General features: G+C 59.3%; 220 protein-coding genes, 2 tRNA genes, 4 rRNA genes and 1 riboswitch (1 of these 227 running past the window's edge). Of the genes, 140 read left to right on the top strand and 86 right to left on the bottom strand.

Annotated elements, in window-relative coordinates; genetic code table 11:
- Nucleotides 1-81 precede the first annotated feature (81 nt).
- Nucleotides 82-366 carry a YdgH/BhsA/McbA-like domain containing protein gene (locus I6G83_RS05620; RefSeq protein WP_015962219.1) on the top strand — a complete coding sequence of 95 codons (285 nt, stop codon included), beginning with the start codon at nt 82-84 and terminating at the stop codon, nt 364-366.
- 38 nt (nt 367-404) lie between these two features.
- On the opposite strand, the gene I6G83_RS05615 is transcribed toward I6G83_RS05620, so the two are convergent.
- Genes I6G83_RS05615 through feoA form a run of 3 tightly spaced genes read right to left on the bottom strand, consistent with a single transcriptional unit; the run spans nt 405 to nt 3,230 of the window.
- Complete coding sequence (locus I6G83_RS05615; RefSeq protein ID WP_054305749.1) at nt 405-644, bottom strand: FeoC-like transcriptional regulator; 240 nt, start codon at nt 642-644, stop codon at nt 405-407.
- A complete protein-coding gene (feoB, locus tag I6G83_RS05610) occupies nt 644-2,962 on the bottom strand; it encodes a Fe(2+) transporter permease subunit FeoB (protein ID WP_054305750.1) in 2,319 nt (772 codons plus the stop codon). Before feoB ends, I6G83_RS05615 begins: the two co-directional genes overlap by 1 nt.
- Before the next feature lie 43 nt (nt 2,963-3,005).
- Complete coding sequence (gene feoA, locus I6G83_RS05605; protein ID WP_015962216.1) at nt 3,006-3,230, bottom strand: ferrous iron transporter A; 225 nt, start codon at nt 3,228-3,230, stop codon at nt 3,006-3,008.
- 156 nt (nt 3,231-3,386) lie between these two features.
- Between feoA and I6G83_RS05600 the strand changes: the two genes are divergently transcribed.
- Nucleotides 3,387-3,668, top strand: coding sequence for a hypothetical protein (locus I6G83_RS05600; protein WP_138111977.1), 282 nt, complete (start codon nt 3,387-3,389; stop codon nt 3,666-3,668).
- A 147-nt stretch (nt 3,669-3,815) separates the two neighbouring features.
- On the opposite strand, the gene I6G83_RS05595 is transcribed toward I6G83_RS05600, so the two are convergent.
- Nucleotides 3,816-6,146 (bottom strand): Tex family protein, encoded by a 2,331-nt coding sequence (locus tag I6G83_RS05595; protein WP_054305751.1) that lies wholly within the window; start codon nt 6,144-6,146, stop codon nt 3,816-3,818.
- 155 nt (nt 6,147-6,301) lie between these two features.
- A complete protein-coding gene (greB, locus tag I6G83_RS05590) occupies nt 6,302-6,775 on the bottom strand; it encodes a transcription elongation factor GreB (RefSeq protein WP_015962214.1) in 474 nt (157 codons plus the stop codon).
- A gap of 290 nt (nt 6,776-7,065) precedes the next feature.
- Between greB and ompR the strand changes: the two genes are divergently transcribed.
- Together ompR and envZ are read left to right on the top strand one after the other, a co-directional pair.
- Nucleotides 7,066-7,785 (top strand): osmolarity response regulator transcription factor OmpR, encoded by a 720-nt coding sequence (gene ompR / locus I6G83_RS05585; RefSeq protein ID WP_004709363.1) that lies wholly within the window; start codon nt 7,066-7,068, stop codon nt 7,783-7,785.
- A complete protein-coding gene (gene envZ, locus I6G83_RS05580) occupies nt 7,782-9,155 on the top strand; it encodes a two-component system sensor histidine kinase EnvZ (protein WP_015962213.1) in 1,374 nt (457 codons plus the stop codon). Before ompR ends, envZ begins: the two co-directional genes overlap by 4 nt.
- A 33-nt stretch (nt 9,156-9,188) precedes the next feature.
- Here the strand turns inward: envZ and I6G83_RS05575 are convergent, their stop codons facing one another.
- The 7 genes from I6G83_RS05575 to I6G83_RS05545 form a co-directional block, all read right to left on the bottom strand.
- Nucleotides 9,189-9,668, bottom strand: a complete 480-nt coding sequence (locus I6G83_RS05575; protein WP_054305752.1) for a type II toxin-antitoxin system VapC family toxin — start codon at nt 9,666-9,668, stop codon at nt 9,189-9,191.
- Entirely contained in the window at nt 9,665-9,928 is a 264-nt protein-coding gene (locus I6G83_RS05570) for a FitA-like ribbon-helix-helix domain-containing protein (RefSeq protein ID WP_054305753.1), read from the bottom strand. Before I6G83_RS05570 ends, I6G83_RS05575 begins: the two co-directional genes overlap by 4 nt.
- A 274-nt stretch (nt 9,929-10,202) precedes the next feature.
- Nucleotides 10,203-11,822 carry a phosphoenolpyruvate carboxykinase (ATP) gene (gene pckA, locus I6G83_RS05565; RefSeq protein WP_062779279.1) on the bottom strand — a complete coding sequence of 540 codons (1,620 nt, stop codon included), beginning with the start codon at nt 11,820-11,822 and terminating at the stop codon, nt 10,203-10,205.
- Nucleotides 11,823-12,018: 196 nt separating this feature from the next.
- Nucleotides 12,019-12,900, bottom strand: a complete 882-nt coding sequence (gene hslO / locus I6G83_RS05560; RefSeq protein ID WP_054305076.1) for an Hsp33 family molecular chaperone HslO — start codon at nt 12,898-12,900, stop codon at nt 12,019-12,021.
- A gap of 26 nt (nt 12,901-12,926) precedes the next feature.
- Entirely contained in the window at nt 12,927-13,334 is a 408-nt protein-coding gene (gene hslR, locus I6G83_RS05555) for a ribosome-associated heat shock protein Hsp15 (protein ID WP_054305077.1), read from the bottom strand.
- Nucleotides 13,331-14,011 (bottom strand): GMP/IMP nucleotidase, encoded by a 681-nt coding sequence (gene yrfG / locus I6G83_RS05550; protein WP_015962207.1) that lies wholly within the window; start codon nt 14,009-14,011, stop codon nt 13,331-13,333. Before yrfG ends, hslR begins: the two co-directional genes overlap by 4 nt.
- Nucleotides 14,012-14,158: 147 nt before the next feature.
- Nucleotides 14,159-16,294 carry an intracellular growth attenuator family protein gene (locus I6G83_RS05545; RefSeq protein WP_054305078.1) on the bottom strand — a complete coding sequence of 712 codons (2,136 nt, stop codon included), beginning with the start codon at nt 16,292-16,294 and terminating at the stop codon, nt 14,159-14,161.
- Between the two features lie 426 nt (nt 16,295-16,720).
- On the opposite strand from I6G83_RS05545, the gene nudE reads away from it, so the two are divergent.
- Complete coding sequence (nudE, locus tag I6G83_RS05540) at nt 16,721-17,275, top strand: ADP compounds hydrolase NudE (RefSeq protein ID WP_015962205.1); 555 nt, start codon at nt 16,721-16,723, stop codon at nt 17,273-17,275.
- Nucleotides 17,276-17,344: 69 nt separating this feature from the next.
- On the opposite strand, the gene mrcA is transcribed toward nudE, so the two are convergent.
- The gene (mrcA, locus tag I6G83_RS05535; RefSeq protein WP_054305079.1) at nt 17,345-19,906 is read right to left on the bottom strand and encodes a peptidoglycan glycosyltransferase/peptidoglycan DD-transpeptidase MrcA; all 2,562 of its coding nucleotides are present in this window, start codon (nt 19,904-19,906) and stop codon (nt 17,345-17,347) included.
- A 122-nt stretch (nt 19,907-20,028) separates the two neighbouring features.
- On the opposite strand from mrcA, the gene pilM reads away from it, so the two are divergent.
- The 12 genes from pilM (at nt 20,029) to trpS (ending at nt 30,134) form a co-directional block, all read left to right on the top strand.
- Nucleotides 20,029-20,865, top strand: coding sequence for a type IV pilus biogenesis protein PilM (gene pilM, locus I6G83_RS05530; protein ID WP_054305080.1), 837 nt, complete (start codon nt 20,029-20,031; stop codon nt 20,863-20,865).
- Nucleotides 20,865-21,401, top strand: a complete 537-nt coding sequence (locus I6G83_RS05525) for a PilN domain-containing protein (RefSeq protein ID WP_054305081.1) — start codon at nt 20,865-20,867, stop codon at nt 21,399-21,401. Before pilM ends, I6G83_RS05525 begins: the two co-directional genes overlap by 1 nt.
- Nucleotides 21,394-21,876 carry a hypothetical protein gene (locus tag I6G83_RS05520; protein ID WP_062779276.1) on the top strand — a complete coding sequence of 161 codons (483 nt, stop codon included), beginning with the start codon at nt 21,394-21,396 and terminating at the stop codon, nt 21,874-21,876. The genes I6G83_RS05525 and I6G83_RS05520 overlap by 8 nt, the downstream gene beginning before the upstream one ends.
- Nucleotides 21,861-22,238, top strand: coding sequence for a HofP DNA utilization family protein (locus tag I6G83_RS05515; RefSeq protein WP_082394633.1), 378 nt, complete (start codon nt 21,861-21,863; stop codon nt 22,236-22,238). Before I6G83_RS05520 ends, I6G83_RS05515 begins: the two co-directional genes overlap by 16 nt.
- Nucleotides 22,235-23,446, top strand: coding sequence for a DNA uptake porin HofQ (hofQ, locus tag I6G83_RS05510; RefSeq protein WP_072186065.1), 1,212 nt, complete (start codon nt 22,235-22,237; stop codon nt 23,444-23,446). Before I6G83_RS05515 ends, hofQ begins: the two co-directional genes overlap by 4 nt.
- Nucleotides 23,447-23,795: 349 nt before the next feature.
- On the top strand, nt 23,796-24,317 hold the full coding sequence (aroK, locus tag I6G83_RS05505; RefSeq protein WP_015962198.1) for a shikimate kinase AroK: 522 nt from the start codon (nt 23,796-23,798) through the stop codon (nt 24,315-24,317).
- A gap of 56 nt (nt 24,318-24,373) precedes the next feature.
- Nucleotides 24,374-25,462: a 3-dehydroquinate synthase gene (gene aroB, locus I6G83_RS05500; protein WP_054305084.1), complete on the top strand. Its 1,089-nt coding sequence runs from the start codon at nt 24,374-24,376 to the stop codon at nt 25,460-25,462.
- 246 nt (nt 25,463-25,708) lie between these two features.
- Nucleotides 25,709-26,713 carry an SPOR domain-containing protein gene (locus I6G83_RS05495; protein WP_054305085.1) on the top strand — a complete coding sequence of 335 codons (1,005 nt, stop codon included), beginning with the start codon at nt 25,709-25,711 and terminating at the stop codon, nt 26,711-26,713.
- Nucleotides 26,714-26,888: 175 nt separating this feature from the next.
- Nucleotides 26,889-27,701, top strand: coding sequence for an adenine-specific DNA-methyltransferase (dam, locus tag I6G83_RS05490; RefSeq protein ID WP_015962195.1), 813 nt, complete (start codon nt 26,889-26,891; stop codon nt 27,699-27,701).
- Nucleotides 27,702-27,758: 57 nt separating this feature from the next.
- A complete protein-coding gene (rpe, locus tag I6G83_RS05485) occupies nt 27,759-28,436 on the top strand; it encodes a ribulose-phosphate 3-epimerase (protein ID WP_015962194.1) in 678 nt (225 codons plus the stop codon).
- Nucleotides 28,429-29,127: a phosphoglycolate phosphatase gene (locus I6G83_RS05480; protein WP_015962193.1), complete on the top strand. Its 699-nt coding sequence runs from the start codon at nt 28,429-28,431 to the stop codon at nt 29,125-29,127. Before rpe ends, I6G83_RS05480 begins: the two co-directional genes overlap by 8 nt.
- Before the next feature lie 2 nt (nt 29,128-29,129).
- Nucleotides 29,130-30,134 carry a tryptophan--tRNA ligase gene (trpS, locus tag I6G83_RS05475; protein ID WP_054305086.1) on the top strand — a complete coding sequence of 335 codons (1,005 nt, stop codon included), beginning with the start codon at nt 29,130-29,132 and terminating at the stop codon, nt 30,132-30,134.
- A gap of 66 nt (nt 30,135-30,200) precedes the next feature.
- On the opposite strand, the gene cysG is transcribed toward trpS, so the two are convergent.
- From cysG to nirB, 4 genes are read right to left on the bottom strand one after another with little or no spacing between them, the layout of a single operon-like run.
- Complete coding sequence (cysG, locus tag I6G83_RS05470) at nt 30,201-31,604, bottom strand: siroheme synthase CysG (RefSeq protein WP_054305087.1); 1,404 nt, start codon at nt 31,602-31,604, stop codon at nt 30,201-30,203.
- A 60-nt stretch (nt 31,605-31,664) separates the two neighbouring features.
- Complete coding sequence (gene nirC, locus I6G83_RS05465) at nt 31,665-32,465, bottom strand: nitrite transporter NirC (protein ID WP_054305088.1); 801 nt, start codon at nt 32,463-32,465, stop codon at nt 31,665-31,667.
- Between the two features lie 27 nt (nt 32,466-32,492).
- Nucleotides 32,493-32,822, bottom strand: coding sequence for a nitrite reductase small subunit NirD (nirD, locus tag I6G83_RS05460; protein ID WP_015962189.1), 330 nt, complete (start codon nt 32,820-32,822; stop codon nt 32,493-32,495).
- Nucleotides 32,819-35,368: a nitrite reductase large subunit NirB gene (gene nirB / locus I6G83_RS05455; RefSeq protein ID WP_054305089.1), complete on the bottom strand. Its 2,550-nt coding sequence runs from the start codon at nt 35,366-35,368 to the stop codon at nt 32,819-32,821. Before nirB ends, nirD begins: the two co-directional genes overlap by 4 nt.
- Nucleotides 35,369-35,670: 302 nt before the next feature.
- On the opposite strand from nirB, the gene I6G83_RS05450 reads away from it, so the two are divergent.
- Entirely contained in the window at nt 35,671-36,939 is a 1,269-nt protein-coding gene (locus tag I6G83_RS05450; protein ID WP_269151481.1) for a cytosine deaminase, read from the top strand.
- Between the two features lie 66 nt (nt 36,940-37,005).
- On the opposite strand, the gene tsgA is transcribed toward I6G83_RS05450, so the two are convergent.
- From tsgA to I6G83_RS05415, 7 genes are all read right to left on the bottom strand, one after another.
- A complete protein-coding gene (tsgA, locus tag I6G83_RS05445) occupies nt 37,006-38,190 on the bottom strand; it encodes an MFS transporter TsgA (RefSeq protein ID WP_054305091.1) in 1,185 nt (394 codons plus the stop codon).
- Between the two features lie 175 nt (nt 38,191-38,365).
- A complete protein-coding gene (locus I6G83_RS05440; RefSeq protein WP_054305092.1) occupies nt 38,366-39,352 on the bottom strand; it encodes a LacI family DNA-binding transcriptional regulator in 987 nt (328 codons plus the stop codon).
- 40 nt (nt 39,353-39,392) lie between these two features.
- Nucleotides 39,393-40,706: a 6-phospho-beta-glucosidase gene (locus I6G83_RS05435; protein ID WP_054305093.1), complete on the bottom strand. Its 1,314-nt coding sequence runs from the start codon at nt 40,704-40,706 to the stop codon at nt 39,393-39,395.
- A complete protein-coding gene (locus I6G83_RS05430) occupies nt 40,703-41,005 on the bottom strand; it encodes a PTS lactose/cellobiose transporter subunit IIA (RefSeq protein WP_054305112.1) in 303 nt (100 codons plus the stop codon). Before I6G83_RS05430 ends, I6G83_RS05435 begins: the two co-directional genes overlap by 4 nt.
- Before the next feature lie 50 nt (nt 41,006-41,055).
- Entirely contained in the window at nt 41,056-42,378 is a 1,323-nt protein-coding gene (locus I6G83_RS05425; protein WP_015962182.1) for a PTS sugar transporter subunit IIC, read from the bottom strand.
- A 16-nt stretch (nt 42,379-42,394) separates the two neighbouring features.
- Nucleotides 42,395-42,700: a PTS sugar transporter subunit IIB gene (locus I6G83_RS05420; RefSeq protein ID WP_054305094.1), complete on the bottom strand. Its 306-nt coding sequence runs from the start codon at nt 42,698-42,700 to the stop codon at nt 42,395-42,397.
- Between the two features lie 95 nt (nt 42,701-42,795).
- Nucleotides 42,796-43,029, bottom strand: coding sequence for a hypothetical protein (locus I6G83_RS05415; protein WP_138111974.1), 234 nt, complete (start codon nt 43,027-43,029; stop codon nt 42,796-42,798).
- Nucleotides 43,030-43,092: 63 nt separating this feature from the next.
- On the opposite strand from I6G83_RS05415, the gene ppiA reads away from it, so the two are divergent.
- From ppiA to argD, 7 genes are all read left to right on the top strand, one after another.
- On the top strand, nt 43,093-43,662 hold the full coding sequence (ppiA, locus tag I6G83_RS05410; protein ID WP_015962180.1) for a peptidylprolyl isomerase A: 570 nt from the start codon (nt 43,093-43,095) through the stop codon (nt 43,660-43,662).
- 162 nt (nt 43,663-43,824) lie between these two features.
- Nucleotides 43,825-45,510 carry a sensor histidine kinase gene (locus I6G83_RS05405; protein ID WP_054305095.1) on the top strand — a complete coding sequence of 562 codons (1,686 nt, stop codon included), beginning with the start codon at nt 43,825-43,827 and terminating at the stop codon, nt 45,508-45,510.
- On the top strand, nt 45,510-46,235 hold the full coding sequence (gene btsR / locus I6G83_RS05400) for a two-component system response regulator BtsR (protein ID WP_054305096.1): 726 nt from the start codon (nt 45,510-45,512) through the stop codon (nt 46,233-46,235). Before I6G83_RS05405 ends, btsR begins: the two co-directional genes overlap by 1 nt.
- Before the next feature lie 85 nt (nt 46,236-46,320).
- Nucleotides 46,321-47,847 (top strand): helicase HerA-like domain-containing protein, encoded by a 1,527-nt coding sequence (locus I6G83_RS05395; RefSeq protein WP_054305097.1) that lies wholly within the window; start codon nt 46,321-46,323, stop codon nt 47,845-47,847.
- Between the two features lie 46 nt (nt 47,848-47,893).
- The gene (locus I6G83_RS05390; protein ID WP_152972173.1) at nt 47,894-48,757 is read left to right on the top strand and encodes a hypothetical protein; all 864 of its coding nucleotides are present in this window, start codon (nt 47,894-47,896) and stop codon (nt 48,755-48,757) included.
- 30 nt (nt 48,758-48,787) lie between these two features.
- Nucleotides 48,788-49,363, top strand: a complete 576-nt coding sequence (locus I6G83_RS05385) for an aminodeoxychorismate synthase component II (RefSeq protein WP_015962175.1) — start codon at nt 48,788-48,790, stop codon at nt 49,361-49,363.
- Nucleotides 49,364-49,495: 132 nt separating this feature from the next.
- Nucleotides 49,496-50,716, top strand: a complete 1,221-nt coding sequence (argD, locus tag I6G83_RS05380; protein WP_054305099.1) for a bifunctional acetylornithine/succinyldiaminopimelate transaminase — start codon at nt 49,496-49,498, stop codon at nt 50,714-50,716.
- Nucleotides 50,717-50,770: 54 nt separating this feature from the next.
- Here argD and crp read toward each other — a convergent pair whose 3' ends face one another.
- Nucleotides 50,771-51,403, bottom strand: a complete 633-nt coding sequence (gene crp / locus I6G83_RS05375; RefSeq protein ID WP_004090925.1) for a cAMP-activated global transcriptional regulator CRP — start codon at nt 51,401-51,403, stop codon at nt 50,771-50,773.
- 380 nt (nt 51,404-51,783) lie between these two features.
- Between crp and I6G83_RS05370 the strand changes: the two genes are divergently transcribed.
- Nucleotides 51,784-52,191 carry an OsmC family protein gene (locus I6G83_RS05370; protein ID WP_054305100.1) on the top strand — a complete coding sequence of 136 codons (408 nt, stop codon included), beginning with the start codon at nt 51,784-51,786 and terminating at the stop codon, nt 52,189-52,191.
- Between the two features lie 46 nt (nt 52,192-52,237).
- On the opposite strand, the gene I6G83_RS05365 is transcribed toward I6G83_RS05370, so the two are convergent.
- The 3 genes from I6G83_RS05365 to I6G83_RS05355 form a co-directional block, all read right to left on the bottom strand.
- Nucleotides 52,238-53,107: a phosphoribulokinase gene (locus I6G83_RS05365; RefSeq protein ID WP_015962172.1), complete on the bottom strand. Its 870-nt coding sequence runs from the start codon at nt 53,105-53,107 to the stop codon at nt 52,238-52,240.
- 153 nt (nt 53,108-53,260) lie between these two features.
- The gene (locus tag I6G83_RS05360) at nt 53,261-53,494 is read right to left on the bottom strand and encodes a YheU family protein (protein ID WP_015962171.1); all 234 of its coding nucleotides are present in this window, start codon (nt 53,492-53,494) and stop codon (nt 53,261-53,263) included.
- Nucleotide 53,495: 1 nt separating this feature from the next.
- Complete coding sequence (locus I6G83_RS05355) at nt 53,496-54,470, bottom strand: hydrolase (protein WP_054305101.1); 975 nt, start codon at nt 54,468-54,470, stop codon at nt 53,496-53,498.
- 119 nt (nt 54,471-54,589) lie between these two features.
- On the opposite strand from I6G83_RS05355, the gene I6G83_RS05350 reads away from it, so the two are divergent.
- Nucleotides 54,590-55,192 (top strand): LysE family translocator, encoded by a 603-nt coding sequence (locus tag I6G83_RS05350; RefSeq protein ID WP_054305102.1) that lies wholly within the window; start codon nt 54,590-54,592, stop codon nt 55,190-55,192.
- 10 nt (nt 55,193-55,202) lie between these two features.
- Nucleotides 55,203-55,985, top strand: a complete 783-nt coding sequence (locus tag I6G83_RS05345) for a PhzF family phenazine biosynthesis protein (protein WP_054305103.1) — start codon at nt 55,203-55,205, stop codon at nt 55,983-55,985.
- A gap of 35 nt (nt 55,986-56,020) precedes the next feature.
- Here I6G83_RS05345 and I6G83_RS05340 read toward each other — a convergent pair whose 3' ends face one another.
- Both I6G83_RS05340 and I6G83_RS05335 read right to left on the bottom strand, forming a co-directional pair.
- Nucleotides 56,021-57,058: a hypothetical protein gene (locus tag I6G83_RS05340; RefSeq protein WP_054305104.1), complete on the bottom strand. Its 1,038-nt coding sequence runs from the start codon at nt 57,056-57,058 to the stop codon at nt 56,021-56,023.
- A gap of 61 nt (nt 57,059-57,119) precedes the next feature.
- Nucleotides 57,120-58,271, bottom strand: coding sequence for a toxic anion resistance protein (locus I6G83_RS05335; RefSeq protein ID WP_371851014.1), 1,152 nt, complete (start codon nt 58,269-58,271; stop codon nt 57,120-57,122).
- Between the two features lie 262 nt (nt 58,272-58,533).
- Between I6G83_RS05335 and tauA the strand changes: the two genes are divergently transcribed.
- Genes tauA through tauD form a run of 4 tightly spaced genes read left to right on the top strand, consistent with a single transcriptional unit; the run spans nt 58,534 to nt 61,979 of the window.
- Complete coding sequence (tauA, locus tag I6G83_RS05330; protein WP_054305106.1) at nt 58,534-59,529, top strand: taurine ABC transporter substrate-binding protein; 996 nt, start codon at nt 58,534-58,536, stop codon at nt 59,527-59,529.
- A 10-nt stretch (nt 59,530-59,539) separates the two neighbouring features.
- Nucleotides 59,540-60,307, top strand: a complete 768-nt coding sequence (gene tauB / locus I6G83_RS05325) for a taurine ABC transporter ATP-binding subunit (RefSeq protein ID WP_054305107.1) — start codon at nt 59,540-59,542, stop codon at nt 60,305-60,307.
- Nucleotides 60,304-61,134: a taurine ABC transporter permease TauC gene (gene tauC, locus I6G83_RS05320; RefSeq protein WP_015962165.1), complete on the top strand. Its 831-nt coding sequence runs from the start codon at nt 60,304-60,306 to the stop codon at nt 61,132-61,134. The genes tauB and tauC overlap by 4 nt, the downstream gene beginning before the upstream one ends.
- Nucleotides 61,131-61,979, top strand: a complete 849-nt coding sequence (gene tauD / locus I6G83_RS05315) for a taurine dioxygenase (protein WP_015962164.1) — start codon at nt 61,131-61,133, stop codon at nt 61,977-61,979. Before tauC ends, tauD begins: the two co-directional genes overlap by 4 nt.
- Nucleotides 61,980-61,982: 3 nt before the next feature.
- On the opposite strand, the gene I6G83_RS05310 is transcribed toward tauD, so the two are convergent.
- Nucleotides 61,983-62,702 carry an NUDIX hydrolase gene (locus I6G83_RS05310; RefSeq protein ID WP_054305108.1) on the bottom strand — a complete coding sequence of 240 codons (720 nt, stop codon included), beginning with the start codon at nt 62,700-62,702 and terminating at the stop codon, nt 61,983-61,985.
- 206 nt (nt 62,703-62,908) lie between these two features.
- Here I6G83_RS05310 and prs point away from each other — a divergent pair, with 206 nt between their 5' ends.
- Nucleotides 62,909-63,769 (top strand): ribose-phosphate diphosphokinase, encoded by an 861-nt coding sequence (gene prs / locus I6G83_RS05305; RefSeq protein ID WP_054305109.1) that lies wholly within the window; start codon nt 62,909-62,911, stop codon nt 63,767-63,769.
- A 10-nt stretch (nt 63,770-63,779) separates the two neighbouring features.
- Complete coding sequence (locus I6G83_RS05300; RefSeq protein WP_054305110.1) at nt 63,780-65,276, top strand: nicotinate phosphoribosyltransferase; 1,497 nt, start codon at nt 63,780-63,782, stop codon at nt 65,274-65,276.
- A gap of 7 nt (nt 65,277-65,283) precedes the next feature.
- Here I6G83_RS05300 and I6G83_RS05295 read toward each other — a convergent pair whose 3' ends face one another.
- A complete protein-coding gene (locus tag I6G83_RS05295) occupies nt 65,284-67,203 on the bottom strand; it encodes an ABC transporter ATP-binding protein (protein WP_062779270.1) in 1,920 nt (639 codons plus the stop codon).
- A 184-nt stretch (nt 67,204-67,387) separates the two neighbouring features.
- Between I6G83_RS05295 and kefG the strand changes: the two genes are divergently transcribed.
- The 4 genes from kefG to slyD all read left to right on the top strand — a co-directional run bounded on the left by kefG (nt 67,388) and on the right by slyD (nt 70,676).
- Nucleotides 67,388-67,939: a glutathione-regulated potassium-efflux system ancillary protein KefG gene (kefG, locus tag I6G83_RS05290; RefSeq protein ID WP_054307783.1), complete on the top strand. Its 552-nt coding sequence runs from the start codon at nt 67,388-67,390 to the stop codon at nt 67,937-67,939.
- 2 nt (nt 67,940-67,941) lie between these two features.
- Complete coding sequence (kefB, locus tag I6G83_RS05285; RefSeq protein WP_054307782.1) at nt 67,942-69,747, top strand: glutathione-regulated potassium-efflux system protein KefB; 1,806 nt, start codon at nt 67,942-67,944, stop codon at nt 69,745-69,747.
- 15 nt (nt 69,748-69,762) lie between these two features.
- Complete coding sequence (locus I6G83_RS05280; RefSeq protein WP_015962160.1) at nt 69,763-69,966, top strand: YheV family putative zinc ribbon protein; 204 nt, start codon at nt 69,763-69,765, stop codon at nt 69,964-69,966.
- Between the two features lie 125 nt (nt 69,967-70,091).
- Entirely contained in the window at nt 70,092-70,676 is a 585-nt protein-coding gene (gene slyD, locus I6G83_RS05275; protein ID WP_054307781.1) for a peptidylprolyl isomerase, read from the top strand.
- 66 nt (nt 70,677-70,742) lie between these two features.
- Here slyD and I6G83_RS05270 read toward each other — a convergent pair whose 3' ends face one another.
- Nucleotides 70,743-70,970 (bottom strand): SlyX family protein, encoded by a 228-nt coding sequence (locus I6G83_RS05270; RefSeq protein ID WP_015962158.1) that lies wholly within the window; start codon nt 70,968-70,970, stop codon nt 70,743-70,745.
- Between the two features lie 326 nt (nt 70,971-71,296).
- Here I6G83_RS05270 and fkpA point away from each other — a divergent pair, with 326 nt between their 5' ends.
- The 42 genes from fkpA to I6G83_RS05060 all read left to right on the top strand — a co-directional run bounded on the left by fkpA (nt 71,297) and on the right by I6G83_RS05060 (nt 94,902).
- Nucleotides 71,297-72,118, top strand: coding sequence for an FKBP-type peptidyl-prolyl cis-trans isomerase (gene fkpA / locus I6G83_RS05265; RefSeq protein ID WP_015962157.1), 822 nt, complete (start codon nt 71,297-71,299; stop codon nt 72,116-72,118).
- 313 nt (nt 72,119-72,431) lie between these two features.
- Nucleotides 72,432-73,154 (top strand): helix-turn-helix transcriptional regulator, encoded by a 723-nt coding sequence (locus I6G83_RS05260; RefSeq protein WP_015962156.1) that lies wholly within the window; start codon nt 72,432-72,434, stop codon nt 73,152-73,154.
- A complete protein-coding gene (tusD, locus tag I6G83_RS05255; RefSeq protein ID WP_099050011.1) occupies nt 73,151-73,543 on the top strand; it encodes a sulfurtransferase complex subunit TusD in 393 nt (130 codons plus the stop codon). The genes I6G83_RS05260 and tusD overlap by 4 nt, the downstream gene beginning before the upstream one ends.
- 3 nt (nt 73,544-73,546) lie before the next feature.
- On the top strand, nt 73,547-73,912 hold the full coding sequence (gene tusC / locus I6G83_RS05250; RefSeq protein ID WP_102024989.1) for a sulfurtransferase complex subunit TusC: 366 nt from the start codon (nt 73,547-73,549) through the stop codon (nt 73,910-73,912).
- A gap of 10 nt (nt 73,913-73,922) precedes the next feature.
- Nucleotides 73,923-74,207 (top strand): sulfurtransferase complex subunit TusB, encoded by a 285-nt coding sequence (gene tusB, locus I6G83_RS05245; protein WP_015962153.1) that lies wholly within the window; start codon nt 73,923-73,925, stop codon nt 74,205-74,207.
- Nucleotides 74,208-74,350: 143 nt separating this feature from the next.
- Entirely contained in the window at nt 74,351-74,725 is a 375-nt protein-coding gene (gene rpsL, locus I6G83_RS05240; protein ID WP_004930426.1) for a 30S ribosomal protein S12, read from the top strand.
- 96 nt (nt 74,726-74,821) lie between these two features.
- Nucleotides 74,822-75,292 carry a 30S ribosomal protein S7 gene (gene rpsG / locus I6G83_RS05235; protein WP_004956203.1) on the top strand — a complete coding sequence of 157 codons (471 nt, stop codon included), beginning with the start codon at nt 74,822-74,824 and terminating at the stop codon, nt 75,290-75,292.
- 97 nt (nt 75,293-75,389) lie between these two features.
- Nucleotides 75,390-77,504, top strand: coding sequence for an elongation factor G (gene fusA, locus I6G83_RS05230; protein WP_054307779.1), 2,115 nt, complete (start codon nt 75,390-75,392; stop codon nt 77,502-77,504).
- 70 nt (nt 77,505-77,574) lie between these two features.
- Nucleotides 77,575-78,759: an elongation factor Tu gene (tuf, locus tag I6G83_RS05225; protein ID WP_015344220.1), complete on the top strand. Its 1,185-nt coding sequence runs from the start codon at nt 77,575-77,577 to the stop codon at nt 78,757-78,759.
- A gap of 131 nt (nt 78,760-78,890) precedes the next feature.
- The gene (gene bfd / locus I6G83_RS05220; RefSeq protein WP_054307850.1) at nt 78,891-79,085 is read left to right on the top strand and encodes a bacterioferritin-associated ferredoxin; all 195 of its coding nucleotides are present in this window, start codon (nt 78,891-78,893) and stop codon (nt 79,083-79,085) included.
- A gap of 74 nt (nt 79,086-79,159) precedes the next feature.
- On the top strand, nt 79,160-79,639 hold the full coding sequence (gene bfr, locus I6G83_RS05215) for a bacterioferritin (protein WP_015962150.1): 480 nt from the start codon (nt 79,160-79,162) through the stop codon (nt 79,637-79,639).
- A gap of 353 nt (nt 79,640-79,992) precedes the next feature.
- Nucleotides 79,993-80,304, top strand: a complete 312-nt coding sequence (gene rpsJ / locus I6G83_RS05210) for a 30S ribosomal protein S10 (protein ID WP_001181005.1) — start codon at nt 79,993-79,995, stop codon at nt 80,302-80,304.
- A gap of 32 nt (nt 80,305-80,336) precedes the next feature.
- The gene (gene rplC / locus I6G83_RS05205; protein ID WP_015962149.1) at nt 80,337-80,966 is read left to right on the top strand and encodes a 50S ribosomal protein L3; all 630 of its coding nucleotides are present in this window, start codon (nt 80,337-80,339) and stop codon (nt 80,964-80,966) included.
- Between the two features lie 10 nt (nt 80,967-80,976).
- Complete coding sequence (gene rplD, locus I6G83_RS05200; protein ID WP_004956192.1) at nt 80,977-81,582, top strand: 50S ribosomal protein L4; 606 nt, start codon at nt 80,977-80,979, stop codon at nt 81,580-81,582.
- Nucleotides 81,579-81,881, top strand: coding sequence for a 50S ribosomal protein L23 (gene rplW / locus I6G83_RS05195; RefSeq protein WP_015962148.1), 303 nt, complete (start codon nt 81,579-81,581; stop codon nt 81,879-81,881). Before rplD ends, rplW begins: the two co-directional genes overlap by 4 nt.
- A gap of 18 nt (nt 81,882-81,899) precedes the next feature.
- Nucleotides 81,900-82,724: a 50S ribosomal protein L2 gene (rplB, locus tag I6G83_RS05190; RefSeq protein WP_015962147.1), complete on the top strand. Its 825-nt coding sequence runs from the start codon at nt 81,900-81,902 to the stop codon at nt 82,722-82,724.
- Nucleotides 82,725-82,738: 14 nt separating this feature from the next.
- Nucleotides 82,739-83,017: a 30S ribosomal protein S19 gene (rpsS, locus tag I6G83_RS05185; protein WP_015962146.1), complete on the top strand. Its 279-nt coding sequence runs from the start codon at nt 82,739-82,741 to the stop codon at nt 83,015-83,017.
- A gap of 14 nt (nt 83,018-83,031) precedes the next feature.
- Complete coding sequence (gene rplV, locus I6G83_RS05180; protein ID WP_002223844.1) at nt 83,032-83,364, top strand: 50S ribosomal protein L22; 333 nt, start codon at nt 83,032-83,034, stop codon at nt 83,362-83,364.
- A 17-nt stretch (nt 83,365-83,381) separates the two neighbouring features.
- On the top strand, nt 83,382-84,080 hold the full coding sequence (gene rpsC / locus I6G83_RS05175; RefSeq protein WP_004956187.1) for a 30S ribosomal protein S3: 699 nt from the start codon (nt 83,382-83,384) through the stop codon (nt 84,078-84,080).
- 12 nt (nt 84,081-84,092) lie between these two features.
- Entirely contained in the window at nt 84,093-84,503 is a 411-nt protein-coding gene (gene rplP, locus I6G83_RS05170; protein ID WP_054307851.1) for a 50S ribosomal protein L16, read from the top strand.
- Nucleotides 84,503-84,694, top strand: a complete 192-nt coding sequence (gene rpmC / locus I6G83_RS05165; RefSeq protein ID WP_015962144.1) for a 50S ribosomal protein L29 — start codon at nt 84,503-84,505, stop codon at nt 84,692-84,694. The genes rplP and rpmC overlap by 1 nt, the downstream gene beginning before the upstream one ends.
- Nucleotides 84,694-84,948, top strand: coding sequence for a 30S ribosomal protein S17 (rpsQ, locus tag I6G83_RS05160; protein ID WP_015962143.1), 255 nt, complete (start codon nt 84,694-84,696; stop codon nt 84,946-84,948). The genes rpmC and rpsQ overlap by 1 nt, the downstream gene beginning before the upstream one ends.
- Before the next feature lie 170 nt (nt 84,949-85,118).
- Nucleotides 85,119-85,490: a 50S ribosomal protein L14 gene (gene rplN, locus I6G83_RS05155; protein WP_000613954.1), complete on the top strand. Its 372-nt coding sequence runs from the start codon at nt 85,119-85,121 to the stop codon at nt 85,488-85,490.
- A gap of 10 nt (nt 85,491-85,500) precedes the next feature.
- Complete coding sequence (gene rplX / locus I6G83_RS05150; protein WP_015962142.1) at nt 85,501-85,815, top strand: 50S ribosomal protein L24; 315 nt, start codon at nt 85,501-85,503, stop codon at nt 85,813-85,815.
- Between the two features lie 14 nt (nt 85,816-85,829).
- Nucleotides 85,830-86,369 (top strand): 50S ribosomal protein L5, encoded by a 540-nt coding sequence (rplE, locus tag I6G83_RS05145; RefSeq protein ID WP_004956175.1) that lies wholly within the window; start codon nt 85,830-85,832, stop codon nt 86,367-86,369.
- Between the two features lie 14 nt (nt 86,370-86,383).
- Nucleotides 86,384-86,689 (top strand): 30S ribosomal protein S14, encoded by a 306-nt coding sequence (gene rpsN / locus I6G83_RS05140; RefSeq protein WP_004956173.1) that lies wholly within the window; start codon nt 86,384-86,386, stop codon nt 86,687-86,689.
- A gap of 33 nt (nt 86,690-86,722) precedes the next feature.
- Nucleotides 86,723-87,115 carry a 30S ribosomal protein S8 gene (gene rpsH / locus I6G83_RS05135; protein ID WP_004929753.1) on the top strand — a complete coding sequence of 131 codons (393 nt, stop codon included), beginning with the start codon at nt 86,723-86,725 and terminating at the stop codon, nt 87,113-87,115.
- Between the two features lie 14 nt (nt 87,116-87,129).
- On the top strand, nt 87,130-87,663 hold the full coding sequence (gene rplF / locus I6G83_RS05130; protein ID WP_015962141.1) for a 50S ribosomal protein L6: 534 nt from the start codon (nt 87,130-87,132) through the stop codon (nt 87,661-87,663).
- A 9-nt stretch (nt 87,664-87,672) separates the two neighbouring features.
- A complete protein-coding gene (gene rplR / locus I6G83_RS05125; RefSeq protein ID WP_015962140.1) occupies nt 87,673-88,026 on the top strand; it encodes a 50S ribosomal protein L18 in 354 nt (117 codons plus the stop codon).
- A 14-nt stretch (nt 88,027-88,040) separates the two neighbouring features.
- Complete coding sequence (gene rpsE / locus I6G83_RS05120) at nt 88,041-88,541, top strand: 30S ribosomal protein S5 (protein ID WP_015962139.1); 501 nt, start codon at nt 88,041-88,043, stop codon at nt 88,539-88,541.
- Between the two features lie 6 nt (nt 88,542-88,547).
- Nucleotides 88,548-88,727, top strand: a complete 180-nt coding sequence (rpmD, locus tag I6G83_RS05115) for a 50S ribosomal protein L30 (RefSeq protein WP_013573701.1) — start codon at nt 88,548-88,550, stop codon at nt 88,725-88,727.
- 3 nt (nt 88,728-88,730) lie between these two features.
- Nucleotides 88,731-89,165 (top strand): 50S ribosomal protein L15, encoded by a 435-nt coding sequence (gene rplO / locus I6G83_RS05110; RefSeq protein WP_015962138.1) that lies wholly within the window; start codon nt 88,731-88,733, stop codon nt 89,163-89,165.
- Between the two features lie 8 nt (nt 89,166-89,173).
- A complete protein-coding gene (gene secY / locus I6G83_RS05105) occupies nt 89,174-90,505 on the top strand; it encodes a preprotein translocase subunit SecY (RefSeq protein ID WP_015962137.1) in 1,332 nt (443 codons plus the stop codon).
- 34 nt (nt 90,506-90,539) lie between these two features.
- Nucleotides 90,540-90,656: a 50S ribosomal protein L36 gene (rpmJ, locus tag I6G83_RS05100; RefSeq protein ID WP_015962136.1), complete on the top strand. Its 117-nt coding sequence runs from the start codon at nt 90,540-90,542 to the stop codon at nt 90,654-90,656.
- A gap of 146 nt (nt 90,657-90,802) precedes the next feature.
- Nucleotides 90,803-91,159: a 30S ribosomal protein S13 gene (rpsM, locus tag I6G83_RS05095; RefSeq protein WP_015962135.1), complete on the top strand. Its 357-nt coding sequence runs from the start codon at nt 90,803-90,805 to the stop codon at nt 91,157-91,159.
- 16 nt (nt 91,160-91,175) lie between these two features.
- Nucleotides 91,176-91,565, top strand: a complete 390-nt coding sequence (gene rpsK, locus I6G83_RS05090; protein WP_004929731.1) for a 30S ribosomal protein S11 — start codon at nt 91,176-91,178, stop codon at nt 91,563-91,565.
- A gap of 30 nt (nt 91,566-91,595) precedes the next feature.
- The gene (gene rpsD / locus I6G83_RS05085; RefSeq protein ID WP_015962134.1) at nt 91,596-92,216 is read left to right on the top strand and encodes a 30S ribosomal protein S4; all 621 of its coding nucleotides are present in this window, start codon (nt 91,596-91,598) and stop codon (nt 92,214-92,216) included.
- Nucleotides 92,217-92,241: 25 nt separating this feature from the next.
- On the top strand, nt 92,242-93,231 hold the full coding sequence (locus tag I6G83_RS05080) for a DNA-directed RNA polymerase subunit alpha (protein ID WP_002919219.1): 990 nt from the start codon (nt 92,242-92,244) through the stop codon (nt 93,229-93,231).
- A gap of 40 nt (nt 93,232-93,271) precedes the next feature.
- Nucleotides 93,272-93,661, top strand: coding sequence for a 50S ribosomal protein L17 (gene rplQ / locus I6G83_RS05075; protein ID WP_015962133.1), 390 nt, complete (start codon nt 93,272-93,274; stop codon nt 93,659-93,661).
- A gap of 145 nt (nt 93,662-93,806) precedes the next feature.
- The gene (locus tag I6G83_RS05070; protein WP_015962132.1) at nt 93,807-94,181 is read left to right on the top strand and encodes a DnaJ family domain-containing protein; all 375 of its coding nucleotides are present in this window, start codon (nt 93,807-93,809) and stop codon (nt 94,179-94,181) included.
- Complete coding sequence (zntR, locus tag I6G83_RS05065; protein WP_054307852.1) at nt 94,181-94,621, top strand: Zn(2+)-responsive transcriptional regulator; 441 nt, start codon at nt 94,181-94,183, stop codon at nt 94,619-94,621. The genes I6G83_RS05070 and zntR overlap by 1 nt, the downstream gene beginning before the upstream one ends.
- A 74-nt stretch (nt 94,622-94,695) precedes the next feature.
- Nucleotides 94,696-94,902, top strand: a complete 207-nt coding sequence (locus I6G83_RS05060; RefSeq protein WP_054307853.1) for an alternative ribosome-rescue factor A — start codon at nt 94,696-94,698, stop codon at nt 94,900-94,902.
- 53 nt (nt 94,903-94,955) lie between these two features.
- Here the strand turns inward: I6G83_RS05060 and mscL are convergent, their stop codons facing one another.
- The 5 genes from mscL to def form a co-directional block, all read right to left on the bottom strand.
- Entirely contained in the window at nt 94,956-95,369 is a 414-nt protein-coding gene (gene mscL, locus I6G83_RS05055; RefSeq protein ID WP_015962129.1) for a large-conductance mechanosensitive channel protein MscL, read from the bottom strand.
- A gap of 118 nt (nt 95,370-95,487) precedes the next feature.
- Complete coding sequence (gene trkA / locus I6G83_RS05050; protein WP_015962128.1) at nt 95,488-96,864, bottom strand: Trk system potassium transporter TrkA; 1,377 nt, start codon at nt 96,862-96,864, stop codon at nt 95,488-95,490.
- 54 nt (nt 96,865-96,918) lie between these two features.
- Nucleotides 96,919-98,190: a 16S rRNA (cytosine(967)-C(5))-methyltransferase RsmB gene (gene rsmB, locus I6G83_RS05045; RefSeq protein WP_054307854.1), complete on the bottom strand. Its 1,272-nt coding sequence runs from the start codon at nt 98,188-98,190 to the stop codon at nt 96,919-96,921.
- 73 nt (nt 98,191-98,263) lie between these two features.
- Nucleotides 98,264-99,208 carry a methionyl-tRNA formyltransferase gene (fmt, locus tag I6G83_RS05040; RefSeq protein ID WP_054307855.1) on the bottom strand — a complete coding sequence of 315 codons (945 nt, stop codon included), beginning with the start codon at nt 99,206-99,208 and terminating at the stop codon, nt 98,264-98,266.
- Nucleotides 99,209-99,225: 17 nt separating this feature from the next.
- Entirely contained in the window at nt 99,226-99,744 is a 519-nt protein-coding gene (gene def, locus I6G83_RS05035; protein WP_015962125.1) for a peptide deformylase, read from the bottom strand.
- A gap of 133 nt (nt 99,745-99,877) precedes the next feature.
- Between def and dprA the strand changes: the two genes are divergently transcribed.
- From dprA to aroE, 5 genes are all read left to right on the top strand, one after another.
- Nucleotides 99,878-100,999, top strand: a complete 1,122-nt coding sequence (dprA, locus tag I6G83_RS05030) for a DNA-protecting protein DprA (protein ID WP_054307856.1) — start codon at nt 99,878-99,880, stop codon at nt 100,997-100,999.
- Nucleotides 100,971-101,444: a DUF494 family protein Smg gene (gene smg / locus I6G83_RS05025; RefSeq protein ID WP_015962123.1), complete on the top strand. Its 474-nt coding sequence runs from the start codon at nt 100,971-100,973 to the stop codon at nt 101,442-101,444. Before dprA ends, smg begins: the two co-directional genes overlap by 29 nt.
- A gap of 140 nt (nt 101,445-101,584) precedes the next feature.
- On the top strand, nt 101,585-102,130 hold the full coding sequence (locus tag I6G83_RS05020) for a DNA topoisomerase family protein (RefSeq protein ID WP_015962122.1): 546 nt from the start codon (nt 101,585-101,587) through the stop codon (nt 102,128-102,130).
- Between the two features lie 7 nt (nt 102,131-102,137).
- The gene (tsaC, locus tag I6G83_RS05015; protein WP_015962121.1) at nt 102,138-102,695 is read left to right on the top strand and encodes an L-threonylcarbamoyladenylate synthase type 1 TsaC; all 558 of its coding nucleotides are present in this window, start codon (nt 102,138-102,140) and stop codon (nt 102,693-102,695) included.
- A gap of 9 nt (nt 102,696-102,704) precedes the next feature.
- On the top strand, nt 102,705-103,523 hold the full coding sequence (gene aroE / locus I6G83_RS05010; protein WP_054307858.1) for a shikimate dehydrogenase: 819 nt from the start codon (nt 102,705-102,707) through the stop codon (nt 103,521-103,523).
- 36 nt (nt 103,524-103,559) lie between these two features.
- Here the strand turns inward: aroE and I6G83_RS05005 are convergent, their stop codons facing one another.
- Entirely contained in the window at nt 103,560-104,102 is a 543-nt protein-coding gene (locus I6G83_RS05005) for a gamma carbonic anhydrase family protein (RefSeq protein ID WP_015962119.1), read from the bottom strand.
- 503 nt (nt 104,103-104,605) lie between these two features.
- Between I6G83_RS05005 and I6G83_RS05000 the strand changes: the two genes are divergently transcribed.
- The 11 genes from I6G83_RS05000 to aceK all read left to right on the top strand — a co-directional run bounded on the left by I6G83_RS05000 (nt 104,606) and on the right by aceK (nt 116,934).
- Nucleotides 104,606-106,147 (top strand): 16S ribosomal RNA (locus tag I6G83_RS05000).
- Between the two features lie 87 nt (nt 106,148-106,234).
- Nucleotides 106,235-106,310: transfer RNA gene (locus I6G83_RS04995), tRNA-Glu, on the top strand.
- Nucleotides 106,311-106,527: 217 nt separating this feature from the next.
- Nucleotides 106,528-109,434: ribosomal RNA gene (locus I6G83_RS04990) — 23S ribosomal RNA — on the top strand.
- 103 nt (nt 109,435-109,537) lie between these two features.
- A 5S ribosomal RNA gene (gene rrf, locus I6G83_RS04985) occupies nt 109,538-109,653 on the top strand.
- Nucleotides 109,654-109,666: 13 nt separating this feature from the next.
- Nucleotides 109,667-109,742: transfer RNA gene (locus I6G83_RS04980), tRNA-Thr, on the top strand.
- Between the two features lie 43 nt (nt 109,743-109,785).
- A 5S ribosomal RNA gene (gene rrf / locus I6G83_RS04975) occupies nt 109,786-109,901 on the top strand.
- The 16S, 23S and 5S rRNA genes sit together here with 2 tRNA genes alongside, the layout of an rRNA operon.
- 156 nt (nt 109,902-110,057) lie before the next feature.
- Complete coding sequence (locus tag I6G83_RS04970; RefSeq protein WP_128143924.1) at nt 110,058-110,726, top strand: hypothetical protein; 669 nt, start codon at nt 110,058-110,060, stop codon at nt 110,724-110,726.
- 134 nt (nt 110,727-110,860) lie between these two features.
- Nucleotides 110,861-111,790 (top strand): homoserine O-acetyltransferase MetA, encoded by a 930-nt coding sequence (gene metA / locus I6G83_RS04965; protein WP_054307062.1) that lies wholly within the window; start codon nt 110,861-110,863, stop codon nt 111,788-111,790.
- A gap of 386 nt (nt 111,791-112,176) precedes the next feature.
- Nucleotides 112,177-113,775 (top strand): malate synthase A, encoded by a 1,599-nt coding sequence (gene aceB / locus I6G83_RS04960; protein WP_054307063.1) that lies wholly within the window; start codon nt 112,177-112,179, stop codon nt 113,773-113,775.
- Nucleotides 113,776-113,810: 35 nt separating this feature from the next.
- A complete protein-coding gene (gene aceA / locus I6G83_RS04955; RefSeq protein ID WP_054307064.1) occupies nt 113,811-115,118 on the top strand; it encodes an isocitrate lyase in 1,308 nt (435 codons plus the stop codon).
- A 70-nt stretch (nt 115,119-115,188) separates the two neighbouring features.
- Entirely contained in the window at nt 115,189-116,934 is a 1,746-nt protein-coding gene (gene aceK / locus I6G83_RS04950; protein WP_054307065.1) for a bifunctional isocitrate dehydrogenase kinase/phosphatase, read from the top strand.
- A 29-nt stretch (nt 116,935-116,963) separates the two neighbouring features.
- Here aceK and I6G83_RS04945 read toward each other — a convergent pair whose 3' ends face one another.
- From I6G83_RS04945 to iclR, 5 genes are all read right to left on the bottom strand, one after another.
- Nucleotides 116,964-117,605 carry a bifunctional 4-hydroxy-2-oxoglutarate aldolase/2-dehydro-3-deoxy-phosphogluconate aldolase gene (locus I6G83_RS04945; protein ID WP_054307066.1) on the bottom strand — a complete coding sequence of 214 codons (642 nt, stop codon included), beginning with the start codon at nt 117,603-117,605 and terminating at the stop codon, nt 116,964-116,966.
- An 81-nt stretch (nt 117,606-117,686) separates the two neighbouring features.
- Nucleotides 117,687-119,501 carry a phosphogluconate dehydratase gene (gene edd / locus I6G83_RS04940; RefSeq protein ID WP_015962113.1) on the bottom strand — a complete coding sequence of 605 codons (1,815 nt, stop codon included), beginning with the start codon at nt 119,499-119,501 and terminating at the stop codon, nt 117,687-117,689.
- 118 nt (nt 119,502-119,619) lie between these two features.
- Nucleotides 119,620-120,957 carry a gluconate transporter gene (gntU, locus tag I6G83_RS04935; RefSeq protein ID WP_054307067.1) on the bottom strand — a complete coding sequence of 446 codons (1,338 nt, stop codon included), beginning with the start codon at nt 120,955-120,957 and terminating at the stop codon, nt 119,620-119,622.
- A complete protein-coding gene (gene gntK, locus I6G83_RS04930) occupies nt 120,954-121,493 on the bottom strand; it encodes a gluconokinase (RefSeq protein ID WP_054307068.1) in 540 nt (179 codons plus the stop codon). Before gntK ends, gntU begins: the two co-directional genes overlap by 4 nt.
- 267 nt (nt 121,494-121,760) lie before the next feature.
- Nucleotides 121,761-122,591 (bottom strand): glyoxylate bypass operon transcriptional repressor IclR, encoded by an 831-nt coding sequence (gene iclR / locus I6G83_RS04925; protein WP_015962110.1) that lies wholly within the window; start codon nt 122,589-122,591, stop codon nt 121,761-121,763.
- A 255-nt stretch (nt 122,592-122,846) separates the two neighbouring features.
- On the opposite strand from iclR, the gene metH reads away from it, so the two are divergent.
- On the top strand, nt 122,847-126,527 hold the full coding sequence (gene metH / locus I6G83_RS04920; RefSeq protein ID WP_054307069.1) for a methionine synthase: 3,681 nt from the start codon (nt 122,847-122,849) through the stop codon (nt 126,525-126,527).
- 10 nt (nt 126,528-126,537) lie between these two features.
- Here the strand turns inward: metH and I6G83_RS04915 are convergent, their stop codons facing one another.
- Complete coding sequence (locus I6G83_RS04915; protein ID WP_015962108.1) at nt 126,538-127,284, bottom strand: glucose 1-dehydrogenase; 747 nt, start codon at nt 127,282-127,284, stop codon at nt 126,538-126,540.
- A gap of 300 nt (nt 127,285-127,584) precedes the next feature.
- Between I6G83_RS04915 and I6G83_RS04910 the strand changes: the two genes are divergently transcribed.
- Nucleotides 127,585-129,234: a Na/Pi cotransporter family protein gene (locus I6G83_RS04910; protein ID WP_054307070.1), complete on the top strand. Its 1,650-nt coding sequence runs from the start codon at nt 127,585-127,587 to the stop codon at nt 129,232-129,234.
- Between the two features lie 45 nt (nt 129,235-129,279).
- On the opposite strand, the gene I6G83_RS04905 is transcribed toward I6G83_RS04910, so the two are convergent.
- The 5 genes from I6G83_RS04905 to I6G83_RS04885 form a co-directional block, all read right to left on the bottom strand.
- Nucleotides 129,280-134,106 carry a hemagglutinin repeat-containing protein gene (locus tag I6G83_RS04905; RefSeq protein ID WP_062779229.1) on the bottom strand — a complete coding sequence of 1,609 codons (4,827 nt, stop codon included), beginning with the start codon at nt 134,104-134,106 and terminating at the stop codon, nt 129,280-129,282.
- Between the two features lie 45 nt (nt 134,107-134,151).
- Nucleotides 134,152-135,825: a ShlB/FhaC/HecB family hemolysin secretion/activation protein gene (locus I6G83_RS04900; RefSeq protein ID WP_054305343.1), complete on the bottom strand. Its 1,674-nt coding sequence runs from the start codon at nt 135,823-135,825 to the stop codon at nt 134,152-134,154.
- Between the two features lie 376 nt (nt 135,826-136,201).
- Nucleotides 136,202-137,119 carry a ketopantoate/pantoate/pantothenate transporter PanS gene (panS, locus tag I6G83_RS04895; RefSeq protein WP_054305344.1) on the bottom strand — a complete coding sequence of 306 codons (918 nt, stop codon included), beginning with the start codon at nt 137,117-137,119 and terminating at the stop codon, nt 136,202-136,204.
- A gap of 142 nt (nt 137,120-137,261) precedes the next feature.
- Nucleotides 137,262-138,629, bottom strand: a complete 1,368-nt coding sequence (gene lysC, locus I6G83_RS04890; RefSeq protein WP_054305345.1) for a lysine-sensitive aspartokinase 3 — start codon at nt 138,627-138,629, stop codon at nt 137,262-137,264.
- A gap of 108 nt (nt 138,630-138,737) precedes the next feature.
- Nucleotides 138,738-138,933: riboswitch (Lysine riboswitch) on the bottom strand.
- 52 nt (nt 138,934-138,985) lie between these two features.
- Nucleotides 138,986-140,794: a cation:proton antiporter gene (locus tag I6G83_RS04885; RefSeq protein WP_054305346.1), complete on the bottom strand. Its 1,809-nt coding sequence runs from the start codon at nt 140,792-140,794 to the stop codon at nt 138,986-138,988.
- Between the two features lie 226 nt (nt 140,795-141,020).
- Between I6G83_RS04885 and pgi the strand changes: the two genes are divergently transcribed.
- Nucleotides 141,021-142,667, top strand: coding sequence for a glucose-6-phosphate isomerase (gene pgi, locus I6G83_RS04880; protein WP_015962103.1), 1,647 nt, complete (start codon nt 141,021-141,023; stop codon nt 142,665-142,667).
- A gap of 66 nt (nt 142,668-142,733) precedes the next feature.
- Here the strand turns inward: pgi and adhP are convergent, their stop codons facing one another.
- Complete coding sequence (gene adhP, locus I6G83_RS04875) at nt 142,734-143,747, bottom strand: alcohol dehydrogenase AdhP (RefSeq protein WP_054305347.1); 1,014 nt, start codon at nt 143,745-143,747, stop codon at nt 142,734-142,736.
- 141 nt (nt 143,748-143,888) lie between these two features.
- On the bottom strand, nt 143,889-145,325 hold the full coding sequence (locus I6G83_RS04870; protein ID WP_054305348.1) for a capsule assembly Wzi family protein: 1,437 nt from the start codon (nt 145,323-145,325) through the stop codon (nt 143,889-143,891).
- A 225-nt stretch (nt 145,326-145,550) separates the two neighbouring features.
- Between I6G83_RS04870 and psiE the strand changes: the two genes are divergently transcribed.
- Entirely contained in the window at nt 145,551-145,958 is a 408-nt protein-coding gene (psiE, locus tag I6G83_RS04865) for a phosphate-starvation-inducible protein PsiE (RefSeq protein WP_015962100.1), read from the top strand.
- A 64-nt stretch (nt 145,959-146,022) separates the two neighbouring features.
- Here the strand turns inward: psiE and malG are convergent, their stop codons facing one another.
- The 3 genes from malG to malE all read right to left on the bottom strand — a co-directional run bounded on the left by malG (nt 146,023) and on the right by malE (nt 149,763).
- Nucleotides 146,023-146,913 (bottom strand): maltose ABC transporter permease MalG, encoded by an 891-nt coding sequence (gene malG / locus I6G83_RS04860; protein WP_015962099.1) that lies wholly within the window; start codon nt 146,911-146,913, stop codon nt 146,023-146,025.
- An 11-nt stretch (nt 146,914-146,924) separates the two neighbouring features.
- Complete coding sequence (gene malF / locus I6G83_RS04855) at nt 146,925-148,505, bottom strand: maltose ABC transporter permease MalF (protein ID WP_054305349.1); 1,581 nt, start codon at nt 148,503-148,505, stop codon at nt 146,925-146,927.
- A gap of 61 nt (nt 148,506-148,566) precedes the next feature.
- Entirely contained in the window at nt 148,567-149,763 is a 1,197-nt protein-coding gene (malE, locus tag I6G83_RS04850) for a maltose/maltodextrin ABC transporter substrate-binding protein MalE (RefSeq protein WP_015962097.1), read from the bottom strand.
- A 404-nt stretch (nt 149,764-150,167) separates the two neighbouring features.
- Here malE and malK point away from each other — a divergent pair, with 404 nt between their 5' ends.
- The 5 genes from malK (at nt 150,168) to ubiA (ending at nt 155,244) form a co-directional block, all read left to right on the top strand.
- Nucleotides 150,168-151,277 (top strand): maltose/maltodextrin ABC transporter ATP-binding protein MalK, encoded by a 1,110-nt coding sequence (malK, locus tag I6G83_RS04845; RefSeq protein ID WP_015962096.1) that lies wholly within the window; start codon nt 150,168-150,170, stop codon nt 151,275-151,277.
- Between the two features lie 69 nt (nt 151,278-151,346).
- Nucleotides 151,347-152,639 carry a maltoporin gene (locus I6G83_RS04840; RefSeq protein ID WP_015962095.1) on the top strand — a complete coding sequence of 431 codons (1,293 nt, stop codon included), beginning with the start codon at nt 151,347-151,349 and terminating at the stop codon, nt 152,637-152,639.
- A 99-nt stretch (nt 152,640-152,738) separates the two neighbouring features.
- Nucleotides 152,739-153,632, top strand: coding sequence for a maltose operon protein MalM (gene malM / locus I6G83_RS04835; RefSeq protein WP_054305350.1), 894 nt, complete (start codon nt 152,739-152,741; stop codon nt 153,630-153,632).
- A gap of 206 nt (nt 153,633-153,838) precedes the next feature.
- Nucleotides 153,839-154,363, top strand: a complete 525-nt coding sequence (ubiC, locus tag I6G83_RS04830; RefSeq protein WP_054305351.1) for a chorismate lyase — start codon at nt 153,839-153,841, stop codon at nt 154,361-154,363.
- 26 nt (nt 154,364-154,389) lie between these two features.
- Nucleotides 154,390-155,244 (top strand): 4-hydroxybenzoate octaprenyltransferase, encoded by an 855-nt coding sequence (gene ubiA / locus I6G83_RS04825; protein WP_174545410.1) that lies wholly within the window; start codon nt 154,390-154,392, stop codon nt 155,242-155,244.
- Nucleotides 155,245-155,313: 69 nt separating this feature from the next.
- On the opposite strand, the gene plsB is transcribed toward ubiA, so the two are convergent.
- Entirely contained in the window at nt 155,314-157,782 is a 2,469-nt protein-coding gene (gene plsB / locus I6G83_RS04820) for a glycerol-3-phosphate 1-O-acyltransferase PlsB (protein ID WP_054305353.1), read from the bottom strand.
- A 128-nt stretch (nt 157,783-157,910) separates the two neighbouring features.
- Between plsB and I6G83_RS04815 the strand changes: the two genes are divergently transcribed.
- The 3 genes from I6G83_RS04815 to dinF all read left to right on the top strand — a co-directional run bounded on the left by I6G83_RS04815 (nt 157,911) and on the right by dinF (nt 160,435).
- The gene (locus tag I6G83_RS04815; RefSeq protein WP_054305354.1) at nt 157,911-158,279 is read left to right on the top strand and encodes a diacylglycerol kinase; all 369 of its coding nucleotides are present in this window, start codon (nt 157,911-157,913) and stop codon (nt 158,277-158,279) included.
- 108 nt (nt 158,280-158,387) lie between these two features.
- Nucleotides 158,388-158,996: a transcriptional repressor LexA gene (lexA, locus tag I6G83_RS04810; protein WP_015962089.1), complete on the top strand. Its 609-nt coding sequence runs from the start codon at nt 158,388-158,390 to the stop codon at nt 158,994-158,996.
- Between the two features lie 92 nt (nt 158,997-159,088).
- A complete protein-coding gene (gene dinF / locus I6G83_RS04805) occupies nt 159,089-160,435 on the top strand; it encodes an MATE family efflux transporter DinF (protein ID WP_054305355.1) in 1,347 nt (448 codons plus the stop codon).
- Nucleotides 160,436-160,458: 23 nt separating this feature from the next.
- On the opposite strand, the gene zur is transcribed toward dinF, so the two are convergent.
- A complete protein-coding gene (gene zur / locus I6G83_RS04800) occupies nt 160,459-160,968 on the bottom strand; it encodes a zinc uptake transcriptional repressor Zur (RefSeq protein ID WP_054305356.1) in 510 nt (169 codons plus the stop codon).
- A gap of 302 nt (nt 160,969-161,270) precedes the next feature.
- Here zur and dusA point away from each other — a divergent pair, with 302 nt between their 5' ends.
- Complete coding sequence (dusA, locus tag I6G83_RS04795; RefSeq protein WP_051032640.1) at nt 161,271-162,224, top strand: tRNA dihydrouridine(20/20a) synthase DusA; 954 nt, start codon at nt 161,271-161,273, stop codon at nt 162,222-162,224.
- A 162-nt stretch (nt 162,225-162,386) separates the two neighbouring features.
- Nucleotides 162,387-162,605, top strand: coding sequence for an envelope stress response protein PspG (gene pspG, locus I6G83_RS04790; RefSeq protein ID WP_015962085.1), 219 nt, complete (start codon nt 162,387-162,389; stop codon nt 162,603-162,605).
- 300 nt (nt 162,606-162,905) lie between these two features.
- Here pspG and I6G83_RS04785 read toward each other — a convergent pair whose 3' ends face one another.
- Nucleotides 162,906-163,892 carry a quinone oxidoreductase gene (locus I6G83_RS04785; RefSeq protein ID WP_054305357.1) on the bottom strand — a complete coding sequence of 329 codons (987 nt, stop codon included), beginning with the start codon at nt 163,890-163,892 and terminating at the stop codon, nt 162,906-162,908.
- Nucleotides 163,893-164,129: 237 nt separating this feature from the next.
- On the opposite strand from I6G83_RS04785, the gene dnaB reads away from it, so the two are divergent.
- Nucleotides 164,130-165,545 carry a replicative DNA helicase gene (dnaB, locus tag I6G83_RS04780; protein ID WP_015962083.1) on the top strand — a complete coding sequence of 472 codons (1,416 nt, stop codon included), beginning with the start codon at nt 164,130-164,132 and terminating at the stop codon, nt 165,543-165,545.
- A gap of 24 nt (nt 165,546-165,569) precedes the next feature.
- Nucleotides 165,570-166,649 carry an alanine racemase gene (alr, locus tag I6G83_RS04775; RefSeq protein WP_054305358.1) on the top strand — a complete coding sequence of 360 codons (1,080 nt, stop codon included), beginning with the start codon at nt 165,570-165,572 and terminating at the stop codon, nt 166,647-166,649.
- 45 nt (nt 166,650-166,694) lie between these two features.
- Here alr and I6G83_RS04770 read toward each other — a convergent pair whose 3' ends face one another.
- Nucleotides 166,695-167,699 (bottom strand): LacI family DNA-binding transcriptional regulator, encoded by a 1,005-nt coding sequence (locus tag I6G83_RS04770; protein WP_054305359.1) that lies wholly within the window; start codon nt 167,697-167,699, stop codon nt 166,695-166,697.
- Nucleotides 167,700-167,945: 246 nt separating this feature from the next.
- Between I6G83_RS04770 and I6G83_RS04765 the strand changes: the two genes are divergently transcribed.
- Together I6G83_RS04765 and I6G83_RS04760 are read left to right on the top strand one after the other, a co-directional pair.
- Nucleotides 167,946-168,695 carry an SDR family oxidoreductase gene (locus tag I6G83_RS04765; RefSeq protein WP_015962080.1) on the top strand — a complete coding sequence of 250 codons (750 nt, stop codon included), beginning with the start codon at nt 167,946-167,948 and terminating at the stop codon, nt 168,693-168,695.
- A 28-nt stretch (nt 168,696-168,723) separates the two neighbouring features.
- Nucleotides 168,724-170,340 carry an FGGY-family carbohydrate kinase gene (locus I6G83_RS04760; protein ID WP_015962079.1) on the top strand — a complete coding sequence of 539 codons (1,617 nt, stop codon included), beginning with the start codon at nt 168,724-168,726 and terminating at the stop codon, nt 170,338-170,340.
- A gap of 31 nt (nt 170,341-170,371) precedes the next feature.
- Here the strand turns inward: I6G83_RS04760 and I6G83_RS04755 are convergent, their stop codons facing one another.
- Nucleotides 170,372-171,139, bottom strand: a complete 768-nt coding sequence (locus I6G83_RS04755; RefSeq protein WP_054305360.1) for a transporter substrate-binding domain-containing protein — start codon at nt 171,137-171,139, stop codon at nt 170,372-170,374.
- A gap of 214 nt (nt 171,140-171,353) precedes the next feature.
- Between I6G83_RS04755 and I6G83_RS04750 the strand changes: the two genes are divergently transcribed.
- Together I6G83_RS04750 and I6G83_RS04745 are read left to right on the top strand one after the other, a co-directional pair.
- Nucleotides 171,354-171,821 (top strand): Lrp/AsnC family transcriptional regulator, encoded by a 468-nt coding sequence (locus I6G83_RS04750; RefSeq protein ID WP_015962077.1) that lies wholly within the window; start codon nt 171,354-171,356, stop codon nt 171,819-171,821.
- A gap of 174 nt (nt 171,822-171,995) precedes the next feature.
- Complete coding sequence (locus I6G83_RS04745; RefSeq protein ID WP_015962076.1) at nt 171,996-173,189, top strand: amino acid aminotransferase; 1,194 nt, start codon at nt 171,996-171,998, stop codon at nt 173,187-173,189.
- A 59-nt stretch (nt 173,190-173,248) separates the two neighbouring features.
- On the opposite strand, the gene I6G83_RS04740 is transcribed toward I6G83_RS04745, so the two are convergent.
- The 3 genes from I6G83_RS04740 to I6G83_RS04730 are packed head-to-tail and all read right to left on the bottom strand — an operon-like array spanning nt 173,249 to nt 177,102.
- On the bottom strand, nt 173,249-174,571 hold the full coding sequence (locus I6G83_RS04740; RefSeq protein ID WP_054305361.1) for a c-type cytochrome: 1,323 nt from the start codon (nt 174,569-174,571) through the stop codon (nt 173,249-173,251).
- Between the two features lies 1 nt (nt 174,572).
- On the bottom strand, nt 174,573-176,345 hold the full coding sequence (locus I6G83_RS04735; protein WP_062779226.1) for a GMC family oxidoreductase: 1,773 nt from the start codon (nt 176,343-176,345) through the stop codon (nt 174,573-174,575).
- Nucleotides 176,346-176,385: 40 nt separating this feature from the next.
- Entirely contained in the window at nt 176,386-177,102 is a 717-nt protein-coding gene (locus tag I6G83_RS04730) for a gluconate 2-dehydrogenase subunit 3 family protein (RefSeq protein WP_054305543.1), read from the bottom strand.
- 287 nt (nt 177,103-177,389) lie between these two features.
- On the opposite strand from I6G83_RS04730, the gene I6G83_RS04725 reads away from it, so the two are divergent.
- The 4 genes from I6G83_RS04725 (at nt 177,390) to maa (ending at nt 180,693) form a co-directional block, all read left to right on the top strand.
- On the top strand, nt 177,390-178,442 hold the full coding sequence (locus tag I6G83_RS04725) for a Gfo/Idh/MocA family protein (protein WP_054305544.1): 1,053 nt from the start codon (nt 177,390-177,392) through the stop codon (nt 178,440-178,442).
- A 21-nt stretch (nt 178,443-178,463) separates the two neighbouring features.
- Entirely contained in the window at nt 178,464-179,483 is a 1,020-nt protein-coding gene (locus tag I6G83_RS04720) for a LacI family DNA-binding transcriptional regulator (RefSeq protein ID WP_015962071.1), read from the top strand.
- A gap of 152 nt (nt 179,484-179,635) precedes the next feature.
- Nucleotides 179,636-179,989, top strand: coding sequence for an MmcQ/YjbR family DNA-binding protein (locus I6G83_RS04715; protein ID WP_015962070.1), 354 nt, complete (start codon nt 179,636-179,638; stop codon nt 179,987-179,989).
- Nucleotides 179,990-180,135: 146 nt separating this feature from the next.
- A complete protein-coding gene (gene maa, locus I6G83_RS04710) occupies nt 180,136-180,693 on the top strand; it encodes a maltose O-acetyltransferase (protein WP_054305545.1) in 558 nt (185 codons plus the stop codon).
- A gap of 22 nt (nt 180,694-180,715) precedes the next feature.
- Here maa and I6G83_RS04705 read toward each other — a convergent pair whose 3' ends face one another.
- A complete protein-coding gene (locus I6G83_RS04705) occupies nt 180,716-181,768 on the bottom strand; it encodes an NAD(P)-dependent alcohol dehydrogenase (RefSeq protein ID WP_054305546.1) in 1,053 nt (350 codons plus the stop codon).
- Nucleotides 181,769-181,987: 219 nt separating this feature from the next.
- The gene (gene uvrA, locus I6G83_RS04700; protein ID WP_015962067.1) at nt 181,988-184,816 is read right to left on the bottom strand and encodes an excinuclease ABC subunit UvrA; all 2,829 of its coding nucleotides are present in this window, start codon (nt 184,814-184,816) and stop codon (nt 181,988-181,990) included.
- A gap of 268 nt (nt 184,817-185,084) precedes the next feature.
- On the opposite strand from uvrA, the gene ssb1 reads away from it, so the two are divergent.
- Nucleotides 185,085-185,621, top strand: a complete 537-nt coding sequence (gene ssb1 / locus I6G83_RS04695; protein WP_054305547.1) for a single-stranded DNA-binding protein SSB1 — start codon at nt 185,085-185,087, stop codon at nt 185,619-185,621.
- A gap of 120 nt (nt 185,622-185,741) precedes the next feature.
- Here ssb1 and I6G83_RS04690 read toward each other — a convergent pair whose 3' ends face one another.
- The 6 genes from I6G83_RS04690 to bhsA form a co-directional block, all read right to left on the bottom strand.
- Nucleotides 185,742-186,338 carry an HvfX family Cu-binding RiPP maturation protein gene (locus I6G83_RS04690; protein WP_054305548.1) on the bottom strand — a complete coding sequence of 199 codons (597 nt, stop codon included), beginning with the start codon at nt 186,336-186,338 and terminating at the stop codon, nt 185,742-185,744.
- A gap of 4 nt (nt 186,339-186,342) precedes the next feature.
- Nucleotides 186,343-187,068: an HvfC/BufC family peptide modification chaperone gene (locus I6G83_RS04685; RefSeq protein ID WP_072186092.1), complete on the bottom strand. Its 726-nt coding sequence runs from the start codon at nt 187,066-187,068 to the stop codon at nt 186,343-186,345.
- A 37-nt stretch (nt 187,069-187,105) separates the two neighbouring features.
- Nucleotides 187,106-187,924 carry a DUF692 domain-containing protein gene (locus I6G83_RS04680; protein ID WP_054305550.1) on the bottom strand — a complete coding sequence of 273 codons (819 nt, stop codon included), beginning with the start codon at nt 187,922-187,924 and terminating at the stop codon, nt 187,106-187,108.
- Entirely contained in the window at nt 187,912-188,211 is a 300-nt protein-coding gene (locus tag I6G83_RS04675; RefSeq protein ID WP_054305551.1) for a hypothetical protein, read from the bottom strand. The genes I6G83_RS04680 and I6G83_RS04675 overlap by 13 nt, the downstream gene beginning before the upstream one ends.
- A gap of 3 nt (nt 188,212-188,214) precedes the next feature.
- Nucleotides 188,215-189,165 carry an MBL fold metallo-hydrolase gene (locus I6G83_RS04670; RefSeq protein ID WP_054305552.1) on the bottom strand — a complete coding sequence of 317 codons (951 nt, stop codon included), beginning with the start codon at nt 189,163-189,165 and terminating at the stop codon, nt 188,215-188,217.
- Nucleotides 189,166-189,568: 403 nt separating this feature from the next.
- On the bottom strand, nt 189,569-189,829 hold the full coding sequence (bhsA, locus tag I6G83_RS04665; protein ID WP_054305553.1) for a multiple stress resistance protein BhsA: 261 nt from the start codon (nt 189,827-189,829) through the stop codon (nt 189,569-189,571).
- A gap of 207 nt (nt 189,830-190,036) precedes the next feature.
- Between bhsA and I6G83_RS04660 the strand changes: the two genes are divergently transcribed.
- From I6G83_RS04660 to I6G83_RS04640, 5 genes are all read left to right on the top strand, one after another.
- On the top strand, nt 190,037-190,480 hold the full coding sequence (locus I6G83_RS04660; RefSeq protein WP_015962062.1) for a lipocalin-like domain-containing protein: 444 nt from the start codon (nt 190,037-190,039) through the stop codon (nt 190,478-190,480).
- Nucleotides 190,477-191,145 (top strand): glutathione S-transferase family protein, encoded by a 669-nt coding sequence (locus tag I6G83_RS04655; RefSeq protein WP_054305554.1) that lies wholly within the window; start codon nt 190,477-190,479, stop codon nt 191,143-191,145. The genes I6G83_RS04660 and I6G83_RS04655 overlap by 4 nt, the downstream gene beginning before the upstream one ends.
- A 46-nt stretch (nt 191,146-191,191) precedes the next feature.
- Nucleotides 191,192-191,596, top strand: a complete 405-nt coding sequence (locus I6G83_RS04650) for a VOC family protein (protein WP_015962060.1) — start codon at nt 191,192-191,194, stop codon at nt 191,594-191,596.
- 310 nt (nt 191,597-191,906) lie between these two features.
- Complete coding sequence (locus I6G83_RS04645; protein ID WP_054305555.1) at nt 191,907-193,268, top strand: NCS2 family permease; 1,362 nt, start codon at nt 191,907-191,909, stop codon at nt 193,266-193,268.
- Between the two features lie 174 nt (nt 193,269-193,442).
- Nucleotides 193,443-195,092, top strand: coding sequence for a Na+/H+ antiporter (locus I6G83_RS04640; RefSeq protein WP_054305556.1), 1,650 nt, complete (start codon nt 193,443-193,445; stop codon nt 195,090-195,092).
- Between the two features lie 44 nt (nt 195,093-195,136).
- On the opposite strand, the gene I6G83_RS04635 is transcribed toward I6G83_RS04640, so the two are convergent.
- Entirely contained in the window at nt 195,137-196,024 is an 888-nt protein-coding gene (locus I6G83_RS04635) for a LysR family transcriptional regulator (protein ID WP_054305557.1), read from the bottom strand.
- Between the two features lie 138 nt (nt 196,025-196,162).
- Here I6G83_RS04635 and I6G83_RS04630 point away from each other — a divergent pair, with 138 nt between their 5' ends.
- Both I6G83_RS04630 and I6G83_RS04625 read left to right on the top strand, forming a co-directional pair.
- Nucleotides 196,163-196,582, top strand: a complete 420-nt coding sequence (locus I6G83_RS04630) for a CidA/LrgA family protein (protein ID WP_015962056.1) — start codon at nt 196,163-196,165, stop codon at nt 196,580-196,582.
- Nucleotides 196,575-197,264 (top strand): LrgB family protein, encoded by a 690-nt coding sequence (locus tag I6G83_RS04625; protein WP_015962055.1) that lies wholly within the window; start codon nt 196,575-196,577, stop codon nt 197,262-197,264. The genes I6G83_RS04630 and I6G83_RS04625 overlap by 8 nt, the downstream gene beginning before the upstream one ends.
- A gap of 37 nt (nt 197,265-197,301) precedes the next feature.
- On the opposite strand, the gene I6G83_RS04620 is transcribed toward I6G83_RS04625, so the two are convergent.
- The 13 genes from I6G83_RS04620 to acuI form a co-directional block, all read right to left on the bottom strand.
- Nucleotides 197,302-197,994 carry a CTP synthase C-terminal region-related (seleno)protein gene (locus tag I6G83_RS04620; RefSeq protein ID WP_054305558.1) on the bottom strand — a complete coding sequence of 231 codons (693 nt, stop codon included), beginning with the start codon at nt 197,992-197,994 and terminating at the stop codon, nt 197,302-197,304.
- Nucleotides 197,995-198,109: 115 nt separating this feature from the next.
- On the bottom strand, nt 198,110-199,030 hold the full coding sequence (lpxP, locus tag I6G83_RS04615; RefSeq protein WP_054305559.1) for a kdo(2)-lipid IV(A) palmitoleoyltransferase: 921 nt from the start codon (nt 199,028-199,030) through the stop codon (nt 198,110-198,112).
- 551 nt (nt 199,031-199,581) lie between these two features.
- A complete protein-coding gene (gene fis, locus I6G83_RS04610; protein WP_000462905.1) occupies nt 199,582-199,878 on the bottom strand; it encodes a DNA-binding transcriptional regulator Fis in 297 nt (98 codons plus the stop codon).
- A gap of 19 nt (nt 199,879-199,897) precedes the next feature.
- A complete protein-coding gene (gene dusB / locus I6G83_RS04605) occupies nt 199,898-200,863 on the bottom strand; it encodes a tRNA dihydrouridine synthase DusB (protein ID WP_015962053.1) in 966 nt (321 codons plus the stop codon).
- A gap of 501 nt (nt 200,864-201,364) precedes the next feature.
- Nucleotides 201,365-202,246, bottom strand: a complete 882-nt coding sequence (prmA, locus tag I6G83_RS04600) for a 50S ribosomal protein L11 methyltransferase (RefSeq protein WP_015962052.1) — start codon at nt 202,244-202,246, stop codon at nt 201,365-201,367.
- An 11-nt stretch (nt 202,247-202,257) separates the two neighbouring features.
- Complete coding sequence (gene panF, locus I6G83_RS04595; RefSeq protein ID WP_015962051.1) at nt 202,258-203,703, bottom strand: sodium/pantothenate symporter; 1,446 nt, start codon at nt 203,701-203,703, stop codon at nt 202,258-202,260.
- On the bottom strand, nt 203,693-203,935 hold the full coding sequence (locus I6G83_RS04590) for a YhdT family protein (RefSeq protein WP_054305560.1): 243 nt from the start codon (nt 203,933-203,935) through the stop codon (nt 203,693-203,695). The genes panF and I6G83_RS04590 overlap by 11 nt, the downstream gene beginning before the upstream one ends.
- A 201-nt stretch (nt 203,936-204,136) precedes the next feature.
- Complete coding sequence (accC, locus tag I6G83_RS04585; protein WP_015962049.1) at nt 204,137-205,480, bottom strand: acetyl-CoA carboxylase biotin carboxylase subunit; 1,344 nt, start codon at nt 205,478-205,480, stop codon at nt 204,137-204,139.
- A gap of 11 nt (nt 205,481-205,491) precedes the next feature.
- Nucleotides 205,492-205,956: an acetyl-CoA carboxylase biotin carboxyl carrier protein gene (gene accB, locus I6G83_RS04580; protein WP_054305561.1), complete on the bottom strand. Its 465-nt coding sequence runs from the start codon at nt 205,954-205,956 to the stop codon at nt 205,492-205,494.
- A 32-nt stretch (nt 205,957-205,988) separates the two neighbouring features.
- Nucleotides 205,989-206,441 (bottom strand): type II 3-dehydroquinate dehydratase, encoded by a 453-nt coding sequence (aroQ, locus tag I6G83_RS04575; RefSeq protein ID WP_054305562.1) that lies wholly within the window; start codon nt 206,439-206,441, stop codon nt 205,989-205,991.
- Nucleotides 206,442-206,674: 233 nt separating this feature from the next.
- The gene (gene msrQ, locus I6G83_RS04570; RefSeq protein WP_054305563.1) at nt 206,675-207,274 is read right to left on the bottom strand and encodes a protein-methionine-sulfoxide reductase heme-binding subunit MsrQ; all 600 of its coding nucleotides are present in this window, start codon (nt 207,272-207,274) and stop codon (nt 206,675-206,677) included.
- Nucleotides 207,275-208,276 (bottom strand): protein-methionine-sulfoxide reductase catalytic subunit MsrP, encoded by a 1,002-nt coding sequence (gene msrP / locus I6G83_RS04565; RefSeq protein ID WP_054305564.1) that lies wholly within the window; start codon nt 208,274-208,276, stop codon nt 207,275-207,277.
- 125 nt (nt 208,277-208,401) lie between these two features.
- Nucleotides 208,402-209,379 (bottom strand): acrylyl-CoA reductase (NADPH), encoded by a 978-nt coding sequence (gene acuI, locus I6G83_RS04560; RefSeq protein ID WP_054305565.1) that lies wholly within the window; start codon nt 209,377-209,379, stop codon nt 208,402-208,404.
- 362 nt (nt 209,380-209,741) lie between these two features.
- On the opposite strand from acuI, the gene csrD reads away from it, so the two are divergent.
- The 9 genes from csrD (at nt 209,742) to tldD (ending at nt 222,951) form a co-directional block, all read left to right on the top strand.
- Nucleotides 209,742-211,676, top strand: coding sequence for an RNase E specificity factor CsrD (gene csrD / locus I6G83_RS04555; RefSeq protein WP_054305566.1), 1,935 nt, complete (start codon nt 209,742-209,744; stop codon nt 211,674-211,676).
- 322 nt (nt 211,677-211,998) lie between these two features.
- Nucleotides 211,999-213,042 carry a rod shape-determining protein MreB gene (gene mreB, locus I6G83_RS04550; RefSeq protein ID WP_003855260.1) on the top strand — a complete coding sequence of 348 codons (1,044 nt, stop codon included), beginning with the start codon at nt 211,999-212,001 and terminating at the stop codon, nt 213,040-213,042.
- A gap of 84 nt (nt 213,043-213,126) precedes the next feature.
- Nucleotides 213,127-214,146 (top strand): rod shape-determining protein MreC, encoded by a 1,020-nt coding sequence (mreC, locus tag I6G83_RS04545; RefSeq protein WP_054305567.1) that lies wholly within the window; start codon nt 213,127-213,129, stop codon nt 214,144-214,146.
- Complete coding sequence (gene mreD, locus I6G83_RS04540; RefSeq protein WP_054305568.1) at nt 214,146-214,634, top strand: rod shape-determining protein MreD; 489 nt, start codon at nt 214,146-214,148, stop codon at nt 214,632-214,634. The genes mreC and mreD overlap by 1 nt, the downstream gene beginning before the upstream one ends.
- A 21-nt stretch (nt 214,635-214,655) precedes the next feature.
- Nucleotides 214,656-215,240, top strand: a complete 585-nt coding sequence (locus tag I6G83_RS04535) for a Maf family protein (RefSeq protein ID WP_015962040.1) — start codon at nt 214,656-214,658, stop codon at nt 215,238-215,240.
- 41 nt (nt 215,241-215,281) lie between these two features.
- Complete coding sequence (rng, locus tag I6G83_RS04530; RefSeq protein WP_015962039.1) at nt 215,282-216,751, top strand: ribonuclease G; 1,470 nt, start codon at nt 215,282-215,284, stop codon at nt 216,749-216,751.
- Nucleotides 216,752-216,828: 77 nt separating this feature from the next.
- Nucleotides 216,829-220,641, top strand: coding sequence for an AsmA2 domain-containing protein YhdP (gene yhdP / locus I6G83_RS04525; RefSeq protein WP_054305569.1), 3,813 nt, complete (start codon nt 216,829-216,831; stop codon nt 220,639-220,641).
- Entirely contained in the window at nt 220,638-221,498 is an 861-nt protein-coding gene (gene nit1, locus I6G83_RS04520; protein WP_054305570.1) for a deaminated glutathione amidase, read from the top strand. The genes yhdP and nit1 overlap by 4 nt, the downstream gene beginning before the upstream one ends.
- A 7-nt stretch (nt 221,499-221,505) precedes the next feature.
- On the top strand, nt 221,506-222,951 hold the full coding sequence (gene tldD / locus I6G83_RS04515; RefSeq protein WP_061322048.1) for a metalloprotease TldD: 1,446 nt from the start codon (nt 221,506-221,508) through the stop codon (nt 222,949-222,951).
- Nucleotides 222,952-223,035: 84 nt separating this feature from the next.
- Here the strand turns inward: tldD and aaeR are convergent, their stop codons facing one another.
- Complete coding sequence (aaeR, locus tag I6G83_RS04510; RefSeq protein ID WP_054306482.1) at nt 223,036-223,947, bottom strand: HTH-type transcriptional activator AaeR; 912 nt, start codon at nt 223,945-223,947, stop codon at nt 223,036-223,038.
- 334 nt (nt 223,948-224,281) lie between these two features.
- Between aaeR and aaeX the strand changes: the two genes are divergently transcribed.
- The 3 genes in view from aaeX to aaeB are tightly spaced (at most 7 nt apart) and all read left to right on the top strand, a layout consistent with a single transcriptional unit that may run on beyond the window.
- Entirely contained in the window at nt 224,282-224,485 is a 204-nt protein-coding gene (gene aaeX, locus I6G83_RS04505; protein WP_004958078.1) for a p-hydroxybenzoic acid efflux pump operon protein AaeX, read from the top strand.
- Between the two features lie 7 nt (nt 224,486-224,492).
- Nucleotides 224,493-225,428, top strand: a complete 936-nt coding sequence (gene aaeA, locus I6G83_RS04500; protein ID WP_054306481.1) for a p-hydroxybenzoic acid efflux pump subunit AaeA — start codon at nt 224,493-224,495, stop codon at nt 225,426-225,428.
- Nucleotides 225,428-226,114, top strand: partial view of a p-hydroxybenzoic acid efflux pump subunit AaeB gene (aaeB, locus tag I6G83_RS04495; RefSeq protein WP_054306480.1) — the 5' end (the start) only. It continues 1,281 nt past the right edge of the window; only the first 687 of its 1,968 coding nucleotides appear in the window; the start codon lies at nt 225,428-225,430; the stop codon falls past the right edge of the window. The genes aaeA and aaeB overlap by 1 nt, the downstream gene beginning before the upstream one ends.

Raw genomic sequence — 226,114 nt, 5'->3', positions numbered from 1 at the left:
CGTCGCGGCAGCCTGTTGTCACAACGTATGTACTTTTGACGACCTGAATAACGTATAAATTATCCATTGAGAGGTAGAGTTATGAAATCATTGAAGATGATCGTTGCTGCTCTGGTTGTGGGTTCCGTGTCTTTCAGCACCATGGCGGCCACGCTGCTGACGCAAGAAGATCTGGATAAAAATCCGGGAAAATACGAGAAGATCGGTACGGTGAGCACCACGGCGGAAACCACCTCGCCGATGGACGCGAAAGAGAAGCTGTCCAAACTGGCTGATGAGAAGGGCGGACAGTATTACGTGGTGATCGCGGGCCGCGAGCACGGTAAATTCAGCGCCATCGCCGATGTGTATAAAGACAAACAGTAATCTCTGATTAACCAGGGGCGCAGGCTGCGCCCCTGACGTTACGCCTTCAGTTGATAGACCACCGTGGTACAGGCTTTCCCTTCCGGGCAGCTTTTACAGGCGCCGCTCAGGCAGCCGCTGCCATCCACAATGCGGCGTTCCGCTTTCCCCAATGCAATCAGACGATCCAGCATGGCCTGCACCAGCGGCAGCGGTGCGTTCAGCTGCCGGCTGAGCTGCTGCGCCTGGGCGCTGCCGCAGAGCGCCAGCGCGTCGCGCACTTGCAGCAGGCTGGCCATCAGTGGCATGCCTTCTGTGAAGACTGGCAGCAGTCGCCTGCCGCAGCGCCGCTGCGCAGCCGTACGGTCACGCGGCTGCGGGCCTTGCGCAGGCCGATCAGCACCAGCAGGTTGACCACCACCACCGCCGCGATGCACAGCAGGCTGTACTGCGGGTGCTGGCTGAAGGTGGCAAACTGGTAAAACAGCGTCGCCAGCGAATAGGCGATGTTCAACCCCCACAGAATGGAGAAGGTCATCCAGCCGCGGCTGGATTCACGGGCGATGGCCCCCATCACCGAGACGCACGGCACGTACAACAGCACAAAGATCAGGTAGCTGTAGGCGGAAACCGGCGTGCCGAACTTACTGCTCATGGTGCCCATTGAACTGACGCCCATTTCACCGTCGCCCTTGCTGGCCTCGATCGGGTTGGAGAGCACGCTGAGGCTGAAGGTGTCTTTCAGCCCCTGCCAGGTTTCCTGCAGCGCCGCTTGCAGCTCATCCAGCAGGTTGAAGCTTTCGGCGTCAAATTCCTGGCTGGTAATGTGTTCGGCGGTGTACAGCGTGTTCAGCGTCCCTACCACCACCTCTTTGGCCATCGCGCCGGTCACCAGCCCGACGGTAGCCTGCCAGTTGTCGCTGTGCACGCCCATCGGCTGCAGCAGCGGCGTCAGCACCTTGGAGACTGAGGCCAGCGCGGAATCATTGATGCTGTCCACCGGCTTGCCGCTGAAGGAGAAGCTGTTCAGGCCGCCGATAAAAATGCTGGCGATGACGATCACCTTCCCGGCGCGCAGTACGAAGCCTTTCAGCCGCTGCCAGGTTTGCAGCAGCAGGCTTTTCAGGTGCGGCACGTGATACACCGGCAGCTCCATCACGAACGGCGAGGCTTCGCCGCGCATGATGGTGTATTTCAGCACCAGGCCGGTGAGGATCGCCACCAGGATACCCAGCAGATACAGGGAGAACACCACGCCGGCGCCGTGCTGGCCGAAGAACGCCGCGGCGAACACGGCAAAGATCGCCAGCCGGGCGCCGCAGGACATAAACGGCGCCATCATGATGGTAATCAGCCTTTCGCGCTGCGCGTCCAGGGTGCGGGTGCCCATAATCGACGGTACGTTGCAGCCAAACCCGACGATCAGCGGCACAAAGGATTTGCCCGGCAGCCCCAACGCCTGCATCAGCCGGTCCATCACGAACGCGGCGCGCGCCATATAGCCTGAATCCTCAAGGAATGACAGGAACAGGTACATCATGCCGATCTGCGGCACCAGCGGCAGCACGGTGTTGATACCGCCGCCGACGCCCTGCGCCAGAAAGACCGTCAGCCACTCCGGGGCGTGCAGGGTATAGCCGAGCCATTGAATGCCCTGAATAAACAGGGCGGCCGAGCCGAGATCGAAAATCGGCTGCAGCGCGCCGCCGATATTGATGGCCAGCAGAAACATCAGGTACATCACCAGCAGAAAAATCGGCACGCCCAGCCAGCGGTTGAGGATCACCTTATCCAGCAGGTCGGTCAGCCGGTTTGGCCGCGCCTGCTGCGAATTGCTGACGCTATCGCAGATGGCGGCGATGGACTGGTAGCGCGCATCGGCAATCACCAGCGCCGGGTCTTCCTGCTGTTGCCGCTCCAGCGACTGCCGGGCCGCCGGCAGCAGCGCGGCGGCGTCGCCCGCCAACTGGTGGCTGTAAATATCGCCCTCCAGCATCTGCAGCGCCAGCCAGCGGCGCTGGCCGTCCGGCAGCGTCTCGGGCATCGCGGCGCTGAGCGCGTCGACTTCCTGCAGCAGCAGCGGCGGATAGTTGACCAGCGCGGTGAGCTGGTTGCACTGGTGATTGTCGATCATCTGCTTGAGCACGCCGATGCCGTCGGCTTTGGTCGAGACCATCGGCACCACCGGGCAGCCGAGGCGCGCCGACAGGGCGGCGACGTCGATGGCGATCTGCTGGCTGCGGGCGATATCCAGCATGTTCAGCGCCAGAATGCAGGGAATGCCCAGCTCCAGCAGCTGCAGCGTCAGGTAGAGGTTGCGTTCAAGGTTGGAGGCGTCGACCACGTTGATCAGCAGGTCGGCGTCGCCGCTGAGAATGTAATGGCAGGCGATCTGCTCATCCAGCGAGGTCTGTTCGGAGATGGTGGTCAGCGAGTAAGTACCGGGCAGATCGACCAGCGTTACCTGCGACTGCGGCGTGGCGAACTGGCCTTCCTTACGCTCCACCGTCACCCCCGCCCAGTTGCCGACCCGCTGACGGGCGCCGGTAAGCTGATTAAACAGCGTGGTTTTCCCTGAATTCGGATTGCCGATTAGGCCAATGGTGAGTTTTTTCATCGTTATTTTCATGCCGCATAAGAGTGTCGACGACGGCCCGGCGTTACGGCTGTGCTTCAAGCGCCAGCAGGGCGAGATCTTTTTTGCGCAATACCAGGCTGACGCGCCGGGTTTTGATTTCTATAGGGTCGCCGAGCGGGGCCACGCGAATCACGTCGAACGACGAACCGGGCAACATGCCGAGCGATAACAGTTTTTGTCGATAGGCCGGGCTGATTTCAGGAGAAAAACCGGCGATCTTATAAGAGCGTTTGGGCTGTAGATGCATATGACCTGCTTGATTTTTCTGGACGCGTAGGGCGTGACGCCAACGCGTCGGAATCGTATGCGGCGGCTGCCGATACTGCTTCAGGTCGCTGCCGACAAGGGATAAACACGTACAAGAATAATAGTGAGAATCATTCTCTAATTCAATTCGAATTGTGTGGATATTGGTAACGATTCGTTATCGGCCGCCTGCGCGATGCCGTACTTGTATCACTCAGCCAACGGCGCGGCAAATGAGGAGAATTCGTTAAATTTATTAAATAGTGGCGTCTGTTTTTTCTTATTTGAGAACGGCGTGATCCTGGCCGGCAGATATTCCGCTGCTTTTGCTACATCGGTGAAATTATTATTAACACGGACCGACGTCACCCGCGCGGCTAACGCCTTGTACCAGGGCGAAAATAAGCATTATGAAAGAGAAATGTTAATAAAAGTGTGAATAAGAACGCGTTGCGTTGCGCAAAGAAGCGAAAGAGAGCGGCCGGCAGCAAGCGGTGAAAAAATAGCGCCGGGGTTGCGGCAGGTCAAAAAAATGCGGATTTAAAACAGGCGGAGCCGGGCGGCTCCGCCTGAGAGCTTGCGACGGTTAGCGTTTTTTGCCGAAGGCCGCCGCCAGCGCATCGCCCATGGCGCTGTTGCCGGCCGGGGCGTTGTTGCGCGCTTTCGGACGCTGAGCCTGCTGGCGCGATGCGTTATCGCGATCGCGCGCCGGCGCGGAACCGCCGCGGCGCGGCGAACCTTCCCCCGGCTGCTCGTCCAGACGCATGCTCAGCGCAATGCGCTTACGCTGCAGATCCACTTCCATCACCTTCACCTTGACGATATCGCCGGCTTTCACCACGGTATGCGGATCTTCGACGAACTTGTCGGCCAGTGAAGAGATATGCACCAGACCATCCTGATGGACGCCGATATCGACGAAGGCGCCAAAGTTGGTCACGTTGGTTACCGAGCCTTCCAGGATCATCCCCGGCTGCAGGTCGTTCAGCGTTTCCACACCGTCGGCGAAGGTGGCGGTTTTGAACTCGGGACGCGGATCGCGGCCCGGTTTCTCCAGCTCTTTCAGAATGTCGGTCACGGTCGGCACGCCGAACTGCTCGTCGGTAAAGTCGCTGGCCTTCAGGCCGCGCACCGCGCTCGGGTTGCCCATCAGATCCTGCAGCGCCTGCTGGGTGGCGGCCAGAATGCGCTCTACCACCGGATAGGTTTCCGGGTGTACGGTCGAGGCGTCCAGCGGGTTGTCGCCGTGGTTGATGCGCAGGAAGCCGGCGCACTGTTCAAAGGCTTTCGGCCCCAGGCGGCTGACTTTCAGCAGCTGCGCGCGGTTGTTGAAGCGGCCGTTTTCATCACGCCAGTTAACGATGTTCTGCGCCATGATGCGCGTCAGGCCGGCGACGCGGGTCAGCAGCGGCACCGAGGCGGTGTTCAGGTCGACGCCGACGGCGTTTACGCAGTCCTCAACCACCGAGTCCAGCTTCTTCGCCAGCTGGCTTTGGCTGACGTCGTGCTGATACTGACCGACGCCGATGGATTTCGGCTCGATCTTCACCAGTTCCGCCAGCGGATCCTGCAGACGACGGGCGATGGACACCGCGCCGCGCAGCGACACGTCGAGGTTCGGGAACTCCAGCGCCGCCAGTTCGGACGCGGAGTAGACCGATGCGCCGGCCTCGCTGACGATTACCTTCTGCGCCTTGACCGCCGGGAACTGTTTTTGCAGTTCGGCGAAGAAGCGCTCGGTTTCACGGGAGGCGGTGCCGTTGCCGATCGCCACCAGTTCGACGTTATGTTTGGTGCACAGCGCGGCGACTGCGGCGGCGGCCTTGGCGGCCTGACCGGTGTGCGGGTAAACGGTATCGGTGGCCACCAGTTTGCCGGTGGCGTCGACCACCGCCACTTTCACCCCGGTGCGCAGGCCCGGATCGAGCCCCATGGTGGCGCGCATGCCGGCCGGCGCCGCCATCAGCAGATCGTGCAGGTTGCGGGCAAACACGTTGATGGCTTCATCTTCGGCGCGTTCGCGCACCGTGCCCATCAGTTCGGTTTCCAGGTGCAGCAGCACCTTGATGCGCCAGGTCCAGTTGACCACCGCTTTGCGCCAGGCGTCCGCCGGCGCGTTGTTCAGCCGCAGGTCCAGGTGGCTGATGATGATCTGTTCCGCCTGGCTTTCACGCGGCGCTTCGTCGAACTGCGGGTCGGCATTCAGCGACAGCTGCAGGATGCCTTCGTTGCGGCCGCGGAACATCGCCAGCGCGCGGTGCGATGGCACCTGGGCGATAGGTTCGTGATGGTCGAAGTAGTCGCGGAATTTTGCGCCTTCCTCTTCTTTGCCTTCCACCACTTTGGCCACCAGATGGGCGTTCTTCCACAGGTAGTTACGCACTTTGGCCAGCAGCGCGGCGTCTTCGGCAAAGCGCTCCATCAGGATGTAGCGTGCGCCGTCCAGCGCCGCTTTTACGTCCGCCACGCCTTTATCGGCGTCGACAAAGCTTTCCGCCAGCCGTTCCGGCTGCTGTTGCGGATCCTGCCACAGCGTATCGGCCAGCGGCTCCAGACCGGCCTCAATGGCGATCTGGCCGCGGGTGCGGCGCTTCGGCTTGTAGGGCAGGTACAGGTCTTCGAGTTCGGTTTTGCTCAGCGTGGCGTTGATCGCGCCCGCCAGTTCGTCGCTCAGCTTGCCCTGTTCTTCAATGGATTTGAGGATGGTCTGGCGGCGGTCTTCCAGTTCACGCAGATAACCCAGGCGGGTTTCCAGCTGGCGCAGTTGGGTGTCGTCCAGGCCCCCGGTGACTTCCTTACGATAGCGTGCGATAAACGGCACGGTATTACCTTCATCCAGCAGGCGGATTGCGGAGTCAACTTGCTCCGGACGCGCCTGCAGCTCTGTTGCAATAATGCGGCTCAGTGGCTCATTCATAAGTCTGGTATCTGTTAGGAACGGTGAGTAAACAGGGGACAGTTATACGTACTGCCGGTGAAAAATGCCAGCGCGCCGGGCCTGTGCGGCACGGCCGCTGCGCCGGTAGAGCAGGGCGGCACTGGCGTGAGGCAAGGTTCGGAATAGGCTGAAATTTATTTAACGTATTCAATCTGATTGACGTACCACAGCGCTTCGCCGAGCGGCGTGTTGACGGTAACGGCGTCGCCGACCTCTTTTTTCAGCAGGGCGCGCGCCATCGGCGCGTCGATGGAGATATAGTCTTTACGGCCGAAAATCTCATCGTAGCCCACAATGCGGAAGCGTTTGGTGTCGCCGTCGTCGTTTTCCACCTCAACCCAGGCGCCGAAGAAGACTTTGCCTTCCTGCTGCGGCGAGTAGTCGACGATTTTCAGCTGCTCCAGGCATTTGGTCAGGTAGCGTACCCGGCGGTCGATCTCCCGCAGCCGCTTCTTGTTGTACTGATAGTCGGCGTTTTCACTGCGATCGCCGAGGCTGGCCGCCCAGGTGACCTTCTTGGTCACCTCCGGCCGCTCTTCGCGCCACAGGTAATCCAGCTCTTGTTTAAGTTTGTTATAACCTTCGCGGGTTATTAATTGAGTTCTCATCGTTATCCACCTTAATGGATCGGTCATGGGATTTTATCACGTGGATTTTCGCATAACCCGGTGTATGACGGGCATTTTATCGCAATGTGATATGCTGCGCTGCCGTGCGGATCGCAACGGAGAGCAGGGGCTTTTCTCGCCGGCCGGGCGACGAAAACAGTTGATAAATGGGCAAAAGAATAAGCTTTGTAACAATTTCGGCTAGAATGTATACCATTAATCGCTGTCCGAGATGACAGGGTTTTTTAACAATATTCGCATCAGGCAATACAGCCTTTGGGAGTAATACAATGCAAGAGAATCATAAGATTCTGGTCGTTGATGACGACATGCGTCTGCGTGCGCTATTGGAACGCTATTTAACCGAGCAGGGCTTTCAGGTGCGCAGCGTGGCGAACGCCGAACAAATGGACCGCCTGCTGACGCGGGAATCGTTCCACCTGATGGTGCTGGACCTGATGCTGCCGGGAGAAGACGGTCTGTCTATCTGCCGCCGCCTGCGCAGCCAGAGCAACCCGATGCCGATCATCATGGTGACCGCCAAGGGCGAAGAAGTGGACCGTATCGTCGGGCTGGAAATCGGCGCCGATGATTACATTCCAAAACCGTTCAACCCGCGTGAACTGCTGGCGCGCATCCGCGCGGTGCTGCGCCGTCAGGCCAATGAACTGCCGGGCGCGCCGTCGCAGGAAGAGGCGGTGATCGCCTTTGGCAAATTCAAGCTGAACCTCGGCACCCGCGAGATGTTCCGCGAAGACGAGCCGATGCCGCTGACCAGCGGTGAGTTTGCGGTGCTGAAGGCGCTGGTTAGCCACCCGCGTGAACCGCTGTCGCGCGATAAGCTGATGAACCTGGCGCGCGGCCGTGAATACAGCGCCATGGAGCGTTCCATCGACGTGCAGATCTCGCGTCTGCGCCGCATGGTGGAAGAAGATCCCGCCCATCCTCGCTATATCCAGACCGTTTGGGGCCTGGGCTATGTCTTTGTACCGGACGGCAGTAAGGCATGAGGCGATTGCGCTTTTCACCGCGTAGCTCGTTTGCCCGAACCCTGTTATTGATCGTCACCTTGCTGTTCGTCAGCCTGGTGACGACCTATCTGGTGGTGCTGAACTTCGCCATCCTGCCCAGCTTGCAGCAGTTTAATAAGGTCCTGGCGTACGAAGTGCGTATGCTGATGACCGATCGGCTGCAGCTGGAAGACGGCACGTTGCTGGAAGTGCCGCCGGCGTTCCGTCGGGAAATCTACCGTGAGCTGGGGATCTCGCTGTATACCAATGCCGCCGCGGAAGAGAGCGGGCTGCGTTGGGCGCAGCACTATGAGTTCCTCAGCCAGCAGATGGCGCGCCAGCTGGGCGGCCCGACCGACGTGCGCGTCGAGGTTAACAAGAATACGCCGGTGGTCTGGCTGAAGACCTGGCTGTCGCCGGATATCTGGGTGCGCGTGCCGCTGACCGAGATTCATCAGGGCGATTTCTCACCGCTGTTCCGCTATACGCTGGCGATCATGCTGCTGGCGATCGGCGGCGCCTGGCTGTTTATCCGTATTCAGAACCGGCCGCTGGTCGAGCTGGAGCACGCGGCGCTGCAGGTCGGCAAAGGCAATATTCCGCCGCCGCTGCGTGAATACGGCGCGTCGGAAGTGCGTTCGGTAACGCGCGCGTTTAATCAGATGACCTCGGGCGTCAAGCAACTGTCGGACGACCGCACCTTGCTGATGGCCGGCGTCAGCCACGATTTGCGTACGCCGCTGACGCGCATCCGTCTGGCGACGGAGATGATGGGCGCGGAGGACGGTTATCTGGCGGAGTCGATCAATAAAGATATCGAAGAATGTAACGATATTATCGAACAGTTTATCGATTATCTGCGTACCGGCCAGGAGATGCAGACGGAGCTGTGCGACCTCAACGCCATTTTGGGCGAGGTGATCGCGGCGGAAAGCGGCTATGAGCGGGAAATTGACGCCAGTCTGGCGCCGGGCGAGCTGTTGATGAATGTGCATCCGCTGTCTATCAAGCGTGCGGTGGTCAATATGGTGGTCAACGCGGCGCGTTACGGCAACGGCTGGATCAAGGTCAGCAGCGGCAGTGAGCTGCAGCGCGGCTGGTTCCAGGTGGAAGATGACGGCCCGGGCATTAAACCGGAAGAGCTGAAGCATCTGCTGCAGCCGTTTGTGCGCGGCGACAGCGCGCGCAGCACCAGCGGCACCGGCCTGGGGTTGGCGATTGTGCAGCGCATTATTGACGGCCACGCCGGCGCGCTGGAGTTTGGCGTCAGCGAGCGCGGCGGTTTGCGCATGCGCGCCTACATTCCGCTGCCGATCGCTACCCGCGATGCGTCAAACGGCAATGGCGGGCTGCCGAAAGAGAAGGCTTGACCCATCCTGTGCAAGGGCGCGTCATGGCGCCCTTCAGGATTTCCGGCTCATCACGTAGTATTCGGCCGCGTCTTCATGCAGGCGTTGCCCCGCAGGCACCTGCCAGGGGTCAATCAGTTCGATGCCGCAGTGGAGAAAATCTTTGGTATTGCGCGTGGCCAGCGTGGCGCCGTACTGCAGACAGGTGGCGGCGATCTGCGCGTCCGGCGCGCTCATCGGCGTGCCCTGGCGCTGGTTCCTGCCCATCAGTTCCGCGTATTGCATGGCGCACAGGGCGTCAAACGGCAAAATCTGCTCATCAAAGTTAATCTGAATCGCCTCCGCCAGCCTGAGCCTTAGCGCCTGCTGGCGTTTGCCGTCCGGCATGCAGGCTATGCCGCTAAACAGTTCGGCGACGACGATGGCGCTGAGGTACAGCTCGCTATTGTCTTTTTCGTTCAGCCAACTGATGACGTTGTAATGCGGTTTAGGGCGCAGCGTCTCTGAGATCACGTTGGTATCGAGAATAATCATGCCTGGTCGTCATCATCGTCGAAGGTGACACGGCGCGGCGGCACGACATCGCGCGGCGGGATCGCCAGTTCTACGCCGCCGAATTCGGCGAAGTGCTGATGCATCCAGCTGCCCAGCCCGTAGCGCGCCGGCTTTTTCATTAGCGCCTGTTTTAAGATCATGCGCGCCTCCTCTTCCATGGAATGACCATTTTTAGCTGCCGAAATACGCAACAGCTCTTTGACCTCGTCGTCAAGATTTCTGACGGTAATGGTAGCCATTGAACCCTCCTTTGTTGTCAATGATTGCAATGATGTCATTGTCTCACTTGGTTGTTTATTAAACAACCGGCGCGCATAAAAAAAGGCGCGGAAGCCGCGCCTGAGGTTGATGACAAAATCGCCTGATAGCCCGAGATACCCGGGCCTAGCGTAACGAGGGGCGCTCCGGCGGCTGGCGCCGCTACGACCCCATCGTCACGCTCTCCCTAATAACACGCTTTGTCAGCAGTCTGAGGCGCGGAAGCCGCGCCTTGAGTATGAGCTAAAGAGAGTCTTACAGTTTTGGACCGGCGCTGACCAGGGCTGCCCCGGCCGGCGTATCGGTGTATTTATCAAAGTTGGTGATAAAGCGCTGCGCCAGATCCTGCGCTTTCTCTTCCCACTGCGCTTCGTTCTGGTAGGTGGCGCGCGGGTCAAGGATGGCAGGGTCTACGCCAGGCAGCGCCGTTGGCACCGCCAGATCGAAGATCGGCAGGGTAATGGTTTCCGCCTGGTCGATTTCGCCGCTGAGAATGGCGTCGATAATGCCGCGCGTATCCTTGATGGAGATACGTTTGCCGGTGCCGTTCCAGCCGGTGTTCACCAGATAGGCCTGCGCGCCGGCGGCCTGCATGCGTTTCACCAGCACTTCGGCGTACTGTGTCGGGTGCAGCGACAGGAAGGCGGCGCCGAAGCAGGAAGAGAAGGTCGGCGTCGGCTCGGTGATACCACGCTCGGTACCAGCCAGTTTGGCGGTGAAGCCGGACAGGAAATGGTACTGGGTCTGGTCGGCGGTCAGGCGCGACACCGGCGGCAACACGCCAAAGGCGTCGGCGGTCAGGAAGATCACCTTGGTGGCGTGGCCCGCTTTGGACACCGGCTTGACGATGTTCTGGATATGGTAAATCGGGTAGGAAACGCGGGTGTTTTCGGTTTTCGAACCGTCATTGAAATCGATGCTGCCGTCGGCCAGTACGGTGACGTTTTCCAGCAGCGCATCGCGCTTGATGGCGTGGTAGATATCCGGTTCGGCTTCTTCGGACAGCTTGATGGTTTTGGCGTAGCAGCCGCCTTCGAAGTTGAACACGCCGTCGTCGTCCCAGCCGTGTTCGTCATCGCCGATCAGCTGGCGTTTCGGGTCGGTGGACAGCGTGGTCTTACCGGTGCCGGACAGGCCGAAGAAGACCGCCACGTCGCCTTTTTCGCCGACGTTGGCCGAGCAGTGCATAGAGGCGATGCCCTTCAGCGGCAGCAGGTAGTTCATGATGGAGAACATACCCTTTTTCATTTCGCCGCCGTACCAGGTGCCGCCGATCAGCTGCATGCGCTCCGTCAGGTTGAAGGCGACGAAGTTTTCCGAGTTCAGGCCCTGCTGCTGCCAGTTTGGATTGGTGCATTTGGCGCCGTTCATCACCACGAAGTCCGGCTCAAACTCTGCCAGTTCTTCATCGCTCGGGCGGATAAACATGTTTTTCACGAAGTGTGCCTGCCAGGCGACTTCGGTGATAAAGCGCACTTTCAGACGGGAGTCGGCGTTGGCGCCGCAAAAGGTATCAACCACGAACAGGCGTTTACCGGAGAGTTGCTGGGTCACCAGCTGCTTCAGCTCGCCCCAGACTTCCGGGCTGAGCGGTTTGTTGTCATTTTTGCCTTTCCCCTGATCGGCCCACCACACGGTATCGCGGGTAACGTCATCACGGACAATGTATTTGTCCTTCGGGGAACGGCCGGTAAAGATCCCGGTATCGACGGCTACCGCACCCAGGTTAGTCACCACACCGCGCTCGTAGCCCGTTAAGGAAGGGTCGGTTTCTTCTTTAAACAGGAGGTCATAGCTTGGGTTGTAGACGATCTCGCCGGCGTCGTGGATCCCATAGGCGGCAAGATCCTGAGGGGTTATACCTTTAGCACACATGTCACTACTCCTTGGTCACAGCATTTTTGCGGCCAATTGTAGGTATTTACTAGTGCGTAACCGCGACAGGTATCAAATATTTAACGTTTTAAACTAACTTTAGTTACGAATTGAGAGATAGCACACGGAAAAAAGCAAACGTGCAAACGGGAAGGGCTGACGGGGCCGCAGCGGCCCCGTCAGGATGGGGTAAGCCTTAGTGCAACTGGTTGCTTTCGCCGGTATTACCGGCGTACAGCGCGGCGACGTCCATCGCGTCAAACACGTAATGGCTGCCGCAATAATCGCAGTGCATGTCGATGTTGCCGTCCTGCTCGAGCATAGTGGCCACTTCGTCAGTGTCCAGCGTCAGCAGCGCGTCGGCGCAGCGCTGGCGCGAGCAGGTGCAGCGGAACACCACCGGCTGCGGTTCATACAGCGTCACCTCTTCCTGATGGTACAGGCGGTACAGCACCTCATTGGCCGGCAGGGTGAACAGCTCTTCGTTCTTGATGGTGGCGGTCAACTGCACCAGATGATCGAAATCATCGGCGTTTTGCTCATCCTGCGCCGGCAGCACCTGCAGCAGCATACCGCCGGCGGCCGGTTGGCCGTCGGCCTCGCCGGTGCGGATAAACAGGCGGGTCGGCAGCTGTTCCGACTGGCGGAAGTAATTTTCCAGGCACTCGGCCAGCGTTTCGCCTTCCAGCGCCACGACGCCCTGATAGCGCTCGCCTTCGGCCGGGGTAATGGTGATAACCATCACGCCGTTGCCGATCATCTGCTGCAGCGTGCTGCCTTCGGCAATATCGCCCTGCAGACGCGCAACGCCGCGCATTTCCTGCTGGTTGTTGCCGTTGATCACCGCCAGCTTCAGCGGGCCGTCGCCCTGCAGCTGCACGGTAATGTCGCCGTTGAATTTCAGCGTGGCCGTCAGCAGGCTGGTGGCAACCAGCATTTCACCCAGCAGCGCCTGCACCGGGGCAGGGTAGTCGTGGTTGTCCAGGATGTGCCGGTAGGTGTCGCTGAGGGTAACCAGCTCACCGCGCACCGCGTAGTTCTCGAACAGGTAACGGTGTAATTGGTCATGATTAGACATAGTTTTCTCTCTGTGAGGCGAGGGGGTTATTCCGACTCGCCAAATTTAAATTTAATCAGGGTACGCCGCTCTTTTTTGTCCGGACGGCGGTCCGGATGCGGCATGCTCAGGGCGTTCAGTTTGCGCGCCTGCGCCATCTGTTCCCGGTTGGCGATGCTGGCCGCCGTTTCCTCATACATCAGCTGCGCTTCGCTGGCGCCGCGCCGCTGGCCGCTAAGCGCCAGCACGACCACCGTGCGTTCCTCATTGCCCTGACGCAGCTTGATCTCCGCGTTCAGCTCGACGTTTTTACTGGGTTTACTGCGCTGGCCGTTATAGTGCACTTTACCGCCGTCGATCATCTCGCGCGCCAGCGCGCGGGTTTTATAAAACCGCGCGGCCCACAGCCACTTGTCCAGACGGACGGCTGCCTCGCTGGTCGTTTTTGCTTTCATCCTGGCTCCCGTGCCAGCGCCGGTATCAACTGACGGTAATCGCGCATGGACGGATGACGCTGGAAAGTTTTTTCCGCCATGCTGGAATCCGGATTTTGTACGCCGAGGCAATAGCGAATGCCGAACCGGCGCGCGGCGTCCAGAATCGGTTCGCCGTCATCCACGAACAGCGTACGCTGAGGGTCAAAGCCGATGCGTTGCTGCACCGCCTGCCACAGACGCTGATCTTCCTTCGGATATCCAAATGTGTGGGTGGAAAGTAATAAATCAAGGTGCTGGTCGAGCCCGGTATGCGCAATTTTTACCGCCAGACTGTGCGGATGCGCATTGGTCAGCAGGATGGCCTGACGGCCGGAGTCGCGCAGCGCCTGCAGAAACGGAGCGGTATCATCGCGCAGACGGGCGCGGGAGCCGGCTTCGCTGGTCATGGCGTAAATATCCAGGTCCAGCCGCGAGCTCCAGTAATCAAAGCAGTACCAGTTCATGGTGTGCTGTACCGCGGCATACTCGGCGTCAATGATTTGACGCGCCTGGTCGAACGAAATATCGCGCTGGGCGCTCAGCGCCTGCGGCACCCGCTGCAGCCAAAAGTGGCTGTCGAACTCCAGATCGAGCAGGGTGCCGTCCATATCCAGCAAAACGGTATCTATATTGCGCCAATCAAATTCAGGAACCATAAATACTCCGGCAGCAGGCCTGGTCACTCAGGGGGAAAACGGTGTTTCCGCCCGCCGCAACGGCGGGGAAGGGCGGAGATATAGGGTTAGGGTAGCATAAGCGGATGACAAGACGTGAGAACGGGCCGCTGATGCCGGCCCGCCCGGTTAGTCTTTGGAATGCAGCGGCACGGGCGTCAGCTGTGGGTTAAAGCAGCTTTCATAATAGCTCTGAATGTCGGCCAGCCGGCGACGGTTCATGCGCTGACGCTGGATCAGGCGGAACGTATTGTAACCCAGGCCGATCGTCACCCCGATCAGCAGCAGGCTGGTGCCGAGGTAGCGCCACAGCGTGATGATGTCCGGCTCGCTGTGCAGTGCGATATGGCGGGTGCCGTTGGCGTCGGTGCTGAGGCTGGTGATGACGCCCTGCGCTTCGAACGGCGTATGCAGCAGAACGCTGGTCATCCGCTTCAGCGTATTCCACTGCTCCAGCGCATTGTCTTCATTCGGCGATGCCGCCGGCTGCAGCGTATGGTTCACCAGCTGTTTACCCTCATCGCTGGAAATCAGGAAGCCGCCCGGTGGAGGGCTGTTCAGCGCTGCCGCCGCCTGGCGCGTTTCCTGATAGACGAAGGAGGAGGTGGCGGATTTGGTCAGCCGCTCGAGAGATTCGGCGCTGACCGGGCGCAGCAGGACGTTGACGCCGTCCAGCGAGCCGGAGCGCGCGCGTTTAACCAGGCTGTTCCAGTCTTTGCCGTTGCCGAGGTTCACCAAGGCGTTTTTCAGCCGTACGCAGTCGTTGCTCTCGCCGCACAGGTCGCGGGTCTTCAGCACGATGTCGGAAAAATCATCCAGCAGAATCATGCCGGACTTTTCAATGGCGCTGGCCAGCTGCGGGTTGATTTTCTGGTCGCTGCCGCTGGGGTGCAGCTGGCTGTTGACCGTGGCAAGCAGCGCCGAGGCCTTATCGATAATGTCCGATTCCGGCTGCGGCAGCGGCGCGGCGGTGTTCCAGTAAATGCCGGAGCAGTCGAACGGCATAAAGCCGGCTGCTGACGCATTGAGCGGCGTCGGCGGCACATAGCACATGCCGCTGCCCTGAATTTTCAGGCTGTCGCCAATATGCAGAGGAATACGTTCCAGCGCCTGTACGCTGCTGACTTCGGTGCGCTGTGCGCCCTGCAGCCAGGCGACGCTGAGTTTGAGCGGCAGGCCCAGCGGGATGTAGCTCAGCAGCATGATCAGCACCAGCAGCGAGCTGGCGATCAGCACGGCGTTTTTCCCCCAGTGCTGCAGCGGGAAGTGCTTCATTTCGTCGTGCAGCGACAGGTAGCGCCCCTGACGCACCACCTGGCGGTTAAGGTAGATATCGACGTCGGTAGGCTGCCCCAGGTCCGCGCTGACGAACGACTGCCAGTGCGCGGGGTAGGCCAGATCGACGGTGCCGAGCGAGATGTTGCTGATCTGCCCCTGGCCGGATTCGCCAAACAGCCCCCAGCGCTTCGGCGTGCCGCGCAGGCAATGAATCTCTTTCAGTTCATGATCGGCCGGGCGGCGGAACAGGTTCCAGCAGCCCCAGGCGATCATCAGCACCGCGACGAAAATCATCCACGGCACCACCAGCACCGGGCTGATCAGGCTGAAAAACAGCAGCAGCAGGGCGGCGGAAATGATGCCGGCTTCCCTCAGGCCATTGGGCCTGTTGAGCATATGTTCTTCCGGCGTTTCCTTGCGGATATTCAGCAGCTCGACGTGCTCGCTCTCCTCCTTGCGGATCGAGGCGTTACGCGCCGGTTCGACGCCGACGACCGGCGGCAGCGGCCGATCGTTGATATGGTCGGTGAGCGAGTGGCCGTTGAGGGAGATCACCAGCGGCAGCGTTTGCGTCTTGATGATTTCCACATGGTTGTCGGCGCTGATGTACTGTTCCCAGAACGGCGGCAGGTGCACCTCTTCAGAGTCCAGGTAGTAGCGCCATTTATTGGGCTCATCGCTGGCAAGGCCGTAACGGGTAATGGCGTGGGTGACCGGGTAGACGTTGTCGCTTTGCGGGGTCAGGGTCAGCCTGGTAGCGGACAGGGGCGAACTGCCGGGCAGCAGTTTATTGCCCAGCCGGTTTTGCTGACCGAGGTAGTGCTCGACCGCCGCACGCTCTTCCGACGTCAGTTTGCGGTGCGTCGGCTTGAGAAAGGGCAGTGAACGGGCCAGTACCGGCCGGTTGCGAGCTTTAAACCAAAAATACAGGCCAGCGATGATCAGACAGGCAAGCACTAAGGCCAATATCAACACTATTGTGCTCATGCTATCCCCATATTACGCCGTGACTCCCATCAACCCGATGATAAAGTTGCCTATTATATGCAGTAAATCAGAGTGGGGCATCCGCAGCGTCGGGTAAAACGAAAAAACGCGCGGTTAAACAAGCCCCAAGCTTGCACGATGATAGCAAGCTGTGACTATTGCTAATATCGGCATTATCCTATTTTAACACGATTTATTTGCTGAATTAGCGTAGAAAAAAGGCATCTGCTGGCCGAGGTTGTTAAAAAAAAGTAAATTAACGACGGTGTGCGTTGCGGCCAAGGTTCCCATTAACGCACAATGTGATCAAGATCGACAATGGTCAGCGTTTAAGCATGTCGTCAGCGGCATGCCCGCCAATCATTATTCCGGTTACTCCGTGCTCGGCGCATCTGGCGCGCAGGGGGAACGCATTTTGAGGCAATCATGGATAAACACCTGCAAAAACCTAAAATCCTGAAGGTAGAAACCATCGCACGTTCGCGCTTGTTTAACGTTGAATCTGTCGATCTGGAATTCAGCAACGGCGTGCGGCGGGTGTACGAGCGTATGCGCCCTTCCGATCGTGAGGCGGTGATGATTGTGCCGGTGATTGGCGACGACCTGCTGCTGATTCGCGAGTATGCGGTCGGTACGGAATCTTATGAACTGGGGTTCCCGAAGGGGCTGATCGACCCGGGTGAAGAGGTGCTGGAAGCCGCCAACCGCGAGCTGATGGAGGAAGTGGGCTTCGGTGCGGAACGCTTTGATTTTCTCAGCAAGTTAACCATGGCGCCCTCCTATTTTTCCAGCAAGATGAATATCGTGCTGGCGCATGATCTGTATCCGCAAAAGCTGGAAGGGGATGAGCCGGAGCCGCTGCCGCAGGTGCGCTGGCCCATTGCCAATATGATGGCGCTGTTGGCGGAACCGGATTTTCGCGAGGCGCGCAACGTCAGTGCGCTCTTCCTGGCCGAGGCCTTCCTGCGCGGTTCCCGCTAAACGGCGCGCGTAGCGCATCCGCAGCGGCGCAAATAAAAAGGGCCAGATTTCTCTGGCCCTTTTTTGTGGTTAGAACAGTTCGTGGCTTTCGCCGCCGGAATCCATCAGGGTGGTGCCGGCATCGTAGGTCGGGTACTCCGTCGGCTGGGTGCCTTCGATAAAGTACTCGGAACGGCTGCCCGCGCCGCCTTTCGACAGCTTGCCGGTGCTCTTGTCGATAATGACGCTGATAATACCCTGCGGCGGCGTGGTTTTCTGCTCCGGAATGCCTTCCAGCGCAATCTTCATAAACTCATCCCACGCCGGCTGCGCGCTCTTCGCACCGCCTTCGCCGCCGGAAATCTGGTCCGGAATGGCGCCGGACGCCGTTGAGCGGCCCAGGGTGCGGCGATGATCGTCAAAGCCGATCCAGACGGTAGTGACCGTATCCGGGCCATAGCCGGAGAACCAGGCGTCCTTCGAGCTGTTGGTGGTGCCGGTTTTGCCGCCGATATCGCGACGCTTCAGATCGCGGCCGGCACGCCAGCCGGTGCCCATCCAGCCCGGTTCACCGTAGATGTTGGTGTTCAGCGCGTCGTGGATCAGGAATGACAGCGGCGTGTTGATCACGTGCGGCGCATACTGCTGGTCGCCGTCCTGCAGCACCTGGGCCGGGGTCACCTGCTCCAGCTTCGGCATCGGCACGCCGGAATTGTTATTGTTTTCCTGCGAGACCGCCACGTTTTCCACGTTATCGTCCGACAGTACCGCCGAACGGTGCGTGTCGCCGTAAATCACCGGCAGGTTGCAGCTGTTGCAGACTACTTTCGGCTTGGCTTCAAAAATGGTGTTGCCGGTTTCATCTTCGATATGGGTGATGAAGTACGGATCCACCAGATAGCCGCCGTTCGCCAGCACGGCGTAGCCGCGCACCAGCTGCATCGGAGTAAAGGACGCCGAACCCAGCGCCAACGACTCCGAGTGCACGATGTTCTGCGCCGGGAAGCCGAAACGCTGCAGGTATTCCGCCGCGTAGTCGACGCCCATCGCACGCATGGCGCGCACCATCACTACGTTCTTCGACTGCCCCAGCCCCTGACGCAGGCGGATTGGGCCGACGTAAGTCGGTGGCGAGTTCTTCGGCCGCCATTCGGTGCCGGAACCGGCATCCCAGCGGGTGACCGGCAGGTCGTTCAGGATGGTGGCCAGCGTTAAGCCTTTATCCATCGCCGCGGTATACAGGAACGGCTTGATATTGGAGCCGACCTGACGCAGCGCCTGGGTGACGCGGTTGAACTTGCTCTGGTTGAAGTCAAAGCCGCCGACCAGTGCTTTCACGGCGCCGTCCTGCGGATTCAGCGAGATCAGCGCGGAGTTGACGTCCGGCACCTGCGACAGCCACCAGCTGTCGTTAACCTTACGTACCCACACCTGCTGACCCACCTGCACCACGTCGGTTACGCGCTTCGGCGTCGGGCCTTGCAGCGTATCGGATTTGTAAGGGCGCGCCCAGCGCATGCCCGCCATCGGCAGGGCGATGCTGCTGCCGTCCGCCAGCATGGCGGTCGCCTGCTCGGCGTTGGCGGCGGTGATCACCGCCGGCGCCAGCGGGCCGTAGCTCGGCAGGCCTTTGAGCGAAGTGACGATTTGCTTCTGGTCCCAGGCGGCTTCGCCGACTTTCCACAGCACGTTGGACGGGCCGCGGTAGCCGTGGCGCATATCGTACGCCAGCACGTTGTCGCGCACCGACTGCTGCGCCGCCAGCTGCAGCTTTTTGGTTACGGTGGTGTAGACCTTGTAACCGTCGGTGTAGGCGTTTTCACCGTAGCGCTTGATCATCTCCTGGCGCACCATCTCGGCGAGATACGGGGCGGAGAAGCTGATCTGCGGCGCGTGGTAATTGGCCACCAGCGGCTCGTTACGCGCTTCGTCGTATTGCGCCTGATTGATGTAGTGTTCACCCAGCATGCGGGCCAGCACCACGTTACGGCGCGCCACGGCGCGATCGTGCGAATAGAGCGGGTTAAAGGTGGACGGCGCCTTCGGCAGGCCGGCGATGGTGGCGATTTCGCTCAGGGTCAGCTGGCTGACGTCCTTGCCGAAGTAAACCTGCGCCGCGGCGCCGACGCCGTAGGCGCGGTAACCCAGATAAATCTTGTTCAGATACAGCTCAAGAATTTCATCCTTGGTCAGCATCTGCTCAATGCGCACCGCCAAAAACGCTTCCTTAATCTTACGCATCAGCGTGCGTTCCGGACTCAGGAAGAAGTTTCTGGCGAGCTGTTGGGTGATGGTACTCGCCCCCTGGGACGCATGGCCGGAGACCATCGCCACCGACGCGGCGCGGAAGATACCGATAGGGTCAACGCCGTGGTGCTCATAGAACCGGCTGTCTTCGGTGGCGATAAAGGCGCGCACCATTACCGGCGGAATTTGATCCAGTTTGAGCGGAATACGGCGTTTCTCGCCGTATTGGGCGATCAGCTCGCCATCGGCGCTGTAAACCTGCATCGGGATTTGCAGTCGGACATCTTTCAGCGTTGCGACGTCGGGCAGCTGTGGCTCGACATATTTGTACAAGCCAAAAACCGAGGCTGCTCCCAGCACGATGCAACATACTGCAAGGATTAGAAAATACTTTACGAACTTCACCTGAGATTTCCCATTTTTATGTCATTTGGGCAGTTTATAAACAACCGCGCGGTAGTATAAAGGTAAGGCTTCGCCATGGATATGTTCTTTTATCATCTTACCTTAAGGAGGCGGGTCAAAATATGTTCCCGAACACATGGAATGTGGGGCTCGACATACAGAGCCATAGTCTGCGCGCCGTCGCGGCACAGCGGCGACGCGGCGGCTGGCAGCTGCGGCACTGGTGGCAAAAAGAGTTGCCGTATGCCGTCCTGCGCGACGGTTATCTGGATCAATCCGAAAGTTTGATTCCGCTGCTGCGGCAGTGGCGAACCCGCTTGCCGCGACATATTTCCTTACGCATTGCCTTACCTGTGCAACGGGTTTTACAACATGTCATACCGGCGCCGGACGCGCGGCTGCAGGAGCCGGCGCGCGACCGCTATATCACCGCCCAGGGGGCGAAGCAGTTTCCGCTCGACAGCCAGACGCTGGCGTTGGACTACCGTCCGCCGCAGGAGCAGGCGGCGCAGCTGTTGCTCACCGCCGCCCGGCAGCAGGAGCTGCAGATGTGGCTGGGCTGCCTGCAGCAGGCCGATCTCTCGCCGCAGGTGGTCGATATCACGCCCTGCGCGCTGTTAACCATGGCCGAGGCCGCCGGGCTGCCGCCCGAGGCGGTCTTGCTGCATCGGCTGGACGATCACTGGCTGTGGGCGGCGCCGCGCAGCGTCGCCTTTGCCTGCGGCGTGCTGCGCGAGCCGGAGATCGGCGATGCCGAACGGGCGCTGGCGGCCGTACTGGCCGCCAATGCCGGCGCACAGACGCTGTATTACAGCAGCGTGCTGGATGAACCCGCGCCGGAAGGGGCGCTGCTGTGGTCGCCGCTTGAGGCTTTTCCTTACCGGCAGGCGCCGCTGCCCGCAAAGCCGGGGGCCTTTGTGCTGGCCGGCGGGCTGGCGCTGCGGCAGGAGGACTGCTGATGTACCAGGTGAATTTACTGCCCTGGCGCCAGCAGGCGCAGCGTCGCCGCGCACGCTTCTGGCTACGTTTGCTGACGCTGCAGCTGGCATTGGCGCTGACGATCGCCGCGCTGCTGCTGGCGGGCGTGCGCCACCGGCAGCAGCAACAGCGCAGCCTGCTGCAGCAATACACCCAGCAGAACGAGGCGTTGCAGCAGCAGTACCGGCTGATTCAAGCGGCGACGGGGGAACTGACGCGGCTGAGTGAACGTCAGGCGCAGCATCACCGTAATCAGGCGCATAACCTGCAGTATGCGCGTTTTTTGCCGCAGCTGGCGGCGGCATTGCCGGCCAGCGCGTGGCTGCTTTCGCTGGAGGTGCAGGCGCACCGGTTGCGGGTGCGCGGACTGAGCCAGGGCTATCCGGCGCTGGTTCAGCTGACGGATCGCCTGACGGCGCAGGCGCTCTTGCCCGGGCATCAGTTGGAGGACGTCGCGCAGCGTGCGGATGGCCTGTTCTCTTTTACTCTGACGGCGCCCTGGCGGCGTGATGAGTAGGCCATTACCCGATGAACTCATTCCGTGGCTGCAGCGCCCGGGTTGGCAACTGCTGGCGTTGCAGTGGCTGCTGCTCGGCATTCTGCTGGCGCTGCCCGGTCTGGGGCTGATCCGCGGAGAGTGGCGCCAGTCAGAACGGTTAAGCGATGAGGTCCGGCAGCAGGCGCAGCGCGTCGGCCAACTGCAGCGGCAATTGGCATCGCTGCCGCCGCTGGCGACGCTGGAGCAACAGATTGCGCAGCAGCGGGAGCGGCAGCCGAACGAGCCGGAACTGTCGGCGGTGCTGCAGCAAGCAGGCGTCAGGCTGCTGCGTTGGCAGCGGCAGGAACAGCCGCCGCAGCAGCGGCTTCAGCTGCGCAGCGATTACTTCGCCGTACTGCAACTGCTGGAGAGTTTGCCGGGCACGGTGCGCATCAGCCAGCTGACCCTGGAGATGCGGCCGGAAGGGTTGGGTACGCAATGGCTGCTGCAATAACGCGCGGCGGCTGGCTGACGCTGGCGTGGATAGGGGCGTTGGTGCCCGCACTGTGGGCGGCACAGCCGCGCGATCCTTTCCAGCCGCCGGCGCTGTCCTGCCCCGACGTCGCCGTGTCGCCCGAGCGCTGGCGGCTGGCGGGGATTATCGGCCAGCCGGAGCGTCGTCTGGGCTGGGTCATCACGCCGGAGAGGCGCTGGCTGCGGCTGCAGCTTCGCCAGACGGTGCTGCACGGGCGCTGGCAGGTGACGCATATCGGCACCCGGACGCTGACGCTGCAGGCCGTGGCAGGCGACGCGCTCTGCCCGCCGGCCCCGGGCGATGTCACGCTGATGTTGGGAAATAATAAGGAAGCAACATGAAGGGATGCAAAGGCCTGGCGGGATGGCTGTGTGGTCTATCGTTCGCCGTCATGGCGGCGCCGCAGGATGACGCGCCGGTTTCTCTGGCATTTCATGATGCGCCGGTTGCGCTGGTGCTGCAGGCGTTGGCGGATCACCAGCAGCTGAATCTGGTGACGGCGGAGGCGGTGAGCGGCACGCTGACGCTGCGGCTGAAGGCGGTGCCGTGGCGGCAGGCGCTGGCGGTGATCCTGCGCATGGGGAAGCTGGGCATGACGCTCGACGGCAAGGTGATGACGGTCTTTCCGGCCGAACAGCTGCCGCCACCGCTGCAGACGTTGACGCAGCGGCTGCATCACGCCGAAGCGGCGGCGGTTCTGCAGAGTTTACAGGCGCAGCGCGGCGCGTTGCTGAGCGAGCGCGGCAGCGTTATGGCGGATCCGCGCACCAACACGCTGATGATTCGCGACGAGGCGTCGGCGCTGAAGCTGCTGGCGGGCTGGCTGCAACAGATGGATCAGCCGCTGGAACAGGTGCAGCTGGCGGCGCATATCGTCACTATCGGCAGCGAGGATTTGCACGAGCTGGGCGTCAGCTGGGGGCTGGCGGAGGAGGCGTCGACGGGCAGGGCGCTGCGGCTCGATAACTTCAGCGTCGGTCTGCCGTTGGAGCGCAGCGCGATAAGCGCGGGGTTTCATCTGGCGCGCATCAGCGGACGCATTCTGGATCTGGAGTTGACGGCGCTGGAGCAGGAGAATGCGCTGGAGATTATCGCCAGCCCGCGTCTGGTGACCGCCAACCAGCAAACCGCCAGCATCAAACAGGGGACGGAAATTCCGTATGAGGTGTCCAGCGGTGCCAGCGGTGCGACATCGGTGGAGTTTAAAGAGGCGGTGCTGGGGATGGAGGTGACGCCGAAGATTTTGCCTGACGGCCGCATTGCGTTGAAGCTGCAGATCAGCCAGAACATGCCCGGCCGCGCGATCAAGCAGGGTGAGGGAGAAGCCCTGGCGATCGACAAGCAGGAGATAAAAACGCAGGTGACGGTAAAAAACGGCGAAACCATCGTTTTGGGCGGCATTTTCCAGCGGCAAAGCAGCCGCAGCGCCGATAAGGTGCCGGGGCTGGGCGACGTGCCGCTGCTGGGTTCGCTGTTCAGGCGCAGCGGCAAACAGTATAAAAAGCGGGAACTGGTGATTTTTATCACCCCAACGCTGGTTAAAGGCTGAGCACTCCGCGCTGCGGCGAACGAAAATCTGTTGAAGTTGATGAGCAGATGCACTTTTTTCTCGCCACAGAGACATCTGAGTTTGACGCTGCGGCCGATTTAGCTTACAAGGGTTACCGAATTGAGCTCCGAGGTTTTTTTGTTAACGCTCAGACGCCGTTAAAAACATATGGTTTCCCTCCCGCGGCGTGGATAGCGATTTATTCGGTTGCCAAACTACCAAGAGTGTTGAGATAATTTTTCGTCTGATCTCGCACTATCGCTCATGAGGTTTCAGTTTAGGTCCCGCCGCTGATTTGATTGGCGGGGCGGGTTATCATTAACGAATTGTCTTAGTAATACCGAAAAACATGGCAGAGAAACGCAATATCTTTCTGGTTGGGCCTATGGGTGCCGGCAAAAGCACTATTGGCCGTCAGTTAGCTCAGCAACTCAATATGGAGTTCTTCGACTCCGATCAAGAAATTGAGCGACGTACCGGAGCTGACGTGGGCTGGGTATTCGACGTGGAAGGCGAAGAAGGTTTCCGCGATCGTGAAGAAAAAGTCATTAATGAACTGACGGAAAAACAAGGGATTGTGCTGGCGACCGGCGGTGGTTCGGTGAAATCGCGTGAGACGCGTAATCGTCTGTCGGCGCGAGGTGTCGTTGTTTATTTGGAAACCACCATCGAAAAACAGTTGGCGCGTACCCAGCGTGATAAAAAGCGTCCGCTGCTGCAGGTCGATGAGCCGCCGCGTGAGGTGTTGGAAGCGCTGGCAAAGGAACGCAATCCGTTGTACGAAGAAATTGCCGATGTCACTATCCGTACCGACGATCAAAGCGCTAAAGTAGTTGCCAACCAGATTATCAATATGCTGGAAAACAACTGATTGCGTTCCCCGCGCCGCGATGCGGGGATCAACCACATTGGGGAACTGGGCGCGATATGGAAAGAGTTACCGTAACGCTTGGGGAGCGTAGCTACCCGATTACCATTGCTGCCGGATTGTTTAACGATCCGGCTTCTTTTATGCCGCTGAAGGCCGGCGATCAGGTCATGCTGGTCACCAACCAGACGTTGGCGCCGCTGTATCTGGAGCAGGTGCGTAACGTACTTGAACAGAGCGGTGTGGTGGTCGACCAGGTGATTCTGCCGGATGGCGAGCAGTACAAATCCCTTGCGGTGCTGGAACAGGTGTTCTCGGCGTTGCTGGCCAAGCCCCATGGCCGCGACACCACCCTGGTCGCTCTTGGCGGCGGCGTTATCGGCGACCTGACCGGGTTTGCCGCGGCGTGTTACCAGCGCGGCGTACGTTTTATTCAGGTGCCGACCACGCTGCTGTCGCAGGTGGACTCCTCCGTTGGCGGGAAAACCGCCGTCAATCATCCGCTCGGTAAAAACATGATCGGCGCGTTCTATCAACCGGCTTCGGTCGTGGTTGATCTGGACTGCCTGAAAACGTTGCCGGCGCGTGAACTCTCATCCGGCCTGGCGGAAGTGATCAAGTATGGGATTATTCTTGATGCTGACTTCTTCCGTTGGCTGGAAAATAATATCGATGCTCTGGTCGCGCTGGATATGCAGGCGCTGGCATACTGCATTCGTCGCTGCTGCGAGCTGAAAGCGCAGGTGGTTGCCGCCGATGAGCGTGAGAGCGGCCTGCGCGCCCTGCTGAATCTGGGCCATACTTATGGCCACGCGATTGAGGCGGAGCTGGGCTACGGCGTCTGGCTGCACGGCGAAGCCGTGGCGGCCGGCATGATGATGGCCGCACACACCGCCCATCGGCTGGGGCAGTTTTCCGCAGAGGATATCGCGCGCGTCAGCAACCTGCTGCAGCGTGCGGGGCTGCCGGTGACCGGTCCGCAGGAGATGGCGCCGGCGGCGTATCTGCCGCATATGATGCGCGACAAGAAGGTGCTGGCGGGAGAACTGCGTCTGGTGCTGCCGACGGCGATCGGCGCCGCGGAAGTCCGCAGCGGCGTTGCGCATGACATGGTGCTGGCGTCGATTGAAGATTGTTTGCCGCGGTAAGCCGCAGCCTCTGAACGACGGCCGCGCTCTGGCGGTGCGGTAAAAAGAAGAGGCAATAACAGTGGCTTAGCCGCGGTTTGCATCTATATTATTAATCATGCGAATGGGTTTTGCCCGATTATCATGACTTGAGTTAATCGGCCGTATCGCCGTCGCTTTACCGTGATACGCCCCAGGTGGCTGGTGCTACGCAAGGCGGCCAGCCTGTGGGGTAACAGCCTTTACCTCTCAGTTGGAGGGTTTTAGATGGATGAATTTAAACCGGAAGACGATCTCCGACCCGATAGCAGCGATCGTCCTTCCTCACGGTCGCGTAAAGCGGCCCCCGGCCCGCGTTTCGCCGTTTCACGTCAACATCTGATGATCGGCATCGGCATCCTGGTGCTGTTGCTGCTGATTATCGGCATCGGCTCTGCGCTGAAGGCGCCGACCAAACATGAATCCGCGCAGCAGCAGGGCAGCCAGTCCGGTTCGGCGCGTGATATCAATCTGTCCGGCTCCTCATCGCTGACCACGACCAACAATGGCGTTCCGGGCGGCACCACCGATGCCAACGACGCTAACGGCGTGAACACCACTCAGCCGCAGCAGCCGCAAGAGATCAGCGTACCGCCGATTTCCGGCACGCCGACCGAGGCGCAGCCACAGCCGCAGCAGGGCGGCGCGCAGCAGCGTGTGGATCTGCCTGGCAATATGAACGACGCGCTGTCTGCACAGCAGGGGCAGGTCGATGCCGCCACGCAGGGCATGACGGGCAGCAGCTCAACGCTGCCGACGGCGCCGGCGACGGTGATGGGCGGAGCGAACGCGCCGCGTGAAACGACGCGTCCGGTGCAGAGCCACAGCGCGCAGCCGCATAAAACGCCGGCGAAGAGCGCCAGCAAACCGGCCGCTGCAACGCACAAAGCAAGCAGCAGCAAGACGTCGGCGTCGGCCTCCTCCGGTAAATCCGGTGCGGTCAGCGGCAGCGGCGGTGCTATCCAGTCTGCTCCGGCCAGCCATTTCACGCTGCAGCTGAGCAGCGCGTCCCGTTCCGATACTCTGAACGCGTTTGCCAAACAGCAGAAGCTGTCGAACTACTCCGTGTATCAAACCACGCGTAACGGTAAAGCGTGGTTCGTCCTGGTGAGCGGCGTGTACGCCTCCTCCGGCGAAGCGAAGCGCGCCATTGCGTCATTGCCTGCGGATGTGCAGGCGAAAAAACCGTGGGTTCGTTCCGTACGCCAGGTGCAACAGGACCAGAAAAAGTAATCTGACAGCTTTCAGGCTGCCGTCTTACGCCGCGTGACGACCTTGGGTCCGAGCGATGGCCGGGCGGCGGCCTGCAGGATGAAGGGTATAAATCATTTTAATTTGTGCGCTGATGTGCTGTCTGAAACAGAGTACAATCCGCCGCTCTGAATTGTATAAGTAGCTAACTGACGGCATGAAGAAGAACCGCGCTTTTTTAAAATGGGCTGGTGGAAAATACCCGCTGGTAGATGAGATTCGTCGCCATCTGCCGGAGGGAGACTGCTTAATCGAGCCCTTCGTGGGTGCGGGGTCGGTGTTTTTGAATACCGATTACGATGCCTATATTCTCGCCGATATCAACAGCGATCTTATCAACCTGTATAACATCGTGAAGCTGCGTACGGATGATTTCGTGCGCGATGCCCGTATTCTGTTCGCCGATGAATTCAATAACTCGGATCAGTTTTACCTGCTGCGTGAAGAGTTTAATACTAGCCAGGACGCGTACCGTCGGGCGCTATTGTTCCTGTATCTGAACCGCCACTGTTACAACGGTCTGTGCCGCTATAACCTGCGCGGCGAGTTCAACGTGCCGTTCGGCCGTTACAAGAAGCCTTACTTCCCTGAGGAAGAGCTGTACTGGTTTGCAGAAAAATCGCGCAATGCCACCTTTGTCTGTGAGCATTACCGCGATACCATGTTGAAGGCGACCGCCGGTGCGGTAGTGTATTGCGATCCGCCGTATGCGCCGCTGTCGGCGACGGCGAATTTTACCGCCTATCACACCAACAGCTTCAGCCTGGACGATCAGCAGGGGCTGGCGCAGATTGCGCATCAGCTGTCGGTTGAACATCAGGTGCCGGTATTGATCTCAAACCACGATACCGAACTGACGCGTGACTGGTACCAGCATGCCGCGCTGTATGTGGTGAAAGCCCGCCGCACCATCAGCCGCAATATTCTGGGCCGCAGCAAGGTGAACGAGCTTTTGGCGCTGTATCGCTAAGCCGGAAAGCAGCAGGCGCCCGGCGTATAATGACTACCCCTACGTTTGGAGAAGCGGATGAAAAAGAGTTTGATTGCCCCGTCCATTCTGTCGGCAGATTTTGCCCGCCTGGGCGAGGACACGGCGAACGTATTGGCCGCCGGCGCCGATGTGGTGCACTTCGATGTGATGGATAACCATTACGTGCCGAACCTGACCATCGGTCCGATGGTGTGTCAGGCGCTGCGCAACTACGGCATCACCGCGCCGATTGACGTTCACCTGATGGTAAAACCGGTCGATCGCATTATCCCGGACTTCGCCAAAGCCGGCGCCAGCTATATCACTTTCCATCCCGAAGCCTCCGAGCACGTCGACCGCACCATCCAACTGATCAAAGAGCACGGCTGCAAGGCCGGGCTGGTGCTCAACCCGGCTACGCCGCTGAGCTATCTCGACTACGTAATGGATAAGCTTGACGTCATTTTGCTGATGTCGGTCAACCCGGGCTTCGGCGGCCAGTCATTTATCCACGGCACGCTGGATAAGCTGCGCCAGGTGCGCAAGCTGATTGATGACAGCGGCTACGATATCCGCCTGGAAGTGGACGGCGGGGTGAAAGTCGACAACATTGCTGAAATCGCCGCCGCAGGCGCCGATATGTTCGTCGCCGGCTCCGCCATCTTCGGCCAGCCGGACTACCGCACGGTGATCGACGCCATGCGCAGCGAACTGGCGAAAGTCACCCATGGCTGATTTCAGCGCCATCCGCGCTCTGGCGTTTGACCTGGACGGCACGCTGGTTGACAGCGCGCCGGGCCTGGCCGCAGCAATGGACCGGGCGCTGGCGGAGATGAACCTGCCGCAGCCGGGCATTGAACGGGTCAGCACCTGGATTGGCAACGGCGCCGACGTGCTGGTGCAGCGAGCGCTGCGCTGGGCTGAAGTCGACGAGACGCCGGCGCAGTGCCGACTGCTGCGTGAACGGTTCGACCGCTGCTATGCCGACACGGTCGCCGACGGCAGCCGCTTGTTCCCGCAGGTGCGGCAGACGCTGGCGCAGCTGGCGGAGTCCGGCATGCCGATGGCGCTGGTGACCAATAAGCCGACGCCGTTTGTCGCGCCGCTGCTGCGTTCGCTGGGGATTGCCGACTACTTCTCGCTGATTATCGGCGGCGACGATGTGATTGAGAAAAAGCCGCATCCGGCGCCGCTGTATCTGGTGCTCGGCAAGCTGGGGCTGCGGGCCGGTGAACTGCTGTTCGTCGGCGATTCGCGCAATGATATCCAGGCGGCGCAGGCGGCAGGGTGCCCGAGCGTCGGCCTGACGTATGGTTATAACTACGGTGAAGCGATAGCCCTGAGCCATCCCGACCGCGTGTTGGAACGCTTCGCCGATCTGTTGCCCGTTCTTGGGCGGTCATCCTTAGAAAATCAGGAAATTTAAACATGAGTAAGCCCATCGTATTTAGCGGCGCGCAGCCGTCCGGCGAATTGACCATTGGCAACTACATGGGTGCGCTGCGTCAGTGGGTTCACATGCAGGATGATTACGACTGTATTTACTGCATCGTCGATCTGCATGCCATCACCGTGCGTCAGGACGCGGCAAAGCTGCGTGACGCGACGCTGAATACGCTGGCGCTGTACCTGGCCTGCGGTATCGACCCGAATAAAAGCACCATCTTCGTCCAGTCGCACGTGCCGGAGCATACGCAACTGAGCTGGGCGCTGAACTGCTACACCTATTTCGGCGAACTGAGCCGTATGACCCAGTTCAAGGACAAGTCCAGCCGTTATGCAGAAAACATCAACGCCGGCCTGTTCGACTATCCGGTGCTGATGGCGGCGGATATTCTGCTGTATCAGACCAATCAGGTGCCGGTGGGCGAAGATCAGAAGCAGCACCTGGAGCTGAGCCGCGATGTGGCATCGCGCTTTAACGCACTGTACGGCGATATCTTCAAGGTGCCGGAGCCGTTTATCCCGAAATCCGGTGCGCGCGTGATGTCGCTGCAGGAGCCGACCAAGAAGATGTCCAAGTCGGACGATAACCGCAACAACGTGATCGGCCTGCTGGAAGATCCGAAAGCGGTCGCCAAGAAAATCAAACGCGCGATGACCGACTCTGACGAGCCGCCGGTCATTCGTTATGACGTGGCCAACAAGGCCGGGGTTTCCAACCTGTTGGATATCCTGTCCGGCGTGACCGGTAAGCCGGTTGCCGAGCTGGAAGCCGAGTTTGAAGGCCAGATGTATGGCCACCTGAAAGGCGCGGTTGCCGATGCGGTGTCTGGTATGCTGAGCGAGCTGCAGGAGCGTTACCACCGCTTCCGCAACGACGAAGCCTACCTGCAGCAGGTGATGCGCGACGGCGCGGCCAAGGCGCGCGCTCGTGCGCAGGACACGCTGAGCAAGGTGTATGAAGCGATTGGCTTTGTAGCGCAGCCGTAACCTGCGGGTGTCAGACAGCAAAAAGGCCGGGCAATTGCCCGGCCTTTGTCGTTTCTGACGCGTGCGTCAGGCCATTTTCGCCAGTTCCGGCGCGGCTTCGCGGCTGGCGAACCAGTTAAGCTTACTGCGCAGGCTGACCACGCTGCCGACGATGATCAGGCTCGGGCTGGCCGCCTGCTGCGCCAACGCCGGCAGCTGCCGCAGCTCGCCTTCGAGCACCCGCTGGCGGCAGGTGGTGCCGTTTTCCACCAGCGCCACCGGCGTATCGGCGGCCATACCGTGTGCGATCAGCTGCCGCTGAATTTCTCCCGCCTGCGACAGGCCCATATAAAACACCAGCGTCTGCTGGCCTGCGGCCAGCGTGGCCCAGTCGAGATCGCCGTCGGCTTTGGCATGGCCGGTGACCAGCCGGACGCTTTGCGCATGGTCGCGGTGGGTCAGGGGAATGCCGCTGTACGCCGAGCAGCCGGAGGCGGCGGTGATGCCCGGCACCACGGAAAACGCAATGCCGCCAGCCGCCAGCGTCTCCAGCTCCTCGCCGCCGCGGCCGAAGATAAACGGATCGCCGCCTTTCAGACGCACCACGCGCTTACCGCGCTGCGCCTGTTCCAGCAGGATCTGGTTAATCTGCGCCTGCGCCACGCAGTGGTCGCCGGCGCGTTTGCCGACAAAAATGCGCTCGGCGTCGCGGCGCACCAGCGCCATTACCTCATCGGACACCAGACGGTCGTAAACCACCACGTCGGCCTGCTGGATCTGCTGCAGACCCTTCAGGGTCAACAACCCGGCGTCACCCGGCCCGGCGCCCACCAGCACCACTTCCCCACCGGTGTGGGGCTGGCTGGCGAACAGCGCTTCGGTCTGGCTGGTCGCCATGGCGTTATCGTTATTCGCCAGCGACTGCGCCAGCCGATCGTGGGCAAACAGCCGCTCCCAGAAACGACGCCGCTCTTCAGGTCGCGTAAAGCGCTGTTTTACGCGCTGACGCAGCGCGCCGCCCCACTGCGCCAGGCGGCCAAGGTGCTGCGGCAGGGCAGCCTCCAGTTTTTCACGCAGCAGGCGCGCCAGCACCGGCGCTTTACCGCCGGATGAGACGGCGACCATGATCGGCGAGCGGTCGATAATCGACGGCATGATAAAACTGGCGCGTTTGGGATCGTCCACCACGTTGCAAAATACCCGCTGCTGATTGGCGCACTGATACACCAGCGCGTTGACCTCCACCCGATCGGTGGCGGCAATCACCAGCCACTGTTCCGCCAGCAGCTCGGCGCGGAAATCGCCGCAGACCAGCGTGACCCGTCCCTGTTCGGCCCAGCGCTGAAACTGTGCGTTGAACGCCGGGGCGTTAACCGTCAGCTGGGCGCCGGCATCCAGCAGCAGGCGCGCCTTGCGTTCGGCGACGTCGCCGCCGCCGACCAGCAGGCAGGCTTTATGTTGCAGTTGGCAGAAAATGGGTAAGTAATCCATCAGCAGTTCCTCAGGGCGGGGGCAGGGGCGCCGCGCACGGCGCCCGAGATAAGTCGGTAATCAGGCGGTCTGACGTGCGCCGTTGCGGCTCGCCTGCGGGCGCTGCGCGCGCGGGGTGGCGTACCAGTAGCCCAGCCCCATCAGCACCATGCCGGAGACCATATTGCCCAGCGTGACCCACAGCAGGTTATGGCCGATGCCGCCCAGCGTATAGGCTTCGCCGTGCTGGCCGAACCAGGAGAGCGCAAACAGCGTCATATTGGCGACCGAGTGCTCGTAGCCGGAGGCGATAAACGCCAGCAGGCACCACCAGATGGCGATAAATTTCGCCGCGCCCTCAACGCGCAGCGCCATCCAGATCGCCAAGCAGACCAGCCAGTTGCACAGGATGCCCTTAAAGAACAGCACTTCCGCCGGCGCGGTGGTTTTCGCCAGCGCCACGCTGTGCACCAGGCTGCTGTCTACCGGCAGCAGGCTGCCGCCGCCATAATAGTACATCAGGGCGACCAGCACCGAACCCAGCAGATTGCCGAGCCAGGTCTGCGGCAGCACCGTCCACATCTGTCCTTGTGAAATCGTGCCGGCCTTGACGCCGAGCGTCAGGAACATGGTGTGGCCGGTAAACAGTTCGGAGCCGGCGATAATCACCAGCGTCAGCGCGATGCCGAAGGTGGCGCCCATCACCAGCGGGCGTACGGACGGATCCACCAGATTGCCGAGGGTGAAAATCAGGATGATGCCAAGGCCCACATAGGCGCCGGCCATGGCGGAGGCGATCCAGAAGCCGAGCGGGCTCTCTTTCGCCAGTTTGACGATGCGCGCCGCGTTGGCGGCGCATTTGTTGAGGGTGTCGGTAAACATAGATTTTTCCCAGAAGGTTAGAATTCGTTATGCCGCCGCCACCTGCACCACGCCGTCGACCACCCGGCTGGCGAAGTGCGCCACTGAATGGGCCTCATCCTCCATACACAAACCGTCATGCAGGCGGAAACGCTGTTTTTTCAGCGGGCTGGCGACCCACAGCTCGCCCTGATGTTCGGCGATCAGGCCGCGCGACAGCACGCTGGCCTGGGCAAAGGGGTCGATATTGCTGATGGCGAACACCTGTTCATCGGCGTAGGGGCGGAAAACCGCCACCTGCTGTTCGCCAATCAGGGCGCAGACGCCGGTGCCGGGCAGGATGTCGGCGACCGGACAGACGGTGATCCACTGGCTCATGCGTTGTTCTCCTCAGTGTCCAGGACGGTGACAGGGATGCGTTCGTCCGGACGGGCCGGGCGGTGCTGGTCGCGCTCGGCGACCATCTGCACGTTCGGGTCGCGCAGGCTGCTGTTGATAAAGTGGGCGAAGCGGACCTGCAGCTCCGGATGCTCAACGGTTTCGGTCCATTCGCAGACCACCGCGTCGCGCAGGCGCAGGATCTCCGCCTCCAGCTGGTCGTTGATGCCCAGTTTGTCGTCGATAATTACCTGGCGCAGATAGTCGATGCCGCCTTCCAGGCTTTCCAGCCACAGCGAGGTGCGCTGCAGTTTGTCGGCGGTGCGGATGTAGAACATCATAAAGCGGTCCAGATAGCGCACCAGCGTGTCGTGGTCGAGGTCGGCCGCCAGCAGGTCGGCGTGGCGCGGCTTCATGCCGCCGTTGCCGCAGACATACAGGTTCCAGCCGTTTTCGGTGGCGATAATGCCGACGTCCTTACCCTGCGCCTCGGCGCATTCGCGGGTGCAGCCGGAGACGCCGAACTTCATTTTGTGCGGCGTGCGGATGCCCTTGTAGCGGTTTTCCAGTTCAACGCCGAAGCCGACGCTGTCGCCGACGCCGTAGCGGCACCAGGTGCTGCCGACGCAGGTTTTCGCCATGCGCAAGGCTTTGGCGTAGGCGTGACCGGTTTCAAAGCCGGCGGCGATCAGCTTCGCCCAGATGGCCGGCAGATCGTTTTTCTGCGCGCCGAACATGCCGATACGCTGCGAGCCGGTGATCTTGGTATAGAGGTTGTACTCGGCGGCGATCTCGCCGATAGCACACAGGCCTTCCGGCGTAATCTCGCCGCCGGCGGAGCGCGGGATCACCGAGTAGGTGCCGTCTTTCTGGATATTGCCGAGGAAGTTGTCGTTGGTATCCTGCAGCGGGGTGTGTTGCGGTTTGAGGACGTACTCATTCCAGCAGGAGGCCAGCAGCGAACCGACGGTCGGCTTGCACACTTCGCAGCCGTAGCCTTTGCCGTATTTTTCCAGCAGCTCATCAAAGGATTTGATGCCTTCAACGCGGATCAGGTGGTACAGCTCCTGACGCGAGTAAGCGAAGTGTTCGCACAGGTGGTGGTTAACCTCGATGCCCTGTTTGCTGAGCTCGGCGTTCAGCACTTGGGTAATCAGCGGAATACAGCCGCCGCAGCCGGTGCCGGCCTTGGTTTCCGCCTTGATGGCGGCGACGGTATGGCAGCCCATGCTCACCGCTTTGATGATATCGCCTTTGCTGACGTCGAAGCAGGAGCAGATTTGCGCGCTTTCCGGCAGGGCGTCCACGCCGATCGCCGGTTTGCTGCCGGCGTGCGCCGGCAGGATCAGGCTGTCCGGGTTTTCCGGCAGTTCGATGCCGTTCAGCGCCAGCTGCAGCAGGTTGCCGTAATCGCTGGTGTCGCCGACCAGCACCGCGCCCAGCAGGGTTTTATTGTCGGCGCTGACCACGAGGCGCTTGTACACCTCTTTGCTTTCGTCCAGATACACGTAGCTGCGGGCGCCTGCGGTGCGGGCGTGCGCATCGCCGATGCCGCCTACGTCGACGCCCAGCAGTTTCAGCTTGGCGCTCATATCCGCGCCGAGGAAGGTATTGTCGCGCCCCAGCAGATGGTCGGCGGTCACCTGCGCCATTTTGTAGCCCGGCGCCACCAGGCCAAAGGTGCGCTCCTGCCAGGAGGCGCATTCGCCGATGGCGTAGACGTCCGGGTCGGAGGTCTGGCATTGATCGTTGATCACGATGCCGCCGCGGCGCGCGGTGGCCAGCCCGCACTGGTGCGCCAGCTTGTCCTGCGCGCGGATGCCGGTGGAGAAGACGATAAAGTCGACCTCCAGCTCGCTGCCGTCGGCAAACTGCATGGTTTTACGCGCCTGCTGTCCGCTGTGGACGATCTCGTGGGTGTTTTTACCGGTGTGCACCTGTACGCCCATGCGTTCGATCTTGCGACGCAGCTGATCGCCGCCCATCGGGTCGAGCTGTTCGGCCATCAGCACCGGCGCGAATTCGATCACGTGGGTTTCGATACCGAGGCTTTTCAGCGCGCCGGCGGCTTCCAGCCCCAGCAGGCCGCCGCCGACCACCGCGCCGCGTTTGCTGCGGCGGGCGCAGGCTTCAATGGCGTTGAGGTCTTCAATGGTGCGGTAGACGAAGCAGTCCTGACCCTCCGCGCCTTTAATCGGCGGGATCCACGGGTAGGAGCCGGTGGCCATGATCAGTTTGTCGTAAAACACCGTGCGGCCGGTGTTGGAGTGAATCACCTTCTCGCTGCGGTTGATGGTAATGGCGCGTTCGCCGACCAGCACCTTGACGCCGGACTTCTCGTAAAAGCCTTCGCGCACCAGCGACAGCTCTTCCGCGGTATGGTGGGAGAAGTAAGAAGAAAGGTGTACGCGGTCGTACGCGATGCGTGGTTCTTCGCAAAAAACGGTGATGTCGAATTGGCCGGGGGCTGCCTTTTCCAGCAGATCTTCGATAAAGCGGTGGCCGACCATGCCGTTACCGATGACAGCGAGTTTGACTCTGCTCATGATTGCCTCAAAAATTCTGGTTTCCTGCGCTTACCTTATGCCTCCCGCCATACGGCTTCTTGATGTAAATCAAGTCTACCCCTATATACCTCTAAAGTGGTATCTGCATGATTTTTATCGTTATTTGATAAGTTGCGGTTTTAATTCAACTTTAGCTGAATCGAGCCAGTTTGATAGGTGTTGCACTATTTTTCGCCATTTACACCATTTTTGCTGATGAGTGTTTTTGTCAGCCTGCGCAGGTGCCAGTATGATGAAAAAATCAGCCGTTCAACGGGAGAGGAAGTGTGGCAAAGCAAAGGTTGAAGTTTATCGACAATCTGCGTCTCAGCGGGCATGAAGGATTGTGGCAGCTGAGTATCGAACAGGGGCGTATCGGCCATCTGATCCCGCAGCCGACAGGGCAGGCGTGGCGCAGCGACGCGCTGGACGCCGAGGGCGGCCTGGCGCTGCCGGCGTTTGTCGAACCGCATATTCATCTGGACACCACCCAGACCGCCGGCCAGCCGGCCTGGAATCAGTCCGGCACGCTGTTTGAGGGCATTGAACGCTGGGCGGAGCGTAAGGCGTTGCTGAGCCACGAAGATGTTAAGCAGCGCGCCTGGCAGACGCTGAAGTGGCAGATCGCCAACGGTATCCAGTACGTGCGCACCCACGTGGACGTCTCGGATCCGTCGCTGACCGCGCTGCGCGCCATGCTGGAGGTGAAGCAGGAGGTTGCGCCCTGGGTAACGCTGCAGATCGTCGCGTTTCCGCAGGAGGGCATTCTCTCCTATCCCAACGGTGAAGCCCTGCTGGAAGAGGCGCTGCGCCTGGGGGCCGACGTGGTGGGCGCCATTCCGCACTTTGAGTTTACCCGCGAGTACGGCGTGGAGTCGCTGCACAAGGCCTTCGCACTGGCGCAGAAATATGACCGGCTGGTGGATGTGCACTGCGATGAGATTGACGACGAGCAGTCGCGCTTTGTCGAAACCGTGGCGGCGCTGGCGCTCAAGCTGGAAATGGGCGAGCGGGTGACCGCCAGCCATACCACGGCGATGCACTCCTACAACGGCGCCTATACCTCACGGCTGTTCCGCCTGCTGAAGCTGTCCGGCATCAACTTTGTCGCCAACCCGCTGGTGAATATTCATCTGCAGGGGCGTTTTGACGACTATCCGAAGCGGCGCGGCGTCACGCGGGTGAAAGAGATGCTGGCGGCGGATCTTAACGTCTGCTTCGGCCACGACGATGTGTTTGATCCCTGGTACCCGCTCGGCACCGCCAATATGCTGCAGGTGCTGCATATGGGGCTGCACGTCTGCCAGCTGATGGGCTACGGCCAGATTAACGACGGCCTGGCATTGATCACCACGCGCAGCGCCCGCACGCTGCAGCTGCAGGATTACGGGCTGGCGGCGGGAAACTGCGCCAATCTGGTGATTCTGCCGGCGGAAAACGGCTTTGACGCGGTGCGCCGTCAGACGCCGGTGCGTTACTCGATTCGCCAGGGGGCGGTGATCGCCGCCACCCGGCCGGCGGAGACGACGATTTATCTGGACGATGAGGAGCGGGTTGATTTTCGCCGCTAGCGCGCAGGGATAAAAAAAGCACCGTCGCCGGCGGCGAGCGGTGCTTTTTATTCAGGGCAGCGACGGTTAGCGGGTTACGTGGCCGTGGCTGCGGTGCTTGGTGACGAAGCCCAGCAGCAGACACATCACGAACACCGCCAGGTACAGGCCGTTGGCGGTGGTCAGCGCCGCGTGTGCGCCCCCTTTGGCGACGATCGGGCCGGTGACCACAAAGGTCAGCATGGTGCCGATGGTGCCGCAGGTCAGAATAAAGTTCACCAGCTTCGGCGAAGAGACCTTGGTCTGCAGCGAGCCGAGGGTGATCAGCGTGGTGTAGATGGCGCTGGAAACGAAGCCCAGGGCCATAATGTAGTAGCCCAGCATCTGCGGCTCGTCACTGCTGACGAACATATACATCGCGCCGGTCGCCAACGCAGCCAGCACGGTGACGATGCGCTGCAGGTCGAAGAAGCGCAGCACAAAGCTGAACACCCACATTCCCACCATGTAAGACGTCCAGAAATCGCTGACCAGCTTGCCGGCCTGGCTGATATTCATCCCCAATGATTTGGTGGCGTACTCCGGCACCCACTGGATAAAGCCCAGCTGGCCGAGGATGTAGCACAGCGCGGCAATCGACAGGAACAGCACGCCGATGCCCCATTTTTCTTTGGCGGCCGCTTCACCGGCGGCATCGCCTTTATTGCCCAGCACCGGGAACTCGGAGCACAGGGTCAGCACGAAAATCGCCAGATACAGCACGCCGATGCAGGCGTAAACCCAGTACCAGCCGATATGGCGCGCCAGCAGGGTGGCGGCGACGATCGGGAAGATCATGCCGGCCATGCTGAAGAACGAGTCGGTAAACAGCAGGCGTGAACCGCGCTGACGGCCGGAATACATATGGGTAATCAGGAAGGTGCCGATCGACATGGTAATGCCGCTCACTACCCCGAGGATAAACATGCAGATGGAGAACAGCGTCAGGGTTTTGCCGACCATCAGGCCAACCACCGCCAGCACCATCAGCAGGAAACCGAACACCAGTTGGCGTTTCAGCGGGATGATTTCCATCAGCCAGGCATTGAGGAAGATCGAAATCAGAATGCCGGCGTTCAGGAAGGTAAAGGTGTTGCTCATGCTGGAAACCGGCAGATTAAAGTACTCTGCAATGTTCCCCATCACCATCCCTGTGACGATCACTAAGGCACCGGTCAGCGCATAGGAAAAGAAGCTGATCCATGTAAGCCGGATGCGGTTGTTGTTATTCATTGAATAAGCCCGATTGGTCTGTTGGATTGGTAAATACCGGTGGCGGGCTCTGACGTCGCTTGCCAAAAAAGAGGGTCCGCCGATCACCTGGTGCAGCGGATCCTAGCATAGCTATTGATATATTTTATGATTGCTGACTAATTTTTGATGTAACCAATGAAAAAAAATTAACCAATTAGTGATCTGCATCTACTTTTGCCAGCGAATCGCGGTTGATGACCCGCGGCGTGAAGGTGACGTGCGGCGTGGCCGGATCGATCAACAGGCGCGCGGCCTGCTGCGCCATCTCGACGATCGGGAAGTGGACGCTGGTCAGGGCCGGGCGGACAAACGGCGCCCGTTCGCCGCTGTCGTAGCAGATCAGCGAAATGTCCTGCGGGACGCGCAGGCGGTGTTCATTGATCGCCAGCAGGGCGCCGATCGCCATCTCTTCGTTGCAGCAGTAGATGGCGCTGGGCAGCACCGCGCGCCGCAGCAGGCGTTCGGCGCACTGATAACCGCTCTCCAGGTCGTACGCCCCTTCGAGGCAGTCCAGCGGCGTCAGCCGCGCCGCGCGCATGGCCTCCTCAAAGCCCTGAATACGCAGCCGGCTGGAGGCGCGCTGGCGCGGCCCGCTGATGCAGGCGATGCGGCGGTGGCCGGCGTCGATCAGCTGCTGCGTCGCCATGCGGCTGGCCAGCGGATGATCGAACGTGACGCAGCGATCTTCCAGCCCCGGCACCTGACGGTCGAGCAACACAAAACGGCGCTGTTCCGCCGCCAGCTGGCGCAATTGTTCGTCGCTCAGGTAGCGGACGTGCAGGATCACGCCGTCGCAGCGCAGGTTGAACAGCCGCTGGATCGCCGCCAATTCATTGTCGGCGCTGTTGCGCCCTTGGGTGACCAGCAGCTGTTTACCGTGTGATTCCGCCTCGGTCTGCACAAAGTCCATCAGCGCGCCAAAGAAACCGCCGCGGTACGAGGTGGTCACCAGGCCCAGCGTGTTGCTCTGGCTGGAGGCCAGCGCGCGCGCCGCCGGATTGGGGGTATAGCCCAATTGGGCAATGGCCCGCTCCACTTTCTCGCGTGTGGGCGCTTTGACATTGCTGTCGCCGTTGACCACCCGCGACACCGTGGCGCGCGATACGCCCGCCGCCGCGGCTACATCTTCCAGTGTCACCATAGATTCCTTGCGATCCTGTGTCTTGGCACCGCCTTGCCGGCTATCGGGCGGTAAACTGCGGCAGGTAGGCGTGATTGACCTGCAGCACCTCTTCCAGCAGCGGTTCGGCAATGTTGGCACTGGCGACCAGCGGGTTGGTGACCAGCGCCAGCAGCGCGCTGCGGCGATCGCCGTGTACGGCGGCCTCAATGGTCAGACGCTCATAGGCCTTCACCTGCTGGGTCAGCGCATGCATGGAGTCCGGCAGGCGGCCGAAGGCCAGCGGACGGGCGCCCTGCGCATCGACGATACAGTTGGTTTCTATCACAGCATCGTCGGCGAGGCCATGAATAGCGCCGCGGTTTGCGGTGTTTACCACTAATTGCGTGCCGAGATTGTTGTGAATCGCGCGGATCAGCTCCAGCGCCACCTGCGAGTAGAAGGAGCCGCCGCGGAAGCTGAGCTGCTGCGGCTTGCTGTCCAGATGCGGATCGGCGTACAGCGCGAACAGCTCTTTTTCCACCTGCATCACCTGCTCGGCGCGCGTACCGCGTTCGGCGGCGGCGGCCACCTCTTCCGCCAGCATCTCCTGCGTCTGGTAGAAGTAGCGGTGGTAAGGGCAGGGGATGGCGCCGGTGGCGCGCAGGAACGCCGGCGGCCACGGCTCTTCCTTGATGTTGTTCATGGTCAGCGTCGCGCCGTCGCACAGCTTGTCGATGACTTCGGCGGTGACGTCCCGGCCGTTGTGCAGCACCTGATGCACCCAGACCATGTGGTTGAGCCCGGCAAAGCGCAGTTGAATAGCGTCAAACGGCGCTTCCAGCATGTTGGCGATCATATGGTGCATGCTGATCGGCACGTTGCACAGGCCGATAATTTTCGCCTTGGTATAGCGGGAGACCGCTTCGGTCACGATGCCGGCCGGGTTGGTGAAGTTGATGATCCAGGCCTCCGGCGCCAGCCGTTCGACCCGGCGCGCGATATCCAGCATCACCGGAATGGTGCGCAGCGCCTTGGCAAAGCCGCCGACGCCGGTAGTCTCCTGGCCGATCAGGCGATACTTCAGCCCCAGACGCTCGTCGGCGGCGCGGGCCGGCAACTGTCCGACGCGCAGCTGCGTCAGCACGAACTGCGCGCCGCGGATGGCGTCGTCCAGTGCAAAGTGGACGCTGACCGCGACCCGCTCCAGCCCGTGCCGCGCCAGCATGCGTTTGGTCAGTGCGGCGATAATTTCCACTTTCTCGCGGCCGGCCTCGACGTCGACCAGCGCCAGTTCGCTGACCGGCAGTTCCTCAATGCGTTCAATCAGGCCTTCGACCAGTTCCGGCGTATAGCTGCTGCCGCCGCCGATAATGGCGATTTTCAGGGTATTCATCCGCGCGCCTCCGCTTGCGCCTGTCGGCGATAAAGTTCGATCATGTCGTCTGCCAGATCCTGAATCACCATGGCGTTCATCAGGTGGTCCTGGGCGTGCACGGTGATCAGGTTGATGGCCAGCTTGCCGCTGCCTTCGTCCAGGCCGATAAGCCGGGTCTGAATCTGGTGCGCCTGCGTCACCGCCCGTTTGGATTCGGCCATCTGCGCGGCGGAGGCGTTAAAGTCGCCCGCCCGCGCCTGCTGCAGGGCCATCAGCGCGCTGCTGCGGGCGCTGCCGGCGAACACCAGCAATTCCATAATGGTGCTTTCGAAGTCCTGACTGACGTCGGGGGTTAATTCACTCACGGTTAGGCTCCTGTTGCCGCAGATGCAGCGCGTTCGGCTTCGGCCTGCTGCATTTCCTGCGCGATTAACTGTTTTTCATACACTTTGAAGAACGGCAGCCAGATGGCGAAGTCGAGCGCCATCAGCAGCAATACCAGTACGGCGGCGCGGATATCCCACGAGGCGGAGATCAGCGCGCCGAGCGGGGCCGGCGCGGTCCACGGCGCCATGGCGACCATCTTTTCCACCAGTTCCCAGTGCAGGGCGAAGTAGGCCAGGACGGCATTGACCATCGGCACCAGCAGCAGCGGAATAAACAGCGTCGGGTTCATCACCACCGGCGAGCCGAACAGCAATGGCTCGTTGATGTTGAACACCGAGGGCACCACGCTCAGCCTGCCGATGGTGCGCAGATGCACCGAGCGGCTGCGCAGGTACAGCAGCGCCAGCACCAGCGTGGAGCCGGAGCCGCCGATGCAGACGTAGAACGACCAGAACGGCGCGGTCAGCGTCTGGGTGGTGGCCGCGCCCTGCGCCACCAGCGCGGCGTTGGCCGCCAGGTTGGTCATAAAGATCGGGTTGAGCAGGCCGGTAACGATGTTGTCGCCGTGGATACCGGCAAACCACAGCAGGTTGGCGATCAGCACCATCAGCAGAATGGCGGGCAGGGTGTCGCCGACGCCGATCAGCGGCTGGAACAGCTGCATAATGGCGGCCGGCAGCAGCAGGTGAAACTCGCTCTGCAGCAGAATGCTGAGCGGGTAGACCGTCAGCAAAATGCCGATCACCGGATACAGCAGCTCAAACGAGCGGGCGATGGCCGGCGGCACCTGTTCGGGCAGGCGCAGCGTGATGTGGTACTTTTTCAGCAGGCGGATCAGCTCTACCGACCAGATGGCGCAGATCAGCGCGGTGAACACCCCCTGACCGCCGAGAAAGTCGAGCGACATTTTGTTGTCGGCCTGCGGCGCGGCCGCCAGCAGGAACGCCATCAGCGACAGCAGCCCGGCGGTCAGCGCGTCCAGGCCGTAGTGCCTGGCCAGGCTGTAGGCGGTGCCGATCGCTACAAACACGCTCATCAGGCCCATGGTCATAAAGAACGGCATGGTGATGGTGTTCCAGTGCGTCTTGGCGAAGCCCAGCCAGGCGCGGCCGAAGCCGGAGGTGGTGTCGGCGTCGAACGGCGGGTTGGCGACGATCAGCATGATGCTGCCGACGATAAGAAACGGCATGGCGCAGATAAAGCCGTCGCGGATGGCGATAATGTGGCGCTGGCTGCCGATGCGGCCGGCCAGCGGCGCGATGTGATTTTCCACGACGCGCATCAGGGAAGCGTACAGGCTCATGGGCATCTCCGCCGGTTCAGGCCATCAGGGCGAGGGCGTGGTCCAGCACTTTATCGCCGCGCAGCGTGCCGTAATCCATCATGTCGATCACCGCGACGGGTTTGCCGAGCGGTGCGGCGATGTGGCTAAAGCGCGCCAGTTCATATTTCACCTGCGGCCCCAGCAGCACGACGTCGGCATCGGCCAGCGCGCTTTCAAATTCGGCGGCGGGCACGGCGACGATCTCCAGCGTCAGCGCCCGTTTTTCCGTTTCGGCCTGCATCCGCTTGACCAGCATGCTGGTGGACATACCGGCGGCGCAGCACAGCACTATCTTTTTCATCATTGCTCTCCTGTTATTCCCGTTTCGGCGCGCCGCAGCGTGGGCCGCCATCGGTTCTTTATTTTGTTTTCGCTCAAATGAGAGCGCTCTCATTTTTAGCCTAGCGGCAGCGCAGAAACAAAACGGGATACAGGTCGCAAAAAATGCCGAATAGTCGATTGGTGCAAATAATACGTGATCGGCTTTGCAAAAATCTGCATAGCGATCATACTCTTGTCAGGAAAATTCGGGCGATAACTCGCAAAAATATGGGGCTGCCCAGGCAGTGTGGCGCGGCTTTGAGAAATTTCCCGCAATTGCGTAAATATAAGTAAATGGCTGGCGCTCATCAGAATGGCTCTTTAGAATCAGGGCGCTCTCCGTTGTTTGTCTCCCAGAGAAAGGACCCGCTCATGTTCAAACGTACCTTAACCACCCTTGTCGCCCTGTGTTCTCTGACGGCGATGGCGCCGGCCGCACTGGCCGCAGGCGAAACCCACGTCATGCTGACCACCTCCGCCGGGAATATCGAGCTGGCGCTGGATGGCCAGAAAGCGCCGGTATCAACGAAAAACTTCGTTGACTACGTGAACAGCGGCTTCTATGACAACACCGTTTTCCACCGCGTGATCCCCGGCTTTATGATTCAGGGCGGCGGCTTCACGGCGGATATGCAGCAAAAGAGCACCAAAGCGCCGATCAAGAACGAGGCGGATAACGGCCTGCGCAACCTGCGCGGCACCATTTCCATGGCGCGCACCGCCGACAAGGACAGCGCCACCAGCCAGTTCTTCCTCAACGTGGCGGACAACGCCTTCCTCGACCACGGCCAGCGCGATTTCGGCTATGCGGTGTTCGGTAAGGTGGTGAAGGGCATGGACGTGGTCGACAAGATTTCTCAGGTGCCGACCGGCAACGTCGGCCCTTATCAAAATGTACCGAGCAAGCCGATTGTTATTCTGTCGGCGAAGGTCATGCCGTAAGCGCTCAGACCGGCCCCCGCGCGGGGCCGGTTTCTGTTTTCCCCTCCCTGAAGCTTCGCCTGCATCACTGTTTTCTCCTCCTGCTCATGGTGTAATCAACGCAGATAATCAACCGGATAGCCGGCGTTTTGTTGTTCCTCTCGTTCAGGATGCGTTGTTGTGATGTATGAATTTGACCAGGTGCTGCTGCTGTTGCAGCAGATGTGCGTCTATCTGGTGATCGCCTATCTGTTGAGTAAAACCCCGCTGTTTATTCCGCTGATGCAGGTCACCATCCGTTTGCCGCACAAGCTGCTGTGCTACGTGATTTTCTCGGTGTTCTGCATTATGGGCACCTATTTCGGCCTGCATATTCAGGACTCGATCGCCAACACGCGCGCTATCGGCGCGGTGCTGGGCGGCCTGCTGGGCGGGCCGTCGGTCGGATTTCTGGTCGGGCTGACCGGGGGGCTGCATCGCTATACCCTCGGCGGCATGACCGACGTCGCCTGCGCGGTGTCCACCGTGGCCGAAGGGCTGGTCGGCGGCCTGGTGCACAGCCTGGCGCTGCGGCGCGGCCGGCTCGATCTGCTGTTTAATCCGCTGTTTGTCGCCGGCGTCACCCTGGTGGCCGAAATCCTGCAAATGGGCATTATCCTCGCCATCGCCCGTCCGTTCGACGAGGCGCTGCGTCTGGTGGGCTATATCGTGCTGCCGATGCTGGTTGCCAACACCGTGGGGGCGGCGATGTTTATGCAGATTCTTCGCGACCGGCGGGCGATGTTTGAAAAGTACACCAGCGCGTTCTCCTCCAAAGCCCTCAAGCTGGCCGAGCGCACCGAGGGGATTTTGCGGCAGGGCTTTGACCGGGAAAACAGCATGAAGGCGGCGCGGGTGATCTATCAGGAACTGGGCATCGGCGCGGTGGCGATCACCGACCGTGAAAAGCTGCTGGCGTTTATCGGCATCGGCGACGATCACCACCTGCCGGGCACGCCGATCTCTTCGGCGCATACCCGCTGCGCCATTGACAATAACGAAGTGGTGTATGCCGATGGCAATGCGCTCTCCTACAGCTGTTCGATCAGCGGCAGCTGCAAGCTGGGGTCGACGCTGGTGATCCCGCTGCGCGGTGAGAACCAGCGGGTGATCGGCACCATCAAGCTGTATGAGCCGAAAAGCAAGCTGTTCAGCACCATCAACCGCACCCTGGGCGAAGGCATCGCCAGCCTGCTGTCGGCGCAGATTATGGCCGGCCAGTATGAACGGCATAAACAGCTGCTGGCGCAGTCGGAAATCAAGCTGCTGCACGCGCAGGTGAACCCGCATTTCCTGTTTAACGCGTTAAATACGCTGGTGGCGGTGATTCGTCGCGACGGCGACCGCGCCTGCGAACTGGTGCAGTATCTGTCGACCTTCTTCCGCAAGAACCTTAAGCGTTCGGATGACGAAGTCAGCCTGGCGGACGAGATTGAGCACGTTAACGCCTATCTGCAAATTGAGCAGGCGCGCTTTGCCGACCGGCTGGAAATCGTGGTGTCGCTGCCGGAGCGCCTGTTGGCGGTGCGCCTGCCGGCGTTTTCCCTGCAGCCGATTGTGGAAAACGCCATCAAACACGGCACCTCGCAGCTGCTGGGCACCGGGCGCATCACCATCGACGCCCGCAGCGAGGGCGGGCGCCTGCTGCTGCAGGTCACGGATAACGCCGGCCTGTATCAGGAAAAAACGCCGGGCGACGGGCTGGGTATGAGCCTGGTGGACCGGCGCATCCGCGTACGCTACGGCGAAGAGTACGGCGTGCGGGTCAGTTGTGAACCGGAGGCGTTCACCCGCATCACATTATACGTTCCACTGGAGGGAGCCGCCTGATGCTGAACATATTGATCGTCGACGATGAGCCTTCGGCGCGCGACAACCTGCGCCATCTGCTGTCCGCCGAGCCGGAGGTGTGCATTATCGGCGAATGCGCGAATGCGATTGAGGCCATCAGCCAGATCCACCGGCTGCAGCCGGACGTGGTGTTTTTGGATATCCAGATGCCGCGCATCAGCGGCCTGGAGATGGTGGGTATGCTTGATCCCAACCGGATGCCGCATATCGTGTTCCTCACCGCGTACGATGAATACGCGCTGCAGGCGTTTGAGGAACATGCCTTTGACTATCTGCTGAAGCCGGCGGAACCGCAGCGGCTGAAGAAAACCCTGCAGCGCCTGCAGCAGCGCCATACGGCGCAGGATGTCGCCGCACTGCCGGAAAGCGCGGGCTATTTGAAATATATCCCCTGCGCCGGCCACAGCCGGATTTACCTGCTGCGCTTTGACGAGGTGATCGCCGTCCGCTCGCGCGCCAGCGGCGTTTACGTGGTGCGCAACGACGGCATGGAGTGCTTTACCGAACTGACGCTGCGCACGCTGGAGAGCCGCACGCCGCTGGTGCGCTGCCATCGTCAGTATCTGGTGAATCTGGAACAGGTGCGGGAAATCCGCTTTGAGGAGGGCGGCGCGGCGGAAATGATTATGTCGGTCGGCGAGGCGGTGCCGGTCAGCCGCCGCTACCTGAAATCGTTGAAAGAACAGCTGGGGCTGCGCGGCTAGCGCTTGACGGGGTTCCGCCGCGCTTATAGCTTTATGACATCACAGGCGCATCTGCGCCGCGTTAGCGTCATCAAAGGAACAGAAAATGAGTGAAGCACGGATTATCGCCAAGGCGATGAAAGACGGAAAACCCGTTCAGGATTTGGCGATTCTGCCCGCCCTGGCTAACCGCCACGGCCTGATTACCGGCGCGACCGGTACCGGTAAGACCGTGACGTTGCAAAAAATGGCCGAACAGTTTTCACGCATCGGCGTGCCGGTGTTCCTGTCGGACGTGAAGGGCGACCTGTCGGGGATCGGCACCGAGGCGGTGCCGAATGAAAAACTGCAGGCGCGCCTGACGGCGATTGGCGTCGCCGACTGGCAACCGCAGGCCTGCACCATTATCCCGTGGGATATCTACGGCGAGAAAGGCCACCCGATCCGCGCCACGGTTTCCGATCTCGGCCCGCTGCTGCTGGCGCGCCTGCTGGACCTGAACGAGGTGCAAAGCGGCGTGCTGCAGCTGGTGTTTAAAATCGCCGACGATAACGCGCTGCTGCTGTTGGATATGAAAGACCTGCGCGCGATGGTGCAGTACGTCGGCGACAATGCCAAACAGTTCAAAACCCAGTACGGCAATATTTCCACCGCCTCGGTCGGCGCGATCCAGCGCGGCCTGCTGACGCTGGAGGAGCAGGGCGCCAACCTGTTCTTCGGCGAGCCGATGCTCGACATCAACGATCTGATGAAAACCGACGCCAACGGCCATGGCGTGATCAATCTGCTGGCGGCCGACAAGCTGATTAACCAGCCGAAGCTCTATTCGGTATTTCTGCTGTGGCTGCTGGCGGAGCTGTTTGAACATCTGCCGGAAGTGGGCGATCCGGAGCAGCCGAAGCTGGTGTTCTTCTTTGATGAGGCGCACCTGTTGTTCAAAGACGCGCCGGCGGCGCTGCTGACCAAGATTGAGCAGGTGGTGCGCCTGATCCGCTCCAAAGGCGTCGGCGTTTACTTTGTGACGCAAAACCCGCTGGATATTCCGGACAGCGTGCTCGGCCAGCTGGGCAACCGCGTGCAGCACGCGCTGCGCGCCTTTACGCCGCGCGACCAGAAGGCGGTGAAGGCGGCGGCGCAGACCATGCGCGCCAACCCGGACTTTGATGCGGAAACGGTGATTGGCGAGTTGGGCGTCGGGGAGGCGCTGGTGTCGTTCCTCGATGAGAAGGGGCGTCCCCATGTGGTGGAGCGCGCGATGGTGATCGCGCCGGAGTCAAAAATGGGCATGCTGGGGGCGGAAGGGCTGAACAGCGCCATCAATAAATCGCCGCTGTACGGCCGTTATGAAGAGATGGTGGACCGTGAGTCGGCCTATGAGAAGCTGTCGTCCGAGGGCTTTGCCACCGTCGGCCAGGATGCGGAGGCGGTGGATAAAGCGGCGCCGCAGGCCGGCCAGCAAAGCGGCGGCGGCCTGATGGGCAGTCTGAATGAGCTGCTGTTCGGCTCCACTGGCCCGCGCGGCGGCAAACGCGACGGCATTGTACAGACCGCTGCCAAAAGCATGGCGCGCGATCTGAGCAAGCAAATTCTGCGCGGCGTGCTGGGTTCGATCATGGGCGGCCGTAAAAAGTAACGGCCATAAACCGGCCTCATTCGGGGCCGGTCTTGTTTTCTCTGTTATGGATATTTCCGTGCCGTTGAGCAAAGTCGTATCGCATTTGAAACTATTTACGTCATTGCTGGCGGCATCAACGCTGTTGGTTAGCATTATCGGCATTGGAGTGATGCTGCTGTATTTATGCGTGGAAGGTATCGGTATCAGCAGCCTGAGCCTGAAAGAGAGCATGACGTTTATCATCGTCGCCGTCCTGTTTTCTTTCATCATGGTAGTCGGGCTGGTCTATGGCGCTTATGCGACGGTTGCGCCAATGACTTTTCTCGCTTATTTGGTGACGAAATTTTGGGGGAGGGAGTTGGTTCGCCACAAACTTGTTCAGGGTAAAATTACGCTGTTTTTATCATTGATCTTATTGTTGTTTTTTGTGGCGATACTGTGTTTGCCCGGGGACAGTCAGCGGTCATGGCCCGTCGTCTATTTTCTCTGTATTGGCTTAATCTTTAACATGCTGTTCTTATTCCATAACAGGGAGGGCGAGCACCCGCTCTATCAGCGCATTGGCGCGATGTTTTTTGTCTCCTGCGGTTTGATGCTTATCGCACCGATTCCCAAGGCGTTGTCAAATTACCCCATGATGATGTTGGGTTACCGTTCTTGGCCGAGCGACGCCATCTTGATGGATGCTGAGCACCAGAAGCGCATTCAAGGCTATGCCGCTCTGGTCGGCGTCCCGGTAAAAACCTGCCGGGTGGGTGAGGATCGTTACGTCAGCGACGATATCACTCTGGTGTGGGATAGCGCTCAGGACGGGAAGCAGTTTATTCGCTTCAAACAGGATGATACGTTTTTGTTTCCGCTGCAGGGCGGGCAGCCGTTAGAGAAGATTAAAAAAGGAAAAAGGCAGTTGTGCCGCGACGCGGTATAATCAGGTCCTGTTTCACTGTTGACGTTTACCATGCTGCTGCTGATCGATAATTACGACTCCTTTACCTACAACCTTTATCAATACTTCTGCGAGCTTGGCGCCGAGGTGGTGGTAAAGCGCAATGATGAACTGCAGCTGGCCGATATTGACCGGCTGGCGCCGCAGCATCTGGTGATCTCCCCTGGCCCCTGCACACCGAACGAGGCCGGCATTTCGCTGGCGGCGATTGCGCACTTTGCCGGCCGGCTGCCGATTCTGGGCGTCTGCCTGGGGCATCAGGCGCTGGGGCAGGCATTTGGCGCCGATGTGGTGCGCGCGCGTGAGGTGATGCACGGCAAAACGTCGGCGATTCGCCATACGGACAGCGGCGTTTTTCGCGGGCTGAATAATCCGCTGACGGTAACGCGCTATCATTCGCTGGTGTTGGACGCCAAAACGTTGCCGGACTGTTTTGAGGTGACCGCCTGGAGCGAGCGCGACGGCATGCGCGATGAGATCATGGGCATTCGCCATCGCACGCTGGCGCTGGAAGGGGTGCAGTTCCATCCGGAGAGCATCCTCAGCGAGCAGGGGCACGCGCTGCTGAGTAATTTCCTTAAAAGTTAATCGGTTATAAGTTTTTCGCCATTATCGATGATTTTGGTTTGCCCTTGATTGGTTTTTTATGCATATTTTATGACTATATTGTCACTTTGGTGGCGGCGTTAAAAAACCAATCTCTTGAGGTGGAACCCAATAATGACGGAAAAACATGCGGTCAATCGCAGCACGTTCGATCAGGTGATTTTGCCGGTTTATGCACCGGCGCAGTTTGTGCCGGTAAAGGGCCAAGGCAGCCGCGTGTGGGACAGCGAGGGGAAAGAGTATATCGATTTCTCCGGCGGCATCGCCGTTACCGCATTGGGCCACTGCCACCCGGCGCTGGTGGCGGCGCTGCAGCAGCAAAGCGAAACCCTGTGGCATACCAGCAATGTGTTCACCAATGAACCGGCGCTGCGGCTGGCCAGCAAACTGATTGACGCCACCTTTGCCGACCGGGTCTTTTTCGTCAACTCCGGCTCGGAAGCCAATGAGGCGGCCTTTAAACTGGCGCGCCACTATGCCATTACCCGCCACAGTCCGTATAAAACCAAAATTATCGCCTTCTATAACGCCTTCCACGGCCGGACGCTGTTTACCGTCTCGGTGGGCGGGCAGGCGAAATATTCCGACGGCTTCGGGCCAAAGCCGGCCGATATCGTGCACGTGCCGTACAACGATCTGGCGGCGGTCAAGGCGGTGATGGACGACAGCACCTGCGCGGTGGTGATGGAGCCGATTCAGGGCGAAGGCGGCATTACGCCGGTGGACGCCGAGTTCCTACAGGGCGTGCGCGCGCTGTGTGACCAGCATCAGGCGCTGCTGGTGTTTGATGAGGTGCAGAGTGGTATGGGACGTACCGGCAAACTGTTTGCCTATATGCACTACGGCGTGACGCCGGATATTCTCACCACCGCCAAAGCGCTGGGCGGCGGCTTCCCGATCAGCGCGATGCTGACCACCGAGGAGATTGCCTCCGCCATGCAGGTCGGCACGCACGGCAGCACCTACGGCGGCAACCCGCTGGCCTGCGCGGTGGCCGAGGCGGCGCTGGAGGTGATCAATACGCCGCAGGTGCTGGACGGCATTACGCAGCGCCATGCGCTGTACGTGGCCAAACTGCAGCAGTTGGCCGAGAAATACGGCGTGTTCAGCGATATTCGCGGCATGGGGCTGCTGATCGGCGCTGAACTTAGCGCGGCCTATCAGAATAAGGCGCGGGATTTCCTGGCGGCTGCGGCCGCGCATGGCGTGATGATCCTGAACGCCGGACCTAACGTTATCCGTTTTGCGCCGTCATTGGTGATTGAACCGCAGGATATTGAAGAAGGGATGGCGCGTTTTGAGCGTGCGGTGCAGGATGTGGTGAATGCGGCATAAGCTACCCTTGCCGTCAGCATAAAAAACGGCGCGTATGCGCCGTTTTCTTATTAATTAACGCGTGCCATAAACGACGATGGTTTTGCCGTGTGCGGAGATCAGGTTTTGATCTTCCAGCATTTTCAGGATGCGGCCGACCGTTTCGCGTGAGCAGCCGACGATCTGACCAATTTCCTGACGTGTGATTTTAATTTGCATACCGTCAGGGTGGGTCATGGCGTCCGGCTGTTTCGCCAGGTTCAGCAGGGTCTGCGCAATGCGGCCGGTAACGTCAAGGAAGGCGAGGTTACCCACTTTCTCCGAGGTGACCTGCAGGCGGCTGGCCATTTGCGCGGAAAGGCGCATCAGAATATCCGGGTTGACCTGGATCAGCTGGCGGAATTTCTTATAGGAAATTTCAGCTACTTCACAGGCGGTTTTTGCTCTCACCCAGGCGCTGCGCTCCTGGCCTTCTTCAAATAATCCAAGCTCGCCGATGAAATCCCCCTGGTTGAGGTAGGACAGGATCATCTCTTTACCTTCTTCATCTTTAATCAGCACCGCAACGGAGCCTTTCACGATGTAGTAGAGCGTTTCGGCCTTTTCACCTTGGTGAATCAGCGTACTTTTGGATGGATATTTGTGGATATGGCAATGAGACAGGAACCATTCGAGAGTCGGGTCTGTTTGCGGTTTGCCGAGAACCATTCGCTATTATCCTCTGTTGTAATCGCTGCCTTGTAACACAGGGATCAAAGATCCCTGTTAAACGCGTTGATAACCGGTAATGCATGCGGGCTATAAACAGGTTTTGAGGCGTGCCGTAAAATACGCTATTGCCCTTAGCATATTAACTTGCTGACGGTGCTGCAAGCTACATTCTGTTAACATCTCGCTGAAGATGCGTTTCCTTGGGCAGATCCCTGAAAAATCGGTGTCCAAAAAAGAGTTATTGCGGTTTGTTTGTAGCATAGAGTGAGGCGAGTGTCTTCTGTTGTCTCGCTTCAGCATGACCAGCATCAGGTTCCGTTGCCAGTTTTAGTGCGAAAGCGTAGTCTGATTTTAAGAAATTAACCGGAGTGAGCAGTATGCAGGCAAGAGTGAAATGGGTGGAAGGATTGACCTTCCTCGGTGAGTCCGCGTCGGGCCATCAGGTGATAATGGACGGGAATGCCGGGGAAAAAGCGCCGAGCCCGATGGAGATGGTGCTGATGTCGGTGGGCGGCTGCAGCGCGATCGACGTGGTGTCGATTCTGCAAAAAGGCCGCAACGACGTGCGCGACTGTGAGGTAAAACTCAGCTCACAGCGCCGGGAAGAGGCGCCGCGCACCTTTACCGCGATCAATCTGCATTTTATCGTCAGCGGTAAAGGGCTGAGCGACAAGGTGGTGGAGCGGGCGGTCAATCTGTCCGCCGAAAAGTACTGCTCGGTATCGCTGATGCTGAGCCAGGCGGCAACGGTGACCCACAGTTTTGAAATCCGCGCCGTGGAATAACTTCACCCGGCGTGCGCCGGGTGCGAAGCCCGTAAGGCGCGCGCCGCTATTCGATCTTTTTCCCTTCCAGCAGGCGCTGCACCAGCGGCGCCATAATCAGCTCCATCGCCAGCCCCATTTTGCCGCCCGGCACCACCAGCGTATTGATATGCGAGATAAATGACCCCTGCAGCATCGCCAGCAGATAGGGGAAGTCGATCTGATCCAACCCGCGGAAGTGAATCACCACAAAGCTTTCATCCAGCGAAGGGATGGCTTTGGCGGCGAACGGGTTGGAGGTGTCGACCGTCGGCACCCGCTGGAAGTTGATATGGGTGCGGGAAAACTGCGGCGTGATGTAGTTGATGTAGTCTTCCATCGAGCGCACCACCGAATCCATGACCGCTTCGCGCGAATGGCCGCGTTCGCCGGTATCGCGGATCAGCTTTTGGATCCACTCCAGGTTAACGATGGGCACCACCCCGACCAGCAGATCGACATGGCGCGCCACGTCGTGCTGGTCGGTCACTACGCCGCCGTGCAGGCCTTCATAGAACAGCACGTCGGTCGGCGATGGCAACGGCTCCCACGGCGTGAAGGTGCCGGGCACCTGGTTGTAGGGCACCGCTTCGTCATAGGTATGCAGGTATTTGCGCGAGCGGCCGCTGCCGCTTTTGCCGTATTCGATAAAGCTCTGCTCCAGCAGGCCGAAGTCGTTGGCCTCCGGGCCGAAGTAGCTGATATGGCGGCCGAGGTCGCGCGCTTTACGGATCGCGGCGTCCATTTCCGGCCGGGTATAGCGATGGAAGCTGTCGCCTTCCAACTGCGCGGCGCGGATATCCAGCTGCTGGAATATTTTGCGGAACGCCACGCTGGTGGTGGTGGTGCCGGCGCCGCTGGAGCCGGTCACCGCGATTACGGGATGTTTGGCGGACATACTTGGGTTACTCCGTAGTAATAAAGCGCGCGTATCAGAGAATAATTTTTAGTGTGGTTGATACATTTTTGCCAGCGGCAAGCTGCGCGAGTTGGTTTGCAAGATGTCCATTGTTACCTGATTTTTGCCGTCAGTCATAGGGCGCCGGCGCGATTAACTCTCCTGCCGGCCGGCGCGCAGCTGTCCGCGGGGCATGATATTGACGGTTTCATGCAGCTCCGACCAAACCAGCACCACCTCGCCGCTCTGCAGCTGGCGGCGCACGTCGGCCACTTTCTGCTCCAGCGAGCGTTCATGCTCGCCGTAGTCGGTGCCTTCACGCAGCACGAAGGCTTCAATCAGGTTATTCAGCGTACTGCTGTCCAGTTCTTTCCAGGGAATAATCACGTTATTTATCCAGATAAGGGGTAAGCCAGGCGGGAATGCGCTGTTCCAGCCACATTTGCGGTTTGTGCAGCGTGCCGCCGACAAAGCCGACGTGGCCGCCGCGCTCGGTCAGCTGATATTCGATATTGGGCGGCAGCGCGCTCAGATCGGGGATCACCGCGTCGGTCATAAAAGGATCGTCTTTGGCGTGGATGATCAGCAGCGGCGTTTGGATCTCCGGCAGCAACGGCAGCGCGCTGCAGCGCCGGTAGTAGTCGGTGGCGTCGCGGAAGCCGTGAATGCGCGCGGTAATGGCGTCGTCAAAGTCGCGCATCCGGCGCAGTCCTTTGAGCTGCGGCAGCCGCAGCGGCAGCGACGCCGGGTCGCGCAGCAGCTTGCGGGTGGCGTTCTGCTTGAGCTGGCCGAGCAGGTAATGCTGATAGACGCGGGAGAAGCCCTGCTCCATCCGCAGGGAGCACGGCTCCAGCATCAGCGGCGCGCTGACCACCACTGCGGCGTCCAGCAGGCTTGCCTGGTGCTGCTGCGCCAGATAGCAGGCCAGCATATTGCCGCCGAGCGAAATGCCGACCGCGGCGGTGGGAGCGGCGCCATGGGTATCCCGCAGCCAGCGCAGGAAAAAGCGGGCGTCTTCCGTTTCGCCGGAATGATAAATGCGCTGCTTGCGGTTGGGCACGCCGCTGCAGCCGCGAAAGTGCATCACCACGCCCAGCCAGCCTTTTTCACGCCAGGCGTGCAGCAGGCCGTGGGCATAGGGGCTGTAGAAGCTGCCTTCCAGGCCGTGGAACAGCACCACCCGGGGCTTATCACCCGCGTTTGCGGGGTCCTCGCTCCAGGCCAGATCGACGAAATCACCGTCGGGCAGCTCCAGCCGCTGCCAGTGCGGTTGCAGCAGCACGCGGCGGCGCACCAGCCGCGGCAATAGGGTTTGCAGATGCGGGTTGCTGGCCCCGCTCAGGGGACGAAAGGTTTCATGCATAAGGTGAATAAAAATCTTGTTGGCGACTATTGTGTGATCAATAGCGCACTGTTAGCTTCAATGTCATCTGTTAACCATCATACTGCAAAAATCGCGCATGGGTGAGGAGCGCCCGTTTCATGGAATTAAGTTTGTTTCTTTCGCTGCTGGGCTTCCTGTGGGTGGCCGCGATTACCCCTGGCCCGAACAACATGCTGCTCACCACCTCCGGCGCCAATTTTGGCTTTATGCGTTCGCTGTGGCTGATGATGGGCATTATGCTCGGCATGCAGAGCATTTTGCTGCTGGTGGCGTTCGGCGTTGGCAGCCTGATCCTGGTCTACCCTTCATTACACCTGATCCTGAAAATCCTCGGCAGCGTCTACCTGCTGTGGCTGGCGTGGAAAGTGGCGACCGCCGCCTATGAAAAACTGGAGACCGATATTGCGCCGCCCAGGCCGGTACGGCTGTATCAGGGCTGGCTGCTGCAGTTTCTCAACCCCAAGGCCTGGCTGATGGCGCTGGGCGCGGTGGCCAGCTTTAGCCTGGAGGGGGAGCGATATAACGCGTCGATCGTGGCCATCGCAGCGGGGATTTTTGTAGTCAATATCATTGCCGGGATCGTCTGGCTTGGATTCGGCACCGTGATCGGCCGCCTGCTGCGCAGCAAGAAAGCCTGGGTGATCTTTAACGTTTCCATGGGATTGCTGACCGCGGCCTGCGCGCTGCTGATCTGGCATTAAGGAGTAAATCATGAGTGAAAACTACTTCCACGTTGATGCCTTTACCGGCGCGGGACTGCGCGGCAACCCGGCGGGCGTGTATCTGCTGAAACAGCCGCTGGAGACGGCGCAGCTGCAGGCGATCGCCAATGAGCTGCAGCTGCCGGAGACCAGCTTTGTCTGGGACGACGGCGATGTGCTGAGCATCCGCTGGTTTACGCCGCATCGCGAGGTGGACCTGTGCGGACACGGTACGCTGGCGGCGGCGCATGTGATGTTCAACGTGGTGAACCCGGGGCTGAACGACCTGCGTTTTCGCTCCGCCAGCGGCGAACTGTACGTCAAACGCGACAGCGAAGAGGCTGAGCGGCTGATTCTGGATTTCCCCAGCCGGGCGCCGCAGCGCGTCGCGCCGCCGGCCGCGGTGACGCAGTTGCTGGGCGTTACGCCGCAGGAGACCTGGCAGGCCACGGCGCTGCTGGCGGTGCTGGAGAGTGAAGCGCAGGTGAGGGCGCTGCAGCCGGACATTCCGGCGCTGATTGCCGCCGCCGGCCGGGCGGTGATCGTCACCGCGCCGGGTGAGACGGTGGATTTTGTTTCCCGTTACTTCACGCTGGACGGTGGAGAAGACCCGGTGACCGGCTCCGCCCACTGTACGCTGATGCCATATTGGAGCGCGCGTCTGGGGCGCCATACGCTGCGGGCCCGGCAGATATCCGCCCGCGGCGGTGAGCTGTTTTGCCGCCAACACGGCGAACGCACCCTGCTCGGCGGCCACGCCAGGATCTTTTTACGCGGGGAAATTCTCGGGTGAATGGCCGCAGCACGGCAGGTGCTGCGGCGCAAGGGTTACTTGAGCCCGTCGGTTTTGAGCAGGCTGTCTAGCAGGCTGAGGTCGGATTTGTACGCCAGCGTGTCGTTTTCCAGCAGCTGAGCGTGCTTTTGTTTGAAGGCCGAGTGCAGTGAGCGCAGGATTTCCAGGCCCTGAGTGTTGATGCTGCCGGAAGCGCCGTGAATATCCAGCTGGCTGGAAAGCTTATAGCCTTCGTCCAGTAACTTAAGCGTGTGGGGCAGGTAGCGCTCAAGAAACTCGCTGCCCGGTTTAACGTCATTGGGATCCTGCAGTATGCACTGTTGTATCAGTCGGGCGTATTTGACGATGCCGTTCAGCTCGGTTTGCATCGTTTTGGGGAGCGCGGGATAGCTCTCCAATGTGACGATAATTTGCTCTCCTTTTGTGCTGAGCCAGCTCTCGTCTCCTGCTTTTGCTTCGTCGCCGGCGTTCGCTGCGGCCGCGTTTTGTTCCGCACCGGCCGTTTGACGGGGGGCGGGCCTGGTCGCAGCGTTGATCGTTTTGGCGACCCTTTTGGACAACGGCAGGCTAAGGTATGCGGAAAGCAGAAATAGCGCTGTGAAGATGCAGAGGTAACCGTAATGATGAACGCCTTCATACATCGTATTGTAATCCAGCAGCATCAGCAGCCATAGCAGCAGGTACCACAGGTGTATCCAGCCCAGCTCGCTGCGTTGCGATAACAGATGCAGCATGAAAAACATGGATGCAGCCCAGACGCCCGCGGCACCCGTATCGCCGATGAACACCCAGATAAGAGCAGCCAGCAATCCCCAGGCCATGCTGCGCTGATCGTACAGCAGTCCGCGGAAAAGCAGCACCAGGCTTAGCCAACAGAGGAGGATGGGGGTGTTTTGACTGACTTCCTCGGGACTCATGCTGGCATGCAGGGGCGCGAGGTCAGGCGAGCCTATTTCGGTGGCAATTTTGAGATAGAAGCTCGCGACGATCGACAGAACAATCTGTGTGACGAATTTAAACAAGTGGCTGTTTTCATAGCGCGCGCGAAAGCCGGAAACGTTAATCAAGGTCATAGGCGGAGAAAAGTCTAATCCGTAAGTTGTTAAAAGCGTTCAGCATTGTGCTGAACGCCGGTTAGGCATTGGCTGCCGGACGCTGGTTTGCCGCAATGGCCGCCAGCCGGCTGCGCAGCTCCTGCTCCATGCCCGCCAGCTCTTTTTCCACCTCGGCGCGGCGCACCCGCGCTTCGCTGGCGATGGTTACGGTGTCCTCAATGGTGCTGAGTAAACGGCCCTGTACGTCGCGCAGCGTTTCAACATCCACCAGGGAGCGTTCCACCTCGCGTGCGGTTTCCAGCGTGCCCGTTTGCAGCAGCTCGGCGTTGCGGCGCAGCATGTCGTTGGTGGTATCCGCCACGTCTTTTTGCAGCTTGGCCGCCTGTCGCTGAGAGTTGAGCGACAATGCCAGCACGATTTGGCTTTTCCAGACGGGGATGGTGGTGAGAATGCTGCTTTGGATTTTCTCCGCCAGCGATTGGCTGTTGCTTTGCATCAGGCGGATCTGCGGCGCTGTCTGGACGGCAATGGTGCGCGACATCATCAGGTCATGCAGCCGGCGTTCAAAGCGCTGGACGCCTTCCATCAGGTCGCGCACGTACTGGGCATCCATGGCGTCGCTGGAATGGGCCGCTTTTTCTTGCGCCAGGCGCAGTTCCCCGTTCTGTATCAGCGCCAGCTTTTGCTTACCGGCGATAATGTGCAGGTTAATCTGTTGGAAGAACTCGCGGTTGTGAGTAAATAGTTGTTCCAGCGTGGCGATATTACGCAGCAGCTCCACCATCGTCTGTTCGAGCTTTTTGCTGATGTTGTCCACCTGCTGCGCCAGCGTTTGATATTCCGCCATGGTGCGTTCAATTTTATTGAAGAGGCGCCCCAGCAGCGGCAAGGAGGCGAGCAGGCTTTTCTTTTCACCAAACGCGCTTAAATCGACGGCTTTCACTTTGCCCAGCAGGTCGGTGAGCTGCTCGCCGATCGCGCCGGCATCCTTGGCTCTCACCTCTTGCATCAGCGCTTCGGAAAAGCGCGAAATGCTGTTCATGGTTTTGGCCGCATAGGCAATGGACAATACCGGATCGGTGATATCGATCTGTTCGACCAGGCGCTGGACTTCGTCCTGTTCCTGTAAAGTCAGCTGTTCGTCAGCAAGCTGGGGCAGATCTGTGGGGGAGACGGCAGAAACAGGGCTGCCGGTCTGTGTAGTCATGGATAAATCAGGGGTATTTTCCATTAAGAAAAGCATCCTTGTGATAAATGGCGGCACAGATATATGGCCGATTAAGGCGTTATTTTCAGACAATGTTACCTTGCGTTTAGGCGAGAAGCCAGATTACCGCGCGCTTATCCATGGTAAGAGTGTGTGCAATATCTTGCGTGAGCGGGTAAGTTTTATTTCTATAAAGAATAAAGAAGACTTTTTTATTCTTTTACGCCTAGATACGCTCAGATAAAACTGTTGGCAACTGAACAGATCGTTATCAACGGAGCAGAATATGGCGGGCAAACTCTTTTCTCTACGCGGCGCGGCGTTGTTGGCGCTGTCGCTGATGGCGGCCAGCGCGCAGGCGGTCGATGTGACCGTCGCCTATCAAACCTCGGCGGAGCCCGCCAAAGTGGCGCAGGCGGAAAATAGTTTTGCCAAACAGTCCGGCGCCAAGGTCGACTGGCGTAAGTTTGACAGCGGTTCCAGCGTGCTGCGCGCGCTGGCCTCCGGCGATGTGCAAATCGGCAATATCGGCTCCAGCCCGCTGGCGGTGGCCGCCAGCCAAAAACTGCCGATTGAGGTGTTCCTGATCGCCTCGCAGCTCGGCAGCTCGGAAGCGCTGGTGGTGAAAAACACCATCACCTCACCAAAAGATCTGATCGGCAAACGCATTGCGGTGCCGTTTATCTCAACCACCCATTACAGCCTGCTGGCTTCGCTGAAGCACTGGGGCATCAAGCCTGAGCAGGTGAAAATCCTCAACCTGCAGCCGCCGGCCATTGCCGCCGCCTGGCAGCGCGGCGATATCGACGGCGCGTACGTCTGGGCGCCGGTGGTAAACGAACTGGCGAAAAACGGCAAGGTGCTGGCCGATTCGGCGCAGGTGGGCGAGTGGGGCGCGCCGACGCTGGATGTCTGGGTGGTGCGTAAGGATTTCGCCCGGCAGCATCCGCAGGTGGTGAGCGCCTTTGCCGCCAGTTCGCTGGCGGCGCAAAAGGCCTACCTGAACGATCCCGCTGCCTGGCTCGGGGATAAAGAACATCTCGCCACGCTGGCGCGGCTGAGCGGGGTGCCGGAAGCGCAGGTGCCGGCATTGGTGCAGGGCAACCGCTATCTGCCGGCGGCAGAACAGGTGAGTCAGCTGGGCCAGCCGGTCAGCAAGGCGATTCACGATACCGCAGAGTTTCTGAAGCAGCAGGGCAAAATCCCGCAGGTTGACGCGGATTACAGCGCCTATGTTACCGACCGTTTCGTGAAGCAGCTGCAGGCTGCGCCGCAGTCGTAAGGGGGGAGAGATGCTAAACGTCAGCCATCTGTCGGCGGAGTATCAGGGGCGTCCGGCGCTGCGCGATGTGTCGTTCCAGATCGACAGCGGCGAGCTGGTGGTGGTGCTGGGGCCGTCGGGCTGCGGCAAAACCACCCTGCTGAATCTGATTGCCGGCTTTATGTCGCCGGCGGCGGGCAGCATTACGCTGGACGGCCGGCCGGTCAACGGCCCCGGCGCCGAGCGCGGCGTGGTGTTTCAGCATGAGGGCCTGCTGCCGTGGCGCAACGTGGCGGATAACGTCGAGTTTGGCCTGCAGCTGGCGGGCATCGGTAAGGCGCAGCGGCGGGCGGTGGCGCAGGATATGCTGCGCCGCGTCGGCCTGGCCGGCTATGAGCAACATTCTATCTGGCAGTTGTCCGGCGGGATGCGTCAGCGCGTCGGGATCGCCCGCGCACTGGCGGCGGATCCGCGTCTGCTGCTGCTGGATGAGCCGTTCGGCGCGCTGGATGCCTTTACCCGCGAGCAGATGCAGGAGCTGCTGCTCAACATCTGGCGTGATACCGGCAAGCAGGTGCTGCTGATTACGCACGATATTGAAGAGGCGGTCTTTTTAGCCAGCGAGCTGCTGCTGCTGTCACCGGGGCCGGGGCAGGTGGTTGAGCGCCTGTCGCTCGACTTCGGCCGCCGCTACGCCGCCGGTGAGGCGTGCCGCACGATCAAATCGGACTCTGAGTTTATCGCCCGGCGCGAATATGTGCTCGGCAAGGTCTTCCAACAGCGCGAGGCATTATTATGAGCCTGCATTCCACCTTGAAAGCGACCGTGACGCCGGCGTCGCCGCGCCGTTTTACGCTGCCGCGCCGCGTCTGGCTCAGCGCATCAACGCTGCTGGCGGTGCTGGCGCTGTGGTGGGCGGTGACGGCGCTGGGGCTGATCGACCCGCTGTTTCTGCCGGCGCCGCAGCAGGTACTGCGCCAGCTGATAACCATCGCCGGCCCGCAGGGGTTTATGGACGCCACGCTGTGGCAGCATTTGGGCGCCAGCCTGGGGCGCATTTTGCTGGCGCTGCTGGCGGCGGTGCTGATCGGGATCCCGGTCGGCATTGCGATGGGGCTGAACGACACGGTGCGCGGCATCCTCGACCCGCTGATTGAGATTTACCGCCCGGTGCCGCCGCTGGCCTATCTGCCGCTGATGGTGATTTGGTTCGGCATTGGCGAAACGTCGAAAATTCTGCTGATTTATTTGGCGATTTTTGCTCCGGTCGCGCTGTCGACCGTGGCCGGCGTGCGCAGCGTGGCGCAGGTACGGGTGCGCGCCGCACGCGCGCTGGGGGCTAACCGCTGGCAGGTGCTGCGCTTTGTGGTGTTGCCGAGCGCGCTGCCGGAAATTCTGACCGGGATCCGCATCGGGCTGGGCGTGGGCTGGTCGACGCTGGTGGCGGCGGAACTGATCGCCGCGACGCGCGGTTTAGGTTTTATGGTGCAGTCCGCCGGTGAGTTTCTGGCGACCGATGTGGTGCTGGCCGGCATCGGCGTGATTGCGATTATTGCATTTGGTTTAGAGCTGGGATTGCGCGCTCTGCAGCGCCGTCTGACCCCGTGGCATGGAGTACAACAATGAACGAACGTCTGGTGATTACCCCGTTAGGGCCGCATATCGGCGCGCTGGTGGAGAATGTTCAGCTGGCGCGGCCGTTGGGCGACGGACAGTTTGAGCAGCTGTATCACGCGCTGCTGAAACATCAGGTGCTGTTTTTCCGCAATCAGCCGATTACGCCGCTGCAGCAGCGCGATCTGGCCGGGCGCTTTGGCGATCTGCATATTCACCCGGTCTATCCGCACGCCAGCGATGTGGAGGAGATTATCGTGCTGGACACCCACGATAATAATCCGCCGGACAACGATAACTGGCACACCGACGTCACCTTTATCGAAAACCCGCCGCTGGGGGCGATTCTGGCGGCCAAAACGCTGCCGGCCGCCGGCGGCGACACCCTGTGGGCCAGCGGCATTGCCGCCTATGACGCGCTGTCGGCGCCGTTCAAACAGCTGCTGAGCGGCCTGCAGGCGGAGCATGACTTCACGAAATCATTCCCGGAATATAAGCACCGCGGCAGCGAGGAGGAGCATCAGCGCTGGCAACAGGCGGTGCAGAAAAACCCGCCGCTGCTGCACCCGGTGATCCGCACCCATCCGGTAAGCGGCCGCCAGGCGCTGTTCGTCAATGAGGGCTTTACCACGCGGATTGTCGATCTGTCGGCGAAAGAGAGCGAGGCGTTGCTGAGCTTCCTGTTTGCCCATATCACCAAGCCGGAGTTTCAGGTGCGCTGGCGCTGGCAGGAAAATGATATCGCCATCTGGGACAACCGCGTGACGCAGCACTACGCCAACGCGGATTACCTGCCGCAGCGGCGCATTATGCACCGGGCGACAATGCTGGGCGATAAGCCGTTTTACCGCGCCTGACGGCTACTCCACCATCAGATTACGGGAAAAGTTGCGCATATCGACCCCCGCCTTTTTACGATACAGGCGCGCCTTGCGCGCGCCTGTCGCCATCATTTTGCCGGTGTCTTCAAACATCTCCGCCGCTTCAAAGCGCCGCATCAGGCTTTTGCGCTGTACCGACCGATCCAGAATGATCTCCATCACCTCTTGTAACTGCGACAGCGTAAATTCCGTCGGCAGGCAATAGACCGGCAGCATGGAATAGGCGGTTTTTTGCCGCAGGCGCTGCAGCGCCGCGTCGATAATCGTCAGATGATCGAAGGCCAGCGGCTGAGTGCGCAGCGTTGCCAGCGGCAGCCAGGCGGCGTCATCCACATCGGCAATATGGGCCTGACAGTCGGCGTGGGCGATCAGGGCGAAATAGACCGTGGTCAGGCTCCAGCCGCGTGGGTCGCGTTCACGGCCGGAAAAACTCGCCAACTGCGCCAGATACGGCGGGGCGATGCCGGTTTTCTCCATCAGCTTGCGCTGGGCGGTGGCGCCGGTGGAATCATCGCGCTGCAGATCGATAAAGCCGCCCGGTAATCCCCATCGCCCCTGGAAAGGGTGGTTGGCGCGTTTGACCATCAGGACGCAGAGCTGCTCCTGATGAACGGTAAACAGCACGCTATCCACCGTGACAATCGGCGCGGGGAAGCGGCTGGCGTCGTAGTTTTGCAGGTAGTCGGTTTCCGTGGACATTGCGCGGGCTCTCGCTGAAAAGGTCTTTGGGACACTATAACGCCCGTCCAGGGCTTCAGCAAGCGAGTACATATTATTCTCATTTATTATCAATGCGTTGACTGTTTTTTGCTGCATGGGTGATTTTTTTACTTGCCAATTAGTGTCCCTTAGACAATTATATAAGTGTCTTACGGACATTAATGATTAAGTAACAGGAGTCGGATATGCACACAACACTGCGGTTATTTCTGGATAACGAGGAAGTTCCGGTTATCAGCGGCCAGTTCCCGGATGGCGCCGTCTATGCCCGTTTCACCGTGCCGGCCGCGGCGAATGTCGTGCACATGCGTATCCGGGCGGCGGCGATGCGCACCATGGATGACTTTATGCAGCTGGCGCAGTTGGTGGAGGCGGTGCGTCACCACTACCCGATCCGTGAGAGCCTGCTTGAGCTGCCGTATCTGCCGTTCGCCCGTCAGGATCGTCATATGGGCGCTGGCGACAGCTTTGCGCTGAAGGTCTTCGGTCAGCTGTTGAATACGCTGAAGTTTGACCGGGTCACGGTGCTGGACCCGCACAGCGACGTCGCTGCGGCGGCGATTGACCATTTCCATGCCATTGCTCAGCAGCACTGCATGCAGCACAGCGCCAGGCTGACGCAGTTACTGACGCAGCAGGCGGTGCTGCCCGTCGCGCCGGATGCCGGGGCGCTGAAAAAAATCCATGCCGTTGCCGCGCATTTTGCGCTGAACGAGTACGGCATCATGACCAAGCATCGTGACGTGCAGAGCGGCGAACTGACCGGGTTTGCGCTGCTGGCCGGCGACGTGCGGGACAGAGACGTGCTGATTGTCGACGACTTGTGCGATGCCGGCGGCACCTTTATCGGCGCGGCGCAGGTGCTGCGCCAGCACGGCGCGCGCAGCGTCAGCCTGTATGTTACGCACGGCATCTTTTCCCGCGGCGTAGCGCACTTGCTGAGCCAGGGCATCGACAACATTTATACCACTACCTCGTATGCGGCGGCGGATATCGCCGAAGACCGCGTTGAACTGATTGATATTGCGCGTATCTACGCCCATTAAGGAGAGCATGATGCTGACTAACCCTATTCTGGCGATTGATGGTTATAAAGTATCCCACCGTGAGCAGTATCCGCAGGGGACGACGCGGGTTTACTCCAACTTTACGCCGCGCAGCGACCGCTTCTTCAGTTCGCCGCTGCCCGATGGGCAACTGGTATTTTTTGGCCTGCAGGGATTCCTGCAGTGGTTTATGGTGGATTTGTTCAATCAGCAGTTCTTTGCCCGGCCGGAAGAGCAGGTGGTTGGGGAATATAAGGCGCTGATGGACAGCTATATCGGTCAGGGCCGGGTGTCCGTCGAGCATATCCGCGCGCTGCATCGGTTGGGGTATCTGCCGTTGCATATCAAGGGACTGGATGAGGGCAGCAAGGTCAATATGAAGGTGCCGGTGCTGACCATCACCAATACCCGCGATGAGTTCTTCTGGCTGGTGAACTATCTGGAAACGGTGATTTCCGCAGAGTTGTGGAAGGCCTCGACCAACGCCACCATTGCCCATCACTACCGTAAGATTTGCCAGATGTGGGCGGCGCGCACCTGTGATGATATGACGCACCTGGATTTTCAGAGCCATGACTTTTCCTTCCGCGGCATGTCGGGCATGCACGACGTGGCGCAGGCCGGTGCCGGCCACCTGCTCAGTTTTAAAGGCACCGATAATATTCCGTCCATTCTGTATGCGCAGCGCTACTACCCCACCGACGGCGACTATTTTGTCGCCGGCAGTATCCCGGCCACCGAGCACAGCGTGATGTGCATGGGGGAACAGGACGCGGAGATTGAAACCTTCCGCCGTCTGATTGAGGACCTGTACCCGCAGGGGCTGGTTTCCATCGTATCGGATACCTGGGATTACTGGCGGGTGCTGACCGAGTTTACCCGCGAGCTGAAAGCGAAAATTATGGCGCGCGACGGCCGGGTGGTGTTTCGCCCGGACAGCGGCGACCCGGTAGCCATCCTGTGCGGCAGCGGTGCGGATTACGACCGTAGTCCGACGCGCAGCGCGGAAGAAAAAGGCTCGGTGGAAGTGCTGTGGGAAATTTTTGGCGGCACGGTAAACAGCAAGGGTTACAAGGTGCTGGATCCTCACGTCGGGCTGATTTACGGCGATTCGATTACGCTGGAGCGCGCACAGGAGATTCTGCGCCGCCTGGAAGCGAAAGGGTTCGCCAGCTCCAACGTGGTGTTCGGCGTGGGTTCTTTTACCTATCAGTATCATACCCGCGACACCTTTGGCTTTGCGATGAAGGCGACCTACGGCGAGGTGCAGGGCGTCGGGCGTCCGATTTTCAAACAGCCGAAAACCGACGGCGGCTTAAAGCGGTCGGCGCGTGGTCTGTTACGGGTGATTCGGGATGAGCGCGGCGACTACCAACTGCTGGATAACCAAAGCTGGCAGCAGGAGCGGCAGGGCGAACTGAAAACCCGCTTCCTGGACGGCAAGCTGTATCATCAGGAGTCGTTAGAGCAGGTCCGCCAGCGGCTGAGCGCGACGCTGGCGGAGTGACGGGCGTTTAACTCTCGGCGTCGAACGCCTGGGTCAGCTGTTCCAGCTGTTCCTGCGCCTCCAGCCAGGTCATTTCCGTTTCTTCCAACGAGGATTTGGCCTGGCTTTGCCGCTGCAGGCAATCGGTCAGTTCGGCCTTGCGGCTGATGTCGTACAGCGCGGAGTCCGCCAGCTGTTCTTCCACCTGCGCCAGCTCGGCGCCCAGCTTTTCCATCTGCTGTTCCAGTTTGGCGATCTGCTTGCGCAGCGGCTGGGTTTGCGTGCGGAACTCGGCGGCGCGGCGCTTTTGATCCTTACGCGCCTGCGCGCTGTTGCCGCCATCCTGTTTCGGCGCGGCGTCCTGCTGTGCCTGCTGTTTTTGCAGATCGCTGAGCCACTGCTGGTAATCTTCCAGATCGCCGGCGAACGGCTCGACCTGGCCGTCGTGCACCAGATACAGATCGTCGGTGGTTGAACGCAGCAGGTGACGGTCGTGCGACACCACCACCAACGCGCCTTCGAAGTCGATCAGCGCTTCGGTCAGCGCCTGACGCATATCCAGATCCAGGTGGTTGGTCGGTTCATCAAGCAGCAGCAGGTTAGGGCGCTGCCAGACGATCAGCGCCAGCACCAGACGGGCTTTCTCCCCGCCGGAGAAGCGGCCGGTCGCCTCGCTCACTTTGTCGCCCTGGAAGCCGAAGCCGCCGAGGTAGTCGCGCAGCTGCTGTTCCAGCACGCGCGGCGCCATGCGACTCAGGTGCTGCAGCGGCGATTCGTCGGCGCGCAGGAATTCCAGCTGATGCTGGGCGAAATAGCCCAGCTTGATGCCTTTCGCCAGGCCTATTTCACCGCTGAGCGGCGCCAGTTCGTCCGCCAGCAGCTTAATCAGGGTGGATTTGCCGGCGCCGTTGCGCCCCAGCAGGCCGATGCGCGAGCCGGGCACCAGGTTCAGTTTGATTGACTGCAGGATCACTTTATCGCCATAGCCGGCGCTGACTTTTTCCATCCGCAGCAGCGGATTGGGCAGGCTCTCCGGCTCGCGGAAGCTGAAGCTGAACGGGTTGTCGACGTGCGCCGGCGCGATCAGCTCCATGCGTTCGAGCATCTTGATGCGGCTTTGCGCCTGCTTGGCTTTGGTGGCCTTGGCGCGGAACCGTTCGATATAGCTCTGCAGATGCGCCACCTTTTCCTGCTGAGTCTGGTACAGCGACTGCTGCTGCGCCAGCTTGGTGGCGCGCTGACGTTCGAACGAAGAGTAGTTGCCGGTGTATTCGTTAATGGTCTGCTGTTCGATGTGCAGGATTTTATCGACGATCGGATCGAGGAAGTCGCGGTCGTGCGAGATCAGCACCAGCGTGCCGGGATAGCTTTTCAGCCAGCGTTCCAGCCAGATGACCGCGTCCAGATCCAGGTGGTTGGTCGGTTCATCAAGCAGCAGCAGGTCGGAACGGCACAGCAGCGCCTGCGCCAGGTTGAGACGCATGCGCCAGCCGCCGGAGAAGGCGCGCACCGGGCTTTGCAGCTGCTCATTGGAAAAACCAAGGCCGTGCAGCAGGCTGGCGGCGCGGGCGCGGATGGTCCAGGCGTCGATGGCGTCCAGCTTACCGTGCAGCGTGGCGATGGCATTGCCGTCGTTACGTTCGTTGGCCAGCTGCAGCTCCGCTTCCAACTGGCGGAATTCGCGGTCGCCGTCAATCACATACTCCAGCGCCGGCACATCCAGCGCCGGCGTCTCCTGGTTCACCCAGGCCAGCGCCCAGCTGCCGGGGAAGGTGTAACTGCCGCCGTCGGCGGAAAGTTCACCCTTTAGCAGCGACAGCAGGGTCGATTTGCCGCAGCCGTTTTTACCCACCAGACCAACTTTCTGCCCGGGGTTAACCGTGGCCGTGGCGTTGTCCAGCAAGACGCGGGTACCGCGTCGGATTTGTAACGATGAGAATACAATCATAAAGCGCCGTTCTCTGTGTAGTCCCTTTACTTCGAATTATTGTCGCGTCGATGCGACTCGAATAATGTAGGAGATATGTTAAATTATCATCAACGTAACAGACCGCAGCGAGCGTGCTGTTTTAAACTATGCGCAGCATGGTAACGGAAAACCGTTGCTCTGACGACGCTATTGGAGGGGAACGATGTTGCAGCCGGCCAAGGTTTTGCTGCTGTATGCCCATCCGGAATCTCATGACTCGGTGGCTAACCGGGTTTTGCTCAAGCCGGCGCAGCAGATGGATAATGTCACCGTACATGATTTGTACGCGCACTACCCCGACTTCTTTATCGATATTCATCATGAGCAGCAGCTGCTGCGTGAACACCAGGTCATTGTTTTCCAACATCCTTTATACACCTATAGCTGCCCGGCGCTGCTGAAGGAGTGGCTGGACCGGGTGCTGTCGCGCGGTTTTGCCAGCGGCGTGGGCGGCGATGCGCTGGCGGGCAAATACTGGCGTTCGGTGATCACCACCGGCGAGCCGGAAGGCGCCTATCGCCTGGGCGGCTACAACCGCTATCCGATCGAAGATATTTTACGTCCCTTCGAGCTGACCGCCGCAATGTGCCATATGCACTGGCTGACGCCGATCGTCGTTTACTGGGCGCGTCGGCAAAAGCCGGAAGTGCTGGCCAGCCACGCCGCCGCCTACGGCGACTGGCTGCGTAATCCTTTGCCGCAACGGAGGAGCTGATCATGGAAGGTTCTGCATTACTGACCGCCGGGCTGTTGTTCCTGTTCGCCGCCGTGGTAACGGTGCCGATTGCCCGTCGTCTGGGAATTGGCGCGGTGCTGGGCTACCTGATTGCCGGTATCGCCATCGGCCCCTGGGGGCTGGGGTTTATCCGCGACGTCGAAGAGATTTTGCACTTCTCCGAACTCGGCGTGGTGTTCCTGATGTTTATCATCGGCCTGGAGCTGAATCCCTCCAAGCTGTGGGCGCTGCGGCGCTCGATTTTTGGCGTGGGCACCGGCCAGGTGGCGATCAGCGCCGTTATTCTGGGCGCGCTGCTGTACTTCAGCCATTTTGCCTGGCAGGCGGCGGTGATCGGCGGCATCGGTCTGGCGATGTCCTCCACGGCGATGGCGCTGCAGCTGATGCGTGAAAAGGGTATGAACCGCCATGAGGGCGGCCAGCTGGGGTTTTCGGTGCTGCTGTTCCAGGATATGGCGGTGATCCCGGCGCTGGCGTTGATCCCGATTCTGGCCGGCGGCAGCAGCAGCGACGACTGGGCGAGAATCGCCATGAAGGTGGCGGCGTTCGGCGGGATGCTGCTGGGCGGCCGTTACCTGCTGCGGCCGCTGTTCCGCTATATTGCGGCCTCCGGCGTACGTGAGATTTTTACCGCCGCCGCGCTGTTGGTGGTGTTGGGCTCGGCGCTGTTTATGGATGCGCTGGGGCTGTCGATGGCGCTGGGCACCTTCATCGCCGGGGTGCTGCTGGCGGAAAGCGAGTATCGCCACGAGCTGGAGATCGCCATCGAGCCGTTTAAAGGGCTGTTATTGGGGCTGTTCTTTATTTCCGTCGGCATGGCGCTGAATATCGGCGTACTCTATACCCATCTGCTTGAGGTGATCGTCGGCGTTCTGCTGCTGGTAGCGGTGAAATACGGCGTGCTGTACGCGCTGGCGCGCATCTTCGGCCTGCGCCGTTCGGTGCGGCTGCAGTTTTCCGGCGTGCTGAGCCAGGGCGGCGAATTCGCGTTTGTGCTGTTTTCGGCGGCGGCGACGCAAAAGGTGCTGCAGAGCGACCAGCTGGCGCTGCTGCTGGTGATCGTCACGCTGTCGATGATGACTACGCCGCTGCTGATGCAGGCGATCGACCGTATTTTGGCCCGCCGCTATAACGCCCGCGACGACGTGGAGGAGACGCCGTACGTCGAGGATGATGAGCCGCAGGTGATCATTGCCGGCTTCGGACGCTTTGGGCAGGTGATCGGCCGCCTGCTGATGGCCAATAAAATGCGGATTACCGTGTTGGAGCGCGACGTCAGCGCCGTCGCGATGCTGCGCCGCTACGGCTATAAAGTGTATTACGGCGACGCCACCGAGCTGGAGCTGCTGCGCGCCGCCGGCGCCGAGAAGGCGAAGTCGATCGTCATCGCCTGCAGCGATCCGGAAGACACCCTGGCGATTGTGCATCTCTGCCAGCAGCACTTCCCCAACCTGGCGATCCTGGCGCGCGCCCGCGGCCGTGTGGAAGCGCATGAGCTGCTGCAGGCCGGCGTGCAGTATTTCAGCCGCGAGACGTTCTCCAGCGCTCTGGAGCTGGGGCGCAAAACGCTGATGACGCTGGGAATGCATCCGCATCAGGCCTTTCGCGCCCAGCAGCACTTCCGCCGGCTGGATATGCGCATGCTGCGTGAATTGATGCCGCCGCATCAGGGCGATGTGGCGCAGATTTCCCGTCTGAAAGAGGCGCGGCGCGAGCTGGAAGAGCTGTTCCACCGCGAAATGCAAAAAGAGAGCCGCCAGTTTGACGGCTGGGATGAATATGAATAAGTGGGAGCAACAAGCATGTCTGTAACTCGTAAGCGTTTTATCGCCGGTGCGGTTTGCCCGAGCTGTAATGCGATGGATACGCTGGCCGTCTGGCGCGAAGATCAGGTTGAAGTGGTGGAGTGCGTGAAGTGCGGCCATCATCAGCGCCAGACGGAGCAACAGGTGGAAAAACACGTGCGTCCGCAAGAGCAGGTTATCGGGATTTTCCAACCGGAATAGCGCCGTTTGCCGCGATTTTTTATGCTGGAGGGTACAGCGGAGTAGATTTCCGTTACAATCTACCCGTTAGAGTTGCTGCCGGCGCAGGTTGGCGCAGCTGAAAGTATCCAACGGTAGGAGATATCATGAAAGTAGCAAAAGACTCGGTAGTCAGCCTGGCTTACCAAGTACGTACAGAAGACGGTGTTTTGGTTGATGAGTCTCCGGTGAGTGCACCGCTGGACTATCTGCACGGGCATGGTTCTCTGATTGCAGGTCTGGAAAAAGCGCTCGAAGGCCACGCGGTGGGCGATCGTTTCGACGTTCACGTTGGCGCTAACGAAGCCTACGGCAACTATGATGAAAACCTGGTGCAGCGCGTACCAAAAGACGTTTTCATGGGCGTTGACGAGCTGCAGGTTGGCATGCGTTTCCTGGCTGATACCGATCAGGGTCCGGTTCCGGTTGAAATCACCGAAGTGGACGGCGATCACGTGGTGGTTGACGGTAACCACATGCTGGCGGGCCAGAACCTGAACTTCAACGTTGAAGTCGTGGCTATCCGTGAAGCGACGCCGGAAGAACTGGCGCACGGCCACGTACACGGCGAGCACGACCATCACCACGAACACGGCGACGGCTGCTGCGGCGGTCACGGCCACGATCATGGTCACGACCACGCTGAAGACAAAAAAGGCGGTTGCGGCAACGGCGGTTGCGGCTGCCACTAAGCGCGTAGCGCGCTGCAGGAAAAGGTCGCTTCGGCGGCCTTTTTTTATGCTCCTGCGGCGCCGCGGTCAGTAGTGGGGAGGCGGCGTCTCTTCCGATTGCGAGGCAATCATGGAAGGCTGGGCGGCGCGCAGTTTATCGGTAAGCAGATGCAGATGCTCGCGCATTTTCAGCAGCTCCAGCTGCTGCTGGACCACCGTCTGGTTCAGCTCTTCGATGGTGACTTCCTGAAAAGCCTGGCGGCTTTCCAACTCTTCCAGCCGTTGTAACAGGCTTTCATTGCCGGCGTTGTGCATGGCGTGACCTCTGACACTGTTAAATCTTGATTGCTGGCGTTATGGTAACAGCTGCGGCGCGTTTTGCGCTGTGCTATTTAGCTGAGGCGGGGTGTAAAAGCACACATGGCGGAACCGTTTTATGTCATGGCGCCGCAGTGGCTCAAGAAAAGTCTGATTTATCATGCGGGTAAAAATGAGAGGAAACTTCTCTTTGAATACGAAGTCACACTTTGACTCGATTGGTTACCTGTGCGACTGTCTTGTTTTCTTGCAGCCCGCTATAGTAGCCCGGTTATCTTACTTAATGATTGTTTGGGGCACCGCTTCAGACACTGGAGAAATGGATGAAATCTTTGTTTAAAGTCACGCTTCTGGCAACCACCATGGCTTTTGCTCTGAATGCGACTCAGGCTATGGCCGCCGATGCGGCAAAACCTGCTGATGCCGCCGCTGCGCCAAGCACCGGCAAATTCAAGAACGATGACGAACAAGCGGCTTACGCGCTGGGCGCGTCCCTGGGCCGTTACATGGACAACTCTCTCAAAGAGCAAGAAAAACTGGGTATCAAACTGGATAAAGACCAGTTGATCGCCGGCGTTCAGGACGCTTTCGCCAACAAGAGCAAGCTGAATGACGCGGATATTGAGAAAACCCTGCAGGGCTTCGAAGCGCGCGTGAAGTCTTCCGCTCAGGCGAAGATGGAGCAGGACGCGAAAGAGAACGAAGAGAAAGGCGCGAAATACCGTGACACCTTCGCCAAAGAAAAAGGCGTGAAGAAAACGGAATCCGGCCTGCTGTACCAGGTAGAGAAACCAGGTACCGGCAATGCGCCGAAAGATAGCGACACCGTGGTGGTGAACTACAAGGGCACCCTGATTGACGGTAAAGAGTTTGATAACTCCTACACCCGCGGCGAGCCGCTGTCATTCCGTCTGGACGGTGTGATCCCTGGCTGGACCGAAGGCCTGAAGCACATCAAGAAGGGCGGTAAAATCAAGCTGGTTATCCCACCGGCGCTGGCTTACGGTAAAACCGGCGTTCCGGGCATCCCGGCCAACTCCACCCTGGTGTTCGACGTTGAGCTGCTGGACGTGAAAGCCACGCCGAAAGCCGACGCCAAGGCAGAAAAACCTGCTGCTGCGGACGCGAAAGCAAAAGCGAAATAAGCGCTCCCTGTACGCCACCGCCGCGATTGCATCGCGGCGGTTTTCGTTTATTTCCCCGTCATCCGTTCTCATCGCGCCACAACTTTCTCTGCCTCCGCGCCCTGATCACTTGACGCCCGCCGGGCATGAGCTTAACGTCAATACCACGTGAAAATGAAAGGATTTGGTTTCGGTCGCGCTGACCGGACCGGATTCAGACAATTATGTCCTGCGTCTGCCCCTTTAGGGCGTGTATCTAAAACTGTTTTCGACCTGCACGAGCCGTTTTAGCTGCGCCCCCTGGCACAGGCGATTTATGAGGGTGGTATCTCCGATGTCTAATTCGCTTTTATCCAGCGAAGCCGGCGAGCTTGATTTGCTCAATGAGCGTCCGTTTAACCAGACGGATTATGAAATCCTGAAGTCTTATGAGGCGGTGGTCGATGGTCTGGCGATGCTGATCGGCTCGCACTGTGAGATCGTGCTGCATTCGCTGGAGGATTTGAAATGCTCTGCGGTACGCATTGCCAACGGTGAGCATACCGGCCGGCAGATCGGCTCGCCGATAACCGATCTGGCGCTGCGTATGCTGCACGACATGGCCGGCGACGACAGCAGCGTTTCCAAAGCCTATTTCACCCGCGCCAAAAGCGGCGTGCTGATGAAATCGGTCACCATCGCCATTCGCAACCGCGAACAGCGCGTGATCGGCCTGCTGTGCATCAATATGAACCTCGACGTGCCGTTCTCTCAGGTGATGCAAAGCTTTATGCCGCCGGAAACCCAGGAGATCGCCTCGTCGGTGAACTTCGCCTCGTCGGTGGACGATCTGGTGGCGCAAACGCTGGAGTTCACCATTGAAGAAGTGAACGCCGACCGTAACGTCTCCAACAACGCCAAGAACCGGCAGGTGGTGCTGAACCTGTATGAGAAGGGGATTTTTGATATCAAGGACGCCATCAATCAGGTGGCTGACCGGCTGAATATCTCCAAGCACACCGTGTATTTGTACATCCGCCAGTTTAAAAGCGGCGATCTGCTGGGTAATGAACGGTGACGCTGAGTTATTGCCTGTTGGTCACCGGGCCGGCTTACGGTACGCAGCAGGCCAGCAGCGCCTATCAGTTCGCCGAGGCGCTGCTGGCGGCCGGGCACCGGCTGAGCAGCGTGTTTTTCTACCGGGAAGGGGTGCTGAACGCCAACCGGCTGAGCGCGCCGGCCAGCGATGAGTTTGATCTGGTGCGCGCCTGGAGCGAGCTGGCGCAGCAGCATCACGTCACGCTGAACGTCTGCGTGGCGGCGGCGCTGCGCCGCGGCGTGACCGATGAACATGAGGCGCGCGAGCAGGGACTGGCGGCGGCGAACCTGCAGCCCGGCTTTACGCTCAGCGGGCTGGGCGCCCTGGCGGAAGCCGCACTCAGCTGCGACCGCATGGTACAGTTTTAAGAGATGACGATGAAACGAGTGGCCTTTGTCTTTACCCAGGCGCCGCACGGCAACGCCTCCGGGCGGGAAGGGCTTGACGCTCTGCTCGCGACGTCGGCGCTGAGCGAGCAGCTGGGCGTATTTTTTATCGGCGACGGCGTGCTGCAGCTGCTGCCGGGCCAGCAGCCGGAAAAGGTGCTGGGGCGCAACTACATCGCGACCTTCGGCGTCTTGCCGCTGTATGACGTTGAGCAATGTTATCTGTGCGAGGCGTCGCTGCAGGCGCGCGGCCTGGCGCAGGTTGAGAACTGGGTGCTGGACGCCGAGGTGCTGGCGCCCGAATCCCTGCGACAAAAACTGGCCGCCTTCGACGTGGTGATGACTTTTTAGGAATGTCCCGATGCTGTTTACCCTGAGCCGTTCTCCCGCGCAGTGCGACCTGCCGACGCTGCTGCGTCAGGCGTCGCCCGGCGATGCGCTGCTGCTGCTGCAGGACGGCGTTCTGGCCGCGCTGGCCGGCGCCCACCTTGATTTGCTGCTCGCCGCCCCCATCTCTCTTTACGCGCTGCGCAATGACCTGGAGGCGCGGGGACTGAGTGGTCATATTTCGCACAAAGTCACCGTCATTGACTATAATCACTTCGTTGAATTAACCACAGTGCATCGCAGCCAAATGGCCTGGTAATGACGACGATGCTGTATATTTCTTGACACCTCTTCGGGTCGGCAATAAAATTCTGCGTCCTCGTACTTTGCCAATAGTGCATACGAGGGGATTTATCACATGTTTACGAAGCTAGTACGAAGCAAAAACCAGGAGCTTTTTTAATGGCAACAATTAACCAGCTGGTTCGCAAACCACGCTCTGTGAAGGCTGCTAAAAGCAACGTTCCAGCGCTGGAAGCCTGCCCGCAAAAACGTGGTGTATGTACCCGCGTATATACCACCACTCCGAAAAAACCAAACTCCGCACTGCGTAAAGTATGCCGTGTGCGTTTGACCAACGGTTTCGAAGTGACTTCCTACATCGGTGGTGAAGGTCACAACCTGCAGGAGCACTCCGTGATCCTGATCCGCGGCGGTCGTGTTAAAGACTTGCCAGGTGTGCGTTACCACACCGTTCGCGGCGCACTTGACTGCTCCGGTGTTAAAGACCGTAAGCAAGCTCGTTCCAAGTACGGCGTGAAGAAGCCAAAGGCTTAATGGTTCTCCGTTAAGTAAGGCCAAACGTTTTAACTTTAATGTCAAAATAAACTCGTAGAGTTTTGGACAATCCTGAATTAACAACGGAGTATTTCCATGCCACGTCGTCGCGTAATCGGCCAACGTAAAATTCTGCCAGATCCTAAGTTCGGATCTGAGCTGCTGGCCAAATTTGTAAATATCCTGATGGTAGACGGTAAAAAATCTACCGCAGAAGCAATCGTCTATACCGCGCTGGAGACCCTGGCTCAGCGTTCTGGTAAAGATCACCTGGAAGCTTTTGAAGTAGCTCTGGACAACGTTCGCCCGACTGTCGAAGTTAAGTCGCGCCGCGTTGGTGGTTCTACTTACCAAGTACCAGTTGAAGTTCGTCCGGTTCGTCGCAATGCTCTGGCAATGCGCTGGATCGTTGATGCTGCTCGTAAACGCGGTGATAAATCCATGGCTCTGCGCCTGGCGAACGAACTGTCTGACGCAGCAGAGAACAAAGGTTCTGCTGTTAAGAAGCGTGAAGACGTTCACCGCATGGCCGAAGCCAACAAGGCGTTCGCGCACTACCGCTGGTAATCACCACGCTGTAGTTATGCTAACCAAGCGGGCGCTTCAAGAAGCTCACCCGCTTGGGTTAACTGAACTTGAACGCCTAAGGCAATAGAGGAATCAAATGGCTCGTACAACACCTATTGCACGCTACCGCAACATCGGTATCAGTGCACACATCGACGCCGGTAAAACCACCACTACCGAACGTATCCTGTTCTACACCGGTGTAAACCATAAACTCGGTGAAGTTCATGACGGCGCTGCCACCATGGACTGGATGGAACAGGAGCAGGAGCGTGGTATTACCATCACTTCTGCAGCGACAACTGCTTTCTGGTCTGGTATGGCCAAGCAGTATGAACCGCACCGCGTAAACATCATCGACACCCCGGGACACGTTGACTTCACCATCGAAGTAGAACGTTCCATGCGTGTGTTGGATGGCGCAGTGATGGTTTACTGTGCTGTTGGTGGTGTTCAGCCACAGTCTGAAACCGTATGGCGTCAGGCTAACAAATACAAAGTTCCACGTATCGCGTTCGTTAACAAAATGGACCGTATGGGTGCGAACTTCCTGAAAGTTGTTGACCAGATCAAAACCCGTCTGGGCGCAACTCCAGTTCCACTGCAGCTGGCGATCGGCGCTGAAGAAGCGTTCACCGGCGTTGTTGACCTGGTGAAAATGAAAGCCATCAACTGGAACGACGCTGACGCGGGCGTAACCTTCGAATACGAAGACATCCCTGCTGATATGGTCGAACTGGCTGACGAATGGCACCAGAACCTGATCGAATCCGCAGCTGAAGCTTCTGAAGAGCTGATGGAAAAATACCTGGGCGGCGACGAGCTGACCGAGGAAGAGATCAAGTCTGCACTGCGTCAGCGCGTGCTGAACAACGAAATCATCCTGGTAACCTGTGGTTCTGCATTTAAGAACAAAGGTGTTCAGGCGATGCTGGATGCGGTAATCGATTACCTGCCATCCCCAGTCGATGTTCCTGCGATCAACGGTGTTCTGGACGACGGTAAAGACACGCCGGCTGAGCGTCATGCTGACGACAAAGAGCCGTTTGCTGCTCTGGCGTTCAAAATCGCTACCGACCCGTTCGTAGGTAACCTGACCTTCTTCCGCGTTTACTCCGGTGTGGTTAACTCCGGCGATACCGTGCTGAACTCCGTGAAAGCTGCACGTGAGCGTTTCGGCCGTATCGTTCAGATGCACGCCAACAAACGTGAAGAGATCAAAGAAGTTCGCGCGGGCGACATCGCCGCGGCTATCGGTCTGAAAGACGTAACTACGGGTGACACCCTGTGTGATCCAGATGCGCCGATCATTCTGGAGCGTATGGAATTCCCTGAGCCGGTAATCTCCATCGCCGTTGAACCGAAAACCAAAGCTGACCAGGAAAAAATGGGTCTGGCTCTGGGCCGTCTGGCTAAAGAAGACCCGTCATTCCGCGTATGGACTGATGAAGAATCTAACCAGACCATCATCGCTGGTATGGGCGAGCTGCACCTCGACATCATCGTTGACCGTATGAAGCGTGAGTTCAACGTTGAAGCGAACGTCGGTAAACCACAGGTTGCTTATCGCGAAGCGATTCGCTCCAAAGTTACCGATATCGAAGGTAAGCACGCCAAGCAGTCTGGTGGTCGTGGTCAGTACGGTCACGTTGTGTTTGACATGTACCCGCTGGAGCCAGGCTCTAACCCGAAAGGTTACGAGTTCATCAACGACATCAAGGGTGGTGTAATTCCAACCGAATACATCCCTGCCGTTGATAAAGGCATCCAGGAGCAGCTGAAAGCTGGTCCGCTGGCTGGTTACCCAGTAGTAGATCTCGGCGTGCGTCTGCACTTCGGTTCTTACCACGACGTTGACTCCTCTGAACTGGCGTTTAAACTGGCCGCTTCCATTGCCTTTAAAGATGGCTTTAAGAAAGCGAACCCAGTTCTGCTTGAGCCTATCATGAAGGTTGAAGTGGAAACTCCAGAAGAGAACACTGGTGACGTCATCGGTGACCTGAGCCGTCGTCGTGGTATGCTGCGCGGTCAGGAATCTGAAGTAACTGGCGTTAAGATCCACGCTGAAGTACCGCTGTCTGAAATGTTCGGATATGCAACTCAGCTGCGTTCTCTGACCAAAGGTCGTGCATCATACACCATGGAATTCCTGAAGTATGATGATGCGCCGAACAACGTTGCTCAGGCCGTTATTGAAGCCCGTGGTAAATAAGCCTTAGGGTTAAAACCAAAGTCCCGTGCTCTCTCCTTATGGGGAGAGCGCTATAGTAAGGAATATAGCCGTGTCTAAAGAAAAATTTGAACGTACAAAACCGCACGTTAACGTTGGTACTATCGGCCACGTTGACCACGGTAAAACTACCCTGACTGCAGCAATCACTACCGTACTGGCTAAAACCTACGGCGGTGCTGCTCGCGCATTCGACCAGATCGATAACGCGCCAGAAGAAAAAGCTCGTGGTATCACCATCAACACTTCTCACGTTGAGTATGACACCCCGACTCGTCACTACGCGCACGTTGACTGCCCAGGGCACGCCGACTACGTGAAAAACATGATCACCGGTGCAGCGCAGATGGACGGCGCAATCCTGGTAGTAGCAGCGACTGACGGCCCAATGCCTCAGACCCGTGAGCACATCCTGCTGGGCCGCCAGGTAGGCGTACCTTACATCATCGTATTCATGAACAAATGCGACATGGTAGATGATGAAGAGCTGCTGGAACTGGTAGAGATGGAAGTTCGCGAACTGCTGTCTGCTTACGACTTCCCAGGCGACGACCTGCCGGTAATCCGTGGTTCCGCGCTGAAAGCGCTGGAAGGCGAAGCCGAGTGGGAAGCGAAAATCGTTGAGCTGGCAGAAGCGCTGGACAGCTACATCCCAGAGCCAGAGCGTGCTGTAGACAAGCCGTTCCTGCTGCCAATCGAAGACGTATTCTCCATCTCCGGTCGTGGTACCGTTGTTACCGGTCGTGTAGAGCGCGGTATCATCAAAGTTGGTGAAGAAGTAGAAATCGTAGGTATCAAAGACACCGTTAAGTCTACCTGTACTGGCGTAGAAATGTTCCGCAAACTGCTGGACGAAGGCCGTGCTGGTGAGAACGTAGGTGTTCTGCTGCGTGGTATCAAGCGTGAAGAAATCGAACGTGGTCAGGTACTGGCGAAGCCAGGTTCAATCAAGCCGCACACCCAGTTCGAATCTGAAGTGTACATTCTGTCCAAAGACGAAGGCGGCCGTCATACTCCGTTCTTCAAAGGCTACCGTCCACAGTTCTACTTCCGTACAACTGACGTGACCGGTACCATCGAACTGCCAGAAGGCGTAGAGATGGTAATGCCAGGCGACAACGTGAACATGAAAGTTACTCTGATTCACCCAATCGCAATGGACGACGGTCTGCGTTTCGCAATCCGTGAAGGCGGCCGTACCGTAGGCGCGGGTGTTGTTGCTAAAGTTATCGCTTAATCGCTGATAATTTATCAACACAATAAAGAGGGCACTTCGGTGCCCTTTTTTTATACAAATTGTGCAAATCTTAATTGAAATAAAAAGCATTCTTATTTAGACTTACTCAAAGGTTAAGAAGTGAGTCTCCTATGTACGTATGCCTGTGTAATGCCGTGACTGACAAAGCAATTCGTAAAGCGGTGCGTCAGCACAGCCCCCATACCATGAAGCAGCTGCGAGACCTGGTGCCGATTGGTAGTGACTGCGGGAAATGCATTCGCCAGGCACGTCAGATTATGGTGGAGGAACGCGCAGCCATTATTCATATGCATGAAGTTGCCTAACAGAAGGTAAGGTCATTTTTTGACTCTTGACGCACAGGTTCTACACTTTTAGAACTGGTCAGGAGGAATACCTTATGAAAGGCGATAAAAAGATCATTGCGCATCTCAACAAACTGCTCGGCAACGAGTTGGTTGCCATCAATCAATACTTCCTACACGCCCGCATGTTCAAGAATTGGGGCTTAATGCGCCTCAACGACAAGGAATATCACGAGTCCATCGATGAAATGAAGCACGCCGATCGCTATATCGAGCGTATTTTGTTTCTGGAAGGCATCCCGAATTTACAAGATCTCGGCAAACTGAATATCGGTGAAGATATTGAGGAGATGCTGCGCTCGGATCTGGCGCTGGAGCTGGATGGCGCCAAGAACTTGCGTGAAGGCATCGCCTACGCCGACTCCATCCATGACTATGTCAGCCGCGATCTGATGATTGAGATTCTGGCGGATGAAGAAGAGCATATCGACTGGCTGGAAACCGAGCTGGACCTTATCCAGCGGCTGGGTATTCAAAATTACGCACAGGCCCAGGTGCTGGAGCGTAAAGAGTGACGTAACCCGTCGCCTGCCACTGAACCGCCGGCAGCCTGGTTGCCGGCAGGGCAGGTAGCGCCCGCCGTTTTGTTTCCATCCGCATCAATCCCCATCCATGTCACGAAAACGCCGATATTCTGCGCATATTTTCATCTGCGCCTTGCTTTGACGCTCATTTTGCGTATAATGCGCGGGCTTACCTAATCTTGGTAGCCTGATTTTAGCGAATCAGTCGATCGGCAGCCATTTGTGCCTTTCGAACAATACTCCCGATATGGGAGTTATATGTTGACGATTACACTCCCCCATCAATCGAAATGGGTGTGAGGAGTAATTATTTACGTTTATAAAATAATTGGAGCTCTGGTCTCATGCAGAACCAAAGAATCCGTATCCGCCTGAAAGCGTTTGATCATCGTCTGATCGATCAATCAACCGCGGAAATCGTCGAGACTGCTAAGCGCACTGGTGCGCAAGTCCGTGGTCCGATCCCGCTGCCGACCCGCAAAGAGCGTTTTACCGTTCTGATCTCTCCGCACGTCAACAAAGACGCGCGCGATCAGTACGAAATCCGTACTCACAAGCGTCTGGTTGACATCGTTGAGCCAACCGAGAAAACCGTTGATGCTCTGATGCGTCTGGATCTGGCTGCCGGTGTAGACGTGCAGATCAGCCTGGGTTAATCAGGTCATTGAGCGATTGAGAGGTTGAAACAATGATTGGTTTAGTCGGTAAAAAAGTGGGCATGACTCGCATCTTCACTGAAGAAGGCGTTTCCATCCCAGTAACCGTAATCGAAATTGAAGCGAACCGCGTAACTCAGGTTAAGAGCCTGGATAACGACGGATACAGTGCCATTCAGGTCACCACCGGTAGCAAAAAAGCGAACCGCGTGACCAAGCCTGAAGCTGGCCATTTCGCTAAAGCTGGCGTTGAAGCTGGCCGTGGTCTGTGGGAATTCCGCCTGGAAGAAGGTCAGGAATACACTGCAGGTCAGGAAATTAGCGTAGAAATCTTCGCTGACGTTAAAAAAGTTGACGTAACCGGTACTTCTAAAGGTAAAGGTTTTGCTGGCACTGTTAAGCGCTGGAATTTCCGTACCCAAGACGCTACCCACGGCAACTCCTTGTCTCACCGCGTTCCGGGTTCTATCGGTCAGAACCAGACTCCGGGCAAAGTGTTCAAAGGCAAGAAAATGGCAGGCCACCTGGGTGACGAACGCGTAACCGTTCAGAGCCTGGACGTAGTACGTGTTGACGCTGAGCGCAACCTGCTGCTGGTAAAAGGTGCTGTTCCGGGTGCAACCGGTGGCAACCTGATCGTTAAACCAGCTGTGAAGGCGTAAGGGGATAGCAATGGAATTAGTATTGAAAGACGCGCAAAGCGCGCTGACTGTTTCCGAAACTACCTTCGGTCGTGATTTCAACGAAGCGCTGGTACACCAGGTTGTTGTTGCTTATGCAGCAGGTGCCCGTCAAGGTACTCGTGCTCAGAAGACCCGTGCTGAAGTGACCGGTTCCGGTAAGAAACCGTGGCGCCAGAAAGGTACTGGCCGTGCGCGTTCAGGTTCTGTTAAGAGCCCGATCTGGCGTTCCGGTGGTGTGACCTTCGCTGCGAAGCCACAAGACCACAGTCAGAAAGTTAACAAAAAGATGTACCGCGGCGCGCTGAAAAGCATCCTGTCCGAACTGGTACGTCAAGATCGTCTGATCGTTGTCGAAAAGTTCTCTGTTGAAGCGCCTAAAACTAAGCTGCTGGCACAGAAACTGAAAGATATGGCCCTGGAAGACGTGCTGATTGTAACCGGCGAAGTCGATGAGAATCTGTTCCTGGCTGCCCGCAACCTGTACAAGGTTGACGTGCGCGATGTAGCAGGTATCGATCCAGTTAGCCTGATCGCCTTCGACAAAGTGGTTATGACTGCTGATGCTGTGAAGCAAGTTGAGGAGATGCTGGCATGATCCGTGAAGAACGTTTGCTGAAAGTGCTGCGTGCACCGCACGTATCTGAGAAAGCATCTGCAGCGATGGAAAAATCAAACACCATCGTACTCAAAGTTGCCAAAGACGCGACCAAAGCAGAAATCAAAGCTGCAGTGCAGAAACTGTTTGAAGTCGAAGTCAAAGACGTGAGCACCCTGGTTGTTAAAGGGAAAGTGAAGCGTCACGGTCAGCGTATCGGTCGTCGTAGCGACTGGAAAAAAGCTTACGTCACCCTGAAAGAAGGCCAGAATCTGGACTTCATCAGCGGCGCAGAGTAAGTCGGAGGAGTAAGAACAATGGCAATTGTTAAATGTAAACCTACATCTCCGGGTCGTCGCCACGTTGTTAAAGTGGTTAACCCTGAGCTGCACAAGGGTAAACCTTATGCCCCGCTGCTGGAAAAACTGAGCAAAAGCGGTGGTCGTAACAACAATGGCCGTATCACCACCCGTCATATCGGTGGTGGCCACAAGCAACACTATCGTCTGGTTGACTTCAAACGCAACAAAGACGGCGTGTCTGCAGTGGTTGAGCGTCTGGAGTACGATCCGAACCGTTCCGCGAACATCGCGCTGGTTCTGTACAAAGACGGCGAACGCCGTTACATCCTGGCGCCGAAAGGCCTGAAAGCTGGTGACCAGATCCAATCTGGTGTTGATGCTGCGATCAAAGTGGGCAACGCCCTGCCAATGCGCAACATCCCAGTTGGTTCAACGGTTCACAACGTAGAAATGAAACCAGGTAAAGGCGGCCAGATGGCGCGTTCTGCCGGTGCCTACGTTCAGATCGTTGCTCGTGATGGTTCCTACGTAACTCTGCGTCTGCGCTCTGGCGAAATGCGTAAAGTTCCTGCAGATTGCCGCGCCACCCTGGGTGAAGTCGGTAACTCAGAACACATGCTGCGCGTCCTGGGTAAAGCAGGTGCTGCACGTTGGCGTGGTGTTCGTCCTACCGTTCGCGGTACGGCGATGAACCCGGTAGATCACCCGCACGGTGGTGGTGAAGGTCGTAACTTTGGTAAGCACCCGGTTTCTCCGTGGGGCGTTCAGACCAAAGGTAAGAAGACCCGTAGCAACAAGCGTACTGATAAATTCATCGTACGTCGCCGTAGCAAAAAATAATTAGAGGATAAGCCATGCCACGTTCTCTCAAGAAAGGTCCTTTTATTGACCTGCACTTGCTGAAGAAGGTAGAGAAAGCGGTGGAAAGCGGTGACAAGAAGCCAGTGCGCACTTGGTCCCGTCGTTCAACGATCTTTCCTAACATGATCGGTTTGACCATCGCTGTCCATAATGGTCGTCAGCACGTACCAGTATTCGTTTCCGATGAAATGGTCGGTCACAAACTGGGTGAATTCGCGCCGACTCGTACTTATCGCGGCCATGCGGCTGATAAAAAAGCTAAAAAGCGCTAAGGTAGGAGGAAGAGATGGAAACTATCGCTAAACATCGCCACGCTCGTTCTTCTGCTCAGAAGGTTCGCCTTGTTGCTGACCTGATCCGCGGTAAGAAAGTGTCGCAAGCTCTGGAAACTTTGACCTACACCAACAAGAAAGCTGCTGGTCTGGTTAAAAAAGTACTGGAGTCTGCCATTGCTAACGCAGAACACAACGATGGCGCTGACATCGATGATCTGAAAGTTACGAAAATCTTCGTAGACGAAGGCCCAAGCATGAAGCGCATTATGCCGCGTGCGAAAGGTCGTGCAGATCGCATCCTGAAGCGCACCAGCCACATTACTGTGGTTGTGTCCGATCGCTGAGACTCTGGAGACTAGCAATGGGTCAGAAAGTACATCCTAATGGTATTCGCCTGGGTATTGTCAAACCTTGGAACTCTACCTGGTATGCGAATACCAAAGAATTCGCTGACAACCTGGACAGCGACTTTAAAGTTCGTCAATTCCTGACTAAGGAACTGGCTAAAGCGTCCGTATCTCGTATCGTTATCGAGCGTCCGGCCAAGAGCATCCGTGTAACCATTCACACTGCTCGCCCGGGTATCGTTATCGGTAAAAAAGGTGAAGACGTAGAAAAACTGCGCAAGGTCGTAGCGGACATCGCTGGCGTTCCTGCACAGATCAACATCGCCGAAGTCCGTAAACCGGAACTGGACGCTAAATTGGTTGCTGACAGCATCACTTCACAGCTGGAACGTCGCGTCATGTTCCGTCGTGCTATGAAGCGTGCTGTACAGAACGCAATGCGTCTGGGCGCTAAAGGCATCAAAGTTGAAGTAAGCGGCCGTCTTGGCGGTGCTGAAATCGCACGTACCGAATGGTACCGCGAAGGTCGTGTTCCATTGCACACTCTGCGTGCGGACATCGACTACAACACGTCTGAAGCGCACACCACTTATGGTGTAATCGGCGTTAAGGTATGGATCTTCAAAGGTGAGATCCTGGGTGGTATGGCTGCAGTTGAACAACCGGAACCGGCTGCTCAACCTAAAAAGCAGCAGCGTAAAGGCCGCAAGTAAGGAGAGTCGCTGATGTTACAACCAAAGCGTACAAAATTCCGTAAGGTGCACAAGGGCCGCAACCGTGGTCTGGCGCAAGGTACGGATGTTAGCTTCGGCACTTTCGGTCTGAAAGCTGTTGGCCGTGGCCGTCTGACTGCTCGTCAAATCGAAGCAGCACGTCGTGCAATGACTCGTGCAGTTAAGCGTCAAGGTAAAATCTGGATCCGTGTATTCCCGGACAAACCAATTACCGAGAAGCCGCTGGAAGTTCGTATGGGTAAAGTTAAGGGTAACGTGGAGTACTGGGTTGCTCTGATCCAGCCTGGTAAAGTCCTGTACGAAATGGACGGTGTGTCTGAAGAGCTGGCCCGTGAGGCATTCAAGCTGGCAGCAGCGAAACTGCCGATCAAAACCACCTTTGTAACCAAGACGGTGATGTAATGAAAGCACAAGAGCTGCGTGAAAAAAGCGTTGAAGAGCTGAACACTGAGCTGCTCAACCTGCTGCGTGAGCAATTCAACTTGCGCATGCAAGCGGCGAGTGGCCAGCTGCAACAAACTCACCTGTTGAAACAAGTGCGCCGTGATGTCGCACGCGTTAAGACTTTACTGACTGAGAAGGCGGGTGCGTAATGACCGATAAAATCCGTACTCTGCAGGGTCGTGTTGTTAGCGATAAAATGGAGAAATCCATCGTTGTTGCTATCGAACGTTTCGTGAAGCACCCGATCTACGGGAAATTCATCAAGCGTACGACTAAATTGCACGTACATGACGAGAACAACGAATGTGGCGCTGGCGACGTGGTGGAAATCCGCGAATGCCGTCCACTGTCTAAGACTAAGTCCTGGACGTTGGTTCGCGTTGTAGAGAAAGCGATTCTGTAATAGAGTAGCTGGCTCTCACTTGATAAACGGCTCAGAAAATGAGCCGTTTATTTTTTCTACCCATCCTAAGGAAGCGGTGTTATAATGCTGCGCCCTCAGTTATGGGGCTTTTCAACGACCTAAATTTCTTAGGTCTTTAAAGTAGTAGTTGACATTAGCGGAGCACTAAAATGATCCAAGAACAGACTATGCTGAACGTCGCCGATAACTCCGGTGCTCGTCGCGTAATGTGTATCAAGGTTCTAGGTGGCTCGCACCGTCGCTACGCAGGCGTCGGCGATATCATCAAGATTACCATCAAGGAAGCAATTCCACGTGGTAAGGTGAAGAAAGGCGATGTGCTGAAGGCGGTAGTGGTGCGCACCAAGAAGGGTGTACGTCGCCCGGACGGTTCTGTCATTCGCTTCGATGGAAATGCATGCGTTATTTTGAACAATAACAGCGAGCAACCTATCGGTACGCGTATTTTTGGGCCGGTAACTCGTGAACTGCGTAATGAGAAGTTCATGAAAATTATCTCTCTGGCACCAGAAGTACTCTAAGGAGCGAACCATGGCAGCGAAAATCCGTCGTGATGACGAAGTTATCGTGCTTACCGGGAAAGACAAAGGTAAACGCGGTAAAGTAAAAAATGTCCTGTCTGCTGGTAAGGTCATTGTTGAAGGTATCAACCTGGTTAAGAAACACCAGAAGCCGGTTCCGGCTCTGAACCAACCAGGCGGCATCGTTGAAAAAGAAGCTGCAATTCAGGTTTCTAACGTTGCTATCTTCAACGCGGCAACCGGCAAGGCTGACCGTGTAGGCTTTAGATTCGAAGACGGCAAAAAAGTCCGTTTCTTCAAGTCTAACAGCGAAACTATCAAGTAATTTGGAGTAATACGATGGCGAAACTGCATGATTACTACAAAGACGAGGTAGTTAAACAACTGATGTCTCAGTTTAACTACAATTCTGTCATGCAAGTCCCTCGGGTCGAGAAGATCACCCTGAACATGGGTGTTGGTGAAGCGATCGCTGACAAGAAACTGCTGGACAACGCAGCAGCTGACCTGGCAGCAATCTCCGGCCAAAAGCCGTTGATCACCAAAGCTCGCAAATCTGTTGCAGGCTTCAAAATCCGTCAGGGCTATCCAATCGGCTGCAAAGTAACTCTGCGTGGCGAACGCATGTGGGAGTTCTTTGAGCGTCTGATTTCCATTGCTGTACCACGTATCCGTGACTTCCGTGGCCTGTCCGCCAAGTCATTCGATGGCCGTGGTAACTACAGCATGGGTGTGCGTGAGCAAATCATCTTCCCAGAGATCGACTACGATAAAGTCGATCGCGTACGTGGTCTGGATATTACCATCACCACTACTGCGAACTCTGATGATGAAGGCCGCGCGCTGCTGGCTGCTTTTAACTTCCCGTTCCGCAAGTAAGGCAGGGTTAACTTATGGCTAAGCAATCAATGAAAGCACGCGAAGTAAAGCGCGTGAAATTAGCTGACAAGTTCTTTGCTAAACGCGCTGAACTGAAAGCTATCATCTCTGATGTGAACGCGTCCGATGAAGATCGTTGGAACGCTGTTCTCAAGCTGCAAACTCTGCCGCGTGATTCCAGCCCGTCTCGTCAGCGTAACCGCTGCCGCCAAACTGGCCGTCCACATGGTTATGTGGGCAAATTCGGGTTGAGCCGTATTAAGCTGCGTGAAGCCGCCATGCGCGGTGAAGTACCAGGCTTGAAAAAGGCTAGCTGGTAATTGTCACCAATTGAATCACGGGAGTAAAGACAGATGAGCATGCAAGATCCGATCGCGGATATGCTGACCCGTATCCGTAACGGTCAAGCCGCGAACAAAGTTGCGGTCACCATGCCTTCCTCCAAGCTGAAAGTGGCAATTGCCAACGTGCTGAAGGAAGAAGGTTTTATTGAAGATTTCAAAATCGAAGGCGACGCCAAGCCTGTTCTGGAACTGGTACTGAAGTACTTCCAGGGCAAAGCTGTGGTAGAGAGCATTCAGCGTATCAGCCGTCCAGGTCTGCGCATCTATAAGAAAAAAGATGAGCTGCCAAAAGTTATGGCCGGTTTGGGTATCGCTGTCGTTTCTACCTCTAAAGGTGTTATGACCGATCGTGCAGCTCGCCAGGCTGGTCTGGGTGGCGAGATTATCTGCTACGTAGCTTAATTCGGGAGGAAAGAATGTCTCGTGTTGCAAAAGCACCCGTCGTCATTCCTGCCGGCGTAGAGGTAAAACTCAACGGTCAGGTTATTTCGATTAAGGGTAAAAACGGCGAGCTGACTCGTACAGTCCACGATGCCGTTATCGTTAAGCAAGAAGAAAACGCACTGACTTTCGCTCCGCGCGAAGGTTTCGCGAACGCTTGGGCCCAGGCGGGCACCACGCGCGCTCTGCTGAACGCAATGGTTATCGGTGTTACCGAAGGCTTCTCCAAGAAGCTTCAACTGGTAGGTGTTGGTTATCGCGCAGCGGTCAAAGGCAATGTGATTAACCTGTCATTAGGTTTCTCACACCCGGTTGACCATCAGCTGCCAGCAGGTGTTACTGCTGAATGCCCAAGCCAAACTGAAATCGTGCTGAAAGGCGCTGATAAGCAGGTTATTGGCCAGGTTGCTGCAGAGCTGCGTGCCTACCGTCGTCCTGAGCCTTACAAAGGCAAGGGTGTCCGTTACGCCGACGAAGTCGTGCGTACCAAAGAGGCTAAGAAGAAGTAAGGTAACACTATGGATAAGAAATCTGCTCGTATCCGTCGTGCGACCCGCGCACGCCGCAAGCTCAAAGAACTGGGTGCAACTCGCCTGGTGGTACATCGTACCCCGCGTCACATTTACGCACAGGTAATTGCTGCAAATGGTTCTGAAGTTCTGGTAGCCGCTTCTACTGTAGAAAAAGCTATCACTGAGCAACTGAAGTATTCCGGTAACAAAGACGCAGCAGCAGCAGTAGGTAAAGCTATCGCTGAGCGCGCGTTGGAAAAAGGCATCAAAGATGTTTCCTTTGACCGTTCCGGTTTCCAATATCATGGTCGAGTCCAGGCACTGGCAGATGCTGCCCGTGAAGCTGGCCTTCAGTTCTAAGGAAGAGGTTTAAGATGGCTCACATCGAAAAACAAGCTGGCGAACTGCAGGAAAAGCTGATCGCGGTAAACCGCGTATCTAAAACCGTAAAAGGTGGCCGTATTTTCAGCTTTACCGCACTGACTGTCGTTGGTGATGGTAACGGTCGCGTTGGTTTTGGCTACGGCAAAGCACGCGAAGTTCCGGCAGCGATCCAGAAAGCGATGGAAAAAGCCCGTCGCAACATGATGAATGTCGCGCTGAACAGCGGCACCCTGCAGCACCCTGTTAAAGGTGTTCACACGGGTTCTCGTGTGTTCATGCAGCCGGCTTCAGAAGGTACCGGTATCATCGCCGGTGGTGCAATGCGCGCCGTTCTGGAAGTCGCAGGGGTACACAACGTATTGGCTAAAGCTTATGGTTCCACCAACCCGATCAACGTGGTTCGTGCAACTATCGATGCTCTGGCAAATATGAAGTCTCCTGAAATGGTCGCTGCCAAGCGTGGTAAATCCGTTGCAGACATTCTGGGGTAATTGACCATGGCTAAGACTATTAAAGTTACACAAACTCGCAGTTCCATTGGCCGTCTGCCGAAGCATAAAGCTACGCTGCTGGGCCTGGGTCTGCGTCGCATTGGTCACACCGTTGAGCGTGAGGATACTCCTGCTGTACGCGGTATGATCAACCTGGTTTCCTACATGGTTAAAGTTGAGGAGTAACAGATGCGTTTAAATACTCTGTCTCCGGCTGAAGGTGCCAAGCATGCGCCGAAGCGTGTAGGTCGTGGTATTGGTTCTGGCCTGGGTAAAACCGGCGGCCGTGGTCACAAAGGTCAGAAGTCTCGTTCTGGCGGTGGCGTACGTCGTGGTTTCGAAGGTGGTCAGATGCCTCTGTACCGTCGTTTGCCGAAATTCGGCTTCACTTCACGCAAAGCGATGATCACGGCAGAAGTACGTCTGTCTGAACTGGCTCTGATTGAAGGCGATGTTATCGACCTGAACACGCTGAAAGCCGCTAACGTTGTTGGTACCCAGATCGAATTCGTGAAAGTTATGCTTTCTGGCGAAATCGCTCGTCCGGTTACCCTGCGTGGTCTGCGTGTCACCAAAGGCGCTCGTGCTGCTATCGAAGCTGCTGGCGGTAAAATTGAGGAATAAGTGAGCTGATGGCTAAGCAACCAGGATTAGATTTTCAAAGTGCTAAAGGTGGGCTCGGCGAGCTGAAGCGCAGACTTTTGTTTGTTATCGGCGCGCTGATTGTCTTCCGTATCGGCTCTTTCATTCCGATTCCTGGTATCGATGCCACTGTGCTTGCCAAATTGCTCGAACAGCAGAGAGGCACTATCATTGAAATGTTTAACATGTTCTCTGGTGGTGCCCTCAGCCGTGCTTCTATCTTTGCGCTGGGGATCATGCCGTATATTTCGGCCTCGATCATTATCCAGCTGCTGACGGTGGTTCATCCGGCGTTGGCGGAAATAAAGAAAGAAGGGGAGGCTGGCCGTCGCAAGATTAGCCAGTATACCCGCTACGGCACGCTGGTATTGGCCATATTCCAGTCGATCGGTATTGCTACCGGTCTGCCGAATATGCCTGGTATGCAAGGCCTGGTGATTAATCCAGGCTTTGCGTTCTACTTTACTGCGGTTGTGAGCCTGGTGACCGGGACAATGTTCCTGATGTGGCTGGGTGAACAGATTACTGAACGCGGTATCGGCAACGGTATCTCGATCATTATCTTCGCGGGTATTGTAGCGGGCTTACCGCCGGCAATTGGTCATACTATCGAGCAAGCCCGGCAAGGCGACCTGCACTTCCTCCTGTTGCTGCTGGTAGCAGTATTGGTGTTTGCAGTGACCTTCTTTGTCGTCTTCATGGAGCGTGGTCAACGTCGTATCGTCGTTAACTATGCGAAGCGTCAACAAGGTCGTCGCGTTTATGCAGCACAGAGTACGCACTTACCGTTGAAAGTGAACATGGCGGGCGTTATCCCGGCGATCTTCGCTTCCAGCATTATCCTGTTCCCGGCCACGATAGCATCCTGGTTTGGGGGAGGTACCGGTTGGAACTGGCTGACAACAATTTCGATGTATTTGCAGCCTGGACAGCCGCTTTATGTGTTACTCTATGCGTCTGCAATCATCTTCTTCTGTTTCTTCTACACGGCGTTGGTTTTCAACCCGCGTGAAACAGCAGATAACCTGAAGAAGTCCGGTGCCTTCGTACCAGGAATTCGTCCGGGAGAACAAACGGCGAAGTACATCGATAAAGTAATGACGCGTTTAACCCTGGTGGGCGCGATGTACATTACTTTCATCTGCCTGATCCCGGAGTTCATGCGTGATGCAATGAAAGTACCATTCTACTTTGGTGGTACCTCGCTACTGATCGTGGTTGTCGTCATCATGGACTTTATGGCTCAAGTGCAAACTCTGATGATGTCAAGTCAGTACGAGTCTGCATTGAAGAAAGCAAACCTGAAAGGCTATAACCGCTAGTCGGGTTTTGTTTGAGAAGTTACGGAGAGTAAAAATGAAAGTTCGTGCTTCCGTCAAGAAATTATGTCGTAACTGCAAAATCGTTAAGCGTAACGGTGTTATCCGCGTGATTTGCAGCGTCGAGCCGAAGCATAAACAGCGTCAAGGCTGATTATCTCGCATATTTTTCTTGCAAAGTTGGGTTGAGCTGGCTAGATTAGCCAGCCAATCTTTTTTATGTAACTGTGACACTATTTGAGTATCCTGAAAACGGGCTTTTCAGAATGGTGTTGCTGTAAAACTAAGTAGGAGTGCATAGTGGCCCGTATAGCAGGCATTAACATTCCTGATCATAAACATACCGTAATCGCCTTAACGTCGATTTTCGGCATCGGCAAAACCCGCTCACAGGCTATCTGTGCTGCGACTGGTATTGCTGAACATGTTAAGATCAGTGAGCTGTCTGAAGAGCAGATTGAACAGCTGCGTGAAGCTGTCGCCAAATACACTGTTGAAGGTGATCTGCGCCGTGAAGTTACCCTGAGCATCAAGCGTCTGATGGACCTTGGTTGCTATCGTGGTTTGCGTCATCGTCGTGGTCTGCCAGTTCGCGGTCAGCGTACTAAGACTAACGCACGTACCCGTAAGGGTCCGCGTAAGCCGATCAAGAAATAATCGGGGTGATTGAATAATGGCAAAGGCACCTGTTCGTACACGTAAGCGTGTAAGAAAGCAAGTCTCTGACGGCGTGGCTCATATCCATGCTTCTTTCAACAACACCATCGTTACCATCACTGATCGTCAGGGTAATGCATTGGGTTGGGCAACTGCCGGTGGTTCCGGTTTCCGTGGTTCTCGTAAGTCCACTCCGTTCGCAGCACAGGTTGCCGCTGAACGTTGTGCAGACGCAGTAAAAGAATACGGTATCAAGAACCTGGAAGTTATGGTTAAAGGACCTGGTCCTGGTCGTGAGTCTACTATCCGCGCTCTGAACGCGGCTGGTTTCCGCATCACTAACATTACTGATGTGACTCCGATCCCTCATAACGGTTGTCGTCCGCCGAAAAAGCGCCGCGTATAACGCAGCTTTTAGGTTTGTTGGAGAAAGAAAATGGCAAGATATTTGGGTCCTAAGCTCAAGCTGAGCCGTCGTGAGGGCACAGACCTGTTCCTTAAGTCTGGCGTTCGCGCGATCGATTCAAAATGCAAAATTGAACAACCGCCTGGTCAGCACGGTGCGCGTAAACCGCGTCTGTCTGATTACGGTGTGCAGTTGCGTGAGAAGCAGAAAGTTCGCCGTATCTACGGTGTGCTGGAGCGTCAATTCCGCAACTATTACAAAGAAGCAGCACGTCTGAAAGGCAACACCGGTGAAAACCTGTTGCAACTGCTGGAAGGTCGTCTGGACAACGTCGTTTACCGCATGGGCTTCGGCGCCACGCGTGCAGAAGCACGTCAGCTGGTTAGCCACAAAGCTATCATGGTAAATGGTCGCGTTGTTAACATCGCTTCTTATCAGGTATCTCCGAATGACGTAGTCAGCATCCGCGAGAAAGCGAAAAAGCAGTCTCGTGTTAAGGCCGCTTTGGAGCTGGCTGAGCAGCGTGAAAAGCCGACTTGGCTGGAAGTTGATGCTGCCAAGATGGAAGGCGTGTTCAAGCGTATGCCTGAACGTACCGATCTGTCTGCGGACATTAACGAACACCTGATCGTCGAGCTTTACTCCAAGTAAAGCTTAGTACCAAAGAGAGGACACAATGCAGGGTTCTGTGACAGAGTTTCTAAAACCGCGCCTGGTAGATATCGAGCAAGTCAGTTCGACGCACGCCAAGGTGACCCTTGAGCCTTTAGAGCGTGGCTTTGGCCATACTCTTGGCAACGCACTGCGCCGTATTCTGCTTTCATCTATGCCGGGTTGCGCGGTGACCGAGGTTGAGATTGATGGTGTACTGCATGAGTACAGCACCAAAGAAGGCGTACAGGAAGACATCCTGGAAATCCTGCTCAACCTGAAAGGGCTGGCGGTGAGAGTTCAAGGCAAAGATGAAGTTATTCTTACCCTGAATAAATCTGGCATTGGCCCTGTGACCGCTGCCGACATTACCCATGATGGTGATGTCGAAATCGTCAAGCCGCAGCACGTTATCTGCCACCTGACCGATGAAAACGCTGCTATCAGCATGCGTATCAAAGTTCAGCGTGGTCGTGGTTATGTGCCGGCTTCTGCCCGAATTCATTCGGAAGAAGATGAGCGCCCAATCGGTCGTCTGTTGGTTGACGCCTGCTACAGCCCTGTAGAGCGTATTGCCTACAATGTTGAAGCTGCGCGTGTAGAACAGCGTACTGACCTGGACAAGCTGGTCATCGAAATGGAAACCAATGGCACGATCGATCCTGAAGAGGCGATCCGCCGTGCGGCAACCATTCTGGCAGAACAACTGGAAGCTTTCGTTGACTTACGTGATGTACGTCAGCCGGAAGTGAAAGAAGAGAAACCAGAATTCGATCCGATCCTGCTGCGCCCTGTTGACGATCTGGAATTGACTGTCCGCTCTGCTAACTGCCTCAAGGCAGAAGCTATCCACTACATCGGTGATCTGGTACAGCGTACCGAGGTTGAGTTGCTGAAAACGCCGAACCTGGGTAAAAAATCTCTTACCGAGATTAAAGACGTGCTGGCCTCACGTGGTCTGTCTCTGGGCATGCGCCTGGAAAACTGGCCGCCGGCAAGCATTGCTGACGAGTAACCGGATCACAGGTTAAGGTTTTACTGAGAAGGATAAGGTCATGCGCCATCGTAAGAGTGGTCGTCAACTGAACCGTAACAGCAGCCATCGCCAGGCTATGTTCCGTAACATGGCCGGCTCTTTGGTTCGTCATGAAATCATCAAGACGACCCTGCCAAAAGCGAAAGAGCTGCGTCGCGTTGTTGAGCCGCTGATTACTCTTGCCAAGACCGACAGCGTAGCTAATCGTCGTCTGGCATTCGCCCGTACTCGTGATAACGAGATCGTGGCAAAACTGTTTAACGAGCTGGGCCCGCGTTTCGCGAGCCGTGCCGGTGGTTACACTCGCATTCTGAAGTGTGGCTTCCGCGCAGGCGACAACGCGCCGATGGCATACATCGAGCTGGTTGATCGTGCTGAGTCTCAAGCAGAAGCAGCAACTGCAGAGTAATCTGTAGAAGCGTAAAAAAACCGGGCTTGCCCGGTTTTTTTACGCCTATTCACAGCCAATTGTGCTGCCCTCCGGTTATCTGCTTTAAGATCCCCCTCCCTATCCGCTATGCTAGCGCAAAGATTGCATGCTGAGGAATCATACAATGTGGTTACTCGATGAGTGGGCTGAACGCCATATTCGTGACGCGCAAGATAACGGTGAGTTTGAGAACTTACCAGGCCAAGGCAAACCGCTGGAACTTGACGATGACAGTGCGGTGCCGGCAGAACTGCGTTCCGGCTTTCGCCTGTTAAAGAACGCCGGTTATCTGCCGCCGGAATTAGAGGCCCGTAAGGAAGCGTTGACCATTGCTGCCTTGCTGCAGGAAATTAACAGTGAACACCCTGACTACGTTGCATTAAGCAAGCGCATGGCGCTGTTGGAATATCGTTTGCAGCAAGCCGGGATGAGTACCGATTTCCTGCATGGTGAGTACCATCAGGTGATTAATGGTAAATTTGGGCCGGAGGAAAGCTAATGTTTAAAATTGGCCAGCTCGCCAAGCTCGCGGGCGTTACGCCGGATACCGTGCGTTATTATGAAAAGCAGGGCATGATGGCGCACAACGTGCGGACCGAAGGGGGTTACCGCCTGTATAGCGAGCAGGACTTACAACGCCTGCGCTTTATTCGTTATGCCAAGCAGCTGGGCTTTACCCTGGAAACTATCGCCGAACTGCTGTCGATCCGCGTGGATCCTGAACATCACACCTGCCAGGAATCAAAATCCATTGTGGATGCGCGTTTGCAGGAAGTGGAGCAGAAACTGCTGGAGCTGACGCGGATGCGGGAGTCATTACGGCGCTTGAGCGATGCCTGCTGCGGCAGCGCACATACCAGCACCTATTGCTCTATTCTTGAAGCCCTGGAACAGGGGGCCAGCGACGGCAGCGACAAAAAAGCGGGGCATCACTGCTGAACCGCTGTTATTTGTTTCTGTTCGGCGCTATTATCTGCCCGATTTATATCCATCCTAATATCAGGAGTAATACCATGACGAAATACCGTCACACCAAAGGCAAGATACAAGACAACGCGCTTGAAGCGTTATTGCACGATCCCTTATTCCGCCAGCGGGTGGAGAAGAATAGCAAAGGGAAAGGCAGCTACCGGCGTAAAGAAAAACACGGCAAAGGGGCAAACTGGGAGGCCAGTGGTAAACAATCAGGCGATTATTTACCACTGGCCTTCTGGTTTTAAGGTATAAAAAAGCCCTCTAGCGAGGGCTTTTTTGATCAATAACGGGAGTGTACTTAGGCTTTCGGCTGATCTTTAGCTAACAGATCGCGAATTTCCGTCAGCAGCTTCTCTTCCGCGCTTGGCGCTGGCGGAGCCGCCGGTTTCTCTTCCTGTTTGCGGCGCATTTTGTTCATCAGCTTAATCGCCAGGAAAATAGCGAAGGCCACAATGACAAAATCAAATACCGTCTGGATAAAGGCGCCGTAGTTCATCACTACCGCCGGGATTTCACCCTGCGCTTCGCGTAATACCAAGTGGAACTGTTTGAAATCGACACCGCCGATCAGTAAACCCAGCGGCGGCATGATGATATCGGCAACGAATGACGATACGATCTTACCGAACGCAGCACCAATAATGACACCAACGGCCAGGTCAACAACATTGCCACGCATGGCAAATTCGCGGAACTCTTTCAACATACTCATAGAACACCCCTCGCAAAATTAATAACTCAAGTTTAACAAAGCAACTTCCCTTTGCCACAATTCGCAGAGAAAAGTTTGTATCTTGTCTCTTACGTTTCTCAAACAGACTACACAATAGCTACAGGAAGAATGGACTCGGCTGGAATAAACGCTCGACGTCCGGTACAAATTTTTTATCGGTGATGAACATAATGACGTGGTCACCTTGCTCAATTTTACTATTACCGCTGGCGATAATGACATCGTCGCCACGCACGATAGCGCCAATGGTGGTGCCTGGCGGCAGTTTAATTTCTTCTACGCTACGGCCGACCACTTTGGAGGTGCTTTCGTCGCCGTGAGCAATGGCTTCAATAGCTTCAGCAACGCCGCGACGCAGTGAGGAAACGCTGACGATGTCCGCTTTACGCACGTGACCCAGCAAGGCGGAGATGGTCGCCTGCTGCGGTGAAATGGCAATATCGATCACGCTGCCCTGCACCAGGTCGACATAGGCACGGCGCTGTATCAGCACCATGACCTTTTTGGCGCCCAGACGCTTGGCCAGCATGGCGGACATGATATTGGCTTCATCATCGTTGGTTATGGCGATAAACACGTCGACCTGATCGACATGCTCTTCTGCCAGCAGCTCCTGATCGGACGCATCGCCATAAAAGACAATGGTGTCGTGCAGCTGTTCCGCCAGTTCTGCCGCCCGCTGTTGATTACGTTCGATCAGTTTGACGTTGTAATCCTTTTCCAGCTTGGCAGCCAGGCCGGCGCCGACGTTACCGCCGCCGACGATCATAATGCGCTTGTAAGGTTTTTCCAGCCGCTGCAGTTCACTCATTACCGCACGGATATGCTGCGATGCCGCGACGAAGAACACCTCATCACCGGCTTCGATAATCGTCGAGCCTTGCGGGCGGATAGGGCGATCCTGGCGGAAAATGGCGGCAACGCGTGTATCGATATGCGGCATATGCTCGCGCATCGAGGACAGTGCATTGCCCACCAACGGGCCGCCGTAATAGGCTTTCACTGCGGCAATGCTAACCTTACCCTCGGCAAAGTTGACCACCTGCAGGGCGCCGGGATACTCAATCAGCTTGTAGATATAGTCGATAACCAGCTGTTCCGGTGAGATCAGATGATCGATCGGCACCGCTTCCGGCAGGAAGAGCTTCTCCGATTCACGGATATATTCCGGAGCACGGATGCGTGCGATGCGGTTTGGCGTATTAAACAGCGAATAGGCGATCTGACAGGCCACCATATTGGTCTCATCCGAATTGGTGACGGCAACCAGCATATCGGCGTCTTCCGCACCGGCCTCACGCAGCACGCGCGGGTAGGAACCGTGCCCCTGCACCACGCGTAGGTCGAATTTGTCCTGCAGCTGACGCAGGCGGTTCGTATCGGTATCTACCACGGTGATATCGTTATTTTCACCAACCAGGTTTTCCGCCAGTGTCCCGCCGACCTGGCCCGCGCCAAGAATAATTATTTTCATCGTGTTCTCTGCTTCACACTGCAAGGCTGAGGGCGTAATGCTACGCCCGGAGAATTACATTTTAATCAGCTTAGCGTAAAAGAAGCCATCGCCATCTTCAGGGTGAGGAAGGTTCTGCCGTTCGACACCGACCAGGCTGGCGTCGTTATGGCGCTGCAGGAAGGCCTGCAACTGCTGGCTATTTTCTTGCGGTAAGATCGAACAGGTGGCATAAACCATCACGCCGCCGCTCTTCAGGTGTGGCCAAATGGCATCAAGAATTTCCGCCTGCAGGCTGGCCAGTTCGGCGATGTCGCTATCGCGGCGCAGCCATTTAATATCCGGATGACGGCGAATCACGCCGGTGGCGGAGCAAGGGGCGTCCAACAGAATGCGATCAAACTGTTTATCACCGCACCACTGCTGCGGCGTACGGCCATCGCCCTGTTTGACCTCGGCGTGGCACTGTAAACGCTGCAGGTTTTCTTTTACCCGGCTCAGACGCTGCTCATCAATATCCACGGCCATAACGTGTGCCTGCGGCGCCGCTTCCAGGATATGGGTGGTTTTACCGCCGGGTGCCGCGCACAGGTCCAGGATCTGCTCGCCATCCTGCGGATCCAGCAGATCGACGCAGCCTTGCGCGGAGGCATCCTGCACCGTGGCCCAGCCATCGGTAAAGCCCGGCAGGCTGCTAACCGCACACGGAGTGAGTAAGCGCACCGCGTCAGGGTATTCCCCATGCGCGACGGCCTCAATTCCGGCCTGCGCCAGCAGCTGCAGATAGTCATCGCGACTGTGGTGACGGCGGTTAACCCGCAGCCACATCGGTGGCTTTTGATTATTGGCGTCGACGATCTGTTGCCACTGTGCAGGGTAAGCCTGTTGAATGCGCTTCAGCAGCCAGCTGGGGTGCAGATAGCGGCTGTCATGATTGGCAGCACGTTGCATCAGCGCCTCTTGCTGGCGCTGGAACTGGCGCAGTACGCCGTTGATTAATCCTTTAAGCTGCGGACGTTTCAGCGCCACCGCGCCATTGACCGTTTCCGCCAGGGCCGCGTGGGCCGGAATGCGGGTATACAGCAGTTGGTACATGCCAACCATCAGCAGGTAGTGCAGCGTACGCTGCTTGCCGACCATTGGTTTCGCCATCAGCTGTTGGATGCACCACTCCAGCTGCGGCAGCACGCGCAGCGTGCCGAAGCACAGTTCCTGCAGCAGGGCGCGGTCCTTATCGGAAATTTTGTTATTCAGTGCCGGCAGCAGGGTGCTGAGCGATTGCCCCTGATCCAACACCTGGCCGATGGTTTGAGCAGCGATGCTGCGGAGGTTGTAATTATTTTTCATAGGCTAAAGCTGGATGACATCGGCTTGAGGAAAATAAACGGCCCGGCGTGGTCTGCCGGGCTGTGAAGATGATTTACAGGCGATTACCTGGCGTAAACCATTCGCGGCGTGAATTTAACAAATCCTGAGCCGACATCGGTTTTTTGCCCGCCGGCTGCAGCTGCGTCAGGCATAAAATACCCTCGGCGGTGGCGACCTGAATACCGTGCTTGTCCGCCTGCAAGATGGTGCCGGGTTCTGCACCGTTACCGCCTGTCAGCGCCTGGGCTTGCCACACTTTCACCGGCTGTTCATCAACGGTGAAATAGCTGATCGGCCACGGGTTGAAGGCACGAACACAACGTTCCAGCTGTGCGGCGGGCAGGCGCCAGTCCAAACGCGCCTCCTCTTTACTCAGCTTTTCGGCGTAGGTCACCAGCGCTTCGTCCTGAACCTCGCGTTGCGCCGTACCGTCCGCCATCTGCTGCAGCGTGGCCAGCAGCCCCTGCGGGCCGAGTTCGGCCAGCTTGTCATACAGGCTGGCGCTGGTGTCCGTAGCCTCTATCGGGCAAGCGATTTTATGCATCATATCGCCGGTATCCAGGCCGACATCCATCTGCATGATGGTTACGCCGGTTTCCCGATCGCCCGCCCACAGCGCGCGTTGAATCGGGGCTGCGCCACGCCAGCGTGGCAGCAGTGAACCATGTACGTTGATGCAGCCAAGGCGCGGCATATCTAACACCGCCTTTGGCAGGATCAGGCCGTACGCCACCACCACCATGACATCCGCCTTAAGGTCGGCGACCAGGTGTTGGTTTTCTTCCGGACGCAGTGATTTGGGTTGGAATACGGGCAGCTGATGCTGCTGTGCCAGCACCTTTACCGGGCTTGGCGTCAGCTTGTTGCCTCGGCCGGCCGGCCGGTCAGGTTGGGTAAAGACGCCGACGACCTGATGCCCGGAAGACAACAGCGCGTCAAGATGACGCGCTGCGAAGTCTGGCGTGCCGGCAAAGATAATCCGTAAAGAATCAGACACGATGTTTCCCTGCTTGGTTAGGCGCGCGCTTGCTGTTTGGCCAGCTTATCCAGCTTCTCCACCTTTTGGCGAATACGCTGACGCTTCAGCGGCGACAGATAATCGACAAACAGTTTACCGATCAGGTGGTCCATCTCATGCTGAATGCAGATGGCCAGCAGATCGTCGGCTTCCAGTTCGAAGGTTTTGCCGTTGTAATCCAGCGCGCGGATTTTCACTTTCTCGGCGCGTGGCACCAGAGCGCGTTGCTCAGGGATGGACAGACAGCCTTCTTCAATACCGGTTTCACCGCTCTTTTCCAACAGTTCCGGGTTGATCAACACCAGGCGTTGATCGCGGGTTTCGGAAACGTCAATGACGATGATACGTTGATGGATGTCCACCTGAGTCGCAGCCAGACCAATGCCTTCCTCTGCGTACATGGTTTCAAACATATCATCCACGATACGCTGGATATCCGCATTGACTTCTTTTACCGGGGCTGCAACTTTGCGCAGCCGCTCGTCTGGGAAATGTAATACCTGCAAGACTGACATATATCTTTAGATCTGTATCCGAGTAATAAAGGGGGTATAGCTTCTATTCTAGACATTTCCAGCTCTGATTGACAGCATCGTCTACCAATTGCACGGATTGGCAATACCGCCGAGAACAGCGAGGGAATGCGCGATGACGCCTGCGGAAATAGGGCTGAGACTATCTTGGGTGAACGGACTGGACGCATCGCTGGCCAGTGAACTGCAGCAGCAGATGATTAGCGCCGGCGGTGAGCCGTCACGCCATTTGCGCGCCCTGGGGCTGAGCGCCAGGCAACGCCGGCAGTTCAACCAGGCTGACCCGGCGGCGCTGGCGGCGACATTGGCCTGGCTGGAGCTGCCGGGGCGTCATATGCTGACCTACGGTTCGCCGCACTATCCGTCGTGTTTACAGGTCTTGGCCGATGCGCCGTTCCTGCTGCTGGTTGAAGGCAGCCTTGAGGGGCTGCAACAGCCGCAGATCGCCATGGTCGGCAGCCGTAACGCCAGCCATTATGGCGCACGCTGGGGGCATGAGTTTGCCGTGGGATTGGTCCAGCAGGGTTATGCCGTGACCAGCGGGCTGGCCCTGGGCGTGGACGGTATCTGTCATCGCGGCGCATTGGCCGCGCAGGGAACGACGCTGGCGGTGTTGGGCAGCGGCTTGGCGAACGTTTACCCGAGCCGCCACCGTAGGCTGGCTGCGCAGATCGTGGAGCAGGGCGGAGCGCTGATCTCTGAATATCTGGTGACGGCGATGCCGTTGCCGGCGCATTTTCCTCGCCGTAATCGCATCATCAGCGGCCTGAGCTTGGGCGTATTGGTGGTAGAGGCCGCGCTGCGCAGCGGTTCATTGATTACCGCGCGTCTGGCGCTGGATCAGGGGCGTGACGTTTTTGCCTTGCCCGGCGCATTAGGCAACCCGATGAGCGCCGGTCCGCACTGGCTGATTCAGCAGGGCGCCTGCCTGGTGACGCAGCCGCAGGAGATCGCACAACTGCTGGGAAGCGGTCTGAACTGGCTATCCATGGATGAAAAAACAACTATTTCTGCATCAGACGTCGAAGTTGAATTGCCATTTGCCGATGTGTTGGCTAACGTAGGAGATGAGGTGACACCTGTTGACGTCGTCGCTGAACGTGCCGGCCAACCTGTGCCAGAGGTGGTAATGCAATTACTCGAACTGGAGTTAGCAGGATGGATCGCAGCTGTACCCGGCGGCTATGTCCGAATAAGGAGGGCAAGCCATGTTCGACGTACTCATGTACTTATTTGAAACTTATATCCACAATGAACCAGAGATGCGCGTCGACCAGGATAAACTGACGAACGATCTCGCCGAGGCGGGATTTCATCGTGAGGATATCTACAACGCTTTGAATTGGCTTGAAAAACTTGCAGATCTGCAAGAAGGTGAAAATGCGCCGTACTTTATGAGTGCCGATCCGCTCGCCATGCGGTTCTACACGGAAGAAGAAAGTATGCGTCTTGACGCCGGTTGCCGTGGTTTTCTCCTTTTCCTTGAACAGATTCAGGTATTGAACCTCGAAACCCGAGAAATGGTTATCGACCGTGTTATGGCTTTGGATAATACGGAATTCGATCTCGAAGATCTGAAATGGGTGGTGCTGATGGTGTTGTTCAATATCCCCGGATATGAAAGCGCCTACCAGCAAATGGAAGAACTGCTGTTTGAAGTCAACGAAGGTTATCTGCACTGAGCCGATACCACGCGCATGCCCGTTATACTTCAAGCTGCAGGCTTATCGGTTACCTCCGGTCTATACGCTGAGTATATGACCGGGGGATTGCTTGTGGCCGTCTTCCTGCAACGTGAATTATTTAGGGCATAAAAGAAGTTATGACAAAAGCAGCGCTTTTTGCCGCCAGGCAAAATGAACCCTGTCCGGAATGCGGGGCTGAACTGGTGATCCGCAGTGGTCGCCACGGTCCTTTCCTTGGTTGTTCCCAATATCCAGACTGCCAGTATATCCGCCCGCTGAAGGCGCAGGCGGACGGCCATATCGTCAAAGTGCTGGAGGGACAAGAGTGCCCGAAATGTCAGGCGACCCTGGTATTGCGTCAGGGGCGCTACGGCATGTTTATCGGCTGTAGCCACTATCCTGAATGCGATCACACCGAGGTGATCGATAAACCGGACGAAACTTCTATTACCTGTCCGCAATGCGGGCAGGGCAAATTGCTGCAGCGTAAATCACGCTATGGCAAAGTTTTTCACTCCTGCGATCGCTATCCAGAATGCCAGTTTGCTCTTAACAACAAACCCATCGCCGGGGAATGTGCCTATTGCCATTATCCGCTGCTAATGGAAAAACGCACGGCGAAAGGCCCTGTCCTTTGCTGCGCCAGCAAACTGTGTGGAAAGCCCGTCGCAATCACAGAATAACGACACTATGAGCTCAGAATTCACCGCCATCATTAATGCACTGAATAATCAACAGGTCGTCGCCTATCCTACCGAGGCTGTGTTTGGCCTGGGTTGCGATCCTGATAGCGATCAAGCGTTGCACAAGCTGTTGGATTTAAAACAGCGCCCGTGGGAAAAGGGGTTGATCCTGATTGCCGCCGACTACCAGCAGCTGCTGCCTTATATCGACGACAGCCGCCTGACGCCATCGCAACGTGAAACGATCTTTGCCAGCTGGCCTGGTCCGGTTACGTGGGTTATCCCGGCCAAACCGACTACGCCGCGTCTGTTGACCGGGCGTTTCGATTCGCTGGCGGTGCGCGTCAGCGACCACCCGCTGGTGCAGCGGCTATGCCGCGAGTTTGGTAAACCGCTGGTATCAACCAGCGCCAATCTTAGCGGTCAGCCGCCGTGCCGCCATGCTGCAGAAGTCACGCAGCAGTTCGGCGAAAGGTTCCCGGTGCTGTCGGGCAATGTGGGCGGACGTCAGAATCCGTCGGAAATCAGAGATGCGTTGACCGGTGAGCAGATCCGGCAGGGCTAAGGGGAACACATGGAGCCGTTTGTAGTTTTTGGCAATCCCATTGCGCACAGCAAGTCACCGCGTATTCATGCGCTGTTTGCGGAACAAACTGGTATAGAGCATCTCTACGGCACCGTTTTAGCGCCGTTGGACGGTTTTGCGGCCAGTCTGCAGGCATTTATCGAGGCAGGCGGCAGAGGCGCGAACGTTACCGTGCCTTTTAAAGAGCAGGCTTATCGACTGGCTAATGAGTTAACGGAACGCGCGCAGATGGCCGGGGCGGTGAATACGCTTAAGATTCAGGCTGATGGTCAGCTGTTGGGCGACAACACCGACGGTATTGGTTTGCTGAGCGATCTGGAACGGCAGCGCTTGATCGCCCCCGGCGATCGCATTTTGCTGGTAGGCGCTGGCGGCGCTGCGCGCGGGGCGATCCTGCCGCTCCTGTCTTTTGGTTGTTCAGTTGTGATTACCAACCGCACTTTCAGCCGCGCGCAAGAACTGGCGCAGGCGTTCCAGCATTTGGGCGAGATTACGGCTTTACCGCTGGATCAATGCGATCAAACCGACTATGAGCTGGTGATCAATGCCACCGCCTCCGGCCTGGGCGGCGAAGTGCCGGCCTTGCCGGCGAAAGTACTCGGGGCGTCAACGCGTTGCTATGACATGTTCTACCAACGCGGTCTGACGCCGTTCCTCGACTGGGCGACGCAACGAGGCGTAACGCACTATGCTGATGGTTTAGGCATGCTGGTGGGGCAGGCGGCCCATGCGTTTTTGCTGTGGCATGGCGTGATGCCGGAGATTGAGCCAGTGTTGCGGCTGCTGCGTCAGGAAACTGCCGGCTAATTCACTTCCCCGTTCCTGTCAGGGAACGGGGACATTTCAAATATCTTCCGACAGATAGTCGTTTTTCCAGTCGACGTAGTTATTTGACGAGTAACGCAGTCCTTCCAATTCGGCGGGCGTTAATGGACGCACCTGACGTGCCGGGCTGCCCATATATAAGTAGCCGCTGGTCAGACGCTTGCCGGGCGCCACCAAACTGCCGGCGCCGATCATTACGTCATCTTCTATAATGGCGCCATCCAACAGGATCGATCCCATCCCGACTAAAACGCGGTTACCGATGGCGCAGCCGTGCAGCATCGCTTTATGCCCGACGGTAACGTCTTCGCCGATCAGCAGCGGGTAGCCCTCGGGGTTGTGTGCGGATTTATGGGTGACGTGCAACACGCTGCCATCTTGTATATTGCTGCGGGCGCCGATCTTCACCGCATTCACATCGCCGCGAATGGCAACCAGCGGCCAGATACTGACATCGTCGGCCAGTTCAACGTTGCCGATCACCACGCTGGAAGGATCGATCATCACGCGCTGACCGATTTGCGGAGTGTAATGAAGATAAGAACGAACTGCTTCAGACATGCTAAGGCCTCACATCGGGATCGTATTTACCGGCAATACTAGACGCTGGCGATGGAATTACAACCAATCCCCTACGGCGATCCTGCTAAAAACGGCCCCGATCGCATAAGATCCACGCGAAAGGGCGGAAAAGTGCGCAAACGATAAGAAAAGATCAAAAAAGGGGTTGTGCAAAAAACTCGGATCCCTATAATGCGCCTCCATCGACACGGCGCAAGTGATTCACTTCACACAGCGACCGAGACGAAAGAGAAAAAATCCTGAAAAAACGGGTTGACTCTGAAAGAGGAAAGCGTAATATACGCCACCTCGAGTTAGCAAGCGAAAGCGCGTAACTCACTGCTCTTTAACAATTTATCAGACAATCTGTGTGGGCACTCACAAGACGATATCCAGCATCTTCGGATGCAAAAAAATATCAAGTCTTGAAGAGTGACTAACTGAAGTAAAATTCATGCAGTAAATCTTTGAGCAACAGCTATTAAATTAGCGAATCAAGCTTTTAATTGAAGAGTTTGATCATGGCTCAGATTGAACGCTGGCGGCAGGCCTAACACATGCAAGTCGAGCGGCAGCGGGAGGAAGCTTGCTTCCTCGCCGGCGAGCGGCGGACGGGTGAGTAATGTCTGGGGATCTGCCCGATGGAGGGGGATAACCACTGGAAACGGTGGCTAATACCGCATAACGTCGCAAGACCAAAGTGGGGGACCTTCGGGCCTCACACCATCGGATGAACCCAGATGGGATTAGCTAGTAGGTGGGGTAATGGCTCACCTAGGCGACGATCCCTAGCTGGTCTGAGAGGATGACCAGCCACACTGGAACTGAGACACGGTCCAGACTCCTACGGGAGGCAGCAGTGGGGAATATTGCACAATGGGCGCAAGCCTGATGCAGCCATGCCGCGTGTGTGAAGAAGGCCTTCGGGTTGTAAAGCACTTTCAGCGAGGAGGAAGGTGGTGAGCTTAATACGCTCATCAATTGACGTTACTCGCAGAAGAAGCACCGGCTAACTCCGTGCCAGCAGCCGCGGTAATACGGAGGGTGCAAGCGTTAATCGGAATTACTGGGCGTAAAGCGCACGCAGGCGGTTTGTTAAGTCAGATGTGAAATCCCCGAGCTTAACTTGGGAACTGCATTTGAAACTGGCAAGCTAGAGTCTCGTAGAGGGGGGTAGAATTCCAGGTGTAGCGGTGAAATGCGTAGAGATCTGGAGGAATACCGGTGGCGAAGGCGGCCCCCTGGACGAAGACTGACGCTCAGGTGCGAAAGCGTGGGGAGCAAACAGGATTAGATACCCTGGTAGTCCACGCCGTAAACGATGTCGATTTGGAGGTTGTGCCCTTGAGGCGTGGCTTCCGGAGCTAACGCGTTAAATCGACCGCCTGGGGAGTACGGCCGCAAGGTTAAAACTCAAATGAATTGACGGGGGCCCGCACAAGCGGTGGAGCATGTGGTTTAATTCGATGCAACGCGAAGAACCTTACCTACTCTTGACATCCAGAGAACTTAGCAGAGATGCTTTGGTGCCTTCGGGAACTCTGAGACAGGTGCTGCATGGCTGTCGTCAGCTCGTGTTGTGAAATGTTGGGTTAAGTCCCGCAACGAGCGCAACCCTTATCCTTTGTTGCCAGCGGTTCGGCCGGGAACTCAAAGGAGACTGCCAGTGATAAACTGGAGGAAGGTGGGGATGACGTCAAGTCATCATGGCCCTTACGAGTAGGGCTACACACGTGCTACAATGGCGTATACAAAGAGAAGCGAACCTGCGAAGGCAAGCGGACCTCATAAAGTACGTCGTAGTCCGGATTGGAGTCTGCAACTCGACTCCATGAAGTCGGAATCGCTAGTAATCGTAGATCAGAATGCTACGGTGAATACGTTCCCGGGCCTTGTACACACCGCCCGTCACACCATGGGAGTGGGTTGCAAAAGAAGTAGGTAGCTTAACCTTCGGGAGGGCGCTTACCACTTTGTGATTCATGACTGGGGTGAAGTCGTAACAAGGTAACCGTAGGGGAACCTGCGGTTGGATCACCTCCTTACCTAAAGATATCCTGACTGTGCAGTGTCCACACAGATTGTCTGATGAAAAGAACGAGCAAAGCGTCTGCGAAGCCGACATATTCAGTGTCCCCTTCGTCTAGAGGCCTAGGACACCGCCCTTTCACGGCGGTAACAGGGGTTCGAATCCCCTAGGGGACGCCACTTGCTGATATCGGGTGAAAGACGGTATCAAACGATATCTCAAAACTGGCTTGCGAGTCATGTTTGAGATATTTGCTCTTTAACAATCTGGAACAAGCTGAAAATTGAAACATGACGGCTGAAACTTGTCCCTCCGTAGAAGTTTGGGATAAGGAGTAACCTGTCATAGAGTCTCTCAAATGTTTGCAACGCGAAGTGAAACATCTTCGGGTTGTGAGGTTAAGTGACTAAGCGTACACGGTGGATGCCTAGGCAGTCAGAGGCGATGAAGGGCGTGCTAATCTGCGAAAAGCGTCGGTAAGGTGATATGAACCGTTACAACCGACGATACCCGAATGGGGAAACCCAGTGTGTTTCGACACACTATCCTGTCATGAATACATAGTGGCAGGAGGCGAACCGGGGGAACTGAAACATCTAAGTACCCCGAGGAAAAGAAATCAACCGAGATTCCCCCAGTAGCGGCGAGCGAACGGGGAACAGCCCAGAACCTGAATCGGCTTGTGTGTCAGTGGAAGCGTCTGGAAAGTCGCACAGTAAAGGGTGATAGTCCCGTACACGAAGATGCACAGGTCGTGAGTTCGATGAGTAGGGCGGGACACGTGTTATCCTGTCTGAATATGGGGGACCATCCTCCAAGGCTAAATACTCCTGACTGACCGATAGTGAACCAGTACCGTGAGGGAAAGGCGAAAAGAACCCCGGCGAGGGGAGTGAAATAGAACCTGAAACCGTGTACGTACAAGCAGTGGGAGCATCCTTCGGGGTGTGACTGCGTACCTTTTGTATAATGGGTCAGCGACTTATATTTTGTAGCAAGGTTAACCGAATAGGGGAGCCGTAGGGAAACCGAGTCTTAACTGGGCGTCTAGTTGCAAGGTATAGACCCGAAACCCGGTGATCTAGCCATGGGCAGGTTGAAGGTTGGGTAACACTAACTGGAGGACCGAACCGACTAATGTTGAAAAATTAGCGGATGACTTGTGGCTGGGGGTGAAAGGCCAATCAAACCGGGAGATAGCTGGTTCTCCCCGAAAGCTATTTAGGTAGCGCCTCGTGAACTCATCTTCGGGGGTAGAGCACTGTTTCGGCTAGGGGGCCATCCCGGCTTACCAAACCGATGCAAACTCCGAATACCGAAGAATGTTATCACGGGAGACACACGGCGGGTGCTAACGTCCGTCGTGAAGAGGGAAACAACCCAGACCGCCAGCTAAGGTCCCAAAGTCATGGTTAAGTGGGAAACGATGTGGGAAGGCACAGACAGCCAGGATGTTGGCTTAGAAGCAGCCATCATTTAAAGAAAGCGTAATAGCTCACTGGTCGAGTCGGCCTGCGCGGAAGATGTAACGGGGCTAAACCATGCACCGAAGCTGCGGCAGCGACGCTTATGCGTTGTTGGGTAGGGGAGCGTTCTGTAAGCCGTTGAAGGTGGCCTGCGAGGGTTGCTGGAGGTATCAGAAGTGCGAATGCTGACATAAGTAACGATAAAGCGGGTGAAAAACCCGCTCGCCGGAAGACCAAGGGTTCCTGTCCAACGTTAATCGGGGCAGGGTGAGTCGACCCCTAAGGCGAGGCTGAAAAGCGTAGTCGATGGGAAACAGGTTAATATTCCTGTACTTGGTGTTACTGCGAAGGGGGACGGAGAAGGCTAGGCTAGCCGAGCGACGGTTGTCTCGGTTTAAGCGTGTAGGGGGGTGTTCCTGGTAAATCCGGAACGCTGTTAACCCTGAGGCGTGATGACGATGCACTACGGTGCAGAAGTAGTTGATGCCAAGCTTCCAGGAAAAGCCTCTAAGCTCCAGGTAACATCAAATCGTACCCCAAACCGACACAGGTGGTCAGGTAGAGAATACCAAGGCGCTTGAGAGAACTCGGGTGAAGGAACTAGGCAAAATGGTGCCGTAACTTCGGGAGAAGGCACGCTGGCGCGTAGGTGAAGTCCCTTGCGGATGGAGCTGAAGCCAGTCGCAGATACCAGCTGGCTGCAACTGTTTAATAAAAACACAGCACTGTGCAAACACGAAAGTGGACGTATACGGTGTGACGCCTGCCCGGTGCCGGAAGGTTAATTGATGGGGTTATCCGTAAGGAGAAGCTCTTGATCGAAGCCCCGGTAAACGGCGGCCGTAACTATAACGGTCCTAAGGTAGCGAAATTCCTTGTCGGGTAAGTTCCGACCTGCACGAATGGCGTAATGATGGCCAGGCTGTCTCCACCCGAGACTCAGTGAAATTGAACTCGCTGTGAAGATGCAGTGTACCCGCGGCAAGACGGAAAGACCCCGTGAACCTTTACTATAGCTTGACACTGAACATTGAGCCTTGATGTGTAGGATAGGTGGGAGGCTTTGAAGTGTGGACGCCAGTCTGCATGGAGCCATCCTTGAAATACCACCCTTTAATGTTTGATGTTCTAACTCTGCCCCATAATCTGGGGTGAGGACAGTGTCTGGTGGGTAGTTTGACTGGGGCGGTCTCCTCCCAAAGAGTAACGGAGGAGCACGAAGGTTAGCTAATCACGGTCGGACATCGTGAGGTTAGTGCAAAGGCATAAGCTAGCTTGACTGCGAGAGTGACGGCTCGAGCAGGTGCGAAAGCAGGTCTTAGTGATCCGGTGGTTCTGAATGGAAGGGCCATCGCTCAACGGATAAAAGGTACTCCGGGGATAACAGGCTGATACCGCCCAAGAGTTCATATCGACGGCGGTGTTTGGCACCTCGATGTCGGCTCATCACATCCTGGGGCTGAAGTAGGTCCCAAGGGTATGGCTGTTCGCCATTTAAAGTGGTACGCGAGCTGGGTTTAGAACGTCGTGAGACAGTTCGGTCCCTATCTGCCGTGGGCGTTGGAAGATTGAGAGGGGTTGCTCCTAGTACGAGAGGACCGGAGTGAACGCACCACTGGTGTTCGGGTTGTCATGCCAATGGCACTGCCCGGTAGCTAAGTGCGGAAAAGATAAGCGCTGAAAGCATCTAAGCGCGAAACTTGCCTCAAGATGAGTCTTCCCTGGGACTTCGAGTCCCCTGAAGGAACGTTTAAGACTAAGACGTTGATAGGCTGGGTGTGTAAGTGCAGCGATGCATTGAGCTAACCAGTACTAATGAACCGTGAGGCTTAACCTTACAACACCGAAGGTGTTTTAGAGAGATTGGTTTGAATTTTCAGTGAAGTTCCGAGATTGGTTCTGATGGCTACGGAGTAGCGGTCGGGATGAAACAGAATTTGCCTGGCGGCAATAGCGCGGTGGTCCCACCTGACCCCATGCCGAACTCAGAAGTGAAACGCCGTAGCGCCGATGGTAGTGTGGGGTCTCCCCATGCGAGAGTAGGACACTGCCAGGCATCAAATTTGTGTGCTGATATGGCTCAGTTGGTAGAGCGCACCCTTGGTAAGGGTGAGGTCCCCAGTTCGACTCTGGGTATCAGCACCACTTTATTGAAGTGGGTTGAGAAGTTCGGCAGAAAAAGAATTTGCTTGGCGGCAATAGCGCGGTGGTCCCACCTGACCCCATGCCGAACTCAGAAGTGAAACGCCGTAGCGCCGATGGTAGTGTGGGGTCTCCCCATGCGAGAGTAGGACACTGCCAAGCATCAAATAAAGCAGAAAGCCCTGTGCATCAGCACAGGGCTTTTTGTTTTGTCCGCAAGTCAGGCAGGTTTCCGCTCAAATCGCTCTCTCTGCATTTCTAAAAGGGTGATGGTTAATTAAAATTAGCCCATCTGTCGATGTTCACAGGAGTGAACCCATGAAAATACGTCCTCTCTTCGCTATCTGTATGTTCCTCTCCGCCACAGCCTATGCGCCGTTAGCTGCCGCAGAATCAGGGTTGTTCTGCCACGGTATGGAAGACGAGCAACCGCAAGATCGTGCGCAGCTGGCTGAAATCACCACCAAGAGTTACTTCTTTAACTATCGCTATCCGGATGACTGGAACGATAACCCGAAATTGGAAAACGGCCAGCTGCGGCAGGAAAGTCGTTATCTGATCGCCGGCGACCGTCTGGTGGTCGGGCCGGAACAGCGAGGTTACCGTTGCGGTTATTACATTAACGGTAAGGGTATCCAAACGGCCAACTGGATAAAGGCGGATACGCTGCGGGTGCTGTCCGATGTTGTCCCGGCCGATTGGCGCGGTGTCTGGGTAAGCAATGACGGCCAGCGTCAGCTGAAGATCATGGCTCGACAGGCTGAGTATCAGTTTATCGGCGGTGGCAGCGATCCTGGCCGTATCAGTACGGTATTTCCGTTTAGCGTACCAGCGAGCCAAGTGGATGCACAGCTGACCTCCCCACCGCCGACGGATGCTCCCTGTAAACTGAAACTGCATCGTTTAGGGGAGTATTTAATCATCACCAATGGCGAAAGCTGTGGCCTGATGAACGCTAACCCGGACGGGGTACTGCGTAAACGCTGAGTATTACCGCAGGAACGCGGACAGAAATGAAACATTTTCACCTTCCGGCTGAATGCTCGACAGCGGGTTTAAAAAACGCTATCGTCGGGCATCTAGAAGTCTAAACGTATAAACGGATGTGTGAGGATTAAGTAATGCCGATTCGTGTTCCTGATGAGTTACCTGCAGTCTGTTTCTTGCGTAATGAGAATGTCTTTGTGATGACATCCTCACGGGCAAAGACGCAGGAAATCAGGCCGTTAAAGGTGCTGATCCTTAACCTGATGCCAAAGAAAATAGAGACGGAAAACCAGTTCCTGCGTTTACTGTCCAACTCACCGCTGCAGATTGATATTCAACTGCTGCGTATCGACAGCCGCGAATCTAAAAATACGCCGGCCGAGCACCTGAATAACTTCTACTGCAACTTTGAAGATATCCAGCACGATAATTACGATGGCCTGATTGTTACCGGCGCGCCGTTGGGGCTGGTCGACTTCAGCGACGTTGCCTATTGGCCGCAGATCGAACGCATTATCGACTGGGCGAAAGAGCACGTGACCTCAACGCTATTTGTCTGTTGGGCGGTACAGGCGGCATTGAATATCCTGTATAGCATCCCGAAGATGACGCTCGACGAGAAGCTGTCGGGGGTATATCAGCATCAGACACTGCAACAGCATGCATTGCTGACCCGGGGTTTTGATGAAACTTTCCTAGCGCCGCATTCACGCTATGCGGATTTCCCGACGGAGATTATCCGCCAGTACACCGACCTTGATATTCTGGCCGAATCCGAGCAGGCCGGTGCCTACCTGTTTGCCAGCAAGGACAAGCGCCTGGCCTTTGTGACGGGCCACCCGGAGTATGATGCGCAGACGTTGGCGGGGGAGTATTGTCGTGATTACGATGCCGGCCTTAACCCTCGCGTACCCCTCAATTACTTCCCCGATGATAACCCTGATTTACCGCCAAAAGCCTCCTGGCGCAGTCACGGACACCTGCTGTTCTCCAATTGGCTGAACTATTACGTCTACCAGATTACGCCGTTTGATCTGCGCCACATGAACCCTACGCTCGAATAGTCATTTTCATTTTTTCCTGGCGGCTGAATCGAGGCCGCCACACTTCTTTCCCCCTTTTACTTCCTCTAATCTCTGCGTGTAACTCGCGATAACACCTTTATTTACAAACGGTTAAGACCCTTTCTTTTATTTATTGGAATCGCTTTCCTACATATCAATTATCGCGATCTTGCGTAACTTTTTGATATCTAAAATTTAAATAATTATTAATATTAAAAATGGAAATCGTTTTTGATTTTTGAAATTTGTTGGTTATTCTTAAAGCACGTAGGGCGATAACTGACCAACTTATGGTGATTTTGTCCCGCAGAACCCGCGCAATATTGGGTGACCAGAGTGCGCCCGGTTAATAGCCACAGGCAGGCAAGATGGGAAGGAGCATGACGATGACGCAACAGATGGTAGGCACGGAGTTAACGTTTACTCAGGGGTTGAGTGCGAGCGACCGGCAGATACTGAGCGATGAAGCCATTGAGTTTCTGGCCGAACTGGTTGGCAAATTCACGCCGCAGCGTAATAAATTGCTGGCTGCGCGTGCGGACGTACAGGCAGAGATCGATCGCGGCGTGCTGCCCGACTTTATTTCGGAAACGGCTTCCATTCGCGATGGCGACTGGACGATTCGCGGCATTCCGGCGGACCTGCGCGACCGCCGAGTGGAGATCACCGGGCCGGTTGAGCGCAAGATGGTCATCAATGCGCTGAACGCCAATGTGAAAGTGTTTATGGCCGACTTTGAAGATTCACTGGCACCCAGCTGGGACAAAGTGATCGACGGCCAAATCAACCTGCGCGATGCGGTGAACGGCACCATCTCTTATACCAACGAAGCCGGGAAAATTTATCAGCTGAAGCCGGACCCGGCGGTATTGATTGCCCGCGTGCGCGGCCTGCACCTGCCGGAAAAGCATGTGCAATGGCGTGGTGAAGCCATCCCGGGCGGCCTGTTCGACTTTGCGCTCTACTTCTTCCATAACTACCGCCAGCTGTTGGCCAATGGCAGCGGCCCCTATTTCTATCTGCCGAAAACCCAGTCGTGGCAGGAAGCGGCCTGGTGGGGTGAGGTGTTCAGCTTTACGGAAGACCGTTTCGAGCTGCCGCGGGGCACCATCAAGGCGACCTTGCTGATCGAAACTCTGCCGGCGGTGTTCCAGATGGATGAAATCCTGTATCACCTGCGTGACCATATCGTCGGTCTGAATTGCGGCCGCTGGGACTATATTTTCAGCTATATCAAGACGCTGAAAAACCACGCCGATCGCGTATTGCCGGATCGTCAGTCGGTCACCATGGACAAACCATTCCTGAGCGCTTACTCCCGGCTGCTGATTAAAACCTGTCACCGGCGCGGCGCCTTTGCCATGGGCGGCATGGCGGCGTTTATTCCGAGTAAAGATGCGGAAAAAAATGCCTGGGTGCTGGATAAGGTGCAGGCGGATAAACAGCTGGAGGCGGATAACGGCCATGACGGCACCTGGGTGGCGCATCCGGGGCTGGCCGACACCGTGATGGCGGTGTTTGACCAGGTGCTGGGCCAACGTCACAACCAACTGGAGGTGCTGCGGGAGCAGGATACGCCAATCACCGCCGCGCAGCTGCTGGAGCCGTGCGAGGGAGAGCGTACCGAAGCCGGGATGCGCGCCAACATCCGGGTGGCGGTGCAGTACATCGAAGCGTGGATCTCGGGCAACGGCTGCGTACCGATTTACGGCCTGATGGAAGATGCCGCCACGGCGGAAATCTCGCGCACTTCCATCTGGCAGTGGATCCACCATGAAAAATCCCTCAGCGACGGGCAACTGGTCACCAAGGCGCTGTTCCGTCAAATGCTGAATGAAGAGATGCAGGTCATCCGTAAGGAAGTGGGAGAAGCGCGCTTTAACGCCGGCCGGTTCGAAGAGGCGGCGCGCCTGATGGAACGTATCACCACGCAGGATGAACTGATCGATTTCCTGACCCTGCCGGGTTATGAGCTCCTGGCCTGAACCATTCCTCACCCTACAACGCAAGGATAACAATTATGACCACCTCTCGTAGCCAACAGATTCAACAACTGGAACAGGAATGGAAGTCCGCACGCTGGGAAGGCATTACCCGCCCGTACAGCGCGGAAGATGTCATCAATCTGCGCGGCTCGGTGAACCCGGAATGCACGCTGGCGCAAAACGGCGCCGCCAAACTGTGGGAGCTGCTGCACGGCGGCGCGCGCAAGGGCTATATCAACTGTCTGGGGGCGCTGACCGGCGGCCAGGCGCTGCAGCAGGCCAAAGCCGGCGTGGAAGCCGTGTATCTGTCCGGCTGGCAGGTGGCGGCGGACGCCAATACCGCCTCCGCCATGTATCCGGACCAGTCGCTGTACCCGGTCGATTCCGTGCCGGCGGTGGTGGAGCGGATTAACAATACCTTCCGCCGCGCCGATCAGATCCAGTGGGCGAATAAAATCGAGCCGGGCAGTCAAGGCTATGTTGACTACTTCCTGCCGATCGTCGCCGATGCGGAAGCGGGCTTCGGCGGGGTGCTGAACGCCTTTGAGCTGATGAAGGCGATGATTGAGGCCGGCGCCGCCGGGGTACACTTTGAAGACCAGCTGGCGGCGGTGAAGAAGTGCGGCCATATGGGCGGCAAGGTGCTGGTGCCGACGCAGGAAGCGATTCAGAAACTGGTGGCGGCGCGGCTGGCGGCCGACGTACTCGGCGTGCCGACGCTGCTGATTGCCCGCACCGACGCCGATGCGGCGGATCTGCTGACCTCAGACTGCGATCCTTACGACCGCGAGTTCGTGACCGGTGAACGTACCGTTGAAGGCTTCTTCCGCACGCAGGCGGGGATTGAACAGGCAATCAGCCGCGGGCTGGCCTATGCGCCTTATGCCGACCTGGTGTGGTGTGAAACCTCAACGCCGGATCTGGCGGCCGCCAGACGCTTTGCCGAGGCGATTCACGCCCGCTTCCCCGGCAAGCTGCTGGCCTATAACTGTTCGCCGTCGTTCAACTGGAAAAAGAACCTCGACGATCAAACCATCGCCCGTTTCCAGGAAGAGCTGTCGGCGATGGGCTACAAATACCAGTTTATTACTCTGGCCGGCATCCACAGCATGTGGTTCAACATGTTTGACCTGGCCCATGCGTATGCGCAGGGCGAGGGCATGAAGCACTACGTGGAGAAAGTGCAGCAGCCGGAGTTTGAATCCAGCAGCCGCGGCTATACCTTCGCCTCGCACCAGCAGGAAGTGGGAACCGGCTATTTTGACCGGGTGACCACGGTGATCCAGGGCGGCGTCTCCTCGGTTACCGCGCTGACCGGTTCCACCGAAGAGCAGCAGTTCTAGCCGATTGAAACGTTGGATCGCTGTCGGGCCGTGCATCTGCCCGGCCCGACAGCGAGGCTGGGAGGACTCGATGGCAGCAAAAATGGAGTTGTTAATCGCGCAGACTATCCTGCAGGGCTTTGATGCGCAGTACGGGCGTTTTCTGGAGGTGACCGCCGGGGCGCAGCAGCGTTTCGAACGGGCGGACTGGCCTGCGGTGCAGCAGGCGATGAAACAGCGCATCCACCTTTATGATCACCACGTCGGGCTGGTGGTGGAGCAGTTGAAATGCATCACCGGGCAGAAATACTTCGACGCGGATTTCCCCTGCCGGGTCAAGGCGGTGTATACCGACCTGCTGCCGGAGTACCCGCGTTTTGAGATTGCCGAGAGTTTTTTTAACTCGGTCTACTGCCGGCTGTTTAAGCACCGCGATTTAACGCCGGAGAAGCTGTTTGTCTTCAGCTCGCAGCCGGAACGGCGCTTTCGCGATATTCCCCGCCCGCTGGCGCGCGACGTGACGCCGAACGGCGATCTCTGCGCCATGCTGCACACCCTGCTGACCGATTTGCCGCTGCGCCTGCCCTGGGAAGATCTGGCGCGCGATATCCGCTACGTCACGGCGGCGTTGCAGCAGGCCTTCACGCCGGCGCAGCTGGCCGACGCCACCTTCCAGATCGCCAACGAACTGTTTTATCGCAATAAAGCCGCCTGGCTGGTGGGCAAGCTGCGCACCGCAGACGGCGTGTTTCCCTTTCTGCTGCCGATACACCACAGCGAATCCGGCGCGCTGTTTATCGATACCTGCCTGACCAGCAAAGAGGAAGCCAGCATCGTCTTTGGCTTCGCCCGCTCCTACTTTATGGTGTATGCGCCGCTGCCGGCGGCGATGGTCGAATGGCTGCGGGAAATCTTGCCGGGCAAAACCACCGCCGAATTGTATATGGCGATCGGCTGCCAGAAGCACGGTAAAACCGAATGTTACCGCGAATACCTGACGTTTATGGCCCGCTCGCAGGAGCAGTTTATTATTGCGCCGGGGGTGAAGGGCATGGTGATGCTGGTATTTACCCTGCCGTCGTTCGATCGGGTCTTTAAGGTTATTAAAGACCGCTTCGCCCCGCAGAAAGAGGTGACGCCGGCGCAGGTGGTGGCCTGTTACCAGCTGGTGAAGGAGCATGACCGGGTGGGGCGAATGGCCGATACCCAGGAGTATGAGAACTTTGTCATCGACAAGGCGCGCATCAGCCCGGAACTGCTGGCGGAGCTGGAGCGGGAGGTGCCGGACAAGCTGGAGGATCTGGGCGACCGCATCATTATCCGTCACCTGTATATGGAACGCCGCATGACGCCGCTGAATCTGTATCTGGAGCAGGCCGACGAACGGCAGACGCATGACGCGATTGAAGAGTACGGCAACGCCATTAAACAGCTGGCGGCGGCGAACATTTTCCCGGGCGATATGCTGTTTAAAAACTTTGGCGTGACGCGCCACGGGCGGGTGGTGTTCTACGATTACGATGAAATTTGCTATATGACCGAGGTGAACTTCCGCGATATTCCGCCGCCGCGCTATCCGGAAGATGAATTGGCCAGCGAGCCGTGGTACAGCATCGCGCCCAACGATGTGTTTCCCGAGGAGTTTCGCCATTTTCTGTGCAGCGATCCGCGTATCCGCCAGGTTTTCGAAACGCTGCACGGCGATCTGTTTGAAGCGGCGTATTGGCGCGGCCTGCAGCAGCGCATCCGTCAGGGGCATGTGGAGGACGTCTTCGCCTATCGTAAAAGGCGGCGCTTCAGCCAGCGCGGTGCGCCGCAGCTGTCCGCCACGGCGTAAGGGGCGCAGCCAGGCTGCGCCCGGGATGATTACGCGCCGGCGCCGGCCACGGCCGCACGCGCCAGTTCGGTAATGCGGCCGTAGTCGCCGCTTTCCAGCGCGTCCGCCGGCACCAGCCAGGAGCCGCCGATGCACAGCACGCTGCTCAGCGCCAGATAGTCGCGGTAGTTGTTCGGCGAAATGCCGCCGGTCGGGCAGAAACGCACCTGCGGGAACGGGCCGCCGATCGCCTGCAGCGCCTTCACGCCGCCGTTGGCTTCAGCCGGGAAGAATTTAAACTCGCGCAGGCCGTAGTCCATGCCCAGCATCAGTTCCGAGACGCTGCTGATCCCCGGGATCAGCGGGATGCTGCCGGCAGTGGCGGCCTGCAGCAGGGAGTCGGTCAGGCCGGGGCTGATGGCGAACTGCGCGCCGGCGTCGGCGACCGCTTGCAGCTGCTGGGCGTTAATTACGGTGCCCGCGCCGATAATGGCTTCCGGCACCTCATTGGCGATGGCGCGGATGGCCTCCAGCGCGCAGTCGGTGCGCAGCGTTACTTCCAGTACGCGCACGCCGCCGGCAACCAGCGCTTTCGCCAGCGGCACCGCATGCTCCAGTTTATTGATGACGATGACCGGGACGACCGGGCCGGACGTCAGGATCTGCTCAGCGCTTGTTTTCCAGTTATTCATAGACGGTTCCTCTCCAGAATTGACCGCAAACGGCAGACGGCGGCCGTGGTTGACGCCCCCGCCGCCGTCCGCCGCGTGCGGTTAAAATTTAATGCAGCAGGCGCCCTGTTCGGCGCCGGACAGTTGGCTACGCAGCGCGCCGAACAGTTCGCGGCCGCAGCCGATGTGTTCCGCGCTCAGATCCGGGTGATAGGCTTCACGCGCGGCCAGTTCGGCGTCATCGACCAGCAGCGTCAGCTCGCCGCTGCGGCCGTTCACGCGAATCATATCGCCGTTACGCACTTTCGCCAGCTCGCCGCCGGCGTAGGCTTCCGGCGTAACGTGGATGGCGGAAGGCACCTTGCCGGAGGCGCCGGACAGGCGGCCGTCGGTGACCAGCGCCACCTTGAAGCCGCGATCCATCAGTACACCGAGCGGCGGCATCAGTTTGTGCAGCTCCGGCATGCCGTTGGCCTGCGGCCCCTGGAAACGCACCACCACCACGCAGTCCTTATCCAACTGGCCGGCCTCGAACGCCGGTACGATATCGTGCTGGCTTTCAAACACCACCGCCGGCGCTTCGATAATCTGGTTATCCGCCGGGACGGCGGAGGTTTTCATCACCGCGCGGCCGAGGTTGCCGGACATCACCTTGGTGCCGCCGTGGTGTTCAAACGGCTGGGCGATACTGGCAATCACGCTGTCGTCGAGCGAGCGCTCTGCGCCGTCGCGCCAGGCCAGCTGGCCGTTGTCCAGCCACGGCTCCTGGGTATAGCGCTCCAGGCCGAAGCCGGCGACGGTATGCACATCCTGATGCAGCAGGCCATGCTGCAGCAGTTCACGCACCACCAGCTGCACGCCGCCGGCGGCCTGGAACTGGTTGATATCCGCCGGGCCATTCGGGTAAATCCGGCACAGCAGCGGCACCGCTTCCGACAGCTCGGAAAAATCGTCCCAGTTGATGATAATGCCAGCCGCGCGAGCCATCGCCACCATATGCATGGTCAGGTTGGTGGAGCCGCCGGTCGCCAGCAGGGAGACGATGCCGTTAACCACCACCTTTTCATCCACCAGGCGGCCGATAGGCAGATAGTTGCCGGCAGTTTCGGTCAGGCGCGTCACCTGACGCGCCGCCGCGTCGTTCAGCGCGTCGCGCAGCGGGGTGTCCGGATGCACGAAAGAGGCGCCCGGCAGATGCAGGCCCATCACTTCCATGATCATCTGGTTGGTGTTGGCGGTGCCGTAAAAGGTGCAGGTGCCGATGCCGTGGTAAGAGGCGGCCTCGGCCTCCAGCAGCGCCTGGCGGTCGGCCTTGCCTTCGGCATACAGCTGGCGTACGCGCACTTTTTCTTTATTCGGCAGCCCGCTGCTCATCGGCCCGGCCGGGACGAACAGCGCCGGCAGGTGGCCGAAGGAGAGGGCCGACATCACCAGCCCCGGCACGATTTTGTCGCAGATGCCGAGGAACAGCGCGCCGTCGAACATATTGTGCGACAGGCCGACCGCAGCGGACATGGCGATCACATCGCGGCTCATCAGCGACAGCTCCATACCGTCCTGGCCCTGGGTCACGCCGTCACACATCGCCGGTACGCCGCCGGCCACCTGGCCGACCGCGCCCACGGCGTTTAGCGCCTGTTTCAGCCGTTGCGGGTAGTTTTCGTAAGGCTGGTGGGCGGACAGCATATCGTTGTAGGCGGTGATAATGGCGATATCGCTGCGCACCATATTTTTCAGCGCGGTTTTATCATCCGGCTGGCAGGCGGCGAAGCCGTGCGCCAGATTGCCGCAGGCCAGCTGGGAGCGGTGTACGGTTTTACAGCGCGCCGCGTCGATGCGCGCCAGATAGGCGGCGCGGCTTGGTTTGGAGCGTTCAATAATGCGTTGCGTTACACGGGATAGGGTTGAGTTAATCATACCTTCCTCACATTTTTCGTTATAGGCCCGCCGGATAGCGGGGCCCTCGCATGCGGCCGGTGGCCCAGAAGTGCAGCATGCCGAGGGCCGTTGCTGGTGTTGTTGTCAGTGTGTCGAATCAGAACAGGGTGAAGGCGATCATGCCGACAATCCCGCCGGTGGTGCCGAGGATGGTTTCCATCACCGTCCAGGTTTTCAGCGTCTGCATTTCGTTGGCGCCGGTGAACTTGCCGAACAGCCAGAAACCGGCGTCGTTAACGTGGCTCAGTACGATCGAGCCGCCGGCGATACAGATGGCCAGCGCCGCCAGCTGGCCGCCGCCGAGTCCCATCTGGCTGGTGATAGGCAGCACCAGGCCGACGGTGGTCAGACAGGCGACCGTGGCCGACCCCTGCAGCACGCGCACCAGCGCGGAAAGGGCGAAGCAGGCGACGGCGATGGGCAGGCCGGCGCCGATCATGGCGTCGCCCAGCGCCGGGCCGACGCCAGAATCCACCAGGATCTGTTTGAACACGCCGCCGGCGCCGGTCATCAGCAAAATAATCCCGGCCGGCTGTACCGCGGCGGAGCAGATGGCCAGCGTCTGTTCGTTGGTCATGCCGCGCGGTTTCGCCAGGCCGTAAATCACGATCAGACAGGCGATTAGAATGGCGGTGAACGGGTGGCCGATAAATTCCAGCCAGTCGTGCAGCGGCGTACCCGGCGGCACCAGACGGGCGCCGATGGTTTTCATCCCGACCAACACCAGCGGGCACAGCACCAGCGCCAGGCTGAAGCCGAAGGAGGGCATCGCGCCTTTGAGTTTTACCGGCTCGGCTTCATCGGCCGGCATCTGCCAGTTGACAAAGCGGCTGATAAAGCTGCCGTACAGCGGCCCGGCGATCAGCATGCCGAGCACTGCCGCCACCAGGCCGATGGCGATCATCCAGCCGAAGTCGGCCTTCATCTGGGCGGCCAGCAGCATCGGCACCGGCCCCGGCAGCAGGAAGGAGGCGGCGGCGGCCACGCCGGCAAACAGCGGGATGGCCAGCTTGACGATATTGCCGTCGGTGCGGCGCGCCACGGCGAACACAATGCCGATCAGCAGCACGATGGCGACGTCGAAGAACAGCGGCAGTGCGCACACCAGCCCGGCGATGCCGAGCGCATAGTGCGCCTTGCTCTCGCCGAAGCGCTTCAGGAGGTAGGAGGCAATCTGGTCGAGCGCGCCGACCTCATGCAGAATCTTGCCGAACATCGCCCCCAGCGCCACGACGATCGCCAGAAAGCCCAGCGTATCGCCCATGCCTTTTTGCATGGTGTCAGCGATGGTGGTCAGCGGCATGCCGGAGAAAATACCGGCGGCGATGGAAACCAGCATCAGGGCGACGAAGGCGTGCATACGTGCCTTCATCACCAGGAACAGCAGTAACAGAACCGAGCCGACGGCGGTACCCACGAGTGTCAGGGTACTCACGCGCAGGCCTCCTGCGGCATAAAGCTGCGGATATGCTGCAGCGTATCGGCGATCACCGCTTCCAGCGGCTGGTTGATATCCACCGCCATCACGTCGCTCTCGTCCGCGCCCGGCTGCTCCAGCGCGTCAAACTGCGATACCAGCATCTGCGGCTTGAAGAAGTGGCCCTTGCGTGCGGCCATGCGCGCTTCGATCACCGGGAAGTCGCCGTGCAGATAGATAAACGACAGGTTGGCGTTGCCGGCGCGCAGGCGGTCGCGGTAGTGCTTTTTCAGCGCCGAGCAGACGATGATGGAGACCTGATTGGTGCGCTGCATGGCGAAGGCGGCGTCGTTGAGCGCGGCCAGCCAGGGGGCGCGGTCGTCGTCGTTCAGCGCCACGCCTTCGGCCATTTTCATGATATTGCTGCGGGGATGCAGGAAGTCCCCGTCGAGGAAACCGGCGGACAATTGGCGGGCTGCCGCGGCGGCAACGGCGGATTTTCCGCTGCCGGAAACGCCCATGATGACGTAAATACGGTTTTGCTGATTGGTCATGGTGTAGCTCCCAAACCTGAAATTGGCGTTACCGCCTTGCTGTTACCGGTAACATGTTATCGGTAACATTTTCGAGGCAAGGAGGATAGGAGGCAAACGGCTTTACCTTTGGCGATCGTTAACTGTGATCGGCTTCAAGTTTTTACTTAGCAGGGAAACAATTTGTCAGCTTGATTTTACACGTGGTTAACATGTGTACGCCCTTGACGGCGGGCATCAGCAAAAAGGCGTGGGAAACCCTCTCCTGGTGGAGAGGGTCGGAGGAGCTTAGCGGACGCCGCCGTAGGCCAGGCTGATCTCTTTGGCGGCGTGGATCACCAGCGCGCCGAGTTCGATCACCCGGTCGTCGGTAATGCGCGACACCGGGCCGGAGATAGAAATCGCGGCGAAGGCCTCACGGTGCTCGTCGAAAATACAGGCCGCGACGCAGCGCAGCCCCAGCGCGTGCTCTTCATCATCAAAGGAAAAGCCCTGCTTGCGGATCTGCGCCAGTCCTTCCTTCAGGTTATGCGGCGTCAGGGTGCGCGGCGTATAGGTATGCATCCCTTTCTGATGCAGCAGTTTGGTGACCTGTTCATCGGCCAGCGCGGCCAGAAACGCTTTGCCGGCGCCGGAGGCGTGCATCGGCAGCTTGCCGCCGATCGGCGCCGACATGCGCATCAGCGCGTTGCACTGCACCTGATCGATAATAATCGCCTGATATTCGGCTTTATCCATCACCGCCAGATTGACGGTTTCGCCGGACTCTTCCATCAGCCGGCGCAGCGTCGGGTGCACCATGGCCAACAGATTGCGGCTCTGCAGAAAGCTGCTGCCCACCACAAAGGCGTGGGAGCCGATGGTCCACAGGCCGAGATCGCCGACCTGGCGCACAAAGCCCTGCTGCTGCATGGTGGTCAGTAAACGGTGGGTGGTGGAATTCGGCAGGCCGGCCTGCTGCGCCAGATCGGTCAGCGCCACGTTGCCTTGCGCGTCAGCAATGTATTCCAGCAGTTTCAGCCCACGGGTCAGAGACTGCACCTGGCCGGTGGCGCTGCCGGCGGCCGGCGCGGCGCTGCGGGGCTTCTTGCCGCGTTTGACGGGAACGGGTGTCGCCATGGTTACGCTTCCTTTTTCCGTATCATGGAATTTATTTTCGTTTTTTAAGTATGAATTGCAAGCGGCGTTTGCGCTCATCGGATGTGTCAACCGAACAACCTGAAAAACTCTCAACCAGCGGTCGACGCGATGCGGCGCGTTACTGTGCTAGGATGAATCGATTTTTGAGCGATTGGGTGATGGCAATATCTGCCCGACACCTGCCGGCAGGCTGTCTCTCGCCACCGGGAAAGGTCGGGGAATTAAGGGGTTACAGTGACGAATCGAGTGGAACAACTGCGCCGGCAGCTAGAGCAGCGTATTTTGGTGTTGGACGGCGGCATGGGCACCATGATCCAGAGTTATAAGCTGGAAGAACAGGATTACCGCGGCGCGCGTTTTGCCGATTGGCAGAGCGACCTGAAAGGCAATAACGATCTGCTGGTGCTGACCCAGCCGGACATCATCAGCGCGATCCACCACGGCTACCTGGAAGCGGGCGCGGATATCCTCGAAACCAACACCTTTAACGCCACCCCTATCGCGATGGCCGATTACCATATGGAAGCGCTGTCGGCCGAGATCAACCGTGAGGCCGCCCGTCTGGCGCGTCGCTGCGCTGACGAATGGACGGCGCGCACGCCGGACAAACCGCGCTACGTAGCCGGCGTGCTTGGCCCGACCAACCGCACCGCCTCGATTTCGCCGGACGTCAACGACCCGGCGTTCCGCAATATCTCCTTCAGCCAGCTGGTGGAGGCGTACCGCGAATCCACCCGCGCGCTGGTGGAAGGGGGCGTCGATCTGATCATGATCGAAACCATCTTCGATACGCTGAACGCCAAAGCCGCCGCGTTTGCGGTGGAAAGTGAATTTGAGGCGCTGGGCGTTACGCTGCCGATCATGATCTCCGGCACCATTACCGATGCCTCCGGCCGCACCCTGTCCGGCCAGACCACCGAAGCGTTTTACAACTCGCTGCGCCACGTCAAACCGCTGAGCTTCGGCCTGAATTGCGCGCTGGGGCCGGATGAACTGCGTCAGTATGTGGCGGAGCTGTCGCGCATCTGTGAAGGCTACGTCAGCGCGCACCCGAACGCCGGCCTGCCCAACGCCTTCGGCGAATACGATCTCGATGCGCAGGAGATGGCGAGCCAGGTGGGCGAGTGGGCGCGATCCGGCTTTCTGAATATTATCGGCGGCTGCTGCGGCACCACGCCGGCACATATCGCCGCCATGGCCAAAGCGGTGGAGGGCGTTGCGCCGCGTCCTCTGCCGCAGCTGCCGGTGGCCTGCCGCCTGTCCGGCCTGGAGCCGCTGAATATCGACGCCGACACGCTGTTCGTCAACGTGGGCGAGCGCACCAACGTCACCGGTTCGGCCCGCTTCAAGCGGCTGATCAAAGAGGACAAATACGCCGAGGCGTTGGAAGTGGCGCTGCAGCAGGTGGAAAGCGGCGCGCAGATTATCGATATCAATATGGATGAGGGGATGCTCGACGCGGAAGCGGCGATGGTGCGTTTCCTGAATCTGATCGCCGGCGAGCCGGATATCGCCCGCGTGCCGATTATGATCGACTCCTCGAAATGGGAGGTGATCGAGAAAGGGCTGCAATGTATTCAAGGCAAGGGCATCGTTAACTCGATCTCGATGAAAGAGGGCGAAGAGGCCTTTATTCACCACGCCAGGCTGGTGCGCCGCTACGGCGCCGCGGTGGTGGTGATGGCGTTTGACGAAGTCGGCCAGGCGGACACCCGCGAGCGCAAATTTGCAATCTGCCGCCGCGCCTATCAGATCCTGACTGAGAAGGTCGGCTTCCCGCCGGAAGATATTATCTTCGACCCGAATATTTTCGCCGTGGCGACCGGCATCGATGAGCATAACAACTATGCCGTCGACTTTATTGAAGCCTGCGGCGATATCAAAAAGCATCTGCCGCACGCGATGATCTCCGGCGGCGTGTCCAACGTTTCATTTTCCTTCCGCGGCAACGATCCGGTGCGCGAGGCGATCCACGCGGTATTTCTTTACCACGCGATCCGCAACGGCATGGATATGGGCATCGTCAACGCCGGGCAGCTGGCGATCTATGACGATCTCTCCGATGAACTGCGCGAGGCGGTGGAGGATGTGATCCTCAACCGCCGCGACGACGGCACCGAGCGCCTGCTGGCGCTGGCGGAAAAGTACCGCGGCAGCAAAGATAAAGACGCCGATATTCAGCAGGCGGAGTGGCGCGGCTGGCCGGTGGTGAAGCGGCTGGAATATGCGCTGGTGAAGGGCATTACCGAATTTATCGAACTGGACACCGAAGAGGCGCGTCAGCAGGCGGAGCGGCCGATCGAAGTGATCGAAGGGCCGTTGATGGCCGGCATGAACGTGGTGGGCGATCTGTTTGGCGAGGGTAAAATGTTCCTGCCGCAGGTGGTGAAGTCGGCGCGCGTAATGAAACAGGCGGTCGCCTATCTTGAGCCTTATATTCAGGCCAGCAAGCAGCAGGGCACCACCGCCGGCAAGGTGCTGCTGGCGACGGTGAAGGGCGATGTGCATGACATCGGCAAGAATATCGTCGGCGTGGTGCTGCAGTGCAACAACTATGAAATTATCGACCTCGGCGTCATGGTGCCGACCGACAAGATCCTGAAAACCGCGCGTGAAGAGAACGTCGATATTATCGGCCTCTCCGGCCTGATCACGCCGTCGCTGGATGAGATGGTCAACGTGGCGAAAGAGATGGAGCGTCAGGGCTTTACCCTGCCGTTGCTGATCGGCGGCGCCACCACCTCCAAGGCGCACACCGCGGTGAAGATTGAGCAGAACTACAGCGGGCCGACCACCTACGTGCAGAACGCCTCGCGCACCGTCGGTGTGGTGGCGGCGCTGCTGTCGGCGACCCAGCGCGACGAGTTCGTCGCCCGCACGCGCAAAGAGTATGAAACCGTGCGCATCCAGCACGCGCGTAAAAAGCCGCGCACGCCGCCGGTCAGCCTGCAGCAGGCGCGCGACAACGCCACCCGGCTGGACTGGGAAAGCTACACGCCGCCGGCGCCGCAGCGTCTCGGCGTCTTTCCGGCGCAGGCGGATATCGCCGCCCTGCGGCCGTATATCGACTGGACGCCGTTCTTTATGACCTGGTCGCTGGCGGGCAAATACCCGCGCATTCTGGAAGATGAAGTGGTGGGGGAAGAGGCCAAACGGCTGTTCCATGACGCCAACCAGATGCTCGATAGCCTGGCGGCCTCCGGCCGTCTCAATCCGCGCGGCGTCTACGGCCTGTTCCCGGCCAACCGCGTCGGCGACGACATCGAGATTTACCGCGATGAGCAGCGCGACGCGCCGCTGGCGGTGAGCCGTCACCTGCGCCAGCAGACCGAAAAAACCGACTTTGCCAACTACTGCCTGGCGGACTTTATCGCGCCGAAAGATAGCGGCAAGGCGGACTACTTCGGCGCGTTCGCCGTCACCGGCGGTCTGGAGGAGGACGAACTGGCGGCGGCCTATGACGCGCAGCATGATGATTACAATAAAATCATGGTGAAGGCGCTGTCGGACCGGCTGGCGGAGGCGTTCGCCGAATACCTGCATGAACAGGTGCGCAAGCTGCACTGGGGCTATGCCGCAGATGAGAACCTGAGCAACGAAGAGCTGATCCGCGAGAACTATCAGGGCATCCGTCCGGCGCCGGGCTATCCGGCCTGCCCGGAGCATACCGAGAAGGCGCAGATCTGGCAGTTGCTGGACGTGGAGCGCCATACCGGCATGAAGCTGACCGAATCGTTCGCCATGTGGCCGGGCGCGTCGGTCTCCGGCTGGTACTTCAGCCATCCGCAGAGCAAGTATTTCGCCGTGGCGCAAATTCAGCGCGATCAGGTGGAAGACTATGCGGCGCGTAAAGGCATGAGCGTCGGCGAAGTCGAGCGCTGGCTGGCGCCGAACCTGGGGTACGACGCCGACTAGAGCTGCCGGGCTACTGCGCGGTGTAGCCGCCGTCAATCACCAGTTCCGTACCGGTGGCGAACGCCGATTCGTCGCTGGCCAGGAACAGCGCGGCGTTGGCGATATCCCGCGCTTCGCCCAGATGGCCGATCGGGTGCAGCGCCGTGAGCTGGCGCAGCATCTCCGGGTCATGGCCGATCATCGGCGTATGGATATAACCGGGGTGCAGGCTGTTGATGCGGATGCCGTAGCGGCTGCGGGCGGCATGCAGCGCGGCGGACTTGGTCAGCAGGCGCACGCCGCCTTTGGCGGCGTTGTAGGCCGGCAGATTGGGATCGCCCACCAGTCCTTCAATCGAGCTGATATTGATAATGCTGCCGCCGTGCGGCTTCATCGCCATAATGCCCTGGCGGGTGCCGAGAAACACGCCGTCCAGATTGACCGCCAGCATCTTTTTCCACTCCCGGTAGGAGGTCTGCTCGATATTCTTGTACAGGCTGACCCCGGCGTTGTTGACCAGAATATCCAGACGGGGCGCCCATTGCTGCAGTTGCGCAAACACCGTCTGCCACTCTTTTTCGCTGGTGACGTCGTGCGGCAGGAAGCGGACTTTTCCGCCGTAGGCGGCAAGCTGCGCCAGCGCCTGCTCCCCGCGGCGCGGGACGATGTCGGTGATAATCACCTGCGCCTGCTCTTCCAGAAAGCGTTGGGCGATAGCCAGGCCGATGCCCGATGCGCCGCCGGTGATCAGCGCGGTTTTATTCTCCAGTCTGCTCATCTTTCATCCTTGTCTGTGGTGGCCGCCGCTCTTCATGAGCGGGGCAGTATCCTGCCTGATAGTAAGGGCTTGTCGCCGGCTGCGCCAGCGCAATCGCGCCGCCAACCGTTGAGGGGTGGTTAATTGATCTGCACGTTGAATCTGTTACATTACGGTAAGTTGCAGCATTTTCTCCGGGCCAGGGAAGCCGGCGCTGAGCGCCTGGCGGATGTGGCCCGTCGCCGTTTTGCTGTCCTGCCTTTTTCACGCCCGGCAGGCAGGATGGCCCAGCTTGCCGGACGTTAAGGGAGCGTTCCTTCCGTGTTGACCCTTCTTCACCTGCTTTCCGCCGTGGCGCTGCTGGTGTGGGGCACCCACATCGTGCGCACCGGAATTATGCGGGTCTACGGCGCCAACCTGCGCCGTATCCTGAGCGACAGCGTAGAGAAAAAACCGCTGGCGTTCGTGTCCGGCATCGGCGTGACCGCGCTGGTGCAGAGCAGCAACGCCACCGCGCTGCTGGTCACCTCTTTTGTCGCCCAGGGGCTGGTGGGGCTGGCGCCTGCGCTGGTGATTATGCTGGGCGCCGACGTCGGCACCGCGCTGATGGCGCGGGTGCTGACCTTCGATCTCTCCTGGCTGTCGCCGCTGCTGATTTTCGTCGGCGTGATTTTATTCCTCAGCCGCAAACAGACGCGTGTAGGGCAGGTGGGGCGCGTGTTTATCGGCCTTGGCCTGATCGTGCTGGCGCTGGAGCTGATTGTGGCGGCGGCGACGCCGATCACTCAGGCGGCCGGCGTCAAAGTGCTGTTTTCCTCCCTGACCGGCGACGTGATGCTGGACGCGCTGACCGGCGCGCTGTTCGCTATCATCAGCTACTCGAGCCTGGCCGCGGTGCTGCTGACCGCCACGCTGACCGCCTCCGGCGTGATTTCACTGAAGGTGGCGCTGTGTCTGGTGATTGGCGCCAACCTCGGCAGCGGCCTGCTGGCCACCATCAACAGCAGCGGGCAGAACGCGGCCGGACGGCGCGTGGCGCTGGGCAGCCTGCTGTTCAAACTGCTGGGCAGCGCGCTGCTGCTGCCGTTTGTCACCTATCTGGCGGACTGGATGGCCAGGCTGCCGGTGCAGGGCGAAGAGCTGGTGATCTATTTCCACGTGTTCTACAACCTGATCCGCTGCCTGCTGTTTATTCCGCTGGCCGATCCGATGGCGCGGCTGTGCCGCATGCTGATCGCCGATGCGCCGGAGGAAGATCCGCGCCTGCGCCCGCGCCACCTCGACAGCAGCGCGCTGGATACGCCGTCGCTGGCGCTGGCCAATGCGGCGCGCGAGACGCTGCGCATGGGCGACGTGGTGGAACATATGCTGATCCTGCAGCACGAGGTGCTGCACGGCAAGCTGGGGCAGGACAAAGAGGTGCGCCGGCTGGATGATGACGTCGATGTGCTGTACACCGCGATCAAACTCTATCTGGCGCAAATTCAGAAAGAAGATCTGGGCGAGGAAGACTCACGCCGCTGGGCGGAGATCATCGAAATGGCGCTGAACCTGGAGCAGGCCGGCGACATTATCGAACGGATGACCGGCGACGTGGCGGGCAAGTCCCACGCGGCGCGGCGCGCGTTCTCACCGGAGGGGCTGGCGGAGCTGGACGCGCTGCACGAGCGGCTGGTGGCGAACCTGCGCCTGAGCCTGTCGGTATTCCTGTCGGCAGATCTCACCAGCGCCAAGCGCCTGCGCCGTTCCAAGCATCGTTTCCGCATTCTGGACCGGCGCTACGCCCACGCACACGTCGATCGCCTGCATCAGCAGAACGTGCAGAGCATTAAGACCAGCTCGCTGCATCTGGGGCTGCTGGGGGATATGAAGCGTCTGAACTCGCTGTTCTGCGCGGTGGCGTACAACGTGCTGGATCAGGACGAGCGTGATGACGAGCGCGACTGGGAAGATACGCCGAGAACGCTGTAAAAAACGCCCCCGTATCATGCGGGGGCGCTGGACATGATGCGGGTGTTATTGCCCGCTGAAGACGCCCGCCTTGGCATCGGCCTGCCGGGCTGCGCCATGACCGCTGACCAGCGGCACCTCGCCGCCGAGGCTTTGCTTCGCCGCGCCGCCTAACAGGCCGCCGGCCGTGATGCCGACATCGGCGCGGCCGCCGCCTTGATAATGGCGGCCGCTGACGTCCTGCTGGCTGACGTGGCTGCCGCCCAACGCTACCTCTCCCTGCCGGCTGCGGATTTCTCCACCGGTCAGCCGGGTCTGGCCGTCGACCTGCAGCGCCACGCCGTGCCGACCGCTAATCGCCGACTGTTCACCGACCGCGCTGCTGTCCGCCACCTCGGCGTTGAGCTTGATCTGCCCCTGACGACCCGCCGGTCCGGTGAGGCTCTCTTTGACCGCGTTGCCGACGCTGCGCGCGCCGCGATCCCACAGCGGACCCTGCGGCTTGTCGCCGGTCAGCGTGGCCGGCAGCGTCACCTGGCCGTCGGCCTTGTTGAAGCGGACCGCGCCGGTGGTGTCCTGTTGCGGATCGAGACGGCGCGCTGCGCGATTATATTTATCGCTGACGGCGTCGGCTGCGCGGTTGACCCCGCTTTCCAGCTGCTCTTTCACCTTGCCGGCGTAGCGCGGCGTACCGATTTTCGACAGTTTAGACGTGATGCTGCTGCCGGGGTCGTTGCTGTGGCCCAGGCTGACGTCAGCCTCCACCCGCACGCCTTGATCGCTGTCCCTGCGGCTTTCTACGCGCAGATCGCCCCCCACCTTGCCTTGCACGCGGTCGGCGTCGACTCTGGCGCCGGCGAGCTGCGTGTCTCTGGCGCTGCTGAGCGTCACCTCGCCGGCCTTGACGCCGCTATTGTGGTGGAAGGCGGCAGAGCGCTGTTCCACGCCGACCTGCACGCCGGCGCTCAGGGTGTGGGTATCTTTACCACTGCCCGGGTCGATCTTGCCGTCGGCGTCTTTATTGAACGTTTGGCCGGCTCTGGCGCTGCCCTTGATGCCCAGGCTCACGTTGTCCTTGCGCTGCTCGCTGCGCGCCGACTCCAGCAGGATGCCGCCGCTGTTCGCCTCAAGTACGGCGCTGTTGCCGCTGACTCCGGCGCCCTGCAGCCGCAGCGCGTCGTTGTCTTTACCACCGGCGGCGATGCTCACCCGGCCGTTGGCGGTGACGTTGGCGCCCTGGCGAGCGGTGGCGGATTCGTCCACCTTGGCGATATTGAACGCACCGCCGGCGGAGAGGCTGCCGCCGCTTTTTTCCTGGCTATCGCTGCTGCCGGCGCCCAGATCGATATTGCCGGACAGCGCGTTTTCCCGGCGCGTCTGGCGGGATTCCGCCGCCAACAGGGCGACCCGATCGCCGGCGCGCAGGCTGACGTCGCTCTGGCTGCTGACATTGGCGCCCTGTAGCGTCAGGTCACGGCCGGCGTTCAGCGCCACGCCTTGTTTGCCGCTGATGCGGCCGGTTTGCGCGCTGCTGTCGCTGCTGTCGCTGCGATGCATACCGCCGCCAAAGCCGGCGCCGAAGCTGTTGCTGTCGGCGGTGAAGCCGCCTTTGGCGGACGCCTTGACGTTAAAGCCGCTGTGGCTTTCGTGCCGGTTGTCGCTGGCTTGCTCCAGCCGGATATCGCCGCCGGCGTTGATAACGGTTTTGCCGCTGCCGCCGTCCAGCGCGCTGCCCTGATAGCGCGCGTCTTGTTTGACGTTGATGCGGATGCCGTCTGCGGCGTCGAATGCGCCAGCCACCGCCTGGCTGGCGCTGTCGTTGCTGCGCTGGGTGCCGCCTTCCCCCCGGGCGTCTACCGTCAGATCGCTGCCGGTGCTGGTATAGACGCGCACGCCGGCGCTGCCCCGGGTGTCGCGGCTTCGGTTGTCCTGCCGGCTAACCGCGGCCTCGCTGTGGTGGCTGTCCGCCTCCAGCGTGATAGCGCCGCTGCTTGCCTGATACCGCGTGCCCTGGTCGCGCACGGAGCCTGCGCTGTTGATATCAATGCTGCCGGCTTTCAGTTGGCTGACCACCGCCCGATCGCTGCTGCTGCGCCGTTCACTGCCGCCGCCCTGCGCGCCGATATCCAGCCCGACGTTGGGCGCACCGATACCGCCGACATCGTTGATAACCCCGTTAACGTCCAGCTTGGCCGCCTTGCCTGCCGCGTGCTCGAGCGGACGGGTGACGGCGCTGATATCGGCGTTGGCGCCGATGTTCACCCCCACGTCGGTGGTGCGGGTGCTGCTGTCGGTACGGTCAGCGGCGGCCAGATGATTCACGCTGGCGGCGCGCTCCTGATAGACGCCGCCGACGCGGTGCTGCACCCCTTGCTGGGTCAGCGTGTCGCGGGCGGCGATCGTCAGATTGCCTTTGACCTCGCTGCCGGCGGTGACCGCTTTGCTGCTCTGCGCCTGCGTTTTGCTGTTCTCGTAGCCGGCTTCAACGCCGCTGCCGAGTTTGTCGATGCCGCCGGTGTAGTAGAAGCCGCCGCCGATCTTGGTTCGTTCGCGGTCTGAGGTGGTTTTGTCGTCGGCCGCCAGGAAGGAGACCTTATTGCCGCTGATGCTGGCGTCGCCCTGAGCGGCGATCGCCGTGCTGCCGCGGAAGGTCACATCCTTATCCGCGGCGAGCTGGAGGCTGCCGCCGCGAAGTACGGAGGCGCGGTTCTCGATGCGGGTGGTTTTTTCGCTGTCGCCGACGTGTTCAATACGCAAACCGGCGCGGTACTGCTTGTCGCCGGCCTCTTTGGCATAGCCATTGAGGGTAAGACTGGTTTTCTGTTCGTCGGTGCTTTGCTGCTGCCGGGCGGTTTTGACGGTGATGTTGCCGCTCTGCGAATTGATGTTCAGTTCACCGCGGCTGGTGACCTGGCTGCCTACCACGTCGGTATCCTGGCGGCTGACCAGCTTCAGGTTGGTGTCGGACTTCAGCTCGCTGGCGGTGCTGCTTTGGGTGCGGTTGTCGGCTTTCTGCGAGCTGCTGGTAATGTTGAAGACGGTGCCGGTGCGCGCGTCGATTTTATCCACGTTGGTGCTCAGCGCGTTGTCGATGCGTAAGCCGCCCTGCGTGGCGGTGACCAGGCCGCCTTCCTTACCGCGCGCTTTACTGCCGGTGAGGGTGACGCCCTGCTGACCGTCTAGTCGCAGCGTGCCGTCGCTGGTCAGTTCGGAAGCATGGCCGATCTCGCGACGGGTGCTGTTGTTCTTGTTGTCGCCGCCGCCGATGCCGCCCCACGAGATTTTATCATCGCGCACCGTTTTGCCATTGGCGGTGTGCTGCACGCCGATCTGAATCTGGTTGCCGGCATTGACCGTCAGATCGCGGCCGGCGTGCAGCCTGGCGCCCTGGGTGGCGACGTTGTTGCCGGCCGCCAGCGTCAGTGCGCCCTGGCTGCGCAGTTCGCTGGGCTTCAGGCTTTCGCTTTCGTCGCTGTTGCTCCAACTGCCGGTGTGCAGGCTGGCGGTGTGATTGCGCTGGTAGCCGCGTTCGCTGGATTTCTCTTTTTCCACCAGTCCGGCGAGGCGCGCGTCGCGCGCCGCGTTGACGTTCAGCGCTTGTCCGGCGTGGATCTCGGCCCCCTGCAGCGTCACGTCTTCTCTGGTGCTGAGGAGTCTGGCGCTGCCGCTGGCGGTGACGCGGCTGCCCGCCTGCCGTTGCTGTTCGCGCTCGCGGGCGACGTCGTATTGCCACGAGTAGAACCAGCGATTGTCGGTGTGGCCCTGCGTCTGTTTCAACTGCTGCCCGTCGAGCGTCAGTCGGCCGCCCTGCAGGGTAATGTTTTCTCCGCTGATGTCGGTGGCGCTGAAGTGCGCATGGTTATCTGCCAGCAGGCTGATATTCTTGCCTTTCAGCTCGGTGCGGGTCAGCGTCTGGCTGCTGTTGCGATCGTTGACGTAGATACCGCCGCGGTAGTTCTGGTAATTCTCATCGCCGTTGCGGCTGCCGCTGTTGCTTTCGACGCGGCTTTCACTGTGGATATCGTAGGCCTTCACTGTCAGTTCGTCGCTGGCGTTCAGCGTACCGGCCAGCTTCACGCCGCTGCCCTGTGCGGTGTTGATAATATTGATGCGCCCGGCCTGCATGCTGCCGAGGTAGTAGCTGTCCAGCGCCGTTGCCGGCCGTTCGCTGGCCAGTAACTTGCCGTCCCGCGTTACGCGGTTAAGGCCGCTGATGGCGTTGATCGCCGCCGGCATCACCCTGCCGTCGCGCTGGCTGGCAGCTTGCACGATCACATCGCCGCGACTGTCGATCTGCGGCGCGATCAGATCCAGCACGCCGCCGGCGTTCAGATTGCCGCTCAGGCTCAGGGTATTGCGGTTGCCGAAGGTGCTGTAGCCCTGCAGCAGGCCGTTCTCCACCAGCGGATTGCCGACCACCAGCGAAGAGCGGCTGGTGTTGATAAAGCCGCAGCCCTGGCAGCTGATGCCGTTCGGGTTGGCCAGCACGTAGTCGGCCGCCATACCGAAGATCTCTTGTTGACCGTGCAGCAGCGAAGGGTTGCGGCCGATCACCTCGTTGAGGATCACGCTGGCCTCGCGTCCGCCCAGGTTGGGGTTGGCCCCCAACTGGCCGGCCAACTGCGACAGCCCTGCTTCGCGGGAGTTGTTCAGCACCGCGCCGGGCTGGTTGACGTTGAAGTCCTGATATTGGTTGTGCGATAGCCCGTGGCCGTTCGGCGCGACGATATCGACCACCTGCGCGCCGTTGGCGACGGTGGTGACCCCCGGCCCGTTGGCGCCGTTGGCCGCGACGATCTCGGCGGCGCAGACGTTGCCGGACGCGGCGAGAATAATCGCCAGCGCGGCGGCCAGTTTGCCCGCAGCTGACAGCCTGAAGTTATTATTTTTCATCCATGTATCTCCGTATAGTGCCGTGGGGCCTGACAAAACTGCCGACTAAAAGGTGTAAGAGAAGCGGGCCAGCAGCTGAACAGGGTCGTCAGGTGCGGCGTGATGCGACAGGATCCGGCCGCGGCTAACTTCAAGATCGACCAGCGCCCGTTGATAACGCAGCATGGCGCCGGCGCTCAGTCCGGCGCTGCTGCGCCAGCCTGAATTATCCTGACGCGGCAGAATGCGGCCGACGTCGGCGCCGATGCGCGGCGTCAGCGTAGTTGCCGCCAGCGTGAAGCTGCGCGACAGCGTGTTCTGCAGATACCAGCCGTTATCGCCGGCTTGGGTGCTGCGGCTGAAGCCGCGTACGGCGCTGCGATCGGTCAGACTCAGCCACTCCACTCCGGGCAGGGCGGCGCGGCTGTATTGGCCGTAGAACAAATTATTAAGCTGATAGGTCGCACCGCCCAGAGTGAGGCGCTGGCTGAGATTGGCGAACAGCTTCCCCTTGGTAAACTGGCTGTCGAGGTGCGCCGTGTGGGGGTTACGTCCGGCGCCCAGCCAGGGCAGACCTTGCTCGACGCTGAGGTTGGCGCTGAATACTCCGTGAGGCAGGATTTGCAGATGGCTGGCGCCCAGTTCCAACAGCGTCAGCGTCGGGCTGCTGACCTCGAGGCGTACGTTCTCGAAGTCGTTGCTAATGCGTTTGTAGGTCAGCTGGCCGTTCAGGCTGTCGATCTGGTCGCGATCGCGGTAAAACATGTAGTCGCCGCGCAGCCCGTATTGCTGGGTTTTCCCGTGCAATCTGACCACGTTGTGCTGCAGCGGCTGGTGGTTTTGATAAGACGACAGGCTGGCGAAGCCGCTGAAGGTAAAGGCGCCGTACGGCAACGAGTAGAGCAGGGTCGCGGCGCGACTGTAACGATAGGCTGGGTTTTCCAGCGTGCTGCTGGCGTTCAGGCTGACGAAATCCGACAGGCCGAATGGACTGTCCAGCGTGGCGGTGGCGCGTCCCAGCCATTGGCCAGTGCTTTTCTGGCCGTAATTATCGCTGCCGGCGCTAATCTGCCAGGGTTTACCGTGTTGATTGCGTAAACGGATTACCGAACCGCCTATCCGGCTGCCGGGTAATATATCCAGTTTGGCGGTATTGGATTGTAAACGGTTGGCCTGATCCAATCCCTGGTCGAGGTCGGTTAATTTCAACGGCTTGCCCGTCAGGCCCGGAAATAATAACCGGCTGTTGACCCAGCGATCGCCGCCCTCTATTTTCTCAATAAATCCTTCGGTCACGCGCAACCCTAATTCTCCTTGTGAATTAGGGCGAACGATCGCGATACGCGCGGTGATATAGCCTTGCTGCAGGTACAGCCGGGTTAATTCCCGCGTCAGACGATTGATGTCGTTGCTGCTGATGCACTGCTGCGGCAGCGCGCTCAGGGTGGAAAGATCGGCCGGCGACAGCAGAGTGACGCCCTGCAGATAGACGCCGGCGATCGGCAGGCACTGTGCGGAGCGCGGCAGCGCAGGCGTGGCCGGCTCTGTCGGCTGACTCTGCTGCATCAGCTGGCGATAGCGCCGTTGTTCAATCAGATGGGTGACCTCGCGCGAGCTGTCCTGCAGCGCGCGGCGCGATTCTCCCATCGACATATCGATCATCCCGTGGGCGGCCGGCAAGGTTTCTGCGGACAGGGCGGGGCTGATCAACAGCGTCAGCGCGGTAATTTTTTTTATCATTGTAATCCGTTATGCGAGGCCGCCGGGGCGGCCCGCCCAATCCATGAGGTTAACCACGGGCGACCGACGGCCGGCCCGAAATAATCAGCGACATGCACATTGCGAGATATCTTGATTTGCCGCAGGCAAATAAGACGGTGGGTATATATCTAAATAATAATTAGGATGCTTACTTTAAGGCGGGCAATCCTGGCGAATTAATTTAAAACAATGTATTTCCTCACCTTGCGACATTATCGGCTTGGTTAGGAATAATCTGAGTATTTTATTTTTCGCGGATAATAGGGGATACGAGAGAGGATGACAATCCGACCAGTGGGAAATATGAAATTTCGCAGCAGAAAGCGGGACGCAAATAATTGCGTCCCGCAGGCGTTTATTTTTTCTTGAGGGGGCGTCCGGACCAGTAGCCCGCCAGCAGCGAGCCGGAGAGGTTGTGCCACACCGAGAACAGCGCGCCCGGTAGGGCGGCCAGCGGCGTGAAGTAGATTTTGCCCAGCGTCGCCGCCAGCCCGGAGTTCTGCATGCCGACTTCGATCGCCAGCGTGCGGCAGGTGGATTCGTCAAAGCCGAACAGCTTGCCGCCCCAATAACCGGTGAGCAGACCGATGGCGTTGTGCAGAATCACCGCGATAATCACCACCAGTCCGACGGAGGCGATATGGCTTTGGCTGCCGGCCACCACGGCGCTGATGATCGCCAGAATGCACACCATCGACAGCGGCGGCAGCAGCGGCTCAAGACGTTTGACGGCGTTGCTGAACAGGTGGTGGACGATCAGGCCGAGGCCGATCGGGATCACCACGATCTGCAGAATACTCAGCAGCATGCCGACGATATCCACGCTGATGTCGGCATCGACATACAGACGCGTCAGCAGCGGCGTGGCGAATACGCCGACCAGGGTGGAAACGGCGGAGATGGTCACCGACAGCGCCACGTCCCCCTTGGCCAGATAGATCATCACGTTGGAGGCGGTGCCGCTGGCGACGCTGCCGACCAGCACCATCCCGGCGGACAGGTCCGGCGGCATATGAAACAGCATCGCCAGCAGCCAGGCCGCCAGCGGCATAATCAGATAGTGCAGGAAGATGCCGGCCGCCACCGGGCCGGGGCGCGCCAGCACGCGTTTAAAATCGTCCAGCCGCAGCGTGACGCCCATGGCGAACATAATCAGCATCAGCAGCGGGCTGACGTAAGGGCTAATGCCGGTAAAGGTGGCGGGCGTGTAGTAGGCGGCGACGGAGAGCAGCACCGCCCACAGCGGGAATAATCGGGTGAAGGTTGCCAACATGATTCGGGTTTTCCTTGGGCCAAATAACGCGGATGATTGTTGTGTTGTGTTGTGTTGTGTTGTGTTGTTTTAGTCAGGCTGCAGGCAGGCGGGTAGTCAGCCGTGGGCGTCGTCTGCCGCGCCCACGGCCTGTCAGTATGGCTTATTCGAACAGGTTACGGTGCAGAGTGCGCACCACCTGCTCGGCATCGGCGCCCGGCACCAGGAAGCACAGGTTGTAGTTGCTGGCGCCGTAGCAAATCATGCGGATATTGAACGGGTCCATCACGCCGAACACCTCTTTGCCGACGCCGCAGGCGCGCGACAGTTTATTGCCGATCAGCGCAATCAGCGCCAGATCTTCTTCCACTTCCACCCGGCACAGCGAGGAGAGCTCGGTCAGCAGCGCGGTGGTCAGCAGGCTGCGGCCGCTGGAGGTGGTGCCGGTGGTGTCCATGGTCAGCGCGATGCTGACTTCAGAGGTGGTGATCAGATCGACCGAGATATCGTGGCGCGCCAGAATGCTGAACACTTCCGCCAGGAAGCCGCGGGCGTGCAGCATATTCAGACTGTGCAGCGTCAGCAGCGTCTGTTTGCGGCGCAGCGCCAGCGCACGGAACAGCGGCGGGTTTTCGGTGGTGTTGCACACCAGCGTGCCGCCGGCGGCCGGATCCTTGCTGGAGCCGACAAATACCGGGATATCGCTGCGCACCGCCGGCAGCAGGGTGGCCGGGTGCAGCACCTTGGCGCCGAAGGTGGCCATCTCCGCCGCCTCTTCAAAGGCGATTTTATCGATGCGCTTGGCGGCCGGCACCACGCGCGGGTCGGTGGTGTAAATGCCGGGCACGTCGGTCCAGATATCCACCCGGCTGAGGTTCAGCGCTTCGCCCAGCAGCGCGGCGGTGTAATCGCTGCCGCCGCGGCCCAGCGTGGTGGTGCGGCCTTTCGCCTCGCTGCCGATAAAGCCCTGGGTGACCACCAGCGACGCCTGCAGGCGCGGCTGCAGCAGCGTCTGCGCCAGCTCTTTCAGCACCGCGCCGTCCGGCGTCGCCCGGCCGAAGTGGTCGTCGGTGTGCATCACCTTGCGCACGTCGAACCATTCCGCCTGCGCCTGACGCTGGCGCAGGATCTCCACAAACAGCAGGGTGGACATCAGTTCGCCGTGGCTGACCAGCTCATCGGTCAGCGCCGTGGAAGTGGCCAGCGCGGCCGCTTCCGACAGCATGGCGATATTTTCCAGCATGCGATCGATCTCCTCGCGGACGACCGAAGGGTTGTCCAGGCGATCGAGAATGGCGTATTGGATACGGCGGATTTCATCGAGCTGGTAGCTGCGCTGCTCGCTTTCGCTGCCTGCGGCCAGCGCCACCAGCAGATTGGTGACGCCCGCCGAGGCGGAAAGCACCACCAGGCGTACGTCAGGGTTGCCCAGTACCACATCGGCGCTGCGGTTCATGGCCTCAAAATCGGCGACGCTGGTGCCGCCGAACTTTGCCACCACATGGGAAGATTGGGGTGCTGCTTGATTCATGTAAAAAAACCTCGTGTCAGGGATATCGTATCTGACGACTCTATCGCTAATAAGCCTTGGCACGGGGGAGAGCGGTAAACAGGGAGCAGACGTAGAGGTGGCTACGATACACCCAGAAGCGCCCCACCTTGCCGACCGTCCGTTAGGGACGATCATGGTGACAACCCAGGGGATTCAGCCCCTGTAGCCGACACGTCGCTTAGCCGAATGGGCGACATACCTCGGCGTCGCTCCCCCTCCAGTGCCGTCATGGGATAACGGCTCCTCCGACACTGTACCTGGGCGACGCGCCTCTTCTGGCTTGCGCACCGGGTGCGCAAGTTGGCTGATAGGAATAGCCGGTTTAACCGCCGCTGTCAACGGCCGGGCGCTGAGGTATTTTCATCTTGCACCAGCGCAATCAGCGTACAGGGCATAGTTGGCGTGGAACCTGCGCCGATCGGCTGCAAACTGCCGTCTTCTCGCTGATAAAAAAGCGGGATGACGCCGCGGTTTTTCTCCAGGTATTCCGGCCAGCCGAAGTTGTCGTTCAGGCGGGTCACCTTAATGACGGCGCCTTTGGCGATCAGGCTGCTCAGGCGGGCGTAGGTCGCCTCGTGGTTGAACAGCACTTCATGACGGCGGAAGCGGGAGCTTTCCGCGCTGTTGGCGCGCCCCTTCAGCGGCGCCCCGGAGCGGATGGCGAACACGTGATCGTCGCCGAAGAGATGGCCGAAATGGTACACCGCCAGCGCGTTTTGATGGCGGTTGGGCGACAGCGCCAGCACCTGGGCGGTGTCGCTCAGGTCGAGGGTGTTTTCGGCGTGTTCCGAGTAGGCATGGCCGTAGTAGGCGGGAATGCCCTCCATCCGCGCCTGGCGGTAATACTCCCAACTGCTGTCGGTGACCATCACCGGCACGTTCATTTTCATCAGCGCCTGCGCCAGCGTGCGCGCCACGCTGTTGGCGCCGACGATCAGCACGCCGCGCGGCTTCTGCTGCTGCACCCGCAGCCAGCGGGCGATCATGCCGCTGGTCAGGCTTTGCAGCACCACGGTGCCGATAATAATGGCGAACACCACCGTCACCAGCCGGTCCGCGCCCTGATAGCCGCTGCGCTGCAGGGTCAGCGCAAACAGCGAGCTGACCGCCGCCGCCACGATGCCGCGTGGCGCAATCCAGCACAGCAGCAGGCGATCGCGCCAATGCAGGCTGGAGCGCCAGGTCGACAGCGCAATGCACAGCGGACGGGCGATAAACTGCACCACCAGCAGTAAAAGCAGCAGCGGCCAGCCCATCTGCCACAGCGCCTGGATATCCAGCCGGGCGGCCAGAATAATAAACAGCGCCGAAATCAGAATCGCCGACAGCTCTTCCTTAAAGGCCAAAATATCGCTGGTATCCACGTCGCGCATGTTGGCCAGCCAGATGCCCATCACCGTGACGGTCAGCAGGCCGGACTCGTCGGCCAGCGCGTTGGACAGGCCAAACGCGGTAAGCATAATCGCCAGCACCGCCAGGTTCTGCAGATAGCGCGGCAGCCAGACGCGGCGCAGCGCGATGCCCAGCAGATAGCCGAACAGCGCGCCGGCGATCAGGCCGACGGCGGCGGTGACGCCCAGCGTCCAGAACAGGTGGGTATACGATTCGGCGTTCTGCCGCAGCACGATAAATTCAAACACCAGCAGGGTAAAAATGGCGCCGACCGGGTCGATCACAATCCCTTCCCAGCGCAGAACCTGGTTAATTCTGGCGTTCGGCCGCACCACGCGCATCAGCGGGGCGATCACCGTCGGGCCGGTGACCACCGTCACCGCGCCGATCAGCGCCGCCAGCTCCGGCGGAAAGTCCAGCAGCCACCAGCAGGCGACGCCGATGGTGACAAAGGTCGCCAGCATGCCGACGGTGACCAGATTGCGCACCACGCCGCCCAGCCCGCGGATCTCCTCCACCCGCAGCGTCAGCGCGCCTTCGAACAGGATGATCGCCACCGACAGCGACACCAACGGAAACAGCAAATCGCCGAATAGCCCGTCCGGCTGCACCAGATGCACCACCGGGCCTAACACAATGCCAAACAGCAGCAGCGGCAGTATTGCCGGCAGCCGCAATAACCAGGCCAGCCACTGCGCCAGCAGCGAGCTCAGGCCGATAACCACCAACATCAACGGGGCGGAGAGTTCCATGAGTGCGATCCCTTTCAACAACGACAGGTCAACAATGACACAATTTGATGACAACCAGATCGGCCTGATAACAGACCGTTAGCTCAATTATAGGGAAAAAGCTGAAACGATGCGGCTGCGCGTTGACAGTTAACGCCTATCGCAAGAAAAGAGATCATAATCACGGTCTAACAGGCTACAATCGGACAATCACGTCAAATTCATTCTCATGCATAAGAGCGTTGCTATGAAAAATATCAATCCTAGTCAAACCGCTGCTTGGCAAGCCCTGCAGCAACATTTTGAACAAATGAAAGACGTACAGATCGGCGATCTGTTTGCCCAGGATAGCGAGCGTTTTTCCAAGTTCTCCGCCACCTTCGACGACCAGATGCTGGTGGATTATTCCAAAAACCGCATTACCGCAGAGACATTGGCAAAGCTGCAGACGCTGGCGCAAGAGACGGATTTGCAGGGTGCGATCAAGGCCATGTTCTCCGGCGAGAAAATCAACCGCACGGAAGATCGCGCGGTGCTGCACGTGGCGCTGCGCAACCGCAGCAACACGCCGATTGTGGTTGACGGCAAAGACGTGATGCCGGAAGTGAACGCGGTGCTGGCCAAGATGAAGCAGTTCTGCGAGCGGGTGATCGGCGGCGCATGGACCGGCTATACCGGCAAACCGATTACCGACGTGGTCAACATCGGCATCGGCGGCTCCGACCTGGGTCCGTATATGGTGACCGAGGCGCTGCGCCCGTATAAAAACCACCTGAACATGCACTTTGTCTCCAACGTGGACGGCACTCATATCGCCGAAACGCTCAAGCCGCTGAACCCGGAAACTACCCTGTTCCTGGTGGCCTCCAAAACCTTCACCACCCAGGAAACCATGACCAACGCCCACAGCGCGCGCGACTGGTTCCTGCAGGCGGCGGCCGATCAGCAGCACGTGGCCAAACACTTCGCCGCGCTGTCGACCAACGCCAAGGCGGTCAGTGAGTTCGGCATCGACACCGCCAACATGTTCGAGTTCTGGGACTGGGTCGGCGGTCGTTACTCCCTGTGGTCCGCCATCGGCCTGTCGATTGCGCTGTCCATCGGCTTTGACAACTTCGAGCAGCTGCTGAGCGGCGCGCATGCGATGGACAAACACTTCGCACAGACGCCGGCGGAGCAGAACCTGCCGGTTCTGCTGGCGCTGATCGGCATCTGGTACAACAACTTCTTCGGCGCCGAAACCGAAGCCATTCTGCCGTACGACCAGTATATGCACCGTTTTGCCGCTTACTTCCAGCAGGGCAATATGGAATCCAACGGCAAGTATGTCGACCGCAACGGCAACCCGGTGGATTACCAGACCGGCCCAATCATCTGGGGCGAGCCGGGCACCAACGGCCAGCATGCGTTCTATCAGCTGATTCACCAAGGCACCAAACTGGTTCCTTGCGACTTTATCGCGCCGGCGGTCAGCCACAACCCGCTGAGCGACCATCACGCCAAGCTGCTGTCGAACTTCTTCGCTCAGACCGAAGCGCTGGCGTTCGGCAAATCGCTGGAAACGGTTGAGGCGGAATTCGCCGCGCAGGGCAAAAAGCCGGAAGAGGTGCAGCACGTGGCGCCGTTCAAGGTGTTCGAGGGCAACCGTCCGACCAACTCCATCCTGCTGCGTGAAATCACGCCGTTCAGCCTGGGCAGCCTGATCGCGCTGTATGAGCACAAGATCTTCACCCAGGGCGCCATCCTGAATATCTTCACCTTTGACCAGTGGGGCGTGGAGCTGGGCAAACAGCTGGCTAACCGTATCCTGCCGGAACTGGCGGGCGGTGAGCAGGTCAGCAGCCACGACAGCTCCACCAACGGCCTGATCAACCGCTTTAAAGCGTGGCGCTAAGGCGCGCCGGCTGCGGTTAATGATAAAAAAAACCCGCCGCGGCGGGTTTTTTCTTGCTTGCCGCACTCAGCGGGACTGGAAGTCGATCACCATGCGGCCTTTAATCTTGCCCTGTTCCATCTCCTGGAAAATGGCGTTGATGTCCTCTACCGGACGCTTGGTCACGGTGGGCACCACCTTGCCCTCGGCGGCAAACTGAAACGCCTCTTTTAAATCTTCGCGGGTGCCGACCAGCGAGCCGACCACCTGGATACCGTCCAGCACCAGCCGCGGAATATTCAGGCTCATCGACTCCGGCGGCAGCCCGACGGCGACGATGCGGCCGCCGGCGCGCATGGCGTCCACCGCCGAGTTAAACGCCGCTTTGGCGACCGCGGTGACCACCGCGGCGTGCGCGCCCTGAACCTTATCCTGGATAATCTGCGCCGCGTCTTCCGTGCGGGAGTTAATCACCAGGTCGGCGCCCATTTCGCTGGCGAATGCCAGCTGAGCGTCATTGACGTCAATGGCGATCACCTTGGCGTTAAAGACGTTTTTCGCATACTGCAGCGCCAGGTTGCCGAGGCCGCCCAGGCCGTAAATGGCGATCCACTGGCCGGGCGCAATGCCCGATATTTTCACCGCCTTGTAGGTGGTGACGCCGGCGCAGGTAATGCTGCTGGCGGCCGCCGGATCCAGTCCGTCCGGCACTTTTACCGCGTAGTCGGCCACCACGATGCACTCTTCCGCCATCCCGCCGTCCACGCTGTAGCCGGCATTTTTCACCGCGCGGCACAGGGTTTCATTGCCGCTGTTGCAGTATTCACAGTGCCCGCAGCCCTGGTAAAACCAGGCGACGCTGGCGCGGTCGCCCACCTTCAGCGAGCTGACGCCGGGGCCGACCGCTTTTACCACACCGATGCCTTCATGCCCGAGGATAACGCCGGTCTTGTCGCCGAAATCACCGTTTTTGACGTGCAGATCGGTATGGCAGACGCCGCAGCACTCCATGCTGAGCAGCGCCTCGCCGTGCTCCAGCGGGCGCAGCTGTTTATCCACGATGCCGACCGAGTGATCCTGATTAACAACCGCAGCTTTCATTTTGAGCCTCCTGAACGATCGCAAATTTAAAAGATAGCGCAGAATCGACGCGGCAGCCGGAGGCAGGGCGAAAGAAAGCGGGATAAAAAATGCCGGTCGGTGAGACACCGGCCGGCATGATAACGCGGAGAAGATCGACGCTTACAGGTTGATTGGCACTTCCAGGCTGATGCCGGCGCCAACGTCGTCTGCGGTGCTGTTGTTGTTATCGGTGTACCACAGGCTGGTATCGAATTTCACCTGCGAATCGAAGTCATAACCCCAGCCCAGCTGCACGCCTTTCAGCGTATCCGAACGCGGGAAGGCCTGGTTGATCGACATATTCAGCGGGTTAACTTTGGCGTACACCAGACGGGTGCTCCAGCGCTGGCCGTCGTCCAACACCAGCTCTACGCGGCCGGACAGCATCTGACCGTCGCCGCCCATCGCGTGGCCCAGCGGGTAACCCTGCTGGTAGTAACCGCCGCGGTAGGTATAGTGGTTGTATACATAGCCTTTACGATCGCGGTCTGCGCGGGTGTCGGCGCCTTCGATATACCAGTTGATGGTGTTCGGGCCCCACTCAGGGTGGCCTTCCAGGCCCAGCAGGTAGGTATTTTTCGACGGCAGCAGGCCGGCTTCATCTTCACCGATCAACTGACCGTACAGGCTGACCGGCAGGCCGATCAGCGGCTGCATTTTCAGCTTGAAGTCGAAGCCCGCCAGCTGGTTGCCCGGATCGTTGCCGCTGCCGGAGTCATCGTTATCTTTACCGGTAAAGCCGTCCCAGAATGAGCTCCAGGACTGCGGACGTCCTTTGCCGCCCCACTGCATCACGCGGGAGGCGCCCAGCTCGACAAAGTCGGTCGGCATCATGGTGAAACGCCCGCCAATCAGTTTGGTGTGCGGTACCGAGGTGTATTGGGAGAGCTGGCCGGCGGTAATCTGGTACTGCCAGCGGCCAATCCAGGACAGCCACGGGGTTTCAAACGGCGACTGGTCGGCGCGCTGCATCATAAAGCCGGTTACCGGACGCGCGGCGTCGGAACGGATCAGGCTGCCGTCGTAGCCCGGGCCCCACCATTGAGAGACTTCACCGAAGGAGATCCACTGGTTCCAGACTTTCAGCGCGCCGTAAGAACCCTGCATATTGAAGTTGGAGCCGTCGCTGACGCGCTGGTCGCCTTCTACGGAACCTTGCAGACGCACATCCCAGTATTCGCCGCTGCCGCCGACGCCGACGGTCAGGCGATCGTCCGCATACTCATTCTGGCCGAAGCCCTGCGGGGTGCCGGGTTTATCGGTGGAGGCGTAGCCGCTGATGCGGATATTGGATTTCAGTTCGCCGACGCGGCGCTGAACGCGGTCAATCACGTTCTTTTCGGTATTGGTGACCGGTTTGGCCTGCGACAGTACGGAGTTGATCTCTTCCTGGCTGAGCGGCCAGGTGGACAGACTGACGTTGATCACGCCGCGATCCGACAGCCAGGCCAGATCGTTGCGCAGATCGTTATCAGGGGTGACCAGACCGCTGGCGTGGCTGGTCAAGGCACAGGTAAACAAGCCTGCGGCGACCAGTCCATTGAGTTTAGCGCGCATAAAAAGTTCCTTTCCTGAGTCAGGGAATTGTAGATTTTATGTAAAGTTCTGTGACCCATGATAGATGACATTTCAATTCGCTACAAATATATCCAATGGCGAGAGGTTGTTGTAATTTATTGTTATTTATGGACTTATATTGCGTGGTGGCATTGGGGTGATTTTTAAGATAATACCTATATTTAGATGCGGTTCATTCTTTTGGGGTTTGGGTTGGAGAGAAATATGGCAAAGACGTCGCGGTCGATAGCAATCGCTAAAGGCTTACAGCGGGTACTGAACGTCGGGCTGCTGCTGCTGGCAGCGATCCTGGTGGTGTTCCTGGTGAAGGAAACCATTCATCTGGCAAAGGTGTTATTTATCAACAATGAGGAGTCTTCATCGTATCTGCTGATTGAAGGCATTGTGATCTATTTCCTGTACTTTGAATTTATTGCCTTGATTGTTAAATATTTTGAGTCGGGCTACCACTTCCCGCTGCGCTACTTTATCTATATCGGCATTACCGCGATTATCCGGTTGATTATCGTCGATCATAAGAATCCCTTTGATACGCTGATTTACGCCGGGGCGATTCTGCTGCTGGTGGTGACGCTGTATCTGGCCAATACCGATCGGCTCAAGCGGGAATAGCGGCCTAAAAAAGGCGTCCCGCCAGGGACGCCAAAGACACAGGCACAGCGTGAATCCTCTTGCGTTATCCCTTTACCCCGCCGGCGGTCAGCCCGCCAACCAGCCAGCGCTGCGCCAGCAGGAACACGGCGGTGATCGGAATCGCCGACAGCACCGCCGCCGCGGCAAAATCCCCCCACAGATAGTTCTGCGGATTCAGGTACTGCTGCATGCCCACCGCCAGCGTGTAACTGTTCACATCGCGTAGCAGCAGCGAGGCGACCGGCACTTCGGTGATGGCGGCAATAAACGACAGAATAAACACCACCGCCAGAATCGGCACCGACAGCGGCAGCAGCACCAGGCGGAAGGCCTGCCACGGCGTCGCGCCGTCCAGCGCCGCCGCCTCCTCGAGCGAATTGTCGATGGTTTCGAAGTAGCCCTTGATGGTCCAGACGTGCAGGGCGATACCGCCCATATAGGCGAAAATCACGCCGCCGTGGGTATTGAGGCCGATAAACGGCAGGTATTGGCCCAGCCGGTCAAACAGCGCGTACAGGGCGACCAGCGACAGCACCGCCGGGAACATCTGAAAAATCAGCATGCTTTTCAGCAGGGCGCTTTTGCCGCGAAAGCGCAGGCGCGCAAAGGCATAGGCGCAGGTGGTGGACAGCGTAACGATGCCGATGGCGGTGATCGCCGCCACCTTTACCGAGTTCCACAGCCACAGCAGCACGGGGAAGGGCGGCGGCGTGACGCTGCCGTCGGCATGGGTGACGCTCAGGCCCAGCGCCAGCCGCCAGTGGTCGAAGGAGACCTGATCCGGGATCAGGCTGCCGGTGGCGAAGTTGCCGGCGCGCAGTGAAATCGCCACCACCATCAGCAGCGGAAACATGATCAGGGCGATAAAGCACAGCATTGCCAGATGGGTCAGCCACAGGCGCAGACGCTGGGATTTTGGTTGGACCATAGCCATGGGTGTTCTCCCTAATCAAAGTTCATTTTGCTGGCTTTCAGATTCAGGATCGCCAGCGCGCCGACCAACAGGAAAATCAGCGTGGCGATAGCGGCCGCCAGCCCGAAGTCCTGCCCGCCGCCGCCTTCAAAGGCAATGCGGTAGGTGTAGCTGACCAGCAGGTCGGTATAGCCGGCCGGCGTGGTGGTGCCGATCATGTCCGGGCCGCCGTTGGTCAGCAGCTGGATCAGCACGAAGTTGTTAAAGTTGAAGGCGAAGCTGGCGATCATCAGCGGCGTCAACGGTTTGATCAGCAGCGGGAAGGTGATGCGGAAAAAGTTCTGCAGCGGACCGGCGCCGTCAAGGGCCGAGGCTTCATACAGATCGTCCGGGATCGCCTTGAGCAAGCCCATGCACAGGATCATCATGTAGGGGTAGCCGAGCCAGGTGTTGACGATCAGGATCATGCTCTTGGCGGTCAGCGGATCGCTGAACCAGGCCGGCTTGATGCCGAACAGCGCGCTGAGCATCATGTTGATTTCGCCGAAGCTCTGGTTGAACAACCCCTTGAAGATCAGGATAGAAATAAACGACGGCACGGCGTAGGGCAGGATCAGCAGTACGCGGTAAACCGCCTTGCCCTTCAGCGCCTCCCACTGCACCACGCAGGCCAGCACCATGCCCACCGCGACGGTCAGCGCCACCGACAGCAGCGAAAACACCAGGGTCCAGACAAAGATCGAAATAAACGGCTGCTTGATGCCTTCGTCCTGCGCCACCCGCAGGAAGTTTTTCCAGCCGCTAACCACGGTATAGCCCGGGCTGAGAGTTTCCTGTCCCCACCGGCCGTCGGCATTTACCGCCTGATAGAAGCCGGTGTCGTCGTTTGGCCGGTACTGCACCTGGGTCTGGTTGTTGGTCAGCGTTTTGCCGTCGTCGGCCAGCGTGTACAGCGGGCCGGTGCCGGAGAACTGGCGCAGCGAACTCATGCGCAGTATGCCGCCGTCCGGCAGTTGGGCGGAGAGTTGGCTTAACGCCTGACGGTGCTGGGTAATCACGCGCAGCGTAGCGCGTTCGCCGGCGGGCGCGGCGGCGTCGGCCGTCAGCGTCACCTGCTGCGGCGCACCGCCGTTATTCAGGCTGAAGGGGGTGGAAAGCAGCGACTCGCCGCCGTCCGGGGGCGTCAGCAGCAGCTGCCACTGTCGGTCGGCCGTCGGATAGAGGCCGAAGGTAAAGGTTTTGCCGGTTTGGAACTGGCGCTGCATCAGCACCGACTGCGCGCGCTCAAAGGTGAGCTGGTTGGTGCTGCTGTAGTTGGTAAAGGCGATGGCGATGGTGCAAATCAGCGGAAACAGGACAAACAGCCCCATGCCGGCGATACCGGGATAGACGTAGCGCCAGGCATAAGCGCGGCGGTTGGCGAAAATATACAGGCCGGCGCTGACCAGGATCAGCGTCATAATGGCGAAAAGATATTCCCCCTGTGCATACATCAACACAATCAGATAGCAGCTAATCAGGCTGAACAGGCCGATCGTCAGCCATTTCAGCCCGTCATGCTGCCACCACTTCGATTTCTGGCGCGTCGGCAAGCCGGCGTGGGCGAATTGCATAGGGTGTTCCCTCAGTCTACGTAACTTACTCCCTCTCCCGCGCGGGAGAGGGAGGCCGGGCTTATTTATTGATGCGGGTCTGGGCGTCTTTCAGCGCGGCGTCCACCGTCTGGCGGCCGCTGATGGTGTTGAGCACGGCGCTGCGCATCGCATACCAGAAGGCGCTCATCTGCGGAATATTCGGCATGATTTCGCCGTTCTGCGAGTTCTGCATGGTGGCGGCGATTTTTTCATCCTGCGCCAGCTGCTGCTGGAAGGACTTCAGCGCCACCGCGCCCAGCGGTTTGTCTTTGTTGACGTCCGCCAGCCCCTGGTCGGTCAGCAGATAGTTTTCCAGGAACTCGGTCGCCAGCTCTTTATTCGGGCTGGCGGCGTTGATGCCGGCGGTCAGCACGCCGACGAACGCCTTCGACGGCTTGCCTTTGAAGGTCGGCAGCACGGCGACGCCATAGTTGATTTTGCTCTGGTCAATGTTGCTCCAGGCCCACGGACCGTTGATGGTCATCGCGGTCTGCCCCTTGTTAAAGGCGGCTTCGGCGATCGAGTAATCGGTGTCGGCGTTGATGTGCTTGTTCTTCACCAGATCGACGATAAACTGCAGGCCGGCCCGCGACCCGGCGTTATCGACGCCGACGTCTTTCAGATCATATTTGCCGTTAAGCTGCTTAAAGGCATAGCCGCCGTCGGCGGCAATCACCGGCCAGGTGAAGTAGGGCTCCTGCAGGTTCCACATGATGGCGCTCTTGCCTTTGGCGCGCAGCTGCTTATCCAGCGCCGGGATCTCTTCCCAGGTTTTCGGCGGCTGTTTGATCAGGTCTTTGTTATAAATCAGCGACAGTGCTTCCACGGCGATCGGGTAGCCGATCAGTTTGCCGTCGTAGCGCACCGCATCCCAGGTGAATGGGAAGATCTTGTCCTGCAGCGCTTTGGAAGGGTGGATCTCCGCCAGCAGGCCGGACTGCGCATAGCCGCCGAAGCGGTCGTGCGCCCAGAAGATAATGTCCGGGCCGTCGCCGGTTGCCGCCACCTGCGGGTATTTTTCTTCCAGCTTGTCAGGGTGTTCGACGGTCACCTTGATGCCGGTGTCCTGCTCAAATTTTTTGCCGACCTCGGCCAGGCCGTTATAGCCTTTATCGCCGTTGATCCAGATGACCAGTTTGCCTTCTTCGATTTTGGCGAACGCCGAGGATGAAAGCGCCAACGTCGTCAGCGCCGACAGCACCAGCGTGCGGGCGGCGGTAGTCATAGTACGAGTCATAGTCCAATCCTTCTGTAGGCACTGCGGTAAGTTGGCAAATAGTGGGCCACAACCGGCGTGCCGCTCATCCTCCTGCGCTCTACGCCCCACGGCTGAGTTATGTGATCCAGTTAACACTACGTTCCATTCTGTGGCCTCAGACACAAAAAATGCCGGCCGTTTTTGCCAAATAGATCACAGATTTGTCTGACCCGCGCCGCGGCTCCTCCCCGCGCTGCTTTCCTCATCCTCCCGCCTCCTCCCCCATGAAAAATCCGGTTGCGGATGATTACCCGCGGCGGTGATTCGCCCACCATCGCTGCATGACTTTGATTAGCCGGGAACATCCCGCACGGCGCGGGGGGACGGAGCGCGCTTCGTCATTTTTACCCGGCACAGTAACTGCGAAAGCAGGGGAGTTACGCATGGCTAGCGTCACACTGCGCAGCGTTTATAAGGCCTTTGGCGAGGCCGTGATCTCCAGGGACGTCAATCTGACCATCGACGACGGCGAATTTGTGGTGTTTGTCGGGCCGTCGGGCTGCGGCAAATCGACGCTGCTGCGCATGATTGCCGGGCTGGAGGACATCACCTCCGGCGATCTGCTGATCGGCGAGCGGCGGATGAACGAGGTGCCGCCGTCGGAGCGCGGCATCGGCATGGTGTTTCAGTCTTATGCGCTGTATCCGCACCTGTCGGTGGCGGACAACATGTCGTTCGGCCTGAAGCTGGCCGGCGCGAACAAGGGGCAGATCGGCCAGCGGGTCAACCAGGTTGCGGAAGTGCTGCAGCTGGCGCATTTGCTGGATCGGCGGCCGAAGGCGCTGTCCGGCGGCCAGCGGCAGCGGGTGGCGATCGGCCGCACGCTGGTGGCGGAGCCGGAGGTTTTCCTGCTCGATGAGCCGCTGTCCAACCTCGACGCCGCGCTGCGGGTGCAGATGCGCATTGAGATCTCCCGCCTGCACAAGCGCCTGCGGCGCACCATGATTTACGTCACTCACGATCAGGTCGAGGCGATGACGCTGGCGGACAAAATCGTGGTGCTGGACGCCGGGCGCGTGGCGCAGGTCGGCAGGCCGCTGGAGCTGTACCACTATCCGGCCAACCGCTTCGTCGCCGGCTTTATCGGCTCGCCGAAGATGAACTTCCTGCCGGTGAAAGTCACCGCGGTAGAGCCGCAGCAGGTGCAGGTTGAGCTGCCTAACCGGCAGTGGGTCTGGCTGCCGGTGGACGGCGAGCGGGTGGAGGTCGGCGCCAATATGTCGCTCGGCATTCGGCCGGAACACCTGCTGCCGAGCGGCGAGAGCGACGTGCAGCTCAGCGGCGAGGTGCAGGTGGTGGAGCAGCTCGGCCACGAAACGCAGATTCATATCCAAATCCCGGCAATTCGTCAGAACCTGGTTTACCGCCAGAACGACGTGGTGCTGGTAGAAGAAGGCGCCACATTCGCCATCGGCTTGCCGCTACAGCGCTGCCACCTGTTCCGTGAGGACGGAACCGCCTGCCAGCGCCGCTATCGCGAGCCGGGCGTTTAAAGCGCCACGCCCCCGGCCTGTCCCGCGCGTGGTCGTGCGGGCGCCGGTCTGTATAACAGGAGAATAATGATGACTACTCTGCGCAAACTTCCTCTGGCGTTGGCTGTCGCCGCCGGCGTGCTGACCACGCAGGCAATGGCGGTCGATTTTAAAGGCTACGCCCGTTCCGGCATCGGCTGGAGCGGCAGCGGCGGGGAGCAGCAATGCTTCCAGGCCACCGGCGCCGGCAGTAAATACCGCCTCGGCAACGAATGTGAAACCTATGCCGAGCTGAAGCTGGGGCAGGAAGTGTGGAAAGACGGCGATAAAAGCTTCTACTTCGATACCAACCTGGCCTATTCGGTGTCGCAGCGCAGCGACTGGGAAGACACCACGCCGGGCTTTCGTGAAGTGAACGTGCAGGGTAAAAACCTGATTGAATGGCTGCCCGGCTCCACCCTGTGGGCCGGTAAGCGCTTCTATCAGCGTCACGACGTCCATATGATCGACTTCTACTACTGGGATATCTCCGGCCCGGGCGCCGGTCTGGAAAACGTCGATCTGGGCTTCGGCAAACTGTCGATGGCGGTGACCCGCAACGGCGAATCCGGCGGCTCTTACGGCTATCTGTATAACGAGTGGGATGAGCGTCCGACGGTTAACGACGTATTCGACGTGCGGCTGGCCGGGCTGGAAACCAACCCCGGCGGTACGCTGGAGTTAGGGGTGGACTACGGCCGCGCCAACGTGCAGGACGGCTACCACCTGGCGGACGGCGCGTCGAAGGACGGCTGGATGTTCACCGCCGAGCATACCCAGAGCATCCTGAACGGCTACAACAAGTTTGTCGTGCAGTACGCATCCGACGCCATGAGCTCGCAGAATAACGGCCGCAACGAAGGCTCTTCGGTTAACAACAACGGCAATATGTTCCGCGTGCTGGATCACGGCGCCATCGACTTTAACGATAAATGGGCGCTGATGTATGTGGCGATGTATCAGGACGTCGACCGCGATAACGATAACGGCAGCACCTGGTACACCGTGGGGGTGCGGCCGATGTACAAATGGACGCCGATCATGAGCACCCTGCTGGAAGCGGGCTACGACAACGTGAAATCCCAGCGCACCGGCGACCGCAACAGTCAGTACAAGATTACCCTGGCGCAGCAGTGGCAGGCGGGCGACAGCATCTGGTCGCGTCCGGCGATCCGCCTGTTCGCCACCTATGCCAAGTGGGATGAGAAATGGGGCTACGCCACTGACGATTCCGGCGCGGCTTACACCTCCGGCACCGCCTACCGCGACAGCAGCGCGCACACCTTCAGCCGCGGCAACGACGATGAAGTCACCTTCGGCGCGCAGATGGAAATCTGGTGGTAATGAGCGTACGCGGGGAAGGGGCGGCCGCCTCTTCCCCTCTCTGATTACCGGCGGCGCGGCGCTTGCCTGCCGAGCGCCGGAAAGTATGGGGATATAACAATGAACAAAACGCTGTTGTCATTTTATCTGTCCGCCGCGCTGGCCGTCAGCCTGTCGCCGATTGCCAAAGCGGCTACGCCCGCCGATGTCGCCGTCGCGCCGGCGGTGAGCGCCGCCACGCTGCAAAATCTGCCCTGGCAGCCGCTGGTGCCGCCTGCGACGCAGCAGGTGACGCTGAATGAGGCCAGCCCGCAGATTCACCAGGGCGATATCCAGGGCGCGGTGGCGGCGTATACGCTGCCGGCCGATCGCGGCTCGCTGGAGATTACCCTGAGCAGCATCGCCCGGGATAATACGCTGTATGCGCCGAGCGTGCTGGTGCTGGACGAGCAGCGGCGTCCGGCAGCCTACTACCCCAGCAGCTATTTTCCGTACCAGCCGCCGGGCGTAATGTCGGCGGACCGGCTGGAGGGCACCATGAAGCTGACGCCGGCGCTGGGGCAAAAACAGATCTATCTGCTGGTGTACACCACGCGGCAGGACTTGAGTAAAACCACGCAGCTGACCAATCCGGCGAAGGCCTATGCGCGCGGCGTCGGCAACGCGGTGCCGGATATTCCCGATCCTGTCGCCCGCCATACCGCCGGCGGCCAGCTGAAGCTGAAGGTCAGCGCCGAGCAGGGCAGCGGCAATATCATGATCGGCATGCTGCCGAGCGCGCCGAGCACGCCGCCGGTTACGGTCGGGGCTCAGCCGCAGCCGGCCAGCGTGGCGCCGTCAGCGCCGGCGGAGCCGATGCTGAACGACACCGAAAGTTACTTCAATAACGGCATCAGACAGGCGGTGAAGGCGGGAGATATCGATAAAGCGCTGAAACTGATGAATGAAGCGGAAAAATTGGGTTCCACCACTGCGCGTAACACCTTTATCAGCAGTGTGAAAGGCAAGGGGTAATCCCCACGCTGCCGATGCTGGCTCGATGATTGGTGCGCTGCGGCGCACCTTTTTTCGTTTGGCGGCGGCGCGTTCTCCCGCCGGCGGGATACCACGAATCATTCTGCCGCTTTTAATTTTCTGCGTTACAATGGCCGCCTGTTAACCGTTTGTAGTGTCGATGATGTACGTTGTTGACGTATGTTGCCGACCGTTGGAGTAGAACAATGCCAGGCAATAGCGAATCCATTTTGCCCCCGCTGGAATGGCTCACCGAGCAACATCCTCCCGTACCCGCCGCGATCAACGACTGGCTGATGGAGCTGGGATCGATGACCCGGCGCTTCGAGCAGCACTGCCGCCGCGTGCGGGTTGAACCGCAGCGCGAGGGCTTTGTCAGCCGCGAGGAGCTGGGCGAAGAGGCGGATCACCTGCCGGAGAGCCAGCGTTACTGGCTGCGCGAGATTGTGCTGTTGGGGGACGACCAGCCCTGGCTGCTCGGCAGAACGGTGATCCCGCTGGAAACCCTGACCGGCCCCGATCAGGCGCTGGTGGATCTGGGCACCGTGCCGCTGGGGCGTTACCTGTTCAGCAGCGATGCGCTGACCCGCGACTATATCGTGGTCGGCAGACAGGAGCAGCAGTGGGCGCGCCGTTCCCGCCTGCGCCTGGCGGGCAAACCGCTGCTGCTGACCGAACTGTTTTTACCCGCTGCGCCGCTGTATCAGGCGGACGGCAGCGCACCGGCCTGAGGGGGAAAGCAAACTTGGAAGGAAGTATGAGCCAAAGTAAGTGGCGGGCCTATTGCCACCTGATGCGCATTGATAAACCCATCGGCACGCTGCTGCTGCTGTGGCCGACGCTGTGGGCGCTGTGGCTGGCGGGCGAAGGCGTGCCGTCGTTCCCTATTTTGCTGGTGTTTGTGCTGGGCGTCTTTTTGATGCGCGCAGCGGGCTGCGTGGTGAATGACTTTGCCGATCGCGCCTTCGACGGCCATGTGAAACGCACCGCCAACCGTCCGCTGCCCAGCGGCCGGGTCACGGAGAAAGAGGCGAAGGTGGTGTTTGTGGTGCTGGTGCTGCTCTCTTTTGCGCTGGTGCTGACGCTTAATACCATGACCATCGCCCTGTCGCTGGCCGGGCTGGCGCTGGCGTGGATCTATCCGTTTATGAAGCGGGTGACGAATCTGCCGCAGCTGGTGCTGGGCGCGGCCTTCGGCTGGGGCATCCCGATGGCCTATGCCGCGGTGAGCGAGTCGCTGCCGCTGAGCTGCTGGCTGCTGCTGCTGGCGAACATCTGCTGGACGGTGGCGTACGACACGCTGTACGCGATGGTGGACCGTGACGACGATCTGAAGATCGGCGTGAAGTCCACCGCGGTGCTGTTCGGCCGCTTCGACAAGCTGATTGTCGGCCTGCTGCAGTTCGCCACGCTGCTGCTGCTGTTATGGATTGGCTATCTGTCGCAGCTGGGCGGGGCGTTTTATTGGTCGCTGCTGCTGGCGGGGGCGCTGTTTATTCATCAGCAACAGCAGATCGCCGGGCGCGACCGCGACGCCTGTTTCCGCGCCTTCCTGCACAACAACTACGTGGGGCTGGTGGTGTTTATCGGCGTGGCGCTGAGCTTTATCTGATGAGGCGGCGGCAACGCGCATAAAAAAGGCACCCGATTGATGGGTGCCTTTTTCGTTATGGCGGGCGGGTTATCCGGCGCTGTTGCCGTCTGCTTCCGCCTTGGCCGGCAGCGCTTCAGGCTCCGCCGGCGTGCTGACGCTTTCAATCGTCAGCTTGATCTCCGGGGTGATCAGGTCGCTCAGCATGGTGTAAACCTCCATGGTGTGCTCGCGGATCGCATCGCCGATATCGTTGATATAGCCCTCTTCACGCAGCGTCGCCACCAGAGTGGAGAACACCGCCTTGTCGAAGAACTCCGGCGCGTTGATGCCGTGCAGCACCGACAGGCGCTGGGCCATAATCCGGCTCTCTTTTTCCAGCGCGCCGCGGTTGATGCTCGGGTTGGCGCTGAGGAGCGACATGGTGATGGCGTAGCGCTGCAGGGTTTCGCGCACGCCGGCAGCCAGCAGCTGCAGCGGACGGATGCGCCCGGCGTTGAGCGACAGCTCGTCGCCGTCGACGCAAATCAGCGCCTGACGCGCCATTTCGTCGGTCAGCGTTTGTAGCACCTCCGGCAGCTGTTCCTTGTCGTAGTGCAGGAACAGCTCGGCCTTCAGCATCGGATAAATCAGGCCGATCTGGCGCAGCAGCTCGGCGCGTGAGACGTGGCGGTGATGCATCACAATGCTGGCGATCAGCGACGGCAGCACCAGCAGGTGGTGAATGTTATTACGGTAATAGGTCATCAGCACCGCCTGCTCGCGCGGCAGAATGATGATATCGCCGATATTGTCCTGCTCCACCTCGAACTTATCCATATTGAGCGCGTGGTCCAGCAGCTCGCCCGGCGTATGGTCCGGCACCGTCACGTCGTCGGCGTACGGCGCGTTGCGCATCAGCTGCAGGTAGCAGTCCAGCTGCTCGATCAGCTGCTCGCGGGTCAGCGAACGCTGGCGCGAGGCCAGCAGCGCGGTTGAACACAGGTTCATGGCGTTGGCGGCGGCGGCGTTGTTGATGCGCACCATGATCTTGCCGGCCAGATCGTTCACCGTCGGCGTCAGCCAGCTCGGGCGCTGCGCTTCGATCGGGTCGATGGACTCGCGCCACTGCGGCACGTGCTGGTTCAGGTAGGCGGTCAGCGGCAGCGGTTCGCCGAAGTTGACATAGCCCTGGCCCAGATTGCGCAGCTTGCGCAGGCCGCGCATCATCTGCAGCAGGCTCTCTTTCTCTTTGGTCGCGCCGCGCAGCTCTTTGGCGTAGGTGCCCACTTCCATCACGTGCTCGTAGCCGATGTAGATCGGCACCAGGGTGATCGGCCGGGTGCCGCCGCGCAGCATTGCCTGAATGGTCATCGACAGGGTGCCGGTTTTCGGCTCCAGCAGACGCCCGGTGCGCGAACGGCCGCCTTCGACGAAGTACTCCACCGAGTAGCCGCGGGTAAACAGCTCGCCGAGGTATTCGCGGAACACCGTGGAGTAGAGCTTGTTGCCCTTGAAGGTGCGGCGGATAAAGAACGCCCCCAGCCGGCGGAAAATCGGCCCGGCCGGCCAGAAGTTCAGGTTGATGCCGGCGGCGATATGCGGCGGCACCAGGCCCTGGTGATACAGCACGTAGGACAGCAGCAGATAGTCCATATGGCTGCGGTGGCAGGGCACGTAGACGATTTCGTGGCCGTCCTGCGCCAGCTGACGCACGCGCTCGGCGTTGGTGACGTTGATGCCCTGATACAGCCGGTTCCAGGTCCAGCTCAGCACGCGGTCCGACAGGCGGACGGTTTCGTAGGAGAAGTCGGCGGCGATCTCTTCCATCAGCGCGATGGCGTTCTGCTGCGCCTTCTCGTGGGAGATCTTCTTGCTGCGCGCTTCGTCTTCCACCGCTTTTTCAATCGCCTTGGAGGCCAGCAGCTTATTGAACAGATCCTGCCGCGCCGGCAGGCTCGGGCCTACCGCCGCCAGACGCTGGCGTGAGAAGTGCATGCGCGCGACGCGCGCCAGCTTCTGCGCGATAATTTTATCGGTGCCGTGCTCGGTCGCCATCTTGCGCAGCGACACGGTGTTGGAGAAGCGCACGAAGCTGTCGCGTCCCAGCCACAAAATGGCGAAGAATTTCTGCACGCCGTTCAGCAGGCGCAGATGCGGGGTGCCCTGGCCTTCGCGCCCCGGAGAGCGGCCGAACATCACCGACGCCGGCAGCATCTGGATATCCAGCCCCGGGTTATTGCGGTGCAGGTCCAGATAGTCGTGGAACAGTTTTACCGACTCTTCCTTCGGCGTGTAATAGCGGAAGACGCGCGGGCCGTCGTGAATAAACACGTAGCTTGGCAATACCGCACCGTCGATCTCCAGCGGGTCGAGCGGGTCGGGCAGATCCTGCGCCAGGCACTGGGTGCGCAGCGTCAGCAAGTCCGCCTTGGAATGGTAAGGTAAAACGTACAAAATCGGTCGTGAGGGATCGAGCCCCAGCTCCGTGACCGGATCTGCGGGGATAGCTTTGCTTCTTACCAGCAGTTTAAGTGGTAGATTCAATAATTTATAATAAATTTTACGCCAACCTGACATAACTATGTGAAGCCTCTTGTTAGCAATGCGCCGCAAGCATACCAGAAAGCGGGTGACAGATCTGTGGTGTTAAAGACCCCCGAACCGTTAAAATTATGACTTACCTCTTGTAAAAGGCACACAGCAAAATGGCAAATCAGACGACCGGCTTGACCCGCATCATCAAAGCGGCGGGTTATTCATATAAAGGATTAACGGCGGCGTGGCGCAATGAGGCGGCGTTCCGCCAGGAAGCGGTGGCGGCGGCGGTCGCCGTCATTGTGGCGCTGTGGCTGGACGTCGACGCCGTGGCGCGTATTTTACTGATTGGCTCGGTGCTGCTGGTGCTGATTGTCGAGGTGCTCAACAGCGCCATCGAGGCGATTGTCGACCGCGTCGGCACCGACTTCCACGAGCTGTCCGGCCGCGCCAAGGATATGGGGTCGGCGGCGGTGTCGCTGAGCATTATCCTGGCGCTGCTGGTCTGGGTAACGCTGCTGTGGCGGCATTTCGCCTGATTTGCGCAGCGGCGCGCTAATCCCTGATTTTTATTCATTCTCCGGTTCCCAATCCGCGTTCACCTGTATATACTCACAGCAAGACTGTATAAACAAACAGGGGGCGGAATGAAAGCACTAACTACCAGACAGCAAGAGGTCTACGATCTGATTCGCGAGCATATCTCGCAAACCGGCATGCCGCCAACGCGCGCCGAGATCGCATTGCGTCTGGGGTTCCGCTCGCCGAACGCCGCCGAAGAACACCTGAAGGCGCTGGCCCGCAAGGGCGTGATCGAAATCGTCTCCGGCGCTTCGCGCGGCATCCGCCTGCTGATGGAAGACGAAGACGGCCTGCCGCTGATCGGCCGGGTCGCCGCCGGTGAACCGCTGCTGGCGCAGCAGCATATCGAAGGGCACTACAAGGTGGATCCGTCGCTGTTTAAACCAAATGCGGATTTCCTGCTGCGGGTCAACGGCATGTCGATGCGCGATATCGGCATTCTGGACGGCGACCTGCTGGCGGTGCATAAAACGCAGGACGTGCGCAACGGCCAGGTGGTGGTGGCGCGCATCGAAGACGAAGTGACGGTGAAGCGTTTGAAGCGCAACGGCAATATGGTTGAGCTGCTGCCGGAAAACAGCGAGTTCACGCCGATCAAGGTTGACCTGCGCGAGCAGAACTTCACCATTGAAGGGCTGGCCGTCGGCGTTATCCGCAACGGTGACTGGATCTAAACCGCATCCCCCGCGTTTAATCGCCCCGGCCACGTCCGGGGCGATGTTATTTCTTATCTGACTCCTCTTTTCAGCTACGGGAACATATGACTATGCGCCTGCTTGCCTCCTTGACCAGCGACACGGATAAAGCCCTGTGGCGTTTGGCGCTGCCGATGATCTTCTCCAACATTACCGTGCCGCTGCTGGGGCTGGTGGATACCGCGGTGATCGGCCACCTCGACAGCCCGGTCTATCTGGGCGGCGTGGCGGTGGGGGCGATGGTCACCAGCTTCCTGTTTATGCTGCTGCTGTTCCTGCGTATGAGCACCACCGGGCTGACGGCGCAGGCGCTGGGGGCGCAGAACCCGCAGGCGCTGGCGCGCGCCTTTATGCAGCCGCTGCTGCTGGCGCTGCTGGCCGGGCTGGCGATTGTGCTGCTGCGCCATCCGCTGATCGACCTCGCGCTGCAGATCGTCGGCGGCGACGGCGAGGTGCTGACGCAGGCGCGGGCGTTTCTGGAAATCCGCTGGCTCAGCGCGCCGGCGGCGCTGGCGAACATGGTGCTGCTGGGCTGGCTGCTGGGCGTGCAGTACGTGCGCGCGCCGGTGATCCTGCTGATTGTCGGCAACCTGCTGAATATCGTGCTGGATCTGTGGCTGGTGATGGGGCTGGGCTGGAACGTGCAGGGCGCGGCTACGGCCACCGCGCTGTCGGAATATGCCACCCTGCTGCTCGGGCTGTGGCTTAGCTGGCGCGTGATGCGCATGCGCGGTATTTCACCGCCGATGCTGCGCCACGCCTGGCGCGGCAACGTACGCCGCTTGCTGGCGCTCAACCGCGATATCATGCTGCGCTCTCTGCTGTTGCAGCTGTGCTTCGCTTCGCTGACCATTTTCGCCGCCCGGCTGGGCAGCGAGGTGGTGGCGGTCAACGCGGTGCTGATGAACCTGCTGACCTTTACCGCCTACGCGTTGGACGGCTTCGCCTATGCGGTTGAGGCGCACTCCGGCCATGCCTACGGCGCGCGCGACGACAGCCAGCTGCGTCTGGTGTGGCGCGCCGCCTGTCGTCAGTCCTGTCTGGTGGCGCTGGGCTTTGCGCTGGTGTACGCCTGTGCGGGGCAGCAGATCGTCAATATGCTGACCTCCCTGCCGGAGCTGCGCGCGCTGGCGGCCGGCTATCTGCCGTGGCAGGTGGTGCTGCCGCTGGTTGGCGTCTGGTGCTACCTGCTGGACGGCATGTTTATCGGCGCGACGCGCGGCGCCGAGATGCGTAACAGCATGGCGGTGGCGGCGGCGGGCTACGGCCTGACGCTGCTGAGTTTACCGCTGCTGGGTAACCACGGGCTGTGGCTGGCGCTGTGCGTATTTCTGGGGCTGCGCGGCGTATCGCTCGGCTGGATCTGGCACCGGCACCGGGTCAACGGCACCTGGTTTGCGCAGGGAAAGGCGGCTTAACGCGCGTTAAGCCGCGGGGCGGGTTACTTCTTTTTCACCACGATGCTGTGGTCGTGGTCGCAGTCATGCTGGCTGTCGCAGGCTTCCACCTCCACGCAGCCGGCGCACAGGCCGTGCGCTTCCACCACGCTGTGGCGCAGCGCAAAGCCGGATTCCTGCGCCAGCTTCTGCAGCGTCTCTTCCACGCCTTCCGTCGGGCGCTCGGTGACCTGGCCGCAGCGGTCGCAGATAAACAGCGCCGAGGTATGCATCGGCTCCTCGAAGTGGTGGCACAGCACGTAGCTGTTGGCCGACTCCACGCGGTGGATAAAGCCCTGTTCCAGCAGAAAATCCAGCGCGCGATAGACCGTCGGCGGTTTGGCCTGCGGTTCCACGACGCGCAGCAGGTCGAGCAGATCGTAAGCGCTGATCGCACCGGGCTGTTGCGCCATCAGGCGTAACACTTCCAGCCGTTGCGGCGTCAGGCGCACATTGCGTTGCTGGCAGAGTCGTTCTGCCTGCGCGAGCAGCTTTTCCTGGTTGGTTGGGTTCATGGCGAATATCCCGGTACGTTAAAAATGCGATTTTACCATGTCTGCGGCAAATCACCGATAGCCGGTGGTTTTTCTTGTCGCTTCGGCCACAAAAATGGCCGTTTTTCAGCGGGATAATGCCGGGCGGCGCGGTGGTTTCGCCTCGGCGGCGGTTTACGTTATAATCAGCGATTACTTTTTTGTCCGCCTGATGCTGAATAGATACCGCAATGACCGATTCGTTAAAACCAGAACACACTCCGCATGCCGGCTCAAACGGCGCTGAACGGCCGTTTAACGCCAGCCGCTTTTCCATCGCGCCGATGCTCGACTGGACCGATCGTCATTGCCGTTATTTCCACCGCCTGCTGAGCAAAGAGACGCTGCTGTATACCGAAATGGTCACCACCGGCGCGATCATTCACGGCAAAGGGGACTATCTGGCGTACAGCGAACAGGAACACCCGCTGGCGCTGCAGTTGGGCGGCAGCGATCCGGCGGCGCTGGCGCACTGCGCCAAACTGGCGGAGCAGCGCGGCTACGATGAGATCAATCTGAACGTCGGCTGCCCGTCCGACCGGGTGCAGAACGGCATGTTCGGCGCCTGCCTGATGGGACAGGCCGCGCTGGTGGCGGACTGCATCAAGGCGATGCGCGACGCGGTGTCGATTCCGGTCACGGTAAAAACCCGTATCGGCATCGATGACCAGGACAGCTACGCCTTCCTGTGCGACTTTATCGACACCGTTTCCGGCCGCGGCGAGTGCGAGATGTTTATCATCCACGCGCGCAAAGCCTGGCTCTCCGGCCTGAGCCCGAAAGAGAACCGCGAAGTACCGCCGCTGGACTATCCGCGCGTCTACCAGCTCAAGCGCGATTTCCCGGCGCTGACCATCGCCATTAACGGCGGCGTCAAATCCCTGGCCGAGGCGCAGCAGCACCTGCAGCACGTCGACGGCGTGATGATGGGGCGTGAAGCCTACCAGAACCCGGGGATTCTGGCGCAGGTGGACCGCGAGCTGTTTGGTTCGCAGGCGGCGGTGCGCAACAGCGTGGAGGTGGTCGAGGCGCTGTATCCGTACATCGAACGCGAACTGGCGAACGGCACCTACCTGGGCCATATCACCCGCCATATTCTGGGCCTGTTCCAGGGGATCCCGGGGGCGCGCCAGTGGCGACGCCATCTGAGTGAAAACGCCCACAAGGCGGGCGCCGACGTGCGCGTGGTGGAGCAGGCGCTGAGCCTGGTGCGCCAGCCGCGCAGCGAAGTGGCGTAATTCGCCGCTTTTTACGCTAACTGTTAGCTATTCTCGCCAGCTGTGCCGCGCCCTGCGGTGCAGCTTTCATTGTATTTCAACGGGTTGCCGACACCGCCAAGGTTGGCACGCTTCTTGTAATAACGCTGGCAGATGCCTGTTTTACCGAGGAGCTTCCTTATCATGTTAGAAATTTTCTTTTTTATCGGCTTTGTGCTGATGTTGCTGGTCACCGGCGTGTCGCTGCTTGGCGTGCTGGCCGCGCTGTTTGTCGCCGCCGCCTTTATGCTGCTGGGCGGCCTGTTTGCGATGGTGATTAAGCTGTTGCCGTGGCTGATTCTGGCGGTGGTCGGCGTATGGATATATCGCTCGCTGCAAAAACCGCAGATACGGCGCTATTGATTTTTGCTGATTAATCAGTCAGTCATGATGAAAATGTCGTAACAAACAAGAGAGTGAATGCGGCAGAGATCACACCTTGAGCGATAAAACGCCGTAGCGGTGCGTTTAACGTTCTTTTTGCGTTTGGCGGCTGTTAGGATGTGCGCCGTAGCAGTGAAGTGATGCTGACAATTTCATCACCGTACGGGGCAGCCTTAATAATAATCGTGTTGCATCAGCAACCTCTGTCCCGGGCGGACTCTGCTCTACCCTACAAAACGCAGTATCAGAAAGGGCTCCGTCAGGAGCCCTTTTCTGTTATCAGCCGGGGATCAGCAGGCTGGAGCCGCTGGTCTGGCGGCTTTCCAACCGCTGGTGCGCGCGCTGCGCGTCAGCCAGCGCAAATTTTTGTTCGTCGTTCACTTCCACCTTGATGGCGCCGCTGCCAATCAGCGCAAACAGCTCGTTGCTGGCGTATTCCAGCTCGGCGCGGTTGGTGATGTAGCCGTTGAGGGAAGGGCGGGTGACATACAGCGAACCTTTCTGATTCAGCAGCGCCAAATCGACGCCGGTTACCGGCCCGGAGGCGTTGCCGAAGCTGACCATCAGGCCGCGGCGCTTCAGGCAGTTAAGCGAAGCCTGCCAGGTGCTCTTGCCGACCGAATCATACACCACGCTGACCTTCTCGCCGTCGGTCAGCGCCGCCACGCGCTCGGCAATGTCTTCCTGCTGATAGTTGATGGTCGCCCAGGCGCCGGCCTGCTGCGCCAGCGCCGCTTTTTCCGCCGAGCCGACGCTGCCGATCAGTCTGGCGCCCAGCGCCTTCGCCCATTGGCAGGCAATCAGCCCGACGCCGCCGGCGGCGGCGTGGAACAGGAAGGTTTCCCCCGGCTGCAGGTTATAGGTCTGCCGCAGCAGATAGTGGACGGTCAGCCCCTTGAGGAAGGAGGCCGCGCCCTGTTCGAAACTGATGTTGGACGGCAGCAGCGCCACTTTTTCTTCCGGCACGTTATGCACTTCGCTGTAGGCGCCCAGCGGCGCCTGCGCATACACCACGCGGTCGCCCGGCTTCAGCGCGCTGACGCCGGCGCCTACTTTGCTCACCACGCCCGCCGCTTCGGTGCCCAGCCCGCTCGGCAGCGACGGCGGCGCGTATAAACCGCTGCGCACATAGGTATCGATGTAGTTGATGCCGATGGCCCGGTTTTCAATCTGTACCTCGCCGGCGGCCGGATCGCGCGGGGTAAAATCAACGAATTGTAAAACTTCCGCTCCACCGGTGGCGGAAAACTGAATGCGCTTGGCCATAGCTCCTCCTCGTGTGCACTGTCGCCGTTAGATCCTAATGTTAGGACATCGTTATGGGTCATTAATGTATAGCCGTCATACTTCAGGTTACAGCGGCGTTGGCTGCGCTCAGTCAGCCGAATCACCGGCCTGAGTCAGCCCATCGGGATTTCTTCCCTTGCCGCCCGCCTGTAACTGGAATTATTTAGGGTATATACTGCCGCGTTGTCACTTCATAACAGGTAATGCGTCCCCACTATGGCAGGAAAGAAACCCACCAACAAATCTAACGAGGCGCAGGCACCGCGCGATCGCCAAATGGAAGGGCTGAAGATGCCGCCGCATTCGCTGGAGGCGGAACAGTCCGTGTTGGGCGGTTTAATGCTGGATAACGAGCGCTGGGACAACGTGGCGGAACGCGTGGTCGCCAACGACTTCTTCAGCCGTCCGCACCGCCTGATCTTTACCGAGATGCAGCGCCTGCTGGAAATGAGCAAGCCGATTGACCTGATCACCCTGTCCGAATCGCTGGAACAGCGGGATGAGCTGGATTCCGTCGGCGGCTTCGCCTATCTGGCCGAGCTGGCGAAGAATACGCCGAGCGCCGCCAACATCGGCGCCTATGCCGATATCGTGCGCGAACGCGCGGTGGTGCGCGAGATGATCGCGGTGGCCAATGAGATCGCCGACGCCGGTTACGATCCGCAGGGGCGCACCAGCGAAGACCTGCTCGATCTGGCGGAATCGCGGGTGTTCCAGATTGCGGAAAACCGCGCCAATAAGGATGAAGGACCGAAAAGCGTCGATCAGATCCTGGAAGCCACCGTATCCCGTATCGAATCGCTGTACCAGACGCCGCACGACGGCGTCACCGGGGTGGACACCGGCTATCAGGATCTGAACAAGAAAACCGCCGGCCTGCAGCGATCGGATCTGATCATCGTGGCGGCGCGTCCGTCGATGGGTAAAACCACCTTTGCGATGAACCTGTGTGAAAACGCCGCGATGCTGCAGGACAAACCGGTGCTGATCTTCAGCCTGGAGATGCCCGGCGAGCAGATCATGATGCGTATGCTGGCCTCGCTGTCGCGCGTCGACCAGACCCGCATCCGTACCGGCCAGCTGGACGATGAGGACTGGGCGCGCATTTCCAGCACCATGGGCATCCTGCTGGAGAAGCGCAATATGTATATCGACGACTCCTCCGGCCTGACGCCGACCGAGGTGCGCTCGCGCGCCCGCCGTATTTTCCGTGAAAACGACGGCCTGAGCCTGATCATGATCGACTACCTGCAGCTGATGCGCGTGCCGTCGCTGTCGGACAACCGAACGCTGGAAATCGCCGAAATCTCGCGCTCGCTGAAGGCGCTGGCGAAGGAACTGCAGGTGCCGGTGGTGGCGCTGTCGCAGCTGAACCGCTCCCTGGAGCAGCGCGCCGACAAACGCCCGGTCAACTCCGACCTGCGTGAATCCGGCTCCATCGAGCAGGATGCCGACCTTATCATGTTTATCTACCGTGATGAGGTGTACCACGAGAACAGCGATCTGAAAGGGATCGCCGAAATTATTATTGGTAAACAGCGTAACGGCCCGATCGGTACGGTACGCCTGACCTTTAACGGCCAGTGGTCGCGCTTTGACAACTACGCCGGCCCGCAATACGACGACGAATAATTAATACTCAGCCAAGGAACTGAAATGAAAGCGGCAACCGCTGTCATCGACCGCCGCGCTCTGCGACACAACCTGCAACAGGTACGCCGTCAGGCGCCGAACAGCCGCCTGATTGCGGTTGTCAAAGCAAACGCTTATGGACATGGCCTGCTGGAAACGGCCCACACCCTGCAAGACGCCGATGGCTACGGCGTCGCGCGCATCGGCGAGGCGCTGATGCTGCGCTCCGGCGGCATCGTTAAACCGATCCTGCTGCTGGAAGGCTTCTTCTGCGCGGATGATTTGCCGGTTCTGGCGGCAAATCATCTCGAAACCGCGGTACACAGCATCGAACAGCTTGAAGCGCTGGAGCAGGCGACTTTGCCGCACCCGGTGACGGTGTGGATGAAGCTCGATACCGGCATGCACCGTCTGGGCGTGCGCCCGGAGCAGGCGGAAGCGTTTTACCAGCGCCTGTGTGCCTGCCGCAACGTGGCGCAGCCGGTAAATATTATCAGCCATTTCAGCCGGGCGGATGAGCCGGAGTCCGACGCGACGCTGCGGCAGATCACCTGTTTCGAACAGTTTGCCCGCGGCAAACCGGGGCAGCGCTCCATCGCCGCCTCCGGCGGCACGCTGCTGTGGCCGGATGCGCATAACGAATGGGTGCGGCCGGGGATTATCCTGTACGGCGTCTCGCCGCTGGAAACCCGCGACGCCAGCGCGTTCGATCTGCGGCCGGCGATGACGCTGAAATCCAGCCTGATTGCGGTGCGCGAGCACCGGGCCGGCGAGCCGGTCGGCTACGGCGGCAGCTGGGTCAGCGAGCGCGATACCCGCCTGGGGGTGGTGGCGATGGGGTACGGCGACGGCTACCCGCGCAGCGCGCCGAGCGGCACGCCGATCTGGCTGAACGGCCGTGAAGTGCCGATCGTCGGCCGGGTGTCGATGGATATGATCTCCGTCGATCTGGGGCCGAACGCCGGGGATAAAGTGGGCGACGAGGCGATACTGTGGGGCGCCGAACTGCCGGTGGAACGCGTCGCCGCCGCAACCGGCATCAGCGCCTATGAGCTGATCACCAAGCTGACCCAGCGCGTGGCGATGGAGTATATCGGCGACTGAGCCGCACGCGACCGTCCCGCTCAGACCGCCTGAGCGGGAAGCTGCTCACGCCATCAGCTGCACCGGGATCTCCGTCAGTGCGGTGCCGCTGATGCCGCTCTCCACCTGGCGGAACACCTCCGTCATCATCGCGCCGACGTCCTGTTTCACCATCATGATCTCGTCCCCCAGCATGGCGACGAACGGATCCCAGTCAAAACAGCCGATCGCCCGCCGCGGCTCCCCGCGCAGCATGCCCTGGCCGCTGAGAAAGCGGACTACGCCTTCCAGCGAAATGGTGGAGTTGACGAAAAAACCGCTCTGCGCGTCGCCGCTGCGGTGAAAATAGTCCGCCAGCGCCGCTTCTGCCTTTTCCGCCCGATAGCCGCACAGCAAAATATGCGTTTCCGGCACCGTCAGGCCGGCTTCCTGATGCGCGGCCAGAAAGCCCCGCAGGCGCTCCCGGGTATTGTGATCGCTGCCGCGGCCGCCGATAAACAGCAGCGGGGCGTTCGCCGGGTTGTTGTGCAACAGCTGGCGGGTCAGGGCGCGGGCGCCGTCAAAGTTGGCGGAAATCACCGACGGCGCGCGGCTGCCGGGCAGGTCCAGATTCAGCGCCGGCACGCCCGCATTGGCGCAGATCTCGGCGATTTTGTCGGGATCGGTGGCGCCGGTGACGATCATGCAGTCGACCTGCCAGGAGAGCATGGTTTTGGCGGCCTCCGCTTCCAGCGCCGGATCGCGCCGGGTGCAGGTAATTACCGGGAACAGGCCGCGTTCGCGCGCCATCTCCTCGAATTTCTCGACGATCGAGCCGAAATAGCGGTTATCGTACTTCGGCACGATCATGCCGATGGTTTTGGAGCGCGCGCTGCGCAGCAGGCTGGCCTGCCGGTTGACCGCGTAGCCCTGCTCTTCGGCAATCCGCGTCACCTTTTCCGCCAGGCTGGCGCTGATGCGGCGCTTTTTCCAGCTGCCGTTCAGGATCGCGCTGACCGCGCTGGCGGATACGCCGCTGAGCGCCGCCAGATCGTAGATGGTGGTTTTCTTGTTTTTGCCGATCTCGGTCACAGATCCCAATCCTCTAATCACATTTCTTTTGCTGATTGTCGCGAGTGATGATAATTAAGCTTCATCGATTGAGCAACGTGTTGCGCACCCTGCGCCAAACGGCGCACCGCGGCGGCATTGCGGCGGCGCAGCCGGGCGACGAACTCGCGTATCACGGCTGAATCTCAATATTTTCATTGTGTTAAACACGCCCTGCGCGCTGCTGCCGCGCGCTCTGCGACTTGATAACGGTATAAGGATTATAAGATGAACGCTTCTGTCTTCTCTATGAATACTTCCCTGGCGGGCAAAGTCGCCGCCGTCACGGGCGCCGCATCCGGTATCGGGCTGGAGTGCGCCAAAATCATGCTGCAGGCCGGCGCCAAAGTGGTGCTGATCGACCGCGACGCGGACAAACTGCGCGAGGTGGTCGGCGAGCTGGGTGAGCACGCGCTGCCGCTGCAGGTTGACCTGATGGACGGCGCGCAGGTGGACGGCATTCTGACGCAGATCCTGCAACTGGCGGGACGGCTGGATATTTTCCACGCCAACGCCGGCGCCTACATCGGCGGCGCGGTGGAAGAGGGCGATCCTGACGTGTGGGAGCGGGTGCTGAAGCTCAACACCAGCGCAGCGTTTCGCAGCGTGCGCGCGGTGCTGCCGCACCTGATTGCGCAGAAGTCCGGCGACATCATTTTCACCAGCTCTATCGCCGGCGTGGTGCCGGTGGTGTGGGAACCCATCTATACTGCTTCTAAATTCGCCGTGCAGGCGTTTGTCCACTCCACCCGTCGGCAGGTGGCGCAGCACGGCGTACGCGTCGGCGCGGTGCTGCCCGGCCCGGTGGTGACCTCGCTGCTGGACGACTGGCCAAAAGAGAAAATGGAAGAGGCGCTGGCGAACGGCAGCCTGATGCAGCCGATTGAAGTCGCCGAATCGGTGCTGTTTATGGTGACGCGCTCGCCGAACGTCACGGTGCGCGATCTGGTCATTCTGCCGAACAGCGTCGATCTCTGAGCCACTATTTAGCGAAAGGTAACCCGATATGAGCAGTACAGCCAGATACCTGATCGGCGTTGACGTCGGTTCCGCCAGCGCACGGGCGGGAGTGTTTGATGCAGACGGGAATCTGCTCGCCTCCGCCAAAAAGAATATTGCCACCTTCCACGCCAGCGGCCACCGGGTCGAACAGTCCGGTAATGATATCTGGCGCGCGGTGTGCCACTGCGTCAGACGCGCCGTCACCCAGTCCGGCATTGAGCCTGCCGCGGTGGCGGGCATCGGCTTCGACGCCACCTGTTCGCTGGTGGTGGTCGGCGAGAACGGCGCGCCGCTGCCGGTCAGCCCGGGCGGCGAGGCGGAGCGCAATATTATCGTCTGGATGGATCACCGCGCCGCGCAGCAGGCGGACGCCATCAACGCCACGGCGCATCCGGTGCTGAAGTATGTCGGCGGGCGCATCTCGCCGGAAATGGAGGTCCCCAAGCTGCTGTGGCTGAAGCAGCATCACCCGGAAACCTTCACCCAGGCGCAGCAGTTCTTCGATCTGACGGACTACCTGACCTGGCGTTCCACCGGCGATCTGGCGCGTTCCCAGTGTACGGTCACCTGCAAGTGGAACTACCTGGCCCATGAAAACCGCTGGGACGCCGACTATTTCCACACCGTCGGCCTGCCCGAGCTGGCGACGGAGTCGTTCAGCCGCATCGGCCAGCGCATCGTCGAGCCGGGAACGCCGTGCGGGCAGGGGCTGTCGGCCCAGGCCGCCGAAGATATGGGGCTGCCGGAGCATACGCCGGTGGCGGCCGGTATGATCGACGCGCACGCCGGCGGCATCGGCACGCTGGGGGTCGACGGCTCACCGGAAGAGAAGCTGGCCTACGTGTTCGGCACCTCCTCCTGCACCATGACCTCCACCCGTAAGCCGGCCTTTGTGCCGGGCGTCTGGGGGCCGTACTATGCGGCGATGGTGCCGGGGTTCTGGCTGAGCGAAGGTGGCCAGAGCGCGGCGGGCGCGGCGATCGACCGCCTGCTGGAGCTGCATCCGGCGTCGGCGCAGCTGAAGGTGCAGGCCGAGGAAGAGGGGCTGCCGCTGCCGGTGTATCTGGCGGATTTGGCAATGAACAAGTTCGATGCGCTGTCCGACGCGGTGCAGTGCGCCCGCGAGATGCATGTGGTGCCGGAGTTTGCCGGCAACCGCGCGCCGCTGGCGGATCCTTACGCCCGCGCGCTGATCTACGGCCTGGATATGGATCGCGATCTGGACAGCCTGGTGGCGCTGTATATCGCCGGCGTGTGCAGCCTGGGCTACGGGCTGCGGCAGATTATCGACGCGCAGCGTGACAACGGCATTGAGACGCGCGATATCGTCATCAGCGGCGGCGCCGGCCAGCATCCGCTGGTGCGCCAGCTGATCGCCGACGCCTGCGGCTGCTCGGTGCTGGCGACCAAATCGGAAGAGCCGGTGCTGCTCGGTTCCGCCATCCTGGCCGCGGTTGCCGGCGGCCAGCGGGCATCGGTGACCGACGCCATGCAGGCGATGACCGCCCGCGAGTGTGAATATTCGCCCAACGCGGCCTACACCTCACTGCATCGCCGCCGCTATCAGGCGTTCCAACTGCTGCAGCAGACGGCGAAAAATATCCGCGAAGAGCGCTATTAACGCGCCGTCCGGCGTCGGGGCGGTGGGGACGTTACTTCTTCACCGCCAGCCACTTATCGATAATCTGCTGATACTCGCCGCTGGCCTTGGTCAGGTGCAGCCACTGGTCGACGTACAGCTTCCAGCTTAGGTCGTCGCGCGGCAGCATATAAGCCTTCTCGCCGTACTGCATGGGTTTTTTCGGGTTGACGGCGCACAGCTTCGGGTAGCGCTTTTGCTGATACAGCGCTTCAGAGGCGTCGGTGATCATCACGTCGGCCTTGCGATCGACCAGCTGTTGGAAGATCCCCATATTGTCGTGCGACAGCGTCAGCTTCGCTTTCGGCAGGTGCGCGCGGGCAAAGGCCTCGTTGGTGCCGCCGGCCGGTTCGATCACCCGCACCGACGGCTTGTTGATCTGGGCGATGGTGCGGTATTTCTTCACGTCGCTGCAGCGCACCAGCGGGATTTTGCCGTCGGTATCCAGTTTTTCCGCGAAGAACGCCTGTTTTTGGCGTTCCAGCGTCACGGAGATACCGCCCATCGCGATATCGCACTTGCCGGCGTTAAAGTCCTGCATCAGCGTTTTCCAACTGGTTTTCACCCACTTAACCTCGGCGCCGAGGCTTTTGGCCAGCGACTGGGCCATCTCGATATCGATGCCTTCGTAGTCGCCTTTTTCCGGCAGAAAGGTGTAGGGCTTGTAGTCACCGGTGGTGCACACTTCTAGCTTCTTTTGCTGGGTGACCTTATCCAGGTGCGACTGGGCGCTGGCGCCGCCGGCAACGGCCAGTAAAACGAGAGGCGCTAATTTTTTCATCATTTTCCCTTCTTATACATTCGTGGTTTTATGCGTCGGTTAGCCGCGGGTTGTGGCTGGTTTGCGAAAATTATCCGTTTTTTATGTCGCCGTGAAACGGCGTCAGTCTGATTTGCTGCTACGCAACGCGCATTCTCTGACGCGGAACGATAACAACGCGAAAAAAACTGATAGTCTGAACGTCAATATTTCTTAACACAGTTTACAGGTGGCTATGTACAACATTGACGATTTTGATATGAAAATCCTGACGCTGCTACAAGCCAACGGCCGACTGACCAATCAGGAGCTGAGCGAGCTGGTGGGACTGTCCGCGTCGCAGTGCTCCCGGCGGCGCATCAGCCTGGAGCAGGCGCAGCTGATCCGCGGCTATCACGCGCGGCTGGCCCCCGAGGCGGTAGGGCTGGGGATGGTCGGGCTGATTGAAGTCAGCCTGACCAACCACGGGCCGGAACAGGTGGACAGTTTTCATTACATGCTGGAGCATACGGAAGCGGTGCTCGACGCCTATAAAACCACCGGCGACGCCGACTATCTGCTGAAGGTGGCGGTCGCCGATCTGGCCGCGCTGAGCGAGTTTATCAGCCAGACGCTGCTGACCCACCACAGCGTGGCGCACGTTAAGACCGCGGTGGTGCTGAACCGCATCAAAGAGAACGGCCTGCTGCCGGTGGCGCGTTAAGCCGCCCTGTGGTTGATAACTTTTCGCCGCGGCGGTCCGGCAGAATAACCCTATTATTTGTGGTGGATATTTCCCCGCGGATAGCGTCTATATTAGGTTCATTGGCGTGTGCGTATGCTGTCGGCGCGCCGGTCTCTGTACCTTAAAAATAACTAAAGCAAGGAGAACAACACCGTGTTCCAGAACGTTGATGCCTATGCCGGCGACCCGATACTGTCGCTGATGGAGAAGTTCAAACAGGATCCGCGCGAGCATAAGGTAAACCTGAGCATCGGCCTGTACTATAACGAGCAGGCGATTATCCCGCAGCTGCAGGCGGTGGCCGCCGCAGAAGCGCAGCTGGGCAGCGCCGATCGCGGCGCCTCGCTGTATCTGCCGATGGAAGGCCTGCAGCCTTACCGTAGCGCTATCCAGCAGCTGCTGTTCGGCGCCGATCACCCGATGCTGCAGCAGGAGCGCATTGCGACGGTGCAGACCGTCGGCGGCTCCGGCGCGCTGAAGGTGGGAGCCGACTTCCTGCATTACTACTTCCCGAATTCGCAGGTGTGGGTCAGCGATCCTACCTGGGAAAACCACGTGGCGATCTTCAGCGGCGCGGGCTTCAAGGTAAACACCTATCCGTACTTCGACGGCGAAAGCCTGGGCGTGCGCTTCGACGCCATGCTGAGCACGCTGAAAACGCTGCCGGCGCAGAGCATCGTGCTGCTGCACCCGTGCTGTCATAACCCGACCGGCTCCGATCTGACGCCGGCGCAGTGGGATGAAGTGGTGAAGGTGCTGGCCGAGCGCGAGCTGATCCCGTTCCTCGACATCGCCTATCAGGGCTTCGGCGCCGGCATGGAGCAGGACGCCTACGCCATTCGCGCCATTGCCGCCGCAGGGCTGCCGTGCCTGGTAAGCAACTCGTTCTCGAAAATCTTCTCGCTGTACGGCGAGCGCGTGGGCGGGCTGTCGGTCGTGTGTGAAAGCAGCGAAGCCGCCGGCCGCGTGCTGGGCCAGCTGAAGGCGACCGTGCGCCGCAACTACTCCAGCCCGCCGAACTTTGGCGCGCAGGTGGTGGCCAAGGTGCTGAACGACGCGCAGCTGAAGCAGCAGTGGCTGGATGAAGTGGAGAGCATGCGCACCCGCATTCTGGAGATGCGCCAGACGCTGGTGAATGCGCTGAAGAGCGCGCTGCCGCAGCGTAATTTCGATTACCTGCTGCAACAGCGCGGCATGTTCAGCTACACCGGCTTAAACGCGCAGCAGGTTGACCGCCTGCGTGAAGAGTTCGGCGTGTACCTGATCCACAGCGGCCGCATGTGCGTCGCCGGCCTGAACCACCGCAATGTGCATCAGGTGGCGGAGGCGATCGCCGCCGTGCAGTAAGCCACAAAATAAAGCGGGGGACGATATTGCTATCGTCCCCCGTCCCGTCCGCTGCGCCGCTATTTGTCGGCGCTGTCTTGCGCCATCTGCGGCGGCAGCTGCAGCAGGCTGCGTTTCTCCGCCACATCATGTGCTTCGATAGCCGGCGCCGCATTGCCCCAGCTATTGCGGATGTAGGTCGTCACCGCCGCCACCTGTTCGTCCGACAGCTTCCAGGCAAAGCTTGGCATCGCGCCGCTGGTGGGGTTGCCCACGGTCACCGCGCCCCGGCCGCCCTGCAGAACGGTGGTTACCAGCGATGAGGCGTCCGGCGCCACGATCGCCGGGTTGCCGGCCAGGCTGGTCGCCAGGTTCGGGATCCCCTTGCCATCGCTGTTATGGCAGGCGGTGCAGTTGGCGGAATAGACGTTGGCGCCCATCTTCATCTGCGCATCGTCTGCGGCCAGCGGCGCCGGTTTCTGCCGATCCGATCCCGGCAGGGATTTCAGATACACCGCGATGGCGCGCAGATCCTGCTCCGTCAGGTGCTGGGTGGAGTTGCTGACCGCCTCCGCCATCGGCCCGGAGGCGACGGCGACGTGGTTGCTGCCCAGTTTGAGATAGTCCACCAGCTGATCTTCCGTCCAGTCGCCGATGCCGGTGTAGCGATTGCCGGTGATTTCAGGCGCGTACCATTCGCCCAGATTGCCGCCCTGCAGATAGGCGGAGGTATCGCCGCCGATTGGGTTCTTCGGCGTATGGCAGGCCGCGCAGTGCTCCAGCCCCTGCACCAGATAGGCGCCGCGGTTCCACTGCGCCGAGCGGCCAGCCTCCGGCGTAAAGCCGCTGTTGTCGAAGAACAGCAGGTTCCAGCCCATCATCGCCAGGCGAATGTTGTACGGGAACGGCAGTTGGGTTTCCGGCACCTTATTTTTCACCGGTTTAACTGAGCGCATATACATCCACAGGTCATGCATATCGGCGTCGCTGACCTTGATATAGGCGTTGTACGGCATTGCCGGGTAGAGGTTCTCCCCCTGTTTGCCCTTGCCGTGACGCACCGCGCGGAAGAAGTCGCGCTCGCTCCAGCCGCCGATGCCGTCTTCGACGTCCGGGGTGATGTTGCTGGCGTAAATGCTGCCGAACGGCGTGCTGATTGGGTAACCGCCGGAGAACGGCTGCTTGCTGCCTGGCGCGGTATGGCAGGCCACGCAGTCGCCGGCGATCGCCACGTATTTGCCGCGGATCACCGCCTGCGCGTCCGCCGCGGACGGCGGCTGGCTGGTCAGCGTCTGGTCGTCCGCCACGTTATCGGCGCTGGCGTCGCCGTTTTTCCACAGCAGCCCAACCACCACGGCGGCGGCGATCACGGCGATCCCGCCCGCAATTTTGATTTTTTTCATCTCACACCTTTACCAGCGGACCGGGGTTTTTGACGTACTGCTCGATGATGGCCTTCGCCGTCCACAGGCTCAGCGCGCCGATGGTGCCCGTCGGGTTGTAGCCGGCGTTATTGGGGAAGGAGGAGGCTCCCAGTACGAACAGGTTATGCATGTCCCAGCACTGCTGATAGCGGTTCAGCACGCTGGTTTTTGGATCCATGCCCATTACCGCGCCGCCGATGGTGTGATCGCTGGCGAGGTTGTACGGCGAGTAGCGGCCGGAGGCGGAGTTGGTGCCGATAACGATTTTGGCGCCCATCGCCTTGCCCAGCTCCACGCTTTTCTCTTCGATAAAGCGGGCGGCGCGGCGGTCGTTTTCGTTGTAATCGAAGGTGACGCGCAGCAGCGGATTGCCGTTATCGTCCTTGTACTCCGGATCCAGATCGAGGTAGTAATCTTCGTGCGAGTAGCTGGTGCCCTGGCCGAAGATAAAGGTGCCGTTCTGGAAGGCGTGGGTATAGGCCTTTTTCCACGCCTTGCCCCAGCGCGGCGTGCCGGGCGGCAGCGCGTCGGCATTGCCGATCGGGCGCGCGCCGCGGGCCACCACCAGCAGGCCGGCGCCGCCGATAAAGCCCAGCTCGCTGTGGTCGAAGTTGTCGCCGTTATAGTCATCCACCTGCTGCGACAGCGCGCCGGCGCCGATAAACGGGTTGAGGTTTTCGTCTTCGAAGAACAGGTTGGCGCCGGCTACCGTCTGGAAGCTGTAGGCGCGGCCGACCACGCCGGTTTTGCTGACGGGATCGTAAGGCTGACCGATTTTCGACAGCAGCAGCAGGCGCACGTTCTGCATTTGGAACGCGGACAGCACCACGATATCGGCCGGCTGCTCCCACTCTTTTTTATTGCGATCGAGATAGGTGACGCCGGTGGCGGTTTTGCCATCCTCGGCCTTGTTGACCCGCACCACCGCCGAATCGGTGAGGACGGTAAAATTCTCGCGCTGCATCAGGGCCGGCACCACGCAGGCGTTGGGGCTGGATTTGGAGAAATTGCCGCAGCCGTAATACAGGCAGTAGCCGCAGTAGGTGCAGGGGCCCATGCGCACCCCGAGCGGGTTGACATAGGCGCGGGAGGTCTGGCCCGCCGGCACCATAAACGGGTTCAGGCCCAGCGACTTGGCCGCGTCGCGGAACAGATCGGTCAGGCGCAGCCCCTCCAGTGGCGGCAGCGGGTATTCGCTGCTGCGGTTGCCTTCAAACGGGTTGCCGTCCGGGATGATTTTGCCGTTCAGCTTACCGGCCTTGCCGGAGACGCCGGCGATCTTCTCGAAGCGGTCGTAAAACGGCTCCAGCTCGTCATAGGTGACGCCCCAGTCCTGCAGAATCAGGCCGTCGGCAATCTGCTGTTTACCGTAGCGCTCGACGGTCTGGCTGTACGGCTGCAGATCGAACGGTGTGAAACGCCAGGCCATGCCCGCCCAGTGGGTGCCCGAACCGCCCACGTTATATCCCAGCTCGTTCAGGTTCCAGTCGCGGGTCGGCAGCGCGGTTTCGCTGCGGTTGTTGCGGAAGGTGGTGGTTTCCACCGCCGGCGGCAGCAGCATGCTGCGACGGGTATCCCAGCGCAGCTCATCGGTGTCGATGGAGGGCGGAAAATCGGTGGCGGTCTCAAACCAGGGGCCGCGTTCGATGGCGACGACGTTTAACCCGGCGCGGGTCAGCTCTTCGGCGATTAAAGAGCCGCACCATCCCAGACCGACGATAACCACATCGGCTTTTGGACGTACATTTTTCATAATTGAACTCACAAGTGCTCAGCGCGACGGCGGCGCAGGATCAAAGCGTGTTATCGATTAAACTGGTGGGGATGATGTTCAGCTTTTGCCCTTTCTTAGCGAGCAGATCGCGGAAGTCATAGCGTGCGCCCGGGAAACCAATCATTTTCCAGCTGGTCATGTCTTTATTGCCGCCGTAAATCGGATCGGCCAGGAAGCCTTCGCGCACGTTTTGCAGCAGCAGCTCAAACAGCGCCTTGGTTTCCACCTGCGGGCCGAGATCGTAGCGGTCGGCCTCCATGGCGTGCAGGATGTGTTCCTGCTGCTGTGGGTTGAGGGCGATAAAGTCTTTGCCGAACTGTGACCGCGTGGCGCGATCCAGCGCCGCCAGCCCCTGACGGTAGCGCTGCGCCGGCGTCAGCGGCGACTGCGGCCCCTGCTGCGGGGTGCCTTTGACAAAGCGTCCCAGCCGGTACAGGGCCACGGCGTTGCCGTAGTCGCCCGCCAGCTGACGGTCGATAAAGGTGGCGCAGCCGGCCTCTTGGCCGCCCAGGCTCAGTTCATCGGCCGGAATAAAGCGCTCGGCGATGATGGCGACCGTATCGAATTCGTGCTGCGTGAAGTACTGCAGGCCGCCTTTGCGCGGCGGCGCTGGCGGTGTGTTGATGTCGCCGGGCTCCCAGGGTTGCCCGCCGTTGATAACCTCAGCCTGTGCCGTAGGCAACGACGAAGCCACCCCCAATGCGACCACTGAGGTGAGAAAGTCTCTGCGTTTCATAAATTCCCTGCCGATTAATTGCTCAAAAAACTCTTTTTTTATTTTTTACTTTCACGTCCGCGCACTGCGACAGACGCGCCCAGCGGTGTTTTTTTACATGCCAACAAAGAAATTAATAAAGTGTTAACAACGCGCCGAGAATAATTTTTTCCGCGTTGGCAGGGAAGGTTTTCGTTGATGGTTTTCCATCATCGGCCCGGTTTCCTTCCCGCATTGGGCTTCCTATAGTGAATTCACCTGGCCCCGACGGCACGCCGCTCTGGCCATCAAACACACGAGGAGAGCCTATGTTTCCCACTGCCTTACCTCAGCCGACGCGGCTGGCGCCTGAGAGCATCCCCGTCTTACGCTGGGGGATTATCGGTCCCGGCTGGATCGCCGATCATTTTGCCGCAGCGCTGCGCGGCCAGACCCGGCAGCAGCTGGTTGCCGTTGTGGGACGCAACGCCGAAAAAACGGCGGCGTTCGCCGCGCGCTGGGATATTCCGCAGGTCTGCCGCAACGTCGGCGAGATGCTGGCGCTGAACCAGCTGGATGTGGTCTATGTCGCCACGCCGCATAATCATCACTTCCCCGACGCCATGCAGGTGTTGCAGGCCGGTAAACACGTGCTGATTGAAAAGCCGCTGGCGCTTAACGCCCAAGAGGGGCGGGCGCTGCAGGAGGAAGCGCGGGCGCGCGGCTTGTTCTGCCTGGAGGGCATGTGGTGCGATTTTACGCCAAAATATGATGTGCTGCGTCAGCTGCTGGCCAACGGCGATCTGGGGGAACTGCACACCCTGATTGCCGATCACGGCGAGTTTTTCACCCCGGAACACCGCATTTTTAATGCCGACCTGGCCGGTGGTCCGATGCTGGATCTCGGCAGTTACCTGATATCATTCAGCATCGGCGTCGCCGGCGCGGTGCCGGCGACGATTGTGGCGTACGGCCAGTCTGCGCCGGGTGGGGTAAACGGCCAGGCGTCAATGCTGTTTAACCATGGCAACGGCATGCAGGCGGTGCTGAACACCACGCTGTTCAGCAATACCTCCGGCGCGGCGACGGTCGCCGGGCGCGACGCCACGCTGTATCTGGACGGGCAGTTTTACGCCCCCGGCGACTTTACGCTGCAGTCCAGCCAGGGCAACCGGCGGCTGCACTGGCAGGATCGCGGCGGACGCTATGTGCAGCTGAGCTATGAAATCGAACACGCGGCGTGGTGCATTGGTCAGGGGCTGACGGAGTCGCCGGTGCGTCCGCTGGCCACCTCGCTGATGACGCTGAGTACGATGGATGAAGTGCGTCGCCAGCTGGGTATTGTATTTAACGAAGAGCGCGCGGCGGTACGGCTGGCCTAACCCGCCGCGCCGGGAGCAGAGATGAAGAAGTTAACCATCGGCAGGCTGGCGCAGCTGGCCGGCGTCGGCGTGGCGACGGTGGATCGGGTGCTGAATGAACGCGGCGGCGTTGCGCCGGAGACGGCGCGCAAGGTGCTGCTGGCGGCGCGCGAGCACGGCTTTAACCGGGTATTGCCCGAGGCGTACCAGCATCCCTGGCGCATCGAGGTGATCCTGAGCGCCAACGGCTCGTTTTTTTTCAAAAAGCTTGATAACAGCTTCAGCGAGCTGGCCGGCGCGCTCGGTTACCGCCGGGTGACGCTGCACCGGACGTTTATCTCTGAATCCCATCCGGTCAAACTGGCCGAGCATATCAGAGCGTGCAGCCGCCAGCGGGACGGCATTATCGTGTTTGCGCACGACCACCCTGCGGTCTATGCGGCGTTGGCAGACTGCCGGGCGCGTAATGTCCCGGTGATTACCATCGTGACCGATCTGCCGCACGCCGAGCGCCTGTGCCACGTCGGCGTTAATCAGCTGCAGGCGGGCCGCACCGCCGGCTTGCTGATGGGACGCACCCTGAAGGCGCCGGGAGAGGTGATTATGGTCAGCGGCCGCAGCGACTACAGCGCGCACCGCGAGCGTATTGAGGGCTTCCGGGCGGTGCTGCGCCAGCGCTTCCCGCAGATCGATCTGAAAGAGGTGCTGGTGGGCCGCGATGAGCGCCATACCATCCGACGTCTGCTGGCGGAGACGCTGAGCAAAAACGGCCGGATTGTCGGGTTGTATAACACCGGCTCCGGCAACACCGAAATCAGCGCCGAGCTGGCCAGGCACCGGCTGCTGGGGGAGTGCGTCTATATCACCCATGAGCTGTACAGCCTGACGCGCCGGCTGCTGGATAACGACAGCCTCTCTTATGTGATCGACCAGGATGCCCGCCAGCATGCGCAGCTGGCGATCGACCTGATGCTGGGCCGGCTGGGCGGCGACGCCGCCGTGGACATGTACCAGAGCGGCAAGGTCGATTTTAAAATCTTCACCGCGGAAAATTGCGAATAGGGCGCCCGCCCGTCGGCGTGAAAAGCGTGGTATCTCGCCAAATTCCTTCTATGCTCAAAATATAGCCAGTTTTTGACGGCGGCCGCATTGCTTTACCACGGACGCGCGGCGCGGCATGCCGGACGATGGGCATCTATCGAAGGAATAACTCCATGAATTCTTCAGCATTATTGCAATATTGCATGGCGAAGCCTGGCGCGCAGCAGAGCGACCAGAACCAGTGGCAGGCCAGCCAGGTCAAGGTTGGCGAGGTGATGTTCGCCATGGTGTGGGAGATTGAGGGCCGCCCGGCGCTGGCGGTGAAATCCAGCCCGGAGCAGGCGGAGAATCTGCGCGAGCTGCACCCGGAGATCGTCCCCTGCGAACATCTGAACAAGGCGCACTGGAATGCGGTGTATCTGGACGGCGGTCTGCCGGATTCGCAGTTTTATACCCTGATTGACGGTTCGTACCAGCTGGTGCTGTCGGGGCTGCCGGAGCAGGTGCGTCAGGGGCTGCAGGCCTGATTGCTGCCGTTTGCCTTTGTCTCTCTTCTCCGCGGCCTTTCGACGAGGTTGTGATCGTTAACACAGTTTGGGAACGTTCCCTTTTTCTTCGTCGGCGTCAGCGTCTAGGCTGGTGATGGTAGCGTGAATCGCAAAGGGAGCGTCTGATGGCGACAAGTGAAGAAAAACGCAAGATGATCGCCGGTGAGCTGTATGACGCCGGCGATGAGCTGCTGCGCAGTGAACGCCTGCGGGCGCGTCAGCTGCTGCACCAGTACAACCATTCCGCGCCGCAGGCGAGGGAGCAGCGCAGGCAGTGGCTGACGCAGTTACTGGGACGGTATCAGGGCGGCACCATCGAACCCAGCTTCCGCTGCGACTATGGCTACAACATCTATCTGGGCAAAAATTTTTACGCCAACTTCGACTGTGTGGTGCTGGACGTCTGCGAGGTGCATATCGGCGATAACTGCATGCTGGCGCCGGGGGTGCATATCTATACCGCGACGCATCCGCTGGACGCGGTGACCCGCGTCGGCGGCGCGGAGTTCGGCAAGCCGGTGACCATCGGCAATAACGTGTGGATCGGCGGGCGGGCGGTGATCAATCCCGGCGTGACCATCGGTGATAATGCGGTGATCGCCTCCGGCGCGGTGGTGACCAAGGACGTGCCGGCCAACTGCGTGGTGGGCGGCAACCCGGCGCGGCTGCTGAAACAGCTGTAAACGCCGGGCGCCTGTGCTGCGCTTAGGCGCGCAGCGAGTCGATATCCACCACGAAGCGGTATTTCACATCGCTTTTCAGCATGCGTTCATAGGCGTCGTTGATCTGCTGCATTGGGATCAGCTCGATATCTGAGGTAATGCCGTGCTGACCGCAGAAATCCAGCATCTCCTGGGTTTCCGCAATACCGCCGATCAGCGAGCCGGCGATGCGGCGGCGCTTCAGAATCAGGTTAAACACCTGCGGTGACGGATGGTCGTGCTCCGGCGCGCCGACCAGCGTCAGCGTGCCGTCGCGGCGCAGCAGGTCGAGGAACGGATTCAGATCGTGCTTGGCCGCTACGGTATTGAGGATAAAGTCGAAGCTGTTGGCATGCTGCGCCATCTCCTCGGGGTTGCGGGAGATCACCACTTCATGGGCGCCCAGCCGCTTGGCGTCGTCGATTTTCGACGGTGAAGTGGTGAACAGCACCACGTGTGCGCCCATGGCCCGCGCCAGTTTCACTCCCATATGTCCCAGCCCGCCGAGACCGACGATGCCGACCTTTTTACCCGGCCCGACGCCCCACTGGCGCAGCGGTGAATAGGTGGTGATGCCGGCGCACAGCAGCGGCGCGACGCCGGCCGGATCGAGGTTGGCCGGCACCCGCAGCACAAAGTCCTGATCCACCACCATATCGGTGGAGTAGCCGCCGTAGGTGACGGCGCCGGTCTGGCGATCCTGGCCGTTATAGGTGCCGGTAAAGCCGTTTTCACAATACTGCTCCAGCCCTTCTTCGCAGCTCGGACAGCTGCGGCAGGAATCGACCATACAGCCGACGCCGACCAAATCGCCGACCTGATGAGCGGTGACGCCGCTGCCGACGGCGCTGACGCGGCCGACCACCTCATGGCCCGGCACCACCGGGTACAGGGTGTTATTCCATTCGTTGCGCGCCTGGTGCAGGTCGGAGTGGCAGACGCCGCAAAACAGCACCTTGATTTGTACGTCGTGTTCGCGCAGCGCGCGCGGTGAGTAATCGAAAGGCACGAGCGCAGACTGCGCGTCATGCGCGGCATAGGCATGCGTAATATTCATGGTTACTCCGGTTATCAATCAGTGACAAAAGGTATTTGTGCCGGCAGCAGAAGGCCGGTGAGGCGCGGCCTGAGTCATGCAGGCGGCCGCAGAGGGAAGATTGATAATAAGTGCTGGGCCGGGGGAGGGAAATGCCTGAACGTGTTGAAATCTTGCCTGTTTCTGTTCAATGTTCGTACGGCGGACGATCGGTGAGAGCGTCCGCCGTACGCGCAGGCGTTAGCGCTTCAGCAGCGGTTTGAGGAAGCGCGCGGTGTGCGATTCCTGGCAGTTCGCCACGGTTTCCGGCGTGCCGGACACCAGGATCTCGCCGCCGCCGCTGCCGCCTTCCGGCCCCAGATCGACAATCCAGTCCGCGGTTTTGATCACGTCGAGGTTGTGCTCAATCACCACGATGGTGTTGCCCTGGTCGCGCAGCTGGTGCAGTACCGCCAGCAGCTGCTGGATATCGGCAAAGTGCAGGCCGGTGGTCGGCTCATCGAGGATATACAGCGTCTGGCCGGTGCCGCGTTTCGACAGCTCGCGCGCCAGCTTGACGCGCTGCGCCTCGCCGCCGGACAGCGTGGTCGCCGACTGGCCGAGACGGATATAGGACAGGCCTACATCCATCAGGGTCTGCAGCTTGCGCGCCAGCGCCGGCACCGCGTCGAAGAACTCGCGCGCTTCTTCGATGGTCATCTCCAGCACTTCGTGAATGCTTTTGCCCTTGTATTTGATCTCCAGCGTTTCACGGTTGTAGCGCTTGCCTTTGCACTGGTCGCAGGGCACGTAAATATCCGGCAGGAAGTGCATCTCCACCTTGATCACGCCGTCGCCCTGACAGGCTTCGCAGCGGCCGCCCTTCACGTTAAAGCTGAAGCGCCCCGGGTTGTAGCCGCGGCTGCGTGATTCCGGCACGCCGGCGAACAGCTCGCGCACCGGGGTGAAAATGCCGGTGTAGGTGGCCGGGTTGGAGCGCGGCGTACGACCGATCGGGCTTTGATCGATATCGATCACCTTGTCGAAGTGCTCAAGGCCGGTGACCTCGCGGAACGGCGCCGGTTCGGCGATGGTGGCGCCGTTCAGCTGGCGCTGGGCGATCGGGAACAGCGTATCGTTGATCAGCGTCGATTTGCCGGAGCCGGACACCCCGGTGATGCAGGTGAACAGCCCCACCGGCAGCGTCAGCGTGACGTCCTTCAGGTTGTTGCCGCGCGCGCCGCTCAGCTTCAGCACCTTGTTCGGGTCTGCCGCCACGCGCTCCTGCGGAATGGCGATCTCGCGCTTGCCGCTGAGGAACTGGCCGGTCAGCGAGTCCGGCTTGGCCATAATGTCTTCCACGCTGCCTTCGGCGACGATCTGCCCGCCGTGCACGCCGGCGCCGGGGCCGATATCGATCACGTGGTCGGCGGCGCGGATGGCGTCTTCGTCATGCTCTACCACGATCACCGTGTTGCCGAGGTTGCGCAGGTGGATCAGCGTTTCCAGCAGGCGCTCGTTGTCGCGCTGGTGCAGGCCGATGGACGGCTCGTCCAGTACGTACATCACGCCCACCAGGCCGGCGCCGATCTGGCTGGCCAGGCGGATGCGCTGGGCCTCGCCGCCGGACAGGGTTTCCGCCGAACGCGACAGCGACAGGTAGTTGAGGCCGACGTTAACCAGAAACTTCAGGCGATCGCCAATCTCTTTCAGCACTTTCTCCGCAATCTTGGCGCGCTGGCCGCTCAGCTTGATGTTCTGGAAGAAGGTCATCGCGTGGCCGATGCTGAGATCTGAAATCTCCGGCAGCGTGGTGTCTTCGACAAACACGTTGCGCGCTTCCTCGCGCAGGCGGGTGCCGTGGCAGGAGGCGCACGGGCGGTTGCTGATAAATTTGGCCAGATCCTCGCGCACCGCGCTGGATTCGGTCTCTTTATAGCGGCGCTCCATATTGTGCAGCACGCCTTCAAACGGATGACGGCGCACGGTGGTGTCGCCGCGATCGTTGATGTATTTAAACTCGATCGACTCCTTGCCGGAACCGCTCAGCACCGCCTTTTGCACGTTGGCGCTCAGGCTGTTGAACGGCGCTTCAACGTCGAACTGATAGTGCTCCGCCAGCGAGCGCAGCATCTGGAAGTAGTAGAAGTTGCGGCGGTCCCAGCCGCGGATGGCGCCGCCGGCCAGCGACAGCTCCGGGTTCTGCACCACGCGATCCGGATCGAAGAACTGCTGCACTCCCAGGCCGTCGCAGGTCGGGCAGGCGCCGGCCGGGTTGTTGAACGAGAACAGGCGCGGCTCCAGCTCGCGCATGCTGTAACCGCAGATTGGACAGGCGAAGTTGGCGGAGAACAGCAGTTCTTCCGCCTTGTCATCGTCCATATCGGCCACCACCGCGGTGCCGCCGGACAGTTCCAGCGCGGTTTCAAACGACTCCGCCAGCCGCTGCGCCAGGTCTTCACGCACTTTAAAGCGGTCGACCACCACCTCAATGGTGTGTTTCTTCTGCAGCTCCAGCTTCGGCGGATCGGACAGATCGCACACTTCGCCGTCGATGCGCGCGCGGATATAGCCCTGCGTCGCCAGGTTTTCCAGCGTTTTGGTGTGTTCGCCTTTGCGATCCTTAACGATCGGCGCCAGCAGCATCAGGCGCTTGCCTTCCGGCTGGGTGAGCACGTTGTCGACCATCTGGCTGACGGTCTGCGCCGCCAGCGGCACGTGGTGATCCGGGCAGCGCGGCTCGCCGACGCGGGCGAACAGCAGGCGCAGATAGTCATGGATTTCGGTGATGGTGCCGACGGTGGAGCGCGGGTTGTGCGAGGTCGACTTCTGTTCGATGGAGATCGCCGGCGACAACCCTTCAATATGGTCGACGTCCGGTTTTTCCATCAGCGACAGGAACTGGCGGGCGTAGGCGGAGAGCGACTCGACGTAGCGGCGCTGCCCTTCGGCATACAGCGTATCAAAGGCCAGCGAGGACTTGCCGGAACCGGACAGCCCGGTGACCACAATCAGTTTGTCGCGCGGGATAATCAGGTTGATGTTTTTGAGATTATGGGTTCGAGCACCACGAACTTCGATATTGTCCATTTACACTTCCCGTCTTGGTGATACGCCGTGCGGCTTTACGGTTGGTTTTGTGACCAGGTGCGCAAAAAAACGCCACAGCCAGTACGAAACGTATCATTATGACATAAAAAAGCCTGAATGGATATCCAGTGTTCGTATGAAACGTTGTCGATCGCGATGACAATTTTGGAATACAATGCGCAGTTATCAAGGCGGGTGTGGTTTCGGCTTTCGCGTGGTAAACTGACTCGTTTATACTGTGTAAAAATCATTCATCAGGAGATAGCTCATGGCCAGCAGAGGCGTAAACAAAGTAATTCTGGTCGGGAACCTGGGCCAAGACCCGGAAGTCCGTTACATGCCGAATGGTGGCGCGGTCGCCAACATGACCCTGGCTACCTCCGAAAGCTGGCGCGACAAGGCAACCGGCGAGCAGAAAGAAAAGACCGAGTGGCACCGCGTCGTGCTGTTCGGCAAGCTGGCGGAAGTGGCCGGCGAATATCTGCGCAAAGGCTCGCAGGTGTATATCGAAGGTTCTCTGCAGACCCGCAAATGGACCGATCAGAGCGGCCAGGACCGTTACACCACCGAAGTGGTGGTTAACGTCGGCGGTTCCATGCAGATGCTGGGCGGCCGTCAGGGCGGCGGCGCACCGGCAGGCGGTGGTCAGGGCGGCCAGGGCGGTTGGGGCCAGCCTCAGCAGCCGCAGGGCGGCAACCAGTTCAGCGGCGGCCAGCAGCAGCAGTCGCGTCCAGCGCCAAGCAGCGCGCCGGCGGCCAGCAGCAACGAACCGCCAATGGACTTTGACGACGATATCCCGTTCTAACGGTTATCCTAACGTAGAGATTTCGCCTATCAGGCCCTGTATACACAGGGCCTTTTTGTTGCCGGACGGCGGGAGTAAAGCCCGGCGCCAGGGCACTCCGTCAGGCGCAGTCCCTCGCTATTATCGTTCGCGCCAGGCTGGGGTGATCTTTTTCAGCCAGTAGTCGGCGCTAATATAACGACCCCCACCCCATACCAGCAGAACCAGCAGCATAATGAAATAGGTGGCGGAAAACTCAATGCCGTTATTCAGGATGACAGGATCGCCCAGTTGGGTAATGTAATTGTAACGGCCGGGGAAGTTCTGCATCAGCCATTGGAGAAATGCGGTCATACGCTGGGCCGACTCCATATCGTTACTGGCAATTGCCAGCCAACCGTGAGACCAGTGCACCATCAGGCTGGCTACGCTCATCACGACCATCATTGGAATCGCTATGATGCGGGTGAATAAACCAAGCGCAATGCAGACCAGCCCAACGACTTCGGTTGAGGTCGCCAGAAAGGCCAACAGCCAGGGGAAGGGCATGCCCAGCCCCCCTTCGGCGGTCGGCGTGGCAAACCAGGCCACGGTATTACTGAAACCCAATACTTTTGAATGCGCCCCTTCGAAAATAACCGGCAGCAAATAGAGTCGGATCAGCAGCAGCGGTACAAAGTCAGCCTTTTTAACTTTGGATACCCCCCATTGGTACCAGGAAATTATTTTAGTCAGCATAGCATTATCCCTTCAGTGTTAATGATAACAGCTCGTCGTTATTGCTGGCGTCCAGCCAGGTGTAAAAAGCGGTGGTTGGTAGATATTTTGACGACTTCTCCTGTAATAATGTCGCGTGTGTTTCACCATCATTTATTTCGGCCAGTAACCGGACCTCGGCGTTATTGAGTTTTTTTTGGTAAACCGCATTATCACGCTTGCGATATATGGCGTAATAGTGCAGCGGTATTTCTCTGCTGTAACAGGGCTCGTTTTTATTTAACCAAAAAGGCAACGCCACCATGTTGAGCGTCGGGTTGAGCGTGACGACCAAGCGAGGCAGCAATTTGGCGCTTGGACTGAACCTCTGTCCGTGCGGCACCTGGGCGTCATCAATTTCAACGGCATACATCAGCCATTCATATTCAATCAGCGCCATTTCCCCGTCAGAGAACTCTGGTTGCTGGCGCATAAACAGCAATAATTCCGTCGCGATCTGATGAAATTCAGGTTGGCTGGCCTGATGCTGATAAAGAAAAGCATCGATCAGCGTTGTTATCGCCTCATCTTTTTTCTGACGGCAGTACAGAGGAAATACATTCAGCAGGACGCTATAAATGTTCTCCCGAATAATTTTCCGGTAAAGCCTCATGCCTTTTGAATAGGTATTTGCATGGCGAGAACGCAGTTGGCCGCTAAATTCGGCCTCTGCCGCCGCCAGTGAAGCCGGTACCCTATGTTGTGATGTCACGCTCGTTCCTTGTCAGGCATTTAAGCCCGCCGTATTTTTACGATGCGATGTGCTCTCTGATTTGTGTTAATTCCGCGCAGAGCGTCTCCAGCGGTGGTACATTGTTATCCCGTTCCAGCAGCAAGGGGCGGTCGCCATGAATGGCGAACGTCCGTTGCGCCAATTGCAGCACTTCCTCCAATACCGGCATGCCGTGGGTGTCGAGCCGGAATTCTTCATATTCCAGATGCCCGGCGATGTGGTAATAAACAATCGCTGCCGATGGGATGGCGCGAATGTAATCCAGGGCATCGAAGCCGTGATTGAAGGCGTTCACATAGACGTTGTTGATATCCAACAGCATGCCGCAGCGGCTGCGATGCAGCAGCTCAAGCCAGAATTCCGCCTCTGGCATTTCGTCCGGATAGCGCTGGTAAGATGAAACGTTTTCCAGCACCAATTGACGGCCGAGCATATCCTGCACTTGCTCAATACGCGACGCCAGGTACGGCAGTGCGTCGGCATAACCGGGTACCGGCAGCAGGTCATAAAGGTAACCTTGCCGATCCCGTGAGAAACACAGGTGGTCGCTGTAAATATCAATATGATACTCGTCCAGAAAACGCCGAATATCATGTATATAAGCGCTGTTCAACGGACAGACATCGCCGATTGACAGACTGAGGCCGTGGGCAATCAGCGGATATTTTTTCGCGATATCCGCCAGATACTCTTTTTTTGCCCCGCCGAGGTTCATCCAGTTATCAGGTGCCAGTTCAAGAAAGTCGATATCCTGACGTTTGGGCTGCGTGATCAATGCCGGAATGTGCTCACTGCGCAGCCCGATTCCGGCATGATTGTTCGCTATTTGCCACATACGCCGTTGATGCACTTGCTGGCATTGGTCTGAAAGCCCTGACCGCTTGGCCCGCATTTGCCGTCGCGCGCGCGTACCAATTGATCCTGAGGATCGTGCTCCAGTTTTGCCTGGCCGTAGATCTTCTCAGTACCGCATTTGCCGCTGGCGCATTTACCGCTGCTGGTCGGCGCTTGGTGTTCAACCTTGCTGGCAGGCTGCGGCGCGTCTGCCGCTGACGCGTAGGCCGTCATGCCGGCTGCCATGATTGAACCCACCACAATGGAAAGGACGATGTCTTTTTTCATGGCTTATTCCTTATTATTGGCTAATGAAATCGGGAAACAGGAGAGGTCGCGGCTGGTGTAAACCTGCCCGTGGTAGTACTGTTTCACAATATTGACGGATTGATCCTTCAGGCGGAGTCCTTTGCCCATAAAGTGGTTGAGCACCAGCACCTTGGGATTAATTTCAGCCGCAACTTTCCCCACCACATCCGGCGCGGCGTGCATAAATTTCGAGCCTTTATCGGCATTTTCATCAATAGCCAGCGGCATCACTAAAATATCCGCGCCCTTGGCAAAAGGAATGAAGGCGCGATTGCTGCCGTTCTGGTCGGCAGAAATCACAATCGTGCCTTGCGCCGTTTCGATGCGGTATGCGAGACAGGGCACGTCGCCGTGAGGTATACCCAGCGCGGTGATTTTCATCTCCTGATCTTGATAAACGAGAACCGGCTGCACGCTGGTGTAACTGATATCTTTGACATGGCTGGCGATCTTCAGCCCATCCGTCGCGTTATATAAGCCATTGAGGTAAGCGTAGGCGCCGCCCTCTTTGTTAAACAAATCGGCAAAATATTGCGTCATGGAGGGGAATGCACCGCCGCTTTCCGGCCCGGCCAGCGTGATCTCCTGTTTGTTCTTGACGAAGTAACCGCCTTTTAGAATGGCTGCCAGATCGGAGACGTGATCGGTGTGAAAGTGAGTCAGGCCGATAAACTTGAGATCTTCCAGCCGTGCGCCTGACTGGCCGAAACGTAAAAAGACCCCGCCGCCGGCATCGATCAGAATGGCGGATTTACCGTTTATCCAGATGACTTCGCCTGAGGATGCGCGTTGATCGTCGGTGATCGGCCCACCGGACCCCAGAGTTTGCAGCGTAAAGCCCCTGTCGTCGCATTGAAGAGGGGTGGCCGACGCATTGGCGTTTAATGTCAGAGCAAGCGTCAGCAGAGCGATCTTGTTAAATCCTGTTGCCATAGTAGATACCTTTCATTGGGCCACTAACGATCGTGGCCGGATCCCGTCTGTGATTAACCTATGAGTTGCGAAATTACATCATTCTCGTAACACGGCTAAACTCATTGTTATCGTGATTATTACCACTTTTATCGATAAGGGAATGCGCTGGCGTTTGCCGTTCAGCTATGCTGCTGAACATCGTTCTTGTCCTGGTTTCTGGCCGCTACTTGCGTGCAGTTATGTTGGCGAGCGTTACATGGCGTTTGTGGCGATTGTCACTACGGGCTGGATATTGTCGGGGGCAGGGCGTTATCGGGCCTTCCTGATGCGGGGGGATTGGGGAACACTAGCGTCTGACATATTTCTAACAGCAGAAAAGCCCCGTCAGGGGCTTCTGGTTTCTTGTCGCTTGGCTGATTACTTAGTTAAAGATTTCTGCGGTGCCGTGCAGTTTGTTCTGGCCGCCGGCGGAGGTGATGCGGTAGCTGCTGGCGCCGGCCGCGGCGGCTTTACTGGCCAGGGCGTCTTCCAGTGCGCTCAGGCTGGCGGCGCCGCTGACGGAAATTACACCCACTTTTTGTGCGTTGGCGGCTGGCTGGGCGACAGGTTGTTCGGCTGCCGTTGCGGTGAAGGCAGCGCCGGTCAGCAGTAATGCGGTAGCAAATTTTTTGATGTTTTTCATGATGCAATCCTCAGAGTATTTTTTATGTGAGCCGCTGGTGCGTCTCGATGAGTTAAATATTAACCAGGTGGGTCTGAGGTTAAAATCGGAGAGTTTTGAGTATCTCTGTCAAATAAATTGATATTCCGGCGTGGGGGCTGGCTGGCGCAGCAAACCATTCACCGCTACCTTTAAATTTAAACAAGGTAAGTGGGTGGAGAATGAGTGATGACGACAAATGCATTTGTTGGCAGCTGGTCACTGGTGTCTTCGGTATTCAAGAGCGAAGAGGGTGCGCCAAGCTACCCGCTCGGCGAGCAGGTGATAGGGCGCATCAATTACGAGGCCAACGGCACCATGGCGGCACAGCTGTATAGCGCGGTGCGCCCGCGCTTTGCCGCGGACGATCTGGCGCAGGGCAGCGACCAGGAGCTACGCGTCGCGTTTACCAATATGCTCAGTTATTTTGGCCGCTACCAGATTGATGAGCCGGATCAGCGGGTGATTCATCAGGTTGAAGGCTGCTCGTTTCCCAACTGGGTCGGCACCCGCTTTGTGCGTTTTTACAGTTTTTCCGGCGATAGGCTGACGCTGCGCACCGCACCGCTGCAAATCGGTAACGGCGTACAGATTGGCGAGCTGGTCTGGCAACGCATCGAGATGCCCGGATGATCACCGTTCACCACCTGAATAACTCGCGCTCGCAGCCTATCTTATGGTTTTTGGAAGAGCTGGCGGTGCCTTATCAGGTGCAGCGCTATCAGCGGGAGGCGGGGAGCCTGCTGGCGCCGCCGGCGTTGAAGAAAATCCACCCGCTGGGCAAATCGCCGGTAATTGTTGACGGCGATTTGACGCTGGCCGAGTCCGGCGCAATCATCGAGTATCTGCAGGAAGCCTATGATGCGCAGGGGCTGTTTATCCCCACCGATTTTCATGCGCGTCAGCAGTACCGCTACTGGCTGCACTATGCGGAAGGTTCGCTGATGCCGCTGCTGGTGATGAAGCTGGTGTTTGGCCGCCTTGGGCAACCGCCGGTGCCGCTGCTGCTGCGCAAGGTGGCCGGCGCCGTCGGTAAAGGAGTGCAGCGCAACTATCTCGATAAGCAGATCGCCGTGCATCGCGACTATCTGGAACGACACCTGCGGAGCAACCCCTGGTTTGCCGGCCATGACTTCAGCGCCGCCGATATCAAAATGAGCTTTCCGCTGGAGGCGATGGCCGCGCGCAGCGGGCTGGACGGCTGCCCGCAGCTGCGCGATTTTCTGCGGCGCATTCATCAGCGCCCGGCTTACCAGCGTGCGCTGGAGCAGGGCGGCCCTTATCATCTGCTGCTCTAGCCGTCTGGACTATACTCGATAGGTCACTGTTTCTCGGAGAAGGTCCATGACGACTCAAATCTTTGTCAATTTGCCGGTCAGCGATCTGCCCGCCTCCATGGCCTTTTTTGGTCAGCTGGGCTTTGCCTTCAACCAGCAGTTTACCGACGACAGCGCCGCCTGCATGGTGGTGAGCGACACCATCTATGTGATGCTGTTAACCCACGATAAATTCAAAATGTTTACCCCCAATCCGATTAGCGATGCGAAGCGCGCCAGCGAAGTGCTGCTCTGTCTGTCGCGGCCCAGCCGCGCGGCGGTGGACGAACTGGTGCGCAAGGCGATCGCCGCCGGCGGCAATACCTATAACCAGCCGCAGGACCACGGTTTTATGTACGGCCACGGCTTCCAGGATCTGGACGGCCATATCTGGGAGCTGATGTTTATGGATCCGCAGGCCATGCCGGCCTGAATGTCCGGGCCTCAGCATGCGGCGGCGTTGTGGTTAATCGCGTCGGAACGACGACTTTTTACCCTTTCTGTCGCGATCTTTAGTTGATCGGACGGTATAGAAGGCTGGATAATCGTTTGCTTCAGTAAAAACACTATAAATTCACCCGTACCTCACGCCGAGAGTTAATCGTTTGCCTTGTGCGCGGCCGCTATCTGCCGCGCAGCGCAAGGCGTTGGGAGCAAACGTGGCGGAAACGATTCCGTTCTGTCGGCTGCGGACGTAAAACACTTTCTGCATCAGACAAGCAGTGATTACAGGGGACAGCAACATGTCGAATTCTCAAGCGAATAACGCCGCACCAACAAAAGGCGGGCTTGACGGTTATTTTAAAATTTCGCAGCGCGGCAGCAGCGTGCGGCAGGAAGTGGTGGCCGGCCTGACCACCTTTTTGGCGATGGTCTATTCGGTGATTGTGGTGCCGAGCATGCTGGGCAAGGCGGGCTTCCCGCCGACCGCGGTGTTCGTCGCCACCTGTCTGGTGGCCGGCTTCGGCTCGCTGCTGATGGGGCTGTGGGCCAACCTGCCGATGGCGATCGGCTGCGCCATCTCGCTGACGGCGTTTACCGCCTTTAGTCTGGTGCTGGGCCAGCAGATCAGCATTCCGGTGGCGCTGGGGGCGGTGTGCCTGATGGGGCTGCTGTTTACCGTGATCTCGGTGACCGGCATCCGCTCCTGGATCCTGCGTAACCTGCCGATGGGCGTGGCGCACGGCACCGGCATCGGTATCGGCCTGTTCCTGCTGCTGATCGCCGCCAACGGCGTCGGCCTGGTGGTGAAAAACCCGCTGGACGGGCTGCCGGTGGCGCTGGGCGCCTTTACCTCCTTCCCGGTGGTGATGACGCTGCTCGGGCTGGCGGTGATTTTCGGCCTGGAGAAGCTGCGGGTGCCGGGCGGCATTCTGCTGGTGATTATCGCCATCTCCGTTATCGGCCTGATTTTCGACCCGGCGGTGAAGTATCAGGGGCTGTTCGCCATGCCGAGCCTGGCCGATGAGCAGGGCAACTCGCTGATTTTCAGCCTGGATATTATGGGCGCGCTGCAGCCGGTGGTGCTGCCGAGCGTGCTGGCGCTGGTGATGACCGCGGTGTTTGACGCCACCGGCACCATCCGTGCGGTCGCCGGGCAGGCGAACCTGCTGGATAAAGACGGCCAGATCGTCAACGGCGGCAAGGCGCTGACTTCCGACTCGGTCAGCAGCATTTTCTCGGCGCTGGTGGGCGCCGCGCCGGCGGCGGTATACATCGAATCGGCGGCGGGCACCGCGGCCGGCGGTAAAACCGGCCTGACCGCCACCGTGGTGGGGCTGCTGTTCCTGCTGATTCTGTTCCTGTCGCCGCTCTCCTACCTGGTGCCGGTGTATGCGACGGCGCCGGCGCTGATGTATGTCGGCCTGCTGATGCTCAGCAACGTCACCAAGCTGGATTTTGACGACTTTGTCGACGCGATGTCCGGCCTGTTGTGCGCGGTGTTTATCGTCCTGACCTGCAATATCGTCACCGGCATTATGCTGGGCTTCAGCGCGCTGGTGATCGGCCGGATCTTCTCCGGCGAATGGCGCAAGCTGAATATCGGCACCGTAGTGATTGCGGTGGCGCTGGTGGTGTTTTACGCCGGCGGCTGGGCCATCTGACGCCTCTGCCGGGGCGCGTTTGGCGCGCCCCGGTTTCAGATTACTCTCCTTAATCTATTTCGCCATTTTGAAAGGCACAACAAGCTTTCACCGACGTAAAAAAAGTGATCTACTATTTGGCACGTACTCTGGCAATACGCCGTTGAGGTCGAAACCGTAGAGTCTAAGGAAAGCATGGAAATCTTTTTTACAATCCTCATTTTAATCCTGGTGGTCTCCCTGTCCGGGGTGGTGACGCGTATGTTGCCGTTCCAGGTGCCGCTCCCGTTAATGCAAATCGCCATCGGTGCGATGTTGGCCTGGCCGCATTTCGGGCTGCACGTGGACTTCGATCCGGAACTGTTTTTAGTGCTGTTTATCCCGCCGCTGCTGTTTGCCGACGGCTGGAAAACGCCGATGCGCGAGTTTATTCACCACGGCCGTGAGGTGCTCGGGCTGGCGCTGGTGCTGGTGCTGATCACCGTGGTCGGCGTCGGCTATCTGATCTACCTGATGGTGCCGGGCATTCCGCTGGTGGCGGCGTTTGCGCTGGCGGCGGTGCTGTCGCCGACCGATGCCGTGGCGTTGTCCGGCATCGTCGGTAAAGGGCGGATCCCGAAACCGATTATGGGCGTGCTGGAGGGCGAGGCGCTGATGAACGACGCCTCCGGCCTGGTGTCGCTCAAGTTCGCCATCGCGGTGGCGATGGGCACCATGGTGTTCACCGTGGGCGGCGCGACGCTGGAATTCCTCAAGGTGGCGATCGGCGGCCTGCTGGCCGGCGTGGCGGTCACCTGGACCTACAGTAAGTCGCTGCGCGTGATGAGCCGCTGGAGCGGCGACGACCCGGCGACGCAGATCGTCTTCTTACTGCTGCTGCCGTTTGCCTCTTACCTGATTGCCGAACATATCGGCGTATCGGGGATCCTGGCGGCGGTCGCGGCGGGGATGACCATCAGCCAGTCCGGCGTGATCCGCAATGCGCCGCTGGCGATGCGCCTGCGCGCCAACAGCGTCTGGGCGATGCTGGAGTTCGTATTTAACGGCATGGTGTTCATTATGTTGGGCCTGCAGCTGCCGGGGATCCTGGAAACCTCGATTCTGCAGGCGGAGCTGGACCCGACGATTCAGACCTGGTATCTGTTTGCCGACGTGGCGATTATCTACGCCGCGCTGCTGCTGCTGCGCTTCACCTGGCTGTGGCTGATGAAGGGCGCCAGCAAGCGGCTGCTGAAAAAGCGCCCGCTGCAGTTTGGCAACTACACCACGCGTGAGCTGTGGGTGGCGTCGTTCGCCGGGGTGCGCGGGGCGATTACGCTGGCCGGCGTGCTGTCGATTCCGCTGTTGCTCAGCGACGGCAGCGCCTTCCCGGCGCGTTATCAACTGGTGTTTATCGCCGCCGGGGTGATCCTGCTGTCGCTGATTGTCGGCGTTATCGCGCTGCCGCTGCTGTTGCGCGGCGTGCAGGTGGCGGACCCGAGCGTCAGTAAGGGCGAAGAGCGGATGGCGATTGCGATGGCGGCGGAAGTGGCGATCGAAAGCATCAACAAAATGGAAGAGCGGCTGACGGCGGATACCGAGGAGAATATCGATCCGCAGGTGCTGAAAGAGGTCAGCTCGCGGGTGGTCGGTATGCTGCGCCGCCGGGTCGCCAGCAAAGACGATATTGAGAACGCGCTGGAGCTGGAAAACCTGGAGCGACGCTTCCGTCTGACGGCGCTGCGCGCCGAGCGCGGCGAGCTGTATCACCTGCGCGCGACGCAGAAAATCAGCAATGAGACGCTGCAGAAACTGCTGCACGATCTCGACCTGCTGGAGGCGCTGCTGGTGGAGCGCGAAGGCTAAGAGCAGGAATTAACCGTAAGGGGCTGAAGAAATTCAGCCCTTTTTTATTTCATCATCGACAGGTGGTCGCGGCAGCAGGCGATCCACGCCTGGGCGCTGTGGGACAGATAACTGTCCTGGCGCCAGATCAGCCCGACCTTCCACTCCATCAGCGGTTCCAGCGGCAGCCAGATCAGGCTCTCCTTATCCAGCCACTGACAGACCGGCTCCGGCAGGGCGGCGATGCCGACGCCGGCCTGCACCATTGAGGCCAGAAAGTCCCACTGGCCGCTGCGCACCGCGATGCGCGGCTCCAGCTCGGCGCGGCGGAAGGCCGCCATCAGCATCTTGTACAGCGCGAAATCTTCGTTATAGATCAGCAGCGGCCAGGCGGCCAGCTCCTCCAGGCTGACGCAGCTGCGTCCTTGCCAGTACTGATTGCGCGGCACCACGACGCACATCGGGTGGGTCAGCAGCGGCAGAAAGGTCAGCGGCCGGTCGGCATCGGGCGAGTAGACCGTCATCGCCAGATCCAGCTCGCCCGCCAGCACCCGCTGCTCGCCGGACAGGCCGCCCAGCTCGGAGATGCGCAGCTCAATGCCGGGATAGGCGTGGCGGAAGTGGCGGATTAAACCGGCGATTTGCCGGCCGACCATCGGCGGGATGCCCAGCCGCAGCACGCCTTTTCTCACCGCGCTGATGTCTTCCAGCTCGGCCTCCAGCTGGCGGAACTCATCCAGGATCGCCACGCCGCGCTGATAGACCGCCTGGCCGCTGTCCGTCAGGTGCAGTTTGCGCCCCTCGCGGATCAGCAGGGTGCATTCCAGCTCATCTTCCAGATGGCGCAGCATCTTGCTGATGGTCGGTTGGGTGACGAACAGTTTTTCCGCCGCGCGGGTAAAGCTCTGCTGACGCACGACTTCGACAAAGTAGCGTAGGGTACGAACATCCACGATCCGTTCTCCGATAGGCGATACCGGCGGGAAACTATTCCCTTAAGGCATGAAGTTGATAATTTTAATTCATTTCAGGGCTGGTTTCCCGGCTGCGTATACTGTAACCCGTCATTTTTTTGCTTGAGGCCGCTCTCCATGTCCCTGGCGTTACGTCGTGCTGCGCCATCCCTGCTGGCCCGCCTGCAGGTTCCCGTTCAGGTTGTGTTGTACGCGCTGCTGTTCTTGCTGGCCGACCGGCTGGTGGCGCAGTTCCATTTACCGTTACCCGCCAATATTGTCGGCATGCTGATGCTGCTGGCGTTGATTGTGCTGCGCGTGCTGCCGCTGAGCTGGGTGCGGGCCGGCGCGCGCTGGCTGCTGGCGGAGATGCTGCTGTTCTTCGTGCCGGCGGTGGTGGCGGTGGTCAACTATGCGCAGCTGCTGATGGTGGAGGGCTGGAAGATTTTTCTGGTGATTGCCGTCAGCACCATGCTGACGCTGGGGGCCACCGGACTGGTGGTGGACCGCGTCTATCGTTTCGAACTCTGGCTGCAGCGGCGTAAGCATCATGAATGATTTTCTCCTCAGCCTGCTCTGTCTGGCCGCCACGCTGGCGCTCTACTTCGCCAATAAGCGGCTCTATCGCCGTCGCCGCAGCCTGCTGCTGATGCCGCTGGTGCTGACGCCGATGATTCTGGTGCTGCTGCTGGTGGTGACGCATATTTCCTACCGCGACTATCTGGGGGAGACCCACTGGCTGCTGTGGCTGCTCGGCCCGGCGACCATCGCCTTTGCGGTGCCGGTGTATGAGAACCTGCACATTATCCGCCGTCACTGGCTGTCGCTCAGCGCTGGGGTGATCACGGCGGTATGCGTGGCGGTGTACAGCTCGGTCTGGCTGGCGCGTCTGCTGACGCTGTCTGAAGAGGTGCAGCGCAGCCTGGCGGTGCGTTCGATCACCACGCCTTTCGCGCTGGAGGCGGCCAAGCAGATGGGCGGCCAGCCGGATCTGGTGGCGCTGTTTGTGGTGATCACCGGGGTGTTCGGTATGGCGGTGGGGGATATTCTGTTTTTGCGTCTGTCGGTGCGCAGCGGCCTGGCGAAGGGCGCCGGGCTGGGGGCGTCGTCGCACGGCGCGGGTACCGCACGCGCCTATGAGATGGGGCAGGAAGAGGGCGTGGTATCCAGCCTGGTGATGATGCTGGCCGGCATCATTACCGTGCTGGCCGCGCCGCTGATTGGTCTGTGGATGTGGTAATACGCCGACGGCGCCGGGCGCACCCGGCGCCGTACGTTTAGCGGCGGGCGGTAGCGATCAGTTCGACCACCAGCGGCGAGAGCGCGTTACGCAGGGCGGCGCGTTCAGACTGGAACAGCGTGGCGGCGTAGAAGCGGTGCGTTGGCAGTTCGATGGCGCGGACGTCGCCTTCGCTATCGTGTGCGCTGACGAGCAGCGGGAACTGCTGCAGCTGGCTGACAAAGTCCGGGTTAACGCCAAAGTTGCAGTGGTAGCCCTCATGGGTTTCCAGGCTGCCGTACGCCTGCGCAATGCGGGTGTTCGGCTGCAGCAGCACGGTGCCGGTTTTTTCCACCAGTGAGCAGCTCAGCGGGGTGATCACCTGCCGTCCCGTGCTGTCGGTCTCCGCGTGGGTGGCATCGTGCCAGCCCATGACGTTGCGGGCGTACTCCACCACCGCGTATTGAAAACCGCCGCAGGAGCCAAGGAAGGGCACGTCATGCTCACGGGCGTAACGGATGGCGGTAAACGCCCCGTCGTCATGGCGGTACGGGCTGCCGGGCACTACCCAGATCGCATCATACTCTTGCAGCACGGCGCTGTCGGTTATGGTTTCGGTGGGCAACCAGCGGGACTGGACGTCAACATCAAGATGGGAAGCGGCAAGCGTGAGCGCGGTGGGAATGGCCTGGTGGGCGACGGCTTCGGGGCGATAATCGCCGACCAGTGCAATGCGAACCTGGGGTTTCATCACTTTCTCCTGTATGGGCAAAAAGAGATGTTAGAGCAAAGTTAACAATTCGTCTGCTGCGCCGCAGAAGATGCGCACGTTTTGCCGGCGGGGGCGTCCGCCCCCGGTGCTAAATTCAGTACAGCGACGGCGCGCCGGCCGGGCGAGTCTTAAAGCGGCGGTGCAGCCACATATACTGCTCCGGCGCGCGCATAATCTCTTTTTCCACCACCTTGTTCATATAGGCGGCGGCGGCCATTTCGTCGGTCAGCGGGTAGTCTTCCAGCGCCGGCTGGATCAGCAGGTCGTAGCCGGCGCCGTTTTCACGCCGAATCAGCACTACCGGCACCAGCGCCGGCTGCGCCATGCGCGCCAGCATAAAGGTGCCTCTGGTGGTGGCGGCCTGATCGACGGCAAACAGCGGCGCAAACACGCTGCCGCGCGGGCCGTAATCCTGGTCGGGGGCGAACCATACCGCTTCGCCGCCTTTCAGCGCCTGCACCATGCCGCGCAGGTTTTTGCGGTCAAGCATCGCCTTGTTGGAGCGCATACGGCCTTTGGTCTGCGCCCACTCCATCGCCTTGTTGTTGTGCGGGCGGTACATCGCCATCATCGGCTGGCACAGGCCCATTGCCCGGCCGCCCAGCTCCAGCGACATAAAGTGCACGCCAATCACCAGCACGCCGCGGCCGTTCTGCTGCGCCATCTTCAGGTGGTTGATGCCGGAGACGTTAAACCAGCGTTTGACGCGCTTATCCGGCCAGAACCAGGCGATGCCGGTTTCCAGCAGCCCCATGCCGAGGGATTCAAAATTGCTGACCACTTTGCGCTCGCGCTGTGCGGCGTCCATATCCGGGAAGCACAGCTCCAGGTTGCGGCGGGTGATGGTGACGCGGCGTTTCAAAAAGCGCATCGAGGTACGGCCCATCCATACGCCGAGCTTATGCAGCAGCGGGTAGGGTAATTGCACCAGCAGGAACAGCACCGCCAGGCCAAACCAGGTCAGCCAGTAGCGGGGGTGCAGCAGGGCGCGTTGGAATTCTTGCGGACGATTCATAGTCACTCATTTATGCATTAAGGGTAAGAAACCTGTAACGCATAAAGAAGCCACTCAATAGCGATACAATGACTCAGACACTGAGTTGTGGTTATCGTTTAGTCAGGCGTTGGAATTGACTAAAACTTTACATTCGAAGGGCGAATCGCGCTGCGCATCGGTCGGAAACGGCATGACCGCGGCAATCTGAGGGGCTCTAGGAATGCAGATTGTACCATACCCTACGGCAGTAAACAGAGGAGTGGGATGCGAAAAATCTTATTTAGCCGGCGTTCTGCGTGCGTCGCCTGAGCGATCGTTCTCCGTGTATGCCGGCGGGTTTTCCATGGTATCGCCAGGTGTTAACAGCAGCATAAAGGGCGTCGGTATGGCAACGGAAGACGGTGTGGGCATCGTACGAGGAGAATACGCGTTGACGTTTTCCACGGCCTGCCTGCTCCACGTATTGCGAGCGCGCCATGAAAATAATGGGTATGAAGGTTACCGGCAAAGAAAAAGGCGCTTATCGAATGAGATAAAGCGCCTTTTTTCAACACGTTAACTGACTAGTATCAGTTCATGCCGTATTTTTTCAGTTTCTTGCGCAGCGTACCGCGGTTGATGCCCATCATCAGGGCTGCACGGGTCTGGTTGCCACGGGTGTATTGCATCACCATGTCCAACAGTGGCTGTTCAACTTCAGCCAGTACCAGCTCATACAGGTCATTCACATCTTGACCGTTCAGTTGAGCAAAATAGTTCTTCAGTGCTTGTTTAACCGAGTCACGCAGAGGCTTTTGAGTCACTTGATCCTGTGAGTTTACGGTAGAAACGGTCAGTACGTCAGAATTTACGCGTTGTTCGAACATAGTTCTGTCAGCTCTTTTTTTACGCTAGATTTTCGAAATATGCCTCCAACGCCTCCAGCTGTTCGCTGGCATCCTCTATGGCGTTGAATGTGCGCCGAAACTGGTCATTCGGGGCATGCTCCTGGAGATACCAGGATACGTGCTTACGAGCAATTCGGAATCCCTTGCCTTGGCCGTAAAAGCCGTGCAATTCCCGGATATGCCCGATCAACAAGCGCTTCACCTCGCCAAGCGGCAACGGCGGCAGCAGCTCCCCTGTGTCCAGATAATGCTGGATTTCCCGGAAGATCCAGGGTCTCCCCTGAGCAGCGCGGCCTATCATCAGGGCGTCGGCCCCGGTGTAGTCGAGCACTGCTCTGGCTTTATGCGGGTCAGTAATATCCCCATTCGCAATAATCGGAATGGAAACGTTCTGCTTAACTGCCCGAATGCTGTCGTATTCCGCGTCGCCGTTAAACAGGCAGGCGCGGGTTCGGCCATGAATCGTCAGGGCCTGAATACCACAGTCTTCGGCCAATTGGGCAATCTCTACACAGTTACGGTGTTCCGGCGCCCAGCCGGTACGGATTTTCAGCGTCACCGGCACATCCACGGCGTTAACTACCGCCAGGAGGATCTGTTTAACCAGATCCGGGTACTGCAGCAAGGCAGACCCTGCAAGTTTCCGGTTCACCTTTTTAGCCGGGCAACCCATATTGATGTCGATGATCTGTGCGCCGCCGGCGACGTTAATCTGCGCGGCGGCGGCCATATCATCCGGAACGCTGCCGGCGATTTGCACGGAGCGAATCCCAGGTTCATCGCTATGAACCATACGCAGACGCGACTTATCCGTCCGCCACACCTCCGGGTTGGAGGAGAGCATTTCGGATACAGCCATCCCAGCCCCCATTGCATGACACAAGGTTCTGAATGGGCGATCTGTAATACCGGCCATCGGGGCCGCAATCAGGCAATTTGTTAACTGGTGGTGTCCAATGCGCATAGACAAAGAATGACCGTACTGTGTCCGCAAGGGCGCGTATATTACGCATTTTTTCGCCGAGATGAAAGGCCAAACTTTGACCAATTTGCGGCGATCGGGCGCTTAAAATGCGCATCCCGGCGGTGTGTAAAAATATTATATAGAATTAACAATAACTTGACCGATTGTGCTGATTTTATGTTCAGGAAAATAATCGTCAGGCAACAGGATATTATCTCTAAATGAGACGTATTTTTATCGCGATCGGCTGGCGTTACCGCGCTTTGCGCGCGCATTATCGCGATTTTCGGCTGAAAAACCATCAATCAACCAGATGGATATGTGAGCGATTATAACGCGCCTAACGGGCATGACGAGGCCGTCGGGAAAAAGGCGAGGGGATGTGTGCCTGAATGCGTCAGCGTCCGCTGACGGCGGCGTGAGGCGCAGATAACGGCAGCGTCGCGGCGATGCCTGGCGGCAATACCAACCCGCCGACGGGCGGCGGGTCTTCAGACGCAGTTAGCGGCGGCGGCCGGTAATGCGGCACCACTCTTCCCGTTCGGCGACCGGGTCCAGATCGAACAGCGGCTGATAGGCTTCCGCCACGCTTTCCGCCTGGGTGGCCAGCACGCCGGACAGGCCGAGGTCGCCGCCGGATTTCGGCAGGCAGCTAATCAGCGGCGCCAGTTCGCGCAGCGGGCCGGCCAGAATATTGGCCACCACCACGTCAGCCTGCAGCCCGGCCGGCTGATCCTGCGGCAGATACAGCTCCAGACGCTCAGAGACGCCGTTGCGCTCCGCGTTGTCGCGGCTGGCCTGAATCGCCTGCGGGTCGATATCGATGCCGATGGCGCGCGCTGCGCCGAGCTTCAGCGCGGCAATCGCCAGAATGCCGGAGCCGCAGCCGAAATCAATCACGGTTTTGCCGGCCAGGTCGAGGCCGTCCAGCCACTGCAGGCACAGCGAGGTGGTCGGGTGCGTGCCGGTGCCGAAGGCCAGGCCCGGGTCCAGCATCACGTTGACCGCGTCCGGGTCGGGCACGTCGCGCCAGCTCGGGCAGATCCACAGGCGCTCGCCGAAGCGCATCGGGTGGAAGTTATCCATCCATTCGCGCTCCCAGTCCTTATCTTCCAACTGTTCGATTTTGTGGCGGAAGCCGGCGCCCAGCAGCGGGTGCTGCTCCAGCATGGCGACCACTTCGGCCATATCGGTTTCCGCGTCGTACAGGCCGATCACGTCGGTGTCGCCCCACAGCAGGGTTTCGCCGGGCAGCGGCTCGAACACCGGGTTGTCGTGGGTGTCCTGAAAGGTCACCGAGACCGCGCCGCTTTCAACCAGCGCATCGCTCAGCGCTTCCGCCTGGCTGCCGGTGGTGTTCAGTTTTAGTTGGATCCAAGGCATAACAATTCTCTTTAGGAAGATAAAGATGACGCCGGACGGCGTTTTTCGCCGACCAGGTTACCGATATAAAACGCCAGCAGGCTGATCAGCAGCGCGGGCACGATGGGGTGCAGGCCGGCGAGCTGCAGATTGAAGCTGGCTAATAGCGTATAGCATACCGCACCTGCCGCCATTGAGCTAAGGGCGCCCTGCGCATTGGCGCGCTGCCAGTACAGGCCTAGCACCAGCGGCCACAGGAATACCGCCTCCAGGCCGCCGAAGGCCAGCAGGTTCAGCCAGATGATCATTTCCGGCGGCCGCCAGGCGGCCAGCAGCACCAATAACCCAAGCACCAGCGTGGTCAGGCTGGAGAAGCGTTTGATCATCTTCTCGTTCTGCTGCTGTTGCGGGCGGACGCCAAGATACAGATCCTTGATGATGGTGGCGGAGGACTGCAGCAGCTGCGCGTTGATGGTCGACATAATGGCCGCCATCGGCGCGGCCAGGAAAATACCGGCGGCGTACGGCGGCAAGACGGTGACCATCAGCGTCGGGATCACCCGATCCGGCACGTTGAGATCCGGCAGTACGGCGCGACCCAGCGCGCCGGCCAGGTGCATGCCGAACATCAGCAGCGCCACGACGATGGTGCCGAGCACGATGCCGCGGTGCACCGCCTTGCTGTCCTTATAGGAGATGCAGCGCACGGCGGTGTGCGGCAGGCCGATAACGCCGAAGCACACCAGGATCCAGAACGACGCCATAAAGGGCAGGCTGAGGATCTGCTCGCCGCCCTGCGGCGATACCAGCGCCGGGTCGATCTGCTGCAGTTTATCGACGGCCGCGTGCAGGCCGCCGGCGGCATGGATCACGCCGGCCAGCAGCAGCGCGGTGCCCAGCAGCATCACCAGCCCCTGCATGGCGTCATTGAGCACGCTGGCGCGAAAGCCGCCGAAGGCGGTGTACAGCGCGATACTGACGCCAAAAATCAGCAGGCCGCTGTCGTACGGAACGCCCGCTGCGGTTTCCAGCAGGCGGGCGCCGCCGATAAACTGCACCGTCATGGCGCCGAGGAAGGCCACCAGCAGGCTCAGGCTGGCCAGCCACACCAGCAGGCGGCTTTGGTAACGGGCGAACAGCATATCGTTGAGGGTGATGGCGTTATAGCGTCGCGCCAGGATAGCGAATTTTTTCCCGAGCACGCCCAGCGACAGCCAGACCGCCGGCAGCTGGATCATCGCCAGCAGCACCCAGCCGAGGCCGTATTTGTAGGCGGCGCCGGGGCCGCCGATAAACGAACTGGCGCTGATGTAGGTGGCGGTCAGGGTCATCGCCAGCACAAAGCCGCCCATTGAGCGGTTGCCGAGGAAATACTCGCTGAGGAAATTGCCGCTCTGCCGGCGGCGATAGGCGTAGACCGACAGGCCGAACACCAGCAGCAGATAGGCGACCAGCGGTACGATCACTTCAGTTTGCATCGTGGTCCTCCAGCGGAATATCGCGGAAGATGAGGCGCACCATCAGCCAGCACAGGATAATAAACAGCAGCGGGATCAGCAGGCAGGCCATTTCAAACCAGTGCGGCAGGCCGGTGACGCCGATTTGGCTGTCCGGCAGGTAGGCGGCCAGCGCCCAGGCCAGCACGTAGCAGAGGGTCAGACCCAGCGCCCAGCGCGCTTCACGGTGAGCCTGAATAAAGCGTTTTTCCATCCGTTTCTCCCCCTCTTGTCCAGACAGTAGCGCGCATAGCGGCGGCGTGACATGCATCGACAGAGGTTTATGGCTATGGATTTACCAGAGGAAGGGGATTTTACGACAAGCACGGCGTTTGCCAAGCGGTTAAGTCGCGAAAAGAAAAGGGCCGGTGGATCACCGGCCCTGATCGGCTGACGTCTGAGGCTAAAGCGCGCGTTACTGCAGGCCCAGCTTCTTCTCCAGATAGTGGATGTTGGTGCCACCATGCTGGAAGTTTTCGTCATTCATGATTTTTTGCTGCAGCTCAACGTTGGTTTTAATCCCGTCGATGATCAGTTCAGCCAACGCATTTTTCATGCGGGCAATCGCCACGTCACGGTTTTCACCGTAGGTGATCAGCTTGCCAATCATGGAGTCATAGTACGGCGGCACGCTGTAGCCGGCGTAGATATGCGATTCCCAACGCACGCCGAAACCGCCTGGCGCGTGGAAGCGGGTGATCTTGCCCGGGCTTGGCAGGAAGGTGTTCGGGTCTTCGGCGTTGATACGGCACTCTACCGCGTGGCCCTGAACCCGCACTTCTTCCTGTTTGATCGACAGCGGCTGACCGGCAGCGATGCGCAGCTGCTCTTTGATCAGATCCACGCCGGTGATCATTTCGGTAACCGGGTGTTCCACCTGAATACGGGTGTTCATTTCAATGAAATAGAACTCGCCGTTTTCGAACAGGAACTCGAAGGTACCCGCACCGCGGTAGCCGATATCCACACAGGCTTTGGAGCAGCGCTCGCCGATATAGCGGCGCAGTTCCGGCGTGATGCCCGGTGCCGGCGCTTCTTCCACTACTTTCTGGTGACGACGCTGCATCGAGCAGTCGCGCTCGGCCAGATAGATGGCGTTGCCCTGACCGTCGGCCAATACCTGGATCTCGATATGGCGTGGGTTTTCCAGGTATTTTTCCATGTACACCATGTCGTTGTTGAAGGCCGCCTTGGCCTCCGCCTTCGTCATGTTGATGGACTGTTCCAGCTCTTTATCGCTGCGCACAACGCGCATGCCGCGGCCGCCGCCGCCGCCGGACGCCTTGATAATCACCGGGTAGCCGATGCGTTTGGCAAAGGCGCGGTTCTTATCCATATCTTCGGTCAGCGGGCCGTCGGAGCCGGGTACGCAAGGCACGCCGGCTTTCTTCATGGCGTTGATGGCGGAAACCTTGTCGCCCATCAGGCGAATGGTGTCCGCTTTCGGGCCGATAAAGATAAAGCCGGAACGCTCGACCTGCTCGGCGAAGTCGGCGTTTTCCGACAGGAAGCCGTAGCCAGGGTGAATGGCCACCGCGCCGGTGATCTCCGCCGCTGCGATGATCGCCGGGATGTTCAGATAGCTTTTGACTGACGGCGCAGGACCGATGCACACGGTCTCGTCGGCCAGCAGTACGTGTTTCAGATCGCGGTCCGCCGCCGAGTGTACGGCCACGGTCTTGATGCCCAGTTCTTTACAGGCACGCAGGATACGAAGCGCGATCTCGCCGCGGTTGGCGATAACAATTTTATCAAGCATGGTGCGCCTCGTTATTCGATGACGACCAGTGGCTCGTCATATTCAACCGGTTGACCGTTTTCCACCAGGATGGCTTTCACCACGCCGGATTTGTCGGCTTCGATCTGGTTCATCATTTTCATGGCTTCAACGATGCACAGCGTGTCGCCGGCGTTGACTTTCTGGCCCACTTCCACGAAGGCTTTCGCATCCGGGCTTGGGGTGCGGTAGAAGGTGCCTACCATTGGGGAACGCACGACATGGCCACTCACGGCTGCGGCAGCGGCTGGCGCTTCGGCTTCGGCGGTAGCGACGGCGGTAGCCAGCGCTGGAGCCGGCTGTGCCGGTGCGGCATAGGCCTGCTGCATCACTGGGTAAGCCTGCGCCGGCGCGGCGCGGCTGATGCGTACTGACTCTTCGCCCTCAGCAATTTCCAGTTCAGAAATACCTGATTCTTCAACCAGTTCGATCAGCTTCTTGATTTTACGAATATCCATGAGTGTGATTCCGTACTCTTTTTGTGGAGCAATTAGTGGGTTTTTGACAGACGATTAACCGCTGCCTGTAAAGCAAATGTGTAACCTTCCGCGCCGAGTCCGCAGATCACGCCTACCGCAATATCAGACAGATAGGAGTGATGACGGAAAGGCTCGCGGGCATGCACGTTGGACAGGTGGATCTCGATAAACGGGATTTGCACCGCCAACAGCGCATCGCGCAGCGCCACGCTGGTATGGGTGAACGCCGCCGGGTTTATCAGAATGAAATCTGTATTGCCGCGCGCCTGATGGATGCGATCGATCAGCGCGTGTTCGGCGTTGGACTGCAGATGGCTCAGGGCAACGCCCAGCGCGGAGGCCTGATGCTCTAATCCGTTAACAATCTCTGCCAGCGTCGTGCTGCCGTACTTCTCCGGCTCGCGGGTCCCCAGCAGGTTCAGATTAGGGCCATTCAGGAGCAAAATGTGAGACTTGTCCGCCATTGTGCTGGTATCTCCGGCAATAAAACCATCATCGTTCAACATAACCCGATGTTACCGATTTGTCACCTTTTTCGGGCAAAAATCACGCTGTCCTTCAGGACAAGGTCGGGCATTATAACGATATCGTAGCAATTCGCAGCTAAATACTGGTCTTATCAGCGAAGATATTCAACCCCTAATTAGTCAGGTTTACCCGCTTCTGTGAGGTTGCACAGGGCGGAAGATGACGGTTTCTAGCGCAACCAGGCGCGGAATTTCGGGTAACGCCACGCTAACAGCAGCAATGCCAGCAGGGCGTAGATCAGCGGCTGGGGGGAGATGATTTTTACCGACCAAAGGTAGTGTATCGGCGTCAGAATCGCCACCAGATAGACGAAATTATGCAGCCGCTGCCAGTTTTTACCCAGTTTGCGCATCGCCCACTGGGTTGAGGTTGCCGCCAGCGCCAGCAACAGCAGCCAGCTGACGATGCCGAGCGTCAGGTAGGGGCGTTCGATCAGCTCGCGGCCGAGCAGCGCGATATTGTTCAGCCCCAGTTCCAGCGTGGCGTAGCTGAGCAGATGCAGCGTCGCCCAGGCAAAGCACCACAGCCCCAGCAGCCGGCGGCAGCGCATCAGCATCGCCTGGCGGCTGTAGCGGGCCAGCGGAGCGACCAGCAGGGTGACCAGCAGCAGTTTGAGCGCCATGCGCCCGGTAAAATGCTGGATGTCCTTGGCCGGGTCGGCGCTCAGCCAGCCCTGGTCGATCGCCAGCACCAGCCACGGCAGCGGCAGGAAGGCGGCCAGATGGAACACGGCTTTCAGCCATTTGATATGCACAGGTTTTAAACGCACTCAGAAATTCTCCCGCAGGTTCATGCCGCGATACAGTGAAGCGACCCGATCGCCATAGCCGTTAAACAGCAGCGTGGGCTGACGTTTCACATCCAGAATGCCGCCGGCGCCGATAAAGCGCTCGCTGGCCTGCGACCAGCGCGGATGATTGACCTGCGGATTGACGTTGGCGTAAAAGCCGTATTCATTCGGCGCCGACAGGTTCCAGGTGGTTGGCGGCTGGTTGCGGGTCAGGCGGATGTGCACGATGGACTTGATGCCCTTAAAGCCGTATTTCCACGGGGTAATCAGCCGCAGCGGCGCACCGTTCTGCGGCGGCAGCGTTTTGCCGTACACGCCCACCGTCAGCAGCGCCAGCGGGTGCATGGCTTCGTCCAGGCGCAGGCCTTCCACGTACGGATACTGCAGGCCGCCGCCGATAAAGCGGTCTTTCTGCCCCGGCATCTGCTGCGGATCGTAGAGCGTCTGGAAGGCGACAAAGCGCGCGTTGCCGTTCGGTTCGGCCAGTTTCAGCAGCTTGCCCAGCTCAAAACCGATCCACGGCACCACCATCGACCAGGCTTCCACGCAGCGCATCCGATAAATGCGCTGCTCCAGCGGGAAGCGCTTCATCAGATCGTCGATATCGAGCGTCAGCGGTTTGGCGACCTCGCCGTCGATGCGCACCTTCCAACCTTCGGTTTTCAGGCCGCCGGCGTTGGCGGCCGGGTCGGCCTTATCCAGCCCGAATTCGTAGAAGTTGTTATAGCCGGTGACCTTGTCTTCCGGCGTCAGCGTCAGTTTGTCCTGCCACTGCGGCGGCCGGCTGAATTCCAGCGCTTTGCCCGGCGGCGCCTTGGGGCGATCGTTGCCTTTAAACCATGACAGCAGATCGGCCTGGGCGCTGAGCGGCAGCGCCAGCGACGCGGCGCCGATTCCCAATGCCTGCAGCACTTTTCTGCGCTGCTGGAACACGCTTTCCGGCGTGACGTCAGCCTCGGTTAACTGATGGTTTTTTTTCATTAGTCTGTCCTCCACGGTGATGCCTTAAGCATGGCGTGAAAGCAGGCCGGAAGCGAGATGCGACGGGAAAATATGAAATTTCGCAGAACGGGGCGGGTGCGGCGACGCGCACCCGCGGGACGGCGTCAGCGGATTTTCACCAGCGTGCGCCCGGTGATTTTATTGTCGAGCAGGTCGCGGGCGGCGGCGGGCGCCTGCTCCAGCGTGATTTCCTGCGTGGCCTGCTGATAAAAACTGTCCGGCAGGATGCCGGCCAGACGCTCCCAGGCGGTCTGACGCTGATGCAGCGGCGTATGGACGGAGTCGACCCCCTGCAGACGCACGTTGCGCAGGATAAACGGCATCACGGTAGTCGGCAGCTGGTAGCCGCCGGCCAGCCCGCAGGCGGCGACGGTGCCGTTATAGTTCATCTGCGCCAGCACGCCGGCCAGCAGTTTGTCGCCGACGGTGTCGACGGCGCCGGCCCAGCGCTGTTTTTCCAGCGGACGCGGCGCTTCGAGATAGTCGCTGCGCGGCAGCACTTCTTTGGCGCCCAGCGCTTTCAGGTAGTCGGTATTGCTGTCGCGGCCGCTGATGGCGGTCACCCGGTAACCGAGCGCCGACAGCACGGCGACGGCGGTGCTGCCGACCCCGCCGCTGGCGCCGGTCACCAGCACGTCGCCGTCATCCGGGCGCACGCCGCCGTCTTCCAGCGCCATCACGCACAGCATGGCGGTCAGGCCGGCGGTGCCGATGATCATCGCCTGACGTTCGTCGAGCCCTTTCGGCAGCGGCACCAGCCATTCGCCGGTGACGCGCGCCTGCTCCGCCAGGCCGCCCCAATGGTTTTCCCCGACGCCCCAGCCGGTCAGCACCACGCTTTGCCCTTCGCTGAAGCGCGGATCCTTGCTGCTGCGCACCGTGCCGGCGAAATCAATGCCCGGCACCATCGGGAAGTGGCGGACGATTTTGCCCCTGCCGGTGATGGCCAGCGCATCTTTATAGTTGAGGCTGGACCAGTTCACATCGACCGTGACGTCGCCCTCCGGCAGACGGTCGCCGTCGATATCCTGCACCTGGCTGATGATTTGCTCGCCGTGTTGTTCCAATAATAATGCGCGCATGTCACTGTCCTCTTGTTTACCTCGGTTGATCGGCATGTCGCCGAGTCATGACCTCAATCATAAAGATCGCGAGAATAATTCATTAAAATGATGTTTTTGTCCTACTAATTTGACTATATGCATAATTGGTAAGTGATGCTCTGATAAAGAACAAAAAATTACCGTTTAAAGGTTCCTTTCCACGGCGAGGCTTGGTAGCTTGGATGCGCGTGAACCCGGCCGTGATGTTCCTGGCGGTATTCTGAAAAAACAGACAGTTAACCATAAAATCAGGTTATGCTGTTGTACCTTTATCAGTAGGCTGGCACCTTTTGGTTTCCATGGGTGCATACTCACTTAACCATAGCGGACAAGGCACAGGGATGCGATTTACTACCAAACTCTCTGCACTGATCACCCTGCTCGTTGCGCTGGCTATGTTCTTTATGCTGATGGGGTGCTCGTACAGCTTCTTTTATGTGACTCAGGAGCGCATGGAGCGCCGCTTCGATGCGCTGGTCACCTCGCTGGACCAGGCGATGCTGCATAACTCGCTGCAGGCGCAGACGCAGTGGCTGCCGCTGGTGATGAGGCCGCTCGGCATTGTGGAACTGCGCGTTGAGAGCGCCAGCGGCATTCTGCTCAACTATGAACTGCCAGCGTTGACAAGCCAGCCCAGGATCGCGTCCAGCAGCCACCGCTACACCTCTTTGCCGCTGATGCAGCACCCCGGCAGTACGCTGAATATCACCTATCTCGATCCCTTCGCCAGCGATGGCTACTCGCTGCGTTCGACGCTGGCCGTCACGTTGGCGATCGTCGTGATGCTGGTGGTGCTGTTGTTCAGCCTGCGCTGGCTGCGTGAGCAGGCCGACGGAGAAGACCGTCTGGCCTGGCGGGCGCGGCGCATTTTGAACGGCGAGCGTGAAGAGGTGATGCAGGGCGACATGCGGGAGTGGCCGCCGAGCGTCAGCAGCGCGCTGGATCGCCTGCTGGCGGATCTGGCCGAGGCGCGTGAGGAGCGGACGCGGGTGGACACCCTGATCCGCGCCTTTGCTGCCCAGGACGCCAAAACCGGGCTGAATAACCGCCTGTTTTTCGACAATCAGCTGACCACGCAGCTGGAGGAGGAGGGGTCGCACGGCATTGTGATGATGGTGCGCCTGCCGGATTTTGAAACGCTGCGTGAAACCCACGGCGCCGCCATGGTGCAGGAGCTGATGTATTCGCTGGTCAATCTGCTGTCCACCTTTGTGCTGCGCTATCCGTCGGCGCTGCTGGCGCGCTATTTCCACAGCGATTTTACCGTACTGCTGCCGCACCGCACGCTGAAAGAGGCGGACGGCATCGCCGCGCAGTTAGTCAACGCTATCGATGCGCTGCCCGCAACGCCGCTGATTGAGCGCGAAGCCTTTTTGCATATCGGCATTGTCGCCTACCGCAGCGGCCAGACGACCGAACAGGTGATTGACCGCGCCGAACAGGCGACGCGTCACGCGACGCTGCAGGGTGAAAACGGCTGGTATGTGTACGACAGTCAGGTGCCGGAGAAGGGGCGCGGCAGCGTTAAGTGGCGCACCCTGCTGGAGCAGATGCTGGAGCGGGGCGGCCCGCGGCTGTATCAAAAACCGGCGGTGACGGTGAAGGGCGAGGTGCATCACCGGGAAATAATGAGCCGTGTTTATGACGGCTCTCAAGAGTTGCTTCCTGCTGAATATATGCCGTTGGTGAAACAGTTTGGGCTGGCGGAGCGTTACGATCGCCTGCAGGTGAGCCGGCTGATCCCGCTGCTGGCGCTGTGGCCGGAAGAGACGCTGGCGTTTCCGCTGTGCGTTGATTCATTATTACAGCGCTCGTTTCAGAACTGGCTGCGCGATACGCTGCTGCAGTGCGAAAAAAGTCATCGGCAACGTATTCTGATTGAACTTGCAGAGGCGGATGTGTGTCAACATATCGACCGTTTACGCCCGGTGCTGCGTCTGATTGCGGGGCTGGGCTGCCGCCTGGCGGTTTCTCAGGCGGGGTTAACCGTAGTCAGCACCGCGTATATCAAGTCGTTGCAGGTGGAGATCGTAAAACTGCATCCCGGTTTGGTGCGCAGTATTGATAAGCGCGATGAGAATCAGCTGTTTGTGCAGAGCCTGTCCAGCGCCTGCGAAGGCACCAGCGCGCGGCTGTTTGCCGCCAGCGTGCGTACGCGCAGCGAATGGCAGACGCTAAAAGAGCGTGGGATCCACGGCGGACAGGGCGACTTTTTTGCCTCGCCGGAGCCGATTGACGTCGGGCGCAAAAAATATTCGCGTCGTTATCGCGTTTAACCTGAATATTTGCTCATTTTTCACGTAGAATAACCCGTCCTTTCCCGCCGGACGTTGGTAGGTGCTTACCACCAGTGATAATCAGGGAAAATGTTAGTTTTTATGAGCTGTGTTACGCCGTTTTGCGCGTTGACAGGGGTGGTAAACTGAACCTTGGTTCAGGGAATTCAGGCCTCATCCAATTTCCGTGCATTCGAGCAGTAATAATGCAGATTATTTTCACCGAAGTAGAACGTTTTTGCGCCTTGTCGCTGCTTCGTGTGGTTGGTAAAGTAGGCGGATTTTATTTTTCGCCCCCAGCTTGCAGGATTATCCTTTAGTTATGTTTAAGAAATTTCGTGGCATGTTTTCCAATGACTTGTCCATCGATTTGGGTACCGCCAATACCCTTATTTATGTTAAAGGGCAAGGCATTGTACTGAATGAACCGTCGGTGGTTGCCATTCGCCAGGATCGTGCCGGTTCGCCGAAGAGCGTAGCGGCTGTGGGCCATGACGCTAAACAGATGCTGGGACGTACTCCCGGCAATATCGCAGCCATTCGTCCGATGAAAGACGGCGTGATCGCCGACTTCTTCGTGACCGAAAAAATGCTGCAGCACTTTATCAAGCAGGTGCACAGCAACAGCTTTATGCGCCCAAGCCCGCGCGTGCTGGTGTGCGTGCCGGTCGGCGCTACGCAGGTTGAGCGCCGCGCCATCCGCGAATCGGCGCAGGGCGCCGGCGCGCGTGAAGTGTTCCTGATTGAAGAACCGATGGCGGCCGCTATCGGTGCCGGCCTGCCGGTTTCCGAAGCCACCGGCTCCATGGTGGTGGATATCGGCGGCGGCACCACGGAAGTGGCGGTGATCTCACTGAACGGCGTGGTGTACTCCTCGTCCGTGCGCATCGGCGGCGACCGCTTCGATGAAGCGATTATCAACTACGTGCGCCGCAACTACGGCTCGCTGATCGGCGAAGCCACCGCAGAACGCATCAAGCATGAGATCGGCTCGGCCTATCCGGGTGATGAAGTGCGCGAAATCGAAGTACGCGGCCGTAACCTGGCCGAAGGCGTACCGCGCGGCTTTACCCTGAACTCCAATGAAATCCTCGAAGCCCTGCAGGAGCCGCTGACCGGCATCGTCAGCGCGGTGATGGTGGCGCTGGAGCAGTGCCCGCCGGAACTGGCTTCCGACATTTCGGAACGCGGCATGGTGCTGACCGGCGGCGGCGCGCTGCTGCGCAACCTGGATCGCCTGCTGATGGAAGAAACCGGCATCCCGGTCGTGGTGGCAGAAGACCCGCTGACCTGCGTGGCGCGCGGCGGCGGCAAGGCGTTGGAGATGATCGACATGCATGGCGGCGATTTGTTCAGCGAAGAATAGTCAGCCCCAATGAAGGAGGTATCGTCTAAGATCAATGCATCTTGTACGCTGCCTCCTTCTGTTGTCGAGGAACTCGCATAATTTATGAAGCCGATTTTTAGCAGGGGGCCTTCCCTGCAACTGCGACTTTTTTTGGCGGTGATCGTGGCGATTGGCCTGGTCGTTGCCGATAGCCGGCTCGGTACGTTCGTAAAAATACGAAACTATATGGATACCGCAGTCAGCCCTTTCTATTTTTTGGCCAACGGGCCGCGTAAGGTTCTGGACAGCGTCTCGGATACGCTGGCAACTCGCCAACAGTTGGAACTCGAAAATCGCGCTTTGCGGCAGGAGCTGCTGCTGAAAGGCAGCGATACCCTTCTTCTCGGTCAATTCAAGCAGGAAAACGCCCGTCTGCGTGAACTGCTCGGCTCGCCGCTGCGTCAGGACGAACAGAAGATGGTCACCCAGGTGATCTCGGCCGGCTCCGATCCGTACAGCGATCAGGTGGTGATCGACAAAGGCTCCGATAACGGCGTCTATGAAGGCCAGCCGGTGATCAGCGATAAAGGGGTGGTCGGTCAGGTGGTGGCGGTGGCCAAATATACCAGCCGCGTGCTGCTGATTTGCGACGCCTCCCACGCGCTGCCGATTCAGGTACTGCGCAACGATATCCGCGTGATCGCCGCCGGCAGCGGCTGCGCCGACGATCTGCAGCTGGAGCACCTGCCGGGCAACACCGATATTCGCGTGGGCGACGTGCTGGTGACCTCGGGGCTGGGCGGACGCTTCCCGGAAGGCTATCCGGTGGCGGTGGTCTCCTCGGTGAAAGTGGATAATCAGCGCGCCTATACGGTGATTCAGGCGCGTCCGACCGCTGGTCTGCAGCGGCTGCGCTATCTGCTGCTGCTGTGGGGCGCCGATCGCAACGGCGATATGCCGCTGCAGCCGGATGAAGTACACCGCGTCGCCAATGAGCGCCTGATGCAGATGATGCCGCACGTGCTGCCGTCGGCCGACGCTATGGGGCCGCCGGCACCGGCGCCTGTTCCTGCGCCGGCTATCGGAGCCGTGACGCCGCCGTCTGCGGCCGCCACGCCGCCCGCCGCGGCAGGAGCGCGCTGATGAACCGTTACCGTAGTCACGGGCGCTGGATCATCTGGCTCTCTTTCCTGATCGCGCTGGTGCTGCAGATTATGCCGTGGCCGGAGCAGATTTATATGTTCCGTCCTTCATGGGTGGTGCTGATCCTGATCTATTGGGTGATGGCGCTGCCGCACCGGGTCAACGTCGGCACCGGCTTTGTGCTGGGGCTGATCATCGATCTGATCCTGGGCTCGACCTTGGGCGTGCGCGCGCTGGCGCTGGCCATTATCGCCTATCTGGTGGCGTTCAAATTCCAGCTGTTCCGCAATATGGCGCTGTGGCAGCAGGCGTTGATCGTGATGCTGCTGTCGCTGGCGATGGACGTGGTGGTGTTCTGGGTGGAGTTTTTAGTGATCAACGTCTCTTTCCGTCCGGAAGTGTTCTGGAGTAGTGTGGTTAACGGCATTTTATGGCCGTGGCTGTTCCTGCTGATGCGCAAGATTCGCCGCCAGTTCGCCGTACAATAACGACGTAAAAAAGGGGAGTTTATGATTTCGCTCTATTTGGCTTCAGGTTCCCCCCGTCGGCGTGAATTGCTGACGCTGCTTGGCGTACCGTTCGACATTATTCTGACCCACACCGAAGAACAGCGGCAGCCGGGGGAGAGCGCGGAGAGCTATGTGCGCCGCCTGGCGCAGGATAAGGCGCGCGCGGGCGTGGCGCTGGCGGCGGAAGACCGGCCGGTGCTCGGCGCTGACACCATCGTGGTGCTGAACGGGCGGGTGCTGGAAAAACCGCACGACGCCGCGCACGCCGCAGAGATGCTGAGCCTGCTGTCCGGCAAGCAGCACCAGGTGATTACCGCGGTGGCGATTGCCGACCGGCAGGACATCCTGTGCCAGCAGGTGGTCACCGATGTGACCTTCCGCACGCTGTCGCAGCAGGATATCGCCGATTATATTGCAACGGGCGAACCGATGGATAAAGCGGGCGCCTATGGGATTCAGGGAAAGGGTGGTTGTTTCGTCAGGACCCTCACCGGCAGCTATCACGCCGTGATGGGGCTACCGCTGGTCGAAACACATGAGCTGCTCAGTAATTTTGTCGCATTACGAGAGGTAAGAACCGGTTGAGGGCGGCAGCATGCGCGAGCGACCGGCTCTGAGGAGAAGACATGACCGCTGAGCTACTGGTAAATATCACACCGTCTGAAACGCGGGTTGCCTATATTGACGGCGGCATCCTGCAAGAGATCCACATTGAGCGCGAATCCAAGCGCGGTATCGTCGGCAATATCTACAAAGGCCGGGTGAGCCGGGTGCTGCCGGGCATGCAGGCGGCCTTTGTCGATATCGGCCTGGAGAAGGCGGCGTTTTTGCACGCCTCCGATATTATGCCGCACACCGAGTGCGTGGCGGGCGACGAACGGAAAAACTTCCACGTGCGCGACATCGCCGAACTGGTGCGCCAGGGGCAGGATCTGGTGGTGCAGGTGGTGAAAGACCCGCTGGGCACCAAAGGCGCGCGTCTGACCACCGACATTACGCTGCCGTCCCGCTACCTGGTGTTTATGCCGGGGGCGGCGCACGTCGGCGTCTCGCAGCGCATTGAAAGCGAGGCCGAGCGCGAACGGTTGAAAAAAATCGTCGCCGATTACTGCGATGAGCTGGGCGGCTTTATCATCCGCACCGCGGCGGAAGGCATCGGCGATGAAGAGCTGGCGCAGGACGCCGCGTTCCTCAAGCGCCTGTGGACCAAGGTGATGGAGCGCAAAAAGCGCAACCAGACCAAATACATGCTGTACGGCGAGCTGGCGCTGGCGCAGCGCATCCTGCGCGACTTTGCCGGCGCGGCGCTCGACCGCATCCGCGTGGACTCGCGCCTGACGCACGACCTGCTGACGGAGTTCACCGGCGAATATATCCCGGACATCAGCGGCAAGCTGGAGCTGTATACCGGCAGCCAGCCGATCTTCGATCTGTACGACGTGGAAAACGAAATCCAGCGTGCGCTGGAGCGTAAGGTGGAGCTGAAGTCCGGCGGCTATCTGATCATCGATCAGACCGAGGCGATGACCACCATCGATATCAACACCGGCGCCTTTGTCGGCCACCGTAACCTCGACGAAACCATTTTCAATACCAACATTGAAGCGACGCAGGCCATCGCCCGTCAGCTGCGGCTGCGCAATCTGGGCGGCATTATCATTATCGATTTTATCGACATGAATAATGAAGAGCACCGCCGCCGGGTGCTGCACTCGCTGGAGCAGGCGCTGGGCAAGGATCGGGTCAAAACCACCATCAACGGTTTTTCACAGCTGGGGCTGGTGGAGATGACGCGTAAACGCACGCGCGAAAGTATTGAACATGTGCTGTGCAACGACTGTCCTACCTGTAACGGGCGCGGCACGGTCAAGACGGTTGAAACGGTATGCTATGAAATCTTGCGCGAAATCGTCCGCGTGCACCATGCTTATGATACCGACCGTTTCCTGGTTTACGCGTCGGCCGCGGTGGGCGAAGCGCTGAAAAGCGAAGAGTCGCACGCGCTGGCGGAGGTGGAAATCTTCGTCGGCAAGCAGGTTAAAGTACAGATTGAACCGTTATACAGCCAGGAACAGTTTGACGTCGTCATGATGTAAGTCGGCTGTGATTGGCGGGGTTCGGCATGCGGAGCCCATTCATTCCCGTTGCCGGGCAGCGGAAGCAAGGAGATAGAGTGAAGCGACTGCCTGGGATTTTGTTGGCAACAGGCGCCACGTTAATTGTCGCCGTGGCGTTGCTGATCAGCGGGTTGCGCCTGGCGCTGCCGGAACTGAACAGCTATCGCCCCCAGTTGCTGGCGAAAATTTCAGCGATCTCCGGCGTGCCGGTGCAGGCCGACTTTATTCAGGGCCAGTGGGAAAACTTTGGCCCGCAGCTGGAGGTGCGCAACCTGCGCGCCGCGATGGCCAAAAGCGACCTGCATATCGAACGGGTCACGCTGGCGCTGGATGTCTGGCAGTCGCTGCTGCACTGGCGCTGGCAGTTTCGCGATCTCACCTTCTACCAGCTGCAGCTGGATATCAATACCACGCTGGGCGGCGATGAAAACAAGGGCAGCGCCATTCAGCCCGGCACCATCAGCGATCTGCTGTTGTACCAGTTCGATCACTTCGACCTGCGCGACAGCCGCATCTCTTTCCTGACGCCGTCCGGCCCGCGCGCCGAAGTTGCGATCCCGCAGCTGACCTGGCTGAACAGCGACCAGCGCCACCGCGCCGAAGGGCAAATCAGCCTGTCGACGTTTAACGGCCAGCACGGCGCCGTGCAGGTGCGTATGGACCTGCGCGATAACAAAGGGCTGCTGAATACCGGTACGGTCTATCTGCAGGCCGATAATATCGATATGAAGCCGTGGTTCAGCCGCTGGCTCAAATCCAACACCGGACTGGAAAGCGCCGACTTTAGCCTGGCCGCCTGGCTGCAGGTGCAGCAGGGGGAAATTTATGGCGGCAACGCCTTACTGAAGCAGGGCGCCGCCCGCTGGACGGTCGGCGACGAGGCGCACCGGCTGGACGTCGATAATTTGGCGCTGGCGGTCAAGCGCCAGGGCGGCGGCTGGCAGCTGGATGTGCCGCAGCTGAACATTAAAACCGACGGTCAGGCCTGGCCGCAGGGGATGCTGTCCGGGCTGTGGCTGCCGGAAAACAGCCGGTTTATCGGGCCGGAGCAGCAGGAAGAGCTGCGCATCCGCGCCAGCGACATCCAGCTGGAGCGGCTGTCGTCGCTGCTGCCGACCTTTTCGTTCCTCAGCCCGGATATGCTGGCGCGCTGGCAAGATATCCGGCCGCAGGGGCGGGTGGATACGCTGGCGCTGGATATTCCGCTGAAACAGCCGGAGCGAAGCCGTTTTCAGGCGCGCTGGCGCGATCTGAGCTGGCAGCACTGGCAGCTGCTGCCGGGGGTTAACCACTTCAGCGGCGCGCTCAGCGGCGGGGTCGAAAACGGCAGGCTGGATCTCGACCTGCAGAACAGCACCTTGCCCTATGGCGATATGTTCCGGGCGCCGCTGGAGATCGGCAGCGCCAGCGGGGCGCTGAACTGGCGTTATGGCGCACAGGGCTGGGAGCTTTCCAGCCAGAACCTGGATGTGAAGGCCAAATCGCTGTGGGTGAACGGCGACTTCCGTTACCGGCAGCCGGCCAAGGGCGAGCCTTGGTTAAGCATTCTGGCGGGCATCCGCCTGTATGACGGCGCCGACGCCTGGCGCTACTTCCCGGAACCGCTGATGGGCAGCCATCTGGTTGACTACCTGAGCGGCGCCATCCAGGGCGGTCAGGTGGATAACGCCTCGCTGATCTACGCCGGCAATCCGCACCAGTTCCCTTATAAACATAATGAGGGGCATTTTGAGGTGTACGTGCCGCTGCGCCACTCAACCTTCCAGTTCCAGCCGGGCTGGCCGGCGCTGAAGGACCTGGCTATCGATCTGGATTTCCGCAACGACGGCCTGTGGATGCAGGCGCCGGCGACCAAACTGGGCAAGGTGGACGGCAAAAACGTCCGCGCGGTGATCCCGGACTACACCAAAGAGCGTTTGCTGATTGACGCCGACGTGGCGGGGGCCGGGCCGGAGGTGCAGGCCTACTTCGCCCAGACGCCGCTGCATGATTCCGTCGGCGGCGCGCTGGAGCAGCTGCAGGTTGGCGGCAATGTCAGTGGGCGCTTACATCTTGATATCCCCTTGAACGGCAAGCAGGTGGCGGCCAAAGGCGAGGTGACGCTGAATAATAACTCGCTGCTGGTGAAGCCGCTGGAGAGCACGCTGGAGAAGGTCAGCGGCAAATTTACCTTTGATAACGGCAACCTGGCCAGCGATACCCTGACGGCAAACTGGTTTGGGCAGCCGCTGGCGGTGAACTTCACCACCGATGAAGGGGCGAAGGACTATAAGGTCAATGTCGGCCTGAAGGGCGACTGGCAGCCGGGCAAGTTCCCGGAGGTGCCGCCGGAGGTGGCGAAGGCGCTGTCCGGCAGCGCGCCGTGGAACGGTAAGGTGGCGATCGTTCTGCCGCACGGCGGCGCCGCCAGCTACGCGATCGATCTCAATGCCGACCTGAAAAGTGTGAGCAGTCACTTACCTCCTCCGCTCGCCAAGCCGGCGGGTGAGCCGTTGCCGGTCGGCGTCAAGGTGCAGGGCGGTCTTAACGGATTCACCCTGAACGGCAGCGCCGGTAAGCAAAATTACTTCAACAGCGCCTGGTCCTTTGGCCAACAGCAGGTATCGCTGGACCGCGCCGCCTGGCGCAACGGCGGCGGCGTGCCGCCGCTGCCGCAGAGCCGCTCGCTGACGCTGCACCTGCCGCCGCTGGACGGCGAAAAATGGCTGGCGCTGCTGTCGCCGGCGCTGCAGCAGCCGGGCGGCGCTCAGGGCAAGGTCGGCAGTTTCCGCTTCCCGACCACGGTGACGCTGACCACCCCGCAGCTGCTGCTGGGCGGCCAGGCCTGGCATCAGCTGGAACTGGCGGCGCGTCAGCAGTTTGGCGGTGTGAACGTCAGCGCCAAGGGTAAAGAGGTCGACGGCAGCGTCCTGATCGCCGACAGCGGCCCGTGGCGCGCCGATATCAACTACCTGTACTACAACCCGCAGTTCGCCGACGACCAGCCGGCGCCGCTTGCCGCGCCGCCGTCGGCGCCGGCGCAGCGCGTCTCGTTCCGCGGCTGGCCGTCCGTGATGCTGCGCTGCCAGAGCTGTTGGATCCTGGGGCAGAAGCTGGGCAAGGTCGAGGCCGATGTGAAGAACTCCGGCGATACGCTGACGCTGGAGCACGGCCTGATCGATACCGGCAAGGGACGCGTCAGCGCCACCGGCCTGTGGAAACAGAATGCGCAGGAAGAGCGCACCGCGCTGAAGGGGAAACTGCTGGGAAGCAAGATTGACGATACCGCCAGTTTCCTCGGCATCACCACGCCGCTGAAGGGCGCGCCTTATGATGTGGACTTCGACCTGCACTGGCGCGGGCAGCCGTGGCAGCCGAAGATGAACACCTTCAACGGCACCATGAAGCTGGCGATGGGCAAGGGGGAGATCGACAGCATCGGCGGCGGCCGGGCCGGGCAGTTATTGCGCCTGGTCAGTTTCGATGCGCTGCTGCGTAAGCTACAGTTTGATTTCAGCGACACGTTTGGTAACGGCTTCTACTTTGACTCCATCCGCAGCACCATCTGGATGAAAGATGGCATAATGCATACCGATAACCTGTTGGTGGACGGGCTGGCGGCGGATATCGCCATGAGCGGCCAGGTTGACCTGGTGAAACGCCGGCTCGATATGCAGGCGGTGGTGGCGCCGGAGATTTCGGCCACGGTCGGGGTCGCGACCGCGTTTGTCATCAACCCGATCGTCGGCGCAGCGGTGTTCGCCGCCTCGAAGGTGCTGGCGCCGCTGTGGAACAAGATTTCGCTGATTCGTTACCATATTGGCGGCAGTCTGGATCAGCCGACCATCAATGAGGTGTTGCGTAAGCCAAAAGAGGATAAGGCGTCATGAAAAATGCCAATATTGCGTTGTTACAACTGTGCAGCGGCGATCGCGTCCGGGATAACCTGGCGCAGATTGAGCAGCAGATTAAGCAGCTCAATGCCGGTGTAAAACTGGTGATGACGCCGGAAAATGCCTTGCTGTTCGCCGACGCCGCAGCGTATCGTCAGCATGCCGAGCGGGAAGGCGAAGGCCCGCTGCAGCAGGCGGTGCGCGATCTGGCGCGCCGTTACGGCGTCTGGCTGCTGGTCGGCTCGATGCCGTTAATCAGCCGCGAAGACCCGCAGCGTCTCACCACCAGCAGCCTGCTGTTCGACGAGCAGGGCGAGCTGCGCGCCCGTTACGATAAGCTGCATATGTTCGATGTCGATATCAACGACGTGCATACCCATTACCGCGAGTCGGATACCTATCAGCATGGCCAGCAGCTGACGGTGGTGGATACGCCGGTCGGCCGTCTCGGGATGACGATCTGTTATGATCTGCGCTTCCCCGGGCTGTATCAGGCGCTGCGCGATCGGGGCGCGGAGCTGATTTCCGTCCCGTCCGCCTTTACCCGCGTGACCGGTGAAGCGCACTGGGAGATTCTGCTGCGCGCCCGGGCGATTGAGAACCAGTGCGTGATCCTGGCGCCCGCGCAGGTCGGGCGTCATGGCCAGACGCGCCGTACCTGGGGCCATACCATGGCGGTGGACGGCTGGGGGAATATTATGAAAGAAAACCCCGATTCCGTGTCGCCGATTAAAGTACGTGTCGACACCGAGGTGCTGCACACCATACGCGGCAAGATGCCGGTGCGGCAACACAACCGATTCCAGACGTCGCTGCAGGCGCCGTCTGAAGCTAAATCCTCCAATCAAGAGTGAAAAAATTATGAGCCTGACGCTTGTCAGTGAGCAGTTACTTACTGCTAATAAGCTGAGTCATCAAGACCTGCATACGGTATTGGGGCAGCTGGCCGAGCGCCGACTCGACTATGCCGACCTCTATTTCCAGTCCAGCTATCACGAAGCCTGGGTGATTGAAGACGGCATCATCAAGGACGGCTCTTACAATATCGATCAGGGCGTCGGCGTGCGCGCCGTCAGCGGTGAGAAAACCGGCTTTGCCTATGCCGACCAGATTACCCTGAACGCGCTGAACCAGAGCGCCCAGGCCGCGCGCAGCATCGTGCGCGAGCAGGGCGACGGCCGGGCGCATACGCTGGGCGAAATTCGCCATCAGGCGCTGTATCCGCTGCTCGATCCGCTGCAGAGCCTGCCGCGTGAAGAGAAAATCGCCCTGCTGCACCGGGTGGACAAGGTCGCCCGCGCCGCCGACCCGCGCGTGCAGGAAGTGACCGCCAGCGTCACCGGCGTGTATGAGCAGGTGCTGGTGGCGGCCACCGACGGCACGCTGGCGGCGGACGTGCGTCCGCTGGTGCGCCTTTCGGTCAGCGTGCTGGTGGAGGAAGACGGCAAGCGTGAACGCGGCTCCAGCGGCGGCGGCGGCCGCTTCGGCTATGACTATTTCCTGGAAACGGTCGACGGCGAAGTGCGCGCCGACGCCTTCGCCAAAGAGGCGGTGCGCATGGCGCTGGTCAACCTGTCGGCGGTTGCCGCGCCGGCGGGCGGCATGCCGGTGGTGCTGGGCGCCGGCTGGCCGGGCGTGCTGCTGCATGAGGCGGTCGGCCACGGCCTGGAAGGTGACTTCAACCGCCGCGGTTCCTCGGTGTTCAGCGGACAGATGGGGCAACTGGTGGCATCGGAACTTTGCACCGTAGTGGATGATGGCACCATGCAGGGGCGTCGCGGCTCGCTGGCTATCGATGATGAAGGCGTGCCCGGCCAGTATAACGTGCTGATCGAAAACGGCGTGCTGAAGGGCTATATGCAGGACAAGCTGAATGCGCGCCTGATGGGCGTGGCGCCGACCGGCAACGGCCGCCGTGAATCCTATGCGCATTTGCCGATGCCGCGCATGACCAACACCTATATGCTGGCCGGCCAGTCGACGCCGGAAGAGATTATCGCCAGCGTGGAGTACGGCCTGTATGCGCCGAACTTCGGCGGCGGGCAGGTGGATATCACCTCCGGGAAATTCGTCTTCTCCACCTCGGAAGCCTACCTGATTGAAAAAGGGCGCATCACCAAGCCGGTGAAGGGCGCGACGCTGATTGGCTCCGGCATTGAGGCGATGCAGCAGATCTCAATGGTCGGCAACGATCTGGCGCTGGATAAAGGCGTCGGCGTCTGCGGCAAAGAGGGGCAGAGCGTACCGGTGGGCGTCGGTCAGCCGACGCTGAAGCTGGACAACCTGACGGTGGGCGGCACCGCGTAAGCGTTACCCGCCAGCGTATGATCCCCTGTGATGCCGGTCAGGTTCAGCCTGGCCGGTATTTTTTTGTCTTGCATGGCGGCGACGTCAGCGGTAGCCCTGATAAAGCTCGCCGACTTTTTGGAAGTATTCGGTCAGGTAGTCGATGCAGACCTGCACTTTCAGCGGCAGCTTGTCCTTTTCGGTATACAGCGCGTACACCGGTCGCGGATCGGAGTGATAGCGTTTGAACAGAATTTCCACTTCGCCGCGTTTGATTTCGTCGATCACCCACATCAGCGGCGCATAGGCGATGCCGGCGCCGGCTTTCAGCCAGCGGATCATGGTCTGCGAATCGTTGGTGACAAAGCGCCCCTGCGGTGAAATGCGCGTGCTGATGCCCTCTGGGGCGATCAGCTCAAACTCGCTGTCCGGCCGTACGCTGTACTCCAGCCAGGAAAAATTCGCCAAATCGCTGGGGGTGCTCGGCGTGCCGTGGGCGGCCAGGTAACTTCTGGCGGCGCACACCACCATCGGCATCGAGCCAAGCCGTTTGGAGAACAGGCTGGAATCCTGCAGCGCGCCGACGCGGATCACCACATCCAGCCCGTCGGCGATCAGATCGGGCGCCGGAATGCCGGTGACCAGGTTCACCTTCAGGCCGGGATACTCCTTGAGCATGTCGGCGGTCATGGTGGCCAGCACATTTTGTGCCATGGTTGACGAACTGCCGATGCGTAAATTGCCGGTAGGCGTATTATTGAAGGCGTACAGCTGCTCGTGCACCTCGATGGCTTCCAGCAGCATGCGGCGGCAACCCTGATAGTAGATTTTACCCGCTTCCGTCAGGCCGATGCTGCGCGTGCTGCGGTTGAGCAACTTGACCTGTAAATCATTTTCCAGTTTGGACACTGTCTGGCTGATGGATGATACGCTCATGCCCAACTGGCGCGCGGCGGCGGTAAATGAACCGCACTCAACCACTTTGGCGTACACCGACATCCGTTTTAGTCTTTCCATTATTCACTCTGGCTTAAAAGTGATTTAGATCACAGATTGTTGATGGCTTGATAGTAAGCAGGCTAATATAACCAGTGCCGGGTGTAAAAACTTCGTGCGCCGAAGCGTGGTATATCAGATGCTGCGTGATGCGTCCGTTGCAGCGCGACCCGGTTGCCCTCGCACTTTCTTATCGCGGATGTATGCCTTGAGTTTAACCTTTTTTCAGGTTTATAGCCTGGACAACCTGTCTGGGCATGAGTTGTGGCGTGCATTCGCTAAAATGTAAATGTAATGTGAACAAATATGAGTAAAACCTGTCTTCCCCGGTGTAGTAAACAATAAGGAAAAAATGATGAGTTTGCTTCCGGTGATGGTCATCTTCGGACTGTCGTTTCCCCCGGTGTTTTTCGAATTGATTGTGTCGCTGGCGCTGTTTTTTGTGCTGCGTCGGCTGCTGCAGCCGACCGGTATTTATGATTTTGTCTGGCATCCGGCGCTGTTCAACACCGCGCTGTATTGCTGCCTGTTTTATCTGATTTCGTGTCTTTTTGTTTGAGGTCGCTGTGAAAACTTTTTCGATAAAAATAGCCAGAATCGCGATCACTTTGATTCTTGTCCTGCTGGGGATTATCGCCGTCTTCAAGGCCTGGGTGTTCTATACCGAGTCGCCGTGGACGCGTGACGCCAAGTTTACCGCCGACGTGGTGGCGATCGCGCCGGACGTCAGCGGCCTGCTGAGCGATGTGCGGGTAACGGACAACCAGCTGGTGACAAAAGACCAGGTGCTGTTTGTGGTCGATCAGCCGCGCTATCAGCAGGCGTTGGCGGAAGCCAGCGCCGACGTGGCTTATTACCAGGCGCTGACCGCCGAGAAAAAGCGTGAGGCGAGCCGCCGCGTGCGTCTGGGCGTTGACGCCATGTCGCGTGAAGAGATCGAACAGGCCAGCAATGCGCTGGAGACCGCCCAGCACCAGCTGGCGAAAGCAATTGCGGTGCGCGACCAGGCCAAACTCGATCTGGAACGCACCACGGTGCGCGCGCCGGCAGACGGCTGGATCACCAACCTGACCGTACACGCCGGTGATTTTATTACCCGCGGCTCCACGGCGGTGGCGTTGGTGAAAAAGAACACCTTTTATATTCTGGCCTATATGGAAGAGACCAAGCTGCACGGCCTGAACCGCGGCGACCGCGCGGAAATTACGCCGCTTGGCAGCAACCGCATTATGCACGGTACGGTGGACAGCGTGGCGGCGGCGGTGAACAACAGCAGCAGCACCAATGACAGCAAGGGGCTGGCCTCCATCGACAGCAACCTGGAGTGGGTGCGTCTGGCGCAGCGCGTGCCGGTAAAAATCATGCTGGATCCGAAAGACCAGCAGCATCCGTACCCTGCCGGCACCACGGCGACCGTGGTTATCACCGGTCAGAACGACCGCGATAGCGATCGCGAGTCGCCGTTCGTCAAGCTGATGCACCGGCTGCGTGAGTTCGGTTAATGAATAACCCCACCTTTATCCGCCTGAGGTTTGCGTTCAAACTGAGCTTTGCGATCGTCTTCGCGCTGTTTGTCGGCTTTCACCTCAATCTGGAAACACCGCGCTGGTCGGCGATGACCGCCGCCATCGTCGCCGCCGGCCCGGCCTTTGCCGCCGGCGGCGAGCCGTTTTCCGGCGCGATCCGCCACCGCGGCTGGCTGCGTATTATCGGCACCTTTATCGGCTGCTTTGTCGGCCTGCTGATTATCGTCACCACCGCGCGCGCGCCGGTGGTGATGCTGCTGCTGTGCTGCATCTGGGCCGGCGTCTGCACCTGGATCTCTTCGCTTATCAAGGTGGAAAACTCGTACGCCTGGGGGCTGGCGGGCTATACCGCACTGATCATTATCGTCACTGTGGCCACCAGCGAGTCGCACCTGCTGGAGGCGCCGCAGTTCGCCGTGGAGCGCTGCAGCGAGATCGTGCTGGGGATCGTCAGCGCGGTGCTGGCGGACCTGCTGTTCTCCCCGCGCTCGATCAAACAGGATATCGATAGGGCGGTGGATAACCTGCTGGTGCAGCAGTATCAGCTGTTGCAGATGTGTATCAGCAATGCGGAGAAGGACGATATCGACCGCGCCTGGGGCAACCTGGTGAAGGGCGCCACCGCGCTGAACGGCATGCGCAGCAGCCTGATGATGGAGTCC

Origin of the sequence: Serratia rubidaea (assembly GCF_016026735.1) — a bacterium.
GTDB classification, from domain to species: domain Bacteria; phylum Pseudomonadota; class Gammaproteobacteria; order Enterobacterales; family Enterobacteriaceae; genus Serratia_B; species Serratia_B rubidaea.
Note: the sequence above shows the minus strand (reverse complement) of the source record. Positions and strands in the feature narration are given on the sequence as shown.

Excerpts from the sequence above, each read along its gene's own strand:
- I6G83_RS05620 (WP_015962219.1), top strand. The coding sequence starts at position 82 with ATGAAATCATTGAAGATGATCGTTGCTGCTCTGGTTGTGGGTTCCGTG.
- I6G83_RS05615 (WP_054305749.1), bottom strand. The coding sequence starts at position 644 with ATGGCCAGCCTGCTGCAAGTGCGCGACGCGCTGGCGCTCTGCGGCAGC.
- feoB (WP_054305750.1), bottom strand. The coding sequence starts at position 2,962 with ATGAAAAAACTCACCATTGGCCTAATCGGCAATCCGAATTCAGGGAAA.
- feoA (WP_015962216.1), bottom strand. The coding sequence starts at position 3,230 with ATGCATCTACAGCCCAAACGCTCTTATAAGATCGCCGGTTTTTCTCCT.
- I6G83_RS05595 (WP_054305751.1), bottom strand. The coding sequence starts at position 6,146 with ATGAATGAGCCACTGAGCCGCATTATTGCAACAGAGCTGCAGGCGCGT.
- greB (WP_015962214.1), bottom strand. The coding sequence starts at position 6,775 with ATGAGAACTCAATTAATAACCCGCGAAGGTTATAACAAACTTAAACAA.
- ompR (WP_004709363.1), top strand. The coding sequence starts at position 7,066 with ATGCAAGAGAATCATAAGATTCTGGTCGTTGATGACGACATGCGTCTG.
- envZ (WP_015962213.1), top strand. The coding sequence starts at position 7,782 with ATGAGGCGATTGCGCTTTTCACCGCGTAGCTCGTTTGCCCGAACCCTG.
- I6G83_RS05575 (WP_054305752.1), bottom strand. The coding sequence starts at position 9,668 with ATGATTATTCTCGATACCAACGTGATCTCAGAGACGCTGCGCCCTAAA.
- I6G83_RS05570 (WP_054305753.1), bottom strand. The coding sequence starts at position 9,928 with ATGGCTACCATTACCGTCAGAAATCTTGACGACGAGGTCAAAGAGCTG.
- pckA (WP_062779279.1), bottom strand. The coding sequence starts at position 11,822 with ATGTGTGCTAAAGGTATAACCCCTCAGGATCTTGCCGCCTATGGGATC.
- hslO (WP_054305076.1), bottom strand. The coding sequence starts at position 12,900 with ATGTCTAATCATGACCAATTACACCGTTACCTGTTCGAGAACTACGCG.
- hslR (WP_054305077.1), bottom strand. The coding sequence starts at position 13,334 with ATGAAAGCAAAAACGACCAGCGAGGCAGCCGTCCGTCTGGACAAGTGG.
- yrfG (WP_015962207.1), bottom strand. The coding sequence starts at position 14,011 with ATGGTTCCTGAATTTGATTGGCGCAATATAGATACCGTTTTGCTGGAT.
- I6G83_RS05545 (WP_054305078.1), bottom strand. The coding sequence starts at position 16,294 with ATGAGCACAATAGTGTTGATATTGGCCTTAGTGCTTGCCTGTCTGATC.
- nudE (WP_015962205.1), top strand. The coding sequence starts at position 16,721 with ATGGATAAACACCTGCAAAAACCTAAAATCCTGAAGGTAGAAACCATC.
- pilM (WP_054305080.1), top strand. The coding sequence starts at position 20,029 with ATGTTCCCGAACACATGGAATGTGGGGCTCGACATACAGAGCCATAGT.
- I6G83_RS05525 (WP_054305081.1), top strand. The coding sequence starts at position 20,865 with ATGTACCAGGTGAATTTACTGCCCTGGCGCCAGCAGGCGCAGCGTCGC.
- I6G83_RS05520 (WP_062779276.1), top strand. The coding sequence starts at position 21,394 with ATGAGTAGGCCATTACCCGATGAACTCATTCCGTGGCTGCAGCGCCCG.
- I6G83_RS05515 (WP_082394633.1), top strand. The coding sequence starts at position 21,861 with ATGGCTGCTGCAATAACGCGCGGCGGCTGGCTGACGCTGGCGTGGATA.
- hofQ (WP_072186065.1), top strand. The coding sequence starts at position 22,235 with ATGAAGGGATGCAAAGGCCTGGCGGGATGGCTGTGTGGTCTATCGTTC.
- aroK (WP_015962198.1), top strand. The coding sequence starts at position 23,796 with ATGGCAGAGAAACGCAATATCTTTCTGGTTGGGCCTATGGGTGCCGGC.
- aroB (WP_054305084.1), top strand. The coding sequence starts at position 24,374 with ATGGAAAGAGTTACCGTAACGCTTGGGGAGCGTAGCTACCCGATTACC.
- I6G83_RS05495 (WP_054305085.1), top strand. The coding sequence starts at position 25,709 with ATGGATGAATTTAAACCGGAAGACGATCTCCGACCCGATAGCAGCGAT.
- dam (WP_015962195.1), top strand. The coding sequence starts at position 26,889 with ATGAAGAAGAACCGCGCTTTTTTAAAATGGGCTGGTGGAAAATACCCG.
- rpe (WP_015962194.1), top strand. The coding sequence starts at position 27,759 with ATGAAAAAGAGTTTGATTGCCCCGTCCATTCTGTCGGCAGATTTTGCC.
- I6G83_RS05480 (WP_015962193.1), top strand. The coding sequence starts at position 28,429 with ATGGCTGATTTCAGCGCCATCCGCGCTCTGGCGTTTGACCTGGACGGC.
- trpS (WP_054305086.1), top strand. The coding sequence starts at position 29,130 with ATGAGTAAGCCCATCGTATTTAGCGGCGCGCAGCCGTCCGGCGAATTG.
- cysG (WP_054305087.1), bottom strand. The coding sequence starts at position 31,604 with ATGGATTACTTACCCATTTTCTGCCAACTGCAACATAAAGCCTGCCTG.
- nirC (WP_054305088.1), bottom strand. The coding sequence starts at position 32,465 with ATGTTTACCGACACCCTCAACAAATGCGCCGCCAACGCGGCGCGCATC.
- nirD (WP_015962189.1), bottom strand. The coding sequence starts at position 32,822 with ATGAGCCAGTGGATCACCGTCTGTCCGGTCGCCGACATCCTGCCCGGC.
- nirB (WP_054305089.1), bottom strand. The coding sequence starts at position 35,368 with ATGAGCAGAGTCAAACTCGCTGTCATCGGTAACGGCATGGTCGGCCAC.
- tsgA (WP_054305091.1), bottom strand. The coding sequence starts at position 38,190 with ATGAATAACAACAACCGCATCCGGCTTACATGGATCAGCTTCTTTTCC.
- I6G83_RS05440 (WP_054305092.1), bottom strand. The coding sequence starts at position 39,352 with ATGGTGACACTGGAAGATGTAGCCGCGGCGGCGGGCGTATCGCGCGCC.
- I6G83_RS05435 (WP_054305093.1), bottom strand. The coding sequence starts at position 40,706 with ATGAATACCCTGAAAATCGCCATTATCGGCGGCGGCAGCAGCTATACG.
- I6G83_RS05430 (WP_054305112.1), bottom strand. The coding sequence starts at position 41,005 with ATGGAATTGCTGGTGTTCGCCGGCAGCGCCCGCAGCAGCGCGCTGATG.
- I6G83_RS05425 (WP_015962182.1), bottom strand. The coding sequence starts at position 42,378 with ATGAGCCTGTACGCTTCCCTGATGCGCGTCGTGGAAAATCACATCGCG.
- I6G83_RS05420 (WP_054305094.1), bottom strand. The coding sequence starts at position 42,700 with ATGAAAAAGATAGTGCTGTGCTGCGCCGCCGGTATGTCCACCAGCATG.
- I6G83_RS05415 (WP_138111974.1), bottom strand. The coding sequence starts at position 43,029 with ATGAGCGCCAGCCATTTACTTATATTTACGCAATTGCGGGAAATTTCT.
- ppiA (WP_015962180.1), top strand. The coding sequence starts at position 43,093 with ATGTTCAAACGTACCTTAACCACCCTTGTCGCCCTGTGTTCTCTGACG.
- I6G83_RS05405 (WP_054305095.1), top strand. The coding sequence starts at position 43,825 with ATGTATGAATTTGACCAGGTGCTGCTGCTGTTGCAGCAGATGTGCGTC.
- btsR (WP_054305096.1), top strand. The coding sequence starts at position 45,510 with ATGCTGAACATATTGATCGTCGACGATGAGCCTTCGGCGCGCGACAAC.
- I6G83_RS05395 (WP_054305097.1), top strand. The coding sequence starts at position 46,321 with ATGAGTGAAGCACGGATTATCGCCAAGGCGATGAAAGACGGAAAACCC.
- I6G83_RS05390 (WP_152972173.1), top strand. The coding sequence starts at position 47,894 with ATGGATATTTCCGTGCCGTTGAGCAAAGTCGTATCGCATTTGAAACTA.
- I6G83_RS05385 (WP_015962175.1), top strand. The coding sequence starts at position 48,788 with ATGCTGCTGCTGATCGATAATTACGACTCCTTTACCTACAACCTTTAT.
- argD (WP_054305099.1), top strand. The coding sequence starts at position 49,496 with ATGACGGAAAAACATGCGGTCAATCGCAGCACGTTCGATCAGGTGATT.
- crp (WP_004090925.1), bottom strand. The coding sequence starts at position 51,403 with ATGGTTCTCGGCAAACCGCAAACAGACCCGACTCTCGAATGGTTCCTG.
- I6G83_RS05370 (WP_054305100.1), top strand. The coding sequence starts at position 51,784 with ATGCAGGCAAGAGTGAAATGGGTGGAAGGATTGACCTTCCTCGGTGAG.
- I6G83_RS05365 (WP_015962172.1), bottom strand. The coding sequence starts at position 53,107 with ATGTCCGCCAAACATCCCGTAATCGCGGTGACCGGCTCCAGCGGCGCC.
- I6G83_RS05355 (WP_054305101.1), bottom strand. The coding sequence starts at position 54,470 with ATGCATGAAACCTTTCGTCCCCTGAGCGGGGCCAGCAACCCGCATCTG.
- I6G83_RS05350 (WP_054305102.1), top strand. The coding sequence starts at position 54,590 with ATGGAATTAAGTTTGTTTCTTTCGCTGCTGGGCTTCCTGTGGGTGGCC.
- I6G83_RS05345 (WP_054305103.1), top strand. The coding sequence starts at position 55,203 with ATGAGTGAAAACTACTTCCACGTTGATGCCTTTACCGGCGCGGGACTG.
- I6G83_RS05340 (WP_054305104.1), bottom strand. The coding sequence starts at position 57,058 with ATGACCTTGATTAACGTTTCCGGCTTTCGCGCGCGCTATGAAAACAGC.
- I6G83_RS05335 (WP_371851014.1), bottom strand. The coding sequence starts at position 58,271 with ATGGAAAATACCCCTGATTTATCCATGACTACACAGACCGGCAGCCCT.
- tauA (WP_054305106.1), top strand. The coding sequence starts at position 58,534 with ATGGCGGGCAAACTCTTTTCTCTACGCGGCGCGGCGTTGTTGGCGCTG.
- tauB (WP_054305107.1), top strand. The coding sequence starts at position 59,540 with ATGCTAAACGTCAGCCATCTGTCGGCGGAGTATCAGGGGCGTCCGGCG.
- tauC (WP_015962165.1), top strand. The coding sequence starts at position 60,304 with ATGAGCCTGCATTCCACCTTGAAAGCGACCGTGACGCCGGCGTCGCCG.
- tauD (WP_015962164.1), top strand. The coding sequence starts at position 61,131 with ATGAACGAACGTCTGGTGATTACCCCGTTAGGGCCGCATATCGGCGCG.
- I6G83_RS05310 (WP_054305108.1), bottom strand. The coding sequence starts at position 62,702 with ATGTCCACGGAAACCGACTACCTGCAAAACTACGACGCCAGCCGCTTC.
- prs (WP_054305109.1), top strand. The coding sequence starts at position 62,909 with ATGCACACAACACTGCGGTTATTTCTGGATAACGAGGAAGTTCCGGTT.
- I6G83_RS05300 (WP_054305110.1), top strand. The coding sequence starts at position 63,780 with ATGCTGACTAACCCTATTCTGGCGATTGATGGTTATAAAGTATCCCAC.
- I6G83_RS05295 (WP_062779270.1), bottom strand. The coding sequence starts at position 67,203 with ATGATTGTATTCTCATCGTTACAAATCCGACGCGGTACCCGCGTCTTG.
- kefG (WP_054307783.1), top strand. The coding sequence starts at position 67,388 with ATGTTGCAGCCGGCCAAGGTTTTGCTGCTGTATGCCCATCCGGAATCT.
- kefB (WP_054307782.1), top strand. The coding sequence starts at position 67,942 with ATGGAAGGTTCTGCATTACTGACCGCCGGGCTGTTGTTCCTGTTCGCC.
- I6G83_RS05280 (WP_015962160.1), top strand. The coding sequence starts at position 69,763 with ATGTCTGTAACTCGTAAGCGTTTTATCGCCGGTGCGGTTTGCCCGAGC.
- slyD (WP_054307781.1), top strand. The coding sequence starts at position 70,092 with ATGAAAGTAGCAAAAGACTCGGTAGTCAGCCTGGCTTACCAAGTACGT.
- I6G83_RS05270 (WP_015962158.1), bottom strand. The coding sequence starts at position 70,970 with ATGCACAACGCCGGCAATGAAAGCCTGTTACAACGGCTGGAAGAGTTG.
- fkpA (WP_015962157.1), top strand. The coding sequence starts at position 71,297 with ATGAAATCTTTGTTTAAAGTCACGCTTCTGGCAACCACCATGGCTTTT.
- I6G83_RS05260 (WP_015962156.1), top strand. The coding sequence starts at position 72,432 with ATGTCTAATTCGCTTTTATCCAGCGAAGCCGGCGAGCTTGATTTGCTC.
- tusC (WP_102024989.1), top strand. The coding sequence starts at position 73,547 with ATGACGATGAAACGAGTGGCCTTTGTCTTTACCCAGGCGCCGCACGGC.
- tusB (WP_015962153.1), top strand. The coding sequence starts at position 73,923 with ATGCTGTTTACCCTGAGCCGTTCTCCCGCGCAGTGCGACCTGCCGACG.
- rpsL (WP_004930426.1), top strand. The coding sequence starts at position 74,351 with ATGGCAACAATTAACCAGCTGGTTCGCAAACCACGCTCTGTGAAGGCT.
- rpsG (WP_004956203.1), top strand. The coding sequence starts at position 74,822 with ATGCCACGTCGTCGCGTAATCGGCCAACGTAAAATTCTGCCAGATCCT.
- fusA (WP_054307779.1), top strand. The coding sequence starts at position 75,390 with ATGGCTCGTACAACACCTATTGCACGCTACCGCAACATCGGTATCAGT.
- bfd (WP_054307850.1), top strand. The coding sequence starts at position 78,891 with ATGTACGTATGCCTGTGTAATGCCGTGACTGACAAAGCAATTCGTAAA.
- bfr (WP_015962150.1), top strand. The coding sequence starts at position 79,160 with ATGAAAGGCGATAAAAAGATCATTGCGCATCTCAACAAACTGCTCGGC.
- rpsJ (WP_001181005.1), top strand. The coding sequence starts at position 79,993 with ATGCAGAACCAAAGAATCCGTATCCGCCTGAAAGCGTTTGATCATCGT.
- rplC (WP_015962149.1), top strand. The coding sequence starts at position 80,337 with ATGATTGGTTTAGTCGGTAAAAAAGTGGGCATGACTCGCATCTTCACT.
- rplD (WP_004956192.1), top strand. The coding sequence starts at position 80,977 with ATGGAATTAGTATTGAAAGACGCGCAAAGCGCGCTGACTGTTTCCGAA.
- rplW (WP_015962148.1), top strand. The coding sequence starts at position 81,579 with ATGATCCGTGAAGAACGTTTGCTGAAAGTGCTGCGTGCACCGCACGTA.
- rplB (WP_015962147.1), top strand. The coding sequence starts at position 81,900 with ATGGCAATTGTTAAATGTAAACCTACATCTCCGGGTCGTCGCCACGTT.
- rpsS (WP_015962146.1), top strand. The coding sequence starts at position 82,739 with ATGCCACGTTCTCTCAAGAAAGGTCCTTTTATTGACCTGCACTTGCTG.
- rplV (WP_002223844.1), top strand. The coding sequence starts at position 83,032 with ATGGAAACTATCGCTAAACATCGCCACGCTCGTTCTTCTGCTCAGAAG.
- rpsC (WP_004956187.1), top strand. The coding sequence starts at position 83,382 with ATGGGTCAGAAAGTACATCCTAATGGTATTCGCCTGGGTATTGTCAAA.
- rplP (WP_054307851.1), top strand. The coding sequence starts at position 84,093 with ATGTTACAACCAAAGCGTACAAAATTCCGTAAGGTGCACAAGGGCCGC.
- rpmC (WP_015962144.1), top strand. The coding sequence starts at position 84,503 with ATGAAAGCACAAGAGCTGCGTGAAAAAAGCGTTGAAGAGCTGAACACT.
- rpsQ (WP_015962143.1), top strand. The coding sequence starts at position 84,694 with ATGACCGATAAAATCCGTACTCTGCAGGGTCGTGTTGTTAGCGATAAA.
- rplN (WP_000613954.1), top strand. The coding sequence starts at position 85,119 with ATGATCCAAGAACAGACTATGCTGAACGTCGCCGATAACTCCGGTGCT.
- rplX (WP_015962142.1), top strand. The coding sequence starts at position 85,501 with ATGGCAGCGAAAATCCGTCGTGATGACGAAGTTATCGTGCTTACCGGG.
- rplE (WP_004956175.1), top strand. The coding sequence starts at position 85,830 with ATGGCGAAACTGCATGATTACTACAAAGACGAGGTAGTTAAACAACTG.
- rpsN (WP_004956173.1), top strand. The coding sequence starts at position 86,384 with ATGGCTAAGCAATCAATGAAAGCACGCGAAGTAAAGCGCGTGAAATTA.
- rpsH (WP_004929753.1), top strand. The coding sequence starts at position 86,723 with ATGAGCATGCAAGATCCGATCGCGGATATGCTGACCCGTATCCGTAAC.
- rplF (WP_015962141.1), top strand. The coding sequence starts at position 87,130 with ATGTCTCGTGTTGCAAAAGCACCCGTCGTCATTCCTGCCGGCGTAGAG.
- rplR (WP_015962140.1), top strand. The coding sequence starts at position 87,673 with ATGGATAAGAAATCTGCTCGTATCCGTCGTGCGACCCGCGCACGCCGC.
- rpsE (WP_015962139.1), top strand. The coding sequence starts at position 88,041 with ATGGCTCACATCGAAAAACAAGCTGGCGAACTGCAGGAAAAGCTGATC.
- rpmD (WP_013573701.1), top strand. The coding sequence starts at position 88,548 with ATGGCTAAGACTATTAAAGTTACACAAACTCGCAGTTCCATTGGCCGT.
- rplO (WP_015962138.1), top strand. The coding sequence starts at position 88,731 with ATGCGTTTAAATACTCTGTCTCCGGCTGAAGGTGCCAAGCATGCGCCG.
- secY (WP_015962137.1), top strand. The coding sequence starts at position 89,174 with ATGGCTAAGCAACCAGGATTAGATTTTCAAAGTGCTAAAGGTGGGCTC.
- rpmJ (WP_015962136.1), top strand. The coding sequence starts at position 90,540 with ATGAAAGTTCGTGCTTCCGTCAAGAAATTATGTCGTAACTGCAAAATC.
- rpsK (WP_004929731.1), top strand. The coding sequence starts at position 91,176 with ATGGCAAAGGCACCTGTTCGTACACGTAAGCGTGTAAGAAAGCAAGTC.
- rpsD (WP_015962134.1), top strand. The coding sequence starts at position 91,596 with ATGGCAAGATATTTGGGTCCTAAGCTCAAGCTGAGCCGTCGTGAGGGC.
- I6G83_RS05080 (WP_002919219.1), top strand. The coding sequence starts at position 92,242 with ATGCAGGGTTCTGTGACAGAGTTTCTAAAACCGCGCCTGGTAGATATC.
- rplQ (WP_015962133.1), top strand. The coding sequence starts at position 93,272 with ATGCGCCATCGTAAGAGTGGTCGTCAACTGAACCGTAACAGCAGCCAT.
- I6G83_RS05070 (WP_015962132.1), top strand. The coding sequence starts at position 93,807 with ATGTGGTTACTCGATGAGTGGGCTGAACGCCATATTCGTGACGCGCAA.
- zntR (WP_054307852.1), top strand. The coding sequence starts at position 94,181 with ATGTTTAAAATTGGCCAGCTCGCCAAGCTCGCGGGCGTTACGCCGGAT.
- I6G83_RS05060 (WP_054307853.1), top strand. The coding sequence starts at position 94,696 with ATGACGAAATACCGTCACACCAAAGGCAAGATACAAGACAACGCGCTT.
- mscL (WP_015962129.1), bottom strand. The coding sequence starts at position 95,369 with ATGAGTATGTTGAAAGAGTTCCGCGAATTTGCCATGCGTGGCAATGTT.
- trkA (WP_015962128.1), bottom strand. The coding sequence starts at position 96,864 with ATGAAAATAATTATTCTTGGCGCGGGCCAGGTCGGCGGGACACTGGCG.
- rsmB (WP_054307854.1), bottom strand. The coding sequence starts at position 98,190 with ATGAAAAATAATTACAACCTCCGCAGCATCGCTGCTCAAACCATCGGC.
- def (WP_015962125.1), bottom strand. The coding sequence starts at position 99,744 with ATGTCAGTCTTGCAGGTATTACATTTCCCAGACGAGCGGCTGCGCAAA.
- dprA (WP_054307856.1), top strand. The coding sequence starts at position 99,878 with ATGACGCCTGCGGAAATAGGGCTGAGACTATCTTGGGTGAACGGACTG.
- smg (WP_015962123.1), top strand. The coding sequence starts at position 100,971 with ATGTTCGACGTACTCATGTACTTATTTGAAACTTATATCCACAATGAA.
- I6G83_RS05020 (WP_015962122.1), top strand. The coding sequence starts at position 101,585 with ATGACAAAAGCAGCGCTTTTTGCCGCCAGGCAAAATGAACCCTGTCCG.
- tsaC (WP_015962121.1), top strand. The coding sequence starts at position 102,138 with ATGAGCTCAGAATTCACCGCCATCATTAATGCACTGAATAATCAACAG.
- aroE (WP_054307858.1), top strand. The coding sequence starts at position 102,705 with ATGGAGCCGTTTGTAGTTTTTGGCAATCCCATTGCGCACAGCAAGTCA.
- I6G83_RS05005 (WP_015962119.1), bottom strand. The coding sequence starts at position 104,102 with ATGTCTGAAGCAGTTCGTTCTTATCTTCATTACACTCCGCAAATCGGT.
- I6G83_RS04970 (WP_128143924.1), top strand. The coding sequence starts at position 110,058 with ATGAAAATACGTCCTCTCTTCGCTATCTGTATGTTCCTCTCCGCCACA.
- metA (WP_054307062.1), top strand. The coding sequence starts at position 110,861 with ATGCCGATTCGTGTTCCTGATGAGTTACCTGCAGTCTGTTTCTTGCGT.
- aceB (WP_054307063.1), top strand. The coding sequence starts at position 112,177 with ATGACGCAACAGATGGTAGGCACGGAGTTAACGTTTACTCAGGGGTTG.
- aceA (WP_054307064.1), top strand. The coding sequence starts at position 113,811 with ATGACCACCTCTCGTAGCCAACAGATTCAACAACTGGAACAGGAATGG.
- aceK (WP_054307065.1), top strand. The coding sequence starts at position 115,189 with ATGGCAGCAAAAATGGAGTTGTTAATCGCGCAGACTATCCTGCAGGGC.
- I6G83_RS04945 (WP_054307066.1), bottom strand. The coding sequence starts at position 117,605 with ATGAATAACTGGAAAACAAGCGCTGAGCAGATCCTGACGTCCGGCCCG.
- edd (WP_015962113.1), bottom strand. The coding sequence starts at position 119,501 with ATGATTAACTCAACCCTATCCCGTGTAACGCAACGCATTATTGAACGC.
- gntK (WP_054307068.1), bottom strand. The coding sequence starts at position 121,493 with ATGACCAATCAGCAAAACCGTATTTACGTCATCATGGGCGTTTCCGGC.
- iclR (WP_015962110.1), bottom strand. The coding sequence starts at position 122,591 with ATGGCGACACCCGTTCCCGTCAAACGCGGCAAGAAGCCCCGCAGCGCC.
- I6G83_RS04915 (WP_015962108.1), bottom strand. The coding sequence starts at position 127,284 with ATGAGCAGACTGGAGAATAAAACCGCGCTGATCACCGGCGGCGCATCG.
- I6G83_RS04905 (WP_062779229.1), bottom strand. The coding sequence starts at position 134,106 with ATGAAAAATAATAACTTCAGGCTGTCAGCTGCGGGCAAACTGGCCGCC.
- I6G83_RS04900 (WP_054305343.1), bottom strand. The coding sequence starts at position 135,825 with ATGATAAAAAAAATTACCGCGCTGACGCTGTTGATCAGCCCCGCCCTG.
- panS (WP_054305344.1), bottom strand. The coding sequence starts at position 137,119 with ATGTTGGCAACCTTCACCCGATTATTCCCGCTGTGGGCGGTGCTGCTC.
- lysC (WP_054305345.1), bottom strand. The coding sequence starts at position 138,629 with ATGAATCAAGCAGCACCCCAATCTTCCCATGTGGTGGCAAAGTTCGGC.
- I6G83_RS04885 (WP_054305346.1), bottom strand. The coding sequence starts at position 140,794 with ATGGAACTCTCCGCCCCGTTGATGTTGGTGGTTATCGGCCTGAGCTCG.
- pgi (WP_015962103.1), top strand. The coding sequence starts at position 141,021 with ATGAAAAATATCAATCCTAGTCAAACCGCTGCTTGGCAAGCCCTGCAG.
- adhP (WP_054305347.1), bottom strand. The coding sequence starts at position 143,747 with ATGAAAGCTGCGGTTGTTAATCAGGATCACTCGGTCGGCATCGTGGAT.
- I6G83_RS04870 (WP_054305348.1), bottom strand. The coding sequence starts at position 145,325 with ATGCGCGCTAAACTCAATGGACTGGTCGCCGCAGGCTTGTTTACCTGT.
- psiE (WP_015962100.1), top strand. The coding sequence starts at position 145,551 with ATGGCAAAGACGTCGCGGTCGATAGCAATCGCTAAAGGCTTACAGCGG.
- malG (WP_015962099.1), bottom strand. The coding sequence starts at position 146,913 with ATGGCTATGGTCCAACCAAAATCCCAGCGTCTGCGCCTGTGGCTGACC.
- malF (WP_054305349.1), bottom strand. The coding sequence starts at position 148,505 with ATGCAATTCGCCCACGCCGGCTTGCCGACGCGCCAGAAATCGAAGTGG.
- malE (WP_015962097.1), bottom strand. The coding sequence starts at position 149,763 with ATGACTCGTACTATGACTACCGCCGCCCGCACGCTGGTGCTGTCGGCG.
- malK (WP_015962096.1), top strand. The coding sequence starts at position 150,168 with ATGGCTAGCGTCACACTGCGCAGCGTTTATAAGGCCTTTGGCGAGGCC.
- I6G83_RS04840 (WP_015962095.1), top strand. The coding sequence starts at position 151,347 with ATGACTACTCTGCGCAAACTTCCTCTGGCGTTGGCTGTCGCCGCCGGC.
- malM (WP_054305350.1), top strand. The coding sequence starts at position 152,739 with ATGAACAAAACGCTGTTGTCATTTTATCTGTCCGCCGCGCTGGCCGTC.
- ubiC (WP_054305351.1), top strand. The coding sequence starts at position 153,839 with ATGCCAGGCAATAGCGAATCCATTTTGCCCCCGCTGGAATGGCTCACC.
- ubiA (WP_174545410.1), top strand. The coding sequence starts at position 154,390 with ATGAGCCAAAGTAAGTGGCGGGCCTATTGCCACCTGATGCGCATTGAT.
- plsB (WP_054305353.1), bottom strand. The coding sequence starts at position 157,782 with ATGTCAGGTTGGCGTAAAATTTATTATAAATTATTGAATCTACCACTT.
- I6G83_RS04815 (WP_054305354.1), top strand. The coding sequence starts at position 157,911 with ATGGCAAATCAGACGACCGGCTTGACCCGCATCATCAAAGCGGCGGGT.
- lexA (WP_015962089.1), top strand. The coding sequence starts at position 158,388 with ATGAAAGCACTAACTACCAGACAGCAAGAGGTCTACGATCTGATTCGC.
- dinF (WP_054305355.1), top strand. The coding sequence starts at position 159,089 with ATGCGCCTGCTTGCCTCCTTGACCAGCGACACGGATAAAGCCCTGTGG.
- zur (WP_054305356.1), bottom strand. The coding sequence starts at position 160,968 with ATGAACCCAACCAACCAGGAAAAGCTGCTCGCGCAGGCAGAACGACTC.
- dusA (WP_051032640.1), top strand. The coding sequence starts at position 161,271 with ATGCTCGACTGGACCGATCGTCATTGCCGTTATTTCCACCGCCTGCTG.
- pspG (WP_015962085.1), top strand. The coding sequence starts at position 162,387 with ATGTTAGAAATTTTCTTTTTTATCGGCTTTGTGCTGATGTTGCTGGTC.
- I6G83_RS04785 (WP_054305357.1), bottom strand. The coding sequence starts at position 163,892 with ATGGCCAAGCGCATTCAGTTTTCCGCCACCGGTGGAGCGGAAGTTTTA.
- dnaB (WP_015962083.1), top strand. The coding sequence starts at position 164,130 with ATGGCAGGAAAGAAACCCACCAACAAATCTAACGAGGCGCAGGCACCG.
- alr (WP_054305358.1), top strand. The coding sequence starts at position 165,570 with ATGAAAGCGGCAACCGCTGTCATCGACCGCCGCGCTCTGCGACACAAC.
- I6G83_RS04765 (WP_015962080.1), top strand. The coding sequence starts at position 167,946 with ATGAACGCTTCTGTCTTCTCTATGAATACTTCCCTGGCGGGCAAAGTC.
- I6G83_RS04760 (WP_015962079.1), top strand. The coding sequence starts at position 168,724 with ATGAGCAGTACAGCCAGATACCTGATCGGCGTTGACGTCGGTTCCGCC.
- I6G83_RS04755 (WP_054305360.1), bottom strand. The coding sequence starts at position 171,139 with ATGAAAAAATTAGCGCCTCTCGTTTTACTGGCCGTTGCCGGCGGCGCC.
- I6G83_RS04750 (WP_015962077.1), top strand. The coding sequence starts at position 171,354 with ATGTACAACATTGACGATTTTGATATGAAAATCCTGACGCTGCTACAA.
- I6G83_RS04740 (WP_054305361.1), bottom strand. The coding sequence starts at position 174,571 with ATGAAAAAAATCAAAATTGCGGGCGGGATCGCCGTGATCGCCGCCGCC.
- I6G83_RS04735 (WP_062779226.1), bottom strand. The coding sequence starts at position 176,345 with ATGAAAAATGTACGTCCAAAAGCCGATGTGGTTATCGTCGGTCTGGGA.
- I6G83_RS04730 (WP_054305543.1), bottom strand. The coding sequence starts at position 177,102 with ATGAAACGCAGAGACTTTCTCACCTCAGTGGTCGCATTGGGGGTGGCT.
- I6G83_RS04725 (WP_054305544.1), top strand. The coding sequence starts at position 177,390 with ATGTTTCCCACTGCCTTACCTCAGCCGACGCGGCTGGCGCCTGAGAGC.
- I6G83_RS04720 (WP_015962071.1), top strand. The coding sequence starts at position 178,464 with ATGAAGAAGTTAACCATCGGCAGGCTGGCGCAGCTGGCCGGCGTCGGC.
- I6G83_RS04715 (WP_015962070.1), top strand. The coding sequence starts at position 179,636 with ATGAATTCTTCAGCATTATTGCAATATTGCATGGCGAAGCCTGGCGCG.
- maa (WP_054305545.1), top strand. The coding sequence starts at position 180,136 with ATGGCGACAAGTGAAGAAAAACGCAAGATGATCGCCGGTGAGCTGTAT.
- I6G83_RS04705 (WP_054305546.1), bottom strand. The coding sequence starts at position 181,768 with ATGAATATTACGCATGCCTATGCCGCGCATGACGCGCAGTCTGCGCTC.
- uvrA (WP_015962067.1), bottom strand. The coding sequence starts at position 184,816 with ATGGACAATATCGAAGTTCGTGGTGCTCGAACCCATAATCTCAAAAAC.
- ssb1 (WP_054305547.1), top strand. The coding sequence starts at position 185,085 with ATGGCCAGCAGAGGCGTAAACAAAGTAATTCTGGTCGGGAACCTGGGC.
- I6G83_RS04690 (WP_054305548.1), bottom strand. The coding sequence starts at position 186,338 with ATGCTGACTAAAATAATTTCCTGGTACCAATGGGGGGTATCCAAAGTT.
- I6G83_RS04680 (WP_054305550.1), bottom strand. The coding sequence starts at position 187,924 with ATGTGGCAAATAGCGAACAATCATGCCGGAATCGGGCTGCGCAGTGAG.
- I6G83_RS04675 (WP_054305551.1), bottom strand. The coding sequence starts at position 188,211 with ATGAAAAAAGACATCGTCCTTTCCATTGTGGTGGGTTCAATCATGGCA.
- I6G83_RS04670 (WP_054305552.1), bottom strand. The coding sequence starts at position 189,165 with ATGGCAACAGGATTTAACAAGATCGCTCTGCTGACGCTTGCTCTGACA.
- bhsA (WP_054305553.1), bottom strand. The coding sequence starts at position 189,829 with ATGAAAAACATCAAAAAATTTGCTACCGCATTACTGCTGACCGGCGCT.
- I6G83_RS04660 (WP_015962062.1), top strand. The coding sequence starts at position 190,037 with ATGACGACAAATGCATTTGTTGGCAGCTGGTCACTGGTGTCTTCGGTA.
- I6G83_RS04655 (WP_054305554.1), top strand. The coding sequence starts at position 190,477 with ATGATCACCGTTCACCACCTGAATAACTCGCGCTCGCAGCCTATCTTA.
- I6G83_RS04650 (WP_015962060.1), top strand. The coding sequence starts at position 191,192 with ATGACGACTCAAATCTTTGTCAATTTGCCGGTCAGCGATCTGCCCGCC.
- I6G83_RS04645 (WP_054305555.1), top strand. The coding sequence starts at position 191,907 with ATGTCGAATTCTCAAGCGAATAACGCCGCACCAACAAAAGGCGGGCTT.
- I6G83_RS04640 (WP_054305556.1), top strand. The coding sequence starts at position 193,443 with ATGGAAATCTTTTTTACAATCCTCATTTTAATCCTGGTGGTCTCCCTG.
- I6G83_RS04630 (WP_015962056.1), top strand. The coding sequence starts at position 196,163 with ATGTCCCTGGCGTTACGTCGTGCTGCGCCATCCCTGCTGGCCCGCCTG.
- I6G83_RS04625 (WP_015962055.1), top strand. The coding sequence starts at position 196,575 with ATGAATGATTTTCTCCTCAGCCTGCTCTGTCTGGCCGCCACGCTGGCG.
- I6G83_RS04620 (WP_054305558.1), bottom strand. The coding sequence starts at position 197,994 with ATGAAACCCCAGGTTCGCATTGCACTGGTCGGCGATTATCGCCCCGAA.
- lpxP (WP_054305559.1), bottom strand. The coding sequence starts at position 199,030 with ATGAATCGTCCGCAAGAATTCCAACGCGCCCTGCTGCACCCCCGCTAC.
- fis (WP_000462905.1), bottom strand. The coding sequence starts at position 199,878 with ATGTTCGAACAACGCGTAAATTCTGACGTACTGACCGTTTCTACCGTA.
- dusB (WP_015962053.1), bottom strand. The coding sequence starts at position 200,863 with ATGCGCATTGGACACCACCAGTTAACAAATTGCCTGATTGCGGCCCCG.
- prmA (WP_015962052.1), bottom strand. The coding sequence starts at position 202,246 with ATGCCTTGGATCCAACTAAAACTGAACACCACCGGCAGCCAGGCGGAA.
- panF (WP_015962051.1), bottom strand. The coding sequence starts at position 203,703 with ATGCAAACTGAAGTGATCGTACCGCTGGTCGCCTATCTGCTGCTGGTG.
- I6G83_RS04590 (WP_054305560.1), bottom strand. The coding sequence starts at position 203,935 with ATGGAAAAACGCTTTATTCAGGCTCACCGTGAAGCGCGCTGGGCGCTG.
- accC (WP_015962049.1), bottom strand. The coding sequence starts at position 205,480 with ATGCTTGATAAAATTGTTATCGCCAACCGCGGCGAGATCGCGCTTCGT.
- accB (WP_054305561.1), bottom strand. The coding sequence starts at position 205,956 with ATGGATATTCGTAAAATCAAGAAGCTGATCGAACTGGTTGAAGAATCA.
- aroQ (WP_054305562.1), bottom strand. The coding sequence starts at position 206,441 with ATGGCGGACAAGTCTCACATTTTGCTCCTGAATGGCCCTAATCTGAAC.
- msrP (WP_054305564.1), bottom strand. The coding sequence starts at position 208,276 with ATGAAAAAAAACCATCAGTTAACCGAGGCTGACGTCACGCCGGAAAGC.
- acuI (WP_054305565.1), bottom strand. The coding sequence starts at position 209,379 with ATGCGCGCATTATTATTGGAACAACACGGCGAGCAAATCATCAGCCAG.
- csrD (WP_054305566.1), top strand. The coding sequence starts at position 209,742 with ATGCGATTTACTACCAAACTCTCTGCACTGATCACCCTGCTCGTTGCG.
- mreB (WP_003855260.1), top strand. The coding sequence starts at position 211,999 with ATGTTTAAGAAATTTCGTGGCATGTTTTCCAATGACTTGTCCATCGAT.
- mreC (WP_054305567.1), top strand. The coding sequence starts at position 213,127 with ATGAAGCCGATTTTTAGCAGGGGGCCTTCCCTGCAACTGCGACTTTTT.
- mreD (WP_054305568.1), top strand. The coding sequence starts at position 214,146 with ATGAACCGTTACCGTAGTCACGGGCGCTGGATCATCTGGCTCTCTTTC.
- I6G83_RS04535 (WP_015962040.1), top strand. The coding sequence starts at position 214,656 with ATGATTTCGCTCTATTTGGCTTCAGGTTCCCCCCGTCGGCGTGAATTG.
- rng (WP_015962039.1), top strand. The coding sequence starts at position 215,282 with ATGACCGCTGAGCTACTGGTAAATATCACACCGTCTGAAACGCGGGTT.
- nit1 (WP_054305570.1), top strand. The coding sequence starts at position 220,638 with ATGAAAAATGCCAATATTGCGTTGTTACAACTGTGCAGCGGCGATCGC.
- tldD (WP_061322048.1), top strand. The coding sequence starts at position 221,506 with ATGAGCCTGACGCTTGTCAGTGAGCAGTTACTTACTGCTAATAAGCTG.
- aaeR (WP_054306482.1), bottom strand. The coding sequence starts at position 223,947 with ATGGAAAGACTAAAACGGATGTCGGTGTACGCCAAAGTGGTTGAGTGC.
- aaeX (WP_004958078.1), top strand. The coding sequence starts at position 224,282 with ATGAGTTTGCTTCCGGTGATGGTCATCTTCGGACTGTCGTTTCCCCCG.